Origin of the sequence: Marinobacter caseinilyticus (assembly GCF_011074955.1) — a bacterium.
GTDB classification, from domain to species: domain Bacteria; phylum Pseudomonadota; class Gammaproteobacteria; order Pseudomonadales; family Oleiphilaceae; genus Marinobacter; species Marinobacter caseinilyticus.
This window is the reverse complement of the sequence record NZ_WUQJ01000034.1, coordinates 1-229,850: the sequence shown is the minus strand read 5'-3', so window position 1 is coordinate 229,850 and position 229,850 is coordinate 1. Positions and strand designations below refer to the sequence as shown.

210 protein-coding genes and 1 riboswitch (1 of these 211 running past the window's edge) are annotated in these 229,850 nt (G+C 57.4%); of the genes, 131 read left to right on the top strand and 79 right to left on the bottom strand.

Translation table 11 applies throughout. The features are described from left to right. Positions 1–25, bottom strand: the 5' end (the start) of a protein-coding gene (locus GRX64_RS17735; RefSeq protein ID WP_166269192.1) for a tetratricopeptide repeat protein. It extends 1,721 nt beyond the left edge of the window; the window shows 25 of its 1,746 coding nt (coding positions 1–25); its start codon is at positions 23–25; its stop codon lies off the left edge, out of view. A 331-nt stretch (positions 26–356) separates the two neighbouring features. Here GRX64_RS17735 and hemA point away from each other — a divergent pair, with 331 nt between their 5' ends. Genes hemA through GRX64_RS17715 form a run of 4 tightly spaced genes read left to right on the top strand, consistent with a single transcriptional unit; the run spans position 357 to position 4,368 of the window. Beyond that, positions 357–1,649, top strand: a complete 1,293-nt coding sequence (gene hemA / locus GRX64_RS17730; protein ID WP_166269190.1) for a glutamyl-tRNA reductase — start codon at positions 357–359, stop codon at positions 1,647–1,649. After that, complete coding sequence (gene prfA, locus GRX64_RS17725; RefSeq protein WP_166269188.1) at positions 1,646–2,731, top strand: peptide chain release factor 1; 1,086 nt, start codon at positions 1,646–1,648, stop codon at positions 2,729–2,731. The genes hemA and prfA overlap by 4 nt, the downstream gene beginning before the upstream one ends. Continuing rightward, positions 2,724–3,617, top strand: coding sequence for a peptide chain release factor N(5)-glutamine methyltransferase (gene prmC / locus GRX64_RS17720; RefSeq protein ID WP_166269186.1), 894 nt, complete (start codon positions 2,724–2,726; stop codon positions 3,615–3,617). The genes prfA and prmC overlap by 8 nt, the downstream gene beginning before the upstream one ends. Next, positions 3,604–4,368, top strand: coding sequence for a HesA/MoeB/ThiF family protein (locus GRX64_RS17715; RefSeq protein ID WP_166269184.1), 765 nt, complete (start codon positions 3,604–3,606; stop codon positions 4,366–4,368). The genes prmC and GRX64_RS17715 overlap by 14 nt, the downstream gene beginning before the upstream one ends. A 92-nt stretch (positions 4,369–4,460) precedes the next feature. Here the strand turns inward: GRX64_RS17715 and phrB are convergent, their stop codons facing one another. Then, positions 4,461–5,867, bottom strand: a complete 1,407-nt coding sequence (phrB, locus tag GRX64_RS17710; RefSeq protein ID WP_166269182.1) for a deoxyribodipyrimidine photo-lyase — start codon at positions 5,865–5,867, stop codon at positions 4,461–4,463. 256 nt (positions 5,868–6,123) lie between these two features. Between phrB and GRX64_RS17705 the strand changes: the two genes are divergently transcribed. The 8 genes from GRX64_RS17705 (at position 6,124) to GRX64_RS17670 (ending at position 13,431) form a co-directional block, all read left to right on the top strand. Next, positions 6,124–6,918, top strand: coding sequence for a hypothetical protein (locus GRX64_RS17705; RefSeq protein ID WP_166269180.1), 795 nt, complete (start codon positions 6,124–6,126; stop codon positions 6,916–6,918). A 33-nt stretch (positions 6,919–6,951) separates the two neighbouring features. Continuing rightward, positions 6,952–7,827 (top strand): mechanosensitive ion channel family protein, encoded by an 876-nt coding sequence (locus GRX64_RS17700; RefSeq protein ID WP_166269178.1) that lies wholly within the window; start codon positions 6,952–6,954, stop codon positions 7,825–7,827. Further along, complete coding sequence (locus GRX64_RS17695) at positions 7,817–8,314, top strand: ATP-dependent zinc protease family protein (RefSeq protein ID WP_166269176.1); 498 nt, start codon at positions 7,817–7,819, stop codon at positions 8,312–8,314. The genes GRX64_RS17700 and GRX64_RS17695 overlap by 11 nt, the downstream gene beginning before the upstream one ends. Then, positions 8,311–9,216, top strand: coding sequence for a 30S ribosomal protein S6--L-glutamate ligase (rimK, locus tag GRX64_RS17690; RefSeq protein WP_166269174.1), 906 nt, complete (start codon positions 8,311–8,313; stop codon positions 9,214–9,216). The genes GRX64_RS17695 and rimK overlap by 4 nt, the downstream gene beginning before the upstream one ends. A 1-nt stretch (position 9,217) precedes the next feature. Beyond that, positions 9,218–10,282 carry a succinylglutamate desuccinylase/aspartoacylase family protein gene (locus GRX64_RS17685; protein WP_166269172.1) on the top strand — a complete coding sequence of 355 codons (1,065 nt, stop codon included), beginning with the start codon at positions 9,218–9,220 and terminating at the stop codon, positions 10,280–10,282. Between the two features lie 70 nt (positions 10,283–10,352). Further along, entirely contained in the window at positions 10,353–10,778 is a 426-nt protein-coding gene (locus tag GRX64_RS17680) for a secondary thiamine-phosphate synthase enzyme YjbQ (protein WP_166269170.1), read from the top strand. Between the two features lie 127 nt (positions 10,779–10,905). After that, entirely contained in the window at positions 10,906–11,211 is a 306-nt protein-coding gene (locus tag GRX64_RS17675) for an NIPSNAP family protein (RefSeq protein ID WP_166269168.1), read from the top strand. Between the two features lie 279 nt (positions 11,212–11,490). After that, the gene (locus GRX64_RS17670) at positions 11,491–13,431 is read left to right on the top strand and encodes a methyl-accepting chemotaxis protein (RefSeq protein WP_166269166.1); all 1,941 of its coding nucleotides are present in this window, start codon (positions 11,491–11,493) and stop codon (positions 13,429–13,431) included. A gap of 281 nt (positions 13,432–13,712) precedes the next feature. Here GRX64_RS17670 and GRX64_RS17665 read toward each other — a convergent pair whose 3' ends face one another. From GRX64_RS17665 to GRX64_RS17655, 3 genes are all read right to left on the bottom strand, one after another. Further along, positions 13,713–15,098 (bottom strand): PhoH family protein, encoded by a 1,386-nt coding sequence (locus tag GRX64_RS17665; RefSeq protein ID WP_207308830.1) that lies wholly within the window; start codon positions 15,096–15,098, stop codon positions 13,713–13,715. A gap of 72 nt (positions 15,099–15,170) precedes the next feature. Further along, the gene (locus GRX64_RS17660) at positions 15,171–15,680 is read right to left on the bottom strand and encodes a CBS domain-containing protein (RefSeq protein ID WP_166269162.1); all 510 of its coding nucleotides are present in this window, start codon (positions 15,678–15,680) and stop codon (positions 15,171–15,173) included. Between the two features lie 80 nt (positions 15,681–15,760). Continuing rightward, a complete protein-coding gene (locus GRX64_RS17655) occupies positions 15,761–16,498 on the bottom strand; it encodes an START domain-containing protein (RefSeq protein ID WP_166269160.1) in 738 nt (245 codons plus the stop codon). 204 nt (positions 16,499–16,702) lie between these two features. Between GRX64_RS17655 and GRX64_RS17650 the strand changes: the two genes are divergently transcribed. Further along, positions 16,703–17,701 carry a DUF2804 domain-containing protein gene (locus GRX64_RS17650; RefSeq protein WP_166269158.1) on the top strand — a complete coding sequence of 333 codons (999 nt, stop codon included), beginning with the start codon at positions 16,703–16,705 and terminating at the stop codon, positions 17,699–17,701. 99 nt (positions 17,702–17,800) lie between these two features. Here the strand turns inward: GRX64_RS17650 and minE are convergent, their stop codons facing one another. From minE to GRX64_RS17625, 5 genes are all read right to left on the bottom strand, one after another. After that, complete coding sequence (gene minE, locus GRX64_RS17645) at positions 17,801–18,052, bottom strand: cell division topological specificity factor MinE (RefSeq protein ID WP_166269156.1); 252 nt, start codon at positions 18,050–18,052, stop codon at positions 17,801–17,803. Positions 18,053–18,058: 6 nt separating this feature from the next. Next, positions 18,059–18,868 carry a septum site-determining protein MinD gene (gene minD, locus GRX64_RS17640; protein WP_166269154.1) on the bottom strand — a complete coding sequence of 270 codons (810 nt, stop codon included), beginning with the start codon at positions 18,866–18,868 and terminating at the stop codon, positions 18,059–18,061. A gap of 73 nt (positions 18,869–18,941) precedes the next feature. Then, positions 18,942–19,694 carry a septum site-determining protein MinC gene (minC, locus tag GRX64_RS17635; RefSeq protein ID WP_166269152.1) on the bottom strand — a complete coding sequence of 251 codons (753 nt, stop codon included), beginning with the start codon at positions 19,692–19,694 and terminating at the stop codon, positions 18,942–18,944. Continuing rightward, complete coding sequence (locus GRX64_RS17630) at positions 19,691–20,080, bottom strand: HopJ type III effector protein (protein WP_166269150.1); 390 nt, start codon at positions 20,078–20,080, stop codon at positions 19,691–19,693. The genes minC and GRX64_RS17630 overlap by 4 nt, the downstream gene beginning before the upstream one ends. Further along, positions 20,077–20,370 carry a DUF1244 domain-containing protein gene (locus tag GRX64_RS17625; protein WP_166269148.1) on the bottom strand — a complete coding sequence of 98 codons (294 nt, stop codon included), beginning with the start codon at positions 20,368–20,370 and terminating at the stop codon, positions 20,077–20,079. The genes GRX64_RS17630 and GRX64_RS17625 overlap by 4 nt, the downstream gene beginning before the upstream one ends. A 125-nt stretch (positions 20,371–20,495) precedes the next feature. On the opposite strand from GRX64_RS17625, the gene dinB reads away from it, so the two are divergent. Then, entirely contained in the window at positions 20,496–21,560 is a 1,065-nt protein-coding gene (gene dinB / locus GRX64_RS17620) for a DNA polymerase IV (protein ID WP_166269146.1), read from the top strand. Positions 21,561–21,693: 133 nt separating this feature from the next. Here dinB and GRX64_RS17615 read toward each other — a convergent pair whose 3' ends face one another. Both GRX64_RS17615 and GRX64_RS17610 read right to left on the bottom strand, forming a co-directional pair. Further along, positions 21,694–22,260 carry a phosphatase PAP2 family protein gene (locus tag GRX64_RS17615; RefSeq protein ID WP_166269144.1) on the bottom strand — a complete coding sequence of 189 codons (567 nt, stop codon included), beginning with the start codon at positions 22,258–22,260 and terminating at the stop codon, positions 21,694–21,696. Then, the gene (locus GRX64_RS17610; RefSeq protein ID WP_166269142.1) at positions 22,229–23,446 is read right to left on the bottom strand and encodes a glycosyltransferase family 4 protein; all 1,218 of its coding nucleotides are present in this window, start codon (positions 23,444–23,446) and stop codon (positions 22,229–22,231) included. The genes GRX64_RS17615 and GRX64_RS17610 overlap by 32 nt, the downstream gene beginning before the upstream one ends. Positions 23,447–23,661: 215 nt before the next feature. Between GRX64_RS17610 and GRX64_RS17605 the strand changes: the two genes are divergently transcribed. From GRX64_RS17605 to GRX64_RS17590, 4 genes are all read left to right on the top strand, one after another. Next, positions 23,662–24,699: an NADP(H)-dependent aldo-keto reductase gene (locus GRX64_RS17605; protein ID WP_166269140.1), complete on the top strand. Its 1,038-nt coding sequence runs from the start codon at positions 23,662–23,664 to the stop codon at positions 24,697–24,699. 223 nt (positions 24,700–24,922) lie between these two features. Continuing rightward, complete coding sequence (locus GRX64_RS17600; RefSeq protein WP_166269138.1) at positions 24,923–25,240, top strand: hypothetical protein; 318 nt, start codon at positions 24,923–24,925, stop codon at positions 25,238–25,240. A gap of 184 nt (positions 25,241–25,424) precedes the next feature. Further along, positions 25,425–27,626: an acetyl-CoA hydrolase/transferase C-terminal domain-containing protein gene (locus tag GRX64_RS17595; RefSeq protein WP_166269136.1), complete on the top strand. Its 2,202-nt coding sequence runs from the start codon at positions 25,425–25,427 to the stop codon at positions 27,624–27,626. Beyond that, positions 27,626–28,072: an FKBP-type peptidyl-prolyl cis-trans isomerase gene (locus GRX64_RS17590; RefSeq protein WP_166269134.1), complete on the top strand. Its 447-nt coding sequence runs from the start codon at positions 27,626–27,628 to the stop codon at positions 28,070–28,072. Before GRX64_RS17595 ends, GRX64_RS17590 begins: the two co-directional genes overlap by 1 nt. Here GRX64_RS17590 and GRX64_RS17585 read toward each other — a convergent pair. After that, on the bottom strand, positions 28,030–28,821 hold the full coding sequence (locus GRX64_RS17585; RefSeq protein WP_166269132.1) for a lysophospholipid acyltransferase family protein: 792 nt from the start codon (positions 28,819–28,821) through the stop codon (positions 28,030–28,032). The two genes, GRX64_RS17590 and GRX64_RS17585, sit on opposite strands and share 43 nt — an antisense overlap. A gap of 3 nt (positions 28,822–28,824) precedes the next feature. After that, complete coding sequence (locus tag GRX64_RS17580; protein ID WP_166269130.1) at positions 28,825–29,598, bottom strand: GNAT family N-acetyltransferase; 774 nt, start codon at positions 29,596–29,598, stop codon at positions 28,825–28,827. 362 nt (positions 29,599–29,960) lie between these two features. Between GRX64_RS17580 and GRX64_RS17575 the strand changes: the two genes are divergently transcribed. Both GRX64_RS17575 and GRX64_RS17570 read left to right on the top strand, forming a co-directional pair. Then, positions 29,961–30,701: a response regulator gene (locus tag GRX64_RS17575; protein WP_166269128.1), complete on the top strand. Its 741-nt coding sequence runs from the start codon at positions 29,961–29,963 to the stop codon at positions 30,699–30,701. A 61-nt stretch (positions 30,702–30,762) separates the two neighbouring features. After that, positions 30,763–32,334, top strand: a complete 1,572-nt coding sequence (locus tag GRX64_RS17570) for an ATP-binding protein (RefSeq protein WP_166269126.1) — start codon at positions 30,763–30,765, stop codon at positions 32,332–32,334. A 642-nt stretch (positions 32,335–32,976) separates the two neighbouring features. On the opposite strand, the gene GRX64_RS17565 is transcribed toward GRX64_RS17570, so the two are convergent. Together GRX64_RS17565 and argF are read right to left on the bottom strand one after the other, a co-directional pair. Next, positions 32,977–34,050, bottom strand: a complete 1,074-nt coding sequence (locus GRX64_RS17565) for an ABC transporter ATP-binding protein (protein ID WP_166269124.1) — start codon at positions 34,048–34,050, stop codon at positions 32,977–32,979. A gap of 7 nt (positions 34,051–34,057) precedes the next feature. Then, positions 34,058–34,972 (bottom strand): ornithine carbamoyltransferase, encoded by a 915-nt coding sequence (argF, locus tag GRX64_RS17560; protein WP_166269122.1) that lies wholly within the window; start codon positions 34,970–34,972, stop codon positions 34,058–34,060. 731 nt (positions 34,973–35,703) lie between these two features. Between argF and grxD the strand changes: the two genes are divergently transcribed. Continuing rightward, the gene (gene grxD / locus GRX64_RS17555) at positions 35,704–36,030 is read left to right on the top strand and encodes a Grx4 family monothiol glutaredoxin (protein ID WP_166269120.1); all 327 of its coding nucleotides are present in this window, start codon (positions 35,704–35,706) and stop codon (positions 36,028–36,030) included. A gap of 19 nt (positions 36,031–36,049) precedes the next feature. Here the strand turns inward: grxD and GRX64_RS17550 are convergent, their stop codons facing one another. The 5 genes from GRX64_RS17550 to GRX64_RS17530 all read right to left on the bottom strand — a co-directional run bounded on the left by GRX64_RS17550 (position 36,050) and on the right by GRX64_RS17530 (position 42,230). Then, complete coding sequence (locus tag GRX64_RS17550; RefSeq protein ID WP_166269118.1) at positions 36,050–36,838, bottom strand: TonB family protein; 789 nt, start codon at positions 36,836–36,838, stop codon at positions 36,050–36,052. Between the two features lie 52 nt (positions 36,839–36,890). Beyond that, positions 36,891–39,116, bottom strand: a complete 2,226-nt coding sequence (locus tag GRX64_RS17545; RefSeq protein ID WP_166269116.1) for a DUF1631 domain-containing protein — start codon at positions 39,114–39,116, stop codon at positions 36,891–36,893. A gap of 196 nt (positions 39,117–39,312) precedes the next feature. Beyond that, positions 39,313–39,915 (bottom strand): Yip1 family protein, encoded by a 603-nt coding sequence (locus GRX64_RS17540; protein WP_166269114.1) that lies wholly within the window; start codon positions 39,913–39,915, stop codon positions 39,313–39,315. A gap of 141 nt (positions 39,916–40,056) precedes the next feature. Beyond that, positions 40,057–41,340, bottom strand: a complete 1,284-nt coding sequence (locus tag GRX64_RS17535; RefSeq protein WP_166269112.1) for an HlyC/CorC family transporter — start codon at positions 41,338–41,340, stop codon at positions 40,057–40,059. An 83-nt stretch (positions 41,341–41,423) separates the two neighbouring features. Beyond that, positions 41,424–42,230: a cytochrome C assembly family protein gene (locus tag GRX64_RS17530; protein WP_166269110.1), complete on the bottom strand. Its 807-nt coding sequence runs from the start codon at positions 42,228–42,230 to the stop codon at positions 41,424–41,426. Between the two features lie 167 nt (positions 42,231–42,397). On the opposite strand from GRX64_RS17530, the gene ffh reads away from it, so the two are divergent. The 13 genes from ffh to ung all read left to right on the top strand — a co-directional run bounded on the left by ffh (position 42,398) and on the right by ung (position 55,911). Continuing rightward, positions 42,398–43,783 carry a signal recognition particle protein gene (gene ffh, locus GRX64_RS17525; protein WP_166269108.1) on the top strand — a complete coding sequence of 462 codons (1,386 nt, stop codon included), beginning with the start codon at positions 42,398–42,400 and terminating at the stop codon, positions 43,781–43,783. A gap of 148 nt (positions 43,784–43,931) precedes the next feature. After that, positions 43,932–44,174: a 30S ribosomal protein S16 gene (gene rpsP / locus GRX64_RS17520; protein WP_166269106.1), complete on the top strand. Its 243-nt coding sequence runs from the start codon at positions 43,932–43,934 to the stop codon at positions 44,172–44,174. A gap of 29 nt (positions 44,175–44,203) precedes the next feature. Further along, positions 44,204–44,731, top strand: coding sequence for a ribosome maturation factor RimM (gene rimM / locus GRX64_RS17515; protein ID WP_166269104.1), 528 nt, complete (start codon positions 44,204–44,206; stop codon positions 44,729–44,731). A 3-nt stretch (positions 44,732–44,734) separates the two neighbouring features. Further along, positions 44,735–45,493 carry a tRNA (guanosine(37)-N1)-methyltransferase TrmD gene (trmD, locus tag GRX64_RS17510; RefSeq protein ID WP_166269102.1) on the top strand — a complete coding sequence of 253 codons (759 nt, stop codon included), beginning with the start codon at positions 44,735–44,737 and terminating at the stop codon, positions 45,491–45,493. A gap of 24 nt (positions 45,494–45,517) precedes the next feature. Then, on the top strand, positions 45,518–45,874 hold the full coding sequence (gene rplS, locus GRX64_RS17505) for a 50S ribosomal protein L19 (RefSeq protein ID WP_166269100.1): 357 nt from the start codon (positions 45,518–45,520) through the stop codon (positions 45,872–45,874). A 119-nt stretch (positions 45,875–45,993) separates the two neighbouring features. After that, entirely contained in the window at positions 45,994–46,896 is a 903-nt protein-coding gene (xerD, locus tag GRX64_RS17500) for a site-specific tyrosine recombinase XerD (RefSeq protein ID WP_166269301.1), read from the top strand. Positions 46,897–47,057: 161 nt separating this feature from the next. Beyond that, on the top strand, positions 47,058–47,804 hold the full coding sequence (locus tag GRX64_RS17495; protein WP_166269098.1) for a DsbC family protein: 747 nt from the start codon (positions 47,058–47,060) through the stop codon (positions 47,802–47,804). Between the two features lie 81 nt (positions 47,805–47,885). Continuing rightward, positions 47,886–49,187, top strand: a complete 1,302-nt coding sequence (locus GRX64_RS17490; RefSeq protein ID WP_166269096.1) for a homoserine dehydrogenase — start codon at positions 47,886–47,888, stop codon at positions 49,185–49,187. A 12-nt stretch (positions 49,188–49,199) separates the two neighbouring features. After that, a complete protein-coding gene (thrC, locus tag GRX64_RS17485; RefSeq protein ID WP_166269094.1) occupies positions 49,200–50,600 on the top strand; it encodes a threonine synthase in 1,401 nt (466 codons plus the stop codon). An 18-nt stretch (positions 50,601–50,618) separates the two neighbouring features. After that, the gene (gene recJ / locus GRX64_RS17480) at positions 50,619–52,355 is read left to right on the top strand and encodes a single-stranded-DNA-specific exonuclease RecJ (RefSeq protein ID WP_166269092.1); all 1,737 of its coding nucleotides are present in this window, start codon (positions 50,619–50,621) and stop codon (positions 52,353–52,355) included. Between the two features lie 163 nt (positions 52,356–52,518). After that, positions 52,519–53,614 (top strand): peptide chain release factor 2 gene (prfB, locus tag GRX64_RS17475; RefSeq protein ID WP_166269090.1). Its coding sequence is split into 2 segments (ribosomal slippage): positions 52,519–52,590 and positions 52,592–53,614, totalling 1,095 coding nucleotides; the frame shifts between segments, so codons are not numbered across the junction. Between the two features lie 41 nt (positions 53,615–53,655). Then, complete coding sequence (gene lysS / locus GRX64_RS17470; protein ID WP_166269088.1) at positions 53,656–55,167, top strand: lysine--tRNA ligase; 1,512 nt, start codon at positions 53,656–53,658, stop codon at positions 55,165–55,167. Positions 55,168–55,170: 3 nt separating this feature from the next. Next, the gene (ung, locus tag GRX64_RS17465) at positions 55,171–55,911 is read left to right on the top strand and encodes a uracil-DNA glycosylase (protein ID WP_166269086.1); all 741 of its coding nucleotides are present in this window, start codon (positions 55,171–55,173) and stop codon (positions 55,909–55,911) included. Between the two features lie 160 nt (positions 55,912–56,071). On the opposite strand, the gene GRX64_RS17460 is transcribed toward ung, so the two are convergent. The 5 genes from GRX64_RS17460 to nadB form a co-directional block, all read right to left on the bottom strand. After that, positions 56,072–56,905: an HDOD domain-containing protein gene (locus GRX64_RS17460; RefSeq protein WP_166269084.1), complete on the bottom strand. Its 834-nt coding sequence runs from the start codon at positions 56,903–56,905 to the stop codon at positions 56,072–56,074. An 80-nt stretch (positions 56,906–56,985) separates the two neighbouring features. Further along, positions 56,986–57,990, bottom strand: coding sequence for a CAF17-like 4Fe-4S cluster assembly/insertion protein YgfZ (ygfZ, locus tag GRX64_RS17455; RefSeq protein WP_166269082.1), 1,005 nt, complete (start codon positions 57,988–57,990; stop codon positions 56,986–56,988). A 40-nt stretch (positions 57,991–58,030) separates the two neighbouring features. Next, a complete protein-coding gene (locus GRX64_RS17450) occupies positions 58,031–58,498 on the bottom strand; it encodes a hypothetical protein (RefSeq protein ID WP_166269080.1) in 468 nt (155 codons plus the stop codon). After that, complete coding sequence (locus GRX64_RS17445; protein WP_166269078.1) at positions 58,482–58,736, bottom strand: FAD assembly factor SdhE; 255 nt, start codon at positions 58,734–58,736, stop codon at positions 58,482–58,484. The genes GRX64_RS17450 and GRX64_RS17445 overlap by 17 nt, the downstream gene beginning before the upstream one ends. An 84-nt stretch (positions 58,737–58,820) precedes the next feature. Beyond that, the gene (gene nadB / locus GRX64_RS17440) at positions 58,821–60,425 is read right to left on the bottom strand and encodes an L-aspartate oxidase (protein WP_207308829.1); all 1,605 of its coding nucleotides are present in this window, start codon (positions 60,423–60,425) and stop codon (positions 58,821–58,823) included. Between the two features lie 202 nt (positions 60,426–60,627). Here nadB and rpoE point away from each other — a divergent pair, with 202 nt between their 5' ends. From rpoE to pdxJ, 13 genes are all read left to right on the top strand, one after another. Further along, positions 60,628–61,239, top strand: coding sequence for an RNA polymerase sigma factor RpoE (gene rpoE / locus GRX64_RS17435; protein ID WP_166269074.1), 612 nt, complete (start codon positions 60,628–60,630; stop codon positions 61,237–61,239). A 66-nt stretch (positions 61,240–61,305) separates the two neighbouring features. Continuing rightward, on the top strand, positions 61,306–61,896 hold the full coding sequence (locus GRX64_RS17430) for a sigma-E factor negative regulatory protein (protein ID WP_166269072.1): 591 nt from the start codon (positions 61,306–61,308) through the stop codon (positions 61,894–61,896). A gap of 57 nt (positions 61,897–61,953) precedes the next feature. Continuing rightward, entirely contained in the window at positions 61,954–62,937 is a 984-nt protein-coding gene (locus GRX64_RS17425) for a MucB/RseB C-terminal domain-containing protein (protein WP_166269070.1), read from the top strand. Further along, the gene (locus GRX64_RS17420; protein ID WP_166269069.1) at positions 62,927–63,379 is read left to right on the top strand and encodes a SoxR reducing system RseC family protein; all 453 of its coding nucleotides are present in this window, start codon (positions 62,927–62,929) and stop codon (positions 63,377–63,379) included. The genes GRX64_RS17425 and GRX64_RS17420 overlap by 11 nt, the downstream gene beginning before the upstream one ends. A 98-nt stretch (positions 63,380–63,477) precedes the next feature. Beyond that, on the top strand, positions 63,478–64,896 hold the full coding sequence (locus GRX64_RS17415) for a DegQ family serine endoprotease (protein ID WP_166269068.1): 1,419 nt from the start codon (positions 63,478–63,480) through the stop codon (positions 64,894–64,896). 138 nt (positions 64,897–65,034) lie between these two features. Beyond that, positions 65,035–67,761 carry a bifunctional diguanylate cyclase/phosphodiesterase gene (locus tag GRX64_RS17410; protein WP_166269067.1) on the top strand — a complete coding sequence of 909 codons (2,727 nt, stop codon included), beginning with the start codon at positions 65,035–65,037 and terminating at the stop codon, positions 67,759–67,761. A gap of 116 nt (positions 67,762–67,877) precedes the next feature. Then, entirely contained in the window at positions 67,878–69,680 is a 1,803-nt protein-coding gene (gene lepA / locus GRX64_RS17405) for a translation elongation factor 4 (RefSeq protein WP_166269066.1), read from the top strand. Between the two features lie 9 nt (positions 69,681–69,689). Further along, a complete protein-coding gene (gene lepB, locus GRX64_RS17400; protein ID WP_166269065.1) occupies positions 69,690–70,490 on the top strand; it encodes a signal peptidase I in 801 nt (266 codons plus the stop codon). 13 nt (positions 70,491–70,503) lie between these two features. Beyond that, positions 70,504–70,893 (top strand): DUF4845 domain-containing protein, encoded by a 390-nt coding sequence (locus GRX64_RS17395; RefSeq protein WP_166269064.1) that lies wholly within the window; start codon positions 70,504–70,506, stop codon positions 70,891–70,893. Then, positions 70,890–71,579, top strand: a complete 690-nt coding sequence (gene rnc / locus GRX64_RS17390) for a ribonuclease III (protein WP_166269063.1) — start codon at positions 70,890–70,892, stop codon at positions 71,577–71,579. The genes GRX64_RS17395 and rnc overlap by 4 nt, the downstream gene beginning before the upstream one ends. After that, a complete protein-coding gene (gene era / locus GRX64_RS17385) occupies positions 71,579–72,496 on the top strand; it encodes a GTPase Era (protein ID WP_166269298.1) in 918 nt (305 codons plus the stop codon). Before rnc ends, era begins: the two co-directional genes overlap by 1 nt. A 7-nt stretch (positions 72,497–72,503) precedes the next feature. Next, the gene (gene recO, locus GRX64_RS17380; protein ID WP_166269062.1) at positions 72,504–73,232 is read left to right on the top strand and encodes a DNA repair protein RecO; all 729 of its coding nucleotides are present in this window, start codon (positions 72,504–72,506) and stop codon (positions 73,230–73,232) included. Beyond that, positions 73,222–73,971 (top strand): pyridoxine 5'-phosphate synthase, encoded by a 750-nt coding sequence (gene pdxJ, locus GRX64_RS17375; protein WP_166269060.1) that lies wholly within the window; start codon positions 73,222–73,224, stop codon positions 73,969–73,971. The genes recO and pdxJ overlap by 11 nt, the downstream gene beginning before the upstream one ends. An 18-nt stretch (positions 73,972–73,989) precedes the next feature. Here pdxJ and GRX64_RS17370 read toward each other — a convergent pair whose 3' ends face one another. After that, positions 73,990–76,872 (bottom strand): response regulator, encoded by a 2,883-nt coding sequence (locus tag GRX64_RS17370; RefSeq protein WP_166269058.1) that lies wholly within the window; start codon positions 76,870–76,872, stop codon positions 73,990–73,992. A gap of 243 nt (positions 76,873–77,115) precedes the next feature. Between GRX64_RS17370 and cysM the strand changes: the two genes are divergently transcribed. The 5 genes from cysM to GRX64_RS17345 all read left to right on the top strand — a co-directional run bounded on the left by cysM (position 77,116) and on the right by GRX64_RS17345 (position 83,147). After that, a complete protein-coding gene (gene cysM, locus GRX64_RS17365; RefSeq protein WP_166269056.1) occupies positions 77,116–78,009 on the top strand; it encodes a cysteine synthase CysM in 894 nt (297 codons plus the stop codon). Positions 78,010–78,045: 36 nt separating this feature from the next. Continuing rightward, positions 78,046–79,377, top strand: coding sequence for a 23S rRNA (uracil(1939)-C(5))-methyltransferase RlmD (gene rlmD / locus GRX64_RS17360; protein ID WP_166269054.1), 1,332 nt, complete (start codon positions 78,046–78,048; stop codon positions 79,375–79,377). A 100-nt stretch (positions 79,378–79,477) separates the two neighbouring features. After that, positions 79,478–81,715, top strand: coding sequence for a GTP diphosphokinase (relA, locus tag GRX64_RS17355; RefSeq protein ID WP_166269053.1), 2,238 nt, complete (start codon positions 79,478–79,480; stop codon positions 81,713–81,715). Positions 81,716–81,762: 47 nt separating this feature from the next. Continuing rightward, positions 81,763–82,620 carry a nucleoside triphosphate pyrophosphohydrolase gene (gene mazG, locus GRX64_RS17350; protein ID WP_166269052.1) on the top strand — a complete coding sequence of 286 codons (858 nt, stop codon included), beginning with the start codon at positions 81,763–81,765 and terminating at the stop codon, positions 82,618–82,620. 182 nt (positions 82,621–82,802) lie between these two features. Continuing rightward, positions 82,803–83,147, top strand: coding sequence for a pilin assembly protein (locus GRX64_RS17345; protein ID WP_166269051.1), 345 nt, complete (start codon positions 82,803–82,805; stop codon positions 83,145–83,147). 197 nt (positions 83,148–83,344) lie between these two features. Here GRX64_RS17345 and GRX64_RS17340 read toward each other — a convergent pair whose 3' ends face one another. Next, a complete protein-coding gene (locus GRX64_RS17340; RefSeq protein WP_166269050.1) occupies positions 83,345–83,581 on the bottom strand; it encodes a hypothetical protein in 237 nt (78 codons plus the stop codon). A gap of 170 nt (positions 83,582–83,751) precedes the next feature. Here GRX64_RS17340 and ppc point away from each other — a divergent pair, with 170 nt between their 5' ends. From ppc to GRX64_RS17305, 7 genes are all read left to right on the top strand, one after another. Continuing rightward, on the top strand, positions 83,752–86,394 hold the full coding sequence (gene ppc / locus GRX64_RS17335) for a phosphoenolpyruvate carboxylase (RefSeq protein ID WP_166269049.1): 2,643 nt from the start codon (positions 83,752–83,754) through the stop codon (positions 86,392–86,394). Between the two features lie 42 nt (positions 86,395–86,436). Next, complete coding sequence (locus GRX64_RS17330) at positions 86,437–87,807, top strand: HDOD domain-containing protein (protein ID WP_166269048.1); 1,371 nt, start codon at positions 86,437–86,439, stop codon at positions 87,805–87,807. Between the two features lie 194 nt (positions 87,808–88,001). After that, the gene (adk, locus tag GRX64_RS17325; RefSeq protein WP_166269047.1) at positions 88,002–88,655 is read left to right on the top strand and encodes an adenylate kinase; all 654 of its coding nucleotides are present in this window, start codon (positions 88,002–88,004) and stop codon (positions 88,653–88,655) included. Between the two features lie 16 nt (positions 88,656–88,671). Beyond that, entirely contained in the window at positions 88,672–89,367 is a 696-nt protein-coding gene (gene tsaB, locus GRX64_RS17320) for a tRNA (adenosine(37)-N6)-threonylcarbamoyltransferase complex dimerization subunit type 1 TsaB (RefSeq protein ID WP_166269046.1), read from the top strand. Positions 89,368–89,398: 31 nt separating this feature from the next. Further along, on the top strand, positions 89,399–90,196 hold the full coding sequence (locus GRX64_RS17315) for an undecaprenyl-diphosphate phosphatase (RefSeq protein ID WP_166269045.1): 798 nt from the start codon (positions 89,399–89,401) through the stop codon (positions 90,194–90,196). An 88-nt stretch (positions 90,197–90,284) separates the two neighbouring features. Next, positions 90,285–90,650: a UDP pyrophosphate phosphatase gene (locus tag GRX64_RS17310; protein WP_166269044.1), complete on the top strand. Its 366-nt coding sequence runs from the start codon at positions 90,285–90,287 to the stop codon at positions 90,648–90,650. Then, a complete protein-coding gene (locus GRX64_RS17305) occupies positions 90,650–91,456 on the top strand; it encodes a class I SAM-dependent methyltransferase (protein WP_166269043.1) in 807 nt (268 codons plus the stop codon). Before GRX64_RS17310 ends, GRX64_RS17305 begins: the two co-directional genes overlap by 1 nt. A gap of 13 nt (positions 91,457–91,469) precedes the next feature. Here GRX64_RS17305 and plsB read toward each other — a convergent pair whose 3' ends face one another. After that, positions 91,470–93,935 carry a glycerol-3-phosphate 1-O-acyltransferase PlsB gene (gene plsB, locus GRX64_RS17300; RefSeq protein ID WP_166269042.1) on the bottom strand — a complete coding sequence of 822 codons (2,466 nt, stop codon included), beginning with the start codon at positions 93,933–93,935 and terminating at the stop codon, positions 91,470–91,472. Positions 93,936–94,071: 136 nt separating this feature from the next. Here plsB and nudC point away from each other — a divergent pair, with 136 nt between their 5' ends. Next, positions 94,072–94,893 carry an NAD(+) diphosphatase gene (gene nudC, locus GRX64_RS17295; protein ID WP_166269041.1) on the top strand — a complete coding sequence of 274 codons (822 nt, stop codon included), beginning with the start codon at positions 94,072–94,074 and terminating at the stop codon, positions 94,891–94,893. Continuing rightward, complete coding sequence (murI, locus tag GRX64_RS17290) at positions 94,890–95,729, top strand: glutamate racemase (RefSeq protein ID WP_166269040.1); 840 nt, start codon at positions 94,890–94,892, stop codon at positions 95,727–95,729. Before nudC ends, murI begins: the two co-directional genes overlap by 4 nt. Here murI and GRX64_RS17285 read toward each other — a convergent pair. Both GRX64_RS17285 and GRX64_RS17280 read right to left on the bottom strand, forming a co-directional pair. After that, positions 95,707–96,714, bottom strand: a complete 1,008-nt coding sequence (locus GRX64_RS17285; protein ID WP_166269039.1) for a DUF2156 domain-containing protein — start codon at positions 96,712–96,714, stop codon at positions 95,707–95,709. The genes murI and GRX64_RS17285 overlap by 23 nt on opposite strands. A 52-nt stretch (positions 96,715–96,766) precedes the next feature. Continuing rightward, positions 96,767–97,420, bottom strand: a complete 654-nt coding sequence (locus tag GRX64_RS17280; protein WP_166269038.1) for a class I SAM-dependent methyltransferase — start codon at positions 97,418–97,420, stop codon at positions 96,767–96,769. A 357-nt stretch (positions 97,421–97,777) separates the two neighbouring features. Between GRX64_RS17280 and GRX64_RS17275 the strand changes: the two genes are divergently transcribed. Beyond that, complete coding sequence (locus tag GRX64_RS17275) at positions 97,778–98,611, top strand: substrate-binding periplasmic protein (RefSeq protein ID WP_166269037.1); 834 nt, start codon at positions 97,778–97,780, stop codon at positions 98,609–98,611. Between the two features lie 49 nt (positions 98,612–98,660). Here GRX64_RS17275 and GRX64_RS17270 read toward each other — a convergent pair whose 3' ends face one another. Both GRX64_RS17270 and GRX64_RS17265 read right to left on the bottom strand, forming a co-directional pair. Continuing rightward, positions 98,661–100,796, bottom strand: a complete 2,136-nt coding sequence (locus GRX64_RS17270) for an EAL domain-containing response regulator (RefSeq protein ID WP_235937738.1) — start codon at positions 100,794–100,796, stop codon at positions 98,661–98,663. A 59-nt stretch (positions 100,797–100,855) separates the two neighbouring features. Next, positions 100,856–102,832 carry an HDOD domain-containing protein gene (locus GRX64_RS17265; protein WP_166269036.1) on the bottom strand — a complete coding sequence of 659 codons (1,977 nt, stop codon included), beginning with the start codon at positions 102,830–102,832 and terminating at the stop codon, positions 100,856–100,858. Between the two features lie 333 nt (positions 102,833–103,165). Here GRX64_RS17265 and GRX64_RS17260 point away from each other — a divergent pair, with 333 nt between their 5' ends. The 4 genes from GRX64_RS17260 to GRX64_RS17245 all read left to right on the top strand — a co-directional run bounded on the left by GRX64_RS17260 (position 103,166) and on the right by GRX64_RS17245 (position 109,447). Next, positions 103,166–104,461 (top strand): MinD/ParA family ATP-binding protein, encoded by a 1,296-nt coding sequence (locus tag GRX64_RS17260; RefSeq protein ID WP_166269034.1) that lies wholly within the window; start codon positions 103,166–103,168, stop codon positions 104,459–104,461. 361 nt (positions 104,462–104,822) lie between these two features. Then, a complete protein-coding gene (locus GRX64_RS17255) occupies positions 104,823–106,355 on the top strand; it encodes a fatty acyl-CoA reductase (RefSeq protein WP_166269032.1) in 1,533 nt (510 codons plus the stop codon). Between the two features lie 435 nt (positions 106,356–106,790). Continuing rightward, a complete protein-coding gene (acs, locus tag GRX64_RS17250) occupies positions 106,791–108,737 on the top strand; it encodes an acetate--CoA ligase (protein ID WP_166269030.1) in 1,947 nt (648 codons plus the stop codon). Positions 108,738–108,778: 41 nt separating this feature from the next. Continuing rightward, entirely contained in the window at positions 108,779–109,447 is a 669-nt protein-coding gene (locus GRX64_RS17245; protein WP_166269028.1) for a LuxR C-terminal-related transcriptional regulator, read from the top strand. A gap of 88 nt (positions 109,448–109,535) precedes the next feature. Here GRX64_RS17245 and GRX64_RS17240 read toward each other — a convergent pair whose 3' ends face one another. After that, entirely contained in the window at positions 109,536–110,105 is a 570-nt protein-coding gene (locus GRX64_RS17240; protein ID WP_166269026.1) for a DUF1415 domain-containing protein, read from the bottom strand. A gap of 323 nt (positions 110,106–110,428) precedes the next feature. Between GRX64_RS17240 and GRX64_RS17235 the strand changes: the two genes are divergently transcribed. Then, positions 110,429–111,520: a fatty acid desaturase family protein gene (locus tag GRX64_RS17235; protein WP_166269024.1), complete on the top strand. Its 1,092-nt coding sequence runs from the start codon at positions 110,429–110,431 to the stop codon at positions 111,518–111,520. A 253-nt stretch (positions 111,521–111,773) separates the two neighbouring features. On the opposite strand, the gene GRX64_RS17230 is transcribed toward GRX64_RS17235, so the two are convergent. Continuing rightward, entirely contained in the window at positions 111,774–112,328 is a 555-nt protein-coding gene (locus GRX64_RS17230; protein WP_427901671.1) for a YceB family lipoprotein, read from the bottom strand. A 90-nt stretch (positions 112,329–112,418) separates the two neighbouring features. Here GRX64_RS17230 and GRX64_RS17225 point away from each other — a divergent pair, with 90 nt between their 5' ends. Further along, positions 112,419–113,030 carry an HAD family hydrolase gene (locus GRX64_RS17225; RefSeq protein ID WP_166269020.1) on the top strand — a complete coding sequence of 204 codons (612 nt, stop codon included), beginning with the start codon at positions 112,419–112,421 and terminating at the stop codon, positions 113,028–113,030. A gap of 16 nt (positions 113,031–113,046) precedes the next feature. Here GRX64_RS17225 and GRX64_RS17220 read toward each other — a convergent pair whose 3' ends face one another. Together GRX64_RS17220 and GRX64_RS17215 are read right to left on the bottom strand one after the other, a co-directional pair. Further along, positions 113,047–113,238: a CPXCG motif-containing cysteine-rich protein gene (locus GRX64_RS17220; protein WP_166269018.1), complete on the bottom strand. Its 192-nt coding sequence runs from the start codon at positions 113,236–113,238 to the stop codon at positions 113,047–113,049. A 5-nt stretch (positions 113,239–113,243) separates the two neighbouring features. After that, positions 113,244–114,467 (bottom strand): pyridoxal phosphate-dependent aminotransferase, encoded by a 1,224-nt coding sequence (locus tag GRX64_RS17215; protein WP_166269017.1) that lies wholly within the window; start codon positions 114,465–114,467, stop codon positions 113,244–113,246. 211 nt (positions 114,468–114,678) lie between these two features. Between GRX64_RS17215 and GRX64_RS17210 the strand changes: the two genes are divergently transcribed. Then, positions 114,679–115,662, top strand: a complete 984-nt coding sequence (locus tag GRX64_RS17210) for a D-2-hydroxyacid dehydrogenase (RefSeq protein WP_166269016.1) — start codon at positions 114,679–114,681, stop codon at positions 115,660–115,662. 103 nt (positions 115,663–115,765) lie between these two features. On the opposite strand, the gene GRX64_RS17205 is transcribed toward GRX64_RS17210, so the two are convergent. Beyond that, on the bottom strand, positions 115,766–116,917 hold the full coding sequence (locus tag GRX64_RS17205) for an isocitrate/isopropylmalate dehydrogenase family protein (RefSeq protein ID WP_166269015.1): 1,152 nt from the start codon (positions 116,915–116,917) through the stop codon (positions 115,766–115,768). Positions 116,918–117,120: 203 nt separating this feature from the next. Between GRX64_RS17205 and GRX64_RS17200 the strand changes: the two genes are divergently transcribed. Then, positions 117,121–117,915, top strand: a complete 795-nt coding sequence (locus tag GRX64_RS17200; protein WP_235937737.1) for an EAL domain-containing protein — start codon at positions 117,121–117,123, stop codon at positions 117,913–117,915. 95 nt (positions 117,916–118,010) lie between these two features. Further along, positions 118,011–118,367, top strand: a complete 357-nt coding sequence (locus GRX64_RS17195; RefSeq protein ID WP_166269014.1) for a hypothetical protein — start codon at positions 118,011–118,013, stop codon at positions 118,365–118,367. A 1-nt stretch (position 118,368) separates the two neighbouring features. On the opposite strand, the gene GRX64_RS17190 is transcribed toward GRX64_RS17195, so the two are convergent. Next, complete coding sequence (locus GRX64_RS17190) at positions 118,369–119,286, bottom strand: LysR family transcriptional regulator (protein WP_166269013.1); 918 nt, start codon at positions 119,284–119,286, stop codon at positions 118,369–118,371. Positions 119,287–119,424: 138 nt separating this feature from the next. Between GRX64_RS17190 and GRX64_RS17185 the strand changes: the two genes are divergently transcribed. Genes GRX64_RS17185 through GRX64_RS17165 form a run of 5 tightly spaced genes read left to right on the top strand, consistent with a single transcriptional unit; the run spans position 119,425 to position 124,071 of the window. Further along, positions 119,425–120,636, top strand: a complete 1,212-nt coding sequence (locus GRX64_RS17185; protein ID WP_166269012.1) for an acyl-CoA dehydrogenase family protein — start codon at positions 119,425–119,427, stop codon at positions 120,634–120,636. Positions 120,637–120,657: 21 nt separating this feature from the next. Further along, positions 120,658–121,473 (top strand): SDR family oxidoreductase, encoded by an 816-nt coding sequence (locus tag GRX64_RS17180; protein WP_166269011.1) that lies wholly within the window; start codon positions 120,658–120,660, stop codon positions 121,471–121,473. 41 nt (positions 121,474–121,514) lie between these two features. Beyond that, entirely contained in the window at positions 121,515–122,579 is a 1,065-nt protein-coding gene (locus GRX64_RS17175) for a phosphotransferase family protein (protein ID WP_166269010.1), read from the top strand. Next, on the top strand, positions 122,579–123,268 hold the full coding sequence (locus GRX64_RS17170; protein ID WP_166269008.1) for a histidine phosphatase family protein: 690 nt from the start codon (positions 122,579–122,581) through the stop codon (positions 123,266–123,268). The genes GRX64_RS17175 and GRX64_RS17170 overlap by 1 nt, the downstream gene beginning before the upstream one ends. Before the next feature lie 32 nt (positions 123,269–123,300). Continuing rightward, positions 123,301–124,071, top strand: a complete 771-nt coding sequence (locus GRX64_RS17165) for an SDR family oxidoreductase (protein ID WP_166269006.1) — start codon at positions 123,301–123,303, stop codon at positions 124,069–124,071. 305 nt (positions 124,072–124,376) lie between these two features. Here the strand turns inward: GRX64_RS17165 and dacB are convergent, their stop codons facing one another. After that, positions 124,377–125,906, bottom strand: a complete 1,530-nt coding sequence (gene dacB, locus GRX64_RS17160; RefSeq protein WP_166269004.1) for a D-alanyl-D-alanine carboxypeptidase/D-alanyl-D-alanine endopeptidase — start codon at positions 125,904–125,906, stop codon at positions 124,377–124,379. Positions 125,907–126,600: 694 nt separating this feature from the next. Between dacB and GRX64_RS17155 the strand changes: the two genes are divergently transcribed. After that, the gene (locus GRX64_RS17155) at positions 126,601–127,371 is read left to right on the top strand and encodes a glutathione S-transferase N-terminal domain-containing protein (RefSeq protein ID WP_166269002.1); all 771 of its coding nucleotides are present in this window, start codon (positions 126,601–126,603) and stop codon (positions 127,369–127,371) included. Between the two features lie 53 nt (positions 127,372–127,424). Here GRX64_RS17155 and dkgB read toward each other — a convergent pair whose 3' ends face one another. Continuing rightward, positions 127,425–128,234, bottom strand: coding sequence for a 2,5-didehydrogluconate reductase DkgB (gene dkgB / locus GRX64_RS17150; RefSeq protein ID WP_166269000.1), 810 nt, complete (start codon positions 128,232–128,234; stop codon positions 127,425–127,427). Positions 128,235–128,432: 198 nt separating this feature from the next. On the opposite strand from dkgB, the gene GRX64_RS17145 reads away from it, so the two are divergent. Both GRX64_RS17145 and GRX64_RS17140 read left to right on the top strand, forming a co-directional pair. After that, the gene (locus GRX64_RS17145; RefSeq protein WP_166268998.1) at positions 128,433–129,422 is read left to right on the top strand and encodes a zinc-dependent alcohol dehydrogenase family protein; all 990 of its coding nucleotides are present in this window, start codon (positions 128,433–128,435) and stop codon (positions 129,420–129,422) included. A 50-nt stretch (positions 129,423–129,472) separates the two neighbouring features. Beyond that, positions 129,473–129,886: a GFA family protein gene (locus GRX64_RS17140; RefSeq protein WP_166269292.1), complete on the top strand. Its 414-nt coding sequence runs from the start codon at positions 129,473–129,475 to the stop codon at positions 129,884–129,886. A gap of 53 nt (positions 129,887–129,939) precedes the next feature. Here GRX64_RS17140 and GRX64_RS17135 read toward each other — a convergent pair whose 3' ends face one another. Next, a complete protein-coding gene (locus GRX64_RS17135) occupies positions 129,940–131,067 on the bottom strand; it encodes a PQQ-dependent sugar dehydrogenase (RefSeq protein WP_166268996.1) in 1,128 nt (375 codons plus the stop codon). A gap of 151 nt (positions 131,068–131,218) precedes the next feature. On the opposite strand from GRX64_RS17135, the gene GRX64_RS17130 reads away from it, so the two are divergent. Next, positions 131,219–131,434 carry a dodecin gene (locus GRX64_RS17130; RefSeq protein WP_166268994.1) on the top strand — a complete coding sequence of 72 codons (216 nt, stop codon included), beginning with the start codon at positions 131,219–131,221 and terminating at the stop codon, positions 131,432–131,434. A 5-nt stretch (positions 131,435–131,439) separates the two neighbouring features. Continuing rightward, positions 131,440–132,192, top strand: coding sequence for a ZIP family metal transporter (locus GRX64_RS17125; protein WP_427901670.1), 753 nt, complete (start codon positions 131,440–131,442; stop codon positions 132,190–132,192). A 26-nt stretch (positions 132,193–132,218) separates the two neighbouring features. On the opposite strand, the gene GRX64_RS17120 is transcribed toward GRX64_RS17125, so the two are convergent. Next, on the bottom strand, positions 132,219–132,677 hold the full coding sequence (locus GRX64_RS17120; RefSeq protein WP_166268992.1) for a YaiI/YqxD family protein: 459 nt from the start codon (positions 132,675–132,677) through the stop codon (positions 132,219–132,221). Positions 132,678–132,807: 130 nt separating this feature from the next. Here GRX64_RS17120 and GRX64_RS17115 point away from each other — a divergent pair, with 130 nt between their 5' ends. The 3 genes from GRX64_RS17115 (at position 132,808) to GRX64_RS17105 (ending at position 134,701) form a co-directional block, all read left to right on the top strand. Continuing rightward, positions 132,808–133,380 (top strand): histidine phosphatase family protein, encoded by a 573-nt coding sequence (locus GRX64_RS17115; RefSeq protein WP_166268990.1) that lies wholly within the window; start codon positions 132,808–132,810, stop codon positions 133,378–133,380. Positions 133,381–133,470: 90 nt separating this feature from the next. After that, positions 133,471–134,025 carry a copper chaperone PCu(A)C gene (locus GRX64_RS17110; protein ID WP_166268988.1) on the top strand — a complete coding sequence of 185 codons (555 nt, stop codon included), beginning with the start codon at positions 133,471–133,473 and terminating at the stop codon, positions 134,023–134,025. Between the two features lies 1 nt (position 134,026). After that, positions 134,027–134,701, top strand: coding sequence for a class I SAM-dependent methyltransferase (locus GRX64_RS17105; RefSeq protein ID WP_345790092.1), 675 nt, complete (start codon positions 134,027–134,029; stop codon positions 134,699–134,701). Positions 134,702–134,862: 161 nt separating this feature from the next. Here GRX64_RS17105 and GRX64_RS17100 read toward each other — a convergent pair whose 3' ends face one another. The 5 genes from GRX64_RS17100 to GRX64_RS17080 all read right to left on the bottom strand — a co-directional run bounded on the left by GRX64_RS17100 (position 134,863) and on the right by GRX64_RS17080 (position 139,918). Then, positions 134,863–135,141, bottom strand: a complete 279-nt coding sequence (locus GRX64_RS17100; RefSeq protein ID WP_166268986.1) for a YkoF family thiamine/hydroxymethylpyrimidine-binding protein — start codon at positions 135,139–135,141, stop codon at positions 134,863–134,865. Between the two features lie 188 nt (positions 135,142–135,329). Beyond that, complete coding sequence (locus GRX64_RS17095; protein WP_166268984.1) at positions 135,330–136,760, bottom strand: phospholipase D family protein; 1,431 nt, start codon at positions 136,758–136,760, stop codon at positions 135,330–135,332. 211 nt (positions 136,761–136,971) lie between these two features. After that, complete coding sequence (locus GRX64_RS17090; RefSeq protein WP_166268982.1) at positions 136,972–138,498, bottom strand: tripartite tricarboxylate transporter permease; 1,527 nt, start codon at positions 138,496–138,498, stop codon at positions 136,972–136,974. Further along, a complete protein-coding gene (locus GRX64_RS17085) occupies positions 138,498–138,944 on the bottom strand; it encodes a tripartite tricarboxylate transporter TctB family protein (RefSeq protein WP_166268980.1) in 447 nt (148 codons plus the stop codon). The genes GRX64_RS17090 and GRX64_RS17085 overlap by 1 nt, the downstream gene beginning before the upstream one ends. Beyond that, positions 138,941–139,918: a Bug family tripartite tricarboxylate transporter substrate binding protein gene (locus GRX64_RS17080; protein ID WP_166268978.1), complete on the bottom strand. Its 978-nt coding sequence runs from the start codon at positions 139,916–139,918 to the stop codon at positions 138,941–138,943. The genes GRX64_RS17085 and GRX64_RS17080 overlap by 4 nt, the downstream gene beginning before the upstream one ends. A 272-nt stretch (positions 139,919–140,190) precedes the next feature. On the opposite strand from GRX64_RS17080, the gene GRX64_RS17075 reads away from it, so the two are divergent. The 6 genes from GRX64_RS17075 to pntB all read left to right on the top strand — a co-directional run bounded on the left by GRX64_RS17075 (position 140,191) and on the right by pntB (position 147,337). Then, a complete protein-coding gene (locus GRX64_RS17075; protein WP_166268976.1) occupies positions 140,191–141,783 on the top strand; it encodes an ATP-binding protein in 1,593 nt (530 codons plus the stop codon). Continuing rightward, positions 141,780–142,469 (top strand): response regulator, encoded by a 690-nt coding sequence (locus tag GRX64_RS17070; RefSeq protein ID WP_166269286.1) that lies wholly within the window; start codon positions 141,780–141,782, stop codon positions 142,467–142,469. Before GRX64_RS17075 ends, GRX64_RS17070 begins: the two co-directional genes overlap by 4 nt. A gap of 29 nt (positions 142,470–142,498) precedes the next feature. Beyond that, positions 142,499–142,873: a thiol-disulfide oxidoreductase DCC family protein gene (locus tag GRX64_RS17065; protein ID WP_166268974.1), complete on the top strand. Its 375-nt coding sequence runs from the start codon at positions 142,499–142,501 to the stop codon at positions 142,871–142,873. A 111-nt stretch (positions 142,874–142,984) separates the two neighbouring features. Further along, positions 142,985–143,686: a monofunctional biosynthetic peptidoglycan transglycosylase gene (gene mtgA, locus GRX64_RS17060; RefSeq protein WP_166268972.1), complete on the top strand. Its 702-nt coding sequence runs from the start codon at positions 142,985–142,987 to the stop codon at positions 143,684–143,686. Positions 143,687–144,352: 666 nt separating this feature from the next. Then, positions 144,353–145,930, top strand: a complete 1,578-nt coding sequence (locus GRX64_RS17055) for a Re/Si-specific NAD(P)(+) transhydrogenase subunit alpha (RefSeq protein WP_166268970.1) — start codon at positions 144,353–144,355, stop codon at positions 145,928–145,930. 12 nt (positions 145,931–145,942) lie between these two features. Beyond that, complete coding sequence (pntB, locus tag GRX64_RS17050; protein WP_166268968.1) at positions 145,943–147,337, top strand: Re/Si-specific NAD(P)(+) transhydrogenase subunit beta; 1,395 nt, start codon at positions 145,943–145,945, stop codon at positions 147,335–147,337. 124 nt (positions 147,338–147,461) lie between these two features. On the opposite strand, the gene GRX64_RS17045 is transcribed toward pntB, so the two are convergent. After that, positions 147,462–148,178, bottom strand: a complete 717-nt coding sequence (locus GRX64_RS17045) for a YebC/PmpR family DNA-binding transcriptional regulator (RefSeq protein ID WP_166268966.1) — start codon at positions 148,176–148,178, stop codon at positions 147,462–147,464. 131 nt (positions 148,179–148,309) lie between these two features. On the opposite strand from GRX64_RS17045, the gene GRX64_RS17040 reads away from it, so the two are divergent. The 7 genes from GRX64_RS17040 (at position 148,310) to GRX64_RS17010 (ending at position 155,644) form a co-directional block, all read left to right on the top strand. After that, positions 148,310–148,594: a DUF1330 domain-containing protein gene (locus GRX64_RS17040; protein WP_166268964.1), complete on the top strand. Its 285-nt coding sequence runs from the start codon at positions 148,310–148,312 to the stop codon at positions 148,592–148,594. A 219-nt stretch (positions 148,595–148,813) separates the two neighbouring features. Further along, complete coding sequence (locus GRX64_RS17035; protein WP_166268947.1) at positions 148,814–150,376, top strand: CHASE domain-containing protein; 1,563 nt, start codon at positions 148,814–148,816, stop codon at positions 150,374–150,376. A 69-nt stretch (positions 150,377–150,445) separates the two neighbouring features. Next, entirely contained in the window at positions 150,446–151,618 is a 1,173-nt protein-coding gene (locus GRX64_RS17030; protein ID WP_207308828.1) for an AI-2E family transporter, read from the top strand. A 132-nt stretch (positions 151,619–151,750) separates the two neighbouring features. After that, positions 151,751–152,221 (top strand): sll1863 family stress response protein, encoded by a 471-nt coding sequence (locus GRX64_RS17025; protein ID WP_166268946.1) that lies wholly within the window; start codon positions 151,751–151,753, stop codon positions 152,219–152,221. Between the two features lie 144 nt (positions 152,222–152,365). Then, positions 152,366–154,033, top strand: a complete 1,668-nt coding sequence (locus GRX64_RS17020; RefSeq protein ID WP_235937736.1) for a L,D-transpeptidase family protein — start codon at positions 152,366–152,368, stop codon at positions 154,031–154,033. Between the two features lie 67 nt (positions 154,034–154,100). Then, on the top strand, positions 154,101–155,075 hold the full coding sequence (locus tag GRX64_RS17015; RefSeq protein WP_166268944.1) for a D-Ala-D-Ala carboxypeptidase family metallohydrolase: 975 nt from the start codon (positions 154,101–154,103) through the stop codon (positions 155,073–155,075). Positions 155,076–155,245: 170 nt separating this feature from the next. Continuing rightward, complete coding sequence (locus GRX64_RS17010; protein ID WP_166268943.1) at positions 155,246–155,644, top strand: GFA family protein; 399 nt, start codon at positions 155,246–155,248, stop codon at positions 155,642–155,644. Here the strand turns inward: GRX64_RS17010 and GRX64_RS17005 are convergent. The 6 genes from GRX64_RS17005 to dctP all read right to left on the bottom strand — a co-directional run bounded on the left by GRX64_RS17005 (position 155,641) and on the right by dctP (position 162,331). Continuing rightward, positions 155,641–156,402 (bottom strand): maleate cis-trans isomerase family protein, encoded by a 762-nt coding sequence (locus tag GRX64_RS17005; protein ID WP_166268942.1) that lies wholly within the window; start codon positions 156,400–156,402, stop codon positions 155,641–155,643. The genes GRX64_RS17010 and GRX64_RS17005 overlap by 4 nt on opposite strands. Before the next feature lie 27 nt (positions 156,403–156,429). After that, on the bottom strand, positions 156,430–157,959 hold the full coding sequence (locus GRX64_RS17000) for a malonate--CoA ligase (RefSeq protein WP_166268941.1): 1,530 nt from the start codon (positions 157,957–157,959) through the stop codon (positions 156,430–156,432). Further along, positions 157,956–159,317, bottom strand: a complete 1,362-nt coding sequence (locus GRX64_RS16995; protein ID WP_166268940.1) for a malonyl-CoA decarboxylase — start codon at positions 159,315–159,317, stop codon at positions 157,956–157,958. Before GRX64_RS16995 ends, GRX64_RS17000 begins: the two co-directional genes overlap by 4 nt. A gap of 40 nt (positions 159,318–159,357) precedes the next feature. Continuing rightward, entirely contained in the window at positions 159,358–160,689 is a 1,332-nt protein-coding gene (locus tag GRX64_RS16990; RefSeq protein WP_166268939.1) for a TRAP transporter large permease, read from the bottom strand. A gap of 2 nt (positions 160,690–160,691) precedes the next feature. Further along, the gene (locus GRX64_RS16985) at positions 160,692–161,225 is read right to left on the bottom strand and encodes a TRAP transporter small permease subunit (RefSeq protein WP_235937735.1); all 534 of its coding nucleotides are present in this window, start codon (positions 161,223–161,225) and stop codon (positions 160,692–160,694) included. A 107-nt stretch (positions 161,226–161,332) separates the two neighbouring features. Beyond that, positions 161,333–162,331: a TRAP transporter substrate-binding protein DctP gene (gene dctP / locus GRX64_RS16980; RefSeq protein WP_235937734.1), complete on the bottom strand. Its 999-nt coding sequence runs from the start codon at positions 162,329–162,331 to the stop codon at positions 161,333–161,335. 157 nt (positions 162,332–162,488) lie between these two features. Between dctP and GRX64_RS16975 the strand changes: the two genes are divergently transcribed. Beyond that, complete coding sequence (locus tag GRX64_RS16975; RefSeq protein WP_166268937.1) at positions 162,489–163,175, top strand: GntR family transcriptional regulator; 687 nt, start codon at positions 162,489–162,491, stop codon at positions 163,173–163,175. A 164-nt stretch (positions 163,176–163,339) separates the two neighbouring features. Continuing rightward, on the top strand, positions 163,340–163,861 hold the full coding sequence (locus tag GRX64_RS16970; RefSeq protein ID WP_166268936.1) for a shikimate kinase: 522 nt from the start codon (positions 163,340–163,342) through the stop codon (positions 163,859–163,861). Positions 163,862–164,000: 139 nt separating this feature from the next. Here the strand turns inward: GRX64_RS16970 and GRX64_RS16965 are convergent, their stop codons facing one another. From GRX64_RS16965 to GRX64_RS16955, 3 genes are all read right to left on the bottom strand, one after another. After that, positions 164,001–164,924 carry a haloalkane dehalogenase gene (locus GRX64_RS16965; RefSeq protein ID WP_166268935.1) on the bottom strand — a complete coding sequence of 308 codons (924 nt, stop codon included), beginning with the start codon at positions 164,922–164,924 and terminating at the stop codon, positions 164,001–164,003. 46 nt (positions 164,925–164,970) lie between these two features. Then, complete coding sequence (locus GRX64_RS16960; protein ID WP_166268934.1) at positions 164,971–165,399, bottom strand: SRPBCC family protein; 429 nt, start codon at positions 165,397–165,399, stop codon at positions 164,971–164,973. Positions 165,400–165,535: 136 nt separating this feature from the next. Further along, on the bottom strand, positions 165,536–166,411 hold the full coding sequence (locus tag GRX64_RS16955) for an AraC family transcriptional regulator (protein ID WP_166268933.1): 876 nt from the start codon (positions 166,409–166,411) through the stop codon (positions 165,536–165,538). 149 nt (positions 166,412–166,560) lie between these two features. Here GRX64_RS16955 and GRX64_RS16950 point away from each other — a divergent pair, with 149 nt between their 5' ends. From GRX64_RS16950 to GRX64_RS16905, 10 genes are all read left to right on the top strand, one after another. Continuing rightward, positions 166,561–168,051, top strand: a complete 1,491-nt coding sequence (locus GRX64_RS16950; protein ID WP_166268932.1) for a CoA-acylating methylmalonate-semialdehyde dehydrogenase — start codon at positions 166,561–166,563, stop codon at positions 168,049–168,051. A gap of 11 nt (positions 168,052–168,062) precedes the next feature. Next, a complete protein-coding gene (locus tag GRX64_RS16945) occupies positions 168,063–169,229 on the top strand; it encodes an acyl-CoA dehydrogenase family protein (RefSeq protein ID WP_166268931.1) in 1,167 nt (388 codons plus the stop codon). A gap of 93 nt (positions 169,230–169,322) precedes the next feature. Then, a complete protein-coding gene (locus tag GRX64_RS16940) occupies positions 169,323–170,102 on the top strand; it encodes an enoyl-CoA hydratase (protein WP_166268930.1) in 780 nt (259 codons plus the stop codon). 18 nt (positions 170,103–170,120) lie between these two features. Further along, positions 170,121–171,200: an enoyl-CoA hydratase/isomerase family protein gene (locus tag GRX64_RS16935; RefSeq protein ID WP_166268929.1), complete on the top strand. Its 1,080-nt coding sequence runs from the start codon at positions 170,121–170,123 to the stop codon at positions 171,198–171,200. A 55-nt stretch (positions 171,201–171,255) separates the two neighbouring features. After that, a complete protein-coding gene (mmsB, locus tag GRX64_RS16930) occupies positions 171,256–172,149 on the top strand; it encodes a 3-hydroxyisobutyrate dehydrogenase (protein ID WP_166268928.1) in 894 nt (297 codons plus the stop codon). A gap of 259 nt (positions 172,150–172,408) precedes the next feature. Next, entirely contained in the window at positions 172,409–173,536 is a 1,128-nt protein-coding gene (locus tag GRX64_RS16925; RefSeq protein ID WP_166268927.1) for an AI-2E family transporter, read from the top strand. An 89-nt stretch (positions 173,537–173,625) separates the two neighbouring features. Continuing rightward, on the top strand, positions 173,626–174,735 hold the full coding sequence (locus GRX64_RS16920; RefSeq protein WP_166268926.1) for an alcohol dehydrogenase family protein: 1,110 nt from the start codon (positions 173,626–173,628) through the stop codon (positions 174,733–174,735). Further along, positions 174,722–175,774 (top strand): proline racemase family protein, encoded by a 1,053-nt coding sequence (locus GRX64_RS16915; RefSeq protein WP_166268925.1) that lies wholly within the window; start codon positions 174,722–174,724, stop codon positions 175,772–175,774. The genes GRX64_RS16920 and GRX64_RS16915 overlap by 14 nt, the downstream gene beginning before the upstream one ends. A gap of 512 nt (positions 175,775–176,286) precedes the next feature. Continuing rightward, a complete protein-coding gene (gene cynS, locus GRX64_RS16910; RefSeq protein WP_166268924.1) occupies positions 176,287–176,730 on the top strand; it encodes a cyanase in 444 nt (147 codons plus the stop codon). A 480-nt stretch (positions 176,731–177,210) separates the two neighbouring features. After that, positions 177,211–177,933 (top strand): substrate-binding periplasmic protein, encoded by a 723-nt coding sequence (locus GRX64_RS16905; protein WP_427901672.1) that lies wholly within the window; start codon positions 177,211–177,213, stop codon positions 177,931–177,933. 21 nt (positions 177,934–177,954) lie between these two features. Here the strand turns inward: GRX64_RS16905 and GRX64_RS16900 are convergent, their stop codons facing one another. Further along, positions 177,955–178,233, bottom strand: coding sequence for an ACT domain-containing protein (locus GRX64_RS16900; RefSeq protein WP_235937733.1), 279 nt, complete (start codon positions 178,231–178,233; stop codon positions 177,955–177,957). Then, positions 178,230–179,957 (bottom strand): acetolactate synthase 2 catalytic subunit, encoded by a 1,728-nt coding sequence (ilvG, locus tag GRX64_RS16895; RefSeq protein ID WP_166268922.1) that lies wholly within the window; start codon positions 179,955–179,957, stop codon positions 178,230–178,232. Before ilvG ends, GRX64_RS16900 begins: the two co-directional genes overlap by 4 nt. 465 nt (positions 179,958–180,422) lie before the next feature. On the opposite strand from ilvG, the gene GRX64_RS16890 reads away from it, so the two are divergent. Together GRX64_RS16890 and GRX64_RS16885 are read left to right on the top strand one after the other, a co-directional pair. Next, a complete protein-coding gene (locus tag GRX64_RS16890; RefSeq protein ID WP_166268921.1) occupies positions 180,423–180,962 on the top strand; it encodes a hypothetical protein in 540 nt (179 codons plus the stop codon). A 105-nt stretch (positions 180,963–181,067) separates the two neighbouring features. Next, positions 181,068–181,613: a lipocalin family protein gene (locus tag GRX64_RS16885; RefSeq protein ID WP_166268920.1), complete on the top strand. Its 546-nt coding sequence runs from the start codon at positions 181,068–181,070 to the stop codon at positions 181,611–181,613. 33 nt (positions 181,614–181,646) lie between these two features. Here the strand turns inward: GRX64_RS16885 and GRX64_RS16880 are convergent, their stop codons facing one another. Continuing rightward, positions 181,647–183,209 (bottom strand): long-chain-fatty-acid--CoA ligase, encoded by a 1,563-nt coding sequence (locus tag GRX64_RS16880; RefSeq protein ID WP_166268919.1) that lies wholly within the window; start codon positions 183,207–183,209, stop codon positions 181,647–181,649. Between the two features lie 321 nt (positions 183,210–183,530). On the opposite strand from GRX64_RS16880, the gene GRX64_RS16875 reads away from it, so the two are divergent. Continuing rightward, positions 183,531–184,481, top strand: coding sequence for a CAP domain-containing protein (locus GRX64_RS16875; RefSeq protein WP_166268918.1), 951 nt, complete (start codon positions 183,531–183,533; stop codon positions 184,479–184,481). Here GRX64_RS16875 and GRX64_RS16870 read toward each other — a convergent pair whose 3' ends face one another. From GRX64_RS16870 to GRX64_RS16860, 3 genes are all read right to left on the bottom strand, one after another. Beyond that, positions 184,482–185,780, bottom strand: coding sequence for a nitrate regulatory protein (locus GRX64_RS16870; RefSeq protein ID WP_166268917.1), 1,299 nt, complete (start codon positions 185,778–185,780; stop codon positions 184,482–184,484). Positions 185,781–186,505: 725 nt separating this feature from the next. Beyond that, positions 186,506–188,377: a sensor domain-containing phosphodiesterase gene (locus GRX64_RS16865; RefSeq protein WP_166268916.1), complete on the bottom strand. Its 1,872-nt coding sequence runs from the start codon at positions 188,375–188,377 to the stop codon at positions 186,506–186,508. A 144-nt stretch (positions 188,378–188,521) separates the two neighbouring features. Then, positions 188,522–189,943: an amidase gene (locus GRX64_RS16860; protein WP_166268915.1), complete on the bottom strand. Its 1,422-nt coding sequence runs from the start codon at positions 189,941–189,943 to the stop codon at positions 188,522–188,524. A 151-nt stretch (positions 189,944–190,094) separates the two neighbouring features. Here GRX64_RS16860 and GRX64_RS16855 point away from each other — a divergent pair, with 151 nt between their 5' ends. From GRX64_RS16855 to GRX64_RS16840, 4 genes are all read left to right on the top strand, one after another. Further along, positions 190,095–190,736, top strand: coding sequence for a methyltransferase family protein (locus GRX64_RS16855; RefSeq protein WP_166268914.1), 642 nt, complete (start codon positions 190,095–190,097; stop codon positions 190,734–190,736). Positions 190,737–190,851: 115 nt separating this feature from the next. Next, entirely contained in the window at positions 190,852–191,529 is a 678-nt protein-coding gene (locus GRX64_RS16850) for an NAD(P)H-binding protein (protein ID WP_166268913.1), read from the top strand. Between the two features lie 92 nt (positions 191,530–191,621). Continuing rightward, entirely contained in the window at positions 191,622–192,332 is a 711-nt protein-coding gene (locus GRX64_RS16845; RefSeq protein WP_166269278.1) for an AzlC family ABC transporter permease, read from the top strand. After that, positions 192,329–192,640: an AzlD family protein gene (locus tag GRX64_RS16840; RefSeq protein ID WP_166268912.1), complete on the top strand. Its 312-nt coding sequence runs from the start codon at positions 192,329–192,331 to the stop codon at positions 192,638–192,640. Before GRX64_RS16845 ends, GRX64_RS16840 begins: the two co-directional genes overlap by 4 nt. On the opposite strand, the gene GRX64_RS16835 is transcribed toward GRX64_RS16840, so the two are convergent. The 9 genes from GRX64_RS16835 to GRX64_RS16795 all read right to left on the bottom strand — a co-directional run bounded on the left by GRX64_RS16835 (position 192,628) and on the right by GRX64_RS16795 (position 203,772). Then, on the bottom strand, positions 192,628–193,851 hold the full coding sequence (locus GRX64_RS16835; protein ID WP_207308827.1) for an MFS transporter: 1,224 nt from the start codon (positions 193,849–193,851) through the stop codon (positions 192,628–192,630). The two genes, GRX64_RS16840 and GRX64_RS16835, sit on opposite strands and share 13 nt — an antisense overlap. Before the next feature lie 14 nt (positions 193,852–193,865). Further along, positions 193,866–194,633 (bottom strand): co-chaperone DjlA, encoded by a 768-nt coding sequence (gene djlA, locus GRX64_RS16830; protein WP_166268911.1) that lies wholly within the window; start codon positions 194,631–194,633, stop codon positions 193,866–193,868. Positions 194,634–194,725: 92 nt separating this feature from the next. Then, a complete protein-coding gene (gene uca / locus GRX64_RS16825) occupies positions 194,726–198,319 on the bottom strand; it encodes an urea carboxylase (RefSeq protein WP_166268910.1) in 3,594 nt (1,197 codons plus the stop codon). 89 nt (positions 198,320–198,408) lie between these two features. Next, entirely contained in the window at positions 198,409–199,050 is a 642-nt protein-coding gene (locus GRX64_RS16820; RefSeq protein WP_166268909.1) for an urea amidolyase associated protein UAAP2, read from the bottom strand. Positions 199,051–199,061: 11 nt separating this feature from the next. Next, positions 199,062–199,805 (bottom strand): urea amidolyase associated protein UAAP1, encoded by a 744-nt coding sequence (locus tag GRX64_RS16815; protein WP_166268908.1) that lies wholly within the window; start codon positions 199,803–199,805, stop codon positions 199,062–199,064. Positions 199,806–199,904: 99 nt separating this feature from the next. Next, a complete protein-coding gene (locus GRX64_RS16810) occupies positions 199,905–200,687 on the bottom strand; it encodes an ABC transporter ATP-binding protein (RefSeq protein WP_166268907.1) in 783 nt (260 codons plus the stop codon). A 26-nt stretch (positions 200,688–200,713) separates the two neighbouring features. After that, positions 200,714–201,532, bottom strand: coding sequence for an ABC transporter permease (locus tag GRX64_RS16805; protein ID WP_166268906.1), 819 nt, complete (start codon positions 201,530–201,532; stop codon positions 200,714–200,716). Positions 201,533–201,613: 81 nt separating this feature from the next. After that, on the bottom strand, positions 201,614–202,666 hold the full coding sequence (locus tag GRX64_RS16800) for a putative urea ABC transporter substrate-binding protein (RefSeq protein ID WP_166268905.1): 1,053 nt from the start codon (positions 202,664–202,666) through the stop codon (positions 201,614–201,616). 59 nt (positions 202,667–202,725) lie between these two features. Further along, positions 202,726–202,828, bottom strand: a riboswitch (guanidine-I (ykkC/yxkD leader). Positions 202,829–203,067: 239 nt separating this feature from the next. Next, complete coding sequence (locus tag GRX64_RS16795; protein ID WP_166268904.1) at positions 203,068–203,772, bottom strand: winged helix-turn-helix transcriptional regulator; 705 nt, start codon at positions 203,770–203,772, stop codon at positions 203,068–203,070. Between the two features lie 162 nt (positions 203,773–203,934). On the opposite strand from GRX64_RS16795, the gene GRX64_RS16790 reads away from it, so the two are divergent. The 8 genes from GRX64_RS16790 (at position 203,935) to GRX64_RS16755 (ending at position 215,403) form a co-directional block, all read left to right on the top strand. Continuing rightward, complete coding sequence (locus GRX64_RS16790) at positions 203,935–204,378, top strand: nuclear transport factor 2 family protein (protein WP_207308826.1); 444 nt, start codon at positions 203,935–203,937, stop codon at positions 204,376–204,378. Between the two features lie 26 nt (positions 204,379–204,404). Continuing rightward, entirely contained in the window at positions 204,405–205,220 is an 816-nt protein-coding gene (locus GRX64_RS16785) for a class I SAM-dependent methyltransferase (RefSeq protein WP_166268903.1), read from the top strand. A gap of 144 nt (positions 205,221–205,364) precedes the next feature. After that, positions 205,365–205,844 (top strand): DUF302 domain-containing protein, encoded by a 480-nt coding sequence (locus tag GRX64_RS16780; protein ID WP_235937732.1) that lies wholly within the window; start codon positions 205,365–205,367, stop codon positions 205,842–205,844. A 203-nt stretch (positions 205,845–206,047) separates the two neighbouring features. Beyond that, complete coding sequence (locus tag GRX64_RS16775; RefSeq protein ID WP_166268902.1) at positions 206,048–208,915, top strand: intermembrane phospholipid transport YdbH family protein; 2,868 nt, start codon at positions 206,048–206,050, stop codon at positions 208,913–208,915. Between the two features lie 185 nt (positions 208,916–209,100). Next, complete coding sequence (locus GRX64_RS16770) at positions 209,101–209,259, top strand: YnbE family lipoprotein (protein ID WP_207308832.1); 159 nt, start codon at positions 209,101–209,103, stop codon at positions 209,257–209,259. A 49-nt stretch (positions 209,260–209,308) separates the two neighbouring features. Next, positions 209,309–209,653, top strand: coding sequence for a YdbL family probable chaperone protein (locus GRX64_RS16765; RefSeq protein WP_166268901.1), 345 nt, complete (start codon positions 209,309–209,311; stop codon positions 209,651–209,653). A gap of 212 nt (positions 209,654–209,865) precedes the next feature. Next, positions 209,866–212,061: a putative bifunctional diguanylate cyclase/phosphodiesterase gene (locus GRX64_RS16760; protein WP_166268900.1), complete on the top strand. Its 2,196-nt coding sequence runs from the start codon at positions 209,866–209,868 to the stop codon at positions 212,059–212,061. A gap of 102 nt (positions 212,062–212,163) precedes the next feature. Continuing rightward, entirely contained in the window at positions 212,164–215,403 is a 3,240-nt protein-coding gene (locus tag GRX64_RS16755) for a DUF2339 domain-containing protein (protein ID WP_166268899.1), read from the top strand. Positions 215,404–215,575: 172 nt separating this feature from the next. Here GRX64_RS16755 and GRX64_RS16750 read toward each other — a convergent pair whose 3' ends face one another. Continuing rightward, the gene (locus GRX64_RS16750; protein WP_166268898.1) at positions 215,576–216,190 is read right to left on the bottom strand and encodes a LysE family translocator; all 615 of its coding nucleotides are present in this window, start codon (positions 216,188–216,190) and stop codon (positions 215,576–215,578) included. A gap of 261 nt (positions 216,191–216,451) precedes the next feature. Here GRX64_RS16750 and GRX64_RS16745 point away from each other — a divergent pair, with 261 nt between their 5' ends. Then, positions 216,452–217,381, top strand: a complete 930-nt coding sequence (locus GRX64_RS16745; protein ID WP_207308825.1) for a DMT family transporter — start codon at positions 216,452–216,454, stop codon at positions 217,379–217,381. A gap of 25 nt (positions 217,382–217,406) precedes the next feature. Here the strand turns inward: GRX64_RS16745 and GRX64_RS16740 are convergent, their stop codons facing one another. The 3 genes from GRX64_RS16740 to thpR all read right to left on the bottom strand — a co-directional run bounded on the left by GRX64_RS16740 (position 217,407) and on the right by thpR (position 219,332). Further along, positions 217,407–218,105 carry a DUF899 domain-containing protein gene (locus GRX64_RS16740; protein ID WP_166268897.1) on the bottom strand — a complete coding sequence of 233 codons (699 nt, stop codon included), beginning with the start codon at positions 218,103–218,105 and terminating at the stop codon, positions 217,407–217,409. A gap of 126 nt (positions 218,106–218,231) precedes the next feature. Further along, positions 218,232–218,711: a nuclear transport factor 2 family protein gene (locus GRX64_RS16735; protein WP_166268896.1), complete on the bottom strand. Its 480-nt coding sequence runs from the start codon at positions 218,709–218,711 to the stop codon at positions 218,232–218,234. A gap of 78 nt (positions 218,712–218,789) precedes the next feature. Beyond that, positions 218,790–219,332: an RNA 2',3'-cyclic phosphodiesterase gene (gene thpR, locus GRX64_RS16730; protein ID WP_166268895.1), complete on the bottom strand. Its 543-nt coding sequence runs from the start codon at positions 219,330–219,332 to the stop codon at positions 218,790–218,792. 267 nt (positions 219,333–219,599) lie between these two features. Here thpR and GRX64_RS16725 point away from each other — a divergent pair, with 267 nt between their 5' ends. From GRX64_RS16725 to GRX64_RS16715, 3 genes are all read left to right on the top strand, one after another. Next, the gene (locus GRX64_RS16725; RefSeq protein ID WP_166268894.1) at positions 219,600–220,361 is read left to right on the top strand and encodes an SDR family NAD(P)-dependent oxidoreductase; all 762 of its coding nucleotides are present in this window, start codon (positions 219,600–219,602) and stop codon (positions 220,359–220,361) included. Positions 220,362–220,473: 112 nt separating this feature from the next. After that, a complete protein-coding gene (locus tag GRX64_RS16720; RefSeq protein ID WP_166269266.1) occupies positions 220,474–221,622 on the top strand; it encodes an acyl-CoA dehydrogenase family protein in 1,149 nt (382 codons plus the stop codon). A gap of 113 nt (positions 221,623–221,735) precedes the next feature. Further along, on the top strand, positions 221,736–222,917 hold the full coding sequence (locus GRX64_RS16715) for an acetyl-CoA C-acyltransferase (RefSeq protein ID WP_166269264.1): 1,182 nt from the start codon (positions 221,736–221,738) through the stop codon (positions 222,915–222,917). Between the two features lie 53 nt (positions 222,918–222,970). Here the strand turns inward: GRX64_RS16715 and GRX64_RS16710 are convergent, their stop codons facing one another. After that, on the bottom strand, positions 222,971–224,881 hold the full coding sequence (locus tag GRX64_RS16710) for a sigma 54-interacting transcriptional regulator (RefSeq protein ID WP_166268893.1): 1,911 nt from the start codon (positions 224,879–224,881) through the stop codon (positions 222,971–222,973). Between the two features lie 299 nt (positions 224,882–225,180). On the opposite strand from GRX64_RS16710, the gene GRX64_RS16705 reads away from it, so the two are divergent. From GRX64_RS16705 to GRX64_RS16695, 3 genes are read left to right on the top strand one after another with little or no spacing between them, the layout of a single operon-like run. After that, positions 225,181–226,605, top strand: coding sequence for an ABC transporter substrate-binding protein (locus tag GRX64_RS16705; protein ID WP_166268892.1), 1,425 nt, complete (start codon positions 225,181–225,183; stop codon positions 226,603–226,605). A 2-nt stretch (positions 226,606–226,607) separates the two neighbouring features. After that, positions 226,608–227,435: a nitrate ABC transporter permease gene (ntrB, locus tag GRX64_RS16700; RefSeq protein ID WP_166268891.1), complete on the top strand. Its 828-nt coding sequence runs from the start codon at positions 226,608–226,610 to the stop codon at positions 227,433–227,435. Positions 227,436–227,492: 57 nt separating this feature from the next. Beyond that, positions 227,493–228,383, top strand: coding sequence for an ABC transporter ATP-binding protein (locus GRX64_RS16695; protein ID WP_166268890.1), 891 nt, complete (start codon positions 227,493–227,495; stop codon positions 228,381–228,383). 126 nt (positions 228,384–228,509) lie between these two features. Here the strand turns inward: GRX64_RS16695 and GRX64_RS16690 are convergent, their stop codons facing one another. Further along, positions 228,510–229,517, bottom strand: coding sequence for an AraC family transcriptional regulator (locus GRX64_RS16690; protein ID WP_166268889.1), 1,008 nt, complete (start codon positions 229,515–229,517; stop codon positions 228,510–228,512). Positions 229,518–229,850 lie beyond the last annotated feature (333 nt).

Genomic DNA, 229,850 nt, shown 5'->3' with positions numbered 1-229,850 from the left:
CTAGCAATAAGGCAGGTTTATGCATGTTCTATCCCGTGTCCGTTTACGATAGGCCTGTGTCAGGCTGGCACCATTTGCCGATACCTATGATGGCATAAGCGCCTGGGCTTGCCCAATTTGATAATGGTCTGAAACCGCCTCTGCTTCGATCCCGTAAAACCTCATGGTGCCAAAGGGTTTGTCGGCATTTACCGAAGGATTCCGTGTTTAGGTGGCACCCTGACGATGCGCTCGGTAAAATGATCGCAACTTTGGCGCCCGAATGATGTTGCATTGCTACGGTGGCAGCCCCATTTAGGCCACAATGGAATTGGTCGACCACAATCGAACTGGCAGAAGGTAGTCTTCAACGTCCTATGGCATTGCTCACGCTGGGAATCAATCACCGCACCGCCCCCCTGGAGCTGCGGGAACGCGTTGCGTTTACGCCTGAGCGCATGGCGGAGGCGTTCGCTGCGTTGCGGGCGACTTCGGGTGCCAGTGAAGCGGCAATTCTGTCGACGTGCAATCGTACCGAAATTTACCTGGCGGGCGATGATGATTGCGCCTACACCGTCTTGCGCTGGTTATCAGGGTTTCATGGCCTTGATACCGCCGAACTTGAAAATGCCATGTATGTCCACCGGGATGCCGACGCGGTCAGGCACATGATGAGGGTGGCTTCGGGGTTGGACTCCATGGTGCTCGGGGAACCCCAGATTCTGGGGCAGCTCAAAGACGCCTACGCGCTGGCCCGAGATCACAACGCCAGCGGAACCTGTCTCTCACGCCTGTTTGAACAGAGTTTTACCGTCGCCAAGCGGGTACGTACGGAAACCGCCATCGGCGAGAACCCGGTGTCGGTGGCCTACGCCGCCGTCAGCATGGCCAACCATATTTTTTCCGACATGTCTCGCAATCGCGCCTTGTTGATCGGTGCCGGCCAGACCATTGAGTTGGTCGCACGCCACCTGGCCGATGCGGGGGTGACTCAGTTCCTGGTCGCCAACCGGACGCTTGAGCGAGCGCAGGCCCTGGCGGAAGCGCGCGGTGGTCGGGGCATCTTGCTGTCGGAAATACCCGGCGTGTTGGGGGATGTGGATATTGTGATCTCATCAACCGCGAGCCCGTTGCCTATTTTGGGCAAGGGCGCGGTGGAGCGAGCCTTGAAGGGACGCAAGCACCGGCCTTATTTCATGGTCGACATCGCGGTGCCGCGTGACATTGAGCCGGAAGTCGCTTCGCTGGCGGACGTGTTCCTCTATACCGTGGACGACCTGCGGCAGGTGATTGAAGAAAATGTACGTTCCCGTGAAGGCGCCGCCCGGGAAGCGGAAAATTTGATCAGCGCCGGGACCCAGACCTTTTTGTCTCAATTACGGGCGCTGGACGCTGTGGCCACCCTCAAACAGTTTCGGCAGCGGGCCGAATACCTGCGGGATATTGAAATCGAAAAAGCCCTGCGTACACTGCGCAACGGCGGCGACCCGGAAACCGTTCTGAGAAGTATGGGGCGCGGCATTACCAACAAACTGCTGCACGAACCCTCGATTCAGGTCCGCAAGGCGACCTCCGAGGGTCGGGTGGAAGTGACCCGCTGGCTGCGTGAGTTGCACCAGCTTGAGGTCCAGGAAGACGACGTTATTCCCACCACCCCGGAAAAATTATGAAAGCATCGATACAATCCAGGCTCGAACGACTGAACGATCGCTTCGACGAAGTCAGTGGCCTTTTGAGTGATCCGGGCGTGATCGCCGACCAAAATCAGTTCCGGGACCTGTCCCGTGAATTCGCTGAAATCGAGCCTGTGGTCCAGTGCTTCAGGGCCTGGCAGCAAACCTTGGCCGATATCCATGAGGCGGAAGAGTTGGCGCGAGATGGCGATGCCGACATGCGGGCCATGGCTGAGGATGAGCTCACCGAGGCGCGGTCAAAAAACGAAGCATTGGACGAAGAGCTTCAGCGGTTAATGCTGCCGAAAGACCCCAAAGACGGTAACAACGTGTTTCTGGAAATCCGGGCCGGGACCGGAGGGGATGAAGCGGCGTTATTTGCCGGTGACCTGTTCAAAATGTACCTGCGCTATGCTGAAACCCGGCGCTGGCAGGTTGAGGTCATCAGTGAGAGCCAGGGCGAGCATGGCGGCTACAAGGAATTAATCAGCCGGGTGTCCGGGGTGGGCGTGTACGGTGCCCTTAAGTTTGAATCCGGTGCCCATCGGGTTCAGCGTGTGCCGGAAACCGAATCCCAGGGCCGGATTCATACCTCGGCCTGCACCGTGGCGGTGATGCCCGAGGCCGATGAAGCCGAAGCCATTGAGATTAACAAAGGCGATTTGCGGGTGGATACCTTCAGAGCCTCCGGTGCCGGTGGCCAGCATGTGAACAAGACCGACTCGGCGATTCGCCTGACCCACCTGCCAACGGGCATCGTGGTGGAGTGCCAGGATGAGCGTTCCCAGCACAAGAACCGGGCCAGAGCCATGAGCCTGTTGCAGGCGCGCTTGCAGAATGCCGAAACTGAACGCCAGCAGCAAAGTCAGGCCGCAGCCCGCAAAAGTCTGGTGGGCAGTGGTGATCGCTCCGAGCGTATCCGCACCTATAACTTCCCCCAGGGCCGGGTGACGGATCACCGTATCAACCTGACACTCTACAAGCTGGACGAAGTGATTGGCGGCGACCTTAGCCCGGTGATCGGTCCCTTGCAGCAAGAACATCAGGCCGAGCTACTGGCCAGTCTGGCCGATGAGTGAGCCGTTACTGACCTGTGATGCCGCACTCAGAAAGGCCGCGGCGGACATTGACAGCGACTCACCCAGGCTGGATGCCGAATTACTGTTGGCCCGTGTGACCGGTTGGTCACGCACAGCATTTCGAGCCTGGCCGGAGCGGGCACTCAGTCCGGTCCAGCGCACTGAGTTTGAGGCGCTGGTGGCGCAACGCGCCGCGGGTCAGCCCATCGCCCATATTCTCGGCGAACAGGGTTTTTGGTCACTGTCGTTACAGGTCAACGAGGCCACACTGATTCCCCGTCCCGATACCGAGTGTCTGGTCGAGGCCGCCTTGGCGTTGCCGTTGACGGCGCAGGCGAGGGTGATGGATTTGGGCACGGGCACCGGCGCGATCGCCCTGGCATTGGCCAGTGAACGGCGGCATTGGCGGGTGCAGGCGACGGATGCGATACCGGAGGCGGTGGCCGTGGCCCGCGCCAACAACCAACGCCTGGGGTTGTCGGTCTCGGTATCGCAAAGCCACTGGTTTGAGAATCTGCCGCCGCAGCGTTTTGATTTGATTATTTCTAACCCGCCCTATATCGCCACAGAAGATCACCACCTGGGGTGCGGCGACGTGCGCTTTGAACCCGCTACGGCATTGGTGTCGGGGCGCGATGGCCTGGATGATCTGCGGATCATTGTAAATTCGGCACCGGAATGGTTGGTCCGGGGCGGCTGGCTGGTGGTGGAGCACGGCTTTGACCAGGCCGAACGAGTTCGAGCCCTGTTTGTGACAGCCGGATTCGACGCGATTGAAAGCCGGCAGGATTACGGCCAGCAGGATCGGTTGACCCTCGGCCGAAACCCTGGCCATCACTCTACGATACCAGGCAACGAAGGAGTCAACGACGATGCTCAGCGATGATGAGTTGATGCGCTATAGCCGCCAAATTCTGCTGCCGTCGTTCGATGTGGCGGGTCAGGCCAGGCTGAAAGCGGCCAGGGTGTTAATCATCGGTGCCGGAGGGCTGGGCTGCCCGGTTGCGCTCTACCTGGGCGCGGCGGGGGTGGGGCATTTGACGGTGGTCGACGATGACCAGGTAGAACTGGCCAATCTCCAGCGTCAGGTTGCGTTTGAACAGGCCGATCTCGGCACCGATAAGGCGACGAGTCTGGCGGCTCATGTCCAGCGCATCAACCCGGCCATATCGGTGACGGCCGTGGCTCAACGGTTGGAGGGCGATGAGCTTGCCCGGCACGTGGAAACTGCCGACCTGGTGGTCGACTGCAGCGATAACTTTGCCACCCGGTTTGCCATCAATCGCGCCTGCGTTGTGTCCCGGGTGCCGCTGGTGTCCGGTGCCGCCATCCGGGGCGAGGGCCAACTGTCGGTCTTCGACAGCCGCCAGGATTCGGCGCCCTGTTACCAGTGTCTCTACCCGGACCAGGGCAATGAAGAGCTGACCTGTTCGGAGGCCGGTGTCATCGGTCCGTTAGTCGGTATCGTCGGTGCTTGCCAGGCCATGGAGGCCATCAAATTGCTGTCGCATGTGGGTCAGCCGTTGGTTGGGCGCCTGCTGATCCTGGATGCTTGGCGCATGGAGTGGCGCGAACTGAAGCTGGCCCGCGATCCGGAATGCCCGGTTTGCCGGCCTGCGGATTCTTCCGACCGCTGAACCGGGATACCAGAGGTCTGATGTACTGGCGCGACCGGTTTGCGCCGCGAAAGAAAGGCCATCGCCGAGGCCGAGGGTCGCGACTGAACCCCTTAGTCTTGATCTCGCAGGTCCTGGAACTTCGCAATGGCCGCTTTCCGGCTCTCTTTCAGGTCCACGATGGGGCGCGGGTAGCCGTGGGGTATTACGCCACCGACCCAGGGTTGGTGAATGCGCTTCTTGTCCAGTTTTGCCAGCTCGGGTACAAAGTGCCGGATAAAGTCGCCGTTGGGGTCGAAACGTTCACTTTGGGTGGCTGGGTTAAACACCCGGAAGTAGGGCGCGGCGTCGGTTCCGGTCGATGCGCTCCATTGCCAGCCGCCGTTGTTGGACGCCAGAAATCCGTCGACCAGTTTTGACATGAAGTAGGCTTCGCCGAGTCGCCAGTCGATGAACAGGTTCTTGGTCAGGAACATTGCGGTAATCATGCGTAGCCGATTATGCATCCAGCCGGTTTGATTGAGCTGCCGCATGGCGGCGTCCACAATGGGAACGCCGGTACGACCCTCTTTCCACGCCTCAAAGTGATCGCCGGGGGTATTCCACGCCAACTTTTCCGTTTCGGCTTTAAAGGCCCGGTGCATGCTGATCCTCGGGAAGTGGAACAAAATGTTGATGTAAAAATCCCGCCAGGCAATTTCGGTAACCCAGGTAAAAAGCCCCTCATTTTCGCCGCCACCCGACAGCGCCTGCTGGCCAGCCAGCCAGCATTGCCGACCGGATAAAACGCCATTTGCCAGGTACGGTGATAACTGGCTGGTACCGTCAATGGCGGGAAAGTCCCGCTCTTTCTTATAGTGAACGGCACGCTCGTTGATGAACGCTTCCAGTCGGTGGTGAGCCGCGTCTTCGCCAATGGCCACGAGTGGCTCGGGCGCTTCGTCGTACCTGAAGACCGAGGTCGCCAACTGCGCGGCGGGCAGTTCACGGCCGACCGGATCGGGTACCGGGAACAGTGTTGGCATGGTGTCGTCCATCCACTGGCGCCAACGCCGGGAAAACGGTGTAAAAACAGAATAGGGCTCACCCTGCTGGGTTAAGATCGTGCCGACTGGCGCGGCCGTCTGGTCCCGGTACTTGTTCACCCGAACACCGGCCTCCACAAAGCGCGCGTGGATGACTTTGTCCCGCCGCCGTTCATTAATGCCGTACTCCTCGTTGAAGTGGAGGTGATCCACCTGCCGTTCCCGGCAATGGGCCAGTAATGCATCGACACTGTCGTCAAAGCGATCGGCATGGAGGAAATCCATCGGGATGCCCAGCTTGGCAAGGTCTCTTGCCAGGGCATTGGCATGGTCCACCACAAAACGGATGCGAGCGGGCGACCAGACGTGTTCCTTCCACTGGCCGGGCGTGAGCACAAAACACGCACGAACGGGGCTCCCCTGCTTACAGGCCGCCGTCAGGGCTGCGTTGTCGGCGGTGCGGAGATCGTTCCTGAACCAGACTAGTTGGGTCATTGGTTATCCTGTTGGGCAATTCAATAAAAATCACATACTTGTGTATTCGCGGGGGCTGGCGGATTGGATTATAGTGAAGCACAGATACTGCCAGTGACGACTTATCAGAGTAGGGTCAGGCGTGCGCATTACTGCGTATTGAGTGCAGTGATCCAGGGCACTCTAATGGCCCCCGCCCAGGGGCTATCAGAGTTGAAGCCAGGTTTTTTGTTCTTCGACAAAACAGGGAGATAAAACACTCACCGTGCCGGTAAACATGAACGACAGTGATGGACGTTGGAATCACGCATACGAGTTAGCGTCCGGACAAACGCAGTTGCACGAATTGAGTCAAACCCGCCTTTGGGTGACGCTGCTGGACAAAGAATGGCAAGTCCGCTCGGAGCCTCTGACGTCGAAAGGCGATCAGGTACGGTGGGCGCAATCCGTCAGCCATGTCCTGCCTGGGGGCGACGTCCAGCTACAGCGCTTTATTCGTCCGGATGAAGGCAACACCGTGGTGTACCTGCCGGTGCTGGCCAAGCGCCCCACGGTGATTCGCCCGTTTCAGCCGTTGACCATTCCCGCCGCGGGCGAGTGCACCATTTATGTTGGCACCCTGGTCTGGATGCGCCTCAATGTCGGCAATGTTGGTAACACTCTGGTGGAAATGCCGCTGGCTGTGCCATCACTGACCTGGGTTGGGCGGTCGACGATGGAAGGCGACCTGTGCTACTCCGCTCCCAGCTTTGCTCGTCTGGTGTTGGATGCTGTGCCCAAGCGCCCCTGGCGTGCGATCACTCCGGTCCGAATCTGCAATCGCCGGCCCGAGCCCTTGCTGTTAGAGCGGTTCAGTTTGCCGACACCACTGCTATCGTTGCACCAGAATACCAAAAATCAGCTTTGGACGCCGAAAGTGACCGTCATTTGTGAAACCGACATGAACTCAGCGCGTATCAAGATCGACCAGGATTTGATTCCTGAAGCGGGGCCTTGTCAGTTGATTACCAACGCCCACGAGAAACCCGAGCGGGCCGGCTTTATTCGTGCTTTCGACAGGATGTTTGGATGACCGCGCAATCGGAAATACAGGGGCAGCAGCGCCATGATTGAAATTGAAACCGCCGTGGTTGACGTTGTCACCGGTGTGGCCTGGAGCAGTTGGTTTCGGGCGGCGTTCCTGGTGGTGCTGGGGGGCTTTCTGGCGGTACTGAGCAGCCGGGGGATCACTCGGTTCATGCAGTCTCGTACCTCACTCCATCATACTGTCATGGTACGCCGGTTGGTGTTCTACGTGGTGCTGGCCGTGTTCATTGTGGCGGCGATGCGCGAAGCTGGGTTCGCGCCGGATGTTCTGCTTGGCGCTGCCGGCATTTTGACCGTAGCGATCGGGTTTGCCTCACAGACGTCGGCTTCGAACATGATTAGCGGTTTGTTCCTGCTGGTGGAGCGGCCGTTTGAAATCGGTAATGTTATCGAGGTTGAGGGCACCATTGGTGAGGTGATTGGCATTGATATGCTCAGCGTCAAACTCCGCACCCCGGACAATCTGTACGTGCGGATTCCCAATGAAACGCTGATCAAAGCCCGGGTCATTAACCGGTCCCGGTTTCCCATTCGGCGTCTGGATCTCAAAGTCGGTATTGCCTATCGCGAAGACATTGAACGCGTGGAGGCTCTGCTGCTTGCGTTGGCGGAGCAAAATCCGGCCTGTCTGGAAGAGCCCAAGCCGTTTGTGTTGGTCACGGACTTTGGGCCGTCGTCGGTGGATCTCCAGTTCTCGTTCTGGGTACCGTCCGACCGCATACTGGAAGGCCGCAGCGAGATGATGATCGGCATTAAAACGTTGCTGGACAATGAGGGTATCGAAATTCCATTCCCCCATACCAGCGTTTACGCCGGGAGCCGGTCGGAACCGTTCCGGGTTGAGCTACTAACCCCTGCACAAAAGGCAGAAGAGGAAGATACACATGCCAAATGACAAGGCTGACAATGATGTCGAACCGGTGATGGACCTGACCGATCGGGTTGCCCTTGGCTGGCGGGAATGGGTGGCTTTGCCGGAGCTGGACATAACCCGAATCAAAGCCAAAGTGGATACCGGCGCCAGGACATCCTGCCTGCACACCTTTCGCATGGAGCCCTATACCGATGCCGACGGGCTACCTCGAGTCCGGTTCTGGGTGCATCCGGTGCAGAACAATCTGCACGAGGTCATCGAGTGTGACGCGGCCGTCAAAGACGAACGCACCGTGTCGGATTCCGGCGGGCACAGAGAACAGCGTCTGGTCATCGAAACCACGCTGATTGTTGGCCACACGAAATGGCCCATTGAAATGACCCTGACCAACCGCGACTCCATGCGGTTTCGAATGCTGATCGGTCGCACCGCGATGGCCGGGCGCGGTTTCGTTCAACCAGAATCCTCTTACCTTGCCGGCGAACCGGCACTAAGGACACCCAAATGAAAATAGCCGTCCTGTCTCGGAATAAGTCTCTCTATTCCACCCGTCGTTTGGTTGAGGAGGGACTGAATCGAGGCCATGAAGTTCGTGTGGTCGACTGTCTCCACTGCTATATGAACATCACCTCCGCCAACCCCCAGATTCACTACCATGGTGAGACCCTGGACGACTTTGATGTGGTGATTCCTCGCATTGGGGCATCGGTAACTTTCTATGGTACGGCGGTCCTGCGCCAGTTCGAAATGATGGGTGTGTTCCCGGTGAATGAGTCCGTCGCCATCACGCGTGCCCGCGACAAATTGCGCTCATTGCAGTTGCTGGCTCGCAAGGGGCTGGGAATGCCGATTACCGGTTTTGCCAACAAGCCGGACAATGTGCCTGATCTGATTAAAATGGTGGGCGGTTCACCGGTGGTGATCAAGCTGCTGCAGGGCACTCAGGGCATAGGTGTGGTTTTGGCGGAAACCCGCAAAGCGGCCGAGAGTGTTATTGAGGCCTTTATGGGGCTTAAAGCCGACATTCTGGTTCAGGAATTTGTGAAAGAGGCGGGCGGGGCGGATATCCGCTGTTTTGTGATTGGAGACAAGGTCATCGCGGCCATGAAGCGCCAGGCGGCCGAAGGCGAGTTCCGCTCCAACCTGCATCGTGGCGGCACCGCCTCCCTGATTCGCATCACTCCGGAAGAGCGCCGAACGGCTATTGCGTCAGCGAAAGCCATGGGCCTGAACGTTGCGGGTGTGGACTTGTTGCGCTCCAGTCGCGGGCCATTGGTAATGGAGGTGAATTCCTCCCCCGGTCTGGAGGGCATTGAGGCTGCAACCGGCAAGAATGTGGCCGGCATGATCATCGACTGGACGGAGAAAAACCAGAAGCCCTGGAAAACCCGAACCAAAGGGAGAGGCTAAGGTGGCAAGAGCGTCGTTCCACATAGCCGGGGTAGAAGTAAAGCCTGGCAGCCGGCAGACGGTGGAAGTCCCGGTGGCCAAACTGTACACCCACACCCCGCTGCACATTCCGGTGGAAGTGGTGCATGGCCGTCGGAGTGGCCCGGTCATTCTGGTCTGTGCGGCCATTCATGGCGACGAAATCAACGGCGTGGAAATCATTCGCCGGGTGTTGCGTAATGCCTCCTTGCGCCACCTGCGCGGCACCCTGGTGGCGGTTCCGATCGTGAACATCTTCGGTTTTGTGCAACGCACCCGATACTTGCCCGACCGGCGGGATTTGAACCGCTGCTTCCCCGGCAGCGAGAGTGGCTCCCTCGGCGGTCGAATCGCGTACTTATTCCGCACTCAGATCATGGAAAATGTTACTCACATCATCGATCTGCATACCGGGGCAATTCATCGATTCAATCTGCCACAAATTCGTGCCGAACTGAAAAACCCTGAGACTGCCCGCATTGCGGAGGCTTTTGGTGCGCCGATCATACTGAACGCGAGTTTGCGCGAAGGCACCTTACGGGAATACGCCGATTCACTCGATATCCCGGTCATCACCTTTGAAGGTGGCGAAGCGCTGCGTTTTGACGATGTCGTGATTCAGAGCGGGGTGCGGGGGGTTATCCGGGTCATGCGAGCCTTGGATATGTTGCCGGCAAAAGCGACCCGCGGTAAACCGCCCAAGCGCTCAGAGGTGGCGGCCACGTCAACCTGGGTTCGAGCGGATATTGACGGCATCATGCGGCCGATTGCCCAATTGGGCCAGCGGGTGCGCAAAGGGCAAAAGTTGGCGGTGGTGGCGGACCCCTTCGGCGAAATGGAAAGTGTTATTACCACGCCTGTGTCCGGCATTGTGGTGGGTATGAACAACCTGCCGCTGGTCAACGAAGGTGAGGCCATTTACCACGTCGCCCGGTTTGACGAACTGGATGAAGCCGAGAAAGCGATGGATTATTTCCGTTCACGATTTGACCCGGAATCCACCGAGGCTGTCATGCCTGTTCACCCGTGGGACGACTTGCAGAAATAGACCGGAATGGGGCCTGTCGCAGGCTGGCGCTATCCGGCAGCCTGCGACAGGTCACTGAGGAGCATGCATCATGATCTGGGAACAAAAACTGATTGAGTTACCGCCATACCCACGAGGCTTTCACCCCATCACCAACCACATACTGTCCCAGGGGCCAGACCTGAAAAACTGCGAAGTTGGCCTCTTGCACCTGTTTCTCCAACATACGTCGGCGTCACTGGCCATTAATGAGAATGCCGACCCCGATGTCCGGGGAGACCTGGAGCGTCATTTCAACGTCATGGTGCCAGAGAACGCGCCTTACTACGCCCACACCACCGAAGGCCCGGACGACATGCCTGCCCACATTAAGAGCGTACTGATCGGTGCCTCGCTGACGGTTCCCATTTCCAACGGCCAGATGGCGCTTGGAACCTGGCAGGGTATCTACCTGGGCGAACACCGCGATCACGCCGACGGACGGCGTATTGTGGCAACACTGCAGGGGCGCTGGTAGTCCGGCCGGTTCGTGCCATCCGGTCAAGCGGGTGGCCGGTGCTCTGGCAGCGCGGTCGGGCACTATGCCGGCCCACCGCAGTTCGATAGAACCTCTGCGATACAACCCGCGACATGGATCAACACCTATGATCACCTGCTACCTCAATTACACCATCGATCCCTACAAAGTGGTGGAGTTCGAGCACTACGCCAAGCTTTGGATTCCCTTGGTCGAGAAGCTTGGCGGCCAGCATCATGGCTATTTTCTGCCCTCGGAAGGCGCAAACAATCGGGCGGTCGCTCTGTTTTCGTTTCCTTCGCTGGCCGCATACGAACAGTACCGTGAGGCCTCGTTTGCGGACCCAGGCTGTGTGTCCGCATTTCAGTATGCAAAGGACACCCGCTGTGTCGTGAGTTGCGAGCGAAGCTTCATGCGCCCAGTCTTTTCATGAGGGCCAGGCGCACGTCAGCGGCGGGGTTCGCGCTTGCGATACAAGCCGCTCGGTATGGCGCCGTGCGTAACGGAGTGTCGTTGCCCGTGACAAAATGAAACAGGAACTTCGGCGGAGCCGGTGGTTCTGGCCTGAAAAGTGCGTTATCTATAGCTCAAGGTGAACATTCTGTAAGGTTTTATGGTTTGTTGCCGCCCAGTGGGGAGCACCTTCCTTGCAGTGAAAGCTCGTATCGTTAGCAGCGCTAGTGACTCATTCGTACGTTTCAGGGGCCATGTCATGAATCGGCACTTCTTCAAAGAACTTTTAACCAGTCGGTTGTTGTTGCCGGTATTTCTCACCCTGGTGGTCGCGGGTGCAATTCAATTGATGTTTAGCCAGTGGCTGATCAATACCCAGGTTCACGCGCTGACCAGTGCGGTGGCAACGTCGTTGGAGTCGGGGCAAGCCCGTGTGGCAGATGACTTTTCAGCCGCCAGTTCGGATGTCCAGCAGCGTTTTGGCGTCATGCGAGAGCAAACCGCTGAGCGCTTATCGCAGCAGCTGGCCGAGCAATTGAACGAGCGTCAGCAACAGATAACGATCAACCTCAAGCAGGCGGTCATTGCAGAAGCTCAAGGGTTGGCGGATGCCCTGGCCGCTGTTGCCGCGCCAATGATATGGGATCGCGATGTTCCCAAACTGACCGGTTTGATCGAGTTGGTTGATGCCCGTGAATCGGTACTGTTTGCCGCCTATTACGACCAGTATGGCAAGCGCATGACCCGTTACGTCGACCGCACCGATGAGCGTGTCAAGGCGCTCATGGATGCGGGTGAAGGCCGCGGGGCGGTCGGTAAGGTGCTGGACGCGGCCAGCCGGGACCCCGACGTTGTGATCATAACGGCCGATATTGCTCCCCAGGGCTCGGTGATTGGTCAGTTAAAGCTGGGGCTTTCAACCCAGACCATCGCGGATGATATGAGGCAGCTTGAGCAGCAATTTGCCACTACGGTGAAGAACAGTGCCGAGGCGGTCAGCACGGTACTTGATCAGCAGACCGGTGAAGTCAGTCAACGTTTGCAGCAGCAACTGGCGGACATCAAGAGCACAACGCAAAGTGAAATTCAGACCACCGTCGAGAGCATCCAGAGTAAGGCGGACGGGCTTTCGGATAATCTGACGCTGTTCGCCATTCTTTCAAACCTGGGCTTGCTGGTGCTGATTGCCCTGGTACTGGGCGGTGGTGTGTTGGTCAAGGTGAATCGCCTGAATCGGGCCATTTGGGCGATTGCCGATGGTGAAGCTGATTTACGGAAACGGGTGAACCTGAAGGGCAACAATGAACTTACCCACATGGCGGCGGGCATGAATCAGTTTATTGCTCGCATTCAGTCGATGGTGAGCCAGGTGAACGTGGCGGCAAACACCGCGGCCGATCAGGCCCGGGCGCAAAATGCCGCCAGCCGTGAGGCGGTGAGTGCGGTCAATGCTCAGCAGCAGGAAATTGACCGGGTGTCGGGCCGGGTAGGCGACATGTCGGGCAGCATCAAGGCGGTCGCGAACAGTATTCAGCGAGTGGCCGAATCCGTGCAGAGTATTAACGCCGAAAGCAAAACCACGGCGGATATCTCCCGGGAAGCACGCGGTGGCCTGGACCTGATGGTGGCCGATGTGAACGATGCCGTGGCCGTGGTGAATGAGCTGAATAATCAGAGCCGTGAAATCGGGTCGGTGTTATCGGTGATCGGCGCGATCGCGGAGCAGACCAACTTGCTGGCCCTGAACGCTGCCATTGAGGCGGCCCGGGCGGGTGAGAGTGGTCGCGGGTTTGCGGTCGTGGCGGACGAAGTCAGGACACTGGCCAGCCGGACCCAGCAATCGACAACCGAAATCCAGGCGATTATTGATCGGTTGCAGGCGGGCAGCGAAAACGCCGTGACCACGATCAGCAAAGCTTCCAGCCGGGTCGTGGAATCCACCGAACGGTTCCGCTCCGCCGATGAGCACTTTGAGCAAATCAATGTGCTGCTGGCGAAGCTCCAGGAAAACGCGATGGAGATTTCTGCTTCGGCCGAAGAACAAAGCGCGCAGGCAAATCAAATCAGCGGCAATGTGCAGGCAATGGCGGAGTCCGCAGAATCCACCGTGATGGCGATCCGTCGTTCAGACAACGCCAGCCAGGCAATAGAGTCAGTGGTCCGCGAACTGCAAGAAGCGGCTGACCAGTTCAGTGTGTAGAGCAGCAACGCTCGTTGCACCGCGGGCAAGTCTGGTAAGGATGTGAGTCTATTTGCCGGTTTTGCATGCGTCATGATCGGAACGCGCGCTTCGACAAACCAGCCATCAGCAAAGCGAGTCATCATAAGCGTCTGCACGGCCTTCACTTGAGGGCGTGTCCTGTCGGCGGGCTCGTCTGCGCAAGCCCCCTGAGCCCGGTCGCGCACTGATAGTGGTCCGGCAGGGTAACCTGCCGGACCACGCTTCAACCTGCCCAGCCTGGCAGCGGGCCGGTTAACCCGTTACAGGTTGGCTTCCGCAAATTCCGCCAGCGCTGATCTCGGGACACCCTGTAAGTGAATATGGCCGCCATGGCGGAAGCCTTTGAAGCGTTCCGTCATGTAGGTCAGGCCCGAGCTCAGGCCGCTCAGGTAGGGCGTATCAATCTGGGCCAGGTTGCCCAGGCAGATCACTTTGGAGCCGTTGCCGGCGCGGGTGATGATGGTTTTGATCTGATGTGGCGTCAGGTTCTGCGATTCGTCGATGATGATCAGACTGTGCTGGAAGCTGCGCCCGCGGATGTAATTCAGAGATTTGAAGTGCAGGGGCACCTTGCTGAGGATGTAGTCCACGCTGGCGGTCATGTTCTCATCGTCCTCATGGAGCGCTTCGAGGTTATCGACGATGGCGCCCAACCAAGGCTCCATTTTCTCCGCCTCGGTGCCGGGCAGGAAACCGATGTCCTCGTCCAGTCCCTGGGTGCTGCGGGTCGCAATAATCCGTTTGTACTGTTTACTGGCCACGGTCATTTCAATGCAGGCCGCGAGGGCCAGTATGGTCTTACCGGAGCCGGCGGCACCCGTCAGGTTGACCAGGTGAACGTCCGGGTCGAGCAGCAAATTCATCGCCAGGGATTGATAGATGTCCCTGGGGACCAGGCCCCAGACCTCCTCACTCATCAAATCGCGCTGGTGCAGATCCTGCAAAACCAGCCGATCACCGTCAATGTCCACCACCTTGCCAACGAACCCCTGCTCGTCGATCACAAACTCGTTGATATTAAGACGGGCCAGCTCACCTTCCTTTTTCAGAATGTGTTCGGTGACACCCTCGCGTTGCACGGTTTCGACCTTGGCAATGTTGTCCCAGAAGGAGTTTGGAAACGTCTTGTAGCCGCGGGGCAGCAGATCGATATCGTCGATGAGCTGGTCGTTGTGGTAATCCTGAGCCTCAACGCCAAAACCACGGGCCTTCAAGCGCATGTTGATGTCTTTGCTGACCAGGATAATGTCGCGGGATTTATGGCGCTCCTGCAAGGCCGCGAGGTTGTTGATGATCTTGTTGTCGTTCAGGTGTTCCGGTAGGGAGTGGCTACCGGTGTGCTCGGTGCTCATCAGAATGGACAACGAGCCCAGAGCGGCGGCTTTTTTCGCGCGCACGATGGGGACGCCCCGCTCGATGTCCTTGGGTGTCGCATCGCCCAACAGCTTGTCGATGTTCCGAATGGCCTGACGACAGTCGGCCGCGACCGCCTGTTTGCCGGTTTTCAGACTGTCGAGTTCTTCAAGGACGGTCATCGGAATGATGACATCGTGTTCTTCAAAATTGAGGAGGGCGTTGGGGTCGTGAATCAGGACATTGGTGTCGAGGACGTACATTTTTTTCCGAGCTTGAGGTGCTCTTGGCATAGGGTTCGATACCTCTCTGGCGAATGGAACCTGTCAGGCGAACGTTACAGGCATGGCTGAGGCCGTGCCGGTTCAGTCACTATCAGTGAAGTCACTGTCGGCACAGCGCTGGCTCAGCGCCTGATCGGAAATTAACTTCAACATGTCGTACGTTGTTATTATTCCGGTGATCTTGCGGTCATTTGTAACGAAGATGCGGTGCAAGTGCTCCTTCATCATCACCTCCGCGATTTCGCGAACAGACGTCTTTTCGTCCACGCACAGCACAATGGGCGTCATGATATCGCGGACTTCAACGGGGACTTTGCTCATTTCCTCAAAAATGGCCATTCGCAGCCGACGGGCTTCCTGTTCCTCTTCCGGTGTCAGGTCTGACGCAGAAGACTCAGATCGACCGGCAGACCAGCGAAACTCAGTGATGTCTTTCAGGGTGGCGATGCCGACGATCTCGCCCTCATCATTGGTGACAGGGCTGCCGGTGATTTCATTGTCTGTGAGAAACCGGGCCAACCTGTCCATGGTCCATGATTGCGGCACAGCCTTAATGCTTGGGGTCATGATCTCGTAGGCTAGAACGGTCATGTCTTACGGTCCTGCTATGAAGCTCCTTGGTACTTGTGAGCTTAGCTTTTCCTGAAGTGATAGGAAACCTCCAGACGGAGTTATTCTGAAGTAGTTTGTTGTGTGTCCGCGGAGCTGCTGGGCACAACGCCAGTGAGAATGCCGTCGCTGTTAAATAGCAGTCTGTGGTTCTGGTATCGGGGCTTATGCGCTACTTTTTCGAGCTGTTGCATCGACTCGATGGGAATGTCGACCAGCAAGGAGTTAACCAGCCAACTGGGCAGGGCCCCGTTGGGGTCTGTGTGTTGTATCCAGATCATGTGCGTCTTGTCCCCGTCGGGGGTAAAACGATAAAACGTATCCGAGCGATCAACCCGGACGTACCGGGCTTCTTTCCCTCGGCGGGCGGGCACTGCATTGAGGTCCATAATCACCTCGCCGCTGGCTAAGTCGCCACGGGTGCGAATGCGGAGCACGTAATCGCGGTCGGTAACCGGCCATGGCATATTGTTGACTGAGTAGGCGTAACGGTCATGGAAATCGCCGTCGCCGAAACCGTAAGACTCAACACAACCGTAGACCCACTCCACGCAGGACTCCGGGTTGGTCATCACGGCCATCAGGTTGGCGAGCGGCGCATCCAGCAGGGCGTCTGCCTTGAAAGCGCGAAAGTCAGAATCGTCGCGTTCTATGGTGTAAATCTTGATTGCACCGGTCTGTTTTTTGAGCGACCACTCGGCATTCTCGCCGGGGAGTTGTGCGGAGGCGCTCATGGTGAAAAGCACCGATGCGACGGCCATTATCCATCCCGGAATTCGGTGGGTGTTGCACTTCAGCATGCGCTAAACTCCCTGAAACTCTTGGTCGCATTCGGCTGGAATCCCTGCCGACAGTGAAAAATCGGAGCCGAGTTTACCATGATTCCCCAGCTCGCAATGCGGCCTACGCAGCAGTTTGTGAACTGGGTGATCATCGATTTGATGGGTTTCGGCGGTTGGCCTGAGATGACACCCCGCAGGTTCGGAAATTACGTAGGGAGATGCATGAAGACACTGATAGACGATCATGGGAAGGTTCGGCTGGGGCTTCATGCGGACCCGGTTGACCGAATCAACTACCAGGACTTTGACTTACGCACCGTGATGGATAAGCGCCGTTCACGGCTGGCTCGTCAGTGGCGGTTCAACCGATTTCAATTCGTTAGCGCGATGGGGCCGGATTGGTTGTTTGGTCTTGCCATTGTTGACCTCCGGCTGGTGAGTTCGGCGTTTTTTTACCTCTATGACTTTCGCACTGGGGGCCTGCTCGAACACAGCCTGTTGCAGCCGTTCGCTCGCCGTACCCGCTTTGACCCGCTGCCGGAAGTGGGGGAGGTGTCATTTAATCAAGGCCTGACTCACATGGCCATTCTGCCCCAAGAGACGGGACGGCAGGTGGTGGTTGAGAGTCCGCAGGTGCAGGCCCGATTTCATCTGACCGACGATCGCGACCCGCTCCGGCTGGCCTGTGCGGCCGGTTATAATGGCTGGGTGTTCACTCGGAAATCGGCAGGTTTACCGGTGTCCGGCGAGGTGCGCTGGGACGACACGGTGTGGCGCTGCGATGATACCATGCGAGCTTCAATCGACTGGAGTTGTGGCTTCATGCGACGTGAAACGGCCTGGAATTGGGCATGCCTGGCGGGAAAACTGTCAGATGGACGGTCTGTAGGGCTGAACCTGGCGTCCGGAGTCAACGAAACCGGCATCACCGAAAATGCGCTCTGGTTCGATGGCAAATGCCTGAAACTGGACCTGGCGCAATTTGAGTTCAACCGTTACGCACCGGGCGACGCCTGGGGAGTGACAACCTCCGATGGGCGGGTCCACCTGCGATTTGTGCCGTCCGGGGTCCGCCGAGAGCGCTTGAACGTGGGGATTCTGGCATCGAATTTCCGTCAGTATGCAGGCACGTTCGAGGGTAACATTGTGGATGAGTCGGGCGCGACGGTATCGGTGACGGGGCTGCGGGGGTTGATAGAAGATCATTTTGCGCGCTGGTAGCGCAACTTTGGCGGTGGCACGTGTGTGTGACACTTGAAGGCCGGCGCCGAATGGCGGGCGCTGCAGGCATTGCAACAACACCCGCCATGCGTGCCGTCGTCAATGCTCGGGCAGGGTGACGTTCAACTCCAGCACCGAGCAGTTTTCATTACGGTCAAGCTCGACCTGAATCATATCGTCGTCTATCTCAACGTATTTTCGGATCACTGCCAACAGCTCCTGCTGCAATTGCGGTAGGTAATCAGGCTGATCACGCTGCCCGCGTTCGTGCGCCACAATGATCTGCAGGCGCTCCTTGGCAACGCTCGCAGAAGGATTTTTCTTACTTTTAAAGTAATCGAAGAAACTCATCCGTCATCACCCCTTGAACATCCGTGAGAAGAAGCCCTTCTTCTGCGCCGTCATGAAACGGTGCTCTCGCTCCTCCCCCAACAGACGGGCGACGGCATCCTCATAGGCCTGACCGGCATCGCTGTCGTCCTCCAGAATGACGGGTATGCCCTGGTTTGAGGAGTTAAGAACAATCTGTGACTCCGGGATAACGCCGAGCAACGGAATGGCCAATATTTCTTCCACATCCATCACCGACAGCATTTCACCGCGCTCAACGCGTTGAGGGTTGTAGCGGGTGAGGAGAAGGTGCTCTTTCACCGGGTCCTGGCCGAGTTCCGCACGTCGGGACTTGCTCTGCAGGATACCGAGAATTCGGTCGGAGTCGCGCACCGATGAGACTTCCGGATTGGTCACTACCACCGCTTCATCGGCGTAGTAAAGTGCCATTAGGGCGCCGTGTTCAATGCCAGCGGGGGAGTCACACACAATGTAATCAAAGGTCTCTGACAGCTCGTTGATGATTTTCTCAACGCCTTCCCGGGTCAGGGCCTCTTTTTCGCGGGTCTGGGACGCGGGCAGGATGTAAAGCGTATTCACTCGTTTGTCGCGAATCAGTGCCTGGTTCAGAGTGGCTTCGCCCTGGATGACATTGACGAAGTCGTACACCACTCTGCGTTCGCAGTTCATGATGAGGTCCAGGTTGCGCAGGCCAACATCGAAATCAATGACCACGGTTTTATGGCCTCTGCGAGCCAGGCCAGTGCTGATTGATGCGCTGGTTGTGGTTTTGCCAACGCCACCCTTTCCGGAGGTAACGACAATGATTTTAGCCAAGGTAGCCGTCCTGTTTACTGTGGTTTAGGCCGTATGCCCCAGGTGGCGCAAACGGTCATTGGGTGAGGATTTGTCAGGCCTTGTCCAACGACATGACCACTAGCTGGTCGTCCTTGAGCTGGATGTGCACCGCCGATTTCCAGCCGTGGTCCTGAATGTCCTCGGAGATTTTATAGTGTCCTGCGATGGAGACAAGCTCCGCTTCCAGTGACTGGCAAAATACCCGGGCCGATTCCAGACCGTGGACACCCGCCAGTGCCCGCCCCCTAAGAGGACCGTAGACGTGGATGTTACCTGCCGCCAGTACTTCGGCACCAGCCTGAACCGGGGCGAGAATGATTAAATCGCCTTCAGGCGCGTAAACCTGCTGACCGGAGCGTACCGTCTGATTGATGATTTTTGCGGCCACCGGGCCCTGAAACGCTTCCGTTGTGGGTGCCATATCGGCCTCAGGCGATGCTGCCGCCGGTTCCGTGACGGACTCCTCGCGCCTGGCGCTGGCTGGCAACAGGGCAAGGGATGCGTTGCGGGCGAGCCGCCGCTGGTCGTCATTACCGCCGCGAACCCCCGCCACATGAATGTTGTGCCGGCGACAAATACCGATAATCTGGAAAAAATCCAGCTCTGAGGTGAGGCCCTCGTATTTTTCGAGACTGACGATTAACGGAATATCCCTGAAAAAACCCGGTGCCTGCCGGATTTTGTCTCGTAAAGTGTCCTCAAACGGACCGATTTCAAAGTAGTGCAGCTCCAGGGCGGTCAGGGAAACGGTCGCCCCCTTGAGCTGAAAACAAGGTCGAGCCCCTGCAGTCGCAGTGTCGGTCATGGTGTTGTTTGTTCCTCTGGATTGTCTGCCATCCCCGGAGGCTTGGGCCTCAGGGGTGATGCGTCAAAATGGATGCCAGACCAGCCGGTACCGATAAATTGGCGAATATTACCATGCGCGGTGCCAGCAGGTTCGTCCAGAACCTCGCGATAGTGGCGGCCGAAACATTGCAGGGCCTGAGTTTCGGTCAGGTTGCAGTGCTGTGCCAGCGCGAACAGTTTACAGGAACCTTCGTTGTCCCCAGCAGCATTCATCAGTGGGCCGTTGCGAAAGGCCGTGGGCGTGTATTCGAAAAACCGCTGGACCAGAGCCATGGTATCTTCAAAATCGGCATGCCCTGCGCTGAGTGAGGCCAGGTGAATCTGCACTGCACGAGTGACCGTCATGACGCATTCGGATCTTTGTGGGGCTGCTTTTCACCGGTTTGATACTGCGCTTTCCAGTCTTCATAGGGCATGCCGTAGACCCGTTCGCGGGCAGCCGGGTCTGACAGTTCGATACCCCGATCCTGTGCCTCGGCACGGTACCATTTGGACAGGCAGTTGCGACAAAATCCCGCGAGATTCATCAGGTCAAGATTTTGCACTTCGGTGTGTGTCTGCAAATGTCTGACCAGGCGTCGAAAAGCGGCGGCTTCGATTTCGGTTTGGGTTTGTTCGGGTATGGGCTGAGTCATGGTATCTCACATAGTATGGTGGACGATCCTGACATTCTCTGCATGTTACCGTAAGATACAAGGCTGTATGAATGTACAGTTTGGCTATGCGACCAGCTAAGTGTATCCAGAGGCCCTGATTCACCATGACCCAGCGCAAGATCATTCACATTGACTGTGACTGCTTTTACGCCGCCGTCGAGATGCTTGACGACCCCTCGCTTCGTCATCTTCCGCTGGCGGTTGGCGGTGCTGGCGGGCGTGGTGTGGTCGCAACCTGCAATTACCGGGCGCGGGAATTCGGGGTGCGATCGGCGATGCCGGGGAGTGAGGCCCGCCGTCGGTGTCCGGATCTGGTGACGGTGCCACCCAATATGGCTCGCTATCGGGAAGTGTCACAAAAAGTGATGGCAATTTTTCGGGATTTGACCGATCAAGTGGAGCCACTGTCACTGGATGAAGCGTTTCTCGACGTCAGTGATGTCACGGAACATCACGGCAGCGCCACCCTGATGGCGGAGTATCTGCGCAAACGGGTTCAGGCAGAGGTCGGTATTACGGTCTCGGCCGGGGTAGCGTCGAACAAATTTCTCGCCAAAATTGCCAGCGACTGGCACAAACCTGACGGTATGTTCGTCATTAGACCGGATCAGATTGAAGCCTTTGTCCGCCAATTGCCAGTTGAGAAGTTGTTTGGGGTGGGGCAGGTGACCGCCGCCAAATTGCACGCCATGAACATTCGCAACTGTGGTGATCTGGCGCAGGTCCGCCCCGAAATGCTGGTGGATCAGTTCGGGCGCCAAGGCATGAGACTGCACCTGATGGCCCAGGGCGAAGACGATCGCCCAGTGGTTGTTACCCGCAATGCCAAATCGGTCAGCGTCGAGCGCACATTTTCGACAGACCTGCCGGATAAAACCGCCTGTGAGGCGGTGATGGCAAATCTGGTGGACGACCTGAACAAACGTTTGGCTCGCAAGGGCCGTCAGAAGCCCATCCACAAACTGTTCATAAAAATTCGCTACAGCGACTTTTCGACCCACACATTAGAGCGGGTGCGGGATCACATCCGCGAGCCCGCCCTTGATGATTTCGCGCCGTTGTTGAATGAGCTGGTCACCAACAGTGAACGCCCGGTCCGATTGTTGGGGCTGGGTGTTCGGTTTCGCAACGATGAAGCCCCCGTTACGCAATTGAGGTTATTTGACTGACAGTCCGGGGGGCGCTGGACATGCAGCGGCTTGAAGAAAGGGGTGGTTGGCTGCGCTGGCGGGCGGTTTTGTGAAGCCGCCGTGGCCGCGGACATTGCCGGCCAGAGCGAAGTAAAACCACGTTGGCACGGTATTATAAGATCAGACCGGCAAATTCATCCGCGAGAGTGCAGGCCGCCAACAAACCGAGGCCGCCGCCAATCACCGCCCCTGCCACAACATCGCTTGGGTAGTGCAGGCCGAGAATCACCCGAGACGCCGCCACGCTCAGGGTAAACGGCAGTAATACCAACGCCAGCGTGGGTGCCAGAACGGCGAGCACGGTATTGAAGCAGACGGCATGGAGGGTATGGCCGGATGGAAAACTGTAGCGGTCCAGCGGCGGCGTGCCACAGTTAATCGAGGGAAAGGAGATGAAGGGCCGTTCCCGGATCAGCCGGCGTTTCAGCAGCTTGTAGGTCAGTGTGCAGATCAGTCCGGTCGTTGCCATCAGCAGCGCAATGGCCAGCCCATCCGTGGGGCGCAGCAGGGGCATGGCCAGAATCAGTGCATACCAGAACCAGCCATCGCCGAGGCGACTGACCACCTGGAAGTAACCGTGCAGTGGCCGAAAGCGCAGCGATCGGTTGATGGCCTGACAAAAGGCAAATTCGCGTTGGTCTACCTGGTTAAAGAAGCGAGAGGCTTTGGTTGACGACATGGCATTTGGCCTTGTGTGGGGTGTGAAGTACCAGTTGCTCAAACTGTTCAATTTGCAGCGTCCAGTTTAAATCCAGCGCATCCAGCCGCGCTTGTGCTCGAATCCGACTCATCAGGGTGGGTTGATCCATCAGTTTCAGAGCGCTGTCGATGTAGCCGGTGTCGTTCGTCAGCGCTGACTTCATGCCGTTTTCTTCATGACGAATGTGCTCACTGGCCGCACCATCGTCATAGGCCACGACAGCCAGACCGCTGGCCATGGCCTCTGTAACTACGTTGCCAAATGTGTCGGTCTTGCTGGGAAATAGAAACAGATCGCCAGAGGCAAAGTGGCGTGCAAGGGCTTCGCCGTGCTGGACGCCACAAAAAATAGTATCCGGGTGGCGTTCGGCAAGGCGTACCTGCAGTGGGCCGTTGCCAACCAGCACCAACCGGGCGCGCGGGTGTAAGCTGCGCAGGCGCTCAAAGCAGGCGACCGCCATTTGCAGGTTTTTCTCTGGGGCAAGCCTGCCGACATAAAGCACGGCGATGTCATTCGGCGTGAGGCCCCAGGTGGCGCGTAAGTGAGGGTCTCGTTTATGGGGCGTGAAACGACTGCAATCCACACCCCGGCTCCAGATGCCGGTCGGTTTTATGCCCATGGTGCTGAGGCTCTGCGCCATCCGGCGGGTTGGAACCAGGGTGATGGCGGTTCGGTTGTGGAACCAGCGGCCGTAGCTGCACAGCAGCGATTCCAGAAAGCCCGCGCCGTAGTACTGGCTGTAGCTGTGAAAGTTGGTATGAAAGCCGGAGCTGACGGGAATGCCCAGGCGTCGAGCCGCAGTTACGGCGGCGATGCCCAGCGGACCCTGGGTGGCAACGTAAATGGCGTCGGGGCGATGTCGCCGCCAGAGCTTTCTCAGCACCGCGGCCCGCGCCAGGCCGAAGCGCAGGTCCGGGTAACCCGGCAGTGGAAAGCCCGGAACGATGAGTTCGTCAGAAAACAGGCCGTGGCCGGCACCAGCAATCACCCCGCTGTCCTCTCGCCGCTGCCGTGGGCGGACGACCGACACCCTATGACCCCGATGCATCAGACCCTGGCACAGGTAGCGTAATGTGTTTGCCACACCGTTGATTTCCGGGGCAAAGGTTTCAGTAACGATGGCGATATGCTGACGACTGATCGGCGTCTGTGTGGTTTGTGTCATGGCCGTTCCCGTGCTGGATGAATCCCGCCGAGGGGGTTACTCTCTGTGCTCGTCATCTGTGCTTGGCCTCAGGTTCGTGAGCCCTGGGGTATGGCGAGTCACGTTGTTCCCTGGCGTTGTTTCTTACTATGGAAACGCTGTGTGACAGTCAGAAGACGGCAACGTGACAATCTATTGAAGAATCGGCTGTTAAGAACACCTTACCCGGAGGACACATGCAGACACGTAAATTGGGACGCACCGAACTCGACGTCAGTCTTATTTGCTTGGGCACCATGACCTGGGGCGAGCAAAACTCAGAGCAGGACGCCTTTGAGCAGTTGGATATGGCAACCGCGGAGGGCATTAACTTTATTGACGCCGCTGAGATGTATCCCGTGCCCCCCAGGCCGGAAACCCAGGGCCTGACAGAAAGTTACCTGGGTAACTGGCTGTCCCGTCGTGGAAGACGGGACGACTTGGTGATTGCCTCCAAGGTTGCCGGGCCAGGAAACGGGCTGAGCTACCTTCGCAATGGGCCCCGTCTCACTCGTGAGCACATTCGGACCGCCTGTGAGGATAGCCTCAAACGGCTGAAAACGGATTATATCGATCTGTATCAAGTGCATTGGCCTGCCCGCAGCACCAATTTTTTTGGTCAATTGGGCTACCAGCACAACGGGCGTGAGCAGGCCACGCCGATTGAAGAAACTCTGGCGGCACTTCATGAACTGGTGGGTGAGGGTAAAATCCGCCATATCGGGCTGTCCAACGAGACGCCCTGGGGCACGATGCAGTACCTCAAGTTAGCGGAGCAGTGTGGTTGGCCCCGCATTGCCAGCATTCAGAATCCGTATAACCTGCTGAACCGATCGTTTGAGGTGGGGTTGGCAGAGATCGCACAACGCGAGCAGGTGGGTCTGTTGGCTTACTCGCCGCTGGCTTTTGGCGTCCTTACCGGCAAGTACCTTGATGGGCAACGACCGGATGGTGCGCGCCTGACGCTTTACAAGCGCTTTAGTCGTTACGCCAGTGATCGCGGTGCGGCGGCGGCCAGCGCCTATGCGGAACTGGCCCGAGCGCATGGTTTGTCTCCCGCGCAGTTGGCCCTGGCCTACGTGAACAGCCGGGGATTTCTCACCAGCAACATTGTCGGAGCTACCAGCCTGACTCAGTTGAAGGAGAATATCGGTTCTGCGGCTGTGGAGCTGAGTGATGACCTGATGGAGGCCATAGAGGCGCTGCACGGCGACTTCACTTACCCTTGCCCGTAAGCGCCTTTAAGGTTCCTGGACGCGCCCCCGCATGCATTGGTTGGGTGGGGCGTCAGTACATTTTGTAACAGACTATGACCGAAATTTGACAAAAACCATGTGATCTAGTGACAAAAAAGCGGTCAAAATGTGCCCTGTTTCACAGTTACAGACTGGGTAATCATTAGACTTTAGCTTTAGATATCCCTAAAATCCCGCCCTCGGATATAAGGCTAGGTTAACAATGATTCTCCGCATCTTCTTGGTATTACTTGCGCTTAACATGGCGGCCTTCGTCGTTCGTGCCGAAGCGAGCGAGCAACCAGATTTGGCAGCGGAAGCTCAGGTCGATGATCTTTACGAATTGCAGGAACGCATGTCTGGTGACTTTGAGCGTGGCGATGCCGAAGCGCTGACCACGCTCGGCAGCCGGTTGTTGAGCTGGCGATTCAGTAAAGCCAGCACGAATGAGCCCCGCTATGCTTCGGATGCCGCCATCGCCGATCATGGCATAGCGCTGATCAATGAAGGTGCTTGCCTCAACCTGAAGTGGAACTTTTAACCCACAGAGACCTGGCCTCGCTTCCGAGGGCCCGCCACTGAGTACGCGCTTCTGGCATGGCTCAATCCTGTTCGAATTCCCCGCCTTGCATTGTCTGTTGTTAACTCCCGTGTGATCATCTTCTGCCTGACTGGTATTGCGCCAGATCGTGAGAGTGGTTATAGACAAGGGAGGTGTTGCACACATGGCTAAGACCCCGGTAATGCTAAACGATGTGGATGCGTGCGTGGAGGCCATTGTCGAGCGTGTCGGCAATGACATCACCTTGGGCCTTCCGCTTGGTCTGGGTAAACCGGTCCGGCTGGCGAATGCGCTCTATCAGCGGGCCTGCCGTGACAGAAGCCTCAACCTCCACATTGTAACGGCCATTTCAATGCTGGCGCCGAAGGGCGGCTCCTCTCTGGAAAAACGGTTCATGGAGCCATTTTCGGATCGCTTGTACGGCGAGATCCCTGAATTGGAATACGCGGCGGATGTCGTGCGCGGTAGATTGCCCGCCAACGTGACGGTGTCGGAGTTCTTTTTCAAGGCCGGCAGTTTCCTGCATCACCGGCAACAACAGCAACACTATATTTGTACCAACTACACCCATGTGGTCCGGGATCTTCTGGCGATGGGGGTCAATGTCGTGGGCCAGATGGTCTCGCCGGACGAGTCCGGTGAAAGTGACCGTTTGAGCTTGAGCTGCAATCCGGATTTGTCATTGGACCTGCTGCCCGAGCTGCGCGCCCAGAGCGAACAAGGGCGGGCCATTGCGTTGGTCGCAGAGACCAATCGTCAATTGCCGTACCTGGGCCGTGACGCCCAAGTGCCCAGCACGCTGTTTGATTTCATTGTCGATCAGCCCGCCAGCGATTACCCCTTGTTCCCAGTGCCCGAGATGGCGATTGCGCCGGCAGACCACATGATTGGTTTTTATGCCAGCACACTATTGCGCGATGGTGGCACCCTCCAGGTCGGGATAGGATCGTTGGGTGCGGCGCTGGTATACAGCACGATTCTGCGTCACACCCACAACGAAACCTGGCAGCATGTATACAATGCCCTGGCTGTTGCCGAACGCTTCCCGGTGGCGGTTCGTTGTGGTGGTGTCGGTGTTTTTGACGAAGGCCTGTATGGCTGCAGCGAGATGATGGTGGATGGTTTTATCCATCTGATGAAGGCGAACATTCTCAAGCGTGAAGTGTTTGACCATGCCGATCTGCAACGTTTGATCAATCAGGGGAAAATCTCGACAACGGTCTCTATGACCACGCTGGATGTATTGCGTGATGAGGAAATTATTGATTCGCCGCTTCGGGCCCGGGACGTCAAATGGCTTCGACATTATGGCATCCTCAATGATCAGGTTGTGTTCAAAGGCGGGCGATTGGTCGTTAATGAGCACACCTTGGAGCCGGATCTGGATCAGCCCGATTCTCGGGAGCGGCTGGAAACCCTGGCACTTGGAGTGCAACTGAAAAACGGGGTGGTGTTGCACGGCGGTTTTTATCTCGGCCCCGCCGCGTTTTACCAGCAACTGCGAGAGCTGACCCCCGATGAGCGCTCGACCATCTGTATGACCAGCGTCAATTACATCAATCACCTATACGACCATCGGTTTGGGAATCAGCGGTTAAAGGCCGCGCAGCGGCGCGATAGCCGGTTTATCAATTCTGCAATGATGCACACACTGAACGGTGCCGCCGTGTCGGACGGCCTGGACGATGGCCGGGTGGTCAGTGGTGTTGGGGGACAATACAATTTTGTCGCGATGGCTCATGAACTGCCTGGCGCGCACTCCATTCTCACTCTGCGCAGCACCCGGCAATCCGGTGGACGCACCGAGTCCAATATTGTGTTCAGTTATGGCCACTGCACCATTCCCCGGCACCTGAGGGACATTGTGGTGACGGAATATGGCATTGCGGATTTGCGGGGCCAGCCCGATGAGCAGGTTTACCTGGCACTGATTCGAATCGCAGACTCCCGGTTTCAGCCAGATCTGCTCAAGCAGGCGCAAAAGGCCGGCAAAGTGTCGGCAAGCTTCCGACTGCCTGCCGATTGGTGTCAAAATTCGCCCGCAGCGGTTCAGGCCGCCTTAAAGCAGGCCGGGGAAGACCGGTTTTCGCCGTTTCCCTTCGGCTGTGCGTTTACGGAAGATGAGCTGGTGCTTGGTAAAGCCCTGCGCAGCTTGAAGGCCGCCACGGCGACCAGGCGTGGTAAACTAGGGACACTTTGGCGGGCACTCACGTTAAACGCAGAAGATGACGCTACGCGGCCTCTTCTCGAACGTATGGCATTGGGCCGGCCCAAGGGCATTCGTGCCCGGCTGGATCGGCGCTTGCTGATACAAGGGTTACGCCAAACCTTACCTTCGAATCAATCTGGGAAACCTACTGACTAATGCATAGACCGGCTGTTTACACCGTTCATTATCGTCTCAAAAACCGGACCGGTGAGGTCATCGACACCTCTGAGGGTGGTGAGCCATTGATTTTCATGGAAGGCTCAGGCGCTGTGATCAAAGGCATCCAGGAAGCTGTGCGCGGCCGGGGGCCGGGGGATTGTCTTGAGGTTACGGTGCCGCCGGATATGGCCTATGGTGAATCCAACCCTGAATTGATCCGAAAAGTGCCCCGCTCAGCGTTTGAGGGGGTCGAAAACCTGCATATCGGTATGAAGTTCCAGACCAACACCGGCGACGAAGCCCAGGTGGTTAAAGTGGTCGGTATCGATGGCAATCTGATACGGGTCGATGCCAACCACCCCTTAGCCGGGCTCACGCTGTATTTCGATCTCGAAATAGTTCAGGTAAGAGAAGCGACCGACGAAGAAATAGGGCCAGCCTGACCCTGATGAATTCTTGCCAGGCCACCCGCAACGGTACGTTGAAGGTTCGCGGCAACATCCTGCATGTCGTCATTCGGCCCGACCTGGACGGTCGGGTGAAACATGACGCTCACCTCGACTGCCGGCTGTTTTAGCATTCTCACCAGGTGGCTTTGGAATTCATCGTCGCCGATAAAGGGCGCTAAATGATCCGCTCGGTTTTTCCTGCGATAGCCGATGCTAACGGGCTGAATCGGCACATCGGCATCCACCGCCGCGCTGAGCAGGCGGCGGTGGAATGGTAAAACCGTTACGCCAGCGGTGGTGGTGCCCTCAGGAAAGACCAGTACTGACTGGCCTTGCCGCAGCGCGTGGGCGATGTCGGCCCGGCTCTGTCCGGCCCGGCCCTGGCCGCGTTGAATGAACAACGTCCCGGCCTGGGTTGCCAGCCAGCCAATAACGGGCCAACTGCCCACTTCGGCTTTCGAAAGAAAGCGCAGCGGCGCGGCGCCACCCAGAATGGGAATGTCTGACCAGGAAACATGGTTGCCCACAAACAGCACCGGGCCATTCGCGACGGCGCCGAATTCTGTGATCCGGAATCCAAGACATCGCGCTGCGCCGCCAAAACAGAAGCGGGCATAGGGTGTGCGGTCGATTGCCTGTGTGGTGAGGCGTTCGGCGACGCGCACCGTAACCGCGATCGCCGCGGTCAGGAAGAGAAAGAACGAAAATAGGGTGAGTCGGCCCGCCAGCCTGATGATGGTCATGGATTACCTCGCGGTCTTTGTTGGCTGGCGCATGAAGTGGCGACTGTAGCGATCGGTCAACTGACTGACTTCCAAAATGACCAGCAGGTCCGCGCAACGAAATTCAGGATCCCAGCAAGGCTCTCCGCACACTCTGGCGCCCAGACGCATATAGGCCTTTATCAGTGCCGGCACGTCGACCGGTCGGTCTATATTGACCGTGTGGGTCAGGTGGGGGAGTTGCCGTACCGGGGTGACACGAAACTGCTCGTCACTGAGGTATTCCCGCTGTAAGTGGCGTGCGATGCGCCAGGCCTTCAGGCCGCCGTCGGACATGCTGATGCTGGCGCAGCCAATCAGATAGTCGACGCCCTCATTGAGCAGGTACTCTGCGACCGAGGCCCACAACAGACCGATGGTTGCTCCTGAACGATAGTCCGGGTGCACACAGGTGCGCCCGAGTTCAGCCGTTATGCCAGGGAGCCGATGGAGCCGATCGAGATCAAACTCGCTCTTCGAGTAAAATCCCCCGGCTTGCCGGGCGCGGTCCTGATGCAGAAGGCGTGTGGTGGCCACGAGTTGCCCCGACGCCTCATCAATGACCATGAGGTGGTCGCAGATCGCATCGTGTGGGTCGGCGTCCAGGCCGGGGGTGGTGGCGCCGAGATCCGAGCCATATTCCTCTGAGAAGATGGCATAGCGCAAACGCTGGGCAATTTCGATCTGTGAAGGATCTCGTGTGATCGCCGTCGACAGGCGGCGGGCAAGGCGTGTGGCTCGGGCTGTCTGAGGAGTCATGGGCTCGTCTCTTTGTGTCCATTTCCAGACAAGCCTATGAAGCCGGTGTGACACCAAAATGAAAGAACCATGACGACCCGGTGACAGATGAGCATTGGCAGACTATCTTTTAGAACGTGTCACAGGGTGTAACGGGGAACGTCTTCCATGTATATTTCGGAACAGCATGTATGATTGCTGTTACGGGGCGTAGCCTGTATTGTCGCTAGCAAGCATTGAATTTCAGAGGTATCAGTGCATTGCAACGATTTTGGTGAAGTGGCCGAAGGTGGGGGCGCGATTTTCAGCAGCGGCATCGCCTGGACACAAACTCGGGCCGGGTCTTTCTGATCCTGGCCTGCAACCGAACTATAAGAGCAGAGATGGACGGCGTGGAACAAACAAACAACGAGGGTTGGCGAATTCTCATCGTCGAGGATGATGAGCGACTGGCGGATTTGACTCGGGAGTACCTGGAGAGCAATGGTCTCTCAGTGACGCTGGAGTCTCACGGGGGCCAAGCGGTCGATCGCATCAAGAACGAGCAACCCGATCTGGTTGTGCTTGACTTGATGCTGCCAGGCGAAGACGGTCTGTCCATTTGTCGTCGTGTCAGGCCATTTTATTCTGGCCCCATTATCATGCTGACGGCTCGCACCGACGATCTCGATCAGGTTTTGGGTCTTGAAATGGGCGCCGACGATTATGTCGGCAAGCCGGTCAAGCCCCGGGTGTTGCTGGCACGCATTCGTGCTTTGCTTCGACGGGCAACCGAAAACGCAGCGTCGTCAAAAGAGCCGGAAAGCGCCGAAGAGCCAGTTCGGTTACAATTCAATGATCTGGTTGTTGATCGTGCCATGCGGGAAGCCTGGCTGAACGATGAGAGCATCGATTTGACCAGCGCAGAGTTTGACTTATTGTGGCTGCTTGCCAGCAGCGCCGGTCGGGTCCTCAGTCGCGAAGAGATATTCACCGCCCTTCGCGGCATTGAGTACGATGGTCAGGATCGCTCCATTGACGTGCGTGTATCTCGTATTCGACCGAAGATTGGTGACGATCCGGTGCATCCTCGACGGATCAAAACGGTTCGCAGTAAAGGCTATCTGTTCGTAAGAGAAGCCTGAATCGTCCGCTCAAGGTGCCGGTTGCAAGCCGGCACCTGCCCCTCTTACCAGGGTAGGTCCAATGCCCCTGAAGTTCTTCCTGAAATTTTATACCCGCCTGATAGGCCTCACTTCCGTTGTGCTCTTGCTCTGTGTGGCATTGTTCTGGGGGGTGAACTCGGTCCGGCTTCAATCCTGGCAGGAACACTACCCAGAGCCTCTGATGCGCTGGCTGGCCTCCGTGCCCGCGCCCAGCCAGCATTATCCCTGGCTTGTCTCTCGCTACGAGCTTCGCGCCATAGAACCGGATTCGCTATCACCGGTGGTGCGCGAGCGGTTGGCCTACGGCCAGGTTGTGACGTTGAAAAATAAAATGGGTCCGAGCGTGCAGGTGCAGAGCAGTGATGGTCGCGTGCTGCAAATCCGGTTTCGGGACATCTACCGGGACGTAACGGAGGCGTCCGCGCTGATCACGCTGCTCCATTTGAATCGTACCCTGCCGGGCGAGCGGGACAATGTGTTGGGCCGGCTGGCCGGGTCTTTGTCGATTAATCTCGACGCGCTGAGAGACCCGGATGCCGTGCCAGATACCGAAGTCCTTGAACGGGTTTCGGAGCGCAACCTGTCGTATTACCAGGCGGGTCGGTACCGTCCCGCCCACGTGTTGATGCGGCTCGACGATGGCGTGCTGATCCAACTGGACATGCCTGAACCGTTTAACCCTTGGGCCTGGCCGGTCATCTTGTTGTTGATACTGGCTGCCGGTGGTGTTCTGGCGGGAGCCTTGTTACTGCTGTTGCGCGGCGTTGATAAAAATCTGCGGGCGGTGGAGTCGGTCGCGGTGCGGATTGCCCGGGGTGAGATGGACGCTCGGGTTGAGAACAGCGAAAGCAAGTTGGTTGGCCGCCTGGCCGCCGCATTCAATAGCATGGCGGAGCATATTCAGCGGTTGGTGGGTGTGCAGCGTGAAATGATTCACGCTGTTTCTCATGAACTGCGAACGCCGGTGGCGCGCATCCGGTTTGGCGTTCAGATGATTGAAGATTGTGATAACCCCAATGATTTACAAAAGCAGTTGGACGGCATTGACGGGGACATCCAGGAACTCGATGAACTGATTGATGAAATTCTTACCTATGCGCGCCTGGAGCAGGGCGGCCCGGTATTTTCGTTACAGGAAACGTCCGTAACCGACATAATCCGGCAGGTGGTGGGTGAGCAACGCCTGATTCATACCGCCGTGGCCATTAACGAGGTCGCCGCCGACGAATGTGAGCAGTGGGCACAGTCGGATGTTGAACCGAGATACCTACACCGTGCCTTGCAGAATCTGGTGGGCAATGCAGCCCGCTATGCTTCCGGGCAGGTACGGGTGAGTTATCAACTGGATGAGTTGACTTGCCGTGTGGATGTTGAGGACGACGGGCCAGGGATTCCGGAAGAAGACTGGGAAAAGGTTTTCACTGCATTTGCACGCCTCGATGACAGCCGGACACGAACGTCTGGTGGTTATGGCCTCGGCTTGTCGATTGTACGTCGGATTCTTTACTGGCACGGTGGCCAGGCCTTCGTGACCCGCAGTAGCGAGCTTGGTGGTGCACGTTTCAGTCTGGTGTGGCCGCGGAAGAAAGCCATCAGCCCGGAGCCCGTGTGATGCAGTTCTCGCAGCCTAACGCGATGTAACAAAGTGACTACACAATGCCCACTGACGGATTCAGTGGGCTGGCGGATACTTTGAACCGTAAGGGATGACTTTTGAGGTTGTAGTTCTTACGAACTTTCCTTGTTTCATTCGTCATTTTAAGGGCCGGTTTTCCGGCCCTTTTTTTTTTAGATTTTAGCGAGCCGGGTGAGAGCTCAGGCTCTGCAAGCTGATAGCGAACACGACTGTGTACAGCCGCCGGTTCGCTTCGTCGCAGGTCCCGGTCTGCCAGCTTGTCCCTCAGCGCCCCGACGGGCTTTCCGACGCGGAACCACCGGCTAACTTGCGAACCCGCCGCTTAAAAAGTACCGCTCGACCATAGGGGTTGCCACGTTCGCTGGCAAGAGTCGTGTTGCACGGCTGAGGGCGATGAAGCTATTTTTGCTTCCTGTCCTCCCCCACGCGCTACCCTCTTGATGGCTTATTCTCCCAAGTGCTTCCAGGCGTTGGCACAATGGCCATGAATGCCTGTGTGCCGATGCCGGTATCATAGGTCGTGCACGATCAGCTTGATCGGTGAGGTGTGACCAAGGCTCCCGCTCTTGAGTTGTTGAGTTTGGGCCGTAGGATGGCTGTCACTGAGGCCGCCTTGCCTCAGTGTGATCTCTGGAAGGCGATGAGGTGATCCGCCTCTACCCGGATGGGCACATGCTCACCGAGATTAAAGTCCAGGTGGCTGCGAAACAGGGCTTCAAACTCGGTTTCATCCGACAGTCTGAATTTGTACAGCGTGGAAGTGCCGGCAAAGGTTTTCTCGATCACTTTGGGGGTGAGATCCGAGTCCGGGTCGTGAACAATGTCATCGGGCCGGATAAGCACATCCACCAGTGTGCCGGCTGGCCATTCGTACGCCCGGTTGCCCCGAATCACGCCCAGTTCCGACTCAATGGAGTCCGGGCCCAGGGTGGTGCCCGGAATAAAGCCGCCTTGCCCGACAAAACCTGCCACAAAGCGGTTGGAGGGTTCATGGTATAGGTTAAATGGCACATCCCATTGCTGTACCTGGCCGTCCTTAAGAACCGCGACCTGATCGCACATGGCGAAGGCTTCCTGCTGGTCGTGGGTGACCAGGATTGCGCTGATGCCCAGGGTCTTCAAAATGTCGCGCACATCAAGACTCAAGCGCCGTCGCAGATCCGCATCCAGATTTGAAAATGGCTCGTCGAGCAGAATCAGGGTGGGCTCCGGTGCCAATGCTCGAGCCAACGCAACCCGTTGCTGCTGCCCGCCAGACAATTCGTGCGGGTATTGGCTCGCCAGATCCTGCAGGTGAACCAGTTCCAGCAGGCTGGCTACTTTTTGAGCCCGGTCTTCCTTGCTCTGCCCACGCAGCCCGAATCCGATATTGTCGGCAATGGTCAGGTGTGGAAACAGGGCATAATCCTGAAACACCATGCCTATTCTGCGTTTCTCGGGCGCTTGGGTTTTACCGGGTAAACTGATCACAGAGGATTCCAACTGAATCTCACCACTGCTGATCGACAGAAAACCTGCCAACGCGCGCAGTATGGTGCTTTTGCCACAGCCACTGGGACCAAGCAAGCAGCCGATGTCGCCTTGGCCAAGCGCAAAGCTGACATTGTGCACCACGGGCTCATCACCATAGCCGCAAGACAGGTTTTTGACTCGGAGAAGCCAGTCGGTATCAAACGTGTTTTGGGTCGTCATAGATCCATTAGCCCATCTGTCCGAGAATCAGAAACTCCAACAGCGCTTTTTGAGCATGGAGACGGTTTTCCGCCTCATCCCAGACCACTGAGCTGGCATGTTCAAGCATGTCCTCGGATATTTCTTCACCACGATGCGCGGGCAGACAATGCATAAATAAGGCGTCTCGGTCGGCCTGGGCTAACAGCGCCGGATTGATCTGATAGTTGGCGAACGTCTTGGCGCGTTCAGCTTGCTCATCTTCCTGGCCCATCGAGGCCCACACATCGGTGACCAGGAGATTCGAGTCTTTTGCTGCCAGCAGGGGGTCGTGAACGATGGATACGTAATTGCCCGCTTCGGCCATTAGTGCCGCATCGGGTTCGTACCCTTTTGGGCAGGCAACGCGCAGATGAAAGCCAAATTGTTGTGCGGCATTAATGTAAGAGTTGCACATATTGTTGCCGTCGCCGACCCAAGTGACGGTGGCCCCCCGAATGCTGCCCCGGTGTTCGCGATAGGTTTGCATATCGGCCAATAGCTGACATGGGTGATAATCGTCGGTCAATGCATTGATGACAGGTGCCTTGGATACCGAGGCGAAACGGCGGACCGTGTTGTGATCGAACGTCCGTATCATGACCGCGTCCGCCATGCTTGAAATGACTCTCGCGGAATCTTCGATGGGTTCTCCGCGGCCCAGTTGAGTATCCCGGGGAGAGAGAAACAGTGCCGCCCCACCGAGCTGAATCATGCCCGCTTCAAACGAAACCCGGGTTCGGGTGGACGACTTCTCGAAAATCATCGCCAGCACCCGGTTTTTTAGGGAGTCCCGAACCTTGCCTGCACGCCATTCCTTTTTCAGCGCACTGGCATGGTCGAGTAGCTCGTCCAGCTCATTGGCATTCAGGTCATTCAGTGTTAAAAAATGTCTTACTGACATGCTCGTGCCCTTTTACTTATCGATACTGTCATTGGTGGGATGGCGTCGGCTGATGAAGGTCAATTCGGGTCACGCCGTCATCCGATTGTGGGGTCGTCCTCAGGTGTTGCCTGTCGTCGCCGACATACAGCTTAATAATGCGAACGACTTTATCAATCATGTCATCCATTGCTTCATCTGTAATAGAGAGTGATAGCCGGGTGAGCATCGCCGGGACCGCATGCGGCGAGACCGGATAAGGTGTCATAATACCGGTAGCCACTCGTATCGTGTAGCCAGGGACCTTGCCCATGGTCGAACACAATGGGTAAGCGATCGTATGTGTTAAGCAGGGGTTGTTCCGCCATGATACGTCCCCGTGGTACGAATAGTTCGGGGAACCTGTCAGACACGAGTCTTCAAGGTTCCAAAAGCAACTGCCTCACAAAGGCTGGATTCCGGAAATAGCAACGCACCGGATTGCGGAGTTCCGCACCGGCGACGTGTACGTGACGGGAGCTGCTTGAAAAGCTTGTTAAAAGCCAGCGTTTAAGTCTATCGGTTAACCCCTATGAAGACAATCCTGGCGACGAACGGCATCTGCGATCAATTTGGTGCAGGTTTGCGCAGGCGTGTACAATGGAATTCATCGAACGAGCCGGCGATAAACCAACGTCTTAGACAGGGGTTGGTGTGTGTTCTTCGCTGCGCCCACACGGCTTCTATTACCGACGAAATTAAGGTGAGTATTCATGGATATCAACGAAACGATTAAAAGCCAGCTTTCTGAAAATGCTGTCATTCTCTACATGAAGGGCACGCCACAAGCTCCCCAGTGTGGTTTTTCCGCCAAAACTGTTCAGGCACTGATGGCCTGTGGAGAGCGCTTCGCATTCGTTAATATTCTGGACAATCAGGAGCTTCGCGAAGGGCTTAAAGCCTATTCAAGCTGGCCTACCTATCCACAGCTTTATGTGAACGGTGAGCTGGTCGGTGGCTGCGATATCGTGCTGGAGATGTCAGAAAGCGGCGAGCTGACGGACCTGGTGAAAGGCGCGGCCAGCAAAGAAGAAGCCTGATTGCAGGGTTCAGGGCCGTCTATAGGGGCGGCCCTGAACCGACTTCCAGCGTTATGCGGTAGCGCATCTGGCTGTTTTTCTGATCAGCTTTTGGCGGTTCGGGATATGGGCTGGCATTCAGAACCGTTCTGAGCGTGTGCTTGTCAAATACTGAATCACCCGAAGATTGTGTTATATCCGCTCGTCTGATCGCGCCATTGCGCATCAACCAAAGTTCCAACTCCAGTGGTTTCGGTGGTTTTTGTGCTCGCTGAGACTTCGCTGGTATGTAAATCTGACCTGAATTTTTGATCCAGTTATCGATGTGAGAGACCAGTTTTCCTCGGTAGGTCGGCTCGGTTTCCATCTCTGGAGGCGCGATCTGAGTCGATTGTGCGTCTGCCTGTCCCTCAATGGGTGACGACTTGCCTTCAATCGAAGGCGCGCTCGAAATGGATTCAGGCGCTGGGGCAGTCGGTTTTTCGGAACGAGTTGAATGGCTTGGCCGAACAGATTCGGGGCTGGGTTCAGGGGCCTTGGTGTCACTCGCTGAGGTGGTTTGCACTGGTGTGATGGTCAGCTTTTTTGGCGTTGTCGTAGTTTGCAGGGTAGCGGTAGGCTTTACTGGCGCGCTGATTTGGGCTTCTGGTTCGGCATCGCCCGATGAGACCAGTACCAGGTTGAGTCTGGTGACGTCGGCTTCGGGGCGCGCCTCCCATTGAGCCAGTGCCGCAATTAGCAGTGTATGAGCAAGCAAAGCAACGGACATCGCCAGGGTTATTCGGTACTTTGCCGGTACGTTAGAAGTGTGATTGCCGAACTCCAGCATCGGGCTTTGAGCGCTCCAGTAATACAATGCAGGCCAGGGCCCGAAGGCTAGCCTATCCTGTATTGCGCCGCAAGCTACCCATGACGGCGTCCAGCGCACGGTCCATGAGCGCGCCATGCTCGAGGGTTGTCAGTCGGCCGCGGCGCATTTCGTGTGCCAATTCCGTCCGAGTTTTCTCAATTACCTTCAGGCCCATTCTGTTGACGAAGACAAAGCAATTGGCTTCTTCTATGACGGCAGAGAGCTTGCAGCGGAAGCTGGCGCCATTCACCAGATTGAACTCCACCCAATTGCCCACCTCAATCGCATCAACCTGTGCAACGAATTCAGCAATGGCGGCGTCTTCCAGTTCTTGCTGATTTTTGTCGGCGGCCTCTTGAGCGATTGAGGCTTCATCCTGAGATTCTGGCTCACCCGGCATCTCCTTCGCCTCGGTGAAAGCGTGGGCGCGGAAGGCCTCTGTCAGCTCATGCTTAAATTCGGACATCATTTCGTCGAGCTTAGTGGAATTGTAGGACACTTCCTCCAAGCCGGCGCGGAGTGACTTGAGTAGTCCTGGAACAACCCGCACCCACTGATCGCGCTCTTGGTCTTCAATGTGAGGGTGAAGGCACCAAATGAGGTCATCCACAACCCTCACAGCCTGATTCCAGCGATGTTCAACATCGTTTCGCAGGTACGCCAGAAACATGACGCGGCTCCAACCTTGGAGGAGTATATCCTGTATAGCGACGGGCACCCTGTGTTTGGACAATCGATCCTGCAACAGTTGGTCGACGGTTTCTTGTGCTTTCTGTGATTTGATTCGGCCCCGCTCGGATTCCCTGGTGCGTTGCTCAACCAATGTCGCTTTGCGGTTCTCTCTCGAGAGAAATTGATCAAATTCTTCGCCCAATCTCTCAAACAGAGCGATGTCGCCGTCAAACTCGTTCAGGATCCGCACTACGATGGTGTGGATTTGCTCGTATAATTTGTCACGGGTTTTCTCGTCGGCGTCGCTCCAGCCAATGCCTGCTCGTGCCAGCGCGTTCAGCAGTTTACGTGCCGGGTGTGTGGCCTTGCTGAAAAACGACCTGTCCTTGATCACGACTTTGAGAATAGGAATTTGCAAGCGGCTTATGAGGACCTGAATAGGCGCAGACAGGTTGTAATCGTCAAGAATAAATTCAAACAGCATGGACACGAGGTTGATTAAGTCCTCGTCCATCTCGTTCAGGGCGGGCTTTTTGCCATCAACTGGTTGCGCTTTGCCTAATAGTTGCTCGATCAGAGATTGCAAATCAACGACTAGAGGCTCGCCGGCGCTCAAATTGCCATCGAGTTGCTGTGGCTGCTGTGGTGGAAGCGCGGTTAATAGCTGAAACAGTTCCGCGCCGCCGATGACATGGAGTGAAGGATCGGCAGATCTGGGCCCTTGGCTGCCAACGCCGCCGGCACGCTGCTGGGCCAGAAGCTGGCGGATTTGCCCAAAGAACGCTTCATCCCGGGGAGATTCTGCCTGCGCCGGTTGACGATGCGCCTCAGTTGATGTTTTGGGTTCGGGGTTGCTCTCGGGTTCTTTGGCCCGGACTTGGTCGCCGGTCTTGCCATGGTATCGGAAATTCGGAATGACGCCCGCTTGAACCAAAATCCGGTTCGCTTCATCTAGAAGCATGCCGAGGTTGGACACCACGTAACGGTCAAATTGCTTCAGCACAATCAACCGTTCGCGAATCTGGATCTCCAGCGCCTGAGCCGCTTCGATAAAGGCACCGCATAGATGTTCCGGCGCCATAGGGTTAACCGGGTCTGTTTCATTGGCGTCCGGGTAAATGACACTGAATCGGGTTTGCAGCTGAATCAGTGGCCCCTGAAAATAGGCGCGGGCCTTGCTCACCATGGCGTTCAGGGCCACCTGTTCTTCCAGCTCATCATTATGAACCAGCGAAAGGCTGTCCGCGGTTTGACGCGCGTTTTGGTCAGTGTTACTGATATCGGAACTTCGTGGGGGCTGGCCAAACAGTTTTGCTACGGCAGACTGGAAGTGCTTCTCGACGCCTTTGCGCTTGATGCGAATTTCTCGCATGGCTTCAAAGTAACGGTTCTGTTCGTTATTGCTGCGGGCATTGTTGGCGAGTTCGAACAGAGAGTCGTCCACAGCGTCAAATGCGCCCTGGAGCAGATCCCCAAGTCCGGCCACAACGGTATCGCGGATACGGGCAACTTCCTGTGGTACTTTCACAGTCGCCCCCGGGCCTTTGTGCTCATGGAGATAATGTATGCCGGACTGCTTATTCATGGCCGACTCCTGTAATGCCTCAACCGGATACATGACCGAGCGTAGCTATTTGATTTTTTATTATACGTCTAATCTACCGCAATTTAGCGTTCGGTAACATGAACAAATGCTTAGGAAACCCCCTCCGTGGATACAAAACCGGGGCAGCTAAGGACCGCCCCGTCAATCAAGTCTGTCGTGTTCTGAGCCTGGCAGATCAACTGACGTACACCGGGCCGACCCCCATGCTCCAGATGACAACGCTTATTGCAAGCAGGCCGACAAACATGACCAGGCCAACGGTCAACACGGATGATGCGAACATAAAGCCCCGGTCTTCCGGTATTTTCATCAGTATGGGCAACCCCTCGTATAGCAAATAGACCGAGTAGGCAATGGCAATCAGACCGACCAGCATGTTCACCCAAATGTTGGGATACACCGCAATTACGCCCAGCAAAAAGACGGGTGTGGCGGTGTAGGCGGCCAGTATGACCCCTTTAGGGTTGTCGTTTCGCACGTCATAGGTTGCCGCAAAAAAATCAATGAAACGTCCAATGATATAAACGCCTGCCAACATGGCCGCATAGAACAGGATGCAAAGCTGCAGCGCGCTCCCCGATGTCAGGCGGATAATCTGTCCGTCGCCAATCTGCCAACCTACCTGAGTCGTTCCGTAATAACCTGCAGCAGCAGGTATGAGTGCCAATAACAGAATATGTCCAAGATACAACATCCCGATGGATTCGGAATCCTTGCGGATAGCCTCCCACTCCCGATCCGGGTGCGTGAGCAGTCCAACCGTATGGCCTAGACTCATGGATAAAGCTCCTGTTCTTATTATGGTAAATTCCAGCTTTAGTGTTGGTATTTCACCGGGGCAGGTCAAGCGAATGATTAAAATTTGATCTTTCTAACGGTTGCGCGGTTATAACTTAAAGGCATATATCCGAGCGCTGCCTTACGCCCGGTTGGATCGCTTTTTACGCCGCAGGGGAGGGTGAACAATGGCGGCCTTCACAACGTTGTCTTTAATTTGCAGGACTTCTACCCGATGGCCTTTCACTTTCAGACAGACGTTGGTTTCGGGAATCGTCTCCAGTTGCTCGGTAATAAGTCCGTTCAGGGTTTTGGGCCCGTCAATGGGCAGCTTCCAATCCAGAATCTTATTGATTGTGCGCACCGCAGCCGAGCCATCAATAATGTAGGTGCCGTCGTCCTGGGGAATGACGTCAGGGCTGGTGGCTGAATAATCGGTGGTAAATTCACCGACTATTTCTTCCAGAATATCCTCCAGGGTGGCAATGCCCAGCACATCGCCATACTCATCTACCACGATGCCAATGCGTCGTTTGGCTTTTTGAAAGTTGATCAGTTGCGTGTTCAGGGGGGTGCTCTCAGGAATAAAGTACGGCTCACGGCACAACTGCATGATCATGGCTTTGTTGATGTCGTCCTGCAGGAGCAGTTTTGAGGTGTTGCGCAGGTGGAGCATGCCCTGAATGTTGTTGACGTCCCCTTTGTAGACGGGCAGTCGCGTGTGTTGACTGCTGCGGAGTTGGCGCAATATGCCGTCCAGGTCGTCATCAAGATCAATTCCCACAACCTCGTTGCGTGGCACCATAATGTCGTTAACCGTGACTTTCTCAAGATCAAGGATGCTGACCAGCATGTCTTTGTGCTTGCTGGGGATAAGGGCACCCGCTTCATTGACGAGCGTCCGGAGTTCCTCCCGACTCAGGTGATCATTGGCTATATCGTCGGGTGAGATCCGGAGGATTTTTAGGATAAGGCCGGTAAACAGATTGACCATCCAGACAAACGGGTACAGTGCTTTTAGCAATGGACCCAGTATGTGACTGGCGGGAAATGCAATTTTTTCAGGGAACAGTGCCGCCAGGGTTTTGGGTGTCACCTCGGCAAATATAAGGATCACAATGGTGAGCAGTATCGTGGCGATAAAGATGCCCGCATCTCCCCATAGCCGGATGGCGATTACGGTCGCGATCGACGATGCAAAGATGTTGACAAAATTGTTGCCGATCAAAATGACGCCGATGAGCTGATCGGTTCGTTTCAGGAGGTTGTTGGCCCTTCTTGCGCCTTTGTGGCCGGTTTTCGCCAGGTGTTTGAGACGATACCGGTTCAACGACATCATTCCGGTTTCGGAACTCGAGAAAAAGGCGGATAGAATAATAAGCCCCGCGAGGAGGGAAAACAGCGCCGTCAGCGATGCCTCGTTCAAGAAGACTGATCCTTTTATTGCAGATAAGTAGCGAAAATAGGGTTGTAGGCAAGTCGTGTCAAGAAAATCGCTGAACGGATCATTCAGCCACCGCGCTGGAAGATCAGTTCAAGTACAAATTTGCTGCCATAAAATCCGATCATTAGCAGCAGGCAACCAGCGAGCGTCCATCGGCTGGCTGTGATGCCGCGCCAGCCCTGAGTGTATCGGCCGATCAGGAGGCCAACAAAGACGGCGAGGGACATCAGAGAGAAGAGCGTTTTATGGGCCAGGTCCTGAACAAAGAGGTCATCCACAAATATGGAACCTGTGATAATGGCCAAAACGAGCAGGATGACGCCGGCCCAAACCATTTCAAACAGCAAGGACTCCATGGTTTGAAGCGGCGGCAAGTTGCGAATCAGCAAGCTGTTGTAATTTTGCTTCAACTGGCGGTTCTGAAAATACAGCAGTAAGGCTTGCACAGCTGCCAGGCTGAAAAGACTGTAGGCTGTTACTGATAGGGCGATGTGCGATAGCATGCCCCAGTTGTCCTGCGCCACAAACCTCGGTGGCGAATGGAATATTAATATGAACACGACCGTAAGCCCGGCCAGAGGGTAAATGGCGAGAAATAGGCTTTGTACTGGTTTGCGAAGGTTCAGGATCAGAAGCAGCGCCACAATAAGCCACGAGATCAGTACGGAGCTTTGAAAAAAACCGAGATTAAACGCGCCCTGAGATCGGACGGTCTCCCAAATGAGGACGCCGTGGCTGGTCAATGCCAGCACGCCGATCAGCGTCATGATGGTAACGCTGGTATGAACCCTGCCCCGAAAACTGAGGGCCTGCAGCGCGGTTCCGATGCTATAGAGAAATAAAGTGGTTACCGCAAGAATCAGGGTTCCCATGACATCCTTTTGGTCAACTTACCGGTTACTAAGTAGGGTTGGGTAGTACTGAATTGACCGGGTTGGTCGTTTCAGGGCAATAGTCTGGGTATAATGTCGCGATTGTGCAACCGGAATCAACCGGTTCCTCGCTCACACGTCTACTATCAGGGGCATTGAATAGCGCCATGTTTGAAAACCTGACCGATCGACTGTCCGGCAGCCTGCGGAAAATATCCGGCCAGGCCCGGCTCACAGATGACAATATTAAAGAAACCTTGCGGGAAGTTCGCATGGCTCTGCTCGAAGCAGATGTCGCGTTGCCTGTGGTTAAAGCGTTCATTGAAGGTGTGCGTGAGAGGGCAATTGGCCAGGAGGTGATGCGCAGCCTTACACCAGGCCAGGTTTTTGTCCGGGTTGTCCAGGAAGAGCTTGAGCGGGTAATGGGTGCCGGCAACGAAGGTCTGAACCTGGCGACCACCCCGCCGGCCGTCATTATGATGGCGGGTCTGCAGGGCGCTGGTAAGACGACGACCGTAGCCAAGCTGGCCCGGCTCCTGAAAGAACGCCAGAAAAAGTCAGTGATGGTGGTCAGTGCCGACATCTACCGGCCGGCGGCGATCAAGCAGTTGGAAACGCTGGCGGGCGAGGTTGGCGTCGCTTTCCATCCCAGCAGTGCAGACCAGGACCCGGTTGCTATCGCCGAAGGCGCGATCGATGCCGCCCGGAAAAAACACATTGATGTCGTTATTCTCGACACCGCCGGTCGCTTGCACATAGACGAGCATATGATGGGCGAGATTGGTCGTCTGCATAAAGCGGTGAACCCGGCTGAAACGCTGTTTGTCGTGGATGCCATGACGGGCCAGGATGCGGCCAATACCGCCAAGGCTTTTAACGACGCCTTGCCGCTGACCGGTGTCGTGCTGACCAAGACGGATGGTGATGCCCGGGGCGGCGCAGCATTGTCAGTGCGGCATATAACCGGTAAGCCGATTAAGTTTTTGGGTATCGGTGAAAAAGTCGATGCCCTGGAGCCGTTTCATCCTGACCGGGTGGCATCGCGCATACTGGGTATGGGTGATGTGCTTTCTTTAATAGAGGAAGCCGAACGCACTATTGATAAAAAGAAAGCGGATAAGCTCACCAAAAAGATCAAGAAAGGCAAGAGCTTTGATTTAGAGGATTTCCGCGATCAGCTCCAGCAAATGAAAAATATGGGTGGCGTCGGAGGCTTGATGGATAAGTTGCCCGGCATGGGGCAAATGGCTCAGGCAGCCCAGCAGCAGGTCAATGACAAGAGCATGGGGCAGCTTGAGGCAATCATCTGTTCCATGACCCCCAAGGAGCGGCGCTACCCGGATGTGATCAATAACTCACGCAAACGCCGGATTGCATCTGGCTCGGGGACACAGATTCAGGATGTGAACCGTCTGCTGAAGCAGCATAAGCAGATGCAGAAAATGATGAAGAAATTCAGCAAAAAAGGCGGCATGGCCAATATGATGCGCGGCATGCAAGGCATGATGCCGCCGGGCGGTGGAGGGGGTGGAATGCCTCCATTCGGTCGTTAGTAGAAATCAGGATGGTTTGCCTGTTTTCTTCGCCGGGGTTTTAGCATAGAATAGCGCCCCTTTCGAGTATGGGTCTCCGCGTTAGCCGCGAATAACGGCAAACGCGAGTCGTACAAAGTTCGTACAACAGAACAGGATATTGGTCGAAATGGTAATAATTCGTCTGGCTCGTGGTGGCTCTAAGAAGCGCCCGTTCTACCATCTGACAGTCACTGATAGCCGGAAGTCCCGTGACGGCCGCTTCATTGAACGCGTTGGATTCTTCAACCCGATTGCACGTGGTCAGGAAGAGCGCTTGCGCGTTGACCGTCAGCGCGTTGAGTTTTGGCTAGGCCAAGGCGCGCAGACCAGCGAGCGTGTAACACAGCTGCTGAAAGGCGCTGCTGAGTAATTGTTGAGTAAGACGCTGGGGTAAAAGCCATGACACAGAGTTCGCAGGAAACTGTGGTTGGCCGGATAACCGCAGTGTTTGGGGTCAAAGGGTGGCTGAAGGTCTACTCTTACACCGACCCCTTGGAAGGCATTCTAAACTACCGTCACTGGACAGCAGTCTTCGAAGGCAAGCGCATGTCGCTGGAGCTCGAAGAAGGTCGTCGGCAGGGGCCGGGTATCGTGGTCAAGCTGAAAGGCATAGACGACCGCGATCTTGCAAAAACTTATTGCGGCGTTGATATCGTGGTGCCGAGAAGTGAATTGCCCGAGCTACCGGACGGTGAGTTTTATTGGTACCAGCTTGAAGGGCTGCATGTTGAAACAGTCGACGGTCAAAACCTGGGAACTGTTGGGCATCTCCTTGAAACCGGTTCCAACGACGTGTTGGTGGTAACGCCATCGGACACGTCGATCGATCAGAAAGAACGTTTGATTCCGTATCTCCCGGAGCAGGTTGTCAAGTCGGTCGATCTTGAATCCAATCTGATGGTTGTGGACTGGGATGTGGAGTTTTAACGGGTGTGGATTGGCGCGGTCAGTCTGTTTCCGGAAATGTTCAATGCGGTAACCGAGTTTGGCGTGACCGGTCGAGCGGCCCGAGAGGGGCTGTTGACCTTGACGAGCTGGAACCCGCGAGACTATGCCCACGACCGTCATCGAACCGTAGATGACCGGCCGTACGGTGGCGGTCCCGGTATGTTGATGAAAATTCAGCCTTTACGGGATGCCATCGAAGCAGCGAGGAAGGCTGCGCCCGGTAACGCCTGTGTGGTCTATTTGTCGCCGCAGGGCGAAACATTGAATCAGTCGGTTGTTGAGTCTTTGGCAGCCGAGCAGCAACTGATTTTGGTGGCAGGGCGTTATGAAGGCGTTGATGAACGTCTGATATCGGCCGAAGTTGATCGCGAAGTGTCGCTGGGTGATTTCGTTTTGTCCGGCGGTGAACTGGCGGCGATGGCGATCATTGATGCGGTAACGCGTTTGATTCCAGGAGCGCTGGGTCATGCGCAGTCGGCGGAGCAGGATTCGTTCGCTGACGGTTTGCTGGATTGCCCGCACTATACTCGTCCGGAGATATACGAAGGTGAGTCGGTGCCGGAGGTTTTGCTAAGTGGTCACCATGATCAAATCCGGCGTTGGCGGCTGAAACAGTCGCTAAGGCGAACCCGGGAGCGACGCCCCGACCTGCTGGAACAGCGGGTGCTTACGGACGAAGAGCGTGAGCTGCTGGAAGAACTTTTTAATGAACCGGGTGCCTCTGAAACTTCAGGGCATTAAAAGATTGAGTATCAGGAGCATACGATGAGCGGCAAGAACAACATCATCAGTCAGATCGAAAATGAACAGATGACCAAGGAAATCCCTGCCTTTGCGCCGGGTGATACCGTAGTGATTCAAGTTCGTGTTACCGAAGGAAACCGTGAGCGTCTGCAGGCGTTTGAAGGCGTTGTCATTGGTAAGCGTAACCGCGGTATGAACTCTTCTTTCACTGTTCGTAAGATTTCTTACGGCGTGGGGGTTGAGCGTACTTTCCAGGCTTTCAGTAAGTTGATCGACAGCCTCACCGTCAAGCGTCGCGGTGACGTTCGTCAGGCCAAACTCTACTACCTCCGTGACCTGTCTGGTAAGGCAGCCCGTATCAAAGAAAAACTGGGCTGAGTCGTCGCTGTTCAGCGATGATCATTCCAGCTTTGGTATAAGCGGAAGAAGAGGGCAGCCTAATGGCTGCCCTTTTTTGTTGGTTGCGACGGGTGCGCGCCGGTATGACAAGTCATGAAATGACACCAGAAGACGAGCAACTGGTAAGCCAGTTTGTTGATGCGCTATGGCTGGAAGATGGCCTTGGTGAAAAGACGCGTATGGCTTACCGCAGTGATTTGATGCAACTGGCGCGATGGCTGGCAACACAGCCAGGCGCAACAAGTCTTTCGGGTGTTAGCCGGACGGTGCTTCTAGGCTGGATTGCGCGGGGATTGGCGGAGGGGTGTAAGACCTCCACCGCGGCTCGCCGTCTTTCAGGTATCCGACGTTTTTATCGTTACTTGCTGCGAGAGGGGCTGGTCAAGGAAGATCCAACACTGAGAATTGATAGCCCTCGAATTCCAAGGCGGCTACCGGACTCATTGTCTGAGCAGGATGTTGAAAGTCTGCTGAAAGAACCTGATGTTGAACGACCGCTGGAACTTCGGGATCGCGCGATGCTGGAAATTCTGTACGGTTGTGGCTTGCGGGTCTCGGAGCTGGTGGCGTTAAGAGTGGATCAGGTCAATCTGAGGCAAGGGGTTGTCCGCATTGTAGGCAAGGGTAATAAAGAACGGCTGGTGCCGTTGGGTGAAGAGGCCGTAGATTGGCTATTGCGCTATATGCGTGAAGGACGTGCCGAGTTGCTCAAAGGTCAGCCTTCCGATGCGCTGTTTCCGGGCAATCGGGCGCAGGCAATGACGCGCCAGACATTTTGGCACCGGGTCAAACTTTACACTGGGCGGGCAGGGATTCAGAAGCATTTGTCGCCACATACCCTGCGTCACGCGTTTGCGACCCACTTGCTCAACCATGGAGCGGACTTGCGAGTGGTGCAGATGTTGCTGGGACATTCGGATCTGTCCACAACGCAGATTTACACTCACGTTGCTCGCCAGCGTCTGCAGGTCCTACACCAGGCCCACCACCCCAGAGGGTGAAAGAATATCAACCGCGGACCGGCGATGGCAGGCGACTATCAGAATGACTTGGTATACTGAACTTTTACCTTGAGGCGATGTCAGGTTTGCACGGTAAAAACGGACTCGCAACGACTATTGCTTGCGTGTGGCAGCACTACTTTCTAAAGACAGGATGACGTATGACTGACCAGATTAGGCGTTTACAGCGAATTGTATGCCTGGCACTCGCCGTGGGTTTGGGGGCATGGGCGACGTCCGCGGCGGCCGATGTGGCGACTGAATTATCGGAACGGCTGAGCAAAAATATTCCAGGTTTGCAAGTCACCAATGTCCGCGAGTCAAAAGCCCCCGGTTTGTATGAGATTGAAACCAGTACCGGCGAGACAATTTATGCGACCCCCGACGGCGAGTTTTTGTTAACTGGGGACCTGTTACAAATCACGCCGTCCGGAATCGCCAATGTCACTGAGGCCGGGCGTGCGGATCGGCGGGTAAACATCATGAATTCCTTCGGTAAGGAGGGGGCTATCCATTACCCGGCCAAAGGCGAACAAAAAGCTGAAATTGCCATCTTCACAGATATTGACTGCCCCTATTGTCGCAAACTTCATGATGAGATGTCGCGACTCAACGAGTTGGGTATTGCCGTCAATTACTTTGCTTTTCCACGCTCCGGCCCGGGTACTCCTTCGTTTAAAAAATACGAAGCAGTCTGGTGCTCTGACGACCAGCAAGCCGCCATGGACGCGGCAAAAGGTGGTCGGCAGGTTGCAGCAAAATCCTGCGAAAATCCTGTTGGGAAACAATTCGAGCTTGGCGGTCGTGTTGGTGTAACAGGAACGCCGGCCATTATTCTTGAAGACGGAAAAATGGTTCGCGGGTACGTGCCCGCCGACAAGTTTGCCGAAGGGTTGGGTCTGCTTTAAGACCTATGCCGGTTTTATGGAGCCTGCTAAACGGTATACTATGCCCGCGCTCGGCAATTCATCAGCAATAGAGGTGTCAGTTTGAAAGAAGTCAGGGTCGGAATCTGTGGATTGGGAACTGTGGGCGGCGGTACGTTTAATGTACTTGCGCGTAATGCCAGCCTCATTGCCGGGCGAGCCGGGTGTAATATTCGTGTGGCCCGAGTGGCGACGCGGACGCCTCGTGACGACATTCAACTGGGCGACATTCCTTTCAGTCGGGATGTGTTTGACGTGGTCAATGATCCTGACATTGACGTGGTTGTCGAGCTTATTGGCGGGTATGACGTCGCCAAAGAGTTGGTGATGTCTGCCATCAAAAACGGCAAACACGTTGTGACCGCGAATAAAGCGCTGATTGCCGTGCATGGTAACGAGATATTTGCGGCCGCTGAGGAAAAAGGCGTCAGCGTGGCCTTTGAAGCAGGCGTTGCGGGCGGCATCCCGGTGATCAAGGCCATTCGTGAAGGTATGGCAGGCAACCGCATTGACTGGATCGCCGGCATTATCAATGGCACTGGCAACTACATCCTGACCGAGATGAGAGCGGGTCGCGCTTTCGAGGAGGTGCTGAAGGAAGCTCAAGCGCTGGGCTATGCCGAAGCGGACCCGACCTTCGACGTTGAAGGCATTGACGCAGCGCACAAGTTGACCATTCTGGCCTCCACCGGTTTTGGCGTTCCGCTTCAGTTTGAACGTGCCTACACCGAAGGTATCTCGCAGATAACCCCTTACGACATCGCCCATGCCGAGCTGCTTGGCTATCGCATTAAGCACCTCGGTATTGCCCGTCGCCGTGACAGTGGCATTGAGCTGCGCGTGCATCCCACGCTGGTGCCGCAAAGTCACCTTATTGCGCAGGTTGATGGCGTGCTCAACGCCGTTCTGGTGGATGGTGACGCGGTTGGTCAGACCATGTATTACGGCCCCGGTGCGGGCGCTGAAGCAACCGCCTCCGCCGTCATAGCCGATATCGTGGATGTCGCCCGCACCGTGGTTTTCCAGAGCGGTCAGCGAGTGCCTTACCTCGGCTTTGATTCATCCGCACTGGAAGATCTTGATGTGTTGTCGATGGAAGATATCCAGTCGGCCTACTACCTGAGAATTCAGGCCCTGGATCGCCCGGGAGTGCTGGCTAACGTCGCGTCGATTCTGAGTGAACATGGCATCAACATTGAATCCATCATGCAGAAAGAGTCTGAACTTAAAGATGGCAAAATTCCGGTGATCATTCTGACGCATACGGTTCAGGAGCGTCAGATTAATCGAGCCATCGAAGACCTTGAAGCGCTGGCGGATATTGAAGGTCATGTCATCCGCATCCGTGCAGAAAACTTTAATTAACAGGAATGAACGGTGAGATACATCAGCACACGCGGCGCTGCGCCGGCACTGGGTTTTGAAGATGTCCTGCTGACGGGGCTGGCAACCGATGGTGGCTTGTATGTGCCAGAGTCGCTGCCCCACTTCAGCCTGGAAGAAATTCGAAGCTGGCGTGGTTTGCCCTACAGCGAGCTGGCGTTCAACGTAATGTACCCATTTGTGGAAGACGCTATTCCAGCGGCGGATTTCCGTACCATGCTGGAAGAAACCTACGAGGTGTTCGCACACGATGCGGTCGCACCGCTGGTCCAGCTCAATAGCAACGAGTGGGTGCTGGAGCTGTTCCGTGGGCCGACACTCGCGTTCAAAGATTTTGCCCTGCAACTGCTGGGGCGCTTGCTTGATTACGTACTTGAAAAGCGTAAGCAGCATGTCGTGATCATGGGGGCCACCTCAGGGGATACCGGCTCTGCTGCGATTGAAGGTTGCCGTCGGTGCAAGCACGTGGACATTTTTATTCTGCATCCCCACGAGCGTGTTTCTGAAGTACAGCGTCGGCAGATGACCACGGTCACCGGAGATAATATTCACAACATTGCGGTGCGTGGCAATTTTGACGACTGTCAACGAATGGTCAAAGCAAGCTTTAACGACCAATCCTTCTTGGGTGGAAAAACCCAGTTGGCGGCGGTCAATTCGATTAACTGGGCGCGTATCATGGCCCAGATTGTCTACTATTTTCACGCCTCATTGGCGCTGGGCGGCCCCGATCGCAGCATGGCATTTTCGGTGCCAACCGGTAACTTTGGCGATATATTCGCGGGTTACCTCGCGCGTCAGATGGGGCTTCCGATCAGCCAGCTGGTGATTGCAACCAATCGCAACGATATTTTGCATCGGTTCATGAGCGGTAATCGCTACGAGCAGCATCAATTGGAGCACACACTGACGCCCAGCATGGACATTATGGTGTCCAGCAACTTCGAGCGTTTGTTGTTTGATCTTTACGGGCGCGATGGGGCGGCGGTTAAATCATTGCTGGAAGAGGCGCAGACAGGCCCGGTCAGCATTGATGACTACCGCTGGAAGCATGTGCGCAAACTGTTCGACAGCGACGCAGTCAGTGACGAGGCAACGTGCGATACGATTCGTGAGATCTACGAGCGTAACGAGTACCTGCTGGACCCACACACCGCGATCGGGGTTCGGGCGGCGCGGAATTGCCGCCGCGACCAGAGTGTTCCGATGATCACTCTGGGTACGGCGCACCCGGCCAAATTTCCGGATGCGATCAGGCAGTCGGGCGTCACGGTCGAGCCAGCGCTACCGAAGCATATGCATGATTTGTTCGAGCGTGAGGAGCGCTATACAGTTCTGAACGACGACATCCACGCTGTTCATGGCTTCATGTTGGAGCACTGGAAGCATGCCTAGTCGCTCAATTGCCGGATGATGACGCCGAAGAAAATTCGCCGCAGAATCGTGCCCGAAGCGACCCTTACCTGGGGTGAGCAACTTCCTCCTATCCTCCGGCGGCTCTATGCCGCGCGGGGCGTTACCTCCGAAACCCAGCTCAGCTATACCCTGAAACACTTGGCTTCGCCGTTGGAGCTCCGCGGTATCGGGCGAGCGGTTGAGATAATCACGGACGCGATACAACATCAGAAGCGGGTGTTGATTCTCGGTGATTTTGACGCCGACGGGGCAACCAGCACGGCGGTGGCTATGCTGGGTTTGTCCATGATGGGGCTGACGCAGGTGGATTTCCGGGTGCCCAGCCGGTTTGCCGATGGCTACGGGCTGAGCCCGGGGATCATTGCCCGTCTGGAGGAGGAAGGCAGCCTGCCAGACCTGCTTATTACGGTGGACAACGGCATTTCAGCCGTTGAGGGCGTTCGAGCGGCGCGCGAATTGGGGATTCAGGTGGTGGTCACTGATCATCATCTGCCCGGTGAGTCGTTGCCGGATGCAGACGCCATCGTCAATCCCAATCAGGTCGGATGTCCGTTTCTGAGTAAACATGCCGCTGGCGTCGGTGTGATGTTTTACGTTCTTACGGCCTTGCGACGTCACTTGCGAGAAACCGGCGTGCTGAGCGAGGCGCAGCAGCCCAATCTCGGTGTCTTGCTGGATCTGGTTGCCTTGGGCACGGTGGCGGATGTGGTGCCGCTGGATCACAATAACCGTATTTTTGTGGAGCAGGGTCTGCGCCGTATTCGTCAGGGCGAGGCCCGACCCGGCATATTGGCCTTGCTGGAAATCGCAGGCCGGGATCATCGTGAAATCAGCGCGACCGATCTCGGGTTTGTGGTTGGGCCGCGGCTGAACGCGGCGGGCCGACTGGACGACATGAGCATTGGTATCGCGTGCCTGCTCGCCGACGGTGAAGATGAAGCCCGCCGGCTGGCAACGGAACTGGATAGCCTGAACCGCGAGCGTCGCACCATTGAGACCGGCATGAAGGAGCAGGCACAGGCATTGCTGGGTGCGCTGTCGCTGGACATTGACGGGTTGCCTTGGGGGTTGGCGCTCTTCGACCCGGATTGGCACCAGGGCGTCATTGGGATATTGGCTGCGCGAATTCGAGAGCAAACTCACCGACCGGTCATTGCGTTTGCCCCAGGCGAAGACGATGAAGAAATCAAAGGCTCGGCACGGTCGATACCGGGGCTCCACATTCGTGATGTACTGGCCGCGGTGGACGCCCGTCATCCTGGCCTATTACGGAAATTTGGCGGCCATGCGATGGCCGCCGGTATGACCATGGCCAAGGTCGATCTCGACGCCTTTTCGCGCGCGTTTGACGAAGCCGTGCGTAGCACGATATCGGCGGCCGACCTGGATGCCGCCATTACCACCGATGGGGCGTTATCCCCTGCGGAGCTCAATCTTGAGACGGCGGCGCTTTTACGCCGGGCGGGTCCCTGGGGCCAGCATTTTCCAGAGCCGTTGTTCGATGGCGAGTTCGACGTGATCCGGCAGCGTATCGTCGGTGAAAATCACCTGAAGCTGGTGCTTCAACCCCGAGATGGGGGAGATATCATTGATGGCATTGCCTTCAACACCGGGCCCAGTGTGCCCGATTTTACTCAAACCGGGGCCAGGGTCGTTTATAAACCTGATGCCAATACCTTTCGGGGGCGCACCAGTTTGCAGTTGCTGATCGACTATCTTGAGCCTGCCCAGTAACGTATTCTTGTGCGCCACCTTGCCCGCAAATCTGAGTTCTATGCGCTGAACGTTTGCCCAGGCTGATTTAGCCCGTTTTTTCCGGTAAAATGCCGCGTTTCATTCGATCGCACGGGGCCGATGTCCCATGCGCAAAAATTTCGAGACTGTGAGAAGCCGTTTCATGGAAATCAACCCGATTGTGATGACTATTAAAGACCTTCGCGAGCGCACCGATGCGCTTAGGGGGTATCTTTGACTACGATCAGCGCAGTGAACGGCTGGTTGAAGTAGAGCGCGAGCTGGAAGACCCAAAGGTTTGGGAAGACCCCGAACGGGCACAGAAGTTGGGAAAAGAGCGCGCGGATCTGGAGCTGATTGTCAAAACCATCGACAACCTGACGTCTGGCCTCGAAGACGCCGAAGGGTTGCTTGATATCGCCGCCGAAGAGGAAGACCAAGGCACGGCGGACGATATTGTTGCTGATTTGAAGAGCTTGGATCAGGAACTGCAGAAACTGGAGTTTCGTCGCATGTTTTCCGGCGAAATGGACGCGAACAACGCCTATCTGGATATTCAGTCGGGTTCCGGCGGCACGGAGGCCCAGGACTGGGCCAACATGCTGTTGCGGATGTATTTACGTTGGGGTGAGCGTCGGGGGTTCAAGACTGAAATTGTCGAACTTCAGGACGGCGACGTCGCGGGCGTAAAGAGTGCCACCATCCATTTCCAGGGTGAATACGCCTATGGCTGGCTGCGCACCGAGACCGGTGTTCATCGGCTGGTTCGTAAGTCGCCGTTCGATTCCGGTAATCGCCGGCACACCTCATTTTCTTCTGTGTTTGTATCACCGGAAGTGGATGACAGTTTCGAAATTGAGATCAACCCCGCCGATTTGCGGGTGGACGTTTACCGCGCTTCCGGCGCAGGCGGCCAGCACGTTAACCGGACGGAATCCGCCGTGCGTTTAACACACAATCCAACGGGGACGGTTGTGGCCTGCCAGGCCGGCCGCAGTCAGCATCAGAACAAAGACCAGGCCATGAAACAGCTGAAAGCGAAGCTGTTTGAGCTGGAGATGCAAAAACGCAACGCCGAGAAGCAGCAGATGGAAGACTCCAAGTCGGACATCGGCTGGGGTAGCCAGATTCGTTCCTACGTGCTGGATGACAGTCGCGTCAAGGATCTGCGCACCAAGGTAGAAACCAGCAATACCCAGGCTGTCCTGGACGGGGATATCGATAAATTTATCGAAGCCAGCCTCAAAATGGCGCTGTAACCCAGTGACCTCGATCCAAACCTTTATGTTAGCGAGAGACCATGACTGAACAAATGCCAAACGCCACCCAGCATGACGAGAACAAGTTGATCGCCGAGCGCCGGAACAAGTTGGCGGACTTGCGCGAGCAGGGCAACCCCTTTCCAAACGATTTTCGTCGTGACCATACCGCCGAATCTCTTACGGCGGCACACGGCGACAAATCCAAGGAGGAGCTGGAGTCGTTGGGGCTGACCGTCGCCATCGCCGGTCGTTTAATGCTCGACCGTAAGGCATTCAAGGTCGTTCAGGACATGACGGGGCGGATGCAGATTTATGCGACCAAGGACGTGCAAAAGGTAACCAAGCACTGGGACCTGGGGGACGTCGTGGGCGTTCGAGGCACATTGTGCAAGTCGGGCAAGGGCGACCTGTATGTGGCGATGGACGAGTATGTGCTGCTCACCAAGTCATTGCGTCCGCTGCCAGAAAAGCACAAGGGCCTGACCGATACCGAAACCCGCTATCGCCAGCGCTATGTCGACTTGATGGTCAATGAAGATACCCGCCGGGTGTTCCACGCTCGCTCCAAGATCATTAATTGCATCCGCAACTTTTTTACCCAGCGGGACTTCATGGAAGTTGAGACACCCATGCTGCAGGTGATTCCTGGGGGTGCGACTGCCCGGCCGTTTGTGACACATCACAACGCTCTCGGTATTGATATGTATCTGAGAATCGCGCCGGAACTGTACCTTAAACGGTTGGTGGTCGGTGGTTTCGAGCGGGTTTTTGAAATCAATCGCAACTTCCGCAATGAGGGTTTGTCCACCCGGCACAATCCGGAATTCACGATGCTGGAGTTCTATCAGGCCTATGCGGATTTTAACGATCTGATGGATCTGACCGAAGCCATGTTGCGAGAGACGGCACAAACCGTTTTAGGTACCACGAACGTGGTCAATACCCGCCCCCTGGCGGGCGGCGACGTAGATACCATCGAGTACGACTTTGGCAAGCCCTTTGAGCGGCTCACGGTGGTCGACTCCATTCTCAAGTTCAACCCCGACATCTCGGCTAACCAAATCAACGATGATACTGGGGCCCGACAGATTGCCAGGGATCTGGGCATTACGGTCAAGCAAGGCTGGGGGCTGGGCAAGGTTCAGGTAGAGATCTTCGAGAAGACGGTTGAACATCGTCTGATGCAGCCGACGTTTATTACCGAATACCCAACCGAAGTGTCCCCCCTGGCCCGTCGTAAGGACAGCAATCCGTTTGTTACCGAGCGATTTGAATTTTTCGTCGGTGGCCGTGAAATCGCCAACGGATTCTCGGAGTTGAACGATGCCGAAGATCAGGCCGAGCGGTTCCAGGAACAGGTGGCGGAAAAAGAGGCCGGCGATGATGAAGCCATGTTCTACGACGAAGATTATGTGACGGCGCTGGAGTATGGTTTGCCGCCCACTGCGGGTGAGGGCATCGGTATTGACCGTCTGGCCATGCTATTGACCGATTCGCAGTCCATTCGTGATGTGATTCTGTTTCCGGCCATGCGCCCGGAGCATGGCTAAACCATGCAGCCGGTCGATGCCCTGGCGGCCGAGCTCAAACCCGGTCGCGGCTGGGTAGAGCGCTTGGAGGGCGAGTTTCGTCAGCCTTATATGAAAGCGCTGGCAGAATTTCTGGCGGCGGAAGAGCAGACCGGAAAAATTCTGTTTCCTGCCCGCCATCATTGTTTTAACGCCCTCAACAGCACACCACTGGATCAGGTGTCCGTCGTGATACTGGGGCAGGACCCATACCATGGTCCGGGGCAGGCTCATGGCCTGTGTTTCAGTGTCCGACCGGGGGTGACCACGCCGCCGTCGCTGGTCAATATGTTCAAGGAATTGCAGTCGGATCTGGGCATTGCACCGCCGGATCATGGCTGCTTGCAGCCTTGGGCTGAGCAAGGGGTGCTCTTGCTTAACAGTGTGTTAACCGTGTCTCAGGGCCAGGCTGGAGCGCACCAGGGCAAAGGCTGGGAAACGTTTACCGATCAAGTGATTGAGACCGTGAATCGCGAATGTGACGGTGTGGTGTTCATCCTCTGGGGGAGTTACGCCAGAAAGAAAGGGCGAGCCATTGATCGGCAGCGGCACTGTGTCCTAGAAGGACCTCATCCATCACCGCTCAGTGCCTATCGCGGTTTTTTCGGCTGCCAGCATTTCTCAAAAACTAACCAGTGGCTTGCGACCCAGGGCCGCCGACAAGTGTGCTGGGAGTTGCCCGCTAAAAAGCTGCTTTTCGAGCGCTACGGTAAATCAGAATCCTGACTGCCAGTGCGATGCCCGACCAGTCACCTGAACGTTGCGATTGAGTGCTTAAGGCCCGCCCAAGTAATGCCACTTCAGTCAGTTTGACTCCCTGTCGCCGCATGATCCTTTGCCAATGAGGACGTTTCACGCCCACATTGGTTGACGGTGGAGGGCTGTGTTACTTCAACAGCGCCATGGCCGCTTCCATCTGGGCGTTCAGGTCTTCTTCCGCACTCATATCGATGTCGGGGTCCAGCCCCAGACGGTCAAAAGCGGTGACCGTTTTCCAGTCCATTTCGGTCAATGGGTGCTCTGACCCGGCAACCAGTTGCAAGTTGGCGACCATGACAAGATCGGCGTAATCCGCCTTGGGAACCTCGCGCTGAAAGCGGGCATATTCCAGTGGAACTTGCTGGAGTTCGGGTGGGAAGTCCCATTTTTTCAAAATCTGATGGCCAATCTTCGGGTGGATCTCATCGACCACGTTGTCAAGCATGATGCTGCTGATCTGAATGTCCTGGTCTTCCACATAACGCAGAATGGGCAATACTCCGATCAAGTGAACCAGGCCCGCAAGCGTGGCCTGATCAGGTTTGAGTTTGGTGTAATGCTGTGCCAGCACATGGCAAATGCCAGCAACTTCGGTGCTCGTTTGCCATGTAGCGCGTAGCCGTTTATCAATCATGTCGGAAGTGGCTTGGAACATTTGCTCCATAGCCAGGCCCATCGCCAGGTTGCTGGTGTAGGCCATGCCCAGGCGGCTGACGGCCATATTGAGGTTCTCAATGGATCGGGAGCCTCGGAACAAAGGGCTGTTGCAGACTCGAATGAGGCGCGCCGACAACGCGGTATCGTTGCTGATAACCTTGACCAGATCGAGGATGGACGAGTCTTCGGATTCGGCGATCTCTCGAACCTGCAGGGCGGCTTCCGGCAGGGTAGGAAGAAGGAGCTTATCGTTATCAATAGCGCTCAGCAGGTCATTTTTAATGGTTTCAACGATCGTAGACATAGTCGGTCTGAATCCGTGATCAGTGTGTTATCGAAAGGATTTAGTAGTTATAGCAAAATCTGGCGTTGATGCCTGTCAACTTATGTATCGTTGACGTCGGTTTTCTGCCGTTCCGGAACCGAATAGGGCAGATCCAACAGTTGCAATGGCGTGGCGCTGGGGTCTTTCAGCGTTAATGGGTGACCGGCGCCTTCATGGCGAAGCACGGCCAGCGCTTCGGCGCTGTGGTTGTCGTAAGCAACGCTGGAGACAATTTCGCCGATTACGCGCTCACCAGCGAGAACCTGCTGGCCCGGAATGAGGGCCGACTCTGCGGGTTCGGCCCGGAGCCGGAACAGACTTTTCTTGAGCTGCCCCAGAAAATGCATGCGGGCGATGACCTCCTGCCCAGTGTAGCAGCCTTTCTTAAAGTGAATGCCGTCGACGTGTTGCCAGTTCAACATTTGCGGAACGTACGCATCCTGAGTGGCTGGACACAAGGCCGCTATGCCTGCGGCAATTTCAGAGGCCTGCCAGTCCGTTTCGGATGCTTTGTAGGCAGCCTCAATCGTTGCGGCCTCACTCTCGGATAAAGGTCCGACCCGCCAAAACTCATAGCGGACAAGTCCGCTGGCAGTGTCCTGAGTGCGAATCAGGGTGTGGGCTCCGATCCGCGCGGTGTCTCCCGGTTCAAGCAAGCGGGGTGTGATGCCGGGAGCGAGTTGTTCGGCCAAATCGTTTCCGAACAGGCCCACAATGCCCGCATCCTCCAGAACAGCCATGTTGGTGCCACGGAAAAGCATCAGGTATTTGTTGAGGTGGGCAACAATGGCGTCTGCCAGTGAGGCTGGAAACGCCAGCAGCACGGAGTCATCGTGACGAACCAGGCGCGTCAACGCATAGGCTCGGCCTTTGGGGTTGCAGGCCGCGGCTCTGGGTGACCGGGTATCGGTCACCTCATCCATGCTCTGACTGAATTGACCGTGGAGAAATTTATCCACGGCCGGGCCGGAGACCTGCACGATCACCTGCCCGGTCAGTGAGGCGGAAGCTGGTGTTGGCAGTGAAATCCTGGCATGGCTGGCTAACGGCGTGGGTTCCGGCATCTGAAACTCCAGATTGTACAAATGGATGGTCGATAATGCGTCAGCGAACTGTGTTGACCTTGGACAGCCGCAGCCATACCCGGAGACGTCTGAAGGCATCCGGGTCGGTATTACGAGGCTGGCCATCGGCTCGCCGAACGTCGATTAAAACAACCAGCGGTGGTGTTAAGTTGGTGCCGACCAGTGCCAGTTTCAAGAGCGCCATCCGCCCAAACAGCCGGCTTTCGGTTTTTGCGTGAGCAGGAAATCTCTGACCATTGCCCAATAGCGCATGCAATTGCCCGTCGCGGATCGATAGTTGCGTGACGGAAGCGCTGGACATCAATAGCCCACTGGCGCGAACTTGCCAGACGGCACCGGCCAGGGCTGGCGGACAACACAGCAACAACGGAGCACTGCTGGCCAGTCCGACGGTGAGAGCCGATAGCAGCAAGGTAATCCAGGGAGTCGATGCAATGAGGCCCGCGCCAAGCGACGGATAAAGCCTGACGTTAATCTGGCTGCACACGCTGAACGATCATATCCACAATACGCTGCAACTCGGGATCGTCTGGCTGGCTGCGCTGCATGAACCATTGCCAGATGTCCGCGTCCTCGCAGGTCAGCAGCTTCCGGTAAAGATCCTGGTCCTGTTTTGGCAGATCCCGGTACACCTCCTCAAGGAAGGGAATTAACAAGACGTCAAGTTCAAGCATGCCGCGGCGGCTGTGCCAGTAAAGACGATTAAATTCAGTGTTGTCATCCATTGTCAGTCTCATGTGGTTACGGCTGTGGTGGTCGGCGAGTTGACCGGCGCTGCAAATTGATTGGTGCTTCCTGGCCCACACCCGTCAGGGCGATTTGGTACGGAAGCTGGTCGGGACGAGCACGGTGTCTTTAACTTCATGCATCAGTCCGGGGTAGTCCAGCGTGTAGTGAAGACCGCGACTCTCATTTCGTTGCATGGCGGAACAGATGATCAGATCAGCAATGGTGACCAGGTTTCGCAGCTCCAAGAGATCATTTGAGACCCGGTAATTACTGTAAAACTCCCCGATTTCCCGGGACAGCAGGTCAATACGGTGTTTGGCCCGCTGCAGTCTTTTGGTGGTGCGCACAATTCCGACATAGTCCCACATGAAATGCCTGAGTTCATCCCAGTTGTGGGAAATGACGACATCCTCATCGGAGTCTCTGACCTGGGATTCGTCCCATTCCGGGGCGTTGGGGGGCGCCGGAATATCGGCTGCCCTGCGGGCGATGTCCGCCGCCGCGGCGCGACCATACACCAGACATTCAAGCAGTGAGTTGCTGGCCATCCGGTTGGCGCCATGCAATCCGGTAAACGCGGCCTCACCCACGGCATACAGCTGGTTCACGTCGGTGCGGGCGCGCTTGTCCGTCATGATGCCACCGCAGGTGTAATGGGCTGCGGGCACCACCGGAATCGGATCACTGGTGATGTCGATTCCGAATTCCAGGCATTTCTCATAAATTGTCGGAAAGTGTTTGCGAATAAAATCCGCCGGTTTATGGCTGATGTCGAGGTACAGGTGATCGGCCCCCAGGCGCTTCATTTCATGGTCGATGGCGCGAGCGACAATGTCACGAGGCGCCAGTTCGGCCCGCGCATCGAAGCGATCCATAAACCGCGAGCCGTCAGGCAACCTTAAATAACCACCTTCTCCACGCACGGCCTCGGTAATCAAAAAAGACTTGGCGTGGGGGTGGTACAAACAGGTGGGGTGGAATTGGTTGAACTCCATGTTTGCGGTTCGGCATCCCGCTCGCCATGCCATGGCAATGCCGTCACCGGAGGCGCCATCGGGGTTGCTGGTGTAACGATAAGCCTTGCTCGCACCGCCGGTGGCAATGACCACGAACCGGGCCCGGAACAGCTCGACGTGATTGTCATCCAGGTTCAGAACGTAAGCACCCACACAGCGGTTGCCCGGCAGCAACAGTTTACGATTGGTAATCAGGTCGACCGCAACCCGTGACTCCATCAGTTGGATATTCTCCCGCGCGGCCGCTTGCTGACTCAGCGTACTGGAGACAGCATGACCGGTAGCGTCGGCGGCATGGATGATACGCCGATGACTGTGGCCACCTTCACGGGTCAGGTGCAGTTGGGCGTTTTCGTCACGGGTGAAATTGACGCCGCTATCAATGAGCCATTCGATGCTTTCACGGCCGTGTTCAACGGTGAATCGCACAGCGTCTTCATGGCACAGCCCGGCACCGGAGGACAGGGTGTCCCGGATATGGTTCTCGACGGAATCTTCGTTATCCAGAACCGCTGCGATGCCGCCCTGAGCCCAAAGGGTCGCACCGCTGGTGATTTTGCCCTTACTTATAACGGCCACTTTCAGGTGGTGCGGCAAATTGAGGGCAACCGTCAAGCCGGCAGCTCCGCTGCCGATGATGAGAACGTCGTGTTCGTATGAGTGTGGCATCAAGTTGTTATCACGGGCCATAATGTGGAACTGTATTGAACTAAACTTTGCGTCTGCTGTCTATTTGGCTGAATGGGAAGTGCCATCGAAAGCTGGTACCAGACTCGACCACAAAGCTGAGTATGACAGCCATATGACGTCACTGAAGAAGTATCAGCTTGGCCGCGAGGCCCTACACAGTCGAAGGCCGGTTATTTCACCCATGGCTCCCGAATCAGGTCTCAATACGGCAACCAACGCCGAAAGTCAGACTGACCTTCAATTGGTCAACAAGGTGCGTCGTGGTGATCGTGCCGCTTTTGATTTGCTGGTAATCAAGTATCAGTCACGGGTGGCGGCCATTATAAGCCGGTACATCTACGACAATCAGGATGTGATGGACTTGACCCAGGAGGCGTTCGTCAAAGCATTCAAGGCGATCGATCGGTTTCGGGGTGACAGTGCATTTTACACGTGGCTCTACCGCATCGCCGTTAATACCGCGAAAAATCATTTGGAGTCGAGAGCGCGTCGCCCACAGGGCAGTGCGGATCCCTCTGACGCGGAGAATTTTGATGACGGTGGCCGGCTTCGCGATAATGCGTCCCCAGACCGGATGCTGCAGCGCGAGCAATTACAAAAGGCACTGCAGATGGCCATTGCGGCATTGCCCGAGGAGCTCCGGTCCGCGTTTTTATTGCGTGAGTACGATGGCCTGAGTTATGACGACATTGCGCGTGTCCTGGAGTGCCCGATTGGTACTGTTCGTTCGCGTATTTTTCGGGCTCGTGATGCGGTTGATCGTCATTTGGGCCCGATGTTGGACAACACATGATCAACAATACGTGCAGACCGCCTGAAAGGTGGCAAATACATCGAGTGTGGAACGAGGTTGCGTCCGATGGATGATCGTCTGAAAGAAACCTTGTCAGCAATGATGGATGATCAGGCGGATGAGCTGTCCGTGCGTCGTTTGTTGTCCAAAGCTGACAGCGGCGACCTGAGAGGTCAGTGGCAGCGTTGGCAGCAAGTTCGGGAATTAATGCACGAAGAACCGGCGCTGACAAGCCAGATTGATGTCAGCCATCAGGTGCAAGCATCGTTGTTTGGCGAATCTCCGCCTCTGGCGGCGGGTGCCGACCGTCTAGCGCAACGACGTAGTGTGGCCACCTGGCGTTGGCCTGCGGTTGCGATGATCACGGTCTCGCTGGTCATTGGTTTTGGCCTCGGCGCTGGCTGGGATTCAAAGTCGGCCACCTCGATAGCCGCCACGGATTCTTCGAGAACCGGTGAAGAAGCGACGCTACTGGTGACCGACGCGGGTGAGGTTTCGGATCAGATCCCGGAAGTTGCGCTGCAAAAACTCGATAACAAACAATGGGAACACCTCAGCCGTTACCTGCTTGAACATGCCCAACACAACAGTGTCGGGGCTGGTCGTGGGGCGGTTGGATACGCTCGGCTAGCCAGTGTTTCAGGCACCGGGCGCTGATGCGGTATGAACAGAACAGGCTTGGGTAAATACCTGATTACGGTTCGGAGACGTCCAATGCGCTGGTTGTCGGTGGTGTTGCTGCTGCAGTTGTCAGGCTGGGTCGGTGCGGCGGAGCAAGACTCTGCCGAGTATTGGCTGAAGCGGTTGGGCCCTGCCATTAATATGACCAGCTATCGCGGGGTGTTTGTTTACGCCAGAGGCGATCAGGTCAGTACCATGCAAGTGGCTCACCGTTACCATAACGGCCAGGTTGAGGAGCGGTTGGTGCAACAGGATGGCAAGAACGGTGAGATCGTTAGACGGGGAATGCGCGTCTACTGTGTCTTGCCTGACCACGGCCGGATTCAATTGGACCAAGTAATTCCATCGGGCCCATTTGCCGAGGCCTTTACCCATCAGCTGATCCCGATCAGTCGGTGGTATGTCCCTGAAAAGCTTAATGATGACCGCATTGCAGGCTACCCGGTCGCGGTCGTTGCACTCAATGCCAGGGATAAACATCGTTACAGCTACCGTTTATGGCTGGAAAAGGAGACCGGGTTGCTGGTCAAGAGCCATGTTCGGAGCAGCAATGATGAGGTCCTTGAACGATTTCAGTTCACCAGTCTTGAAATTACTGACAGCCTTCCAGATCACGAGTTTGAAGTGCAATCCCATGGCACAGAAGTCGAGCGCAAACTGGCGCCTCAAACCTTGGCTATGACCACGCCTCGCATGGATGGCTGGCGGCTGACGTGGCGGCCTGATGGCTTCGTGCCGGCTGCGGCCCCGCGCGCGGGCAACGGGCAGGCGATCGCGTTCTCCGATGGCCTGGCTGCGTTTTCGGTGTTTGTAGAACCGGAGGGGCAGGTCAGCATGCCAACAGGTGCTTCCCGAATCGGTGCCACGACCGCCTACATGCGACGGGTGGATGTACGAGGGCGCGATCTGCTGGTGACAGTGGTTGGCGAGATTCCGCCTGCGACAGCCATGCGCGTGGCTGAAGCGGTGGATATTGACGATGCACTTGCGATTCGGGAGCCCGGCAGTGATCACTGAAAACGGACGTGTCGTTGCCATCAAAGGCGATCAGCTCTGGGTCCAGACCATCCAGCTGAGTGCCTGCAACACCTGCAGCGCCAAACAGGGTTGTGGCCAAAGAGTCCTCGCTGGTGTCACTGCCGGCAGAGCGAATCAAGTCTTGGTCGACAATGTCCTGGGTGCCCGTGTCGGGGATGTGGTCACGCTTGCAATTGAGGAGTCGGCATTGTTGCGGGCGTCCTTGCTGGTGTATGCACTACCGTTGATTTTCCTGGTTGTGGGGGCCGTGGCCGGACACCAGTTGGCGCCATCGTCGGATGGCTGGGCGTTGGTCTTGTCGGGGCTGGGCATGGGGCTCGGGTTCGTGGTGGTGCATCGGCAACAGAAGCATCACGGGCAGTTTTTTCGACCACAATTGCTTCGTATTGAAAAACAGTCCATTGACCCTACGATTTATTAAGTTGAAAACGTTGTGGGGCGGAACAGAATAGAAATCGAACTACCGTTGAAGGAGAGTGTGCGATGTTATTGATAAATCGTGATCATTGGAAAGGATCGATGGGCAGGCGCATCACTGCATTGGGGTTGATGCTGGTCATGGTTTTCAGTGTTGCGGTGGTATCCGCGCGGGCCAGCAGCCTGCCGGACTTTACCGATCTTGTGAAAGAAAATTCAGCCGCCGTTGTGAACATCAGCACCACACAGGAACGGGCCGGTCAGATCGGCGGATTGCCGTTCAACCAAGATCAGCTTGACCAGCTTCCCGAATTTTTCCAGGATTTTTTCCGCGGTCCGCAGTCGCCATTTAATCAGAGAAATCCCAGGCGCCAGGCGCCCATCAGTTCGATGGGATCCGGGTTTATTGTGTCCAGGGATGGCTACGTGCTGACCAACAACCATGTGGTGGAAGGTGCGGATGAAATCATTGTGCGCCTCAGTGACCGCCGGGAATTGCCTGCGGTCTTGATTGGCACTGACCCGCGGTCGGATCTGGCGGTCCTCAAGATAAAGGACGATGAGGACTTGCCCGTGGTTCGCATAGGTCGCTCCAAAGATCTGGAGCCGGGGGAGTGGGTGCTCGCCATAGGCTCACCGTTTGGCTTTGACTACACGGTCACTGCCGGCATCGTGAGTGCTGTTGGCCGGGCGTTGCCGAGTGAAAACTATGTGCCGTTCATACAGACCGATGTGGCGATTAATCCGGGTAATTCCGGCGGCCCCCTGTTCAACCTGGACGGAGAGGTGGTCGGCATTAACTCGCAAATCTACACCCGGTCCGGGGGCTTTATGGGCGTATCCTTCGCGATTCCGATCGACGAAGCGATGAATGTCTTCAGGCAGATTCGTGACAAGGGCTCGGTAGCCCGAGGCTGGCTCGGGGTGCTGATTCAGGAAGTCAATCGTGATCTGGCAGAGTCGTTTGGCCTGAGTCGGCCAAGAGGCGCGCTGGTTGCTGAGGTCATGGCCGGATCGCCAGCCGAGAAAGCCGGTTTGGAGGCGGGTGATATTGTGCTGGAGTACGACGGCGACCCTGTGAATCTGTCGTCTGACCTCCCGCCCATGGTTGGTCGTACCCCTGTGGGCGAAACCGCGACGCTGGAGGTGCTGCGTGAGGGGCGATACATCGATATTGATGTGGTCATAGGCCGGTTGCCAGTTGATGAAAGTGCGCAGAGAGAAGCACCGCAAAGTCCCGATTCATCTGGTGGCCCTCTCGGCTTGGTGGTCGAGCCCTTGACCGAAGAACTGAAGTCAGCCTTGGGTATAGACGCGGGCGTATTGGTGACGAATGTTGTCCGGGGGCCGGCCCTGGATGCGGGTTTGCGACCCAATGACATCATTACCGAGCTTAATCGCAAGAAAATACAATCCGTTGCCGATTTTCAGCAAACGGTTGCCAGCCTGCCGAAGGACAAGGCGGTGTCCGTGCGAGTGATCAGGGAGGGGCGAGCGACCTATCTGGTGATGAAGCCTTAAGGCATTGGTCAAAAGGGCCGCCGGCCAGTGATACCGGCGGCCACCGTTCGGTCAGCTTCGTGGCAGGTACACGGCAGGGCTTTTTGCTATACTCTGTCGGCGTTAAACAGGCTCAGGCCACGGACCGGACCCGCAACGATGATGAATACCAAGGATGTAACACTACGACAACTGCTGAGACTTCAGAATGCCCGCCTGGCCTGGTTGCTTCTGTTTGTCAGTCTTTCAATGACCGCCGCCCTGTGGCTGTTTTCGGTGCAACTGGTTAAAGACCGCACGGAAGCCCGTTTCAAAACCCAGTCCATGCAATTGAAGACCGCTATTGAAGAGCGTCTTCTTAATTACGAACAGGTTCTTGCAGGCAGCGCCGGTTTGTTTGCAGTTGCTGACGGGGTGGATCGAAGCGAGTGGCAGTTGTATGTCACTCGGCTCAATATTGAGCGATATTATCCGGGTATTCAGGGCATCGGATATACCGCCCGGATAACGCAGCAGGACCTGCGCAGTCATACCGACAGTATTCGCCAACAGGGTGTGGCCGATTATCAGGTTCACCCCCCGGGTGTGCGCGATCAATACTTCCCCATTGTTTTTCTTGAACCCGGTACCCCGCAAAATCAGCGGGCTTATGGCTATGATGCCTTTGAAGATGTGGTGCATCGGTCGGCCATGGAATTGGCACGTGATGCCGGCGCACCCACCATGACGAGTAAAGTGGTGTTGGTGCAGGAAGAGGTTGATGACGACCAGGCCGGTTTTCTCATGTACCACCCGGTGTATGCCGGCAATTTTATCCCCGACAGCTTGAATGAGCGGCGCTCACGGCTTCAGGGATTCGTTTTCAGTGCCTTTCGGATGAACAACCTGGTGGACGGCATCGTCGGCCTTATCTCCCCCTTCCTGGACGTGCACATTTACGATGGTGACGTCGTGATGCGGGAAGCCCGAATGTACGGTTCCAATCTCGGATCGCTGGAAGACGATTACACCTTCGCCATGAACCAGAAGGTTCGCCATGGTGAGCAAACCTGGCTGCTGCAAACCCGTTCCACCCCGGCTTTCGATTACCGCGCTTCCGACCCGCGCCCGGCGATCGTGCTGGCAGCTGGCGTGCTCGTGAGTCTGTTGCTGTTCGCGTTCTTCCTGACATTGATTCGAACAAGATTACAGGCCCAAATGAGTGCTGGCCGTTATCGCGCCATTACCGAGGGAGCCAGCAACGTTACGTTGGTTCTGGATCGTCTTGGTGAGCCGCTATACGCGAGTCCATCCTGTGAACATATTCTCGGTTTTGCACCCGAACAGATTAACGAATTTGAGCTGGAGGCAATGGTTCACCACGATGACTGGCCCCAGCTCCTGGCAAGCTTTGAGCAAGCCCTGACATCGCCGGGCCGGGCGTTGCCAGTGATGCGTGCCCGGGTCCGCGATGTTGAGGGTGGCTGGCGTGATATGGAAGGATCCTACACGTCAATGTTGGATGAGCCGGGTGTTGGCGGGGTGGTGCTGAGTTTGCGCGATATGACGGAGCTCAAAACCGCTCAGTCCGAACTGCACCGACTGGCGTTTTACGACCCGCTCACCGGGCTGGCCAATCGCCAGCTGTTTCGTGATCGCCTGGCGCACACGGTCCGGCGCAGTCGTCGCACCGGTGAACCGGCGGCGCTGATGTTCATCGACCTGGATGGGTTTAAGCAAATCAACGACACTCTGGGGCACGATGTCGGCGATATGCTCCTGACCCATGTCGCGCGCTGGCTAACCGGTTGTGTCCGTGAAGAAGACTCGGTGGCAAGGATCGGGGGTGATGAATTTGTGGTTTTGCTGTCGAGTATTACCGGTCCGCAGGCTGCGGCGAAGGTTGCGGAACTGGTTTTGCGCCGACTTTGTCAACGCGTGCGGTTGCAGGAACATGACGTCGGCGTGACCGCAAGCATTGGTGTCACGATGATCCCCCACGACAGCGAAGACCCTGGCGTTCTGATGAAGTACGCGGATCTGGCAATGTATCGGGCCAAAGAGCGAGGCCGAAACAACTGCCAGTTCTTCACCCCGGCCTTGAACATTCAGGCCGCCCGGCGTCTGTTGCAACAGGAAGAACTGGCCAATGCGCTGGATGCAGACCGCTTTGTGTTGCATTACCAACCCAAATTTGACCTGGTGAATGAACGGGTCATCGGTGTGGAGGCGTTCTTGCGTTGGCAGCACCCTGAAAAAGGGTTGATTCCCGCACAACAGTTTATCAATCTTGCCGAGGAGTCCGGACTCATTATCCGGTTGGGGGAAATGGCCCTTCGGCAAGCCTGTATTCAGATTCAGGCACTGGAGCGGGCGGGCTTTGAAGCGCTGCGTGTGGCCGTTAATTTTTCCGTGAAGCAACTGATTGATCCGGGATTTCTGGACATGTTCCGACAGGTCATTACCGAAACCGGCGTGGCGCCGGAGCGGATGGAATTGGAAATGCCCGCAGAGTTGCTGAATTACGATCCGAGAATGTTGTGGGATGTGCTCGGGGCGCTCCACGATATCGGGGTATGCCTGATACTTGACGATTTTGGCACCGGCGCCTGCTCGCTGGCATCGCTTCAGCGTTTACCGCTGGACGCGGTGAAAATTGACCACCGATTCATTCGGGACATTCCCTATAATAACAGTGCCACCGATGTGACTTCCGCCGTCATTGCCCTGGCACAAAAGCTACGCCTCACTGTGATCGCTGAAGGTGTGGAAACGCCTCAACAGTTGAGCTTCCTCAGAGCCGCTGGGTGCGCCCAATGCCAGGGTAATCTGTTCAGTTATCCGTTGAATGAAGACGCACTGATTGGATTTTTGGTCCAGCAGCATGAAAGAGCCCTGACATCGTGATCATGGCAATGGCGGGCTACAACCGGTAAAATCACGCCGTTGAATTACACGCCTGGTTTGCCGTTCACACGGTATGTCCGGAATGCATCGTTGTCTTACGTGAGTACCCATTGTCTGTGACTGAACTGAGCCGTATCCGCAATTTTTCCATCATCGCCCATATTGATCATGGTAAATCCACATTGGCTGACCGCTTCATTCATATGTGCGGTGGCCTGAGTGACCGTGAAATGGCCGAGCAGGTGCTCGATTCCATGGACATTGAGCGTGAGCGGGGCATTACCATCAAAGCCCAGAGTGTGACGCTCAAATACCTGTCCCAGGATGGCCATGAGTACAAGCTCAACTTGATAGATACCCCGGGACACGTCGATTTCTCCTACGAAGTCTCGCGCTCGCTGTACGCCTGCGAAGGTGCCTTGTTGGTGGTGGACGCCGGTCAGGGAGTGGAAGCCCAATCGGTGGCCAATTGTTACACCGCCATTGAGCAGGGGCTCGAAGTTGTGCCAGTGCTGAACAAAATGGACTTGCCGCAAGCCGAGCCGGAGCGTGTCGCGCAGGAAATTGAAGACATTATCGGAATCGAAGCATCCAATGCGGTTCGCTGCAGTGCGAAAAGCGGTATGGGTGTCATTGACGTGCTCGAAGATCTGATTCGCAGGGTGCCTGCCCCCACCGGTGATATCGATGGTCCCCTGCAGGCGCTGATTATCGATTCCTGGTTTGATAACTATTTGGGTGTTGTCTCGCTCGTACGAATCAAGCAGGGCACACTGCGAAAAGGCGACAAGATCCTGATCAAATCGACCGGCCGTGCCTGGAACGCCGACAAGGTCGGCATTTTTACGCCCAAACCGACTGAAACCGGCATCCTGGCGACCGGTGAAGTGGGGTTTGTGGTGGCCGGCATCAAGGATATTCATGGTGCACCGGTTGGCGACACCATCGCCCATCAAAAGACCGCGGACATTACACCCAGCCTTCCCGGCTTCAAAAAGGTCAAACCTCAGGTTTATGCGGGGCTGTTTCCAATCCAGTCCGATGATTACGAAGGCTTTCGCGATGCATTGGATAAGTTGACACTCAATGACGCTTCACTGTTTTTCGAGCCCGAAAACTCTGATGCGCTCGGGTTTGGTTTCCGTTGTGGGTTTCTGGGCATGCTCCATATGGAAATCATTCAGGAACGGCTGGAGCGCGAATACAATATTGATTTGATAACCACCGCGCCAACGGTGAGCTATGAAGTGGTTACCAAACAGGGGCAAACCATGATGGTGGCCAACCCCTCACAACTTCCCGACATCGGATCGGTGGAGGAAATGCGTGAGCCTATTGTGGAAGCGCACATTCTGGTACCGCAGGAACACCTGGGCAACGTCATTGCATTGTGTGAGGAAAAACGCGGCGTCCAACAGAATATGCTATTCCTCTCCAGTCAGGTTCAGCTCACGTACGAGCTGCCGATGGCAGAAGTGGTGATGGATTTCTTTGACCGGATCAAATCCGTGAGCCGGGGTTTTGCTTCGCTGGATTACCATTTCAAGCGGTTTCAGACCGCCAACCTTGTTCGCCTGGACGTTTTGATTAACGGGGAACGAGTTGATGCACTGGCGCTGATCCTTCACCGGGACCAGGCAAATTTCAGGGGTCGGGCGCTGGTGGATAAAATGAAAGAGCTGATACCACGTCAGATGTTTGATATTGCCATCCAGGCCGCCATTGGTAACCAGGTGGTGTCCCGCGTGACCGTCAAGGCACTGCGCAAGAATGTCACCGCGAAGTGTTACGGTGGCGACGTCAGTCGTAAGAAAAAGCTATTGCAGAAACAGAAAGAAGGTAAGAAGCGCATGAAACAGGTGGGTAATGTGGAAGTGCCTCAGGAAGCATTCCTTGCCGTACTGAAAGTCGATAACTAGGGCGTTTTGATGGATATTAATTTCCCGCTGATTCTGGTCGTTTTGACCTTTGCAACCGGCCTGATCTGGCTGGCGGATGTTTTGTTTTTGAGGGCGCGTCGTGAGGCGCGGGTATCGGCAGAGGGTGGCATTGTCCCCGCGGGCCTGGATGAAGACGCAAAGACTCAGAAAGAGCCTTACCTGATTGATCTCAGTCGTTCGTTCTTTCCGGTTCTTGCGATTGTGCTGGTGTTGCGCTCGTTCTTGATCGAGCCCTTCCAGATTCCTTCGGGCTCCATGTTGCCGACACTCGAGGTGGGCGACTTTATTCTGGTCAACAAATTCGCCTACGGATTACGGTTGCCGGTGGCCGGCACCAAGGTCGTGAGTCTGGGGGATCCCGAGCGTGGCGATGTCATGGTCTTCAAGTACCCCAAAGACGGTGAAACCAACTACATTAAACGGGTGGTGGGCCTCCCCGGCGATCACATTCGCTACCGCAATAAAACTTTGTATATCAATGGTGAGCAAGTGCCGACGGAGTTTGTGGCGTCGCTGCCTCCGGTGGAGTTGCAGCGTGAGCAACTGGGCGATGTGGGGCATGAGATCTTTCTCACCATGGGCAGTCGCAATGGTGCCGGCGAAGGCGAATGGATCGTGCCGGAAGGTCATTACTTTGCCATGGGCGATAATCGCGACAACAGCAATGACAGTCGTTTCTGGGGCATGGTGCCTGACGAGATGGTGGTGGGTAAGGCGTTTGCTATCTGGATGCATCTAGAATCATTGCCAAGCCTGCCAAGCTTTGATCGTGTTGGTTATATTGAATAACAGGGGTAATAAAATGAGTAAATCAGGCCGCTTGTCCATGTCGTCACAGCGAGGCGCTTCAACGCTTGGCGTCTTGGTCATCGTTTTGTTTTTTGGCAGTCTGCTGTCATTGGTCATCAAGCTGGGTCCCATCTATCTGGATGACATCACGATTCAGGAAGCATTAGAAGGCCTGGACGGCACCAAGGGATTATCCACCATGACGGTTGGCGATGTTCGCAAACTGATAAACAAGCGTTTACTGGTTAATAACGTGCGCGAGTTTGATCCCAAATCGATTAAGCTGGAAGCCGACGGCGAGCAAATTCGCATCAATGTCGACTACGAAGTCCGGACCGGCATTGTCGGTAATGTCGATGCAGTAGTGCACTTTCAGCATGCCTATGAGATGTCGGGTACGTGAGTTCATCGCCAGACCTTGATCAGCTCCAACGACGTATCGGGTATCAGTTCAATAGCCCCGAACGCCTGCTGTTGGCCTTAACTCACCGTAGTTTTGGCAATGACAACAATGAACGCCTTGAATTTTTGGGCGACTCGATTGTCAATATGGTCATTGCAGAGGCTCTGTACCTGACGTTTGAGAAAGCCAGAGAAGGGCAACTGAGCCGGTTGCGGGCGCGCATGGTAAAAGGTGTGACGCTGGCGGAAATTGGGCGCGAGTTTGAGCTGGGTCAGTACCTGCGCCTGGGCTCGGGAGAGCTGAAAAGTGGTGGTTATCGGCGCGACTCGATTCTTGCCGACGCGGTGGAATCCATTATTGGCGCCATTTACCTGGACAGCAATTTTGACACCTGTCGGTCCCAGGTGCTTCGCTGGTTTGAGCAGCGGCTAAAGAATCTGAACCTTCAGGATACTCAAAAAGACCCCAAAACGCGTCTGCAGGAATATTTGCAATCTCGCCAGTTCCCGCTGCCACAGTATGACGTGATATCTGTCGATGGCGAAGCCCATGCCCAGACGTTCCATGTGTCGTGTGCATTGCCTTCGTTGGATCGAAAGACCAGTGGTATTGGAAGTAGTCGACGCATTGCCGAGCAGCAGGCTGCTCGTAATGCACTAAAAGCGCTGGGCGTGGAGAATGAATGATGAATGATATTACGCGTCCGGAAAACCCGGAAAGTCGGTGTGGATTCGTGGCAATTGTAGGACGCCCCAACGTGGGGAAGTCGACGCTGCTGAATCATATTTTAGGGCAGAAGCTCAGTATTACCTCCCGCAAACCGCAAACGACCCGTCATCAGGTGCTGGGCATCAAAACCGACGGTCCATTGCAGGCAATTTATGTTGATACGCCGGGCATGCATGAGGAGGAACCTCGTGCCATTAACCGGTACATGAATCGAGCGGCGACGTCGGCGTTGGTGGACGTGGATGTGGTGGTATTTGTGGTGGATCAGACCAACTGGACCACCGCGGATGAGATGGTGCTGCAGAAGCTCGAAAAGCTCGCCTGTCCGATCATTCTCGCAATCAATAAAGTGGATAAAATCGACAATCGCGATTCGTTGCTGCCCCACTTGGACATGCTGTCGAAAAAACGTGATTTTGCCGAAGTGATTCCCATGTCCGCACTGAAGGGGGTCAACCTGGCGCCGCTGGAAGAAGCGGTGGGACGGTTTTTGCCACAGAGTGTGCATTTTTATCCCGACGACCAGATCACCGACAAGAGTGAACGCTTCCTGGCCTCGGAAATGGTGCGTGAAAAAATCACCCGCCAACTCGGCGCGGAGCTGCCGTACTCGGTGGCGGTCGAGATTGAGGAATTCCGTCACGAAGGCAAAATTTTGAATGTGTCTGCGCTGATATTGGTTGAGCGGGAAGGCCAGAAGAAAATTGTCATAGGGGATAAAGGCGATCGTCTGCGCAGCATTGGGCAAGACGCCCGTGAGGACATGGAGCGTCTATTCGGTGGCAAGGTGATGCTGCGACTCTGGGTAAAAGTCAAACGCGGCTGGGCTGACAGTGACCGAGCACTGAAAAGCCTGGGCATGAACGACTTCTGAGGTGACCATGACGGGTTCAGCCATGCAGGAACCCGCTTATGTGTTACACCGCCGGCCCTACCGGGAAACCAGCTTGCTGGTTGACGTGTTTGCCCTCAATGCCGGCCGGATAACACTGGTGGCGCGGGGTGGGCATTCGGCCAAAAGCCCGCTGAAGGCTCAGCTGCAGCCGTTTCAGCCCTTGCTGCTTAACTGGCAAGGCCGTGGTGAACTCAAAACCCTGACTCAGACAGATGTTCGACAGGGGCCTGTGCTGCGTCGTACCAACGCCTTGTACAGCGGGCTTTACATTAACGAACTGCTACAACGAGTATTGCCGGTCGGCGACCCTCATCCCGAATTATTCGCAAACTACATTGAAACACTGCGGGCATTATCGGAAGCCCAGGACATTGAGCCGGTACTCAGGCGGTTTGAATGGGCCTTTGCCAAGGCCATGGGGCTGGGCTTTCAGTGGTCTGAATCCACTGATACCGGCCGCCCGGTAGAGCCTGCCGGATTTTATGGTTATGATCCCGAGCAGGGCATCGTTGCCCATCCTTCCGATACGACGAGGCTCAACGGATTGCGGGGTGACGTGCTATTGGCTTTGTCGGAGGGCGATCTGGAATCCCCTGTTTGCCGCCGGCTCGCCAAACGCGTGATGCGCGTGTTGGTTGACCACCTGATGCAAGGGCGCCCCTTGCACAGTCGTAGTCTGTTTAGTCATGGTCGAGGAGAATCCAATGAATCCTAGAGTTTTGCTTGGCGTGAATGTCGACCATGTGGCGACGTTGCGTCAAGCCCGAGGCACGCGCTATCCGGACCCTGTCCAGGCCGCATTGTTGGCGGAAGAAGCCGGCGCGGATGGTATTACCATCCATCCCAGGGAAGATCGCCGGCACATTCAGGAGCGGGATGTGCTGCTCATGCGTGACATGCTTAACACCAAGATGAACCTGGAAATGGCCGTGACCGACGCCATGATTGTCTTTGCTGAGCAGGTAAGGCCGCAGTGTGTGTGTTTGGTGCCGGAAAAGCGGGAAGAGCTGACCACCGAAGGCGGTCTGGATGTGGACGGGCAAGAAGCACGAATCGCAAAAGCCTGTGAACGGCTGGCTCGAATTGGGGCCGAGGTATCGCTGTTCATTGACCCCGACCCCGCCCAAATTGATGCCGCTGTCCGCTGCGGCGCGCCGGTGGTTGAATTGCACACCGGGGAATACGCTGAGGCAAACACACCCGAGGCTGAAGAAAAAGCCTTCAAGGTCCTCCTGGATGCCGTGGCGTACGCTCGCAAACGCGGGCTGATTGTTAATGCGGGTCATGGTCTGCACTATCACAATACCGAGCGGGTGGCAGCAATACCGGGCATCAATGAGCTCAATATAGGCCACAGCATCATCGCACGGGCGGTGTTTACGGGTCTGAAAGAGGCCGTTCGGGATATGCGGTCAGTCATTGACCGGGCGAGAGGTCCGCATTTAAGTCCGTAACAGAATCAACCAGGGCGCCTATTCTGTGGCGCCCTGGTGTTTCTTGGCGCCAGCCCGATCTCGAAACAGCTGTTGCCAGTCGGTTTGTTCGCTCCAGATTTCAAGTCGTTCAATGGCGGCAAGCAGATCGTCTTTGGTTTGTTCCAGTTCGGGGGCCGATCTTTTCAAAGCGGTTTCCATGTTTTCTGCCGCCACTCGAAGTTCGGGCACACCGCAGTAGCGGGTAGCGCCATGGAGCTTGTGGATGCATTCCAGCAAGCTGTTGAAATCTTGTTTCTGCCATAAGGATCGCACGGCCACCAAGTCGGGGTGCAACTGCTCCAGCAGCATACTGAACAACTCTTCAGCCAGGTCGGCCTTTCCCGCCGCGAGTCTCACACTCTCATCAACATTCACGCAAACCTTTTGTTTTTGGCGCGTTGAAGGGCGAACACTTCGGCGAGTGTCCCGCACTTCAGGAACGGAGCGGCCTGCTGCGCCTGTACCCAAGTGATGAAATCCCGTGTAGTCGCGGATGGTATCGAGTAACTGACGGCTGCTGACCGGCTTTGACAGGTAGCCGTCAAAGCCTTGCTGCATCAAGCGTTCCTGCTCGTCGGCGAGCGCGTGGGCAGTCAAGGCAATAATGGGGGTTTTATGTGCTTTATCATCCAGGTTGCGAAGCCTTTCCGTTGTCTCGACACCATCCATGCCCGGCATCTGGAGGTCCATGAACACCAGATCAAAGCCTTGTTGGCGAGCCTTGCTCAGGGCTTCAAACCCGCTGGCCGCGCCCTCGGCGGGGATATTGCAGTCGCGTAAAAGGGTCAGCACCAGTTTCAGGTTGGCTTCATTATCGTCCACCGCCAGGATTCTTGGCAGGGGCGAGTTACGTATTGCGGTCGAACGTTCTTCATGGTGGATCGGCACGACCTGATTGTTAATGCCATGCATCAGCATCAGTAGCTCGTCATAGAGCGGTTCTCGACAAACCGGTTTGGTGATATGACCGGTTGCCAGTCCAGACAACCCGGCATCATGGGTGTCCAGTGTCGGTGTGAGCAGCAGTGTGCGACAGTCCCAGTCAACTTCAAGTGTTCGAAGGAGGTCCCGGTACTGGCTTGAGTTCAACAAGTGTCGGGTAATACCAATAATGGCGACGGCATAGCCGCTCTGGTTTTGCTGAGCGATTTCGACATGCTCCAGAAGATCTGCCGGCGTCGATACACGGTCCACATCCACGCCCCAGTCGCGGAGCATATGTTCCACCGCCAGACCCGAAGTTCTTTGGTACTCAAGGTAAATGGCTCGCTCCCCGTTGAGACCATCGCGAGGGGAGGGCGCCTCTGAGCCTGAGGACAGTTCAGACGTCAGAGTAAACCAGAACGTGGAACCCTTACCCAGCTCACTGTCCAGTCCTATTTTACCCCCCATTTCTTCCACCAGGCGCTTGGATATTACCAGCCCTAACCCAGTGCCTCCGTACTGTCGGGCCGTCGATGCATCCGCCTGACTGAAGGCGTTGAACAGGCTCTGTTGCTGTGCCCGCGATAAGCCCACGCCGGAGTCTGTAATGCTCAGCCGCAAGGTGACACGATGTCCCTCAATGTTTTCTTCTTCCAGGCTGGCCCTGAGCACCACCTCACCGGTCTGGGTAAACTTGATGGCGTTATTGACCAGATTGGTAATGACCTGCTTCACTCTGAGCGGGTCGCCGACAACGTTGTCGGGCACGTCATGGTAGACCAGAGGTACCAGGTCCAGATTTTTACTGTGGGCAGCCGGTGCCAGCATCATCATGACGTCTTCGATAATGTCCCTGAGCTGGAACGGGACTCGGTCAAGAATCAGTTTGCCGGCTTCAATCTTGGAGAAGTCCAGAATATCGTTGATGATGGTTAGCAGGATTTCCGACGATTTCCGAATGGTATTGAGGTGATCCCGCTGTGGCTTCGGCAAGGAGCTTTTCAGTAACAATTCAGTGAAGCCAATGATCCCATTCAGCGGTGTGCGAATTTCATGGGACATATTCGCCAGGAATTCGGATTTGATGCGGCTCGCTTCCAGTGCTTCTTTGCGGGCGAAATCCAGTTCAATGTTCTGTATTTCGATGGTCTCGAGCGTTTCCCGCAAGTCTTCCGTGGCCTGGTCGATGTTCTGTTGCATCTCAGCCTGAGCCTTGCTGAGCTCCTGAGCCATGGCATTGAGGCCGGACTCGAGCTGTTCAAACTCCGGCCCCGCCTTGGTATAAACGCGAGTATCAAGCTTGCCCTCTTTCAGGCGTGCAACCGCCCGGTTCAATTCGAATACCGGGTCGGTGAACGATCGGCTCATTTTTAATGCGATCAGGACATTAATACCAACCCCGGCCAATATCAGCAGCAGGCTGATCAGCAGGGCTTTATAGGTTTCCTTGTCGGTCCGGAGGTGTGACATTTCGACCGCGACCCAGCCAATAGGCGCCGTGGCGCTGGGGGCGGTATTGCGGGATTCGAGCTCCATCATGCTTTCAAGCATCAGGTCTTGCAGATAGACCGGCGCCAGAAACAGACTGCTGTCCTCGCCCGCCTGGCGAATGGTCTCCTGGCGCTCCAGAAACCTGCCCTCCACCTGTTGATTGCGGCTGGGCCCGGAGTGCAGGATGCGTTTGCGGTTAGCGTCGAAGAAGGTCAGTGACCGGACGTCTTTCTCTTCCAGCAAGGCGTTGGAAAGACTGTTGAGAAGACTTCGGTTAGCGGTAAACATGCCGTATTCGGCGCCGGCCGCTAATTGGCGCGACAGCGAGTCACCGCGGTCGCGTAGCAATTGCTCAATATTGCTTACCCAGCTGTAGGTGAAAAACACACCGAGCATCATGGTGGTAAGCAGCGTGGGCACCAGCGTGACCACCAACACTTTTTTGCGAATGCCCCAGCGGCGCATGACATAATTCCTGAGTTCGCCCAGTCAAGCCTGTCGGCCCGTCATCACCGGGTATCGTCCATGTCAGAATAAAAACCAAGCGTTCCGAGCCAGCGCTCAGTTTCGGTTATAGCCCTTGGTCATTTTTATAGCGATAAGCTGTATTGGGAGACCGTGGCCGTTACGCGTATGATGCGAAACCAGAGTGTATCACAGGACGCCCAACCGCGATTCCATGTGTCGATATTCAGGAGCGAGTCATCCATGCATTTTCCCACCATTGAAGACTTTGTCGGCCATACCCCACTGGTAAGGCTGCAGCGGCTTCCAGGCCAAACCAGCAACGTCATCTTAGCGAAACTTGAAGGCAACAACCCGGCCGGTTCGGTCAAAGACCGCCCCGCCATGAGCATGATCCAGGAAGCTGAAAACAGGGGCGATATCAAACCCGGGGATACCTTGATTGAGGCAACCAGTGGCAACACAGGTATAGCACTGGCGATGGCGGCGGCCATCAAAGGCTATCGCATGGTTTTGATCATGCCGGCGCACATGAGCGAAGAGCGTCGAGCGGCCATGCGAGCCTATGGTGCCGAGATCATTACGGTGAGCAAGGATGAGGGTATGGAAGGCGCTCGCGATCTTGCTGACCGAATGCAAGCGGAAGGCCAGGGTATGGTGCTGGATCAGTTTGGCAACCTGGACAATCCACTGGCCCATTATCGCACCACAGGGCCGGAAATCTGGGAGCAAACCAAAGGCCGGGTTACCCATTTCGTCAGCTCAATGGGAACCACCGGCACTATCATGGGGGTTTCCCGTTACCTGAAAGAGCGCAACCCGGACATCCGGATAATTGGCCTGCAACCTAAAGACGGCGCGTCCATTCCCGGCATACGCCGCTGGCCGGCGGCGTACCTGCCCAAAATATTTGATGCGGCCCGGGTCGATGAAGTGCTGGATATCGGTCAGGAGGAAGCCGAAAACACCATGCGAGCACTGGCGACAAAAGAAGGGATTTTCTGTGGCGTCTCGTCCGGTGGTTCCATTGCCGCCGCTCTGCGCCTATCAGAGCAGGTTGAAAACGCGGTGATCGTGGCCATTATCTGTGATCGGGGCGATCGATATTTATCCACCGGTGTCTTCCCAAGTGCCTGACTGGGTCGCCAGCTATCCAATGATTGAGAGTAAAATATGAGTAGACGACGGGTGAAGCGCCTGCCGATCGAGCCGGTTCGATGCACCATTGAAAAACTGAGTCATGATGGCCGCGGTATTGCCTATCGGGATGGAAAAATCCAGTTTGTGGACGGTGCGCTGCCCGGTGAAACCGTGTCTGCCAAAGTCATCGGTTCCCGGAGCAAATTTGATGAGTTGCGGGCCCTGGAGATTCATGACGCGGCACCGGATCGGATAACACCACCGTGTGAATTCGCCGACCTGTGTGGTGGGTGCAGTCTTCAGCATATGAGTGGGGATGCTCAGATTCAGTTCAAAGAGCGGACGTTACAAGAGAATTTTGCGCACTTTGGAGGCATAGCACCGGATCATTGGGAGCCCCCGTTGCGGTCATCCGCCCTGGGTTACCGCCGAAAGGCCCGGTTGGGTGTTCGTTTCGTCCCCAAGCGCAATTCGGTTCTGGTGGGATTTCGTGAGAAGCGCAACACCTTTCTGACCGATATTACCCGTTGTGACGTCATGGACCCTCGCATTGGTGACCGCATCACGGCCCTGCGCGAGCTGCTGTACGGGCTGGCGGCGCACAAAACCATCGCTCAGATAGAAGTGGCGTGTGGCGATGATGATGCCGCTTTGGTGTTCCGCAACATGGAGCCGCTATCCGAGCCGGATCATCAGGCGTTGATCGGTTTCGGTCAGGCTCATAATTTGCATATCTATCTGCAGCCCAAGGGCCCGGACACGGTGCATCGCATTTGGCCGGCAGAAGGCGAAGACTGGTTGCATTACCGTCTTGATGCTTTTGACCTGGCCATGAAATTTCATCCGATGGATTTCACCCAGGTCAACGCCAGCATCAATCAGACCATGGTAGCGCGCGCCGTCGACTGGCTCGATTTGCAGCCTGAGGACCGGGTGCTTGACCTATTTTGCGGTTTAGGTAATTTTACCTTGCCAATAGCCCGTGGGGCGGGTCAGGTTGTGGGGGTTGAAGGCGATGAATCCATGGTCGTGCGCGGGCGTGAAAATTCAAAACTCAATGGGTTGTCGAATGTCCGATTTTTTGGCGCTAACCTGCAAAGCGATTTTACCGCCGAAACATGGGCAGCCGAAGGTTTCGACAAAATCCTGATTGACCCGCCGCGATCCGGTGCCCAGGAGGTGTGCGAGTATCTTGCAGCCTTTGGGGCAAAGCGTATCGTTTATGTCTCGTGTAATCCGGCGACGCTCGCCCGTGATGCCGGGGTCATGGTGAAGAACGGTTATCGGCTGGTGCGGGCCGGTGTCATGGATATGTTCCCTCATACCACCCATGTTGAGTCGATCGCACTGTTCGAACGGGCATAGGGTCAAGATGGAGCCGAGTCGAAAGCACGTCGGAGCAACCAAAAGAATCAGACACGCACCGGTAACCCGGGTGTAACAGGTTCGGATAAACGGAAGTGGCATGGTAAAAGTTCGCGAAGATTACGCAGTGACGCCAGATGGCCGGGTTGATATAGAAAGCTGGGTTCGGCAGATTCAAGCGCAAACAAATCTTGAGGATGTTGACCAATTCCGGCGTGCGTGTGAGAAAAGCGCGGCGATCGATCTCGAAGCCTTTCGGGAAGACCGACTCTGGGCACCGGGTGCCAGCAGTTTTCGAACCGGCATTGAAATGGCTCAGGTTCTGGTCGAGTTACACCTGGATCAAGCCAGCCTGGTTGCGGCCATCCTCTACCGTGCAGTGCGCGAAGAACGCATGCCGCTGGCGGATGTGCGCGCCGAATTCGGCGATGAGATCGCCAATCTGATCGACGGTGTGCAGCAGATGGCGGCCATCTCGTCGATTCACCATCCCCTGAAGGGCTCGGTGTTGGGGCAGAGCCAGGGCCAGTTGGATAACGTCCGAAAAATGCTGGTCACCATGATCGACGATGTTCGGGTCGCGTTGATCAAACTCGCGGAGCGCACCTGCGCGATCAGAGCGGTAAAGGATGTCACTTCGGACAAGCGCATGCGCGTTGCCCGCGAAGTGTTTGATATTTATGCCCCGCTTGCCCAGCGTCTGGGTATTGGCCACATTAAGTGGGAACTGGAAGACCTGTCATTTCGCTACCTGCATGAGACTGCGTATAAAAAGATAGCGAAGTTGCTTGATGAAAAGCGGCTCGACCGAGAGAGCTACATTCGCCGGGTGCTGGATACTCTGGGCACGGAGCTCAAGAGCGCGGGCATCGACGGTGACCTTGCCGGTCGGGCGAAGCACATCTACAGCATCTGGCGAAAAATGCGTCGCAAGGGTATCGACTTTTCCCAGGTCTACGATGTCCGCGCCGTGCGCATTCTGGTGCCGGAAGTACGAGACTGCTACGCCGCACTGGGCATTGTTCATGGTTTGTGGCGGCATATTCCCAACGAGTTTGATGACTACATCGCCAGCCCCAAGGAAAACGGTTACCAGTCGCTGCACACCGCCGTCATCGGGCCGGAAGGCAAGGTCATGGAAGTTCAGATCCGTACTCGTAAAATGCACGAGGAAGCGGAGCTGGGCGTCTGCGCGCACTGGCTCTATAAAGGTACGGATAAAGGCAACCGGTCGACCGGTTACGATGCCAAGATTAACTGGCTGCGCCAGGTTCTGGATTGGCAGGAGGACCTTGGTGACCTGAATGATCTTGAGGACCCGCTCAAGGGTGAAATTACCTCAGACCGGGTTTATGTGTTTACACCGGAAGGCCACGTCGTCGATTTACCCCAGGGCGCCACGCCGGTCGATTTTGCGTACCGGGTTCACACGGAGGTCGGACACGCTTGTCGTGGGGCCCGGCTCAATGGCCGTATTGTGCCGCTGACGCACGCACTCAAGACCGGCGATCAGGTGTTTATCCTGACCTCCAACAACCCTGCGCCCAGTCGTGACTGGCTTAACCCCAGCCTTGGCTACATACAGACGTCCCGAGCCCGAGCGAAGGTGACGCACTGGTTCAAAGAGCAGGATCGGGACCGTAATGTGTCTGACGGCCGCGCCATTCTGGACGACGAGTTTAAGCGTCTGTCGATTCACGACGTGAACCTGAACGAACTGGCGGTTAAGGTCAATTGCCGCAACGCCGAAGACATGTACGCCGCCGTCGGCGCGGGTGACCTTCGTCCAACCCATGTGGCCAACCTGGCCCAGCAGATGCTGGAACCCAAAACCCGACAACTGGACCTGAAACTAACCGGTAACCGGAACAAACACTACGACACCGATTCCGATATCCAGATTCAGGGCGTTGGCAAACTCAAGACCCAAGTCGCCAAATGCTGCAAACCCTTGCCCGGAGACGCTATTGGCGGGTACATCACCGTCGGCCGGGGGGTCACGGTCCACCGACAGGACTGCCTGACTTTCCTCCATCTGAGGGAGTTTGAACCGAACCGCATTATTGAAGTGAATTGGGGCGGTACCCCCGAAGCGGTGTATCCGGTCGATATTGAAATCGAAGCCTACGACCGCTCTGGACTGCTGCGGGATATTACACAAGTGCTGTCTTCGTCAAAGAGCAATGTATTGGCGCTGCACACCCTCTCAAATTCAGATGACAATACCGCGACGATGGTTGTCACTGTTGAGATCTCCAGTCTGGAGCAATTGGCCCGCCTGCTGGCCCAGATTCGAAATCTGCCAAACATACTGGAAGTCCGGCGCAAGCGGGTGTAGCCAGACCGCCGGGCCAAGCCAAGCTCTGCTGCTTTTAAGGATTGCTCATGCCTTACACCATCGAAGACCTGACGTATCTTATGGCTCGATTGCGGGACCCTGAGATCGGTTGTCCCTGGGATACCAAGCAAACGTTTCGGTCGATCGTGCCTCATACGCTGGAAGAAGCCCAGGAGGTTGCCGACGCCATTGAGCGATCCGATTTTCCGCATTTGAAGGACGAATTGGGCGACCTGCTGTTCCAGGTGATTTTTTACGGTCAGATGGGCCGGGAACAGGGTCATTTTGATTTTGAGGGCGTGGTGGATCATTTGGTGCGCAAACTGATTCGGCGCCACCCCCACGTGTTTCCGGACGGCACGCTGAACAGCCAGGTTGAGCCCGGGAAGCGTCCTTCTGACGCGGACATCAAGGCTAACTGGGAACGCATCAAGGCAGAAGAACGTGCCAGTGCTCCGAAGGCGACAGGCACTGGGGCGCCAGCAAGTCATTTGGACGGGATTGCGCCGACCTTGCCAGCCATGGCACGAGCGGAAAAGCTGCAACGCCGGGCGTCCCACCATGGCTTCGACTGGCCAACGATTGAGCCCGTGTTTGACAAGCTGCACGAGGAACTTGACGAGCTCAAAGAGGCTTGGCAAAACGCCCAATCGGATCCCACAGGGCAGGATGCAGTGGAAGATGAGCTTGGTGACCTGCTGTTTGTGTGTGTCAACCTGGCGAGGTTTATGAAAGTTAATCCGGATCAGGCCTTGCGGCGCACCAATCACAAGTTTGAGGCCAGATTTCGCGCCGTTGAGCAGCGTCTGGCGGGTGAGGGGCGTGATATGGATGATGAAACTCTGGAAGCGCTGGATCAGATCTGGAAATCCGTTAAGGGCGTGGAAAAGCTGAGCTGGGAGTAAATGAGGGCTACAGAAGCTCGGGCGGTAGGTACAATCCGTAACCATTTTTCCGGATTTCGGGAGTAGGCTTCGTCTACACTTCGGGTAACAATAGTGGACCAAGAGTGATTGACTGCGGTCACGAGCCGCGAACAAGCGCTGGCCGGATACCCTCCGGTGTTACAGAGCAGGAGCAGCACGACATGAAGATTAAAGATCTGGTGAAGTATTGGGATAAGCATGCCCGGGGTCGACTGACCCGCGATGCGTATTTTATGGCGCTGTCTGACCAGCACCACAAGCGGCTGGAAAAATTGGCGGCGTTGTACCCGATGAAGTCATCTCAGGATTTAATCCGGGATTTGGTCTCAGCAGCGCTCGATGAGCTTGAAACCAGTTTCCCCTATGAGCAGGGCTCCAATGTGGTCGCATTCGACGAAGACGGCTTCGAAATTTATGAAGATCAGGGCCTGACGCCTCGTTTCGTGAGTCTCAGTCAGAAGCACATCCAAAGGCTTAAGACGCGACAGCTCGAATCGGTCGCTTGATCGCAAAGGGCTTCGCTGAACCAAGGTTGGTTGTGGTGAGGTAACCGTTGGGCCTGCTGCCAGACCAGTGTGCCCGATTCTTGTCTGTGTGGCCTGGTGCGGGAAAGACAGTGTGTGGTCCCCGTATATTTTGTTATGCACTCCTCAATACAAAAAGGGCGGCCCGTGGGTCGCCCTTTTTGTGTTCCCGCTGTCCGTTACTTGTTCTCTTTATTCTTCAGCTTGTCTTTGAGTGGGCTTTGACGAACCAAGTCGTCCAGGGCAGCGGCAATCATGTCATTGAGAATGTCACTTTCGCTGCGGTCCGGATAAAGCTCGGCCAGGGCTGCAATCCGGGCAGCATCTTCCAGTGGCAGACGCAGATTGTAATCGTGGGTTCGTTCTACCGTCTCTTTCTTGGCTTCCCAGTGTTTGGGCAGATCAGTAACTTTCATGCATGCTCCTGTAAAGACAAATCGAGGGCCGGGCGGGCTTTGCAAACGGTGGACACGGTGCCACTGCCCGGCCTATTCGCTAAGCAACACCTGAATGGTGCATAGACTTAGTCGGATAATCCTTAGTATCGTTATAACACTTGGTCTTCGTCAATTTAAAAGGATGCTTCGTGACAGAACTGCACCCGGATCTGAGAGAGAATGTTCGTTTGCTGGGAGAATTACTGGGCCGAAGTATTCGTCGGTACCCTGGCCAGGAATGTTTCGATTTAATTGAAGAAATTCGGGCGGCCGCCAAGTCCGACCGACGACACGAAAGTGGCTCTGGCCAGCGTCTGGTGAGTTTGCTGAGAAACCTCAGGGATGATCAGTTATTGCCGGTCACCCGGGCATTCAACCAGTTCCTGAACCTGGCGAATCTGGCAGAGCAGTACCACGGTATTCGCCGCAAACGCGGTCATCAGTCGGATTTGATGGTGGAATCGTTGGGTGAGGTATTCGGCCGACTCAAAGAGCAAGGCATACCGGCGGACGAGCTGCACCGGCGAGTAACGGATTTAAACATTGAGTTTGTCCTGACCGCGCACCCGACGGAAGTCGCCCGGCGAACATTAATCATGAAGTACGACGAGATGTCGGACTGTCTCGGGCGCCTGGATCACGATGACCTGTTGCCCGCCGAACGCGACGAGACCATCGCTCGCCTGCAGCAGTTGATCACTGAGGCTTGGCACACGGATGAAATTCGCTATCATCGCCCGACCGCTGTGGACGAGGCAAAGTGGGGCTTTGCGGTTATTGAGAACAGTTTGTGGCAGGCATTGCCCCGGTTTTTAAGGGGTCTTGATCATTCTCTGGTTGATGCCACCGGTCAAGGCCTGCCGGTCGATGCCGCCCCTATTCGCATCGCGTCGTGGATGGGTGGGGATCGCGATGGCAACCCGAACGTCACGCATCAAGTTACCCGTAAAGTCTTTCTGCTGGGGCGCTGGATGGCCGCGGATCTGTATCTGAGGGATATCCAATCGTTGCGGGCTGAGCTGTCCATGTGGCAGGCCAACGATGCCCTGAAGGCGGCGGTATCTGACAGTCGGGAACCCTACCGGGACGTTTTGGGCAAGCTTCGCGATCGGCTCATCAAAACCCGAGATTGGGCCGAAGCGAGCGTGAACGGTGAGCCCGCAGACAATGCTGACATTCTGTTTGAGAATGAGGACCTGACCGATCCACTTGAGCTGTGTTATCAATCCCTGCTCGACTGCGGGCTTGAAACCGTAGCGAATGGCCCGTTGCTGGATACCTTGCGTCGGGCTCACACCTTTGGGCTACCGCTTATTCGTCTGGATATCCGGCAAGAAGCTTCCCGGCACGCAGAAGCCGTGGCGGAAATAGTCGATTACATTGGGCAAGGGGACTACTTGTCCTGGAGTGAAGACGAGCGTCAGCGGTTTTTATTGACGGAACTGCGCAGCCGCCGGCCATTGGTTCCGAGGCACTGGGCGCCCTCGGAAACCGTGCGGGAAGTGTTGGCGACCTGTGAAGTTGTCGCTGGCCAAACACCGGAAGCACTGGGCTCCTATGTGATTTCCATGGCCAGCAAACCTTCGGATGTACTGAGCGTTATCCTGCTGCTGCGAGAATCCGGGATGACCAACCCGATGCGAGTAGTACCGCTGTTTGAAACTCTGGACGACCTGTCGGGCGCACCGGATAGCATGAGAGCACTGTTTGAAGTGGACTGGTACCGTCGCTATTGCAACGATCATCAGGAGGTCATGATCGGGTATTCTGATTCCGCCAAGGATGCGGGGCAGATGATGGCCGCGTGGGCGCAATACCAGGCTCAGGAGAAGCTCACCGAAGTGGCCAGTCAATACGACATCCACCTTACCTTGTTCCACGGCCGTGGTGGCACGGTCGGCCGCGGCGGTGGCCCTGCAAACCGGGCGATACTGTCCCAGCCGCCAGGTTCGGTGAATGGCAGTTTCCGTATCACCGAGCAGGGTGAGATGATCCGGTTCAAGTTTGGCCTGCCACGATTGGCGGAGCAAAGTCTGACGCTGTACACGACGGCGGTGATCGAAGCCACTCTGGCACCGCCTCCAGGGCCTGAGCCGGAGTGGCGGAAGACGATGGACTGGCTGACAGAGCGCTCGCTGAAAGCCTACCGTCATGTGGTGCGTGAGGACCCTGATTTCGTGCCGTACTTCCGTCAGGCGACCCCCGAACAGGCACTTGGTAAGCTTGCACTGGGCAGTCGGCCAGCCCGTCGTAAAGCTAATGGCGGCGTCGAAAGCCTGCGTGCCATTCCCTGGATCTTTGCCTGGACCCAGATGCGCCTGATGTTACCCAGCTGGCTTGGCAGCGACGTTGCCCTGCGTGAAGCGTCTGAGAGTGGGCGCCTGGAGGTGTTGCGCGATATGATGGCGCGGTGGCCGTTTTTTAAGACCTACGTCGACATGCTTGAGATGGTGCTGGCGAAAGCTGACTTGCGCATTGCCAGCTATTATGAGCAAACACTGGTCGAGCCCTCACTGCGTCCCTTGGGCGAACAACTCAGGGCGCGCCTGACCGTCTGTGTTGACGAAGTGAAAGCGCTCAAGCAGCAAGATTCGTTACTGCAGGCTGAGCCGGTGTTTGCCCATTCCATGCGGGTACGTAATCCTTACACCGATCCACTGCATTATTTACAGGCTGAACTGTTGCGACGGGACAGGGAAGGCGAAGACGCAGGGCAAGTACCGGACCTGGTGGAGCGAGCTCTGAAAGTGACCATGGCGGGTATTGCCGCAGGTATGCGCAACACCGGCTGACATTTCGGCTGGTCCGACGGGATAACCACTAAGGAGACCTGCGTGGCAATAGCTGGCAGACTGAGTACGTTCTTAAACCGCAAGGGTCTGGCTTTCGACACCCTGTCCGTAGCGGCGGCAGCCGATCTGGAGGTCGCACTGAAAGCCTCGGTGGCGCCGCGCGCTCAAGCCGTAAAAGCCACGATGCTGATTGACCTTACCGGCGTGGTGATGGTTGTTCATCCCCTTGAAAGTGTGTTGGACCTCGATGCGATTGCGGCCTTAAGTGGTCGCCGTCTGCAGCCTCTTACCGGTCGTCAGGCCGATCGCTTATTCAATGATTGTGAGCCGGGCTTTCATCCTCCGGTTGGGGCCGCCTACGATGTGCCCGTGATGGTGGATGAATCGGTCATGACGTTACCGCGCGTGGTAATGGCTTGCGGCTCCGACAACACGCTGATCGCCATGGATGGGCGAGTCTTCAGGCTGGCGCTGGCCGGTGCCCGGGGAGGGCAGATGATCATCAGGGGTTCGTCGGATCACCGCGCGACCGCCATTACCCTGGATGAAGTTGCCCAGCAGCTGCAAAAACTTTATCGATTGCCGCCAATGCCGGCGCTCGCATTGCGTATCTTACGATTAACCGGCAACGCCGACGCCACCGCCCGTGAATTGTCAGATCTGATTGAATTTGATCCCAGTCTGACCGCACAGATTATGCGCTATGCGCGATCGGCGTTGTTTCATTACCCGGGACAGATCGATTCGGTGCAAGACGCGGTGACGCGCGTTTTGGGCTTTGATCGGGTTGCCCATATAGCCCTTGGTATTGCCTCGGTGCGGGCGTTTGATGTGCCAAGGAAAGGCATGTTGGGTATGGACGAATTTTGGCGCCATTCGCTGTATTGTGCTTTCCTGACCCAACGGATGGCATCACGCTGTCAGGCCGACAAGGGCCTGTCCTATCTCTGCGGGCTACTCCACAACTTTGGTCTCTTATTGATTGGGCACCTGTTCCCTTCCGAGTTCGATCAACTGAACGCCCTGCGTGAGGATAATCCGGATCACAGCATGCGGTCACTGGAACACCAGATATTTGGCGGCGGCCAGGGCCAGGATCTGCTGGCGGTCGGTCATGGCGCTATCGGTGGTATCCTCCACAAGCTCTGGCAGTTGCCGGACGCCGTCGTTAAAGCCGCGGGCGTACACCAGCACGCGGACTATCACGGCGAACATGAACAATATGTCCTGATGGTGCAGCTTGCCAACTGCTTGCTCAAAGAGAAGGGCATCGGCGACGAATTCAATGAGGACGATCTACCGGCGATTTCCATGCGTCTGGGTTTGCTTGATGAAGATCTTGAGGAGTTCCGGGAAGCGGTCGAGGCCGTTTCTGCCGACCTTGATGCTTTGGCGCACTCGCTCTCGTCCTAACGGACAAGGACCTGCCAGGAGGTTGCTACTGAAGGCCACTTTCTCTTACCGTCCTGACTTCGTATAATGCCCGATCTTCAAAATTCAGGGCGCCCTGTTCAAACGGGTTGGGCTTTCCCCGGAAGACGCCGCTCGACTGCTGCTCAGTCCTCGTCTTTCCACCAGTATTATTCGTTCAACGGGAGCAGAACCATATGAGAATCATCATGTTAGGCGCGCCAGGCGCGGGCAAGGGCACTCAAGCCCAATTTATTACCGAGCGTTTTGGCATCCCCCAGATTTCGACGGGTGACATGCTGAGGGCTGCTGTCAAAGCTGAGTCAGAGCTCGGCTTGCAGGTCAAGGAAGTCATGGCAACCGGTGGGCTGGTCTCTGATGACATTATCATCGCGCTGATTGAAGAGCGGGTGAAACAGGAGGATTGCCGCAATGGCTTCCTGCTAGACGGGTTCCCTCGCACGATTCCGCAGGCGGAAGCACTGAGGGATCAGGGTATCGTGATTGATTATGTGGTTGAGATCGCGGTGGATGATGAAGAAATCGTTCACCGCCTTTCCGGTCGCCGTGTGCACGAGGCAAGCGGCCGTATTTACCATGTCAAATACGATCCCCCCAAAGAATCAGGCAAAGATGACGAGACCGGTGAGCCGCTGATGCAGCGTGCTGACGACAAGGAAGAAACCGTTCGCAAGCGTCTGGGTATCTACCATTCCCAGACCGCACCGTTGATCGATTATTACCAGGACTTGGCGGCCAAAGATCCAGCCAGCGCACCCAAATACGTTCGGGTAAAGGGTGTGGGCTCGCTGGACGACATTCGCAGCCAGATTCTAGAGAAGCTGCAATAAATCGCGAGGCATCCCGGTGAATCTGCTTGCATTGGACACGTCATCGGAAGGCTGTTCGGTGGCTTTGCTCAGCGGTGGCAAGGTCACCGATCGCTTTGAAATTGCCCCCCGTGGCCATACGCGGTTGCTGATGCCTATGGTAAAAGCGCTGCTGGCGGAGCGTGAACTCCGGGTGTCGAGCCTGGATGCCATTGCGTTTGCCGCCGGGCCGGGCTCCTTTACCGGGCTCAGGATTGCGACCGGTGTCGTGCAGGGGCTGGCCTTCGGGCTCGACATCCCGGTTGTGCCAGTGTCGTCACTGGCGGTGCTGGCCGCAGGTGCGGCTCGGGACCTCGCCGATGGCGGTGAGGGAGCCATTGCGGTGGCGGTGGATGCGCGGATGAATGAAGTCTACTGGGGTTGCTTCCACTGCACTGACAATGACCTGCAGCCTGTATCAGAGGAACAGGTGTGCCCACCGGACCGCGTGTCGCTGCCTGACGGCTTCTCCCGATGGATCGGTACCGGCTCGGGGTGGTCGTTTCGTGATCAGATGCCCGCAGCAGTGGTCGAGCGAATCAGCCGCATTGATGTAACGGCGGTGCCTCATGCTCGCGACATCATTGTTCTGGCCGTAGCCGCCTGGCAGCGTGGGCGGTACCTGTCAGCGGCAGAGGCCCAGCCGGTCTATCTCCGCAACGAAGTGACCTGGAAGAAGCTTCCCGGTCGTTAAGCAACACTCTCACCCGGTCGGATTGTGAGCCATGGAACTTTGGCATATTGTTGTGCTGGCCATCATACAGGGCCTGACGGAGTTTCTGCCGATCAGCAGTTCTGCGCATCTGATTCTACCCTCGCAGCTACTGGGTTGGCCGGATCAAGGGCTGGCCTTCGACGTTGCGGTGCATGTCGGAACCCTCACCGCCGTGGTTTGGTATTTCCGGCGGGTTGTCAGTCGCCTGGCGTTAGCGTGGGTGAGTGATACCGTGAGAGCCAGGATTGGATCGGACAGTGGGCTGGCCTGGGCTATTATTGCCGCTACCGTCCCGGCGGGCCTGGCTGGCGTGTTGTTAAATGATTTTATTGAAACTGAGTTGCGCTCGAGCCTGGTGATTGCGCTCTCGACCATTGGTTTTGGGTTGATGTTGTGGTGGGCGGATGCGGCAGGGCGACAGGCGCGAGGCATTGAGGGTTTGCGTTTCAAGGATGCACTCATTATCGGATTGGCCCAGGCATTGGCTTTAATTCCCGGCACCTCCCGCTCCGGCATTACCATGACGGCGGCGCTTTTTCTGGGTTTTAACCGCGATTCAGCGGCGCGGTTTTCGTTTTTGCTGTCAATTCCACTGATTGCTGCCGCTGGACTGCTGAAAACATTGGAGTTGGTAGAGCTGGGTGAGGCGGCTGATTGGCGCTCGATTGCGTTGGGAGCCTCGTTGTCCTTCGTCAGTGCGGTGGTTTGCATCCATCTTTTCCTGACCTTCCTGGAGCGGCTGGGGCTCATGCCATACGTCATTTACCGCCTGTTGCTGGGCCTGTTGCTGCTGGTCATGCTTTGGTAATGGTGTATTCAAATTGACGATACTCGTTTTATATTGATTTTCGTTTCATACTACAGCTCTGTGAAGACGTTATGGCGAGCGTGATCAGATGATTGGTGGTCTTAACCCAAATGCAGTGTACCGGGCGCAATCGGATGCGACAGCGCTTCGGGAGCGGTCTGATATTGCCCGCAATTCATCAGCAGCGGGCGTTAATGGCACACCCGAAGGCATTCGCCAAGACTTGGCCGTTCCCCGTTCGGAGGTTGGTGAGCGCGCGACGAATCCGGTTGACTCGGCCGCTATAAAACGACGGGTAGAAGCCCGTCAGGCATCCGAAGATGTGCGTCTGGAACGTTTTCGGGCGGATGACATGCCACTGGCCAGCGCCCGCGCGCTGGAAACGTTTGCCGGCGTTGCGGCATTGCGAGATGACGTTGATGTTGAGCTCGCCGGTATTGATATTCGAATTTGATGAACGCTGCCCACCCTACTGCCCTGGCCGTTGCCTGCAGTCCGTTAGCCGATCAGCAAACGGTCGGTCTCCTGGCCGCTGAACTCGGCTTGCCCTTCATTGGTGTTGTCAAACCCAAAAAAGTGACCGATTACGCGTTGCTGCTATACGCCGACGAAAACGGGCTGGCGCTTCAGACCACGGGGCCTGGGGCACCGGGTCCGGTGCGCGCTGAATTCTGCGCCGGTAAGGCCGGTTATCGGCTTGAGCATGGCGGTGGTACGGGCCAACTGATTGCCAAGGCGGTAGGCATGCAGAAAACCCGCAAGACCCTGCACATTCTGGATGCGACCGCCGGGCTAGGCCAGGACGCCTTCGTGCTGGCGGGACTCGGGTGTCGGATGACACTGATCGAGCGCTCACCGATCGTACACGCCCTGCTTGCGGATGGACTGGCCCGAGGCCGGCTCAACGTGACGGCTGCGCCGGTGATTGAGCAGATGACCCTATTGGCGCAGGACAGTGCGCGCTGGCTGGCGCAGGGAGAGGGCAGCGTTGCGGATGTTGTTTACCTCGACCCCATGTTCCCGCATCGGAAAAAAGACGCCTTGGTAAAAAAAGAAATGCGGGTGTTTCGGGACATTGTCGGTGATGACCTTGATGCCCCCGATCTGTTGGCCGCCGCCCTGGCGCGGGCGACCTACCGGGTCGTCGTCAAGCGGCCAAGAAAGGCGCCCCAGATTGAAGGGCCGGAACCCGCAACCCGGCTGGAGGGCAAGAGCAGTCGCTACGACATTTACCCCATCAAAGCCTTTCCATCGAGCTGACCGGTGGCGCCGGTCATGCCCCGAGCATGGTGACTTGCTGAATCGCCTGTCGCTTTTCCACACTCAAAACGAGCCGTGCATCCTCCGCAACCTCATCCAGGCCTTCGGTGTAACACAACTGACCATTCTCGTCGGTCGAAATCACCTCGTTTTTCTGCAGGTTGGCTATGAAATTTCGGAACAGGCTCTTGTCAAAAAACTCCGGCGCGTTCAGGCCAAACAAGATCGACATGCGCTCCGCCATCAGGGTGCTTTGTTCTTCGAGTTCGGTGGCATTGATTTTACCCGAGCCATACTTCCGGAGAATTGCAATTGCGATGTGGTAGCGCTCCAGGGTCTGAATAATAAAGTGTGATAAGGCCCTTAATCGGAGCATGGATTCGGTACCGTCCTCGGGCCGGCAAATCCGGTCGCCGTGTGTCTGAAGTAGACCGTGGTTTACCAGCACATCAATCCACTGGTCCACTACCTGCTCGGCCTGTTCCGGTTGGTATTGAAGGAACAGTTCGGATTGCAGGTAGGGATACACCACGCTCGACAGGAAAACGACCTTCTCGCGGGCTAGCGACGAATTGTTCTCGAACAGGCAGGCAATCAGCGACGGCAAGGCAAAAAGGTGCTGAATATTGTTGCGGTAATAGGTCATCAGAATCGCGTTATTGCCTTCCAGTGCGATAATGTCTCCCAACGCTTGTGGTTGGCGACTGACCAGCCCCATCGTTTCGCAGTAGGCAATCCATTCTTTACCGCCGCCCTCTGGCAGCGTCACTGTCTCGGCGTAGGGAAATGCTCTCAGCAGATCCGCGAACTGATCCATTAACCGGCTTAGCTGAATTTCATCCATGGCCAAACGTTCGGTACTGAGCAACACTGTAGCGGTCATCCCGATTGGGTTGACCGCGACTGCCGCATTGATGCCAGTGACAATTTTCGAGGATAAGGTCTCAACGGCCTGGCTGAGCCACGCAGGGCGATACTCACTGTCGTAGGCCTCCCGGCGCCACGATGGATGAATGTCGTCCAGTACGTCCGAGAGAGGGATTGCGCTACCAAAATTAACCGCCACCCGGCCAAAGGAGTTACGCAGGGATTTCAGGGTCTTGGCAAGGGCGAACACACTCTCTTTTTGCTTCTTTTTGCCCCGAAGTTCACCCAGATAGGAGCGACCCTCCATCACTTTCTCGTAACCAATGTAGACCGGTACAAACACGATCGGCTTGTTGTGGTCTCGCAGATAGCTGCGCACGGTCATGGCCACCATGCCCGGACGTGGCTGTAGCATCCGCCCGGTCCGGCTACGTCCACCTTCAACGAAGTACTCGACCGAATACCCTCGGGAAAACATAACGTGCATGTATTCATTGAAAACCGTGCTGTAGAGCGGATTGTCCTTAAAGCTCCGACGCATGAAAAAGGCGCCGCCACGTCGCAGAATCGAGCCGACCACCGGCATGTTCAGGTTAATGCCAGCGGCGATGTGTGGCGGCATCAGGCCATTGTTGTACAGGACGTAGGACAGCAGTAAATAGTCTATGTGAGAGCGATGGCAGGGCACATAAACGACAGCATTGTCCTGGGCAACACTTTGAACAACCTCAATGTTGTTGACTGTAATGCCGTTGTATATCCGGTTCCACAGCCGGCTTAACAGCACTTCAAGAAAGCGGATGGTGACGATCGACATACTGGCGGCAATTTCATCGGCGTATTTACGCGCTTTGGCCCGCACTTTTTCCGGTGGAATATCGTCTTTGCGGGCGGTCTCCCGGATGGCATCCTTCACTGCCGGGGTGCGAACCAGCCCTTCAACCAATGTGCGGCGGTGCGAAAGGTCGGGGCCAAGCACCGCTTGCCGGACCCGCCGAAAATGCGTTCGGAGGATTCGGGCCAGCTTACGGGACGCCTGGTCCGGCCGGTCACGATATTCGTCCACGACCTGACTGAGCGACAGCGGTTTGCCAAACTGGACGTAGGTGTTGCGTCCGTGGACCAGGATAATGAGAAATTTCTGCAGCCGGCCAGCCACTGTCCAGGTGTCCGAGAGCAACAGTTTGACCAGTGATTTTGCCTTGTCGGGAGAACGTCCCCAGAACAGTGATACCGGTACGATTTGCACGTCGAGCGTGGGGTCTTCGACGCCCAGTTGCACAAGTTCCTGTGCCTGTGATGTCAACACCGAAGTCTGACGTCGGCGGAATAGCCCGCCAGTGCGTTTATAGAGGAAGAAGAAAGAGTGGTCAGGACCGCCGTGGACAGGCAGCGGTGCTTGCGCCGATGGCAGCTGGGCGCGTTCGACTTCCTGCTCCAACACCAGGCGACTCGACATTGAGCTGTATTGCACGACGTAGCAAACGGGTTTGGCTGGGTTGAGTCCCAGTGCGTCCGGGCTCGCGCCCTTGACATCTGTCCTGACCCACAAATACAGCAGCTTGCGAAACAGGGTCAGGATCAGGCCGCTGAGGCCCGGTAAAAAACGCATAGGTTTGCTCCGATTACCGTAACTGGCGCCCAGTGTACTTGGTCGCTGGCCGTGGGCAAAGGAGTCTGGTGCGGCTTATGGCGCCAATCGGTATGTGATACATTCAGTCTAATTTTGACAACGCAGGTAATTGGTTATGCTGGAGTGGGTCGCAGGTTGGTCTTCAGAGCCTCCTGATGAGGGCGATAGCGTCGTGATCCTGTGTTGTCATTCAGTGCTGCGGCCCCGCACTGGCTGGTTGTTTGCATGGTCTGACATACGCAATCTGGTGACCGGTGATGATGAGCCGGTATACGTCGGACGGCTTGAGGCCAGACCCGTTTACGTCGTTGAGCTAAAGGATGAGCCCATTATCGACGGCTGCGAATCGGTATCGCTGAGAGACGTGTTTCTCAACAGTGATGAGGCGACAGCAGCGATGGTGGGTACCGCTATTCAGGTCCTCCAATGGTGGCGGGACCATCGATATTGCGGACGCTGTGGACAGCCCACGACGTTTCACCCGGCCGAGCGGGCGCGCTGGTGTGGTGGTTGCGGTATTCCTTGGTATGCGCGCCTGGCGCCTTGCGTCATCGTTGTTATTCGACGCGTTGACCAGATTCTGTTGGCGCAATCCGTTAAGTCCAAGGGTCGGTTTTACAGCTTGATTGCAGGGTTTGTGGAACCGGGGGAAAGCGCAGAGCAAGCGGTGGCGCGGGAGGTACTGGAGGAAACCGGCCTGGAAGTAACCAATGTGCGCTATCACCGTTCACAGCCATGGCCATTCCCGCATCAATTGATGCTCGGCTTTTCGGCTGATTATGCGGGTGGAGATCTGGTTTTGCAGGAAGACGAGCTGCTGGATGCACAGTGGTTCCGTCCGGGAGCGTTTCCGGCAGTGCCTCCACAATCGACCATTGCCGGGCATTTAATCCATCTTATGGAGCGTGAAATCTTGGCGGAGGAGGCCAACCGTTGAGGCACCCCAGCGTCCTGATTTTTGATTCCGGTGTCGGTGGGCTCAGTGTTGCCCAGTGCATACGTCAACGGGTGCCGTCGGCTCAACTGACTTATCTGGCGGATAACGCCTGTTTTCCCTACGGTGATCAGGCTGAAGCCACCGTTATATCCCGGTGTGTTGCCCTGGTTGTGGAGGCGCTGACACGGTCGGCGGCAGACGTCATCGTGGTGGCGTGCAACACTGCCAGCACCGCCGTGTTGCCCAGCTTGCGGGCAGCGGTGAGTGTGCCTGTTGTGGGGGTCGTGCCTGCGATCAAGCCGGCTTCCCTGGTATCGGAGAATCGACGAATAGGGCTGTTGGCCACACCCGCAACGGTTACCCGCCCCTATCTGGAACATCTGATCAATGAATTTGCCGGCGACTGCAGGTTGGAACGTGTGGGGCATCCGGACCTGGTGCGTTGGATTGAAGCTTGGGTTGCAGGACAGCCATTATCAGAGCGACTGCTCAAGGACGCACTGGCACCGTTTCGAAGGGCCGAAGTTGATACCGTTGTTTTGGGGTGCACCCATTACCCACTGATCCTCGACAGGTTACAAGCCGTGTTGCCAGAGATACGGTTTTGGGTCGATTCCGGTGACGCCATCGCCCGTCGAACCTTAGCCGTATTGCAGGAGGCCGGGTTGGAGATAGAAGCGCTCCCAGCTTCGGCGCCACCGTTGAATGCAGTGTTTTTTACCGGTGAGGTACCGACGGGAATTGCCGGCTATCTCACCCACATCGGGCTGGCCGCCCGATCCGTAGAGGGCGGTTGGCCAGGTCAGGCGCACCTCACAACAGTCGGGTCAGCTTGAACATGGCAAGAAATTCCAGTGCCGGAATGGTGCGACGATGACAACAGTAAGTCTTGAAGCCTTCCCCGCGAAAACGCGATTTGGTGAACTCCAGGCCTTTGAAGTTGTAAAGAAAGTTGCCACGCTCGTACAGCCCATGAAGAATCCGCTTTAGAAGACCGCTTTCCTGACGCTCGGTTGCTTTGTCCAGGGACAGGGGAATCAGGCCGAGGTCAAGAAACGGCACGCCTTCTTCCTTAAAGACATCCATCGCGTGCGCCATCAGCGTGTAGAAAATCCCCTGACGGAAATCGGCATTGGCGCGGGAAATATTGGGCACATAACTGATGATGCGGTTGTTGCGGTAGATGGGATCAAAATAGATAAAGCCAACGGCTTTGCCATCCTGGTAGGCATAGAAGTGACGTTCGTTCTCCCGGTAGTTCATTTCCATCGGGCGGATCAGAAAACGGATTTCCTTGCTCTTGCATTTCCGGGTCTGAATCCAGGCGTCTGAGATTTCTCGGGTATGGTCGTCACTAAAACGCTCCATCACGGTAATGCCGTTTTTCTCTGCCTGGTTAAGTGCCGTGCGAATAATCTGTTTCTTCTTGCCAGTGAGCGCCCAAGTCGCCAGGTTGATTCGGGATTCGCTGCCAAACTGAGTGCCGAACAGACCAAAGCGGAAGTGCAGAAAGTCCACAACGGGTTTGGATACCTGTATATAGGATGCATTGGGATGGCGCTGATGAAAGCGCTCGAGTATCAACTCGAAATGGTCGGGCGCCGCCACCGGGTCCGATAACACAAACGTCATGCCCCACTTACGCATGAAACCGACAAAGCCTACGCCTGGCAAATCAAAGTAATCCATACCAGGTTGCAGTGTGGAGAAGGACTGCGAATGGGTGCCGAATTTCTTCAGGTAATCGACTCGTTCTGAAAAAGAGAACGAGCCTTCGGCCAAAGTGCCACATTGGTCGAGTGTCAGGGTTTGATCTGTCATGCGATTTATCCCCCAAGGACGGTTGTTTTATTGTGGTTTATGGGGCGGTAGATCACGCTTTTTTCTGGCCGAGAATGGACCAGTAACAATTCATGTTCAGTAATTTGAAGTGCTTTTTCTCCGTGACTTGCAGGCCAAGACGCTGCATGTGCTCTGGATAGTTGTAGATTTTGTGAAATGCGTTATTGGCGAATAACCAAAAAATGAAGACCGCCACGTACCAGTAGGCTTTCTTGAACAGCCGGGCCAGAACGTTGCCGGAGGGGTAGCAGAAATCACCCACCACCACCTTGGCGTCGGCCTTGCCAAGGCGAATCAGATGCTCCAGCACCCGAACCATCATGTCCTCGTCAAAGACATTCAGGAAGAAATTGGCCACAACCATGTCGTACTGTTCGTACTGCTCAAGCTTCATGATGTCACTGTGGACCCGATGAATCGTGAGGTGAGGGGCCTCTTGTTGCTGGGCGTCTGCGAATTTTCGAAGCATTGTTTCGGACAAGTCGATGACGGTGACATCCGCACCCAGTTCCGCCGCACGAATGGCGTCCCGGCCGTGACCGACACCGGCAAACAGAACCCGGGTGCCGGGTTTGATCGTCTCAACGTCGAGCATGGCTGTTTTGCAGCGGTGAATGTTTTTACCGCTGTAAAGGTTGCTGAGGAAGTCGTATACGGGGCCGATGTATTTGTATTTATCGCGCATGATGTTTCAAGCCTGTTCCGATCGAAATGATCTGTCGCCGTGTTGTGTTTATTGTCCATGCTTCCCCGCTGAAACGGGCGCGCACCGGCGACAGATGTCTGTCAAAAAATAGTAGTGAAGAGGCCGAATCAATTATGTGCAGTAGCCCGCATTTCCAGATACATTCGGTAACGCAATGCAATACTTTGCAAACTTGGTCAAGGTTTTAATTAAGACTGTCCAACAATCTATTTTTCGGCCGGACAGGGTGGCGGGAAAGGTTGTGCTGCGTTTTTATTCAAGAACCGAAGGTGACGGTTTCTTTCGCTGGCACCTATACTGGGGAAGCTAATACGAGCGAACTCAAAGAGGCTTACCTTGAACGCTTGGCGTCATCGTCCTGAAGTATTTCTGGTGCTCCTGATGTTCGTGCTGGGTATTGCAGACGCTCGCGCATCGGAGCAGGACCCAACCTCGATTCGTTACCTTGTTGTTGATGGGAAAACGCGGCCATTTCAAATCGTAGAAGATAATAAAAGCAAAGGCGGGATCATTTCCGATATTGTCGACGCGGTATTTGAGGGATCGCCCTTTACCGTTCGGCATCAGGTACTGCCAGTCAATCGGATCCGGTTAAGTGTCAGTGAAGGCCAGATTAACCACTGGATTACGTTTGATTCTCCCGTCTGGGACTCGTTTGGCGAAAAGGGTGAGCCGGTCGGGGATGCGCTTTTCGACACCCATCACGTGTTGATGACCTGCAAAGAATCGATACGGAGTGATGTGCAATCGATCGATGACTTGGCGGGTTTGTCGATTGTGACCATTCGCCACTTCAACTACCTTTCCCTGAATGAAGCCGCCGACAGCGGCATCATTTGGTCTGTCCCTGTCGATCGTTACGACGCCGGCCTTGAATTGGTGCGTTTGGGGCGTACGGACGGGTTTATTGAAATGGCCTCACGGCTCCGTTATCACCTGAACGAGTTGGACGGTAACCGCTCGTGTTTTCGGGAAATTGATGTCAGCGCTATTATCCCGGATTACCCGGTTTATCTCTACTTGGATCGTCGTTGGTCTGCCGAATTCAAACGCTTTGTGGCGGCTCGACTGCATGCGTTGTCGAGGTCCGGTAAGTTGCAGGACATTGTCAGCAGGTACGTGCCGGAGTTGGTGCCAAAGGAGCTTTCAGTGAAGTCCGGGGGTCAATAGTTGGCTGTGAACCAAAACGTGTGACGTCTGATCAGCACGAGAGGTTGTCCTAAACCACGGCGCGCACGCGCTGTTGATTCAGCAGGCGAGTAATGGCCTCCGCTGGCTGTGCCGGGCCGTAGAAGAACCCCTGAACCTGGTGACAGCCCAAATTCTTGAGATAGGCCAGTTGGGCATCCGTCTCGACACCTTCGGCAACTATATCCAACTTCAGTCCGTGCGCCATGGCGACAATCGCATTCACTATGCAGGCGTCGCCCTCACCGCCGCGTATGCCTCGTACAAACGATTGGTCCACTTTCAGGGTGTGAATCGGTAGGTTGTGGATATAGTTGAGCGAGGAATAGCCGGTGCCAAAGTCGTCGATGGCAATTCTGATACCGAGATTCGCCAGTTGACGGAGCTTTTGGCTGATTTGCTCCAGGTCGTTCATGATCACATTTTCGGTGATCTCGATCTCCAGGTTTTGCGGCGGAAAATTATGATCGTGAAGCTGCTTTATCAGGTTTTCGACAAACTTTGGGTGCTCGACCTGAATGGGTGAGAGATTGACTGCCAGTCTCAAGTCCATGTGATCGTCAAGAATCCACTGATTGACTTGCTGACAGGCCTGGGCCAATACCTGTTCACTGAGATCGACAATCAACTTGGTCTCTTCGGCCAAGGGCAGAAAGTCTCTGGGGTAGAGCAGCCCCCGCTCTGGGTGCTGCCACCGCACCAAGGCTTCAAGGCCCACTACCAGACCTGTATTGGCACACACTTGCGGCTGATAGAAAACCCTCAGTTCATTGTTGTCCAGAGCCTGGCGCAGGTCGCGTTCGAGGCTAAGTCGGTTGGCGGTATCGATGCTCATGGCTTTGGTGAAGAAGCGATAGCCGTCTTTGCCGCGAGCCTTGACGTGATACATGGCAATGTCCGCGTTCTGGATCAGCTGGTCCAGTGAGTCGCCGGCGTCGGGGAAGAGTGCAATGCCAATGCTGACGCCGACAAATACTTCCTGTTCGCCCAGCTGGAAAGGCGCTCGCAGTGCTTCAATCAGTTTTTTGGCGATACGCCGGGCGTCTTCATGGCTTGCAATGGCCGGCAGCAGCAGGGTGAATTCGTCACCGCCGAAGCGGGACAGAGTATCGCCTTTGCGAAGGCATTGCTCCAGTCGCTGCGTGACTGCCTGCAACAGACGGTCACCCATGGCGTGACCCAGAGTGTCGTTGATGACTTTGAAGCGATCCAGGTCCAAAAACATTACCGCCAGATTTTGCTCGTTGCGTCGTGCCTGGGTGATCGCAAGATTGAGCCGATCTTTAAACAGGGCGCGATTGGGTAAACGCGTAAGCAAATCATGGTAGGCCTGGAAATTAATAAAGGCTTCGGCTTCCTTGCGCTCAGTAACGTCCCGAGCCGTGCCATAGAATCGCGCTTTCCGGCCGCTCGCATAGGCGTTGAAGTCGGCGGCCAAAGGCCAGGTCTCGTGATCAATCGGGAACGCCGTAATTTCGAAATGCCGGTTGGCCTTCCGGCTGCCCCGGGTTTTCAAACGGACTTCCAGCGTTCTTGGGTTTTCAGCCGTGACGTTGATGTCTCTGAGAGCGTAGACACCACGAATCACGTCCTGCTCGTCAATGATGTGACGAAAGTGCGTTCCGTTCAGTTCGCTGGAGGAATACCCCAGCAGTGTTTCAATTTTGCTGTTCACGAAACAGAAGCGCCCCTCATTGTCGAGCATAAAAACAATGTCGGGAGAGCTGTTGACGATGTAACGGTGCAGCGCCTCTGATTTTTCGAGTCGCTGCTGTATGCTGGCATGGTCCCTGAGCAAGCTTTGCTTATCGAGTGCGGCGCCCAGTGTTGCCAGCAACTCATCAGGGTCAAAAGGTTTTTTGATGTAGTCCTGGGCGCCCCGTCGAAGGGCGCGGCTGACCGCAGTGAACGAGGTTTCGCCACTGACCACAATGATGCCGCAATCGGGCTGGACCATGGCGGCATGTGACATTACTTCAAAGCCATCTACTTCAGGCATTCGCAGGTCAACCATCGCAAGGTCGAAAGCGTTTGCACTGAGCTGCTCGCAGGCCGCCTTGCCTCCCAGGGCGGAGGTAACATCATGACCCTGTTGCATCAGCAGGGTCGTCAGACTATGCAATAGGCGTTGGTCATCGTCGGCAACCAGTATTCTAGCGGCTGGCATGGTTAACCCAGATGTGGGAGCCGCTTCCCCTGTCATAGCAATTCGCCCGCTCATGATGGTCAATCCTTTCCGTGGTTTGGTGCCGCAGGCAGTAAGACTCTGAAACTGGTTCCAGAGCTTCCTGTTCGGTATCCAATGATGCCCTCCATGTCATCAATGAGTTGTTTCACGATGCTAAGCCCAAGGCCACTATGAGCCTTGCCTTTATGTGACTTGACTGGCTGGAACAGCGTTTTTTGAACCTCGCTTGGCAGTCCCGGGCCATTATCTTCAATAATCAGCTCAACCCATGGCCGTCCGTGTTGCCATATAGGTGCAGCAGTTCCCAGGTATAATTGGCCGCCTTGTGGCAGGCACTCCACGGCGTTTCGAACCAGGTTCATGATAATCTGACGCACAGGCGCTCTATCCACACCAAGATGCGTTGATTCGGTACTCAGGCTCAATGTGCATTCTATGTCTTTGTCGTTGAACAGACTGTCCTGAAACAAGTCGTGCAGCGTTTTCAATTCATGGTTCAGCACTGCGGGTGATGCTGACTCTACGGGTGTTTGGTGATCGCCTCCCATCTGGAGCAACATGTTGCCCGCTCGTTCCAGTTCATCACGGATGACGTCCAGTTCTTCTCGCACCTGATCGCTTTCGAGACGTTCACGAAGTTGGTAAATATATTGCCGAATGATAGTGAGGGGATTGCTGATTTCATGGATCTGACGACGGATACGATCCTGGGCTATGATCGTCTCAAGGTTGCCTGCTGACGCATTTTCTGTATCGCGCTGTGCCTGCTCGGACACCAACTGCGAAAGCCGGTGGCAGAACATACTGGCGAGTTCAGTGATGGCGGCATTGTCGCTGTTACCCGTGCCGATGACATAGACCCCCTGACATTTATCGGCAATCAATACAGGAATGGCGAGTTGACCGGGAGTGTTGAGAAGCCCGGATAGTTGCCGGTCCAGCACGCTGAGTTTCCGGTCAGCGGAGCTAACGCTGACATGGTCTCGGTAGCATTGGGTCAGGATGCTTGCCGCCGGGGCGGTTTCCACGGTCATTTCCGGGCAGTAACCCTGGCTGGTTGAGACGAGGGTCAAAGTGTCCGCTTTGGTGCTGAAAAACAAGCTCGGGCATCCAGTAAGCAATGTTAAATTACTCACGGTGCTGGCAAGGAGCTCAGGTAGCGGGCTGTCACTCAGCGGAAAGCTGAGTGCCTGATCGGTCATGGCATGCCGCAGCACAGTGTTGCGCAGCGTCTGGTTGGCCTGTTGGCCATCGTAGGGGTCATCGAGTGAGACGCCCATGGACTTGGCCAGCGATGATACTTCGCGATTGATCCGCAGCGACAATTCCCTTGTCAAATCCTCGCTCAGATTAAATATGGTGCCGGCGCAGGCAATCCCCGCGACATCAGACAATGCCAGCCGTGTTGATAGGTTAATGAGTTTGACCAGGTGGGCCGCGTCGCGAATGTCATTTGCCGGCGCCTGTTGATAGCGCATAGCGTCGGCGGCCATAGGGCCGAGTCCCCAGGCGTTCGCCAGTTGAGCGCCAATGTCGGCCTGATGGTTCAAGTAGTCCTGTTGCTGATCACTGGGCGCCATTTTCAATGCAATCAATTCACCGATGTTGTGCAACATCCCGATCATAAACGCTTCGTCCGCAGACGGGTAGCGCGTTAGCGTGGCGAGCGTCTTGGCCATCAGGGCGGTCGTGAGGGAGTGGCGCCAAAAGTCGCGCAGTTGTTGCCATTGATCTGCGCCAAGGTCAAACATCAGTTGGCGAAGTGACGCGGTCAGTACCAATGTGCGTATATGCTCGGTGCCGAGGCGAAGCATGGCCTGCTCCAATGAACGGATTTCTCCGGAGCGGCCGTATAAGGAAGAATTGGCAAGCGCCAGCACTCTGGCAGTCAATGCAGTGTCAGTGGAAATGATATCGCTGATCTGCCGATAGCTGTCTTCCTGCCGGCAAGCTTCGAGCGCGCGAAGGGTGACCTCGGGTAGGCTGGGAAGCTGGGTGTCGGGCGATATCTGCATCAGGTTACCTGTCATATATATCTGACACTATATTCATTCTTGTTATTCGTTAGTGAGCTTAGACAATAATTGAGAACTATTAAATAGTTATTGTTGAATATTTGACCAATGTCGAATGTATTTGTGGGTTCAGTCCAGTGTATGGCGGTGCCCGGCCGAACACTGGCAAGGGCTGTCGTCCCTATTTGGAGGTAACGTAAAATCGTGTCATAGGTTGCGGAACATGATGGATCAGTCGTGTATTGCGCCACGTCTTCACGGTACACTAGCGGTGACATTTAGTTACAATCCTTGTGCTTGACTCTTTTTCATTGCAAATAGCAAGTGAGGCCGATGACAGTCTCCAAGCAGGTTTCACGCCAGCCCAAGATCCTCGCTGTTACCGGCGGCAAAGGCGGTGTGGGCAAAACGTCGGTAGCGCTTAACCTGGCGCTTACCCTTGCACGTGAAGGGCATGGCGTTTTGTTGCTTGACGGCGATACCGACCTTGCCAACATAGCGATCATGCTGGGACGTCACCCCCGTCACACGCTCGCACAGGTTCTTGAAGGCCAATGCACGTTGGCGGATATCATTATGGAGGCACCGTTTGATCTCCACATTATTCCGGGTGCCTCCGGCGTGCAGCGTTGTATGGAAATTGGCGTTGCGGGTAGTTTCGACCTGCTCAGAGGTTTGGCTGACCTGGAGCGTCAGTACGATTATATTCTTATTGATACCGCGGCAGGTTTGCAGCCGGCAGTACTGCATATGATTGCGGCAGCTGCCATGGCCTGTGTGGTGGTGACTCCCGAACCAACCTCTCTGACCGACGCGTTTTCTCTGATAAAGGTGCTGCAGCGCCATGGCTATCGCCGCACGCCGAGTGTGCTGGTTAATATGGCCCAGGGCGCCAGTCAAGCCAGGTCCGTGTTTCAGCGATTTGCCGCGGCACTGCAGCGCTACCTGGGTGTTAGTCCTCACTATCTGGGTGCAATCTGGCGGGATGAAACACTACGCCAGTCGGTCACCAATCAGCGCCCTGTCGCGTTGCTGGCAGAGTCTGATCCGTCCTGTCGGCAGTTTCGAATTTTGGCGGATATGGTCAGGGTACGACTCGACCAGTTACCGCCGAGGAAAGCGGGAATTGCCGCCTATTGGTATCGTCTGGCCCGCAAGGCGGATCAATCTGCCAAGGCGTCTGAGCCCGAAGCCGTCCCCGATACTACGACTCAAGTTCATCAGTTGGTGTCGTGCCTGGGGGATTTGCTCGGCGAGCCTTCGGCGTCACCAATGCTGCGTTATGAAGCGTTTACCGCTTGTTTTGCCCTACTTGGGCGCACCATGGATGACGACACCATTGAGATTGTTCAGACCGGCTTGGCCGCTTTGGATTGGGAGTCCTTAACCGAACCCCAGCGTCAACGGTTTGCCTCCCACCTGCACCACCTGGCCGAACAAATGGTGCCTGCGGTGCCGCAGCCTGAGAGTTTGGCAGTAGCCAACCAAAATGACGGCGAGCCTCGTTACGATCAAGTCATCTTTGGCGATCAGGCTCGCCTGCTTCGAGCCCTGCAGGAGCAGCCAGCCGACATGTCGTTAGACCGCTTCCTGCAAGCCCTGGCGGACAATTCAGGGCGTCAGAAATAAGTTATTGAATGTGTTTTTCTGTCAGCTTTCCGGTTTATTCGGTATCTAAATTTTGCTGCATGTCACTCCTCCGTCATTCAAACTGTGCGATCATTACTCACCATCAACGTTGTCTTCGAGCAAAGCAGTTTGCTGGCAGAGATTGACTTTGGCCCATTAAATGCAAGGGCTCAGTGCAGCTGTGGTAATCCGCAATTGGGCGCGGTGGCCGCCCTACACAAACCGGCTGAATGTTCCAGATAAATGTCTCAGTGAGGGAAGGCCTCAGGGAGGTCCGAGTCAGGGATTACGTTTCGACGAGTTTGGCAAGTGTCCCGGGCATTCAAGGATCAGATACGTAAATTGAGAAGGAGTTTCATTGATGACTAATACGTTACACAGCACTGCGGAGTCCGCATCCAGGGTCTTGGACCAGCTTCGCGGCAAACAGGTGCTTATCACAGGTACAACCGGATTCCTCGGAAAAGTAGTGCTGGAAAAGTTGATCAGGACGGTACCCGATATTGGAGGTATCCATCTCCTGATTCGCGGAAACGCCCGCCATCCGCATGCCCGTGAGCGGTTCCTGAACGAGATTGCATGCTCGTCAGTCTTTGAGCGATTAAAACTTGAGGACGGTGACCGCTTTGAGCAGTTTTTAGACACCAAGGTACATTGTGTGACCGGTGAGGTGACCGAGCCTTTGTTTGGTATGGGGCGTGAGCAGTTCGATGGTCTGGCCGGCCAGCTGGACGCTGTTATTAATTCCGCGGCCAGTGTGAATTTCCGTGAAGAGCTCGACAAGGCGTTGGCAATTAATACGCTGTGTTTGAAAAATATCGCAGGAATTGCCAAGGCCGGGGATCTGGCCGTGGTTCAGGTATCAACCTGTTATGTTAACGGGAAAAATGCCGGTCAGGTCCATGAAGAGGTGATTCGGCCCGCCGGTGCCTCCATTCCCAGAAGCCAGCACGGTTTTTATGAAATGGATGAGCTGATCGCGTTGCTGCAGGACAAAATTGCCGATGTGCGTTCTCGCTACTCAGGCAAGGTACTTGAGAAAAAGCTAGTTGATTTGGGTATTCGCGAAGCGAATCATTACGGCTGGAGTGATACCTACACATTCACCAAGTGGATGGGCGAGCAACTGCTGACCAAGGCGTTGCAAGGCCAGTCGCTGACCATTCTAAGACCTTCGATTATCGAGAGTGCGCTGGAGGAGCCGGCCACCGGCTGGATCGAAGGTGTCAAGGTAGCCGATGCCATCATTCTTGCGTACGCTCGCGAGAAGGTCACGCTTTTCCCCGGCAAGCGCAGTGGCGTTATCGATGTGATTCCGGTTGATCTGGTGGCTAACGGTATTATTCTGTCGCTGGCGGAAGCGCTATCGGAGCGCCAGGAGCACCGGATATACCAGTGCTGCAGTGGCTCCTCTAATCCAATCAGCCTGGGCGAGTTCATTGATCACCTGATGGAAGAAGCCCGAACCAACTATGCGGCTTACGATCATCTGTTCTATCGTCAGCCAACGAAGCCGTTCATTGCCGTCAACCGAAAGCTGTTTGATGCAGTCATTGGTGGGGCCCGGTTGCCACTTTCGATCGCTGACCGGCTGATGAAAATGGCTCGCCAGACCAAGGAGCTTAAACTCCTGCGCAATATTGACACCACGCGCTCACTGGCGACCATTTTCGGATTCTATACGGCTCCCGATTATATTTTCCGCAACGATCAGCTCATGGCTTTGTCCGAGCGGATGGGTGCGCTGGATCAGGCCTTGTTCCCGGTCGATGCATGTCAGGTGGACTGGGCCGTTTACCTGAGGAAAATCCATTTGGCGGGTCTCAACCGTTATGCGCTGAGCGAGCGCAAACTGTATCGCCTTAAAACCAACAAAGTTCGCAAAGCGGCTTGATCTCACCGCCCGGCCCTTCAGAGGCCGGGCGTTTTTCTGTCCCGTTTCCAACTGCTCCCCGTTGACCTATCCCGTTTTGTTGGCGTTCCTTTGCCCTTTCACCAACCCAGTGTCTATGCTTAGCTTAAGAAGCTTAGCGTTGGCCGTCGTTCGGGTGTCATCCCGCCATGCTGTTCTATATCGTTAGAAGCGTGATTTTGTGATGTCCAGGGAAGCAGGAACTGGCGGCAAAGCGAGTGAGTTCTGTCTCGAATGTGCAGGGTTGTGCTGCGAACTATGTGTGTAATTAGGACGTTAGTCTAATTCATGGACCTGTACTGCGCGTGTTGAACTATGTGTATCCGCGTTTGAGGGCCTTTGTGGTCCCCGCAGCTCTATTTGCAACAACTCTGGCAAATACGACTAACAGATTCATACCATAAAGGGAGCAACACGATGACTCATAAGCAGGTGTACCCAGTCAGTCCGGAATTTTCCAAGCGGGCATTGATTAACAAAGAAGACTACGAAGCAATGTACCGTCAGTCAGTCTCAGACCCCGATACGTTTTGGGGCGAGCACGGCAAGCGTCTGGACTGGATCAAACCCTATTCTAGTGTCAAAAACACCACCTACGATTACGACAATCTTTCAATAAAGTGGTTTGAAGATGGCACCTTGAATGCGTCTGCCAATTGTCTGGATCGTCATCTCGAGTCGCGGGCAGATCAAACCGCTATTATCTTCGAAGGCGACGACCCGTCCGATTCCCGTCATGTTACTTACCGGGAACTGCATGCAGAAACTTGCAAGTTTGCCAACGTCCTGAAGACCCTTGGGGTCAAAAAAGGTGACGTGGTAACAATATACATGCCAATGATTGTCGAGACGGCCGTGGCCATGCTGGCGTGCGCCCGCATCGGCGCCATCCACTCGGTCGTATTTGGTGGCTTTTCACCCGAAGCGCTGGGTGCACGCATTGAAAACGGCAAATCCCGGTTCGTCGTCACCGCCGACGAGGGACTTCGTGGTGGCCGTAAAATTCCACTTAAAAAGAATGTCGATCTGGCCCTGTCCAGCGATAAAGTTCCGGACGTTGAAAAGGTTGTTGTCATCACCCGGACCGGGGGCGATATCCCGTGGGATGCCAGTCGTGATGTGCGTTATGGCGAGGCCATGAACACCGCCTCTGCAGACTGCCCGGCCGAGCCGATGAATGCGGAAGACCCGCTGTTCATGCTGTATACGTCCGGGTCAACAGGCGCCCCAAAGGGTGTGCTGCATACCACCGGTGGCTATCTGGTCTACACGTCGATGACCCATGAGTACGTGTTTGACTATCAAGAAGGCGATGTCTATTGGTGCACGGCCGACTTCGGATGGGTGACCGGCCACAGTTATATTCTGTATGGGCCGCTTGTAAATGGCGCCGTCACGGTGCTGTTCGAGGGCGTTCCGAATTACCCTGACTCCTCGCGGATGGGGCAGGTTGTGGACAAGCACAAGGTTAACGTCCTTTATACCGCTCCGACGGCGATCCGGGCATTGATGGCGGAAGGTGATTCCTGCATGGATGGCACCAAGCGCGACAGCCTCCATCTACTTGGCTCGGTCGGTGAGCCAATCAATCCCGAAGCTTGGGAGTGGTACCACCGGGTCATAGGCAACAGTAAGTGTCCTATCGTGGATACCTGGTGGCAGACAGAAACCGGCGGTATTTTGATTTCGCCGATTCCGGGCGCGACCGATCTCAAACCGGGCTCCGCCACTGTTCCGTTTTTCGGCGTTCAGCCTGCGATTGTGGATAATGACGGCAATCTCCAGGACGGTAAGGCTGAGGGCAATCTGGTGATCCTTGATAGCTGGCCGGGTCAAATGCGAACCATCTACGGCGATCACGAGCGGTTCAAGCAAACGTATTTCAGTACTTACAAGGGGATGTACTTTACCGGTGACGGCGCGCGTCGTGACGAAGACGGCTACTACTGGATCACCGGCCGTGTTGACGACGTGCTCAACGTATCTGGGCATCGCCTGGGTACGGCAGAAGTTGAGAGCGCGTTGGTTGCCCACAGCAAGGTAGCGGAAGCGGCGGTGGTTGGCTTCCCGCATGACATTAAAGGGCAGGGCATTTACGTTTACATTACCCTGGTGCATGGGGTCGATCCGACGAATGAGCTGAAAAAAGAATTGGTCCAATGGGTGCGCAAGGAAATCGGCCCGATCGCATCGCCGGACGTGATTCAATGGGCGCCAGGCCTGCCAAAAACCAGATCGGGCAAGATTATGCGGCGAATATTGCGTAAGATTGCAGCCAACGAGCACGATCAGTTAGGTGATACCTCAACGCTGGCCGATCCGGGCGTTGTCGACGAGCTCATTAAACACCGCGCTGATCAATAGCGCTTACTGTTCCAAAGGAACACCAGCAAGGAGCCCGTTGAATGTCGCAATACATTATCATCGCCGATGACCACCCCCTGTTTCGCGCAGCGTTAAAACAGGCGGTTAACGAAGCAGTCCCGGATGCCCAAACCGTAGAGGTGGAGAGTATCAAGGCGCTGCAGGCGGCGGTGGATTCGCACCCGGATGCAGATTTGGTACTGCTGGATCTCAATATGCCGGGGGCGCACGGGTTCTCGGGCCTGGTCTTTATGCGGGGTCAATACCCGGGCTTGCCTGTGGTCGTGGTGTCAGGGTCGGAGGAGTTGCAGGTAATGCGCCGGTCCATCGACTATGGGGCTTCGGGTTTTATTCCTAAATCCGCGCCCCTGCCCATCATCACCGGAGCTATTCGGGACGTGTTGGGCGGCGATGTCTGGCTCCCTGAGGGTGTGGCCGAACGAATTGAGCGTCTTCATGGCGACACCACCGATTTTTCCGATAAGCTGGCGTCGCTTACCCCACAGCAGTTTCGCGTATTGGGGATGTTGGCGGAAGGTCTGCTGAACAAGCAGATTGCCTATGACCTGGATGTATCCGAGGCGACGATCAAGGCGCATATCACAGCGGTGTTCCGTAAGCTTGGAGTGCGCAACCGCACACAGGCGGTGATTGCGATTCAGCAGATGGAAATCGACCCGTCGGATACTTCGTTGTCCGGCAGTCAATGAGCCTGTGTCGACAGGTTGAGTGATGAGAGGGCCGACAGCGGCCCTTTTTTATGGCGATGATTGCCCCAGTGCCGGGCTTCCCTTCCGGTTAGCGTGAGGCGTCTGTGTCATCTTCGCTGTCCCACAATTTTTCCCAGCCCTCTTTGCCCAGTTTGTTCAGCGTCGCAATGTTGGCTTCATAAAGGGCGTTGGTATCTTCCATGCTTTCCATGGCTTGCTCCACGCTGCTTTCCCGGAGTAGGTGCAGGATTGGGTACGGCGACCGATTGGTGTAATTGTCGATGTCGTGAACGTTGCTGCCCGCGAATTGATAGTCCGGGTGAAAGCTGGCTATTTGCACAACGCCTTCCAGGTGGAGGGCTTCGATTGTGGCATCGGCAACCGCGAGAAAATCATTGAAGTCGATGAAATCCAGTAAAACGTAGGGGTGAACCAGCAGCGTTGTTTCCGTCTGCTTTGGGTCTGCCGCCGAGAGGTGTTGCAGAGCGGTGACCAAATCCTCCAGAAGGTCTTCGGCCGTGCTGGCCTTCGAAACGTCAAACCGAACTTGCCCCCTGAGGTAGGGCGCACGCGCGAAAGGGCACAAGTTGAGCCCGATAACGGCGCGTTCCAGCCATTGACGCGTGTTTTCAATAAACTCTTTGTGGTCCGGATTCATGACGGCTTCCCCCCCCCCGTAGTCGGCGTAGATGATATCGGGTTCGGACGACGCTGTCCCGGCAGGCGAGGTTTGCTGGCCACTTTATTCTAAAAAATATCATAAAAATGGACATGCGTACTTTTTATAGGTCCCTGATTCAAATTTACCACTAAGACCACGTCTGATTATTAATTTTTTAAGTCTATGTAAAAAAACAATAATAATATTTATTTGTCAAAAAAATTGGATGTAACAAAAATTTTATCCAATTGCCATTGTCATGACATCAAAGGTTATGTAGATTCAGCTTACAAATGTACGCTGAAATTGGTAGGTGGAAAATGAACGCTGCTGTTAAACCTGAAGCCCTGCAAAAGACCGGCTTTGGCCTTCCTGATGAGCGCGAGCTTCGCGATCGTATGCGACAGGAGTTGCCCGCCGATACGTTTAAGGCACAAGCCTGGCGAGTTATCTGGTTTTTGCCGTTACAGCTGGTGATCTGGGGTGGCATTGCAACGATTCTGCTGGCGAGCTTACCCTGGTACGCCAATCTCGCCTTGGGACTGGTTGTGGGACATACCATTGGATCTCAGGCGCTGTTGGCCCATGAGGTGCTGCATGGTTCGATGGGGATGAGCAAGCGCTGGCAGAACTTTTTTGGTTGGCTCGGATTCGGCCCTATGATCGTGCCGCCGGAATTCTGGCGTAAATGGCACAATGTGGTGCACCACGGCCACACCAATATGGGCGATGCGGATCCCGACAGTTTTGGCACATTGCGACGCTATAAAATCGACCCGAAGCAAAAGAAATTTACCAAGCTGGCGCCGGGGTCGGGCACTTGGTACAGCTATCTGTTCCTAACGTATTCGTTCACCTTTCACGCCCAGATGGTGCTTTGGTTTCAAACCAAGCGGCGTAAGCAGTTCAAGGGAGTGAATCGTCGCAAAGCGATTCTTCAGAGTGTGGCTTGCCTTACCGCATGGCTGGTGTTGGCGGCAGCATCCGGCCCATTGGCCGTGTTTACGGTGGTTATTCCCTTCATGGTGGCGAATGCGCTGGGGCAGGGGTACATTCTGACCAATCATTTTCTGCGACCTCAGACGGCAACGAATAATCCTCTGGACAACTCCATGAGTGTTCGTACCCTCCCGGTTCTGGATCGTTTGCATTACCGTTTTAGTCATCACATCGAGCACCATTTTTTCCCCAAGATGGCTTCCAATAAGGCGCCGCGCGTCAGGACCTGGCTGGAGCACAATTACGGTGAGCGTTACATGGCGCCGTCCCACTGGAAGGCAATCAAACTGTTGTATTCGACGCCCAGAGTGTACAAGTCTGCCACCGAGCTGGTTGATCCTAACCACCCGGAGCGTCAGTTTGACTTGCTGCCTTTGCAGGTCGAGATGAGTGCCGCCGCCCGGCAACGCTGATTTGGCCCTTCAAGCACTAAAAAAGCCCGTAGGCGTTAGCCACGGGCTTTTTTAGGTTCACCAGAGATTGGCGCGAAGGCGCAGGCTATGCGCGTTGTCACCGAGGACCGCTGCTTGTATCTGTCGCCGATGCTTCCGCTGCGGAACAGGCACCTAGGCGGCCAATTGGCGCTCCCGCTGGCCCCAACGGCGTTTCCCGATGAAGCGCGATGAGCCCATTATATGTTGGTGCTCACTCGCCCGGTGAGGGGCCTCAGTTCGCGGTAACAAACTCCAGGCGTCCTGGCGCTACTCGTATATCCAAAGGTACAAGTCCGAAGAGCCGCTGACGTATGTCGCTGTCATCAAGGCGATAAATGGGGATGGTTTCCAGCATTTGGGCGGCCGCGCGCATGACATTGTCAGTCACGGGTTTCAGGTCGCCTTTGAAGTAGGGCGAATCGATCCGGCTATCCAGCAGTTGCAGACGTCGGAGGTAAATGGCTTTTTCCTGGCTGTCATAGACCGGCGCACCTTCCAGCTTCAGAATGACATCAACGGGAATGCGAACCATCAGTGCGTTAAGGGATACCTGGCCGGTCAGGTCAATCACCGCCACATCACGGCCATCGGGCCCTAGAGTGATGTCGGCGTCGCTGAGTGAGACCCCCAGCGGTGAGCCTGCTTTTAACTGCTGGCGATCAAAGTCCTTGATCGCACCTTGCAGATGGTTTTCCAGTGCACCCTCGCTGATGGAGTAAGGGGACAAGGATGCACAGCCGCCCAATGCCACCATCGCAAGAATCGGTAAGAAAAACAGACGAGCCATGGTCATATCTCCGTATAAAGACCTGTATCCTGAGACAAGGGCTCAGAGAGGGCAAGTGTGTTTTTATTAATCAGGGGTAAGGGAGACAGGATGCAGAAATTGACAGTCAGTCACGCCAGGAATTTTCGGGGCGTTGCCTTTGATCTGGATGGCACCCTGGTGAATTCAGCGCTCGACTTTCGAGCCATACGACGAGAGTTGGCTTTTCCCGACGGAGTCGGCTTGCTCGAACACATCGCCACGCTGTCGGATCCGGGACTGGTGGAACAGGCTCACGGTGTGATTCACCGCCATGAAATGGCAGGCGCGGAGCGCGCCACCTGGATGCCCGGTGCGGAGTCGTTGCTCGGGGCACTGAATGAGGCCGGTGTGCCGGTTGCGATTTTGACCCGCAACAGTCGAGCGGCGGTGCGCGCCACCTGTGCCGTGCTCGAGATTCCGGTTGGCCGCATTCTGACCAGGGAAGATTGTGCGCCCAAGCCCAGTCCGGAGGGCTTGATTAACATTGCAAAGCACTTTGGGTTACGCCCCGCCCAAATGATCTATGTTGGCGATTTTATTGATGACTTAACATCCGCGCGACGGGCTGGCATGGCCGCCTGTCTTTATCGCAATGGGAAAAACCGAAGCTTCGCGTCGGAGGCCCGGTTTGTGATCGATCACTTCAAGGAATTGAGGGTTTTATTGCAATCTGACGGATGACTGGCACAGCGATAGGTTATTCATTCTCCGGGGTGGCGGTGACGTGCAGTTCACGCTGTTCGTCGAACACGGCATGAATGAGGATCGGCTGACAGCAAACCTGACAGTCTTCCACATATTCCTGATCCGCCGCTGAAGGGTCGACGCTCAGTTCAAGCGTCTCCCAACAGTAAGGGCATTGGATGCGGGCACTCTCAAGAGCAGACATGGGCGCTAAAACTGCTGCTTGGCCATCCAGGGAATGATTCGATCAAAGGCCTCTTGGATCGTCTCGCAGGGCGCTGAAAAGCTGAATCGCAAAGCGTTGGTGGTGTGTTCCCCAAACGCATCACCTGGCACCACACAGACACCGGTCTCTTTCAGCATTCTGAGCGCCAGATCCGAGCCGTCCACATGCAGGGGCAGGTTTGGGAAAGAGAAAAAAGCACCGCCGGGTTGGTAGCCGGTGAGATGAGGAGTCTGATTAATCAGATCGACAATTTTGTCCCGTCGTTCCCGATAAATGTTCACCATGTCCCTGACGCACTGTTGATCACCGGTTAGTGCGGCAACACCCGCAAATTGAGACGGTGTATTGGCCACGGACGTCGTGAACATATGATAACGCCGCAAGGACTTGATTGTGGCCTGGCTCGAGATCACCCAGCCGACCCGCAAGCCGGCCATGCTGAAGGTCTTCGAGAAGCTGCTGATGCACATAATGTTGTCTAGGTCGACACTGCACCGCAGTACGCTGGCGTATTCTTCATCGTCAAGAATCAGGTGGTCATACACTTCATCGCTGAATATCTGAATGCCCCGATAGGCACACTCCTCCACGATGCTCTCAATGGTGCTGCGCGGGTAAACAGCGCCCGTCGGGTTGTTCGGCGAATTCAGGATGACGGCGAAAGTGCGAGGCCCCATGGCCTTGATAACCTCGTCGGGGTCAAGCTGGTGGTTGTTCTCGATGCGGGTCGGGACAAACTTGACTTCGCCGCCATTCATGCGAATCAGTGGTGCATACAGCAGAAATGATGGGTCGGTTACAATGAATTGCCGGCCCGGCGCAGAGGTGGCCGAAATTGCCAGGTACATTGCTTCGGTGGCGCCACTGGTAATCAGGATGTTGTCCCGGGTCAGCTTGCGGTCATAGCGTTTGCCGTAGTAGTCCCGCAGCGCAACCAGCAATTCTGGCAGGCCTGCGTCCATGGTGTAACCGGTCTGACCCGCATTCAGGGCATCGATATAGGCGTCGATAATATGCTTGGGCGTTGGCAGGTCGGGCTGGCCAATGGACAGGTGAACAACGTCCTTCATCGTGGCCGCCAGGTTCACCATCCTGCGAATTCCCGGAACCGGAATCGCCTGCATCGAGGGATGCCAGCGGGCTTTTGATTTCCGATAGTTAACCTTGCGTGGTTCGGTTTTTCCGGCAGTCTTCGCAGTATCTGGCATGGGCACCTCCTGAGGAAAACGAGAACAACAACCTGTCTGCAGGTTAGTGCTTTAAGTCGGGCGGAACAAGCATTCTGAAGCACCCTTTTTCATTTTTAAGTCAATGGTCTAATTTGTCCCCCGAAGGCATTTGACCGCCACCGTGTCTGGCACCAGACTGAGGGTACATATTCCCAAGTAGAAACGTTACTGCCAGCAAAGAGAGACCGCCATGGCCCGTCCGGATAAACCCCCTGTCGTCACTGTTCTTACCGCGCCCGGTGAACCCGAGCCACCCGGCCTGAATGCTCTGAGGGCGCGCGCCGAAGTGCGCTTCGCGTCCGATGAAGATAGCTTGCGGGCGACGCTGCCCGGCACTCAAGTAATGATGGTGACTGATTTTCGCACCGAGGCCCTGGTAGCTGCCTGGCCGGAGGCCGACCAGCTCGAGTGGATCCACGCAACCAGTGCGGGGGTGGATGCCCTGATGTTTCCGGCGTTGATTGACGGGCCGGTAAAGGTAACCAACGCGCGCGGCATCTTTGACCGCACCATTGCCGAATATGTGCTGTGCACCATTCTGATGTTCGCTAAGGATTTTCCGCATTCCATTCGGTTGCAGTTGGAGCACCGGTGGGAGCATCGGGACACTGAGCGCGCAGAGGGCAAACGGGTGCTGATCGTAGGGGCAGGGTCGATCGGCCGCCAGATTGCGCGCCTGGTCGGTGCCATCGGGTTGGTTCCCCATGGCATTGCCCGTTCGGCTCGGTCCGATGACCCGGATTTTGAGGCCGTGCATGGCAACGATGAGTTGTTTGATCAATTGGCACTGGCCGACTATGTAGTGATTGCGGCGCCCCTGACGCCGCAGACCGAGGGGCTGTTCGATAGCCGGGCTTTTGAGGCGATGAAAAGCACCGCCCGGTTGATCAATATCGGCCGGGGTCCGGTCGTGAATACTGCGGATCTGCTGGATGCGCTGAACTACCATATGATCGCCGGGGCAGCGCTGGATGTGTTTGAGGAGGAGCCGTTGCCGTCGGATCACCCACTGTGGGCCATGGAAAACGTTATAATGACGGCGCACATGTCAGGGGACTTTATTGGCTGGCGACGGGCGCTGACCGATCAGTTTCTGGACAATTTTGACCGCTGGCAAGCGGGTGACGCGCTATTCAATGAAGTCGACAAGCGTTTGGGGTACGCCGCCAAATAGGCTTGCGTGTTTTGTGTTTCCAGCGGTGGGCGCTTTGCGGCAGGTCATCACAGCCATTACCCGGTTTGGGCAATGGCTGTGCACGTCGGTGTAGTGGCTGGCCTCATTCGAGTCGTTGGAGGATGGCATCACCGACGGTGCGGGTATCCCGGCGCTGGCCGCCGTTCTCGGCCAGATCGCCAGCAACGGCATTGAACAGGGCCTTGCCCGCGGCTTTCAGGGTATCGTCCCGACGTCCCAGCCATTCCAGCATCCTCGCGGTGGTGAAGAGCATCGCGGTGGGGTCGGCCAAGCCTTGACCGGCAATGTCCGGGGCACTGCCATGGGTCGGTTCAAACATCGACGGCACACTGTCATCGTCCGGGTTCAGGTTGCAGGAAGGGGCCACCCCCATGCCACCGGACAGAACTGCGGCCAAATCGGTCAGAATGTCGCCCTGCAGGTTACTCGCCACTACGACATCGAAGTGCCACGGGCATTGGACAAACTTCATGCAGGCCGCGTCCACCAGTTCGTGGTGGGTTGCGACATCGGGGTAGTCTTGGGCAATGTCCGCAAAGGCTTCAGAGTACATGTCTCCCCAGTAGCGTAAGGCATTGCGTTTGGTGACGATGCAAACCTGACTTTCGCACTCCTGGCCCTCCAGCGTTTTGAATCGCCGGGTGTTGCCTTCGGCGGCGCGGTGCTGGGCTCGCAGGCGGGCTTGCTCAAATCCGTACCGGATGATCCGGTCGGTGGCGCGCCGGGTAAACACCTCCATCTGGGTGGCAACCTCATCCGGTTTGCCCTGCCGCAGGCGTCCGCCCTGGCCAACGTACTCGCCCTCACTGTTCTCCCGAATCACCAGCATGTCGATGTCTTTGGCCCGGTCATCCGCTAAAAATTGGCGGGCACCTGGCAACAATCGGGCCGGGCGCTCACACACCCATTGATCGAACCCTTTCCGCATCTGCAGCAGGGGGGCGAGGGAGACACTGTCTGCTAACAGGTAGCGGTTGGGGTCGGCCAGTGGGCCGGGGTCTCCAAGCGCGCCCAGCAGAATCGCGTCATAGGCTTTCAGTTGGTCCAGCGCATCCTCGGGCATGACTTCGCCATGCTGCTCATGCCAGGCGTGGGAGGGCCATGGGAAGCGGGTCCATTCCAGTGCCAGGCCGTGGCGTTCCCGAAGCTTTTCCAGGCAGCGAACAGCCTCAGCCACCACCTCTGGGCCAATGCCGTCGCCGGGTGTCACCGCGATACGAATTTTCTCAGACATGGATGCGCCTCCTGGTTTCTTTGTGTGTCGATACACACTGTTGGATTCAGTGTAGATGCGCAAGACCGATACGCCATCAACAACGGCCGGGATGAAAGCAGTCCCGGCGATAATTCTTTATCACAGGTTACACTTTGATATTGTTACAGACTCCAGTGTTTGGCATTGTAAGCGACTTATCGACAGCCTTGGAGTATTTGGTAGTGGGTCTATCGAACTCTGTGTTTCCGGATACCCTGCTTGATGAAAGTCATTGTGGGGAATGTGCGTGTGGCAATGGATTGAGTTTCAAGTTTAGTTTCGCTTTCCAACCTATCGTGGATGTGTCTGACCAGTCGATTTACGCCTATGAGGCGCTGGTTCGGGGGCTCAATGGGGAAGGGGCGCAGAGCATCCTTGCTCAGGTCAATAACACCACCCGGTATTCGTTTGACCAGATCTGTCGGGTTAAAGCGGTAAAGTTGGCCTCCCAGCTGGGCATGACCACCAAGTTAAGCATTAATTTTATGCCAAATGCGGTCTATAAAGCGGAGTACTGTATTCGCACGACTCTGGCCGCGGCCAAGACCTATAATTTCGATACCAAAAACATTATTTTCGAGTTTTTGGAATCGGAAGATCTGACCGATTCCTCAGACCACATCATATCGATCATCAGTGCCTACAAGAAAATGGGGTTTCAGACGGCGATGGATGATTTCGGTGCCGGCTATTCACGACTGAATATCATGACCGCAAGCCCGCCGGATCTGTTAAAACTTGATATGGCCCTGATCCGGAACATAGATCTTGAACCAAACAAGCAAGCCGTGGTGAATGGCATCATCACCATGATGGAGCAACTCGGTGGCAGGATCATCGCGGAAGGGGTTGAGACGGAAGCGGAGTATGGCTGGCTGCGATCACGGGGTATTGAATTGTTTCAAGGGTATCTATTCGCCAAGCCAGGTTTTGAAACGCTGCCCGAGCCCTGGTTTCCTGGCGACACAGGGCGCTAACCAGCGACCTTCGCTTGTTAGCGAGTGCCTTACCAGGTGCTTAATCGCCAATCATGGCGCCAGAATTAAGCTGGGTGTCGAGGAGTGATGAAAGAGTGATCTATCGAGTCGTTACCGTCGCCGGCGCCATTGTACTGGTTGCGATGTTGTTTCTCTTATTGTGGCTTTTCTGCCGATATTTTCTGGCCCGCCACGGTGTGGTTAACAACCTGTCCGATCGCTCAATGGTACTTGCGACCTGGACCTTTACCGGAATCAGTCTTGGTTTGGTCTTCGCGGTCGTAGGGGCCTTTGTGCTGGGACCTTGGGCATTCTACCGCACCCTCCGCGCGCACGATTTGCCATTGTCCGATGCTGCGGCCGTGGGTTGGGGGCTGGCCATCGTAGTGGCCGCGCTCGGTATTACCCTGCTGGCCTTTGCAGCGCTGTTGTTCGCCGTGGGCGCGATCTGAGTCAGTCGGTTGGCTCTGTGTCATCGCCGGCAACGGAATGCAGTTGCTCCCGAAACCAGATCAGTGCAGGCTCCTTTTCATAAGGTCTGTGCCAATACAAATGCACATCTATGCCTGGCAATTCAACGGGTGGCGTCAAAATCTGGATGCTCGCATGTTCGGCAATCATGCGGGCGTAGGTTTCCGGCATGGTCAGTAGCAAATCGGTTTTTTCGACCACCCGGCAAGCGGCGTAATAATGCTGGCACCTGAGCCGGATGCGTCGTTGTACCCCCAGCCGCGACAACTCGAAATCCTCAATACCCGGTCCTTCCGCGCGCGACGATACCAGCACATGCTGTGCTTTCAGGTACGCCTCCATTTCCAGTGGCTTGTCAGCCAGCGGGTTCTGGTCCCGGGCGATGACCACCAGTCGATCTTTGCGGAGCAATTCGTGGGCGGTCTGATCGCTGATCGGCAACAGGACATCCACCGCATAATCCAGCTTACCGGCGGCCAACTGGGTTTCCATGTCCCGGCGGGCAATGCGCTGGCTAACGATTTCAATGTCCGGGTAACCGTCCAGGCAGCTCATCAGCCGGGGCAGGAACGTCGACTCCAGTATATCCCGCAGTGCCAGTGAATAAGTTTTACGCTGACTGGCGGGATCAAAGGCATGGAACTGGTTCACCGCACTCTGAATCTGTGTCAGGCCGGGGCGCATCGACTCGGCAAACCGTCGGGCCAGGGGGGTAGGCACCATCTGATTGCCCTGGCGGGTAAACAGCGGGTCGTCAAAGTGTTCGCGTAACCGTGCCAGCGAATGACTGACGGCGGGCTGCGTCAGGTGGAGCGCGCGGGCTGCACGCGTCAGGCTGCCTTCCCGGAAAATGGTGTCAAACACGTGCAGCAAATTAAGATCGAGTCGATTCAGCGCCATACCCAAGCCCGTTCATAGAATAAGTAATGCTAATGATAAATGATAAGAATAATTCAGTCGCGTAATAGTTAGAGCAACTCTAGACTGGTCGCATTATCGGTGGTACCGATTCCAACTTTACCGGCGGGGAGCATGACTATGGACTTTACCATCTCAACAAAAGGTCAGGATTATCTCGATCGCGTCAAAGCGTTCATGAAAGATGAGATTTTTCCCGTCGAAGATGCTTATTACAAAGAACTGGCGGCCCGGGACAATCGCTGGGTGGTGCTGCCCATTATTCGTGAACTCAAAGAGAAGGCCAAAGCCCAGGGCCTCTGGAACATGTTTTTTCCAGACGAGACGCACGGCTGCGGACTGTTGAATTCAGATTACGCGCTGATCGCTGAAGAGACCGGGCGCAGTTTTATTGCGCCGGAAATTTTCAATTGTAATGCACCGGATACTGGCAACATGGAAGTCCTCATTCACTTTGGCTCAGACGCGCAAAAAGCCGAGTGGTTGCCACGACTGATGAGTGGTGAAGTTCGCTCCGCCTTCTGTATGACCGAACCTGGTGTGGCCTCATCCGATGCCACCAACATGGCGGCAACGGCGGTGGTCGAGGGCGACGAGGTTGTGCTCAATGGCCGTAAATGGTGGAGTACGGGGATTGGTCACCCCGACTGTCAGGTCGCTATTTTTATGGGCCTGACCGATGGCGATGCGCACAAACACCGCCAGCACTCGATGGTGCTGGTGCCTCTGGACACCCCAGGCATCAAGGTTGAGCGTATGTTGCCTGTGTTCGGTGCCTACGATGAGCCCTATGGCCACGGTGAAGTCAGCTTTACCGACGTGCGGTTGCCCAAGAGCGCCATCATCGCCGGGCCGGGTCGTGGTTTTGAAATTGCCCAGGGACGCCTTGGCCCCGGTCGGGTTCATCACTGCATGCGGGCGATCGGAGCGGCCGAACGGACACTGGAGCTGTTGATTCGTCGGGCGATTAGCCGGGAGGCGTTCGGTCGCCCGATCGCAAAGCTGGGCGGCAACCCGGACATCATTGCCAATGCCCGCATGTCGATTGAGCAGGCTCGGTTGTTGACGCTTAAGTGTGCCTGGCTGCTCGATACCAAAGGCATCATGGGGGCACTCAGTGAAGTGTCGATGATCAAGGCCGTGATTCCGCAGATGCTGCAAGCCATTGTAGATCAGGCAATTCAGATTCACGGCGGCGGCGGTGTCAGCGATGAAGACTTCCCGCTCACTGGGCTATTTGCTTACGCCCGGGCGTTGCGCCTGGCTGATGGTCCGGACGAGGTACACCGTGCGATGGTGGCTCGTCTGGAGCTGAAAAAATACGCGAAATAATGTTTGAAATGGGGTAACGACATGAGTCAACGAGTATTTATCACCGGTGGTGCCAGTGGACTGGGCCGTGCGCTCGCACTGGCGTACGCAAAGACCGGCGCCAAAGTCTGTATTGGCGATATCAATCCGGAACAGGGCGCCGAGGTCGAAACCGAAATTCGCCAGCAGGGCGGCGAAGGCTACTTTGTCCGTTGTGATGTGCGGCGGCTGAAAGATCTTGAGCAGGTCCGGGATGATCTCGAACAGAAGTGGGGCGGGGTCGATGTGGTTGTCAACAATGCCGGCGTGGCTTCGGCGGGGACCATTGAAGAATCCACCCTGGCGGATTGGGAATGGATTCTCGACATAAATGTCATGGGCGTGGTGCGAGGCTGTAAAGCGTTTACGCCATTGTTCAAAAAACAGGGTGCCGGTGCGTTCGTCAACATTGCCTCGATGGCGGGTTTAATGCTGGCACCGTTGATGAGCAGCTACAATGTTTCCAAGGCGGGGGTGATCGCGCTGTCGGAAACGTTGAGCCAGGAACTCCGGGATTACGGCATTCACACCAGCTGTGTTTGCCCGGCGTTCTTCCAGACCAATCTGACGCAGTCCATGCGTTCCGACATTGCCGGCATCCAGCAAAATATCAACAAACTGATGAAGCGCTCCACCATCACCGCGGACGACGTCGCGAAAGATATCATCCGTTCCGTTAACGCCGGTGACTTCTGGGTCCTGCCGCATGCCAAGGAGCGCCGATTGTGGATTCTTAAACGACACGCACCCTGGGCGTTTGATTGGCTGATGCATAAGGAAAGTAAGCGCTGGATGACAAAAATGGGCGGATCGGCCTGAAGGGTCGAACCGGTGAAATGACAGAATAAGGAGAGTCCGGAATGACGCAGATTGATCAGGCCATCGACATCCGCGAGGGTGAGGAGCTCGACGCTCACACCGTGGACCAGTTCATGAAACAGGCCTTGCCGGATCTGAGTGGTGAACCGTCCATCCGTCAATACCCGGGAGGCGCGTCCAATCTCACTTATCAGGTTGATTACGGCGACCGTTCCTACGTGCTGCGGCGACCGCCCTTCGGTAAAATAGCCAAGTCCGCCCACGATATGTTGCGTGAAGCCAAGGTGATGCGGGCGCTTAAGCCGGTTTATCCCTATGTGCCTGACATCATTGCCATTTGCGACGACCACGATGTGCTGGGTTGCGATTTCTATGTCATGGAACGGCTGCAAGGCATCATCCTGCGCCAGGATTTCCCAACGGATTTGGAACTGGATGCAGGCGATACCCGCAAGCTGTGCCTGAATGTGATCGACAAGCTGGTGGACTTGCACCGGGTCGATGCGCAGGCTGCTGGCCTGGATCACCTGGGCAAGGGGCCGGGTTATGTGCAGCGCCAAATTGGTGGTTGGAGCGATCGTTTCCGCAAAGCCAAAACCGACGATGTCGGGGATTTCGAGGCGGTGATGGCGTGGCTGAACGACAAGATGCCAAACGACATTGCCCAGTGCGTGATTCACAACGATTTTCGCTTTGACAACGTGGTGCTGAATCCCGACAACCCCTTTGAGGTGATCGGGGTGCTGGACTGGGAAATGGCGACGATTGGTGATCCGCTGATGGATCTGGGCAACAGCCTGGCCTACTGGATCCAGCAGGACGACGATGCGCCGTTTCACATGCTGCGGCGCCAGCCCACCCATCGTCCCGGCATGCTGACTCGCAAGGAAGTGGTCGAATACTACATGGCCAAATCCGGGTTCCGGGTTGAACGTTTCGATTTTTACGAAATCTATGGCTTGTTCCGATTGGCGGTGATCGTCCAGCAAATCTACAACCGTTACTACCATGGCCAGACTCAGGACAAGCGCTTTGCCGCTTTTGGTCAGGCCGCGCAGTACCTGGAACAGCGGTGTCTGAAACTGATTAGAGCAAGTGACCTGTAATGGCCAGCCTCTATTTAATTCGTCATGGCCAAGCCAGTTTTGGCAAAGACAACTACGACCAGTTGTCCGAGCGCGGCTGGGAACAGGGTCGCGTGCTGGGGCGCTGGTTATCCGGCAAGGTGCTGCCCGGGGCGGTCGTCGGCGGCAATTTGCAACGACATCGCGAAACCGTTGAAGCGATGGCGAGTGGCTTTGCCGGAACGTTGCCCGGCATGCAAGCCATCGCGGGCTTTGATGAATTTGATCACAATGAGGTCATTGAACGTTTTCGGCCCGAGTGGGCTGACCGTGCCGTTATGGCCCGCGATCTTGCGGCGTTCCCGAAACCCGCACGCGCCTTTCAGGAAGCCTTCGTCAGGGCCGTTGAACGTTGGGCCGGTGGCCATCACGATTCGGAGTACACCGAGACCTGGCCGGCCTTCAAGCTGCGGGTTCAAACGGCGCTGCAGGCGTTGATTGAGTACGCTGATGGGGCCGATGTGCTGGTATCAACCTCCGGTGGCCCGATTTCAGTGATCGTACAGATGTTGCTGGAGTTGTCCGATCGTAAGGCGTTGGCCCTGAATGAGGTCATTGCCAACACCAGCGTGACTCGGGTGCTGTATTCCGGTGCCCGCCGGAACCTATCCGTGTTCAATAATTACAGCCACCTGGAAGCGGAAGACCCGGCCCTGGTGACGTTTCGATAATACGCGACCCGCAAACAAACCCTGGAGAAGACATGAGCAACAAAGATCTGTTTGATCTGTCCGGTAAAGTGGCCCTGATTACCGGTGCCAGTCGTGGTATTGGCGAGAGCATTGCGCGCACGCTGGCAAACTATGGCGCCCACGTCATCGTAAGCAGTCGCAAACTGGATGGGTGCGAGGCGGTCGCCAGCAGCATTCGGGAAGCGGGCGGCAGTGCCGAGGCCTTTGCTTGCCATATTGGCGAGATGGATCAGATTGATGCGGTCTGGGCGCACATTGAGGCGACCCACGGCAAACTCGATATTCTGGTCAACAACGCGGCCACCAACCCGCACTTCGGACCGATTGAGACAACCGACGTCGGTGCCTTCCAGAAAACCGTCGACGTTAATATCCGGGGCTATTTCTTCATGTGCTCCAAGGGCGCGCAACTGATGAAGAAAGGCGGCGGTGGAGCGATTGTCAATGTCGCGTCGGTCAACGGTGTCGCGCCTGGACATTTTCAGGGCATCTATTCAATCACCAAAGCCGCGGTCATTTCCATGACCAAGGCGTTTGCCAAAGAGTTGGGCCAGCAAAATATTCGGGTGAACGCCTTGTTGCCGGGGCTGACTGATACCAAGTTCGCCAGCGCGCTGACCACCAACGACAGCATCAAAAAGCAGGCGCTGACCCATATCCCCATGCACCGCATGGCCGATCCGGATGAAATGGCGGGCACGGTACTCTATCTGGTTTCGGGCGCTTCCAGCTACACCACTGGCACCTGCATCAACGTCGACGGTGGCTACCTGACCGTTTGATGGTGGTGATGGAAAAAGTTCATCGTGTATGGTCTGGAAGCACAGCTGTGTCCGGCCTGGAGAGCCAACACCTACCGTCCGAATGGTTTGGTAGCCGACTGCTTAGCTTCGCAGGGCTCGCCGGGGCCCTGAAGGCAACGGTAGGCCGTAAGCCGACTGCGAAGCCGAAGCGTCGGCCATGTTTGCTGACCGCAGCGGTCAGCGACTGCACTTTCACGTCGACCCTCGATGAGCCGTAAAAAAGCCAGCTACAGTAGAGCTGGCTTTTTTTTGCCGTTTAACCCGGCCGGACCAGTATCGATAATCTATTGAATGGTCGATGTGGTCGGGGCTTGCGACAGTGCGGTCCCCACCGGCGGCGAGTAATACAGTGAGTAGAGAACGCGGTCCAGCAGCGCCTGGCCATTCCAGGCCGGAGAGTGATTGATCATGCCCACGATGACCCAGGTGGTGTCGGTTTTGTCGCGGGTGAAACCGGCGATCGAGCGTACGTCTTCAAGAGAGCCGGTCTTGATTCGGCCCTGACCTTCCAGTGCGGTATTGCGCAACCGCCGGACCATGGTGCCATCCATTGCGATCAGTGGCAGCGAAGACATCAGATCGGCGGAATAGGGGCTGTTCCAGGCATCTTGTAGCACTTGTGCGGTTTGCCTTGCGGTCACCCGTTCGAACCGGGACAGGCCGGCGCCGTTCTCAATCACCATGCCCCGCGAGCTGATGCCCTTGTCTGCCAGCCACTCATAGATCATGCGAATGCCGGCAACCCGGTCGTCCTCGTCACCCTCCAGACGATTTTCGGCACCAATGGTCAGCAGCAACTGCCGCGCCATCACATTGCTGCTCCATTTGTTGATGTCCCTGACCAGGGTGACCAGATCCGGTGAGGTGGTTCTCATCATCAGACGGGCATCTTCCGGCGTGCTGGCGTAGCGTTCGTCGCCAGTCAGCAGTCCGCCCATCTCTGCCCAGACAGACCGTATCAAAGCAGCGCTGTAAGCCTTGTGGGACATCAGCGATAAATAGGTGGTCGTGCGGCAACCCTCAGGCAAGGTACCATTTACGCGCACTGTGACACCTTCGTCTTGATGAAATATCGGCTCCCATTCAAAACGCCGTCGCGACGGGCAGGGCGCGGACTCGGTCGCGGTTATACGGTTGTCGATTCTGACCGCCTTCAGTGCCGGAGTGCTCCAGGCCTGGGTGCCGCGTTCATCGGCCCGTACCTGCAGGTGTACCAGATTCAGGTTGGTCAGATACGCCGAAGGCTCCACCAGAAACGGTGCGTGGGGATTGTCGCCATTGTCGTCAAATACCGGCAGACCGTCAGGTAAATGGAAGTAATCGCCGTCCAGCACCAGGTCGCCATCGATGGTATCGACGCCCATGCCCCTTAACTCACGCATGACACTCCAGAGGCGTTCCATGGTCAGTTTCGGGTCGCCGCCGAATTTCACGTACAGATCACCCTCGAGCGTACTCCCGGACAGCTGGCCATCAGTATAGAAGCGCGTCTCCCAATGGTGGGTGGGGCCGAGAATTTCCAGCGCCGCGTACGTGGTGATCAGCTTCATGATGGAACCGGGATTCATCAACTGATCCGCATTGATGTACTGCTCGATGCCAGGTCCGTTGAGAGGAATGGCCACAACGCTGAGGCCCTCCTGATCATGAAGCGATTTATTGGCGTGAGACAGAACCCTGCCACTCCAGGTCTTGCTTGGCTTGGTGTCTGACGCCTGGGCGGATAACGGAACCGCTGCCAAACAAGCGGTAAGAAATGCGCCTTGTAGCAACCGGGGAAAAAGAAAAGCAGACGTGTTGCTACGGTTGCGCATAGAAAAAACCCAATGGAAAAAACAAGTGCATTAACGATAGCTCATATTTGTCTCGGAAACTATGTGGAAAAGCTCTACATGACGTTAAAAAGTGCCAGTAGAGTCGTTGTTTGTACTGAGGTTTTGTGACGGAATGTAAGCGTGCTTGGGAATCAAGGGCTTACCGTGTGGTCTCTGTAAAAAAGTGACTATCGGCGACTTGGGTCGTGCGTTTTTTAGTCAAATTGACGGTATTCAGGCCATGGTGATGAAGGCGGAAATGCGGTCCATAAGAAGTGGGTCCGTTCAACATCGATGACCGGGACCTCAAAGTAGGTGCGTGCAGAGTCGTTTCCGGCATCGGTTTCCACAACAACAGGAGCGTGTCATGATCGGCGCCCCGATCGGACGGGCTAGTGCCAAGGTGATGGAATGGTGGTTTCACAAATAGACACCGTATGGCTTCGGTTAGAATCGGCAACGCCAGTGGGCGCGTCACTGGCACGACCATCATCGGTACCCCCGCCGACACGGTTTTATGGATGAAGGTTACGGCCAACCCCAGTGACAACGGGGGCATCACACAATCTTGGTTTGCCATTATTATGGGCCCCGGGCGCCCATGCAGGCATGCCGTCAGGTCTGGACAATGGCCAGACAACCCAATCAATCCGTCTCGGTGCAATGATCACTCATCGTCAAAAGGCTGGAATACATGTCGAATGCATTAACACACAATCTCAGTGTCTTGGGATCCGTCGCCACGTCGTCCTTTGCTGGCTGGCGTGGTTGCTTGGTGGTCAAATCTGCCCCACAGCCTGAAAAAGCCCTGATCCTTTATGATATTGAAGCGTGCCCCTACTGTCGTAAGGTTCGGGAGGCGCTGACCGCACTGCACCTGGATGCGGACATCCGGCCCTGCCCCAAGGGTGGCCGGCGTTTCAGATCTGAGGCAGTCGATCGGGGAGGTAAGGCGCAGTTCCCGTTTCTGGTGGATGAGAATACCGGCCAGATGCTTTACGAATCCGGTGACATCGTGACCTATCTGTTCGATCAGTACGGTAACCGGCCGGTGCCCAAGACGTATCGTTCCCGGGTTTATCAGCCGGCGTTGGGTTCGGTGGGCTCTGCCGTCAGCGGGCTGCGCGGCTTGCAAGCCCGTCAGGCGCTCGCGCCGCTTCAGCCATTACACTTGTGGAGTTTTGAGGGCAGCCCGTTTTCGCGGTTGGTTCGGGAGCGCCTGTGCGAGCTCGAGATTCCCTACACGGTCCACAATCTGGGCAAAGAACACTGGACCGAGATGGGCCCGGCGACCCAGCGCATCAAACCGGGCCCCTACACGCCGGTTCCCGGTGGTAAGCGAGATGCTTTTTATCAGGTTCACAAACGTGTTCAGGTGCCGTATCTGGAAGACCCAAACACGGGTGAATCGCTGTTTGAATCCGCACGTATTCTCGCTTACCTCGAGCGCGAATACGTAAAATAGGGATCAGGCAGCGGGGCGAACGGTGGCAGATCGCCCGCCTGACGCCCTGCCGATCAATCCCAGGCGGGGGCGAAGTCCGGGTTGGCGATACGTTCGCCCCGGTCCAGTGCATTGATGGACGCTATTTCCTGTTCGCTCAGAGTAATCTTGCGCGCATCCAGGTTGGCTTTCTGGTGTTCCGGTCGCGTTGAGGACGGAATAGCCACCACCTGTCTTGCCAGCAGCCAGGCGATTGCAATCTGCGCGGGTGTCGCATTACGCTCCCTGGCAATGTGCTGCAGGGTTTCATCTTTCATGACCCTGCCCACAGCCAACGGCATGTACCCGGTAACTGGAATGCCCAACTGCTGAGCGTGCGCCACCACCTTGGTATTGGCAAAGAATGGGTGCACCTCGACCTGATTGGTGAAGATCGGCGTATCACCGAGTATGGTCTTGGCCTGATCCATTTGGGCGCAGGTGAAGTTCGAGATGCCGATATGGTCGGCCAGCCCTTCGCGTTGCGCATCCCTCAGTGCTGACAGGTACTCGTCCATGGGCACTTCGTCACCGGGGGACGGCCAGTGAATCAGTACCAGGTCGACATGGTCGGTTTTCAGGCGTTTCAGGCTGTCCGAGAGGCTGCTCATCAGGTCGCTGGCCCGCAGGTTGTCGTGCCAGATTTTGGTGGTCAGAAAAACCTCATGGCGCGGAATGCCGCTGGAGGTGATACCGTCGCCCACTTCCGCTTCATTGCCATACATCTGGGCCGTGTCAATATGGCGATAGCCCAGAGAAAGTGCACTCTTGACTGCCTCCCGGGCCTGGTCACCCTTGAGTCGAAAGGTACCCATTCCAATGCTCGGAAGTGTATCGAATGGCATAGTGTCCTCCTTCAAAGACCTGATGATTCCATCTATACGGTGGTGTTTCGAGCCCCGTTCTTCAAGCAGTAAATACGAAAGAATGTCTATTTGTCATTCCTCACCATCGGGCTGGCCGAATTCACCCTGTCACGCGGGTAACGGAGGCTCTAAGCTGTACACCACAGCAAGACAAAATCCATAACGGAGTCAAATCAGATGCTAAAAGCCCAATACGACAAACGTGGCCCGGTGCCTCACGAACACATTCAGGCGGTGCCGTTTGAAAAGCCCGAATTGGACAGTGGGCAGGTGCTGGTCGAGGTGATTGCATCGCCCATCAACCCCTCCGATGTGCTGACGCTGACGGGCGAGTACGGCATGCTGCCACCACTGCCGGCCGTTGGTGGCAACGAGGGCGTTGGACGGGTTGCCGAGCTGGGGCCCGACACCAAAGGGCCTGGCGTGGGACAAACGGTGCTGTTGCCGGTTGGTATTGGTACCTGGGCCAGCCACGTGGTCGCCGATGCCCGGAAATTGGTGCCACTGCCGAATGAAGCTGACCCCCGGCAGTTGGCAATGATGACCATCAATCCGCCCACCGCATTGTTGATGCTGTCTGAATTTGTCGAGCTTAACGCCGGAGACTGGGTAATACAGAATGCCGCCAACTCGGGCGTCGGCAGCTACCTGATTCAGTTGGCAAAGATCAAAGGCTACAAGACTGTTAACGTCGTGCGCCGGGAATCTGCCATTGAGGGTGTGAAGGCCCTGGGTGGTGACGTGGTATTGGTGGACGGTCCGGATTTGCAGAAACGGGTGCGTGCAGCTGTCGGTGACGGCCAGATCCGTCTTGCGATCGATGCGGTCGGCGGCGCCTCAACCGATCATATAGGTGACTGCCTGGCTGAGGGCGGCACCCTGGTGAACTACGGCATGATGAGCGGGCAGCCGTGTCAGGTGTCGCCCCGAAACATTGTGTTTCGCAATGTCACGGTGAAAGGGTTCTGGCTCGCCAAATGGTTTGAAAATGCCAGCCAGGAACAGCAGATGAGTGTATTTGGTGAACTCACCCAGCTCATTGCCACCGGCAAGCTTCAGGCCAGGATCGAGGCGGAGTATGATGTCGCCCAGATCAAGGACGCGGTGGCTGCAGCGGCAGCCGGTGAGCGGGACGGCAAGATTCTCATTGTCCCCCGGCATGGCTAGTCAGTAAGCCCATAAGCCACCGCACAAACATTCCGACCGGAGAATCGATGATGTTGACAGGTCAATGCCTGTGCGGTGGTATCCGCTTTGAGTACGAAGGGCCCTTGGGGCCAATTGCCCTGTGCCACTGTAGCCAGTGCCGCCGCGCCCATGGCAGTGCGTTCTCGGCCAGTGCGCCGGTTCAAAAGCTCAAGTTTCGCGTGATTGATGGCGAGACGCTGATTCGAGAATACGAGTCGCGCCCCGGTAAATACCGCGCATTTTGCGGGGCCTGTGGTAGTCAGCTTTACAGTCGGGTCGACGCCATCAGCGGAATATTACGTCTGCGGGTCGGGGTGATTAACGAGCCCTTGGGCAAACAGCCCGCCGCCCATGTGTTTGTCGGTTCAAAAGCGGATTGGTTTAAGATCACCGACGCCATTCCCCAGTTCGAAAAACTGGAACGTACCAACGATCCCCACTAGTTGCCTCATCCCCAGCGATTGCTGCAGTGGGTACCGGGGTATCCGGCGGCAATCTAGTGAGCCGGCACCAGCCTGAGCACTTTGCCATTGGACTCGTCGGTCAATAACCACAGGTGCCCGTCGGGCCCCATCCGCACATCCCGAATCCGTTTGCCAAAGTCCGTCAGCAGGTCTTCTTCGACGATGACTTGCTCGTCAATGATCTTGAGCCGGACCAGTTTCCGCATTTTAAGCGCCCCGACAAACAGGTCGCCCCGCCAGGCCGGAAAATCGCTACCGGTATAGAACGCCATACCGGACGGCGCAATGGACGGATCCCAGTAGTGGAGGGGTTGTGCCATTCCTGGCAACGCCGTTTTGTCGGTAATGGGCACGCCGCTGTAATCGATGCCGTAAGTGATGGTTGGCCAGCCATAGTTCGTGCCCGGGCGCAGGATGTTGATTTCATCGCCACCGCGGGGTCCATGCTCGTGGCTCCAGATCACTCCGGTTTCCGGGTGGCGGGTCATGCCCTGGATATTGCGGTTGCCGTAAGTGAAAAAGGTGTCCTGGACCTGGTCGTCGTCAAGAAACGGATTGCCCGGTGCCGGTTGACCGGCCAGGGTAATGCGATGCACGCCGCCAGCGTCATCCCGGGTGTTTTGCGCCCGCGGCTTATCGCCGCGATCGCCGACGGCAATATAAAGATTTCCAGCCTGATCAAAGGCCATGCGGCCGGCAAAATGCCGGCGAGTGCCAGAGCGCGGCCTGGCTTCGAAGATCACCTCAACATCGCTTAGGGCGCCGTCCCGGTAGGTGGCTTTTGCCACCCGGGTCGTCAGGCCCGCGGAATTTTGATGGGCGTAGCTCAGGACCAGCAATCGATTACGCGAAAAGTCCGGGTGCAGCACGACGTCCAAAAGGCCTCCCTGGCCGACCGATATCAGGTCGGGCAGGCCGGTAATCGGCGCATCGACCAGCGTGTTGTCTCGTAACAGCCGCAAACGCCCGGCCCGCTCAGTGATCAGTTTGTCGCCATTGGGCAGAAAGGCAAGGCTCCATGGGTGGTCAAGGCCCTCGGCAACCGTTTCGAGCCTGAAGGTGTGGTCCTGCGAGGAATATGTGGTCGCCGCCATTGTTGCTGGCGTGTTGAGCATTAGCGCTGTTACGAGTGCGCCAACGCCAGCCTGAAGTCTGTTCATGACGTTGCTCCCTGATCGGTTGTTCATAATGGATCGTTTAAAGCGTCCGTTCCTGAGTTCAAGGCACAGATTACCCCGACCGTCCGCTTGATTGAAATACCCGCTGAATGCTGTGCCATACTTCTGCGGTAGGACACTCAAAGGAGCGGTTATGTCAGATCATCACGTGTATAAAAAAGTGGAAATCGTCGGTTCGTCCCGCACCAGTATCGAGGACGCCATCAACAACGCCATTACCGAATGCAGTAAGAGCATCAACAACGTGGAGTGGTTTGAAGTACAGGAAACCCGTGGCCATGTAACCAATGGCCAAGTCGGGCACTATCAGGTGGTGCTGAAAGTAGGTTTTCGGATCGAGGGCAGTTGAGCACTATGATGACGTCGCTGGCCCCGATGGTGCTGATGGCGACGGTGGCTGGGGCGGCGATTCCCGCGGGCGCTTTACTGGCTCGGATTGAGAACCTCGGCCCTGCCTGGCTGGAAAAAGAATTTCGCCACAGTGTCATCGCATTCGGGGGTGGGGCGCTGTTATCCGCAGTGGCATTGGTGCTGGTGCCGGAAAGTGTGAATGCGCTCAGTACGGCCTGGATTGCACTGGCGATGATCAGTGGCGGGCTGCTGTTTGGCTTGCTGGATGCCGCTTTGGCGAAGGCAAAAGGTTCGGCTTCGCAGCTGATCGCCATGCTCGCGGATTTTATACCGGAAGCGATGGCGCTGGGTGCGATGTTTGCCGCTGGCGGCAACGGAGCGATGTTGTTGGCGCTGCTGATTGCGTTGCAAAATCTGCCGGAGGGGTTCAATGCCTTCCGGGAAATGACTGCTACCGAACAGCCTGCGCATTTTCATCGCAAACGAACCGCCCAGGGCATGAGCGCCATGCCGGTGTTACTGATGTTTGTGTTGTTGGTGCCGTTGGGCCCGCTTGCCGGCCTTGCCGGGCATTACTGGTTAGCTTCCCACCCCGCCGTCCTGGGGTTCATCATGCTGTTTGCGTCGGGCGGCATTCTATATCTGGTGTTTCAGGACATCGCCCCTCAGGCACGCCTGGAGAAACACTGGGCGCCATCGTTCGGGGCAGTACTGGGCTTTTTGTTCGGTGTGATGGGGCACATTTATTTGGGCTGATCCACTCACGCAGGCAGGGCCCGGCGTTATGCCTCCTGTCGCCGATGTTTCTGAAGCCAGCGATCCAGTTGATCAGCAAATTCCTTGCGGTCGGACTTAGCGAATTCAGCGGGGCCGCCGGTCACCTGTCCGGCGTTGCGCATTTCTTCCATAAAATTGCGCATCGCCAACCGCTGGCGGATATTCTCCTTGGTGAACGCTTGCCCACGTGGACTGAGCACCTGAGCACCCTTTTCAATGGCTTCGGCCGCCAGAGGAATATCCTGGGTAATCACCAGGTCCCCTTCAACCAGCTGCGACACTATCTCATTGTCGGCGACATCAAAACCCTGGGGAACTTGCCGGGTCTTGATGAAAGTGGAGGGCGGCACGCGAATGGTCTGGTTGGCGACAAAAGTGGTTGTCATGTGCCAGCGCTCCGCGGCCCGGCAGAGTATGTCTTTGACAACGACGGGGCAGGCGTCGGCGTCAACCCAAATAGCCATGTTGGAGTCCTTGTCATGAAGGCGTGACGATGGGCAGAGTTGGTGTGACCCTAACCCGGAATTAAGGCGTATATTTTAAAGTCTAAGGCTTATCAAGCCCGATCGCTATTTTGGTCCCAAGGAGTCCGCCATGTCTGGTCGCCTACTCAACTGTTTGCTCGCCCTGGTTTTGTGTTCGTTGACACCGTTGGTGGTGGCTGATGCTGACGAGGAAGCTTGGCAGGCTTTGCGTGAGGGCCGGGCGGTATTGATTTTGCGCCATGCCCTGGCGCCCGGGACGGGTGATCCCGACCATTTTGAATTGGGCAAGTGTTCAACCCAGCGCAATCTTAACGAGCAAGGTCGGGCCCAGGCCAGAGCGTGGCATGGCTATTTGGCCAGTCACGGTATCGATAACGCGCAACTATACAGCAGCCAGTGGTGCCGATGCATGGATACGGCGAAGGGCATGGCGCTTGGCAATGTTCAGGCAATGCCCTCGCTGAACTCGTTTTTCAGGGGTCGGGGTAATCGCGATCAGCAGACCCGGGCGACCATCGCCAGCGTCAATGCCCTCGGCTCAGAGGTGCCGGTTATCCTGGTGTCTCATCAAGTCAATATCACCGCTTTAACGGGCGTATATCCAGCCTCAAACGAAGGCGTCATTTTGGCGCGCCCTCTGTCAGAGCGTCCGGCAGTGCTGGCGCGGGTGACGCCCGAGTGAGGCGTGAAAATTTTGCGAACCGAGGACGATCAGGCACACTAGGGGCCAGACAAGACGCTGACATCGTTCATTCATTTGGCTCAATAACTTATGAAACACCCGCACCGCCTGTTTTTAATGACCTGCCTGAACCTCCTGATCGCGCTACCGGTCAGCGCTCACGATTATCGCCAGGGCGATATCTCTGTCGCTCACCCATGGACCCGCCCCACGCCGCCCGGTGTTCCGATGGCGGTGGGCTATATGGTCATTACCAATCACAGTGACCAGCCGATGGTGCTGGTGTCGGCCCAATCGTCCATGGCGACGCGTGTCTCACTGCATGAAAGTCAGATGCAGGCGGGCGTGATGCGAATGCAGGCGCTCGACAACGGCTTGACCATACCGGCCGGCAGTCAGGTCGAACTCAAGCCTCACAGCTATCATTTGATGCTCGAAAACATTGCAGCGCAGCTGAAACCGGGAACCCGGGTGCCGTTGATCCTTAAGTTCAGTCAGGGTTCCGAGATTGCGTTGGAGTTGTCAGTGGATCCGCTGGACGGCGCGATGAAAGGGGGTATGAACGGAGCCATGGAAGGCGTCGGAGCGCCTGTCCACGAACCCTCTGCCATGGACCACGGCGGAATGAAGCACGACGGGCACTGAGGTGGTCAAACCGGCGCAGAGTGACCCGGCACCGCCAGACGCTTGCACCGTCTGCGGTCGTCCGTCGCTCGACCACCTGATGGCGGTCAAAGGCGTGTCCTACTGGCGCTGCAATCATTGTGAGGCGACGTTGATGGACCCCGCGCACTGGCCATCGCCAGCTCAGGAAAAAGCGACCTACGACCTGCACGACAATCAAACCGATGACCCGGGTTACCGGACGTTTCTGGGCAAGATGTTCAACCCGCTGGTGCCCAGACTGCCGGCGCATGCGTGCGGCCTCGACTTTGGCTGTGGCCCCGGACCGGCCCTGGCCCAGATGCTGGCGGACACCGGCTTTCAGATGGCGCTCTATGATCCGTTGTATTATCCCGATAAGACGGTACTGAATTCCCGCTACGACTTCATCACCTGTACCGAAGTGGTGGAGCATCTTCACCATCCGCGTGCGACCTTTGCAGCGTTGGACCAGATGCTGGAACCCGGTGGTCTGCTGGCGGTGATGACCTGTTTCCAAACCAACGATGCCCAATTCGCCAACTGGCATTATCGTCGGGATCCAACCCACGTGGTGTTTTATCGGGAACACACCATGGCGGAGATTGCACAACAGTTCGGCTGGACTTGCGAGGTGCCGGCCAAAGACGTCGTGTTGTTCACCCGGCCCGAGACTTGAAACAACGGCGGCGCTGGGGGCAATAACACCCTCAAGCCTGTCGCGGGTCGGGTGCCCAACGACTCACACAGTGGGTGCTCGCTGTCAGTGGCCAACCGACCACGGCAGGCGTTCTGCAGCGATGTTAGCTGCGACCCTGGCAGGTCTTCGGCCATGAACGGCTACGGGTTGCCCGACGTTGGTTTCACTTCGGGCTTGGGCCGTCGATCCCCTTCCAGGAAGTTCGCGACAAATACGGCTTTGCCGTAGTGCGTAAAGGACCACTTCATGGTGTCTGATACCACTTGCATGACGTGATCGTACTCGCCGAACAACTGAGTGCTCATGCGGTTGGGGTATACTTCCAGGCCGCTGTGTTCAAGCCGTTGGATTATGTCCTTGATCGGCGGTTTGTAGTCGTCCGTCAAAGGGTAGTAACTGAGTTGCACGGAGAGATACATGGCTTGCGCTCCAAGGCTAACGGTTGGTGGTTGTGGCCATTAATGTGTGTTACTGAACGCGGATACAACGAACCGTGGCGACTACGGGCGACTACGGGCGACTACGGCTAATCGCAATGGCAACGGGTATCAGCATCGCACGCCGGCTTGAACCGTGACAATGGCACGCCGGCGAGTACCAGGGGAGGTCAGAAGGTGGAGAGTCCGGTGGCTTCCATGACGCGATAACGCCAGTACCGCCAGTGAGAAGGGTCCGCATAGGCCTCATAGGGCAGGCTCAGCGTCGGCGATTGATCCGGGCCCTGCTGCCACAGGCGGTCGAAATAGGCTTCGATGTCACCCAGGAGCGCGGTGCTTTCCGTGCCCTGCACGTGGACGTCGGTTTCCAGGTTGAGATCGTTCAGGTTGCGGCGGGTAAAGTTGGCCGACCCCAGCAACAATTGCCACTGTCCATCGGTATCCTGCCGGACCAACAGCTTGCTATGGCATTGCTCCCCTTGCGTGTTGCACCACCGTACCGGGATGCCGGCCTGATGAAATTCCATGGCCACTTGCCGGTTGGGAATGCCACTCTTGGCATGACCAAAAGCCTCGTTGTTGGGGTCCAGCAGAATCCGGATCGTGACACCCCGACGCCGGGCCTCAACAAACGCTTCGACCAGGTCGCGGTGAGACAGATAGAACATGGCCAGATCAAGCCGGTCGCCGGGGTTGGCGGTGCGGATCATGGCCAGTGCGGTCGAGAGAATTTTCGATTCGGTAACAATGCGGGCGGTCGTGGCATCCGCATCCTGCTCGACCCGGTCAGGCATGGAGAACGGAGGTACCGGGAAGTTAATATCCGACAGAGCCAGGACGGCCTGCTCTGTCCGCAACAGGTCGGTGACGGCAGGGCCACTGAAACTCAAGGCGATATTGCCGTGACGGGCACTGCCATCGTGGGGGTTGGCGGAGGTAATCAGGCCCCGAAGCTGAGCGCCCTCATCCACGATGAGAGTCTTGCGGTGATTGGCCTTGAAGTTGGGTAAAGCCAGGTAGCTGCGCAACGTCACCTTACCGCCGTCCAGCAGATTGGGCAGCCAGCCGGCATCGGCAGAATTTCCCAGCCATTCGCAACAGACCCGCCATCCCGCTGACCACAAGGGGTTGGAATCCCGCAGTGGGGTGAGGGCGGTTTCCACCACGGGGATACCCTCGGCCCGCAAGCGTTCCAGGTACGGCGAGGGCGTACCGCCATAAAGCGTATTGAGCGGGTCGGTGATGACGATAACGCGCAGACCATCAACGCGCCTGTGGCGCTCGATCAACAACGTGGTGAGCTGGTCCGCCAACGGGCGATAACGGTCGTCAGGCTTGCTGTCGTTAAACAGGAACATATCCACCACTACCAACTGCTCGGCCTGCCCGATCAGCCGGAATACCTCATCGAATATGGTGTGGTCCAGATGCAGGTCGCCGTGGCTATCCCGGTAAGTCACATCCGTCAGGAGCTTGGGTGCCACCAGCGGGTGCCTGGGCCCCGCAAAGCTCAGGCCGGCAGGCAGTGGCTTGAACACGTGGTAGACGCCCACGCCAACAACGATCAATACGCCCAATAACAGCCACAGTTTCAAAGTCATGCCTCATGAGTCGGTTGGGGTGACATGGTGACTGCGGATGGTAATCGCACCACAACGATACCGCAAAAAAAATCAGTCTTCTTGCGAGCTGTCAGGAGCGGTTTGACGGTGAGGTGTTGGTGGCATTGTAAGGGCGGGGAAAAAAATGGGTAGCGACAGGCCGCCGCTACCCCAAAGGTTCTGACCGAGGGCCAGACAACAAAGACGTCCGTCAGTCGCTGACCGGGCTTTCCTTGATGGCGGCCTGCATCCGGCGGCGCAGCAGCGGCCCGATGATGTAGGGCAGGGTCAGGCCCAGACCGGCAACAATCCACAAACCCAGCGCCAGCGGAGTGGCCCACAGGGTGCTCCACTCGCCGTCGGACAGCACCAGGGCGTGGCCGAGGTTTTTCTCCATTTCCGGCCCAAGCAGCAGCCCGAGGATGATCGGTACCATGGGGATTTCCAGTTTACGAAGGACATAGCCGGCAACCCCGAAGGCGATCATGAAATACAGATCAAATGCGCTGTGACTGATCGAGTAAATGCCTACGAACGCCACCATGGTTACCATTGGCAACAGGTACATCGGAGGCACGGACAGCAGCTTGACGAAAAAGCCAACCAGCGGAATGTTGAGAAACAGCAGGATCACATTGCCGATCAGCAGGGCCGCAATGACACCCCAGACAATATCAGCGTTCTGGGTGAACATCAGTGGGCCGGGGGTGACGTTCAGTGAAATCAGCATGGCCAGCAGCACAGCCGTAGTGCCGCTGCCGGGCACGCCCAACGTCAGCATTGGCACCAGTGCGCCGGACGAAGCGCCGTTGTTGCCAGCCTCCGGTGCGGCCACCCCACGTGGGTCGCCTTCGCCAAAGTGGCCTTTCTTGCCCAAATACTGCTTTTCCAGGGTGTAGCTGATGAAGCTGCCCAGGGAGGCCCCGGCACCGGGTAGAACACCCGCTATGAAGCCCAGCACGCCGCCGCGGAACATGGTTGGCAGTGCGGCCAGAACCTCTTTGGGTTTGAGCGTCAACTTGCCGACCTTAATGATTTTGCGACCCGCGCCGGCACGCTCCTCAATGAAGAACAGCAACTCGGAAATGGCAAACAGCCCGACAATCGCCAGGATGAAGTCGATGCCTTCGTAGAGTTTCAGCACCCCGAAGGTATAGCGTTGTGTGCCCGTGGCAATGTCGATACCGACCGTTGAAATCATGATGCCGATGGTGGCCGCGAGCACGGTTTTCATCGGATTTTTACCGGTAATGCCACCCAGAGTCGCGAAGGCGAGCATGAACAGGGCGAAATACTCGGCCGGCCCAAAGGTCAGCGCGAACCTGGCCAGTGCCGGTGCCAGCAGGATCAGACCGATGGTGCCGATCAGGCTGCCGGCAAAGGAGGCAATGGCCGACATCGCCAGCGCTTCCGCCGCTTTGCCATTGCGCGCCATCGGATAGCCGTCCAGGCAGGTCATCATGGCGGGCTCGTCACCGGGGATGTTGAGCAGAATCGATGAAATACGGCCCCCGTACATGGCACCGGCGTACACCGAAGTGAGCAGGATCATGGCGGTTTCAGGCGGTAAACCCAGGGTAAAGGCCAGTGGAATCAGGATTGCCACACCATTGGCAGGGCCAAGGCCGGGCAGCGCGCCGATCAGTGTCCCGATGAAGGCGCCGAAGAGAGCGAACATTAGATTCTGCGGCGCCAACGCCACCGCAAAACCGTCCATTAAAAATTGCAGCGTCTCCATTATTCAAACTCCAGTAAACCGCCGGGAAGACTCAGTTCAAGCAGGTTGTTGAACAACACGAAAACCACGACGGCGCTGACAAAACCGGTCACCAGTGCCGGCTTCGGCCGAGCGCCCATACGCCAGCACAAGGTGCCGACTGCGACGGTGGTGGCAATCACGAATCCCAGCGGCTCAAGCAAAGCAGCATAGATCACCAGAATTGCGATCGAGAGCAGGATTTCCGCCGCGGTGCGCCCGGCAGGCCAGTGCGCATCCGGATCCGGCTTCACGATCAGGTAGACACTGGACAGCGCCAGCACAACCGACAGAATGGTCGGAAATGTCTCAGGACCGACGGTCTCGGCACCGCCAAACGGCTCCGGCCACTGTTGGGCCGCCCAGCCATAGGCAATGGCGAGAACGAACAGACCGAGACCGAGAATTCGGTCTCCGCGGGCTGTCATTTCAGCAGTCCTATTTCACGGGACAGTTGCTCAATATCCGACACCTGTTGCGTCACAAAATTTTCGAACTGACCGGCCGGTGGATGGAAGGGGATCAGGCCATTCTGCTTCATGACCGCTTTCCAATTGTCACTGGCATACAGCGTGTCAATGGCATCGGTCCAATACGCCTTGGCTTCATCCGACGCACCTTTGGGCATGTAGAATCCGCGCCAGTTGGGACCCAGTGCATCAACGCCCTGTTCTCTGGCGGTTGGAATGTCGCTGAACTTGCCGGGCAGGCGCTCTTCCGACAGCACCGCAAGAATTCGGATGTCGCCGGATTCCAGAAAACCGGTGACTTCGGAAATATCACCGGTAAAGGCGTCAACCTGACCACCGACGACCTGGGTCAGGGCTTCGCCACCATTGTTATAGGACAGGTAGGGAATGGACGGTAACTTATCAACACCGTCAGCCTTGGCGGTGATCAGCACCTTGAGGTGATCCCAGCCGCCGCGGGCACTGCCCCCGGAAAATTTTACCGAGCGGGGGTCTTTTTTGAGGGCCGACAGCAGTTGCTTGAGGTCCTGATACTGCGAGTCCTTGCCGACTGCAATAACGCCGTAATCCGCACCTAGTGCACCGACCCAGGTCACCATGCCTGCGTCCATCCCGGGGAATTGCTGCTGCGCCAGTCGGGTGGTGGTCGCGGTGGAGGCAGCCACCAGCAGCTTGTCGTCTTCACTGCGCTTACTAATAGTATGGGCATAAGCCACACCGCCACCAGCGCCCGCCATGTTGGTGGTCTGGACGGTGCCGGACACCAGGCCCAGCTCTTTCAGTGTGTTGCCGGCACTCCGGCAGGTAAAGTCCCAACCGCCGCCAGGATCGGACGGAGCAATACATTCCACTTTTCCGGTGGGCTGCCAGGCCATGGCAGACGTTGTGACGGCGAGTGCCGCAGCAAAGGATAGGCATCGTTTGATAAGCATGGTTGTTCACCTCATGATTGTTTTTGTTGCCGCTCTGAACGGTAGGGCAGTGCTGGGATCCCTGAGCGACATGTCAAACAGGTTAATGAGTGAACAGGGCCACCAAAAGTTTGTGGGCGTAATGCCTTTAAAGAAACTAAAGCGCAATTAGTGCATAAAGTTCACGGGCAAATCCTGCGCCGCTGCATTACGCTTGAACGCTAACCATAACAACGAAGCATCTGCTGTTAACCATGCCTTTTGCCTTTAAAAAGCCCAAACTGAAAACTCGCATGATTCTGTTGCTGGGCCTGGTCAGTGCTTTGCAAACCGGTCTGATTGGCGGGTTTGCCGGCTACTACCTCAGCGAATCCCTGTACGAGGAGATTGGCCAGCGCGCTCTGATGGTGGCAAAAACCGTGGCCGCCATGCCATCGGTGATCCGCGGTGTGAAACAGCGGGATCAAGAGGCGTTGGGAGGGCTGAGCCACAACATGGCGGAAACCAACGACGCGCTGTTCATTGTCATCGGCGACCACATGGCCATCCGTCTGGCGCACCCTGACCCTTCGCGGATTGGTCACTCCATGGCAGACGACGACGGTGATACCGGCGCGCAGGCTCTGATCGACGGTCAGGGTTATGTCGCCATGGCCGAGGGCAGCCTCGGTTTGTCGATGCGGGGCAAGGCCCCCATCGTTGATCGCGACAGTGGCGACATCATCGGCATTGTTTCCGTGGGCTATTCGCTGAATCAGGTGTTGTCGACCATCCAGCGTTACAATTTGGTGCTCTACGGGGTGATGGGGCTGATGCTGCTGGGCAGTGTGCTGGCCGCCATAGTGATTGCCGGGCGCTTTAAACGGGCCATTTTCGGACTTGAGCCGGAAGAAATAGCGGCCCTGTTCGAGGAGCGGGACGCCACACTGCAATCGGTTCGTGAAGGCATCATTGCCGTCAACCGCGAGGGCATCATCACCACCTTCAACCGCACCGCAGTCAAAACCCTGGGGCTAGAGCCCAGTACCCGGTTGGCGGGGCAGCCCATTTCGAGTGTCCTGCCCCAGAACGATTTGATGACGGTACTGTGGACCGGCGAGCCGGATTTTGACCAGGAGGTCTGGTTCAAGGATCAACAGATGATCGTCAATCGGTTACCGGTTCGACAGGGCGGCGAAATCATTGGGGTCGTGGCGAGTTTCCGGTTGCGGGACGAACTCGATCAGGTCAGTCGCCAGCTCACCCGGATCCAGCAGTACGCGGACACGCTGCGCAGCCAAACCCACGAGTACTCCAACAAGTTGCACACCATCGCCGGACTGATTCAGATTGGCGCCAACGACGAGGCGCTTGCGCTCATCGGCAGCGAGGTTAGCGATCATCAGGCATTGATTCACCTGCTGCTGGAAGCAGTGCCCGACCCGGTTCTGGCAGGGTGCCTGCTGGGCAAATACAACCGGGCCCGGGAAATGGGGCTGAAGCTGGTCATCGACCCTGACAGTCAAATGGCCAGCGTGCCCAACGCACTGCCCCGGGAGCAACTGGTCAGTGTGCTCGGCAATCTGATTGATAACGCGTTGGAAGCGACCAGGTTGCACGGTGGCGAGGGCGGCCTGGTTCACTTGAGTATGACCGACCTGGGGCATGATCTGATTTTTGAAATTGAGGATCAGGGCCCAGGTATTGCGCCCGACCAGCTTGATCGCATTTTTGAAAAAGGTGTCACCCACAAGCAAGGCAGTGAGCACGGCATTGGTCTGTATCTGGTGCGGCAGTTTATCGATCGCTGGGGTGGCTGGATCACGGTGGAAAACCTGCAGCCGAATGGCAGTCGGTTTACACTGTATTTGCCAAAGCAACCCGAATTATCGGAGCCAAACTCATAATGCCCATTCGCCTGCTGATCGCAGAAGATGATCGTCAGATTGCTGAGATCCAGCGCCGATTTACAGATCGGCTGATTGACGTCGAGCTCTGCGGTATTGCCCATACCCTGGCAGATGCCCGCGATCTGATCGACGTGCTGAAACCCGACCTGGTGCTTCTGGACGTGTATTTCCCCGATGGCAGCGGGCTGGATCTACTGCGTGAACTGCGGGCCGCCGATTGTGCCAGTGACGTCATTCTGATTACCGCCGCAAAAGAGGTGGAGACGCTGCGCAGTGCGCTCCGGGGTGGGGTGTTTGACTATATTCTCAAGCCGCTGGTATTCGAGCGGCTGCAAGATGCGATTCAGAACTATCGGCTTCATCTTGATACACTGGCGGGCCTTCACCGCGTCGCTCAAAAGGAAGTGGATGCCTTGTTGCCGCGCCAGCCGCAAGAGGCCAGCGCCGAAGTTGCGCCCCGTTTGCCTAAAGGTATCGACGGGTTGACGCTGGATAAAATCCGCGATGTGGTGCGGCATCCTGGGGACTGGAGCGCCGAAGCGGTCGGCGTTCGTATCGGTGCCTCGCGAACCACTGCCCGGCGGTATCTCGAGTACCTGGCCAGTGCCGGCGAGCTGACCGCGGAAGTCAGTTATGGTGCGGTCGGTCGGCCGGAGCGGCGATACCACTGGCCAACCCGGTAAGACCGGATGCCATGGGCTAAGGAGGAAGTATGTCGAACTCGGCGCCGGGTAAGCTGATTGTCTATTACGACGGTTCCTGCCCGGGCTGCGTATCCGACCGGCGTCGGTACGAGCGACTGGCAGGGCGGCGGGGTGACTCGGTGGAGTGGCTCGACATCACCGGCCGGGATGACGAATTACGGCAAGCGGGCATTGATCCGATGGCGGCGCTGCAGGAATTGCACGTCAAGGATCAGCATGGGGCCATCCACCGTGAGATGGACGCCTATATTTTGTTGATGTCCCGTGTCCCAATCCTGCGGCCTGTTGCCTGGCTGATCGGTTTGCCAGGTCTCCGGGCCATGCTCTCTTGGGGCTATCATGTTTGGGTCCAGCGCCGCCTGCAAAGGACCAACAGACTGTAGTGTCCCGCGGGCAATGTTTTACCCTGCGAAAACTCGCGTCAGGCATGCGCCTGAAGACCGTTATCCCGAGCCGACTACGGGACATGACCTCAGATAAATGGAGATCCTTGTTTGGCAAGAACGTCTGCGGTTAAAACACTTGCGCGCTGGCTTGGCTACGGTTTGGCCGGTGTACTTGTGCTGGTTGTTGCAGTATTGATTACTTTCCGGTTCGTTGATCCGCCTACGTCCTCGTTTATGCTGCAGGATGACTGGCAGCACAGCCACCGCGACACCCGACAGATCTGGGTGGACATCGAGGCGATATCGCTGTGGATGCCGCTGGCGGTCATTGCCAGTGAGGACCAGCGGTTTTTTTCGCATTGGGGACTCGATTTGAATGCCATCAGGTCCGCGGTCACCGATTACCGCAACGGCGACTCGTTGCGAGGTGCCAGTACGTTGTCCCAGCAAACAGCGAAAAATCTGTTTTTGTGGAACGGTCGCCAAATGGTGCGCAAGGTTATTGAGGCGGGCCTGACTCTGGGACTGGAAATGTTCTGGTCCAAAAGGCGCATCATGGAGGTGTATCTCAACATCGCCGAATTTGGCGATGGTATCTATGGCGTCGAAGCGGCCAGCCGACATTTTTTCGGGGTCAGTGCGAGCCAGCTGAGCGCGACCCAGGCCGCGCGACTGGCGGCAGTGTTGCCGAACCCCAAGCGGCTGAACGCCGGTCAACCGAGCGCGTATATTTGGCAACGCGTCCACTGGATTATCGGACAAATGAACCAGCTCGGGGGCGTCTACCATGTACGCCCGCATTTACGTTAGGCCTGGCAACTTCCCCATTACGTACATCAATCGTTTTTTACTGCAAGCCATGTATGCCGTGGCACTGACGTGTCTCATCACGAAGGGGATCGCAACAAGCCCCTACTTGTCTCAAGTACATCGCGGATTGGCGTGAACGTGGCGGCATCGCAAGCGTTCACCGAAAACTGCCGCCGACGCTTCGGCTTCGGAGCGGACCCCAGGTCCGCTGGTTTTTCCCTGAGAGCCCTGACGGACCCTCCGACGCTGAAGCACGGGCTACAAAGCGCTGTTCGACCACAGAGGTCGCTGCTCCCCGGGCCTTGGCCGTACTTCCCGATAAAACGCAAAGCTTATTTTTTAGGCTGCCAGCGTCAGCGATCGCATGCGGTGAGCGGCGTTCGGCGCGTTCATCCGGGTCGGGGCTGGCGGTTCAAATCGGACTTTCAGTTGCTCTATAGCGCTTTGCAGTCTTTATTAAGACATGGGCAGATGGCCATTCGGACATCTGCACGGATGTTGGCGGGGCGGCAAAACTCATCATGGTGCAGTCTGAACCTTCGGCCTCGTCATCCGAATTGATAACGAGAACATCGGAAACCAGGTGTGCAAGGCACACGGCTGTCGGGTTATCGATGTCATTATCCGGATACCGGGTATCTGGATTTTTTGGAGGGTGTGTAAAACATGAAACTGGGCATTCCAAGGGAAATATTTAAGGACGAACGGCGGGTTGCGGCAACACCGCAATCGGTTCAGAAACTCATCAAACTGGGTTACGTCGTAATGATCGAGTCCGGTGCCGGCGAGGCTGCGCACTATGACGACGAGGCCTATCGGGAAGCTGGTGCTGTCATTGCAGAGGACACCAAATCGCTCTGGGGCGAGGCGGACTTTATCCTGAAAGTCCGTGCGCCAATGCGAAACAACCGGTTGAAAAAACACGAAATTGATTTGATGAAGGAGGGCGCCTATCTGGCCAGTTACCTCTGGCCCGCACAAAGCCCGAAATTATTGCAGAGGCTGGCCAGCCGAAAGGTCACTTCGTTTGCGATTGACAGTTTGCCCCGTATCAGCCGCGCGCAGAAGATGGACGCATTGAGCGCGATGGCCAACATTGCGGGTTATCGCGCCGTGATCGAAGCGGCCAACCATTTTGGGCGCTTTTTTACCGGCCAGGTAACCGCCGCTGGCAAAGTGCCGCCAGCGAAGATCATGGTCATTGGTGCCGGTGTGGCGGGGTTGGCAGCGATTGGTTCCGCCAACAGCATGGGTGCGGTGGTCCGAGCGTTTGATACCCGCCTGGAGGTCAAGGAGCAGGTGGAAAGCATGGGGGCCGACTTCCTGGAGCTGGATTTCGGAAGCGAAGACGGCAGTGGCTCGGGCGGTTACGCCAAACAAATGAGCCCGGAGTTCATCAAGGCTGAAATGGCGCTGTTTGCGGAACAGGCCAAAGACGTTGACATCATCATCACCACCGCTCTGATTCCCGGTAAACCGGCGCCCAAACTGATCACCAAAGAGATGGTGGAGTCGATGAAACCGGGCAGTGTGATTGTGGATCTGGCCTCCGAGCGAGGCGGCAACTGCGAACTGACCGAGCCGGGTAAAGTGGTTGAACAGCATGGTGTCACCCTGATCGGGTACACCGATCTGCCGAGCCGCATGGCCAAGGTGGCGAGTGACCTCTATGCCACCAACCTGGTGCACCTGGTTACTGAGCTGACACCGGGCAAAAACGGTGAGCCAGAGGTCAACATGGAGGACGTGGTCATTCGCGGCCTCACCGTAGTCCAGGGGGAAGACATCACCTGGCCACCGCCCAAGCCGGAGACACCGGTGAAATCCGCACCACCGCCCAGCACTGAAGAGCCCTCGCCCGAGCAAAAGCAGCTGGCGGAAGACCAGGCAGCTGCACGTAAGCGAATTGGCAACGGCATACTCCTGGTGCTCACCGTGGCCGCCCTATACGGCATTGGTGCCTACGCGCCGGAAAGTTTTCTCAGCCACTTTACGGTGTTTGTGTTGGCTTGTTTCATTGGCTGGCAGGTGATCTGGAATGTGACTGCGTCGTTGCACACTCCCCTGATGAGCGTGACCAACGCCATCAGCGGAATCATTGTGATCGGGGCAATATTACATCTGGCCCAGGCCGATAATGCCGCGGTTGGTGTGCTGTCATTTCTGGCGGTCCTGATTGCCACCATCAATGTGGCGGGGGGCTTTCGGGTCACTCATCGCATGCTCAAAATGTTCCGCAAGTAGGAGACGCCAGTTATGAGTTTAGGACTAGTGAGCGTGGCCTACGTGGTGGCCAGTGTGTTGTTTATTCTCAGCCTGGGGGGCTTAAGCCACCAGGAATCCGCGCGCCGGGGCAATTGGTACGGTGTCGCAGGCATTCTCATCGCTATGTTGGCGACCGTGGCAGGCGTTGGTGCCGACGACATTGTGTCGCTTGTGCTGGCGGTTCTGATAGGTGCCAGCGTTGGTATTGTGTTGGCCAACCGGGTCGAAATGACGCAGATGCCCCAGCTGGTGGCATTGCTCCACAGTTTTGTGGGTCTTGCAGCGGTGTTGGTGGGCTTCTCAGGTTACATCGAGCCATTGGTGGAAACCCGCGGCGCAGAGCACACCATCAAGTTGGTGGAGGTGTTTCTGGGCATCTTCATTGGTGCCGTCACCTTTACCGGTTCTTTGGTGGCGTGCGGCAAGCTTGACGGGCGCATTGCCAGCAAAGCCCTGACGCTGCCCGGTCGCCATGGCATGAACCTCGCCGCCATTGTGGTGTCGGTAGTACTGGGGGCCTGGTTTTTGGGCACAGACAGTATGACGTCGGGCCTGACGGCCCTGGTGTTGATGACGGCGGTCGCGTGCGTGTTGGGCATTCATCTGATTATGGCCATTGGCGGCGCGGACATGCCGGTGGTGGTCTCGATGCTGAATAGTTACTCAGGGTGGGCAGCGGCGGCCATCGGGTTCATGCTGGGCAATGACCTGTTGATCGTCACCGGGGCATTGGTGGGCAGCAGTGGTGCCATCCTGAGTTACATCATGTGCCGGGCGATGAACCGGTCATTCGTGAGTGTCATTCTTGGCGGCTTTGGGCAAACGTCCAGCAGCGTCAGTGCGATCGACTCGGACCAGACGGTCCAGGAGTCCACCGTGGATGACGTGTGCGAGGAGCTTCGCAACGCCGAGTCGGTGATCATTGTACCCGGTTACGGGATGGCGGTTGCTCAGGCCCAGAACGGTGTCAGTGAAATCACCAAGTTGCTGCGGGAGCGCGGCGTGAAGGTGCGGTTTGGCATTCATCCAGTCGCCGGCCGGTTGCCCGGTCATATGAACGTGCTGCTCGCCGAGGCTCATGTGCCGTATGACATCGTACTTGAAATGGATGAAATCAATGACGATTTCCCGAACACGGATGTAGTGCTGGTGATCGGCGCGAACGACACCGTCAACCCGGCGGCGGCCGAAGATCCTGGCAGTCCCATAGCCGGCATGCCGGTATTGGAGGTCTGGAAGGCGCGTCAGGTGGTGGTGTTCAAGCGTGGGATGGCGACTGGCTACTCCGGTGTTGAGAACCCGCTGTTCTACAAGGACAACACCCGAATGTTGTTTGGCGATGCGAAAGACAGCATGGACAAGCTGCTGAGCGGCCTGAGGTCCTAGCAATTGAAGTCAATGTGACCATTGAAAACCTGGCAGGAACCATAAGCGAAGGCCGACAATCAGTCGGCCTTCGCTTTTTCAGTATACGCCAACGCTGACCCACAACGGTCCGTTGGCACGGGTTTCAGAGTTCGGCGTTGTGGTAGATGTTCTGCACGTCGTCCAGATCGTTCAGCATGTCGAGAAATTTTTCGAACATCGCCACATCATCGCCCTCAATCGGAGCGGTGGTTTGGGGCAGAAACTGAATTTCATCCACGTCAAAATCGAGCTCACCGTAGGTATCGATCAACGCCTGCTTAGCTTTGGCGTATTCAGTGTTCGGCGCAAAAATGGTGATTTTGCCTTCTTCATTTTCGATATCGGTGACATCCACATCCGCCATCATCAGCGCTTCGAGCGCCTGTTCTTCATCGTCGCCGGCGAAAGCCAGAATCGCGCTGTGGTCAAACATGTGACTGACACTGCCCGGGGTTCCGATCTTACACTTGGTTTTGGTAAAGCACTGCCTGACATCGCCAAACGTGCGGTTCGGGTTATCGGTCAGGCAGTCCACAATCACCATGCAGTTGCCCGGGCCAAAACCCTCGTAACGGGCGGTGGAGAAGTCTTCGCCGCCAGCGCCAGAGGCCTTTTCGAGCGCCTTCTCAATAACGTGCGTCGGGACCTGGTCTTTTTTGGCGCGGTCAATCAGTCCGCGCAGCGATAGGTTGCCGTCGGGGTCGACGCCGCCGGATTTCGCGCACACGTAAATTTCGCGGCCATACTTGCTGTATACCTTGGTTTTCGCATTGGCCGTTTTGGCCATGGAGTCTTTACGGTTTTGATAGGCTCTGCCCATGACACTGCTCTCATCCGTCGTAATTAGTGCGCCGATTTTACACGCTGGGAACCGGTCAATCTATTGTCTATTGTCGCGTACCTCAGCATTGGGTCTAAACTGTGGGCATATTCCGGTCGGGAGGTGGAACTATGAAGGCGTGTCTGGTGGGTCATATTCGGGTGCGAGACCCTGTCCTATGGCAGCAGTACGTTGACGGGGTGGCGATCTCGCTTGAGCCTTTTCATGGCCGGGTCATATTCCGGGGGCACTTGCAACGCACGCTGGCGGGGGAACAGGCGCATGATCGGGTGGTGATTGTTGAATTTCCTGATCATGACGTACTGGACGCGTGGTTTTCATCGCCCGACTATCAGGCCCTGATCCCTCTTCGCGACGAGGCCGCCAGTGTCGTCATCACCACCTATGTCGCCTGAACCGGGCTGACGTCAGCACACGTTACAAATGCTCACATCTTTATTGTCGCAGGCACCGTAACATTGGTGTCACTGGTACCATAACGTGGGCTAAGGGCGTACGGAGAGAATTCGATGTGGGCGTTATGGCCCAGTGAGTTCGATAAGATCAATCCTGGCGGAGTATCTGCGTTTGGAATGCATTGAGCGATTGGCTTTTGAGCCCGCGAGTGTCCATCGATGAATCGATACCCTGCATTAATGGTTCTGGTCCTGGCCTTGATGGGCGTCGGTTTCTGTGCCGCCCTGAGTCGCAGCCTGTATGTCGAAGAGACCCACACCATCTCCACCGAGTTCAAGTCCGATATAGACCAGTTGGCATCCGCGTTTGAACGCGAAGTCCTGCTCAACCTGGAAATACTGTACGCCCTGAAAGCGGCCGTTGGTGTCATTCCTGACATGGAGGTGGAGCGGTTTCGGGCGCTGACCCAACAGGTACTGAAACGGTCTCCAGCCATACAGGCGTTTGCCTGGGCACCGGTGATCACCAAAGAGGAGTTGGCTGCCTTTGAGCAACGGCAGCGGCAGTTGCGCCCCGATTTTTCGCTGACTGAAAGAAGTGACGACGGAAAGGTTGTTCCGGTACTTGCCCGGCCCTGGTACGTGCCGGTGCAGTTCATTGAGCCCATTGAGGACAACCGGGCAGCACTCGGCTTTGATCTCGCCAGTGAGCAACGTCGGTTGGCCGCTTTATTGTGGGCCAGAGACGGTGGTGAAATGGTGGCAACGGCAGGTGTAAGACTGATTCAGAAGCCAGGCAACGACAGAGGTTTTCTGGTGTTTGCGCCGCTTTACAGGAATGCCCCGAGCACACTTGAAGAGCGCCGCGCCAATCACTACGGATTTTTGAACGGTGTGTTCAGAGTGAGTGAACTGGCCAATCAGTCGGTCGGGTACTCGACCGGCCAGGACATTCTATTTCAGGTGGTTGACCGGACCGGCGGTGGCGAGGACGTACTTTATGCCAGTGGTGATGCGGCCGCTGAACATTGGATGACATTCCGGGCTTACCAGTCGGCGCTGAGCGACGTGGCGGGTCGTGCCTGGTTTGTCGAGGCTATGCCCTCACAACAGTATTTTGAGAAGCGGCGTGGCTGGCTACCGTCGCTGGTCATGGTGGCGGGGCTGCTGTTTATCGGGTTGCTGGTAACTTACGCCGTCATCAGCCTGAAGCGTAACAATGAGTTGACGACCGCCAAGCTGGAACTGGAAAAAATGTCGCTCACCGATGGCCTGACGGAGTTGGCAAACCGGCGTCATTTTGATCTCTATCTGGACCATGAGTGGCGGCGGGCGCGACGCCAGAAGTCGCCAATCTCATTGATCATGCTGGATATCGACTACTTTAAGCCGTTCAACGATCAGTACGGGCATCCGGCCGGTGACCGCTGTCTGGAGCAGGTTGCGCAGGCGTTGAGGAGCGTCGTTCGTCGCCCGACGGATCTGGTGGCCCGTTATGGCGGCGAAGAATTTGCCATCATTCTGCCTGAAACCGACAACGCACCGGTGGTGGCGGAAGCCTGTCGTGCCGCCGTTGAGGCGCTTGGGGTCCCACACAGTTTCTCCGAAGTCTCAGCCGTGGTCACTGTGAGTGCCGGTGTCTGCACTCTGGTCCCCGACACCACATTATCGCCGGATGAGTTAACCCAGCGCGCTGACCGGGCGCTCTATCAGGCGAAGGATGCGGGAAGAAATCGGTTGGTGGTCGCCGAAGGGGAACACGCCGACATTACCGATCCGTAGGGGGAGTATACGGCCTGGCGGGAAATTGCGATGATCGTTTGTAAGTGAGGTTCAGAAGCAGGGACCGCCATGGCCGAACACAATCGACTGACCCCGGGTACCCAGGTTGCCGTGTCCAGCGACGACGAAAGACCGGTTGCTGTTACCATGAATCCGATCAATATTCGTCATTCTGCGCTCATCGTTCTGGCGGTGATTGGGACCGTGTTTTTTATTGATTGGGCTCAGGCCGTATTGTTGCCCCTGGTTGCCAGTGTGCTCCTCAGTTACGCATTGGACCCACTGGTTTCTGCCCTGGACCGGCTTAGAATTCCCCGCCCGATCAGTGCCGCTGTCGTGCTGGTTTCCTTGTTAGCCGTGCTGGCCCTGGCCACCATGCCATTGCAACGCGAAGCCATGGCGATGCTTGATAAGATTCCCACCGCATTGGATCAGTTCCAGCGAAGCGCCACGAGTGAGCCGTCGGCAGACGAAAGCATCATGGACAAGGCTCAAAAGGCGGCCAAACAGATAGAAGAGACCGCCAAGGGTCAGGACGCTGACACCGAATCGGCCACTTCCCAGGCAACGCCGGTGCGCATTGTCGAAGAATCGTTCAATGTTCGCAATTATCTGCTTACGGGTTCATCTGCTGCGCTGGTACTGGTGACCCAGTGTTTTTCCGTCCTGTTGCTGGTTTATTTCCTGCTGTCCATTGGCTCTCTGTATAAGCGCAAAGTTGTTCGAATGTCGGGCCCTTCCTTCCGACGCATGCGCAAAGCGGTGCGTATTCTGAATGAATTTCATCGCCAGGTGCGGCGTTTCATTTTTGTGATGCTGATTGGCGGTGTGTTCGTTGGCGTTCTGACCTGGTTTGCTTTTTTTATGATGGGGATGGAGCAGGCGGTGCTCTGGGGTGTGGTTGCCGGCGTAGCGAGCGCGGTGCCATATTTAGGGCCCTTTCTGGTATTCGTGGGCACCGGAGCGGCCGCATTTTTACAATTCGGCGCCATTGATATGGCCATCATTGTGGCCGGTGTCTCGCTGGGAATCACCAGCATTCAAGGCTATCTGTTAACGCCGTGGCTGACCAGTCAGGTGTCCAGCCTCAACGCCGTGGCGATATTCATTGGGCTACTGTTCTGGGGCTGGCTGTGGGGTGCCGTTGGATTGATTGTGGCAACGCCCCTGTTGATGATTATCAAGTCGCTGTGTGATCACATTGAAAACCTGCAGCCAGTGGGTGAATTGCTGGGGAAGTAACGGTAGGGAATCGGAACGCAACGCGCTAACGGAGCGTCATCAGGGTGTTCATGAGGTGTTACTTGCGAACGCCAGGGCGACCACCGAAGTGTTTCCCCACCACGATCAACAACACAAACCGGGAGAAAGGCCATGCAACGTATAGGTGTTAGTCGCATCGTATTGTCTGGAGTAATTACCGCTATTATAGCAATCGTATCGGTGAGTCACGCTCAGGCAGAAGACTCCAAAACCACCGTGGAGGACCTGAAACGAGAGACGAAGGAACTCTCTCAAGAACTTCAGACCTACAGCGTCGAGCAGAAGGATGAGGCCCTTAAAAGCATTAAAACAACGCTCGATAGACTCGATGCCCGCATCGACAAGCTTGAAAAGAGTGTCGATAAGAGCTGGGACGATATGAACGATGCTGCGAGGGAAGAGGCGCGGGCCAATTTGAAGGCACTGAGGGAGCAACGCACCAAAGTGGCTGAGTGGTACGGCAGTTTGAAGGCAAGCTCGGTCGAGGCCTGGGATGCTATGAAAGCGGGCTTTTCCGACGCCTACCAGGACTTGTCGAAAGCCTGGCAACGAGCGATTGAGAACTATGATTCCGAAGAATAATGCTTGCTGATTGAACGTTTCAGATCGAGGGTGGCACCCCCGGTTTGAAATTGAGAGACAAAAGAGTTGTGGTCGCACTGTTGGTTTTAACCTGATCTGGAGTTGTCTCTTATGGAATGTCGGAGTCTCCGTAGGCGTTTTTTGTTGGCAGGGTTATGCCTTCTGCTATCGACCTGCGTTATTGCCGACGAATCCCTGCGTCAACGAGTCGAAGCCATGCAGGCGGGGTTCGTGCCATCGGCGGCTGGAGAGCCGCTGATGGCACGACAGGCATTGACGAATTTTTACGCCGAACGACAGTTTGAACTTGCCTGGCTGGAGACCGATGATCGAGAGGCACTCCTGGCCGCGCTGGACAGCATGGGCCAGGATGGCCTTAATCCAGCCGATTATCACCAGTTGCCGTTAACCGCGCTGCTATCCAGACAGTTTGAAGATATGTCGTCAGCTGAACGTGTGGATCTCGATCTACTGCTGTCAGACGCCTTTTTTATGATGGGGTCGCACTTACTGGAGGGTAAGGTAAACCCCGAAACGATTGATGCCGAGTGGCTGGCCAATCGACGCCAGCGGGCGATGGCGCCCATTCTCGCCCGAGCATTGCAAGAGCACGCGGTGGGCCGGGAACTGGACGATGTGCGCCCAGCCCAGACGGGCTACCGGAAGCTTAAGCAGTTGCGCGCGTACCTTGTTCAAATGACCGACTTGCCCTGGCCGCCAATCCCGGATGGCGCGAGCTTGAAACCGGGGATGACCGACGCACGACTGGCCGAAGTCAGGCACCGGTTGACACAGCTCCGGGGGCTCTACGGAATGGCTCCGGCAGGCGCCAACGCAGAAAGCAGCATCATCGAGAATTACGATCCGCCATTAGTGGCTCTGGTGAAAATCTTTCAGGCCCACAACGGTCTTGAAGATGACGGTGTCGTTGGGCGCGACACGCTCAGGGCGCTTAATCGCACGCCGGCGGAATTACTCCGACTCATTGATCTTAACCTCGAGCGCTGGCGGTGGTTGCCAGACTCCCTGGGTGACCCGCATGTCATGGTGAATGCCGCAGGTTACGAGCTGACCCTGGTTGTGAAAGGGGAGGTGACATTGCGCAAGCGCGTGATCGTCGGGCGTCCGTTTCGCCGCACGCCGGTCTTCAGCGACAGCATTCGCTATCTGGTATTCAATCCCACCTGGACGGTGCCGGGTAAGTTGATCATTGAAGATAAGCTGCCGGAAATTATCCGTGATCCGACCTACCTGCAACGGCTGGGGTTTTCAATTTACCGGGGATGGGGTGCTGAACGACAGCGGGTGGACCCGGGCGGGATTGATTGGCGGGCAACCTCCGCGTCGCGGTTTCCTTATCAGTTGGTTCAGGCGCCCGGGCCCATGAATGCTCTTGGGCAAGTCAAGTTCATGTTTCCCAACAAGTTTGATGTATACCTCCATGACACGCCATCACGAGACCTGTTTCGAAAGTCCGAGCGCTCGTTTAGTTCCGGGTGTATCCGGGTTGAAGAACCGTTGGAGTTAGCGGCACACCTACTGGCCCTGGCCGGCGATCCTGGCTGGGGTGCCGGTCGGATTGAGGAGACCGTTCGCTCCAAAAGAACGGTAACGGTCAATTTGAAAAAGCCGATACCCGTGCATCTGGAGTATTGGACAGCCTGGTCGGACGACAACGGCCAGCCACAGTTTCGCAAGGATATTTATGAACGTGATGAGCGTCTTTACCGGGCGTTGACCAGCCGTGTCCCGGTGACGGGTTTGGCGGGCAATGGGGCCGTCCGGGATGCTGGGTTACTGTCGCAGAAATAGACACGAAGATTGGGCGCGCGGTCACTGATCGGGTAAAGCTCCGGGTTAACGATAGTAGGTATAACGTATGGTGATGATCGGGCAGTGGTTGGGGAAAGTAGGGCTTGGCACAGTGATCGGGTTGGCCCTGTGTGCCCAGGCGGCAGCCAGTTTTGACACCGGCAGGCTCAGTTTTAAGGTTCGCATTAACGAAGTCATGTCTCACTATACTGAGGCGTTTACATCGGTGATGCCCTCGGGAACCGTCGTCATCCGCCTTGCCAAAGACAGCCTGTCCGGTGATTTTGAACTGGTGTCGGAGCAGCGGGTGGTATCGCCCTCGGCCCCGGGGACCTGGCGTTGGCGGGCACCGGAAACGTCAGGGTTGCAGGCACTGGTGCTTCACCGCACAGACACCGGCGAGACAATGCGCATACAGGTGTTTACCCTCGTACCCGCCAGTCAGGTACGCAATGGAAAACTGAATGGCTACCCTATTGGCACTTACCCCAAGCAGCCCTTCAAGGGGTTATCGGCCTATGAGGCGCCACTTGGCTTTATTGAAGTCACGGAGGCGAATAAATCGACTTGGGTGTCGCCTCATTTCAGGTTGGAGCAATTCCTCTGCAAGCAGCCCGGCGGCTACCCCAAATACCTGGTGTTGCGCCCGGCTTTGCTAATGAAGCTGGAAGGCCTGTTGGCGGAGGTTAATGAAAATGGGTTCCGGTCGGATAGCTTCGTCATCATGAGCGGTTATCGCACGCCTTACTACAATGCATCGATCGACAATGTGGCCAATAGCCGGCACCTGTGGGGTGGCGCTGCGGATGTCTATATTGATGTGACGCCCAAAGACGGTCGTATGGACGACCTGAACGGCGATGGCCGAGTGACCAAAGCAGATGCCATGGTGTTGTACCGGTGGTCTGATCAATTTGTGAAAAAACACCAACGGCCGGAACTCAGGGGCGGCGTCGGTGCCTATGGCAGTACCGCCAGCCACGGTCCGTTTGTCCATGTTGACGTTCGCGGGCAAGTTGCCCGTTGGGGGCACCGCGATTAGCGGGAGTGAGACGATCTGGCCCGGTGACCTCAACGACATGATCGTGACGGATAGCACTCGGTCATTGCCTTCCGGCAGGCCCGCAGACAGCGTTATGGTGACGGCCGGACTGGTGCTGGGAACCACCCCGCTGAGGGTGCCGGAACGAAACATGAAAGGAGAGTGTTACGATGATCCATACTGGTAGCTGTCTGTGTGACGGTGTGCAGTTCCGCCTGATCGGCCCCCTGGAGCCGATTCAGATCTGCCACTGCGCACAGTGTCGCAAGGCTCAGGGAAGCGCGTTTGCGGCCAATATTCCGGTCGCTGCGACGGCCTTTGAGCTGATCTCGGGCGCGGCACTGTTGGTCCGCTACGCCTCGTCACCGGGTAAAGCAAGGGTATTCTGCGGCCAATGTGGCTCGCCCGTGTTCAGTCAGCGTGACGCTGCACCCGAAACGTTACGGGTGCGCGCAGGTCTGATCGATGGGCCACTGAAGTTGCCGCTGTCGTCCCATGCCTTTACCGCATCGAAGGCCGACTGGTGGACCATCACCGATACCCTGACGCAACACCCGGGCCCGCGCTAACCGGTGTATTGCCCGTTCAGCAAGCGGCCGGCATTGGGCACGATGGGCGCCAGGCCAAGAGCCTTCAGCATGTGGTAAGTGGTGCAGGTTGCCGCTGACACCACCGGTAAACCAAGGCGGTCCTCAACCGGCTGAATCGCCGCCAGAGATGGCATCTGCACGCAGGCGGACAGCACCACCGCATCGGCACCCTTCCATTTCAGACGATTGACGATCTCCAACAGGGCCAGCGGGTCTTGGCGTCCAACCTCAAGGTTGTCCGGAATCTCCAGCGCAATGCTATCGATCACTTCGATGCCTTCCGCTTCGATGTAGTCCACCACCATTTGCGTCAGTGGTTTCATATAGGGCGTGATGATCGCCACTTTTTTTGCGCCCAGGGTGGCCAGACCCTCCGTCAGCGCTCCCGCGCTGCTGACTACCGGGGTCGGAAAGCCATTGCCAGCGGTGGCTTCGTGCAACCGCTGCTGAGACTCCCGATGGTAGCCTGCACCGCGGCTCATTATCGCGACGAGGCAGGCATAGCCCATGACATCCACCTGGGCATCGGAGAGCTCCAGGGCACACCGGTCGGACTCGTCGTCCATGGCGGCAAGCTCCTCGCGGGTGACCTTCTTCATCCGCATACGGCTGGAGTGGAAGGTGAAACGCTCCGGGGCGACGGCTTCACGGGCACGCAGCATGGCCGGGATTTCCGTTTCCATGGTGGTGTTGGAACTCGGCACAATCTGGCCGATCCGATAACTTTTATGGGTCATAGGGCAATTCCTTCCAAAGGGGACGAATCAGGCGTCGGCGTAGATGTCTTTATACTGGTCCCGTAACTGGTTCTTCTGGACTTTGCCCATAGTGTTGCGGGGCAGGCTGTCGACAAAGAACACCCGTTTCGGCTGCTTGTACTTGGCCAGCTTGTCCGATAACGCGCTCAGTACCTGGGCTTCCTGAACCTTGGCTCCGGGTTGCAATACTAGCACCGCCGTCACGCCTTCGCCAAAATCGGGGTGTGGCACACCGACCACCGCCGACTCCACAACGCCATCCATTTCATCGATGACTTGCTCAACTTCCTTCGGATAGACATTAAAACCGCCGGAAATCACCAGGTCTTTATCGCGACCGACAATGTGGATGTAGCCACGCTCATCAATCATGGCGAGATCGCCGGTGACGAAAAAACCGTCATCGAGCAGCTCGGCGCGGGTTTTCTCGGGCAGGCGCCAATACCCACTGAAGACGTTGGGGCCACGGACTTCCAGCATACCGATGTCACCCTGCGCGATGGGCTCGTGAGTGTCGGCCTCCGGATTGGTGATGCGGACCTCAACGCCCGGTAGGGGCATGCCAACCGTGCCGGCAATGCGGTCACCGTCGTACGGGTTGGAGGTGTTCATATTCGTTTCCGTCATTCCGTAACGCTCAAGAATGGCGTGCCCGGTGCGCTGCTGGAATGCTTTATGGGTGTCGGCCGTCAGGGGCGCCGAGCCAGACGTGAACAACCGCATGTTCGCAGTGAGTTCGGGGGTCAGTCTGGAGTCCTGCAACAGGCGGGTGTAGAACGTTGGCACGCCCATCAGAACGGTGCCGTCAGCCATGGCGTCAATCACGGTGTCAACGTCGAAACGGGACAAAAAGTACATGCTGGCGCCGGACATCAGCACTACATTGCAGGCCACGAACAAACCGTGGGTATGAAAGATCGGCAGGGCATGAATCAGGCGGTCTGTTTCGGTAAAGCGCCAGACTTCTGCCAGTGTCCTGGAGTTGGAGCCCAGGTTGCCGTGGGTCAGCATGGCACCTTTTGAGCGGCCCGTAGTGCCGGAGGTATAAAGGATGGCCGCCAGATCACTGTCCGCGCGGGTTTCTATACCGGCAAACGGTGTCACACCGGCGCTCTTATCCATCAGCGTTCCGTCACCTCCAGTGCCCAGCGTGACCACTTGGGGGCAGCCGGTTTCGGCAGCAATCTGGTTGGCCGCGTCCAGGGCATCGGGCCGGCAGACAAACAGCGCCGGTTCCGCATCGCCCAGGAAATAGCCGATTTCCGACGCGGTATAGCCGGTGTTTAGCGGCAGGTACACACCGCCCATACGCAGGCAGGCCAGGTAAAGCAGGATGGCTTCCGGGCTCTTGTCGACCTGCACGGCTACCCGGTCACCGGGGCGAACACCCAAGGCCACCAGGGTTGCTGCCAACGTGGCACTCATGTCGAGTGCCTGCGCGTAATTGTAATTGCGACCTTCCGGGGTAACGATAAAGTCCGCGTCGCGGCGCGCTTGCATGCGGGTTGAAAACGTATCGAACAGGTTATGGCTCATTTTTCAGACTCTCCTTTGAGCAGCTTGCGGCCCCGGCGGCTAAGATCACGAACGCCCGATGAGCACACAATGGTGCCATTGGTGGTGTACTGCTCGTGATTGCGTTCAATGTTGTCGAGCACATACAGGTAGTTCACCATGAGCCCGGCGGATTGCTTCATGCCTTTGGCTGAGGTGTCGCCCAGCCAGTTGATGCGGTGCAGTTCGGCCCCGTTACCCAGATGAAAGCGGGCAACCGGATTCAGCGGCTGGCCGCTGTTGGTCTTTTCTTTTAGCAGGTAGCGCGCGGCCAATGGCTTGATCACATTGCCCAGGCGCTCCGAGAGGGCCTCGTTCTTGTACCAGTCGGGATCGTTCAGGTGCTTGAGTGTTTCCTGGGCCTCGGGGCCGAGTAGCCCGATGTCATCAAGGTAGGTGCTTTCCAGCCAGCTGCGGAAATTAGGCACCGGTGACAAGGTGACAAAGTATTTCAGGTTTGGCAGCTCCTGTTTCAGCTCCTGCACCACCTGCTTGATCAGGAAGTTGCCGAACGAAATGCCCCGCAACCCGACCTGGCAATTGCTGATGCCGAAAAACGCCGCGGTATCGGCAGACTCGGGGTCGTCGATGTCATAGAGGTCACTGGATAAAATGGACTGAATCTGATCGGGCAGCCCTTTGTTCAAGGCCACTTCGACAAAGATCAGTGGTTCATCACCGATGGCGGGGTGGAAAAAACCGAAACAGCGCCGGTCCCGGGCATCCAGCCGGCGCCGGAGGTCGTCCCAGTCCTGGATTTTGTGCACCGCTTCGTAGCGAATGAGCTTTTCCAGGATATTGGCGGGCGTGTTCCAGTCGATGCGTTTCAGCACCAGAAAACCCCGGTTGAACCAAGACCCGAACAGATGGATGAAATCTGCGTTAATGGCTTTGAAATCCGCGTGATTGGCCATCAGCGCAAGCAGGTCCTCACGCATCGTCACCAATTCATGCGTGCCGCCACTGGCCAGGTTGAGCCGTCTCAGTAACTCCTGCCGTTCGGGCTCACAGGATTCAAACAGGATTTCGAGGTTCTCACTGGTGCGCGCGGCCTTGTAGGCCAGATAGGCCTGGTCAATCTGTTCCGGTTCGGCGGAGAACAGCACCGCAAGCTGCTCGAAAAAGGAACGCTTTTCATCATTGTCCAGACGGGCATAAATCTCCAGAGCCCGGCTGGCAAGGCTGATACTGGACGCCTCCCCGTCACTTTTCAGCAGTGCCTGGCAAGCCGCAATCAGCTGGTGGTGGTCGCAATGGTCGAGGCTGCCCGTGCGCCGTCGCAGCGAAGCTTCGCGCTGGGTAATGTTGTTAAACAGCTCTTGCAAAAAACTCATGTTCATAATGCCGTGCCTTAGAAGGTTCGGAAGCCTGAAGGGCGAATCAGGACGCCATGATCAAATCCGGCAGCCAGGTGACAATTTCCGGGAAAAAGCACAGCAGCACGATGGCCAGCACCATGCACAGCGCATAAGGCAAACTGCCCATCAATATGTCCCGCAGGGCAATGTCGGGTGCGATACCCTTTATGATGAACAAATTCAGGCCAACCGGGGGCGTGATCAGACCGATCTCCAGATTGATGGTCAGGATGACGGCAAACCAATAGGGGTCGAAATTGGCGGCCAGGATAATGGGCAGCAGGATGGGGGCGGCCATTACAATCACGGCCACCGGCGGCAGGAAGAAACCTGCCACCAGCAGGAACAGGTTGATCACGCCCATCAGGACCCATCGGTTGACTTCCAGGTCTGCGATTGCGCCGGCCACGGTTTGGGTGATGAACAAAGACGACAGGGCAAAGGCAAAAACCTCCGCGGTGGCAATGATCAGCATGATCATCACGCTCTCGCGCAAAGCGTCCCGCATGATGTTGGCGATGGGTTTGGCCTGCCACATTCTGTAAACGATGATGGCCAGTGCCAGACACAGGAAGGCACCTACACCGGCGGCTTCCGACGGCGTGGCGACGCCGCCGTATAGTGCAAACAGGATGCCGCACACCACCACCAGGAAGGGCAGTACCCGGATCAGGGCCTTCATGTTGCCTTCGACGTTTTCTTTGATTTGGGCGGCGGCCGCAGCAACGGGGTTGGGGTTGTTGTAGCCACCGGCCATCTTGCAGGCGATCAGCGTCCAGACCATAAAGAGCCCCGCCAGCATCAGGCCCGGCATGGCGCCGGCAATGAACAACCGGCCAATGGACGTTTCGGTGGAGATGCCATAAACGATCATGGTGACCGAGGGGGGAATCAGAATGCCAAGGGTGCCGCCAGCGGCAATGCAACCCGCAGCCACCCCATCCGGATAGCCTCGCTTGCGCATCTCAGGGATGCCAAGTTTGCCAATGGCCGCACTGGTGGCCGGCGACGACCCGGACAGGGCGGCAAAAATCGAACAGGCGGCAATGTTTGAGATGGCCAGTCCACCCGGCAGCCTGCCCATCCACAGGTCCAGTGAGCGGTAAAGGTCCCTGCCTGTCGGGGAAGAGGCAACGGCCGCACCCATCAGAATAAACATGGGGATGGCAACAAAGCCGAAGGAGGCCACATTGCCGAAAAAGGTTTCACCAAAATAAATAAGCTCGCCGACGCCGCGGTCCAGCATCAACGCACCGAGAGCGACGGCGCCCAACGCAAAGGCAATAGGCGTGCCTATGGCCATCAGGACCAACAGCACCACCACCACCAGAATGCCACTTGTAACGGGATCCATGATCAGAGCTCTCCACGAAGAATTTCGGCTACGTATTGCAGCGATAACAGGCTGATACCGACGGCCATGGGCAACACCGCAGGCCACAGAGGCGGGTTCCACACCGTGCCGGTGGTCCACTCCATGCTGTAGGCCTCATACACGTAGTACCAGGAGCCATACGCCAGCGCGAGACAGAAGCTAAGCCCGACCAGCGAGGCGGCCAGGCGCATGATGCGTTTCGGTAGTCCGTGCAGGGCGTCGGGCAGCACGGTGACGGCGACATGGCCGCCGGTTTTCAGGACGTAAGGTGTGCCCAGTAACATGGCAGCGGTAATGGCAAAGGTCGTAAACTCCGTTTGCCAAACGGTACTTTCCCCGAGCACGTAACGGACGAAAACCATCTCGACAACTGCCAGCACACCGAGAGCCAGCAACACGGCGGCAAACACAGCAGTGGCAACCGAAAGCGTGTCCATGAGACGGATATACCCCCCAATCACGCCATTCTGCGACGTTTTTGAGTAGGTTAAAGACTGAGATTCAGAGTGGGACATGAGACCCCCAAAGCCGGGTGTTGTAAGCATCGCCCCAGCATGGGGGCGTCATGGATTGATGCCAATAGCACCGGGGCTGAAGCCCCGGTTATTGGAGTGCTTGTGGCTTATTCGACGGAGAGTGCCGCGTCAATCAGGGCTTGTCCGTTGGGTACGTTTTCTGCAAACGTCTTGTAGGAGCTCTTCTTGGCAATATCGAGCCATGCCTGATAGTTCTCGGGTGACATGTTTACTACCTCGACACCGTTCTCGGCGAAAACATCGGCCATTTTCTGGTCAAGACCGGCAGCCTCTTTGGCAAAGTACGCCTCGGCTTTATCCGCCGCCGCCATCAGGGCTTTCTGCTGGGTCTCATCGAGTTTCTGCCAGCTTTGCTCTGAAATCAGAATCGGCTCATACATGAACCAAAGCGCGTTGGCACCCGGCGCAGTCAGGCAGGTGACTTGCTCATAAATGCGGTAGGAAACAAACGAACCTGAAGAGGTGTTGGCGCCATCCAGAACGCCGGTTTGCATGGCGGTGTATATTTCAGACGATGGCATCGAGGCAATGGATGCGCCTGCGGTGGCCAGCATTTCATCAAAGGCCGGACCGGCGGCTCGCATGGTTTGGCCTTGCACCGTCTCTGGTGACGTTACGCATTGCTTGTTGGAGGCAAAGCCACCAGCCAGCCACGCGTCGGCCAGAACTCGGGCACCGGCATCGTTGATGATGGTTTTGATCATATCCATGAATTCGGAATCGTTCAGCCGTTGGGCGCGTTCATGGCTCCGGACCAGGCCGGGCATCAGCGTGGCTGAGAATTCCGGATGGCGTCCACTGGCGTAGTCCAATGGCAGGGAGGTCATGTCCAGGCGTCCGCGAACCAGCGCACCCCATTGCTCTTTTGCTTTGAACAATGACTGTCCCGGGTAGACTTGCAGCTCCAGTCCGACATCCGCGGCTTTTACCTCGCGGGCCATGAGCTGAACCATTTCATCCCGGACATCACCCTTGCCGCCAGGGAACTGGTGCGACACTCGCAGTGTGGTGTCAGCGGCCGCTGCACCGATGAAAGATAACGATAGGCTGGCTGCGATGGCCAGTTTTACGAAAGGCAGTTTCATAGTAATCCTCTCCGGAGGTTTTGTTTTTGTAATATCCATCAGGCATAGCTGATATATATATCATTGTCTCTTGTGTATACTCTTGTCAATGGATAGTGACTAAAGTCGAAAACAACAGTGCCCAGTCCATCCCCACAACTGTCGGAGTGACGCCAGCGTGAAGCGTTCAAATGCCCAAAGGCTTAAAGATGTCCTGGAAGACGACATTATCAATGGTCGTCTGGTGCCCGGGGAGAGACTGGACCCGGAAGCCTTGTCAAAGCAGTTCAGTGTGTCCCGAACCCCCATTCGGGAGGCGATTCAGCAGTTGGCCGTCAGTGGGCTGGTTGTGGTATTACCGAAGAAAGGTACCTTCGTCGTGAAGGTGGGTTTCGATCAACTGATCGAAATGTTTGAAGTTATGGCGGAGCTGGAAGGAATGTGCGGGCGGCTTGCGGCCCGTCGGATCACGGAGAAAGAGTTAGCGGCGTTGAAGGCGGCGTTATTGCGCTGTGAAGACCCTGATATCCGGGCCGACCCGGACGACTACTATTACGAAAACGAAGAGTTTCATAACACCATTTACAATGCCAGCCACAACGCCTTCCTCGCCACCGAAGCGCGTCAACTGAAGCAGCGCTTAAAGCCTTATCGTCGGTTGCAGTTACAGGTCCGTGGCCGGGTGACAAACTCCATCCAGGAACATCGCGACATCTATATGGCCATTGAGTCGGGGGAAGCCGAACAGGCGGAGCATAAATTGCGGCAACATGTATTGATTCAGGGCGAGCGCTTCAGTGATTTTGCCGCCCGGGTAAAGGCGTTCAGCGACCCGTCTCCGGCGCCGTTTCAGGACGCCCATTAGCTAAGCGCGGGCCTGCGCTGGCGGATGGCAGCGGTGCCGAAACCGTGCCCGGCGTCAGTCGTGGTTTGCAAGCGTCAAAGCCCATTGTGTAACCGATGATTTACAACGGCCTCCCGGCTTTCTACGATAGATAGTCATCTCAGATTTACGGCAACAGGCACCACATGGCAAAACAGTCGAATCTTGTACTCATTGGCATGCCCGGTTCCGGCAAAAGCACCGTCGGGGTGTTGCTGGCCAAGCACGCCGCCATGGGTTTCGTAGATACGGACCTATTGATTCAGGCCTCGGAGGGCCGGTCCCTGCAGGACATTGTCGATCGTGACGGACACGATGCCTTGCGCCGCATTGAAGAACGGGTATTGCTGTCTGCGCATTATGAAAACCATGTGATCGCCACCGGTGGCAGTGCCGTTTACAGTGCGGCGGCCATGGCACATCTGAAGCATCACGGCCGGGTCGTGTTTCTGGACGTCAGTCTGGCCACCGTCGAGCAGCGCATTGGCGACTTCAGCCTGCGCGGCATCTCCAAACGTGCGGATCAAAGCATTGCGGAGTTGTTCCGGGAGCGTTACGCGCTTTATCAAACCTACGCCGATGTGGTTGTTCCTGGCGATGACCTGACCCATGACCAGGTGTGTGCCGACATACTGCGTAAACTCAACCCGGGTGCTTCCCCCGTTTAAGTCGGCGAGCGCGCCGACACCATCGCTCCAGAACCAGGCCCACCCTAAAACCTGCATCAGGCCACCCTGTCGCTGCCGTTTGGCCTGAACCGGTTGGGACCCAGGCCGGCGGCAGCGTGGTCCCCCGACGTCACAGGCTTTACGTTGCTGATCGGGTAGGCGAGTCGCTGTGGCTCGTCATACGAGCAAGCAAGTCGTTGATCGCTCGAGCGAACTGCACCGGAGAGTCTTCCTGCAGGAAGTGCCCGCCGGTGAGGGTGACGTGGGGCTGGCCTTTTGCGCCCGGTATCCGGTCCTGCATGTAACGGTCGCCGCCACGCATGATGGGGTCACCATTGCTGAAGGTGGTCAGGAACGGCTTCTGCCACTGTTCCAGCACTGCCCACGCCTTTCGGTTGGCTTCGGCGGCGGGATTGTCGGGCGTAACCGGCACCAGCTTTGGAAATGCCCGGGTACCGGCCTTGTACTTGCCGCTCGGGAACGGAGCGTCGTAAGCGCGGCGTTCCTCTGGCCCGAGGGTCCGAAAACTGCCCGCGTTGACGATTCTGGAAATGGGAAACCAGGGGCTGTAAACCGCAAACGCCTTCCATAGCTGGAATGCCTTGGGCACGGCCTGGTCACCAGTGGGCAGCATGCCGTTACCAACCACAATGGCGCGGAAACGATCCGGATTCTCCGCCGCCAATCTCAGACCCAGCAGTGAGCCCCAATCCTGACACACCAGCGTGATGTCGCGCAGATCGAGTTGTTCCAGCAGGGACTGCAACCAGTCGATGTGGCTCTGGTAGCTGTAATCGTCAATGTTGACGGGCTTGTCCGATTTGCCGAAGCCAATCAGGTCAGGGGCAATGACGCGGTGCCCGGCCGCCGCGCATATGGGAATCATATGGCGGTACAGGTACGACCAGGACGGCTCACCATGAAGCATGAGGACAGGCTTGGCATCACGCGGACCCTCGTCGAGGTAGTGCATGCGTATGCCGTCGATGTCGGCGTAGTGCGGCTCGAAGGGGTAGTCGAGCAGACGTTTGAATCGGGTATCCGGGGTGCGTACGCAGTTCATAGGGCGTTCCTTGAGGGTTCCTTGAGTTGAAAATATCCTTCCTTGCTCAGGCCAGTTTCGGGACCCGTCGAATGCCTTTGCGAATGCCATTTTCCAGTGCCGCGTGGATGAGTTTGCCGGTGAACGGAATGATATCCTCAAACGTGATGGTGTATCTCACCTGGGTCTGGCCATCCGCCGTGTCGGCAAACCGAATGCGGCCCATGTGATTTCGAAGTGGGCTGAGACTGGTAATGGTGTATTCAATCAATGAATCCGGATCGAACCCGATGACGGTCTCTTCCAGGCCAATGGGTCCAATGCCGATCTTGCGAACAGACCCGATGCCATTGGGGTCGGCCTGATCGCTGTCCTTGATGCGCTTTACTGGTGCGCCGAGTAATTCACCAAACCGCTTGTGGTCGGCAAACAAAGCAAAGACCTTCTCTCTTGGAATCGAAAAAGTATCTTCAATTTCAATAATATACGTTGCCATAGTGTTGCCTTGTATTACTGTATTCGAATGACCCGATACCTGACAGACTATCCGGTTATGGGATCCAGCAAAAGATGCAGTGCCTGCTGTCATCGGTTTTGGCCTGCACGGCGTCCGTCCCGTGCAGGCCTTCAGATCAATGCCGGCTGGTGTGCCGGTAATCCGTCGGGGACTGGCCCATCACTTTCTTGAACAACCGGGAAAAATAATAGTTGTCGTCATAGCCGAGCCGTGCGCTGATCTGGGTAAACGAAAGCTCGGTGGTATCCATTATCTGGCAGGCCTGTTCCACCTTGAGGTGAAGGAAATGCTGGATCGGGGAGACCCCGGTCAAGGCCCGGTAGCGGGTCGCAAAGTGGGCGGCGGACAGGCCCGCGAGATCGGCCAGTTGAGCCAGGCTGAGCCGCTCATCCAGATGTTCACGCATAAAGCTGTGAATGGTTTCCAGGTCCAGTTGTTGGGCATGGGGCTGGGCGTCGGCGCTGAGTGGAATGGCCGCCAGCAACTGACGCAGGCGATTCGCCACATGGACCAGCCCTGGAGTCCGAAACCCCGTCTGCCGCACCGAGAGTAGCCCGTTGAAGTCGACCAGCAGGCGGGCCTGGCGGCCCAGGTGGCGTTTCCGGATATCGTCGCTGAACCCCATGTGTTGTCGAAAGTCGGCGGCCAGCGGACCGGCGTAGTGCACCCAGTGGATGGTCCAGGGGTTTTCGGGTGCGGCGGTGTAGCGGTGGGCGGCGCCGGCGGGCAGCAACAGCAGGTCACCGGCGCGCACCACGCAGGGTTCGTCTTCAACGCTCAGGTACGCCTGACCCTCCGTGCAGTAAATCAAAAGATCGTCGTTATGGTGCTCCCGGTGCATATGGTGTCCAGCGGCTTTCCGGTAATGGCCAAAAGCCAGGGGGTACAGATCCCGGGTCAGTGGATGTCGGGATAACACCCTGATAACAGGGGCTGGAATGACATAGCGGATGCTGTCGGCGGGTACTGGCCATTGCGATGTTTGTGCCATCAGGTCGAACCATTGCGTGCGGAGTTATCGAAATATAGTCCATCAAGCTCGAAATTTAGTCAATCATGAAAGCGCCCGCAGCTGTGCTAGCATCAAGGGATAGGTAAATGCCGTGTCCCGAATACCACAACAATCACAAGGACCTCATCATGAAAAATGTTCCGCTCTATCTCGGTGGTGAATTCGTTCAGAGCCAGACGCAAGACTGGATCGATGTCACCAATCCGGCCACCAATGAAGTCATTGCCCGCGTTCCCTGTACCACTGACGATGAAATGCGCCGGGCGATTGATCACGCCGGTGAAGTCTTTAAAAGCTGGAAAGAAGTGCCGGTTTCCGAGCGTGCCCGCGTAATGATGCGCTACCAGGGCCTGCTGAAGGAACACCACGATGAAATTGCCGAAATCCTGTCCCAGGAAACCGGTAAGACCTTTGAGGACGCCAAGGGCGATGTATGGCGAGGCATCGAAGTGGTTGAGCACGCCGCCAATGTGCCTTCCCTGATGATGGGCGAAACCGTTGAGAACGTGGCCCGTGAAATCGATACCTATTCCTATATCCAGCCGCTGGGCGTATGCGCGGGCATCACCCCGTTTAACTTCCCGGCGATGATACCGCTGTGGATGTTCCCCTTGGCCATTGCCTGCGGTAACACGTTTATCCTCAAACCGTCCGAGCAGGATCCGTTAACGCCCATGCGCCTGGCCGAGCTGTTTGAAGAAGCCGGTGCGCCCAAAGGCGTATTGCAGGTCGTTCACGGCGGCAAGGACCAGGTCGATGTGCTGTTGACGGACCCGGCAATTAAGGCCGTGTCGTTTGTCGGTTCAGTGCCGGTGGGGCGCTACATTTATGAAACCGGCACGCGCAACATGAAACGGGTGCAGAGTTTTGCCGGTGCCAAGAACCACATGGTGGTTCTGCCCGATGCAGACAAACAGCAGGTAATCAATGCCCTGGTAGGTGCCTCGGTAGGCGCGGCCGGTCAGCGGTGTATGGCTATCTCCGTGGCGGTCTTCGTCGGTGAAGCCCAGGATTGGATTCCAGACGTGAAACAGGCGCTGGCGGATGTACGTCCCGGCGCGTGGAATGACAAGGGCGCAAGCTACGGCCCGGTGATCAGCCCGCAAGCCAAGGCCCGGATTGAGAACCTGATTGGCCAGGGCGAAGCCGAAGGCGCTACTTTGCTGCTGGATGGACGGGGCTGCACCGTTACCGATCTGCCCGATGGCAACTGGGTCGGACCGACGCTGTTTTCCGGGGTTAAGCCGGACATGGCGATTTACAAGGAAGAAGTTTTCGGCCCCGTGTTGGCCTGTATGGAAGTCGATACCCTGGGTGACGCCATTGATCTGGTGAACAACAGCCCCTACGGCAACGGCACCTCGCTGTTCACCAATTCCGGTGGCGCTGCCCGTCGTTATCAGCACGAAATCGAAGTGGGTCAGGTCGGTATCAATATTCCGATTCCGGTTCCACTGCCGTTCTTCTCCTTCACGGGGTGGAAAGGCTCGTTTTACGGCGACCAGCACGCTTATGGCAAGCAGGCCGTGCGCTTTTACACCGAAACCAAAACCATCACTGCCCGTTGGTTCAGCAGCGATGCCAGCACGGAAACCAATTTCTCTATCCGCATGCGCTAACGGGTGCCGCCATGAATTTCGACCTGACGGAAGATCAGCAGGCGTTTCGGGAAGCGGCACGTGCCTTCGCTGAAAAAGCGATGGCACCGCATGCGGCGGCCTGGGATCGCGACCATCACTTCCCGGTGGAGGTGATTCGCGAGGCCGGTGAGATGGGGTTCTGTGGCCTCTACACCCCTGAAACTGAAGGTGGGATGGGGCTGTCCCGTCTCGACACCTCGGTGATTGTGGAAGAGTTGGCCGCAGCCTGCCCCTCAACGGCGGCCTACATCACCATTCACAACATGGCGACCTGGATGGTCGCCATGTTTGGCAGCGAGACGGTGAAGCAGACGGTCGCGCCCCGAATGGCCAGCGGTGAGTGGCTGGGGTCGTACTGTCTGACCGAGCCCGGAGCGGGGTCGGATGCCGGCAGTTTGCGCACCCGTGCGGTCCTTGAGGGTGACAATTACATCCTGAATGGCAGCAAGGTGTTCATTTCCGGCGCCGGCAGCACCCAAATGCTGGTGGTGATGGCGCGGACAGGCGCACCGGATAGCGGCGTTAAGGGCATCACTGCACTGGTGGTGCCAGCTGACAGCGAAGGCATTCATTACGGTAAATCGGAAGAGAAAATGGGCTGGAACAGTCAGCCGACCCGTCAGATCACCTTTGATAATGTGCGCGTGTCGGCCGACAACCGGCTCGGCTCAGAGGGTGAGGGCTTTAAAATTGCCATGAAGGGGTTGGACGGCGGCCGTCTGAACATCGCCACCTGTTCCTTGGGTGGCGCTCAAGCGGCACTGCTGCGAGCCCGCAATTACCTCCATGAGCGCGAGCAGTTTGGCCAGGCCCTGGCAGGCTTTCAGGCATTGCAGTTCAAACTGGCTGACATGGCGACCAACCTGGTGGCAGCTCGGCAGATGGTGCGCCTGGGTGCGTTCAAGCTCGATCAGGGCGATACCGAAGCCACTTTGCATTGCGCCATGGCCAAACGGTTTGCCACCGATGCCTGCTTTGATGTTGCCAATGACGCGCTTCAGCTTCACGGCGGTTATGGCTATATCCGGGAATATCCGCTGGAGCGCTACCTTCGCGATTTGCGAGTGCACCAGATTCTGGAAGGCACCAATGAAATCATGCGCCTGATTGTTGCCCGCCGGCTGCTGGAGCCCGGGGTAGCGGAGGCGACGCAATAGCCGCCACTGTACGCGCAGGCAACGACGATCCGTCGAGAAGCCAATAGTACGGGCCAGGCATAACGTGCCCCAAACAACTAAGAGAGACCTCACATGAGTTCACTGATTCAGTTGGAAAAACGCGAACATACGGCGATTGTTACCATCAACAACCCGCCGGCCAATACCTGGACCAAAGCCTCACTGGACGCGCTGGAAGCGACCATCGCTGACCTGAACGCCGATAAAAACATCTACGCCCTGGTGCTTACCGGGCAGGGCGAAAAGTTCTTCTCGGCCGGGGCGGACTTGAAAACCTTTGCCGATGGCGATGTTGGCAACGCCAGTGAGATGGCGATGGCATTTGGTCGGGCGTTTGATGCCTTGAGCCAGTTCCGGGGCGTGTCCATCGCGGCCATCAATGGCTATGCCATGGGCGGCGGCCTGGAATGTGCGTTGGCCTGTGATTTGCGCATCGCCGAGGAGCATGCACAGATGGCACTGCCGGAAGCTAAAGTCGGCTTGCTGCCCTGCGCCGGCGGCACCCAAAACCTGCCCTGGCTGGTGGGCGAGGGCTGGGCTAAACGGATGATACTGTGTGGTGAGCGGATCAAGGCTGACCGGGCAGAGCGCATTGGCTTGGTGGAAGAAGTCGTGCCCGCCGGAGAGGCGCTGGAAAAAGCACTGGCCTTGGCGGCTTTGGCGAGCCAGCAAAGCCCGTCCTCTGTGGCCCGCTGCAAAACCCTGGTGATGAGCGCTCGCGACGGTCGCAGCCACCGTGACGGCTGGCGCATGGAGCGTGAACTGTTTGTCGAACTGTTCAGCACCGAAGATCAGCGGGAAGGTGTGAACGCGTTTCTGGAAAAGCGCGCGCCCGAATGGAAAAACCGATAACGACAGCGGATCTGAGCTATGACCAATCAACCTGTATTTTTTGAAGAAATCGCCACGGCCGACGGCTGCCTGCTTGGGGTTGCCCGGTTGCAGGTGCCGCGCGCCATGAATGCGCTGTCGCTGGAAATGATCAAACTGCTGGAGCGTCAACTGGCGCTGTGGGCGGACAACGAGGCGGTGGTCGCGGTCTGGCTGGAAGGCGATGGCGATAAAGCCTTCTGCGCCGGAGGCGATGTGGTGGCGCTGTATCGCGACATGACCGAACCCCGGCCCGACCACCGTTCGGCCAGCGAAGGTGAGACCTTCTTTACCCTCGAATACGAACTGGATCAGATGATTCACAACTACGCCAAGCCACTGATCGTGTGGGGTAACGGCATCGTGATGGGTGGCGGTATGGGGCTCATGGTTGGAGCCTCCCACCGGGTGGTGACGGAGCGTTCGCGCCTGGCAATGCCAGAGGTCACCATTGGGTTGTACCCGGACGTTGGCGCGGGTTGGTTTCTGAACCGGATGCCAGGGCGCACCGGTCTGTTCCTGGGGTTGACGGGCGCGCACATAAAAGCCGCCGACGCTCTGTTCGTTGGGCTGGCGGACCGATTTATCTGTCATGAGCGCAAGATGGACGTACTGCAAGCACTGCAGCAGGCCCACTTGAGTGATGCGCCCCATGCCGGAGTAAACAAGGTTTTGCGTCAATTTGAGTCGCAGTCTCGAGAAGCGCTGCCGGACTCTGAGGTACGTAACCACTTTGATGACATTCAGGCATTAACCGATGCCGACACACTGGTGGAGGTCGTCTCGAACCTGAAGCAGGCGAGTGACGGGGATGCCTGGCTGGCAAAAGCCGTTGCGTCGCTGGCATCGGCCTCGCCGACGTCATTGGCGATTCTTTGGCAACACCTGCAAAGCACCCGGCACGACAGTTTGAGCGAGGTGTTTGCCAAGGAGCTGTCATTGTCCATTCGTTGTTTGAAAAAAGGTGAGTTTGCCGAAGGCATTCGGGCGCTGCTGATCGATAAGGATCGCAACCCACGATGGCACTGTCCGTCACTGGAGGACGTGTCTCCCGCCTGGATGGATGAATTTTTTACGTAAGCCGGTGGCGCGCTCCATCACTACAAAGACAAGAATCACAACAAGGAGAAGTATCATGGCGAATATTGCGTTTATCGGTCTGGGCAACATGGGCGGTCCCATGGCGTCGAATCTGATTCGGACGGGCCACAGCCTGACCGTCTTCGATTTGTCAGAAGCGGCGGTCAACACCCTGGTGAGTGAAGGCGCAAAAAGCGCGGCCACCGTGCAGGAGGCGGCTCAAAATGCAGACTGCGTGATCACCATGCTACCAGCAGGCCAGCACGTGGAGACTGTGTACCTGGGGGAGAATGGTCTGTTAGCGGATTTGTCCAGTGACACCTTGGTGATTGACTCGTCTACCATTGCTCCGGAAACCGCCCGCAAAGTCGCAGAGGCGGCCACCGAACGTCAGATTACCTTTATGGATGCGCCGGTCTCCGGTGGTGTCGGTGGCGCCAAAGCGGGCACCTTGACCTTTATCTGCGGTGGCGAGGCCGAGGGGTTTAAACAGGCCAAACCCATCCTTGAGGGCATGGGCAAGAATATTTTCCACGCAGGACCTCACGGTGCGGGTCAAGTCGCCAAGATCTGCAATAACATGCTGCTGGCGATATTGATGAGTGGCACCAGCGAGGCGCTGGCGCTGGGCGTTAAAAATGGTCTGGACCCCTCCGTGCTGTCGGAGATCATGAAACAGAGCTCGGGTGGTAACTGGGCACTGAACGTCTACAATCCATGGCCGGGTGTGATGGAGGGAGTGCCTGCGTCCCGTGATTATGAGGGCGGTTTCCTGGTCAACCTGATGAACAAGGACCTTGGCCTGGCATTAGACAACGCGGTGAAAAACCATGCGGCCGTGCCCATGGGTGCACTGGCCCGCAATCTGTTTGAACTCCACGCCAGTCAGGGCAGTGGCGCCCTGGACTTCTCCAGCATCCAGCGCTTTTACTATCATGAGCCAAGCTGACCACAGGCAGGGCTGAACACGGACGGCTTGTGCTTCCACAAAGCAGACAGGGAGTTAGGGAACCTCTGGGAGTTAGGGAACTTCTGCATGGGTCGATTGACGATTCCGGCTGCCACCGCAGCCGGAGTCAAGTCGAGACTTCGCCGGAAGGCTGGTTGCGTTACAAGAAAGCGCAACGCAGGCCCCGGTTGTCAGGGGCCACCCCTCAAGGCTTGCAGAAGCTCAATAGACTTATTCAGAGATCCCTTAGACAACACCAATGGACGAACAGCCGCCCGTAAACTCGCAAGAGCACAACCCCCCGGAATCCTCCGACGAGTCGCGTCGGATCTGGGTTTCCTCCGACATTGCCACACCCCTGTACGGCTTGTTCACCCTGGGCGTGCTTTACACCCTCTATGTTGCGCACGAGATTGTGCTGCCGATCATTCTGGCGGTGCTGACCAGTCTGTTGTTATCCCCGTTGGTCAAAAAGGCGTACCGCCATTGGCGGATCCCAAGAATGGTAACAGCGCTGGTGCTGATTCTTGTGCTGGTGGCAGGCATGGCCGGTCTGGGTTGGGCGGTTGCCCAGCCTGCCCTGGAATGGGCGGAAAGAGCGCCGGAAGGCATCTCAAGACTGCTGGTGGGTGGCAGGGAAATCAAGGACAAGATCAGCAAGGTGCAGAGGTCGGCGTCGGAAGTTGAGAAGTCGATGGAGGCGCTGGCAGATGAAGGTGCCAGCGTTGAAAACAATACGGTGGTGCTGAAAACGGATTCCTGGCGCAGCAAACTGGCTACCAAGACCCAGAACGGTCTCGCGGGTCTGGCGCTGGCGTTGGCTCTGACGTACTTCTTGCTGGTCAGTGGCGACCGTCTGATTCAAAACCTGGTTCGGCAAATGCCCCGGGGCGAGCGCAGGGCCATGCTTCACATCGTGCGGGATTCGCAACAGGAAATTGCCCGGTATCTGGCGGTGATTGGCATCAGCAACTCACTGGTGGGCATCGCTACGGGTGTCTTGGCCTGGGCCATTGGCCTTCCATCACCGGTGGTTTGGGGATTGCTCGCAGGGCTGACCCGGTTTGTGCCGTACCTGGGGGTGATCGTCACCATTGTGCTGCTGGCGGTGGTGTCCGCCACCAGCCTGGACGTGGTCTGGAAGATGGCGGTTGCGCCCCTGGGCTACCTGGCACTGACATCGTTGGTCGGCTTCTTCATAGAACCCCACATTCATGGTTTTCGAATGGCCATCAACCCGGTGGTTATCTTTATCTCCATTTTCTTTTGGGGTTGGCTCTGGGGGCCGGTGGGCGTATTGCTGGCGGTGCCATTGATGACGGTCATTCAGGTCGTGTTAAAGCAGATACCGCGCCTGCGTCCGGTTTATAAAGTCATTGCGCGATAAATTCACCAGACCTCCTGACGCCGCCTGAAAAATGGCCTACTCTATTTGGAGAACCCCTAGGTATACCGGTTTCCAGATAGGAGGTCGCTATGATTCCCCGTATCATGAAAGCGGTTCAGCTCATCGGACACGGTGGCCTGGATAAGCTGGTTTACCGACACGACGTGCCCGTGCCCCAGCCGGAAACAGGTGAAGTGCTGATTGAAGTCAGCGCGTGCGGAATGAACAACACCGATGTCTGGGTCCGCGAAGGCGCCTATGGCAGTGACACCGATCCCGACGCCGTCAGCACCTGGCGGCGAGGGCGTTCGACCCTGACGTTTCCGCGCATACAGGGCACCGACACCGTCGGCAACATCGTTGCCGTGGGGCAGGGCGTGCCGGAAGCAAGGATCGGCGAACGGGTCATCGTCGATTTCAGCATTTACAACCGTCCCGAGGGTGATGACAGCCTGGCGGACATTGATTACATCGGCCACGGGCGGGACGGCGGATACGCCGAGTATACCGTTGTGCCCTCCGCCAATGCCCATACCGTTAAAACCGACATGACCGACGCCGAGCTGGCGACCTTTTCCTGCGCTTACCTGACGGGGGAGCACATGCTCGACCGGGCCAGGCTGTCGGCGGGCGATCGCATCCTGGTTACGGGTGCTTCCGGCGGTGTGGGTTCCGCCATAATTCAGCTCGCCCGGGCCCGTGGGGCGATTCCATATGCCGTCACAACGCGGGAAAAATCCGACGCTATGAAAGCCATTGGCGCCGAGGCCACGGTGCTCCGGGGCGAAGGCGATCTGGTGGAGCAGGTTGAAACTGTGACCGATGGTCAGCCGATCGATGTTGTGGCTGACCTGGTTGCCGGCGATATGTTCAATGACCTGTTGCGCATTCTCAAACCCGAAGGACGTTACACCACGGCGGGCGCCATCGGAGGGCCGGTGGTTCAGCTTGACCTGCGAACCCTGTACCTGAAGCAGCAGGAGTTGCATGGCTCCTCCCAAGGCACGCGAAAGGCCTTTCGGCGGCTGCTGAGCTACATTGAGGCGGGCAAGATCCGATCGTTACTGGATCGCACCTATAAGCTTTCCGATTTTCACGCAGCCCAAACCGCTTTTATGGCCAAGACCTACATCGGCAAGCTGGTGGTGGTGCCGGACAGCAAGTGGGAGCAATTTGGGGCGCGTTATGCCAAGTCCTGACGACCGCGTTCGTTCGGTGCAATTGGTGGACATGCAATCCGGTGGCGACGTCAGCCGCATCGTGACGGGTGGCGTCGGGCACTTGCCCGGTGGGTCGGTGCTCGAGCAGATGCGCTACATTCAGGCACACGGGGACGGCTTCCGACGCTGGTTGCTCAACGAGCCCTACGGCGACCCCTTCATGTCCATTGACTTACTGGTGCCGCCGGGCAACCCCAAAGCACAGGCCGGCTACATCATCATGGAAGCCATGGGCTACCCGCTTTACTCGGGGTCCAACACCATTTGTACCGCCACCGCCATTCTGCAATCCGGTTTGGTGCCCATGGTGGAGGGCGAACAGGAATTGGTGCTGGAATCACCCGCCGGGCTTGTCTACATTACCGCGCAAAACCACAACGACCGGGTGCAATCCATCACGACTCGCAGTGAACCGGCGTTTGTCTCGGAAGCCGGCCGGGTGGTGACAGTGCCAGGTTTCGGCGAGGTAGCCTTTGATCTGGTCTGGAGTGGGGCCTACTTTGCCATGGTGGAAGCCAGCACCCTCGGGTTCGGTCTGGTGGCGGACGAGATGCCCGCGTTGGCGGTGTTTGGCCGGGCCTTTGTGGAGGCGGCGCGACCGTCTGTGACCCGGGAGCACCCATTGCTCGGGGAGGTCGGGCCATTGCCCTTTATTCACCTCATGGGGCCGGTGGGAACCGTCGCCAATGGCGGCTTCAGGTCCCGCTCGGCCACTTACGTTCATCCCGGTGTTATATGCCGAAGCCCAACCGGCACCGGCACCACGGCTCGCCTGGCGCTGATGTACGAGCGCGGTGAAATCAAGGATGGCCAGTGGATTGAAACCATCTCACCCCGAGGCAGTTCATTCATTGGCACCGTGCTGGGGGCGGCCCAGGTAGGGTCTTATCCGGCCATGAGCAGCGAGATTACGGGCAAAGCCTGGACCCTCGCCAGATCGGAGGTGCTGTTGGATCTGGATGACCCCATGGTGGACTGCTCAGACCTGGAAGGGGTGCTGAGTGTGCGCAAGCCCTGACTGCGCCCGAAACTGATGGCGCACGCCGTCCTCCCCACCGATGTGTTCACAGGATCACTGGCCTGCAGTATCCAGTGAGTTGCGGGCGCCCGACGAATAGCCCCTCTGGAGGGTGGGTATCGATCCCCAGCCTTCCGTCGTTCCCTGCTGACAGACGCATAAATCAGCGAAGTATCAAGGCGCATGAAATCTACGAAAAATCGTAGAAAATAATGCCAAATATCGTAATTAACGAAGTTTCGTAGCGATTCATGATTCGCGTGGTGTCGGTATCGCCCTGAAACATAGGGCAAAAAAACTATTCGAGTAATGGCACAAAACCTGCGTTGGGTAATAAGCAATCGCGCAACGTGACGCGCCCCACCGGGCCTGTTGTGGTTGGCGATACCTTATCCGCACGGTTTCGGTGCGAAGGTGACCGGCAAAAGGGCCAATGCCAACAGGGTGATCCCGTCACCGGTGACTGAACTTGATCTACACCACAACCTACGACCACCAGAGAGATGCAAACCATGATGAACAAAGAGCTGATGACTGCAAAAATTCTCGAAGCAAAAGTCACTCAGGGGATGACCTGGGAAGCGTTGGCCGCCGCACTGGGTATGTCGCCCGTCTGGACCACGTCGGCTTGCCTTGGAATGAACAGCATGCCGGAAGACACCGCATTCACGCTGTGTGAAACCCTGGGCCTTGATAAGTCCGTGGCGGAAGCCTTGCAGGTATGCCCGCACAAAGCGTGGGACAAAGCCATTCCGCAAGACCCGCTGGTGTATCGCATCTACGAAGTCATGGGTGTGTACGGTGACACCATTAAGGAGTTGATCCACGAAAAGTTCGGCGATGGCATCATGAGCGCGATCGATTTTTCCATGAGCGTGGACAAGGAGGAAAACCCAAAAGGGGACCGTGTCGTCGTGACGATGAACGGTAAGTTCCTGCCTTATAAAGCCTGGTAATAAGACTGGCTGGCACGGTTGGCACCCCACTTTCGAAACGGAAGCCAGGGTGCCAGCACGTGGATTGGTGTCTTTACTGTCCCGGCTGGGCGCTGTTCTTTAGCATCCCCAATGCCGTTCACCTTCCTTCCCCTCGTCCGGCCCCGGACACAGTGTGTGACTGTCATTTCCGGCAACGAGTGTACCTGTGATAACACTTGCAAAAACATCCACAAGCGCTAGCCTAAACTGACATTGGTTTGAGATTGCATCGACCGCAGATAGGTCGACCAATTGCCACTAGTGGCCCGACTGGCTAATTGCTTAGGCTACGGCGAGCTTCTGAGCGCGCTGGGCAAGGTGTTGTCATTGTCATTGAACCCCCCCGTCATCACGCCAACGGATCAGACGCCAAAATCTCTCTACTAACAACGAGGAATGGTAATGCACCCCAAGCAAGGCTCCAAAGCAACCCGACGCTCCAGCGTGTGGCTCAAACCGATGTTGGCGTTATGGATGATGGTCGCCTCGCCATGGGCGATTGCGGACGATCGGTTGTACATCTTTACCGAGAACTATCCGCCGTATAATGCGTCCACCACCGGACAAAACTTCGCCCACGACAAAGAAGACATTACCGGGATCTGTACCGATATGGTTAAGGCCATGATGGCCAATCTGGACTACGACTACGTGATGAAGATGCGGGCCTGGAGCCGTTCATACGATTGGGTGCAGGGGCGTGAAAACCATGCTCTGTTCTGCACCGCCCGGACTGAGGAACGTGAAAGTGCTTTTCAATGGGTCGGGCCGCTGGCATCAATCAAGTGGACCTTGTTTGCTGCGCCCGATTCCGATATCACTCTGGACAATCTGGCTGACGCCAAACAGTATCAAATCGCCGGCTACAAAGGCGACGTGATGTCCGATTACCTGGTCAGTGAAGGGTTTGACGTCACCATGAGCGTATCGGGTGAACAGAATCCCCGCCGACTGATACTGGGCCAGGCCGACTTGTGGGTCACCGATGGCTTGGTGGGCCCGCTAGTGGCGAAAGAAACCCACGACATAACCGGACTGAAACCGGTGCTGGTTTTCCGGGAAACGCCCATGTACCTGGCCGTAAGCGTTCAGACCGACCCGGCCGTGGTGGCAGACCTGCAGCGGGGGCTGGATAAAGCCCACGCCGATGGCGAAATCGACCGTATCGTGAGCCAGAATTAATGGCTTGATCCCGGGCACCGGTCAGGCTGTTTGCCGGGCCGGTGCCTGCTGCCCGGCCAGTGTCAGGGTCAGCACACTGTGAAGCTTTTCGATTTGTGAACACAGCATGCTGACAGGCCGATCCCCCGTCAGTTGCAGCGTGATTGCCAGCACCTCGCCCTCGTTCACCACCTGCATCTGATCAATCCTGAAGCCTCGAATACGGATCACCTGACACACCCGCTCCAGCGCCGCTGGCTCCGCCTGCATCCGGCACGCCAGCTGGTGACACGTTGATGATTGTGTGGTTGTTGGGCTCATGCAATGCGTTCCTTGATGGGGTGATTGTTGGTTCTATAAGACTCGTCGAGCATCTCGATGTTGCTGGCGCCTGGCTTGACGATGGGCCATACATTGTCCTCCCGGGCAATGGCGACGTGCAGGACAATCGCTTTGTTGTATGCCAGCAAGGTTCCGATGCCGCGCTGGATCTGATCGACCCGATGAATCGATAAGGCGGGGATGTCAAAGGCCCGTGCCAGAGCAACGAAATCCGGGTTGTCGTCCAGGTTGATCTCACTTTCCCGATTGCCGTAGAACAGCTCCTGTTGCTGGCGGACCATGCCCAGACACTGGTTATCAAGAATGATCAGTTTGACCGGCAGCTTGTAGCGGCGAATCGTCGCCAGCTCCTGGGCGTTCATCATGAAGGAGCCGTCTCCGGTGACGTTGATGACGGTCTGGCCGGGACGCGCAAACTGTGCGCCAATGGCGGCCGGAAGCCCAAAGCCCATGGTGCCGAGCCCACCGCTGGACAGATGATGACGGGGGTGGCCGAACTCGTAGTGTTGGGCAATCCACATCTGATGTTGGCCCACATCGCAGGCGATGATGGCGTCATCCGGGGTCAGCCGGGACAGCTCACGAACAAACGCGGTACCGGTAATCGGGGCATGGGGTTCGTCATTCTGGGCCGCGTGAAATCCCTGGGTGATAAACCCGTTCCGGCACTGCTGGCGCCAGGGTTCTATCCTCAGGGGAGAGGCCTCCAGCGCCTCCGACAAGCTGTCCAGCGTAGCGTTCAGTTCACAGGGCAGGGCGATGTCCGCTGTTTTAAGTTTGCCCAGTTCCGCCGCATCGGCGTCCAGATGAATCAGCCGTGCATGAGGGGCAAATGTCTGTAACTGGCCGGTCGCTCGATCGTCCAGGCGCGCGCCAATCACCAGCAGCACATCGCATTGGTCGACGGCTTTGTTTGCGGCACGAGAACCGTGCATCCCGAGCATGCCAAGATAATCAGGGTTTGCCAGACCCGGATTGCCAATGCCCTTCAGGGTCACAACATTCGGTAGGCCGGACACTGCCGCAAAACGGCGGAAGGCGTCCTCGGCGCTGGCCAGACTGACGCCGCCGCCACTGTACAGCAGCGGTTTGTTTGCCTGGCGCAACAGGGCCAATGCGGCCGATACGTCCGGTGAGGTCTTTGGCGCAGCCGGCGGTGTCAGGGTCGGGCCTGGAGCCGGCAGTTCGGTGAGTAAAATGTCTTTCGGAATATCGAGCCATACCGGGCCAGGACGACCGGACTGGGCCAGGGACAGGGCGTCGTCCAGAATCTGAGGCAGCTCTTCCGCCGACGTCACCAGATAACTGTGTTTGACAATGCCCAACGCCATGCCAAGAACGTCGGTTTCCTGAAACGCGTCGGTACCTATTAGCGTGGTCGGTACCTGACCGGTGATGACCAGCAGCGGAATTGAGTCCCGGTGGGCATTGGCCACACCGGTAATCAGGTTGGTGGCGCCGGGCCCCGAGGTGGCAATGCAGACACCGATACGGCCGCTGGCGCGGGCGTAGCCGTCCGCGGCCAGGGCGCAACCTTGCTCGTGGCGGCACAGTACATGCTGAATATTACCCGCTGCCTCTCGCGCCATGTCACGGGCAGCCAGTGCATCGTACAGTGGCATGATGCAGCCGCCGGGATAGCCAAACACTGTGTCGATGCCATTGCGCTGGAGCGTTTCCAGGATGTGGTGTGCCGCGTTCATGCTCTTTTTCCCTATGCAAAAAAAGCCCCCGGGACCTTGTCGGTGCCGGGGGCTTGGGTGTTCGTTCTGGATGGTGTTTGCTAACTCATCCGCTCGTCCACGCGCCAGCCCCCGGGTGGCATAATCACCACCAGAACGAGCATCACGACGACAAGCATGGAACGAATCATTGTAATTTAAGTCTCTATCAAAAGAATCTGGTCAAAACTTAACCCAGAGCTTTGGGCCGGATCAACCTTTTTATTCAGTTTTTCGAATTGTGGGCACCCAATCAGGGCATGGATGTCTCCGCGCGACCTGTGGCGTTGCTCTTCAGTCAGCAGTCAGGCCTGTTGCAGGATACGGCTGCGGTGAGCGGAACACGGTCATCGGAATACGGTCTTATCCGATCGCAGCCGGATACCCGTCCGGGGTTATAATAAAAATGTCGTCCATTCACTCTGCTCAAGCAGCGGGAGGTTGGTCATGAAGCGACTTTTCTATCTGGTTGACTCTATCGACAGTGTGCAGGACATTTCCGATGACCTGCATGAAAAAGGCATCACTAACTGGCGGTTTCACATCGTCAGTAAAGACGACGCAGGGCTTTATACTCATAGGCTCCACGGCGCCAGTGTATTGGATCGAACCGACCTGGTCCGGTTTGTCGAACGGGGTATGATGATCGGTGCTCTGTTCGGTCTTGCCGTTGTGGTGCCCCTGGCCGTGTTCAGTTCCCTGCCTTTGCCCACCATCGCCTGGTTCGCCATGTTTGTATTCCTGGTGGTTGCAGGTGGCTGGCTCGGAGGATTTGGTGGTATCTCCTCGGAAAATTATCGGATCAGACGGTTTCATCGTGATATTGACGACGGTAAGTATCTGGTGATGGTGGATACGCCGAAGGCTCATGTTGAAGAGATGAAAATGCTGATGGCGAAAAACCATCCGGAAGCCACGCTCCAGGGCGAGTCTTCCAGCTTCAACAACCCCTTTGCCATTAAAGGCGGCAAATTCCACCGAGCCTGAAGTGTCGGGCGGTTGTGAATCGTCCCGGGCATTGGTTCCGGACAGGTGGGGTGTTCAGCGTGTCTTGAATTCCCATTTGGTCGTTGATTGCCTATAGTCGGTGCCATGAAACTTCTTACATCCGTCATCGTGGTATTGCTGTTAACGTCCTGTGTCCGTGTGCCAGATGGAGTGCAGCCGGTCAGAGGGTTTGAGGCCGAGAAATACCTTGGAAAATGGTACGAGATTGCTCGCCTGGACCATTCCTTCGAAGCGGGGCTCAGCCAGGTGACAGCGGAATATTCACGCCGTGACGACGGCGGACTTCGGGTCATTAATCGCGGGTATTCCGAGGAAGATCAGGCGTGGTCTGAAGCGGAGGGGCGGGCATACTTTGTAGATTCAAGTGACGTAGGTTACCTGAAGGTGTCTTTTTTCGGTCCTTTTTACGGTGCTTATGTGGTCTTCGGTCTTGACCAGAACGGGTATGAGTACGCCTTCGTCTCGGGACCGGACACATCTTATTTGTGGTTGCTGGCCCGCGCCCCGGAGGTCAGCGAGACGGTGATGGCCGAATTTCTGGACCGGACCCGGACGCTGGGCTTTGATACCGACGCATTGATTTATGTCGATCACAAAAAACAGTCTGCAGGAGGGAAAACGACGCCGTAAGAACCCTCGGTCCAAACGGCGCATGGCGGGGAGTCAGTTAACGGACCGGTCGTGACCCTCCCAGTAGGGCTTGCGCAAATCCACCTTGCGCAGCTTGCCCGCCCCGGTCATGGGGAAGGGCTCTTCCCGGAACTCGACACTTTGAGGGCATTTATAGCCGGCAATCAGGCCGTGGCAAAACTCAATGATGGCTGCTTCTGTGGCGGTCTGATCCGGCATCAGCCTGACGATGGCGTGTACCGCCTCACCCCATTGTTCGCTGGGGATGCCAACCACCACCGCTTCGTTAACAGCCGCGTGCTGGGATAGAGCACTTTCCACTTCCGCCGAGAAAACATTTTCGCCGCCGGTGACGATCATGTCTTTGACGCGATCCACCAGGAACAGAAAACCATCCTCGTCCAGATAGCCGGCGTCGCCTGTCATCACCCAGCCATCGACCAGGGCCTGGGCGGTCTGTTCAGGTTTGTTCCAGTAACCGAGCATGCAGTTGGGGCCACGCATGGCGATTTCGCCTATGCCCCCTGTGGCCAGCGCCTGCCCATCGGCGCCGACAATTTTCACATCCAGGATGTATCCGGGTATCCCGGCCGAACGGGTTTTGCCAGCCATAGGGCCGTCAAAGACGTGGTATTCCGGCGCCAGGATAGACCCCATGGGGGCCAGCTCCGTCTGGCCGTATGCCTGATAAAATTCTACGTCCGGTAGCTGGGCCAGCGCCTTGCGCAGGGTGCCTTCTGGCATGGGAGAGGCACCGTACACAATTTTGCGCAAGGTGCGGATGTCGGCGTTGGCGAAGGCATTTTGTTCCAACATCATGGCAACCATGGTAGGCACCAGCAATGTGTCCGTTACGCCATAGGTTTCAATCGCCCTGGCGGTCGCATCGGGTGAGAATGCCGGAATGAATACATGGGTTGCGGCGGTAATGACACTGGCAAACGACATCGCCGCGTCAGCAACATGAAACATCGGAGCGGCGTGCAGGTAGCGGGCCGGGTAATGATTAAAGCGCAGCGACCCCACCGCAACAAGGCTGCTGCTGTAAAAGTTGGTGTGTGAAATCATGACACCTTTAGGAAAACCCGTGGTACCACCGGTGTACATGATGGCAAACAGGTCGTCGCAGCCCCGCATGGCGTCTTCAGCGGGCATTGCGGCTGCCAGTATGGATTCGTAGTTCAGCATTCCGGCTGGGGTCTCTTCTTCACCGATGTAAATGAACTGGGTGACCGGACTCTCCTGTGCCTGTATCGCCTGGGCAACACCTACAAATGTGTCATCGACCAGCAGCGTGGTGGTCCCGGAATCTCTCAGCGAATACAGGTTCTCGGTTACCGACCAACGAATATTCAGTGGCACCAGGACGGCCCCGGCAAAGGGCACTGCGAAGAACGTTTCGAAATAGCGGTCGGAGTTCAGCGACAGGATCGCGACCCGGTCCCCGGTGTTCACGCCCTGTGCGTGCAGTGCCCCGGCCAGTTTTGATACCCGGGCGTACAGTTCGGTATAGCTTTGCGTTCGATCACCACAAAGGGTGGCTTCGCGGCGGGGCGCAACAAGTGCGGCGCGACGTAAGGCTTGAGTGCAATACATGAACCTTCCTCTCACGGTTGTTGTTGGATACGACGGTCGTTCTGTTTAAAGGCGTAGCGGTAAGTATTGTCGAAACTCGCGAAGATGCACAATTCTGTCGAGATAGCGGGCTTTGCCGAAATAGGAACCCGATGAAATTACGGCTTGGATCCACCGGTGACAATGATCAATTGGACCTCTCCGAATGGCCAAATACCCGAGGTGGCATGCTCGCAGTCTGATGGCTTGATTACGGTTGCGCAAGATATCCCGGCCAGCAAGGACAGCCAACACAGTGGGGGTTAAAATCAGATTAATAGGGCAGGCAAAAGGGTGTTCAGGGTGTACACGGGATCAGCGACAAACCTGAGTATGGTGATACTCGCCACCACGCTCGTCACTGTGTGGGCACTGGTGGCCGGTTGCAGGATTCAGGCGACCAGTGACGACGGGCTGATTGTCAGAATTGGCGAACCCAAAGAGCCGGAAGAGGATCACCCGCTGCCGGCGGAAACCGTTTCGGATCTGCAGGTGGTAGACCACCGCCCGGTGGCCGGCTCGGTCAACCAGTCTCTGGTGGGCACGGTCTCGGTGCGGTTCAATCAGGCGTTGATGCCATCGACGGTGAATCCCGACAACGTGCGACTGATGTTGGCCAACGCCCCCGTGTCTGTGACGTTGAGCCACGATCCTGACGGCCATACCCTGACGCTGACACCGGCGGTGGCTTTGCAGCCTCGTAAAACCTATGCCGTGCAACTGACCCACGGACTGATGTCGCAGGAGGGAGAAGCCTACGGAGGTGTTGCCTGGACATTCGACACGGCGGGGCCAATCGGCGTCACCACCCAGGCGACCATTGAGCAATGCATGTCGGCAACGGATCTGGCCATGCTGGTGGCGGTCAATAATGCCCGCTCCGAGGCCCGGCAATGTGGCGCAATGACGAAACCCGCCGCCCCGAATCTGAGTTATCGTTGTGAGCTGGACGCTGCTGCCCAGCGTCACGCCAACGATATGGCCGCGATCGATTTCGTCAGTCACACCTCAAGCGACGGCTCTACGCTGGCGATGCGCATCAGTGACGCGAACTATGCCTGGCAGTCGGTGGGTGAAAATGTCGCGGCCGGATCGCCAACCGTCGCGGCTGTGATGACGGGTTGGCTGCAAAGTGCTGGCCACTGCGACAATGTGATGAACAGCGGTTATACCCATTTTGGTCAGGGCCGGGCCACGTCACCACAATCGACCTTTGGCGTGTACTGGGCTCAAAACTTCGCGTCACCGCGCTGATCAGGCCAGTACATCCGCCATCGCAACAATGCTTCGCGCCACGTCAGGTAGTTTTTTACCCTGGTTCATGGCCAGCTTGCGAAGCAGTTTGTGCGCTTCGTCATTGGAAATCTGACGATGGTTCATCAATAGCAGCACCGCTTTCTCTTGTGTTTTCCGATCTTCCAGTGCTTCTTTGGCGGCGCACAACTCGTCACTCATTTGTTGCAGTCGCTGCGCCTGTTGCTGTACCAGGTCAAAAATAGAGCGACCAAAACGTTGGCTGACCCCATCGCTTTGTACCGTATCGGCGTGCGGATCGTTTGGTTGGGTACCACACAGAACCAGCATGGGTTCGGGCGCCCGGTCGTGCTGATCCAGGGATTCAATCAGGCTTTCCTGGTGGGTCAGCGAGTTTTTGGCATCGGTGAACTTCTCGATGCAGCGTTTGCGAAAGTGGGCCTCCAGGCTGTCCTCAACGGTCTTGAGTTCGTCCATTCGGTCAGACATCAGTTCGAACCACTGGTCGGCGAGTGAGGTATCAAGATCTTTATAGCGCCCGATGGAGCAGCCCAGTTGGCGTAATCGCTCCACTTCGCCCTCGCGACGGCTGGCAGTGGCCTGCAGCCAGAGCGCCTTGGAATCCGGATCGGCAAAATTGGCAAAGACCTCAAAACAACGTTCCTGCGCCTCAATAAGGTGCGCCATGCGCTGTGACAGTGCAGTGTCAAACCGGCCCCTTGAAAAACCGGCCGAGCCGACAGCGCGTTCCTGGCCTGCCAGTTCCTTGCCGTGCATAAGGTTGTACATGGCAACCAGAATTCCGGCAATGGCTGGGTCAACTGCATTGTCTGCGGCCTCGAACACAACCGCGAGCAGCATCTGTATGGTCTCGCTGTAAGCGGCAATGGCGGTTTGCGACGTCATGTCCAATGCCTGGATTCTGTGACGCAAGTCATCCAGGCCCGAGAGACCATGAAGGGCACAGGCGATCAGGTTAAGCAGGCGACTACTGCCAGGGTTTTCAGTGAGTTCCTGATGAATATCGTTGAGCGCCTGCTCGAAATTGGATCGCTCGCGATCCGCTGTCTCGATTTGCTCAAGGCGTTGGTTCGCGAATCGTTTGCCATCGGAACCAAGGAAAATGTTGGAGGCCCCGCGTTCCCGTTGCAGGGCATGAATCAGGTTGCTGATGCACAGTACCAAGCGTCCCATTTGCAGAAAGTAAGCCAGATTCTGGAGCTCACATTTTTTTGAGGCAATGAGATAGTCTGCCGCTTTAGGCCGCGGCATTGGCGTTGGATTGGATTTCGCGTGCATGGTGCAGACTCCTGAGTCCGGGATCACTTCGATGAGACAATCAAGACGCTGCAAAGATTGCGCCAGCGGTATCCAGAAGAGACTCAGGGTGTTGTCAGGCTAACGACTGGGATGCGGCAGCGGGTATTGGGGTGAAGCAATTTGAGTGAAGCAAATTAGGAGAAACAACAGTGGTCACCTCAAATGATAATGGTTATCATTAACGTCAATTGGCGAGGTATGTTTGGGGTCACTCAGGGAGCGATTATGTCAACGACGACTGAAATTCACGAAGGCATCAAGCTGGCAGGCATCGCAATGGCCGTTGTTTTCACGCTGGCCATTGTGGGGCTGCTAGGGACCGTGTAGAGCCCCCTGGAGATGCCCCGCACCGCAGTTCAGCAGCGCTTCCAGCAGGCCTTTCCCGCGCATGAGCCCTGTCAGCCTTCAAGGCGCGTGACCCGCTCGGCCTACTCCGTGTCATTAGCGGAGCCGCGGGAACGGCGACCGAATCCGGTGTTGCCGCTGGGGCAAGATTAAAAGGGGCAGGGCGTCCGGGGCGCCACCACCATTACGTTCGTGCATCCGGTCGATCAGGTACCGCCGAGGGTTCAAGTCCCGTTGGAGGCGAGTTTTCGGGAGGTGCTGTCTCTGTTCCCATCTTACACGGGCGCAGGCATGTAAAAGGCTGGTCTCAGGTTTTCAGTGCTCGCTGCCTGACCACGGATACGCGGCCCAGCCGCTGTCTAGCGTTGATCGCGGAAGTCAGAACTCGTGTTGGCAAGAAAGCGTGCCGCCAGAGCTTCGAAGGGCACCGGCTTACTGTAGAGATATCCCTGCAGGTACTCGCAGCCTTGAGCTTTCAGCCACTGCTCCTGGTGTTGTGTTTCGACGCCCTCCGCGACGATGGACAACCCAAGCCCCCGTGCCAACCCGATGATTGACAGTGTAATGGCACAGTCGTCCTCTTCATTGGGAATGTCCATGACGAAGGATCGGTCTATTTTCAGCATCGAAAACGGCAGGTGTTTTAGCCGGGACAACGACGAATAGCCCGTGCCAAAATCATCAATTGCTAACTCTGAACCGCCGCGGACCAAGCGCTCCAAAGTTGCTTGCAGGGTTCGTGGGTCTCCCTGCATGGAATCCTCGGTGACTTCAAAATGCAGGCTGCTTTGGGGAATGCGAGAGTCCTTGCAGACCTGGCTGACCAGTGCTGGCAAGTCCGGGTCCAGAACCTGTTCGGCGGCCAGATTAATACTGACGGGGGGCATCATGAGCTGACGTTCCATGGCGGTCTTGCGGTCGCGACACACGCGGCGCAGCACGCACTCGCCCAATTGGTACATCAGGCCAGCACCACGCGCAACATCCAGAAACTCAATAGGGGCCAGCATACCGCGTTCCGGGTGGTTCCAGCGCACCAGGGCTTCGGCGTTCACCATGGACTGATCAGCAGCGCTGAAAATCGGTTGGTAGAACACATCAAGTGAATCGTTTCGAAGCGCCGCCCGCAGTTCGCGCTCAAGCGCAAAGCGGGAGCGGGCAGTGGTCTGTATCGAGGTATCAAACTGGCGCGCCTGGGACAAACCCTGAGTCTTGGCGAAATACATCGCCGCCTCGGCACTGCGGAGCAGCGTTTCCGGATCATTGCCGTCGCCGGGGTAACGGCAGATGCCCAGGCTGGCGCTCATGGCCAAGGTCTGGTCGCCACTTGTAATCGGCAAGGCAATGTTGGCGAGAATTCTGCGGCTGGCGGCGGCCAAGGCTTCCTCTGAAGTGTACTTACGCACAATCATTGCGAACTCATCGCCACCAATCCGGGCCAGTTGGTCTTTGCCGGGGATAGTGATCTTGGCCAAGCGATTGCCGGTTTCCGCAATAACCTGGTCACCCACTTTGGGGCCGAGGCCATCGTTGATGGCCTTCAGCCGGTCGAGATCCACCCAGATCATGGCAAAAGACCCGGTGCCACTGCGGTTGATTTTTCGAATCAGGTAATCGACACGATCCTGAAGCGATTGCAGGTTTGATAGACCGGTCAGGGCATCGTGGTGGGTAAGGTAATCCAGCTTCTGTTTGGATTTCACCCAGGCTTCGTGGGTATTGATCAGACTGATCGTATCCGCGATCGCAGACACGAAAGAGATTTCTGGCAAGGTCCAGGTGCGTTCAGTGCGATTTTCCAGACAGAGTACGCCACCCAGGTGGCCGCAATCGAATATGGGGGCATCAAGCATTGAAACAATGCCATTGGGCTTCAGGTATTGATCTGAAAACGAGTGGGTGCGCTGATCGTTTTGAGCGTCTGGCGCTTCAATGATCCTGGCGCTGGCGAGTGCTTCAAAATAGTGCGGGTGGTGCTCGCGTTCGAGCAGCAAATCGGGTGATTCTGTTGCTGGATTGGCCGCCTTGCTGTCGGTGAGCCGCTCGTTGATCAGTGTCTGGCCATCGGGACTCAACTTCCAGACGCCAACGCGGTCCACGCCCAGAAGTTCGCAACACAACCGGGTCAGGGCTGAGAGCTTGTTCTCACGGTGATCATTGGTGAAGTCCTGACTGTGGCTCATGTTCATCAGGGCTTCGTGGAAGTCGATGAAGACCTTGTTGTCAGACATTAGCGCCGACCGATTGCAGGTAAAGATCACCAATAATGGCAAGTGAAGGCAAGGCTGTCCAACACTCTGATCACATTAGTGACAACGTGTACGGGTTGCCAACGAGCCTGTCCCGTGTACATGAGGCTCTCACTGCCTTCATTCTCAGGCCGTAATTTTGCGCCACGGCGCCGCCTGTTCCAGCTCGAAGGCCAGTTCCAGAAGCGTGCGTTCGCGCCCATGGTTCGCCATCAGCTGAACCCCGATCGGAAGGTTGTTGCGTGAGGTGCCCATCGGCAGCGAGATCGCCGGCGCACCCGTGGCATTGGCCAGGGGTGTGAAACAGGCGTAATGCGTCAGGCGGTCAAACAGCGTGTCAAAATCCACCGTCGGGCAAAGAAACCCGATTTCAGGCGTGGTGTGACCCAGAACCGGCATCAATACCGCATCATAACCGGCCATGGCATGGGCATAATCGTGGTAGGAACGACGCAGGCGCCACAATGCTGCCGGAAGGTGAACCACCCGGCGCTTGAACCGGCGGTCCAGTCCCAGAGTCAAACCATCCACCTGATGCTTGCTGAAGCTGGTATCCATGGTTCTGTTACCGGTGGTCCGCACCGCAAATGCCAGCATGCTCCAGTACAAGGCAAAATCGTCGGGAAAGCTGTCGGCAACTGGCATTGGCATGGCCTCAAGATGATGACCCAGATCTGCCAGGCGCAGCGCCGTGTTTTCCACCGAAACACGTGTCTCAGCATCGGTTTTGTGACCGTTGACGGAATCCAAAATCACGCCGATTTTCATGCACCGGGCGGCGGGTGCTGTCACGCTGCCGATGGCTGGCAGTCTTTTGGTTTGGTAGTGGTGTTCAGCGGCGGCGAAAAAATTGGCGGTATCGCGCACACTGCGGGTAAGCACGCCCTCGACAATCACGTTGATGGGCAGGGATTTGGCGGCATGGCCGTCGACCAGGCGCCCCCGGCTGGGCTTCAGGCCGATCAAACCGCAGCACGCGGCCGGAATGCGGATGGACCCACCACCGTCGTTGGCATGGGCCATTGGTACCACCCCCGCAGCCACCAGTGCGGCCGCTCCACCGGACGACGCACCGGCAGAATAGTCCGGATTCCAGGGGTTGCGGGTTGGCTGGTCGTGTTCGTATTCGGTGGTGGCGTTGAACCCGAATTCGGGCAGTTTGCTTTTGCCGAGACAGACAAATCCTTGCGCCATGAACTGCTGCATAAATTTACAGCTGGTGCGGGCCGGGCGACCATGAATCGCCCCGGAGCCATGGCCCGTGGGGAGACCGGTAATGTCGGTGTTGTCTTTGATAAAGGTGGGTACGCCGGCAAAGCAGCGGTCTGGCAGGGGCGGTTTCTGCTGCCTGGCAGAGGCAAAGTCCGATGTTGCGATAGCATGGATCAACGGTTCCATCGCCTCCGCCCGGGCTATCGCCGCAGCCGTCACCTCGTCAATGCTCAACTCGCCACGTCGGAGTTGTTCCGCAAGTGCGGTGGCATCATGATCCGCGAGTGCGTCGTCTGAGAATGCGTGCAATGATTTCGGGGTCTGTTGCGCGGTCATGGCCTATCCGGAATTGAAGCGTTTCCGTACTCTAGCCCAAACCAAAACAGGACGGAATGTGCTATCGGGAGACCGCCCGCCGCCTTGTTCGCGATGGCATGGGAAGGGTAAGCTTCAATTTCCTTTTTAAGGCGCAAGGAACGCTAAGGCCATGAGTTCAGTCGATGTGTTCACCCGGCATTTTCTGGCTGTCTATTTTTTACTGATTGGTCTGCATTACACCAGCCGGAGCCTGGGCCTATACGAACGCTTGCGGTTCTCGCATATTCACTATGGCCGGCGTGGGTCTGCCACCTGGTGGCATCGGCACCTCTTCAACGTGTTCCGCGCGGCTATCCTGGGTATCTGTTGGGTGCGCGTCGGCTTCGATATCGACCCCTATCTCGGTGTTTTCTCAACCCTCTACCATCCGGTCGTGTTAGTGGCCGGCACCGTGTTGCTGCTGGTGTCTTTTTTCCTGATCGATTTCGTGCAGGCCTACATGCATCAGGACTGGCGTTCAGGCATTGATTACGAACGTCGCACAGGGCTGATCAGGGGCGGCCCGTTTCACCTCAGTCGCAACCCGCTTTTTTGCGCCATCATGCTGGGGCAACTGGGGTTTTTTTTGGCCCTGCCCAGCGTGTTTTCGTTGGTCTGCCTGATCACGGGCTGCGTTGTCATCGTGCGACAAGCCCGCGCCGAAGAGCAGGCGTTGGAAGCGATCCACGGTGATGCCTACCGTCACTACGCCAAGGCCGTGCCAAGATGGTTCCGCCTGCGGTCGTGCTGGCCATCGAGACAGGTGAATTAATGCGCATCTTCCTGTCTGTCGGTGCTTGAGATCGGGGAATTCTATCTCAATCCATACCCAGGGCTGCTAGGCTCAGGGTCTGTGGCCCGTATTTTTGAACAGGGAGAACCAGGCGATGAAGGTCATGTTATTAGGTGCCACCGGACTCACGGGGCGGTCAGTGTTGTCAGGACTGCTGGAGGCCAGCGAGGTGTCAAAGGTCATCGCACTGGTGCGCCGCCCCATCGACATGGAGCACGCCAAATTACAGGCGGTGGTGGTGGATTTTGATCGGCTGAATGAGCATGCGGACTGCTTTGATGTGTCTGTCGTCGTCTGCTGTCTCGGTTCCACCATCAAGGCTGCTGGCTCCATGGCCCAATTTCGGAAAGTGGATTATCAATACTGTCTGGAAGCCGCACGCATCGCACGCGCCCACGGTGCAAACGCCCTGTTGCTGATGTCCGCCATCGGGGCGTCGTCCCGATCATCGGTGTTCTATAATCGCACCAAGGGTGAACTGGAAGACGCCGTCCGCGAACTGGGTTTTGATGTGCTCTCAATCTTTCACCCCAGCCTGTTACTCGGTGACCGCCGGGAGCAGCGTTTGGCGGAATCGGCGGCCAGCGCAATGGCGCCAGTGTTGAACGGCGTATTGCTTGGGCCCCTGCGACCGTATCGGGCGATCAGGGCGGAGGCGGTGGCACAGGCGATGGTGAACGAAGTCAAAGGGATCGCAACCGCCAGCTCACCTGCGCGGGCGGTGAATGTCTGGTCTTACGATGACATTTTAGCCAAATCACACCAGGCTTGACCGGGCCAGGTTGTGGCCCATGCCGCGGGCTGCCGTGACGGCTTCGGCAATCACTTATACGCAGATTAAGGGATTACAACTAGCTTCCGATGATGCCGACGTCCTCCTATTCCTATCAGTTGCAACCCGGAATTCTCCGCTCCGAGTTTCTTCGACTCCTGCCCATCTCACTGTTTGTGGTGGCGTTCGGCGTTGCCTTCGGGTTAGCCGCCGTTCAAAAAGGTCTGGCACCACTGGAAGCAACGCTGATGAGCATGGTGGTATTTGCCGGTGCGTCCCAGTTTGCCACGATCGATATGTGGGGGGCCGACGTGGCACTGCTGCCGGTGATGGCGGTAGTGTTCGCGATTAACTCCCGTCACCTGCTGATGGGCGCCTCCCTGTACCCCATGCTCCGTGATCTTTCTCCCGGGCGCCGCTACGGCATCCTGTTGGTGTTGACCGATGCCAATTGGGCGGTGGCGGCGCAGGATTACCAAAATGGCCGACGCAATCTGGAAGTGATTCTGGGGGGCGGTTTTGCCTTGTGGGTGGCTTGGTTGATCGGCACTCTGGTGGGCGTTTATTTTGGTGGTCTGATGGAGGAGCCAAAAAGCCTGGGCCTGGATATGGTGTTGGGTTGTTTCCTGCTGTCGATGGCGCTGGGTGGCCGGCGCACGCCCCGGGTGCTGGTGGCCTGGCTGGTGTCCGGCGCCGCTTCAATGGCGGCCTACTGGTGGTTGCCGCCCCACACCCATGTGGTGGTGGGCGCACTGGCGGGGGGTGTGGTTGGTTTCCTCTGGTTGGAACGGAGGCCGGTATGAGCATTGAAACCGATACCTTTGGCATCCTCCTGATCATTGCCGTCATGGCACTGGTGACCCTGGTGACCCGGGTTGGAGGGGTCTTTCTGATGTCGTTCGTCACCATCAATCCCCGGGTGGAAGGCTTCATCAATGCGATGGCCAGCTCCGTATTGATTGCGATTCTCACGCCGATGGCGTTCGATGGTGACTGGGGGGCGAGAGTCGCCCTCGGGACGACCGCCGCACTCATGCTGGCATTTCGCAAGCCGTTGCCCGCCATCACGGCGGGCATCCTTGCGGCCGCAGGCACCCGCTACCTGATCTGAACCGGTGCTGGCGGTGCGGCCCGAGTCAGCGGTTTTTCTTCAATGGGCCAGTGCAGGGCGGCGGCCATCAGGGCCAGCCCAACCGCGAGCCACCAGATCACCTGGTATGACCCGGTCAGGTCAAAACTGAGACCGCCGAGCCAGGCGCCGAGAAAAGCACCCATCTGGTGGCTCAGCATCACGATACCGAACAGGGTCGCCAGGTACCGTGCACCAAATATGTGAGAGACCAGCCCGGACGTCAGCGGCACGGTGCCCAGCCACAACAACCCCAACGCGGAACCGAACAGCCAGGCATTCACCGGCGTCATGGGAAACGACAGCATCAGCAGAATCACCAGCGCGCGCGCCAGATAAATACCCGCCAGCACCCGTTTCATGGCAAACCGTGAACCCAGCCATCCCGCCCCGAACGAACCCACAATATTGAAAAAACCCACTAACGCCAGGGCGGTGGCACCCACTGCCGGGGACAAACCCTGATGAGTCAGGTACGAGGGCAGATGCGTGGCAATGAAGGCCACGTGAAAACCACACACAAAGAACCCACCGTTCAACAACCAGTAACTGCGTTCGCCGCTGGCCTCACGCAAGGCCTGGCTCAGTGGTTGGGTATGTTCATCCTGAGGGGCAGGCCGACCGCGTAATGGCAATGCCAGTGGCACCACCAGGGCAGCGGCTACCGCCAGCACCAACAGCGCGGTGACCCAGTCCCAACTTCCGATCAGGGCCTGAGACGCCGGCAATAGGGCAAACTGACCAATGGAGCCACCGGCGGTCGCCAGCCCCAGCCAGGTACCCCGGCTGGCCACCGGGGCACTGCGGGCCACCGCGGACAGAATGAGGGGGAAACCAGAGGCCGACACCGCCATGCCAACCAGGATGCCGGCGCCCAGGTTCAAGCCCAGAGGGGTCTGAACCAGCGCCATAGTCAGCAAACCGGCGACGTACAACACACCGCCGGTGGCAACGACCCGGCCGGTTCCCCAGCGGTCGGCGACCGCACAGAAAAACGGCGTTAAAGCGCCCCAGAGCAGATTTTGAATGGCGATGGCGAAACTGAACGTGGTATGGCTGACCGACAGGTCCCGGGTAATGGGGTCCAGGAACAGGCCAAAGGTTTGCCGCAGCCCCATATTCAGGCCCAGTATCAGCGCGCCGGCGATCAGTACGATCAGCGCTCCATGACGTCGGGTTGTGTTATCAGACACCGAACACCTCGGTTTTATTTACGGGCGTCTTTGATCACGTCATAGGCGTGGGTGATGTCGCGGGTCTTCTGCTCGGCCATTTCACGCATGCTTTCCGGCAAGCCCCGCCCGGCAAGTTTGTCGGGGTGGTTCTCGCTCATTTGCTTACGGTAGGCCCGCTTCAAATCGGTATCGGAGGCCTCTGGAGAAACGCCCAGTACTTTGTAGGCATCGTCCAGCTGCTGCGTGGTGGTTGCTCCGCCCGGTCCCGCGCCGGTATGAGTGCCGCGCAGCATCGCTTCGAGCTGTTCAACCTGGGCTTCCGGCAAGCCCAGACCGCGGGCGATGCGGACCAGCATCTCGTGCTCTTTGGGGTGGATTTTGCCATCGGCGGCCACCGCAGAGACCTGCACCTGCAGGAACATTTGCAGCAGAGCGGGCTGGCCGCGACTGACGCGACGAAAATTAGCCAGCTCGGCATCCAGGTCAAAGCCTTCGGTCTTGCCCAGCTCGAATGCGGCCTTGGCAGACTCGCGTTGGCTGCCGGACAACCGGAACTTGTCGAACAACGCCTCTGCGACGTCAATTTCATCCCGGGTGACGACTCCGTCAGCTTTGCACAAGGCACCCATGACGGCGAACATGGAATCGAGAAAACCCGACTGGATGTCCTGAAGCCCTTTCCTGAGTCTGCTCTTGAGGAAGTTGAGCACCAGTACCCCGGCGACCGCGCCCATAATAAAGCCCGGAAACCGACCAAACTGATAGCCGATCAGACCACCAATGATAATTGCGAACAGCATGCTGGTTTTCCTGAATCAATGAATGACTTGGAGACGCATCATAACCTGAACCCGGCCTTCCATGCTTGCCTGCAGGCCATTTCTACCCGGGCTCAGCCTGCCAGCACCATCAACGCTTGCCCGGCATTGATCTGTTGGCCTTCCTCACGCGCAATGGCCAACACTTCGCCGCCAGCCGGTGCGAAAATTTCAATTTCCATTTTCATCGACTCGAGAATCGCCACGACCTGACCTTCTTGCACCCGATCGCCCTGGGCAACGCACAGTTTCCAGAGACTGCCGGCCACCGGGGACTCCACCGGTGTTCCCTCCGGCAGGCCATCGCTGTCGTGTTCGGCCAGGTCCTGCTGGGATTCGAAGTTAATCTGGCCGCTGGCCACCCAGCGCTCCAGTTCCTGTTCAAAGGCTTCGTTGCGGGCGTCGGTGAAGGTCCGGATGCCGTCGTCGTTGTGCTCCAGAAAGGCCTGATAATCGTTGAGGCTGAAGGTGGTTTCCTCAATGGTCAGCGGGTAATCGCCTTTGGGGAAATCCCGGCGAATCTGTTTCAGCTCTTCCGACGACACCTGATAAAACCGGATCTGGTCGAAGAACCGCAGCAGGTTCGGCTGAGTGAATTCCGCCGTGCGCCGGTAGCGGTTCCACATTTGCAGCGTGCGGCCGACAAACTGATAACCCCCGGGGCCTTCCATGCCGTAAACGCAGAGGTACGAGCCACCGATGCCGACGGAGTTCTCGGCGGTCCAGGTCCGGGCCGGATTGTACTTGGTGGTAACCATCCGGTGGCGAGGGTCGTAGGGGGTTGCCACCGGCGCACCGAGGTACACATCGCCCAGGCCCATCACCACATAGCTGGCCTCGAAGAAAATGCGTTTGACTTCCTCGATGTCGGGCAGGCCATTGATGCGTCGGATGAACTCAATGTTGCTGGGGCACCAGGGCGCATCCTTACGCACGGACTGTTGATACTTTTCGATCGCCAGACGGCAGGCCTCGTCATCCCATGAAATGGGCAGGTGCACAATGCGCGAGGGCACTTCCAGATCAGTCTGTTGCTGTAGATGGGTTTCAGCTGCCTCCAGCCTATCGAGCAGATCGGTACGGGGCAGGCGCACCGGGTCGAAATGCACCTGCAGCGAGCGAATACCCGGGGTCAGTTCCAGAAGGCCATCCAGCGCCTGATCCTGGAGCCAGAGCATCAGCGCATGGGCGCGAAACCGCAGGCGCAGGTCCAGTTCCAGCGGCCCGTACTCGATCAGCAGGTAGCGATCCCCGGACGGCCGGTAAACCACCGGCACCCCCGCCTGTTCGGCGCTCAGGGTGCGTAATACCGGCGTTGCCGACCGGTGGCTCGACAGGTTTACATCGACTGGGGTCAGGGTGTCGATCATTGCATCCTGGGCGACCGCAAGCTGGTCGGCGTCAGCCAGGCTGACCGGCTGGAAACGGATACGGTCACCGGCCTTGAGCTGGCCCAGTTTCCAGAGATCGGCCTTGATGGTGGTCACCGGGCAGACAAAACCGCCCAGCGACGGACCATCGGGGCCGAGAATCACCGGCATGTCGCCGGTAAAATCGACCGTCCCCACAGCGTAGGCATTATCGTGAATGTTGGAGGGGTGCATGCCGGCCTCGCCGCCATCCCGACGCGCCCATTCCGGTTTGGGACCGACCAGGCGGATACCGGTTCGGCTGGAGTTGTAATGCACCTGCCAGTCGGTCGCAAAGAAAGTGTCAATGTCCTGTTCGGTGAAGAAATCCGGCGCCCCGTGGGGGCCATACACCACCCGCAGGGTCCAGTGGTCGGTCAGCTCCGGCGCCAGGCCTGCCGGCAGTTCCGTAGTGACCGGTGGGGCCGTGTCCGTCATCAGGTGCAGCACATCGCCGGTCCGGATGGCGCGACCACCATGGCCGCCAAACTGGCCCAGAGTGAAGGTGCTGCGGGAGCCCAGGTAGGGTTCGCACTGGATGCCGCTCGCCACCGCCAGGTAGGCCCGGGCGCCTTGATCCCGGGCTTTGCCCAGGGTCAGCGTCTGCCCGGCGTTAATCGAAACCGGTTGGCAGCGCTCGACGGCCTCACCATCCAGGGTGGCCCCGAGGTCGGCTCCGGTCAGCACCAGAGTGGTGCCAATGTTGAATCTCAGCGTCGGGCCATTGAGGGTGAATTCCAGCCCGGCGGCATCCGCCGCATTGCCCAGCAGCCGGTTGCCGAGCCGGAAGCTCAGGCTGTCGAACGGCCCCGAGGGTGGCACGCCTACCGGCCAGTAACCGGTGCGGCCCGGGTAGTCCTGCACCGTTGTCAGAGTGCCTCCGGCCAGCACATCCACGGTGGCGGGCCGGTACTGAAAGCCGTTGAGGTAGCGAGTGGTCATTTGGCCCCGGGCAAACACCGCGTCAGCGAGAATGGCGCGCAGATACACCCGGTTGGTTTCGATGCCCTCGATCACCGTGTCCGCCAGTGTCCGGTCCAGCGCCTGCAGCGCCGAGGCCCGGTCGTCCGCGTGCACCATGACCTTGGCCAGCATGGGGTCAAACAGTGCGGAGACCTCCACACCCGCCTCAATCCAATGGTCGATGCGTCGGCGATCGCCATCGGCGTCGGGAAACCGCACCGTGGTGAGCAGGCCCGCGCAGGGCTGGAAGTCCTTGTTGGGGTCTTCCGCATACAGGCGAGCCTGTATTGCATGGCCCTGGGGTTCCCCATGACGGTTCAGGGTCGCCAGGTCCGGCAACTCATTGGCCGCCAGGGTCACCATCCAGTCCACCAGATCGACGCCATAGACCTGTTCGGTAACCCCGTGCTCAACCTGCAGACGAGTGTTAACTTCGAGAAAATAGAACGCGTTGCTGGCCTGATCAACAATGAATTCCACCGTGCCGGCATTGCGATAGTTCACCGACGCCACCAGCCGGCGAGCGGTTTCATGCAGGGTGTGGCGGATGTCATCGGGCAGGTGGGGGGCCGGGGTTTCTTCCAGCACTTTTTGGTGGCGCCGTTGGGCGGAGCAGTCGCGTTCGCCCAGTGCCAGGGCGTTGCCCTGACCATCGCCGAAAATCTGGACCTCAATGTGACGGGCTCTCTCGATGTATTTTTCCAGGAACACGCCGTCGTTCGAGAAGTTGTTGGCGCTCAAGCGCCGAACCCCGTCCCAGGCTTTGCTGAGGACTTCATCATCCTGGCAGATTTGCATGCCAATACCGCCGCCACCGGCGGTGCTTTTCAGCATCACCGGGTAGCCAATCCGGTCGGCCGACGCCAGGGCGTCGTCAAGGTTTGCCAGCAGGCCGGTCCCCGGTAACAGCGGTACCTGGGCCTCTTCCGCCAGTTGGCGGGCGGTGTGTTTGAGGCCAAATTGCCGCATCTGATCCGGGGTCGGGCCAATAAACGCAATGCCTTCGGCGTCACAGCGTTCAACGAATTCCGGGTTTTCACTGAGAAATCCGTACCCGGGGTGCACGGCCTCAACGCCCGTCTGTTTCATGATGGCGAACAGCTTGTCCTGGTTGAGATACGTTTGCGCGGCCGACCCTTCACCCAGGCCATAGGCTTCGTCCGCCTGCCGGGTGTGAAGAGCGTCGGCGTCAGCGTCGGCATACACCGCGACGCTGGTCACGCCCAGGGTCTTCAGGGTACGGATGACACGGGTCGCGATGGCGCCGCGATTAGCGATGAGAACCTTGCTGAACATGATGGTTGTCCTGCGTGGGCGGGTCGTCCCGCCTTGACGTTATCGCAGCCAGGGTCGTCCCCGGCGCAATCGGTCAGGCTGTGCTGATCTCAGGCCGACCAGACAATGACTTCGATGGGGGTCGGGTTATAGCCGTTACACGGGTTATTGAGTTGCGGGCAATTGGAAATCAGCACGATGGTGTCCATCCGGGCGGTCAGTTCCACGTACTTGCCGGCGCCCGAGATGCCGTCTTCAAAGGTCAGCCCGCCATCGGCGGTGACCGGCACGTTCATGAAAAAGTTGATGTTGTGGGTGATGTCCCGCTTGTCGAGCCCGAATTCCTCATGGCGATTGATCGCCAGCATCCAGCTGTCCCGGCAGGCGTGCATGCAACGCTTTTCGAGGTCGTACCGCACGGTGTTGCTCTCACTCGCGCAGGCGCCGCCGAGGGTGTCGTGGCGGCCACAGGTGTCGGCAACGATCTCCAGCAACGGATTGCCACGATTGGTCATCAGCACCGTGCCGGCGGTCAGATAGACATTGCCCTGCTCGCGGATGGTGTCGGTGGCGCTGTAGCGTTCGGCCGGGTCGTGGGCGTTGTAGAACAGGGTGTCGGCGGCCTGGTTGCCTTCCAGGTCCAGGATGCGCAAGGTATCACCGGCCTTGAGGGTGCGGATGAAGTAATCACCCGCCGCAACCGTGGCCTGGAATTGCGCGTCGGCCATTGACTGAGTGCTTGCTTTAATCATGACGGCCTCCTTCAGGCTCGCTCGGCCCGGGTCGCAAACGGCGGCTCCAGGTAATACAGGCGGTTGTTTTCCAGCGCCCGGCGGTTTTCCGGCCGGTGGTTCATGCACAGGTCATCTGCCGCCAGTGGCGGCGCAGTCATCAGTTCGCAGCGCACCGGGTGGCGGGGGTAATCGGCGGCGGGGTTCAACGGATGAGGGCAGGTGTGCAAGAGCACCAGGGTGTCCATGTCGAACCGCAGGGTAACGCTGGCCCCGGCCTGGGAAGCCGCAGGATCGAAGGTCATGTTGCCGGCATCGTCGGTCATCACCTTGCTGAACAGATTCAGGTTGGCCGCCATGTCCCGTTCGGTCAGGCCGTATTTGGCCAGCTCGGTCAGGAAGCTGTCCTCACCACTGAGGTACCAGTCATTGTAGTGCTCCTGGTAGCGATGCTCGCCGTATTTTTGCAGGCAGGCGTTCGCGCTGAGGTTGCCCGAGACGGTGTCGTGCCAGCCAAAACTGTCCTCGACGATGGAGGCAAAGCAGCGGCCCATGTCGGAGTAGAGGCAGTTACCCTTGGTCAGTTTAAACGTGTGCTGGCCCTTGAGGGTATCCGGCGCGTTATAGCGCTCCAGCAGGTTTTCCGGGTTGTAGAACAGCAAGGCGGCGTTGGCGCCACCTTCCAGGTCCGTCAGCCGCAGCTGGGTGCCCCGGCGCATGCGGAACGACCAGTGATGGCCTCCGGGCATGGTGTAATCGTAGAGTAGGGTGGTCATAGATCCTCCGTTAAACGCAATGTCTGGCCGGTGCGGGTCGACGGCGCTGGTTGCTGGCTTCCGGTCTGGATGCCCTGTGTTCCCATGCGGCGCCTCGATTCACCCCAAGGCTCTCGCGGTGGTATCCACCCGGCTGGCAATGTCGTCCAGCGTACCGCGATCGTCTTTGCCGACCGGTAAGTCGTAGGTAATACGGGCGCCATAGGCACCGGGTGCCTGCAGGTCCAGGCGGTCTTTATCGAAGACCCAGAGTCGGGTGCCCAGGTAAAAGCCTTCGTCCAGATCGTGCGTGATCATGAAGACAGTCAACTGCTGCTCTTTCCATAACTTCAGCACCAGCGCGTGCATGTCCTTGCGAATACCGGGGTCCAGGGCGCCAAACGGTTCATCCAGCAATAAAATGCGGGGTTTTTTGATCAAGGCCTGGGCCAGTGCCAGCCGCTGCTGCATGCCGCCGGACAGTTCGTGCGGATATTTGTCGAGGGCATGGCCCAGCCCGACGTCCTCCAGCATTGCGCGGGCCGCCTCTTTCAACACCCGCCGCTGTTCGCCAAAGGCATGGCCGAGGAAGCGGTTGGCCGCAAGCTCGCCGGCCAGCATGACGTTACGTTCCGCCGTCAGGTGGGGCAGCACCGAATAGCGCTGAAACACGATGCCCCGGGTTTCGTCAGGTTCCGCCGGAATCGGTTTGCCATCCAGCAGCAGCTCGCCACGGCTCGGGCTCTCGGTGCCCAACAGCATTTTGAGGAAGGTGGTTTTGCCACAGCCGGAGGCGCCCACAATGGTGACGAACTCACCGGCCTCGACGCGGGCGTTGAGCCGCTCGAGCACCACTTCCTGGCCGTATTCCTTCCACAGATTTTTCAGTTCAATGGTCGCCATAGTGCGCGTGTCTCCGGGCGGTCGGGTTACTGGTTACGGTCGTGGAACCAGGGGTACCGCCACCGGGAATAGCGGTTCAGGGCAAAGTCGATCAGGAACGCCAACAGCGTTATCCAGAGCACATACGGCAAAATCACGTCCATCGACAGGTAGCGACGGACCAGGAAGATGCGGTAGCCCAGGCCTTCCGTTGCCGCAATGGCTTCCGCCGCAATCAGAAACAGCCAGGCCGACCCCAGCGACAGTCGCACCGCACTGATCAACCGGGGCATGATTTGCGGTAACACCAGGCGAAGGATGATCTGCCAGGTGTTGGCACCCAGGGTCTGCATCTTGATGATCTGCTCTTCCGGGATTTCCATCGTGCGCTGCTGTAAGTCGCGAATCAGGAACGGCGTAATGCCAATGAAGATCAGCATGATTTTCGCCAGTTGTTCCAGGCCAAAGGCAATAAACAGGATCGGCAGAATCGCCATCGGGGGCACCAGGGATATGCCGGTAATCACCGGTGACAGCCCGGCCCGCACCAGGGGAATGGTGCCATTGGCAATGCCAACGATGAGCCCGGTCAACGCTGCCAGTCCGACGCCGATGCCCAGGCGTTCCAAGCTTGCCAGGGTGTCGGCCCAGAGCAGCAGGTCGCCGGTGCGTCGGCTGGGCTCAAACGCCATGCGGGTCATGGAATCCACCATGGTGGCAGCGGCCGGCAACAGTTTGTCGTTGGGGTTGTCAGCCAGCCGGGCGCCGGACGCCATGGTGTACACAATGGCAATCAGCACAAAGGGCAGCAGGCCGTAGGCCCAACGCCCAACGGTTCCGGGTTGGCGATTGATGAGTTTCTTCATGCGCGTGTGTCCGGCTGGAGTTTGGAGCCTGCCCCGTGATGGTGGTCGGGCAGGCCTTCACCTGGTGCTCAGAGCGCCAGCTTACAGCGCGCCGTCGGCGGCCATCTGCATGTACTCCGGCGTAAACCGCAACTGCGTGTTGCTGGCGCTGCCGTAGTTGCCGGCTGGCATTTCGACACCGATGAAGTCGGCATCCGGTGCGCCCTCGCCCAGCAGGCCATGCTCAAAGGAGAACTCGGCTACGCGCTGCATGGTGTTTTTCAGCTCCGGGCTGTTAACGAAAGCAACGGCGTCCTTGGCGGCGTAGAACATACGGGTGCTGTCGAGCTGGCTTTCATAGCCGGCAAGGTCGGTGCCGGAGGCTTCGGCCAGCGCGGTGCGAACGGCCTTGGCGTCGTCGGTGTCACCCTGCATCTTTGCCATGATTTCGTACCAGGCGCCGGTGAGGGCTTTGCCCAGCTTCGGATTGGCTTCCAGGGTTTCGGTGTTCACCACCATCAGGTCGATGATCTCGCCCGGGATTTGCGACGAATCGAACACCAGATTGCTGTCTGGGGCCTTGAGGATTTCGCTCAGCAGCGGGTTCCAGGTGGCGACCGCGGTAATGTCGTCGCTGGCGAAAGCAGACACCAGATCGGCGTCGGAGGTGTTGACTACGGTGATGTCGCGCTCGCTCATGCCAACACTTTCCAGGCCACGGGCCAGCATATAATGGGACACCGACAGCTCAACCAGGTTGACGCGCTGGCCCTCAATGGCGCTGAGGTCACTCTGGCCCTTGAGTACCACACCGTCGTTGCCATCGGAGAAATCCCCGACAATCAGTGCGGTGGAGTCCACGCCGCCGGCGGCTGGGATGGTGAGGGCGTCCATGTTGGTCATCACGCAACCGTCGTATTGACCGGCGGTGTACTGGTTGATGGACTCGATGTAGTCGTTGATCTGGACAACGTTGATCTCGATGTCGTACTTGTCGGCCCACTTATCGACGATGCCAGCGTTGTCGCCGTAGCCCCAGGGCATCCAGCCAACGTAGATGGACCAGCAAACATTGAACGAGTCCTTGGCTGAAGCAACCGGAGCAATAACAAGGGAGCAGATCAGTAACAGAGCTGAATAAAACGTGCGGGTCATGGTGGACCTCCTTTGCGAACGGGGTAAGAGGAATCAAATGGCGAGCGCGCCATCGATTAACCTCCCGGGCTTTTGTCCCGCCGTGTAACCTTGCAAAGAAGGTCGACTGCTCTCGGACCAGGCATCAGCGTGTCACTGACCGGAACCCTAGCTGTCTATTGGTGTTCGTTGTGTGTTGAGTCCAGGCCGCCATTCAGGCAGGCCGCTGGCCACAGGCCATTTAATTCCTCAGGGTGATCAGAGCAAAGCCGATGCCAGATTACGCTATCGCTTGTGAATGAAGGCGTTGGGGCCGTCAGACCGCAGATGGCAACTGCTCCGGACGAATGCTTGTGACCTGAATTGGTGCAAGAACAATCGCCGGCTGTTCAGGTTGGTGCGTCCACGTCGCCCGGCCATACTCAGGCGGCGTTGACGGCGGATTCCTGACGCGGGCGGACATGGGCCAGGGTACTGATGCCCAGCCACTGGCCAACGACCCGCCGGGCCCAGCCTTTGCCATGGGCCGTCAGCCGGCCGGTCTCCAGTGCCTGCGCGGGTGACAGGTCGCCGCGCCAGATGTAGATCATGTCCATCAAGGTGGTCGACAGGTAAAGATCAACATCGACGCCGGGCGGCTGCAGGCACAACTCACTGACACCGTGTTCGTTCCGGAACCACCAGAGGCGCTTGTGTTTGGGCTGGTCAGTGAATTCAACCTGAACGATGGCGTCCCGGGTACCAAACGCTTCCGGGCGAACGCTCCGCTCCATCGCCCAGACCAGCAGGTCCAGGTTCACCTCGTGTTTTGCCAGTTCCCGGCGCGACCAGTGTTGCCCCCACACCCCCAGGGCTTCGACGATGGGGACGAACTCCTCACCGGCCGGGGTCAGGTGATAGGTCCAACTGCGCCCACTCTCGGATTTCTCCCGCCGCACGATGTGTTCGGCTTCCAGTTGTTTGAGCCGACGTGAAAGCAGTGTCGGCGATGCCAGGGGGATGCCACGCTGGAGTTCGGAAAACCGGCTGGCACCGCAGGCCAGATCCCGCAGTATGAGCGCGGTCCAGCGCTCGCAGAAGATCTCGGCCGCTTTGGCAACAGGGCAGAACTGACCGTAAGTTTTCATGCAACCTCCTGGATCGTATGAGGACATCCACTGCAGCGCGCCATGCTTTAAAAATACTACAGTTCGTGGAGTATTTCTTCCCTCCCGCACGTGGTCTCCTGAACCTGAACCCATGGTCTGCTTTAGCAAAGCGGAGCGCAGGAAAGTACAGGAGAGACCACCATGGAAACGACCCACCGATTATCCATCCGGATGATGACTTGCCTGCTGGCGGCCGGCTTGCTGTCAGCGTTGCAACCGGTAGCCGCCGAGAGCGAGCACGCCAGTGCCGACGCCGTGCTGGACCGGCATCTGCAAGCCTTCGCTGCCGACGATGTGGACGCCATTATGGCGGATTACGATGACCAGGCGGTGTTTATCACCCCCACCGGTGTGTTGGAGGGCAAGCCGCAGATCCGGGCATTGTTTGAAACGCTGGTGGCGGAGTTCTCATCACCGGACGCCACCATCACCGTGCATCAGCGGTACAGCCATGGCCCTATTGCCTACATCGTCTGGTCCGCCGACACTCCGGCGCACCGATATGAGCTGGCGACGGACACGTTGTACGTCGTGGATAACCGCATCCGCTATCAGACTTTTGCCGCCAAAAGCATTGCAAAATAAGGCTTTTGACCAGAGGAGGATTCACCATGAATGCATCATCCGAGGCCATCCATGCCCACCACCGGCCCGTCGCAGAAACTTGGGGGTCGGGGGGTGAGGCCTATGACCGAATCAGCTTTTATATTTCTGACGCCCTGAGCCATGCCGCCCAGCGGCTGAATGCCCAGCCCGGCGAACGAGTGCTGGATGTGGCAACCGGCACCGGGTGGACGGCTCGCAACGTGGCCGCCTATGGTGCGCAGGTAACGGCGGTTGATATCGCCCAGCCGCTTCTGACCGCCGCCGAGGCACTGTCCCGCCACGTCCGCCCTTCCATCGACTTTCAACTGGCGGATGCGGAACAGCTACCGTTTGAAAACCGCCGCTTTGACCGGGTGATCTCCACCTTCGGTGCGATGTTCGCGGCGAACCACCACGCGGTGGCGCGGGAACTGGGGCGGGTGTGCAAGCCCGGTGGTCGTCTGGTGATGTCGACCTGGGCATCCGAAGGCGCCGTCAAAGACTTCTTTGCCGTCATCGGCCAGTTCAGCGATGCCCCCGTACCCCAGCCTTCGCCCCTGGCCTGGGGTGACCCGACACACGTGGGCGCGCTGCTTGGCGATGACTTCGAACTGACCATTGAGGCCGGCACCAATCACAGCTACAACGACAACGTGGCGGATATCTGGGCAGCGTACCGCCGTGGCTTTGGGCCCATTCGGCAACTGGCCCAGGCACTCAGTCCCGCCAGGGCGGAAGCATTCCGGGCGGCGGTCGACGCCTACCATGCACAGTACCGGACCGACGACGGTCTTATACACATTCACCGCGACTACCGGATTATCATTGGTCAACGGCGCTGACAGGCCGGCCAGGAACGGCCTGTCGAGGGTGCATCGAATGCGTGGGGCGGGGGGTGGCCAGTCCGTAATTACAGCAATAAGGCATTGAGTTGTGCCGCAGTCCAGCTAAGCTGTGGCTATCGATGATCAGTCCGGGATAAATTCATGCGCGCACTCTCAAATGCCTTCTCAATAGCCTTCTCAATGGCCCTGATATTACTGATGTGTGTTGTGTCCACCGCCACTGCGGCAGAAAGCGGATTTATTGCCCGTAAAAGCAATCACAACGTCCCGGACACGGCGGACCGCTTGGTAGCGGTGCTGCAGGAAAATGGCATGACCGTGTTCGATCGCATTAACCATGCCGAAGCTGCCAGCGCCGTCGGTCTTGAGTTAAGACCGACCGAAGTTGTCATTTTCGGCAACCCGAAAGTTGGCACGCCGTTGATGCAGTGCAGTCAGTCGGTCGCCATCGACCTGCCGCAAAAAATCCTGGTCTGGAAAGACGAGTCCGGCCAGGTTTGGATCGCTTACAATGACCCGAAGTACCTGGCCAAGCGGCATAAAATCAAAGGCTGTGATGACGTGATCGCAAAGATCGACATGGCGTTGGGTAATTTTGCCAGGGCCGCCGCGGGGAAATAAACAACGGACTCCCGATGAGTCTGACAAGCGCCACGCCGGAACCGAGCAGTCAAACCAGCCTGTATGGACAGTCAGCCTGCCGGGCGATTGGGCCGTTTACAGCGTAACCTGAGCAGACGCTCCGCGCCGTGGTCCCGCGGCGGCCTTGTAGCACCGATCACGAGAGATCACTGGGGCATTCTGAATGGCGTCGGGGGCCGGTCATGAAGCGTTGGCGTGTTGCACTTTGGGGGCTGGTCGCCATTGCTCTGGTGATGGTCGCCGGGGCCGTCGTGTTGCGCCAGAGCTGGCACAACTGGATGCAGGCCAACGGAGTCGAGCAACTACAATGGCAAGGGCTGGCGCTGTCACTGACCGGGGCAACGGCCCGCAGTATTACCGTCCTCAAAACCCAACCGGACGGTGGCACGCTGCGAGCTCAAGGGCAGGGTGTGTCGCTGCCCTGGACCCTGGGTTGGACCGGGCTGCAACTGAACCGGCTCACCGTTGAACGCCTGACGCTTGATTGGCAGCCCCGGCCTGCCGCTAATTCCAACTCTGAACTGGACCCCGGACACGCGTCGCTCGGATGGCTATGGGCATGGCTGCCTGGATGGTCGCCGGACCCGTTGCCGCAATGGCTGCCCCTGGCGCTGGCCGTCAGCCGCTTTCAGGCCAGGTTGCCCTGTGCCTCAGGGCGCTGCGAACTGACCGGTTCGCTGGTCGTTACCCGGCAGCCGTCGTGGTTGCCACTCACTGCGGCACTTACCCTTGACCATGAAGGCCATCGGGTGCAGGTGCAGGCCGATCTCGACGGACCGGGCTCCAACGCCCTTAACCTGACGTCGGCGCTGGCGATCGACGGCAACCATTTTTTGTCCCTGCAGTCACACCTTCAACCACAACCACAACCACAACCACAACTCCAGCCACAGCCCAACGGCACCGCGTCCACTGTACGCTGGACGGGTACCGTGGCACTGCCGGATCTGCCACAAACCGATTGGCTATTGGACTGGCTCAGTCAGTGGCAAGCCCTGCCACCGCTGCCGCTGGACGGCCAGCCACAAACCGCCAGCCTGAGTGCCCAGTGGTCACTGCACGGTCCGTTGGGGCGTGAGTTTGTGGCGCAAATGTCGGGCGAACTGGCAGTAAAGGCCAACTTGCCTCAGCCCTGGCCGATACCCGGTCTGGCCACCATTCAGGGGCGTGTGGATGTGGCGTTGACGGCGGCCGGGGGGCAGTGGCTGGCGCAGACTGTGGACACCGACGTCCAGGCCCGCGAGCTCGCCGACTGGATCAATGTCTTGCCAGCAATGCTGAGGCCAAAAAGCCTCGCGCTGGTGATCCGGTCGGCGCCATCAATGCCTCAGGGGGTTGGTGATCGGCCTCTGTTGCCTTTGACACTGTCCCTGACCAGTCAGGGCGGTGCCAATGTCGCCGTCGACGCCCATCTGGCGGTGGCCACTGAGTCGCCGTGGCGGGTCCACGTCGGCGATGGCCGCGTCAGGGGCAGGCTGGCAAAGCTGAGCCTGGGCAGCCTGGTTTACAGGGGGCTGTCGGTGGATGTCCGTTTGTCAGGGCGGGCGGACAGCGAGTCGTTCACAGCGACCGTGGCGAGCAACGGGGGGTTGAAAATCGATCATATTGATCCGCCCGATTCGGCCACCGCCATGTGGCTGGACGGCGTCACCGGCACCAGCCCCGGGCTGACCGTATCCGGCCGCTTTAGCCCGCAAACGGCTTCGCTTGGGCCGGTGTCGGTGATGGGGCCGCTGGCATTGCAGGCGCGCCAGCTTCGGCACCCGGCGCTGCACACGCACGGCTGGCGGTTCCGGGGACAGCTAAAGGGAACTCTGAATCAGGCCCGCCAGCGGCTAGCGCTTAATGGCACTCTTGATGCCACTCTTGATGCCACTCTCCATGGCACTCTTAATGCTCCACTCAATGGCAATAAAGGTGCCGGTAAGGGCGCCAACCTGAGCGCCAACCCGGAGACACCCATCACGGTCGCGCTCACATACCCTCTTGGGGGCACGCTGCAGGCCAGCGGCGAGCTTCAGGCGAGTGCTCAAAAGGTGTCCAACATGCTCGCCGACACGCTGGCCATCTGGCCTGAATTGCTTACGGTTGACAGTGGTCAGCTTACGGCCCGAGGGAACCTGCGAATTCCTCCTGAAGGCCCACCGGAACTGGACGGCGAACTGGTGTTCAGCAGTGTGTCCGGGCTATACGACCGCACCGCGTGGGCCGGGCTTACCGGGCCCGTGGCGGTCACTTTCAAACAGGCAGTACTGAACCTGGCCAGCCCCGAGCTGGTGCTTCGGCAAATCAATCCCGGTCTTGCCATAGGTCCGGTGACCGTATCGGGCGCCTATGAGGCACCAATCGAGACCGCCAGCGCCGGGGAGCTGACACTCCGGCAGGCGAATGCCGGGCTGCTCGGTGGCACCGTGACCCTGGCGCCCAACCGTTGGTCGCTGGCCAGCCTGCCGGTTCAGGTCCTGCTTGATATTCAGGCGGTGTCCCTGGCGGAGCTCATGGCGGTGTACCCGGCGGAGGGCTTGTCGGGCAGCGGGCATTTGAGTGGGCAGGTGCCTGTGCTGATCGGACGCGATGGCCTGCGGGTGGAACAGGGACAACTGATGGCAGCGCATCCGGGTGGCGTGCTGTCGCTGCCCGTTGACCGCTTGAGCGCCCTGAGCGAGGGCAACCAGACCATGGAGCTGGTTACCGCTGCGATGACCAACTTCCATTATTCCGTGCTCACCAGCACGGTAAACTATCATCAGGACGGCACCCTGAAGTTGGGGCTGCATCTGGAGGGGCGTAACCCGGACCTGGCCGACAGCCCGCCACTGAACGTCAATATTGATCTGGAGGAAGATATCCCGGCATTGCTCACCAGCCTTCAGCTCAGCGGTCGGGTCAGCGAGGCGGTCACCCGGCGGGTTGAGAAAATGATGCAGCAAAAAGGTGCCGGGGCGATGACAACCGGCGACGACGCGCATAGGAATGCGGACAGTAGTAGCAATGCAGATAGTAGTAACAATGCGGACAGTAGTAACAATGATGGTGCACTGGCAAAATAGTGCTAATAATAATGGTGCTAATTGTCGTGGCGTCGGCGCTTTGGGTGCATGCCAGTGGTTAGCGGAATGACTGTGCAAACATAGCGGTTACAGGGTTACAGACAGGAGAATGCCGTATGGCAATGTCCAGATCGGGCGAATCGAGGGGTTACCCGGAGCGATGGTCGGCGGTGCTCGGCGGTGCCATGCTCATCGTGTTGATGGCTGGCTGCACGCCAACGGTCCAGATGGCGGCGCCAAAAGAGCCCATAACGGTGAATCTGAACGTCAAAATCCAGCATGAGATATACGTCAAGGTGGATAAGGAAGTCGATGAGCTGTTCAGCGAGCGCGGCCTGTTTTGATCAACCAGGCGCTATCGACTAAGCCGGGTACCTTGCTAAGGAGAATACAATGACACTATTCGCGCGAATCGGAGCCCTGGTGTTGGCGTTGAGCCTCAGCCTGCCTGCGTTGGCCATGAGTCTGGACGACGCCAAGAACAGACTCGATCAAGCCAAGCAACAAGGCATCGTCGGGGAGACCCCGACCGGTTACCTGGACGTGGTCAAACCCACGGGGCAGGCACGGGACATTGTTGAGGCCATTAATAAGGCCCGTCGTGAGGAATACGCCCGTATTGCGACCAAACACGGCATTGCGGTGTCCAAGGTGGAGGCGGTGGCAGGACAGAAAGCAATGGATCGAACGCCGTCCGGTCAGTTCATTCTGATCAACGGTGAGTGGGTGGTGAAGTAGGGCGAAATGGCCATCAACGTTACGATGTTTTTATGTTGCTCAGAGGTGTCGCCAACGTACCCAGTTGGGTGTATTTTGTTTTGTTGAACCGAAGCGTTTTGACGAGGTTTGACGAGGTTTGACGGGGTTTGTCAGATAGTGCCATGCCGAACGCTTGAATACATTAACCAATACGACTAGCCCGAGACTAGCCAATTCTTGTGGAAAACCACATGCTCAAACCTGCGACCTTTCTGAGCGATCTTGATAAGCCCGATAGCCTGATCTATTCCATGTTGATGAGGGCGCCCATCGCCATGGCGTTTGTGAATGAAGCGGGTGACGTCATTTGCATGAATGATCGTTTTCATGCGCTTGTCGGGAAGGGTGCCGCCAATGCCGGGCTTGAGCGTATCCAACAAGTATTCACCTCTATCAATACCGTCCGCTGGGCCAAACTGTGGCAGCAATTGCAAGATCAGGAGCGACTCCACACACGGGAGGTTCTGGCCGTTGCTGCCGATCAACCTCCCTCCCTTGAGTTGACTCTGATGCCGGTGTCGTCCAAAGACGAGCGGGGCGCGTTCATTTACGTTCAGGACACTGAAAGCGTTTATCAGACCGAAGGCATCAACCTGCTGCGCCAGGAAGTTCTGGAGTCGGTCGCCAGCGGTGAGTCCGTCAACAGTGTGATGGACCTGCTCTGCCGACGGGTGGAGGCGCTGGCCCCGGAAGTCGTCTGCACGGTTTTGCTGGTGGATGAAGACGGCCGTTTGCGTCATTGCGCTGCGCCTAGCATGCGCGAGGACTACGTTCAGGCCATTGACGGTTTACCGATAGGGCCGAGTGCCGGTTCCTGCGGCACCGCCGCCTGGCGGGGCGAAGTTGTGGAGGTGACGGACATCGCCCACGATCCGCTTTGGGAAAATTATCGTGAGCTGGCTTTGTCCCATGGTCTGGCGGCGTGCTGGTCAAGCCCTATCACGATGAAAAACGGTCATGTGGCGGGGACCTTTGCCTTGTATTTCCGGGAGCCACGCGGCGCCAGCCCGTTCCACCGTGAAATGGTCCAGGCCTGTCTGCATTTGTGTCTCCTGGCTTTTGAGAGTGAAGAGTCAAAACAACAGATCTATCAACTGGCCTTTTACGACCCGTTAACCGACCTGCCCAACCGCAGTCTGCTTTGGGACCGGGCCCAGCAGTCGTTAAAGCGACTGGCTCGTGAACGCCAGCCTTTGGCGGTGCTGATTCTGGACCTCGACCGGTTCAAAACGATCAACGATTCCCTGGGTCACAGCCGGGGTGACTATTTGCTAAAAACGGTCGCCAAACGCCTGGAGCAGTGCCTGCGACCCCGAGACACCCTGGCCCGTCTGGGCGGGGATGAGTTTGTTATGTTGCTGCCGGGTATGGGCAGCTCGCAGGCCATTGTTGTCGCCGAAAAATTATTGGCCAGCCTGGCCGTCCCGGTCATGGTTAACACCACGGAGGTCACACCCACGGCCAGTATTGGCATCAGCATTGCGCCTGACGACGGCACTGATTTTGATACCTTGCAGAAGCACGCGGATCTGGCCATGTACAAGGCCAAAGCCGAGGGCCGCAACACCTTCCGGTTTTTCCGGCCCCAGATGAACGACGCCGTGATCAAACGTCTGGAAATGGAAGTCGCCTTGCGAAAGGCCATTACTGAAAAACAGTTTGTTGTGTATTACCAGCCCCAGATCAACCTGAAGACGCATGAGCTGCACGGGCTGGAGGCACTGGTCCGCTGGCGACACCCGGAGCTCGGGCTGGTCTCGCCCGCATCCTTTATTCCACTGGCGGAAGAGAGTGGCCTGATCAGTCAGATTGATCAGCAGGTGCTGGAGGCCGTTTGCCAACAGCGACAGCGGTGGTCTGAGCAGGGCATTACGGTCGATTCCGTGTCAGTCAATTTGTCCGTGGCTGATTTTAAATACGCCGACGTCACCGAGAACGTCCGCCGTGTGTTGCAACGCTACCCCCTGCCACCGGAATCACTGACGCTGGAAATTACCGAAAGTCTGATGCTCAATTCCGCCGAGAACACCCTCGCCACGCTGGAGAGCCTGCGGGCGCTGGGGGTGAAATTGTCTGTCGATGACTTTGGTACCGGTTACTCCAGCCTGAGTTACCTGAAACGCTTTCCGGTCAATGAGTTGAAACTCGATCGCAGTTTCGTAAGAGATCTGTCAGACGATCCCAGTGATCGGGCACTGGCCAATGCCATCATCCACCTGGGCGACACCTTTAAATTGACCGTGGTGGCAGAAGGCGTCGAGACCCGAGAGCAACTGGATACCCTCATCGACATGGGGTGTGGGGTCGCCCAGGGCTATTATTTTGCGCACCCGATGCCGGTGGACGCCATCACCCACTGGTTGACGGACGGCCCTGAGGTCTTTTAACCGCGCCGCCTGAACATTCCCTGCCGTGAATCTCTCAATCTTGTCCATGTATCCCGCTATACTCCTCCGTTACACATTCATTTAATGACCCGGTCTGCCTATATGCCCTTCATGCAGTACGTCGTGTTTATTGTTGTTGGTGCCATTGCGCTGACCGCCATTTCCCAGTCTTTCGCGGGCTTTGTCACCGGTGGTTTACTGGGCTGGATTGCGGCAACCCTGGTGCGATTGCAGCGCCGGGTGGCGCAACAAGGCCAGCGTATCGACGCTCTGGTCAAACAACTTGCGGAGGGGGTCGGAACGGCAACCGCTGAGCCAATAAAACCGGAAGCACACGCAACCGGACCCGCCCGCCCGAAGAGCCCGGCTGACGCTACGGACAACGGACAGGCGGTGGCACCGGGCTCAGTGGCGCCAACGACGTCGGAGCCTACCGCACCGGAATCCGACACATTGTTTGAACTCGACCCCGAGCCCGCCGTGGCCGAGCCACACGCCTCACTGGCGGCGGACTCCGAGGAGCCGGCAGAGCAGGCTCAAGCCCAGGCCTGGCGGACGGGTGGCCCAGGCGGCGGCAGTAACTGGCTGGCGCCACTACTGGCCAGGGCGCAGCAGTGGGTGGTCGGTTATTTCACCGGCGGCAACCTGATGGTGCGCGTCGGCATTGTGATTCTGTTCTTTGGGATCGGCTTCCTGCTGAAGTACGCGGCGGAAAAAGTGGTGGTGCCGGTAGAACTGCGCTACGTCGGCATTCTGGCGGCGGCCCTGGTGATGCTGGTGCTCGGTTGGCGCCTGCGGCGTAACAATGCGGGCTATGCACTTGCCCTGCAGGGCGGTGCCTTGGGGGTGTTGTACCTCGTCATCTTCTTCGCCCTTCAGTTACACCAGTTGCTCAGCCCCTCAATGGCGTTTGGTTTGCTGCTGGTTGTGGCCGCCATGACCGCAACGCTGGCGGTGTTGCAAAACGCGGTCTGGCTGGCGGCAGTGGGTGTGACCGGTGGGTTCCTGGCGCCGGTATTGGCATCGTCAGGTTCCGGCGCCTACATCGGTCTGTTTTCCTACTATCTGGTACTCAATGTCCTGATCGCGTTCATTGCATTTTATCGCAGTTGGCGTCTGCTCAACTGGCTGGGGTTCGTGTTTACGTTTGGTATTGGCACGCTGTGGGGGGCGCAGTCGTACCAGGCCGCGTTCTTCAACACGACTGAGCCGTTTCTGGTGAGTTTCTTCCTGCTGTACGTGCTGATTGCGCTGTTGTTTGCCATGAAACAACCGCCGCAGCTCAAGGGACTGGTCGATGGCACCCTGGTGTTCGGCACGCCGGTCGCCTTCATGGGGCTGCAGTCGCAACTGTTGGAGGGCTTCAGCGCCATCCCCCACCTAATGGCCTGGACCAGCGCATTGGTCGGCTTGCTGTACCTGGGACTGGCTGGTTTTGTGCGCAAGCGGGCCGGTCTGGCGCTGCTCGGTGAAGCCTACGTTGCGCTCGCGGTGGCCTTCCTGACGCTGGCCATTCCGCTGGGCTTCGATGGCCGGGTGACCTCAGCCGTGTGGGCGGCCGAGGGTGCGGCATTGATTTGGGTGGGCCTGCGGCAAGCGCATCTGTTACCGCGCTTGAGCGGGTTGGCGCTGATTTTTGTGGCGGGCTACTTCTACTGGGATGAGCCAGCGGCCGAGTGGCCGACCACCTTCCTGATCAATGCCGATTTCATCGGCGCGCTGCTGCTGGCGGCTGCGGCGCTGTATGCCTCGCGCCTGTATCGGGCATTGTCTGCGGCGCCTGCGTCAGCGTCTGCTTCACCGCGGCCAACGTTTTCCGCCTATTTCTCGGTACTGGAGCGTCGTTTCGGGGCGACGCTGTTGCTGGTGTGGGGCTACGTCTGGTGGTTGGGCGGTGGGTTGCGTGAAATCCAGCACCACTTCAGCGGTGTGGCAGAACTGGCACTGGCGGAGCTGTTAGTGGTAATCACCGGCGTCGCCTGCTGGCTGTTAGCCGCGCGCACCCGGTCGCTACCGCCGTTTGTACTTGGGCTGTTGACCGCGGTGCTGGGGTTGGCGGTGCTGGTGTTGCAGCACCATTTCAGTCTGTATCAGACTATATGGCTCAACCTCAACGCCGGCTCTGCCGCGTTGCTGGTGGCATTGTATTTATGGATGGCGGTGTTTGCCTGGCGCCAGCGTTTGTTCGAGGCCACCACCTGGGCGCCCCTGATTCAGCGCGGGTTGTTGTGGGCGGCCGTCGTGGTGGCGCTTGGCTTTGGTGTGGGTGAAATCGGGCACTACGTGGCGCCGGATTATCAGGTCACAAGTTACCTGTTGTACGCCTTGGTGGTGCTGCTGCCATTGATCGGATTGCATCACCGGTTGTGCTGGCCATCGCTAACCCAGCCGGTGTTGGTGCTGTTACCGGTGCTGGCGCTGACGCTGTTCAGTTGCGTGGCGCGGGATGAGGCGTTGTCCGCGTTCTATGGCTGGCTGGTTTTCCCTCTCGCCATGATCGGCTGGTACGGTGCCCTCAAGTATCTTGAGCGGGTGCCGTCGTACCCTTTGGGGTATCTGCATTTGGCCACGGCGCTGTTGCTGGTGGCGGCATTCGGGTGGGAGGTCAGCCACTGGCTGCAACCCCAGGGCCGGGCGCCGCTGAGCCTCTGGGCCATGTCCGCCTGGGGCTTCACGCTTGCCCTGGCATGTGTGGTGGTGCGCCAGGTACGTCAACTGGCCTGGCCCATGCGCTGCCATGCGTACGAAATGACCACGCTGTTGCCCCGCACCCTGCTGGGGGTGCTGGCGGCCTGGGTGGTGGTCAGCAATCTTCAGGCGCCCGGGGCGGTGGGTGCCGTGCCCTACGTGCCGCTGCTCAACGTGTTGGACATGGTCAATCTGGCGGCGTTGGGTCTGGTGTTCCTGGGGCTGCATCGACACGACGTCGGCTTTATTCCGAACCTGCAGCTCAGGTACATCCTGCCTGGCGCGCTGGCGTTTTTATGGGCCAACGCCGCCTTGTTGCGGGCCTTCCATTTCTCGCTGGGGGTACCGTTCCAGATTGAACCCATGGCCCGCTCCTTCGCGGTGCAGAGCGGCGTCAGTATTCTGTGGAGTGCGATGGGCCTGGTCACCATGCTGCTGGCCACCCGGCTGTCGTGGCGAACGCTCTGGCTGGTGGGCGGCGCCTTGATGGCGGTGGTGGTATTGAAACTGTTTACCGTGGACATGGCCGGTACCGGCACCATCGCCCGTATTATTGCGTTCCTGACCGTGGGCGCCTTGCTGCTCGTAGTCGGCTACTTTGCGCCGGTGCCGCCGAAGGTCGCCAGCGACAAAGGTGAACCGTCGGCAGGCTGACGTCTGAGCGCCTGGCAGCGATTGCGGCGCTGGCCAGAAAGGGGCGGGCGTTGGTTTCCATAAGACAGTCATTGTCCATTAGGAGGTCACTGTTCTTCAGGGTGAGTGTTGTCTTTCAGGATGAGTGCTCTCCACCAGGATGAGTACTGTCAACCAGGCTGAGGGCCGGCCGTCAGCGTGACGCCGACGCCAGCGCCGCGCCGAAGCACATGAAGGTGGCACCGGAGGCCCGGTTCATGGCGCGGCCGCCGCGCTCGGAGGTCAGCCAGTGTTTTGCCCGCTTGGCGCACAGTGCGTACACCAGGTGGACGGCCACCACCAGCGCGCAGTAAGTCAGCACCAGGGTCGTGAACTGCGTGGCATAGCTTGAATGGCCGTCAATGAACTGCGGGAAAATCGACAGGAAGAACAGCACCACTTTCGGATTGGTGAGCTGCAGCGAAACGCCCTCCATAAAGCGCTTGCGGAAGCTGTCAGCGACCTGGGCCGGACGCTGGTTCAGGTCCAGCGGCGGCGCCCGCCACAGGCGGATGCCCAGATAGATCAGATAGGCCGCGCCAATAAATTTCAGCACGGTAAACGCCAGGGCCGAGGTGGCCAGCAAAACGCCCAGGCTGGTGGCCGACAGACCCGCCACCACCAGTGCCCCAAACGCCACGCCGAGAATGCCGCCGACGGTGCCACGGCGGCCAAAGCGTAAGGCGTTGGACAGCGTCATCACCACGCCGGGGCCGGGGCTGATCACCGTGGCAGTGGCCATCGCTAGAAACAACAGGTATAGCTGCACGGGCAACTCCTTGGTCAATAGCCGGTGGCGGTTTCGACGCCACAACCCGGGCATTATTTCGCAGTTGCCGGTGGCTGTCGCGGTGTATTAACGGCGGCGCGGCGGACACCGGGGCAGCCATCCGATCCGTTGTGTGAAACAAGAGCGCAAGAATCGGAGTGCGGCCGCGTCACACAACGGGCACGCTGTGACTTGCAGGGTTTAGCGTGCGTTTTTAACGGCGTCGACGGTCGCGGCATTCATTCACCACAAGGTAACACCATGACGAGTATGAATCAGCCAATGGGTCGGTTGGCGTGGGGGTTATTGCTCCTGCTGTCGCTGTTATGGGGCGGTTCGTTCTTTTTTGTCGGGGTGGCGGTCGAGGGGTTGCCGCCGCTGACGATTGTCGCGCTTCGGGTCGGGCTGGCGGCGCTGGCGCTGAACGTGATTCTGGTGGTGCGCGGCACCCGGCTGCCCCGAGGGCGACGGATCTGGACGGCCTTTATCGTCATGGGGGTATTGAACAACCTGATTCCCTTCAGCCTGATTGTCTGGGGGCAGACTCAGATTGCCAGTGGCCTGGCGTCCATTCTGAACGCCACCACGCCGCTGTTTACTGTGGTGGTGGCACACGTTCTGACCTCGGATGAGAAACTCAACGGCGGCCGTTTGGTGGGTACGCTGGTTGGGTTTTTCGGGGTGGCGTTGATGATCGGTCCGGACGCCTTGAGCGGCCAGGAAGTGCACGTGGTGGCGCAGCTGGCGGTGCTCGGCGCGGCGCTGTCTTACGCCTTTGGGGGCGTGTTTGGCCGTCGTTTTAAAACCCTGGGGACAACGCCACTGGTGACCGCAACCGGTCAGGTCACGGCATCCAGCGCGATGCTGATGCCCATGGCACTGTGGGTGGATGAGCCCTGGGCCCTACCACTGCCCTCGGCGCCGGTATGGGCCGCCGTGCTCGGGCTGGCGCTGTTTTCCACCGCCTTGGCGTACATCCTCTACTTCCGGGTGCTGGCGATCGCCGGGGCGACCAATCTGTTGCTGGTCACCCTGCTGATTCCGGTCAGCGCCATCCTGCTGGGCAGTCTGGTGCTGGGAGAGCGACTGGAGGTCAGTCACTTTGGCGGGATGGCGATCATTGCCATGGGCCTGCTGGCCATTGACGGCCGTTTGTGGGCCTTCGCCCGCGCCCGTCTTGCACTTCGCTAGCCGGTCGCCGAGCAGGATCGGGCGCTCAATCGTCGTACTGGTCGTGCCGTTTTAACCAGGCCATGGTGTACGGCAGCGCGTCCTCATCCCGGCCTTTGGGGGCAATGTCCATATAGTTGTAAGCGCCGTTGAGCAAATCGATGCCCCGGGAATACGCCGAATAGGTGTGATACACGGTGTCGTCGGTATCCCTGAAAAAGACGCTGACACCGGGCAGTTCCGGGTGGCTGAAAGGCATTGGGCGATAATTGTAAGTCACGTCGCTTTGTTCCGGCGAAAACGTGACCTGGTAGTCCCGGTTGAAGTCGTTGCCGTCACACGAGACCCACTGAAAACTCCAGCCCATGCGTTCCCGATACTGCCGGAGTCTGTCGATCGGCGCCGTGGACACGGCCAGTAAGCGAATATCCCGGTGGGCCAGGTGCACATCGATGCCATTAAAATTATCGGCCCAGAACGAGCAGCTGGGGCAGCCCTCTTCCCAGTCCGCGCCGAACATAAAGTGGTACACGATCAACTGGCTCAGGCCGGCAAACAGGTCGGTCAGGGTGAGCCGCCCCCGCTCACTCTCAAACACATAGGTTTTTTCGACCTTCTCCCAGGGGAGGCCCCGGCGCTTGGCACTGAGCTCGTCCCGCTGCCGGGTGAAGGCCTTTTCTTTCTCCAGTAGCTGCTGGCGTGCCGCCAGCCACTGTTGATGGGTTACCACCGGATGGTTGGTCATGGGGTGCTCCTTCTGTGGAACCTGCCCGGGCGATCCTGCGTTGGCCGCGTCGCCCGGGCTTGGGCTTAATAGTCAGAGTGCAACATCAAGCATTCGGTTCCACGTCGGATGTCACCGCCATGGGCGTTATAAACCCAGTTCGGTCAGCCCCGGGTGATCGTCCGGCCGGCGGCCCTGGGGCCAGCGGAATTTGCGTTCGGCCTCGGTGATCGCCAGGTCGTTGATGCTGGCATGGCGCTCCGCCATCAGGCCTTCGGGACTGAACTGCCAGTTTTCGTTGCCGTAGGAGCGATACCACTGGTTGTTGTCGTCGTGCCATTCGTAGGCGAAGCGCACGGCGATCCGGTTGTCGGTGAACGCCCAGACTTCTTTGATCAGCCGGTATTCGTGCTCTTTCTGCCACTTGCGCTGCAAAAAAGCGATGATCTCGGCGCGGCCGACCGGGAATTCGTTGCGGTTACGCCAGCGGCTGTCGGGGGTGTACGCCAGTGCAATTTTCTCGGGGTTACGGCCATTCCAGCCATCCTCCGCCATACGGACTTTGGTGATGGCGTCCTCCCGGGAGAACGGCGGCAGCGGTGGCCGTGCAGTTTCTTGCTCACTCATGGTGCTGATCCTCAGTAGTGGTTTTGTTTCTGTTTCAGTGGTGGTTTGGTTTCTGAGTGTGGTTAAGGATGTCGTCGGTCAATCCTCAGGAACCAAAGCAAAGCGCTCGACGACGTTGTAGTGCGAGCCTTCCGGGCTCAGGGTGCTCTGGAACAGGGTGAATTCGGTGACGGTAAACGGTGGCCAGGCCTGGTCAGCGTTGGCTGCCAGGAAATCCGCCACCGAACCGGCGTTTTTCCGGAACCGGGCGAGCGTGACATGGGGGCGATAGCGCCGGGTATCGGGGGGCAGGCCGATGGCCTCCAGTTGCGCGCCGATGCGCTGATTCAACGCCGCCAGCGGCGCCCGGGGGGTGACGCCGGTCCACAGGGTCCGCGGGTGGTGGGGGTTGCCCTGGCACCCGATGCGCTGCAAGGCGATATCGAAACGAGCGGCCTCAACCCGTGCCAGACACTGCTGGACGGCCTGGGCGGTGGCGTCGTCCACATTCCCGGTAAAACACAGGGTCAGATGCAGTTGTCCGGCGCTCTGCCAACGGGCGCCCGGAATGTCACAGTGCAGTGACAGCAGAGCCTCAGTCAGGGTGTCCGGCAACTCAAGGCCGATGAACAGGCGTGGCATGGGGTCTCCTTTCGAGTGCCATTTTACATTAGCACAGTCGCCGCCCGACGCTCAGTTGAATGACGATCGGTATGAAAATCAGCCGCCTGCGCCCGAACGGTCCGACGCAGTTTTTAACAAATTTGCTGCCGAAAAATGTCATGGCGCCGCCGCGTTGACTGGCACACACTGAACGTCTGACGAATCGAACATTGACCGGTCGCCATCGGGCGTCTGGCCGTATCGCTTTAAAAGGGCTTCATAAGGTCTACAACAGAGGGCAATACCATGGAATTTCAGGACGTACCGGCTATAGTGACCGGTGGAGCATCGGGGCTTGGCGAGGGCGCGGCACGGGCACTGGCCGCCGCCGGTTGTAAAGTCGCGATTCTGGATCTTCAGGACGAGCGCGGCCAAGCGGTTGCGGCCGACATCGGTGGCGTTTACATCCACTGCGACGTGTCCTCCGCCGACAGTGCCGAGGCCGCCATCGCCGCCGCCCGGGACGCCCACGGCCACTGCGGCATTGCGGTGAACTGTGCCGGCATTGCGCCAGCCGCAAAAATCCTCGGCAAAGACGGCCCGATGCCGCTGGAGAACTTCAGCAAGGTCATTCAGGTCAACCTGATAGGGACCTTCAACATCATGCGGCTGGCAGCGGCGGACATGGCTGAGCGCGAACCCAACGCCGACGGCGAGCGCGGTGTGATTGTCTCCACCGCCTCGGTGGCGGCGTACGAAGGCCAGATCGGCCAGGTGGCCTACAGTGCCTCCAAAGGCGGCGTGGTGGCGATGACGTTGCAGGCCGCCCGCGAGCTGGCGCGCCAGGGTATCCGGGTGAACACCATTGCCCCGGGCCTGTTCATGACGCCGATGTTGGCGGGCATGCCGCAAGAAGTGCAGGACAGCCTGGCCGCCACGCTGCCATTCCCCCAGCGCCTGGGCAAAGCCGAGGAGTTTGGCATGCTGGTGGATCAGATGGTGCGGAACCCGATTTTGAACGGCGAAGTCATCCGCCTCGACTGCGCCTTGCGCATGGCGCCCCGGTAACGCCGTTTTTGCCGTGCCCAAGCGAATCAGGCGCTCTCCGGGAGCGAGGATTCCATGGGCGATGAATTTATAAGCCAGACGTTATGAGCCAAATGCTATGAGCCAACATGCGATGAACCGCCCTCAAGACAGCGAAGAACAAACCATGTTCCGCGACATGGTCGTGAAGGTGCTTACCAGTGAAGTGAAGCCTCACTACGAGCAGTGGGATAAAGACGGCATTGTGCCCAGAAGCCTGTGGCAGACCCTCGGTGACGCCGGCATGCTGTGCGTGGACGTGCCGGAAGCTTACGGTGGCTGTGGCGTGCCGTTTGACTATTCGGTGGTGGTGGGCGCGGAAATCGCCCGCATGGGCTTTGGCGCCCTGGCCACCAACGTCATGGTGCACTCGGACATTGTCGCGCCCTATCTGAGCCATCTGGGCAGCGAGGCCCAGCGCCAGCACTGGTTGCCCAAAATGGTGTCCGGTGAGGCCGTCGGCGCCATCGCGATGACCGAACCCGGGGCCGGCAGTGACCTGCAGGCCATGCGCACCAGTGCGGTGGCCGACGGGGATGACTTTATCCTCAACGGTTCCAAGACCTTCATCACCAACGGCCAGCATGCCGACATGGTGATTGTCGCCGCCAAAACCGATCCGTCGGCCGGCGCGCGGGGCATCAGCCTGTTCCTGGTGGACACCATGCTGGAAGGCTTCAGCCATGGCCGCAACCTGGACAAGATCGGCCAGCACTGTGGCGACACCTCGGAGCTGTTTTTCTCCGACATGCGTGTCCCCCGCTCAGCGTTGTTGGGGGCAGAAGGCCAGGGCTTTGCCTACCTGATGCAGGAACTGCCCCGGGAGCGCCTGGTGATCGGGGCGATCGGCGTGGCGGCGGCCCGTGGCGCATTGGATCTGACCATCACCTACTGCGGCGAGCGTGTGCTGTTTGGCCAGAAACTCAAACAGTTGCAAAACACCCGCTTCCGCATCGCCGAAATGGAAACCGACTACCGCATCAACAAGGCGTTTGTGGACCAGTGCATCCGGGAATACGAGCAGGGTGATCTGGACGCGGCCACCGCCTCCATGGCCAAGTACAGCGCCACCGAAATGCAGTGCCGGGTAGCAGACGGTTGCCTGCAGCTGTTTGGCGGCTACGGCTACACCACCGAATACCCGATTTCACGGGCGTTTATGGACGCCCGCGTACAACGCATCTACGGCGGTACCTCTGAAGTCATGAAAGAGGTCATCGCACGTTCGGTCCTGGGTCGCTAAGCGCCCGGGGTTGGCATTATTGAGCAGCGACGCGCCCCGGCAACCGGGCGCCGCAAGGCTGCGTAAAAGGAGACACCATGTCTGATCAATCTACGATGTCTGACAAACCGGCTATGCCGGATCAATCCGTTGTGATCGCGGGCGCCGCCCGCACCGCCATGGGCGGCATGATGGGCGCACTCAGCGCGGTCCGCTCGCCGGATCTGGGCGCGGTCGCCATCAAAGCCGCCATTGAGCGGGCGGGGCTGACACCGGCGGATATCAACGAAGTCGTGATGGGCTGTGTGTTGCCCGCCGGTCTCGGCCAGGCGCCGGCGCGGCAGGCGTCCCGCGCCGCCGGGATTCCCGATGCGTCGGGCTGCACCACGGTCAACAAAATGTGCGGCTCCGGCATGCAGGCGGTGATCATGGCGCACGACCAGATCAAGGCCGGCACCAACCGCATCATGATCGCCGGCGGCATGGAGAACATGAGCCAGGCGCCGTATTTGTTGCCCAAAGCCCGCGCCGGCATGCGCATGGGTCACGGCCAGGTACTCGACTCGATGTTTCTGGACGGCCTGGAAGACGCCTACGAAGGCGGCCTGATGGGCGTGTTCGCCCAGCGCAGTGCCGACGAGTTCGGTATCAGCCGGGAGGCCATGGACACCTTCGCCATCGACTCCCTGAACAAGTCGCTGGCAGCCATTCGCAATGGCTGGTTCGCGGAAGAAATTGCCGCGGTCACGGTGCCTGGCCGGGGCGGTGACACCGTCGTGGACACCGACGAACAGCCGGGCAACGCCAAACCCGAAAAAATCCCCACCCTCAAACCGGCGTTCAGCAAAGACGGCAGCGTCACCGCCGCCAACTCCAGCTCCATCAGCGACGGCGCCTCGGCGCTGGTGCTGGCCAGCGCAGCGGAAGCCGACGCCCGTGGCCTGCAGCCGCTGGCCCGCATCGTGGCCCACGCCACCCATGCCCGGTTACCGGCGGAGTTCACCCTGGCGCCCATCGGTGCGATCCAGAAAGTGCTGGACAAAGCCGGCTGGCACAAAGACGAGGTCGACCTTTACGAAATCAACGAAGCCTTCGCCGTGGTGTCGCTGCTGGCGATTCAGGAACTGGGGCTGGATTCGGCCAAGGTCAACGTGTTCGGCGGCGCCTGCGCCCTGGGTCACCCGATTGGCTCGTCCGGCTCGCGCATCCTGGTGACCCTGATCAACGCGCTGAAGCTGCGCGGCCTGAGGCGGGGTGTCGCGTCGCTCTGCATTGGCGGTGGCGAGGGAACGGCGGTGGCCATTGAGCTGATCTGATTGGCCCCGGGGGAGGCCGGGCCATGGTCCCCGGCGTGCGGGCAGGCGCCGGGTCATTCCGCCTGCTGTCCCTGAAACTGCCGGGCGTCGATCTTCAGTTTTTTCAGCCGGGAGGTGAGGGTGGTGGGTTTGATGCCCAGCAGCGTGGCGGCCCCGTCCTTGCCGAATACCCGGCCGCCGCACATCGCCATGGCGCGGGCCAGGTTCTGTTTCTCCAGTTCCCGGAGCTCGCGCTCGGTCATCAGGTCGCTATTGAAATGCCGGGCCGGGGGCAGTGACTGTTCGGCGGTCCGGGCGCCGGAATCGGGCCCGGGCAAATCCAGGTCCAGCTTGCCATCGGCGGTAATGACCTGGCGTTCGATCACGTTCTCCAGTTCCCGTACGTTACCGGGCCAGTGATAGGTCCTGAGAGTTTCAATATCGCTCTCCCTGAGCGCCAGCGGGGGCCGGTTGAACTTCTGGCAGGCCCGGTTGAGAAACTCCCGGGCGAGGATTGGAATGTCCTCAAGGCGCCGGCGCAAGGGGACCGACTCAATGGGAAACACGTTCAGACGAAAGTAGAGATCCTCCCGAAAACACTTCTCCTGAATCTCGGCTTTCAGGTCCCGGTTGGTGGCGGCGATGACGCGCACATCCACCGCCCGGGTGCGGTTCTCGCCGACGCGCTCGAACTGCTGGTCCTGTAACACCCGCAACAGCTTGCCTTGCAGTTCCAGCGGTATTTCACCCACTTCATCCAGAAACAGGGTGCCGCCGTCCGCGAGTTCAAAGCGGCCGACGCGGTCGCTGACGGCGCCGGTGAAGGCGCCCCGGATATGGCCGAAGAATTCACTCTCGAACAGATCTTTCGGGATCGCGGCACAGTTAACCCGGATCAGCGGCCGGTCCCGGCGGCTGCTGGACTGGTGGATGGCGCGGGCGATCAGTTCCTTACCGGTGCCGGATTCCCCGGTGATCAGCACGTTGGCATCCGTGGGGGCGACCATGCCGATACGGCGCACAATGGCGTTGATCGCCTCGCTCTGTCCGAAAATTTCGTGGAAGTGGTATTCGGCGCTCAGTTCCTCCTGCAAGTAGGCGTTCTCCATTTCCAGCCGGTGCTTGAGGCTTTCGACTTCCTCCATGGCTTTTTGAAGGTCTTTCTGGGCCTTCAGGCGGGGCGAAACATCCCGGAAAACCACCACGGCTCCGACCGGGTGGCCGTTATCCAAAATCGGGGTGCTGGTGTATTCCACGGGGAATCCGGTGCCGTCCTTGCGCCAGAACCAGTCCTCGCCCACCTGTTTGATGCTGGCGTCACGGAAGGCGGCGTATATGGGGCAGTCTTTCAGCGGGTAAAGGCTGCCATCCTCATGGGAATGGTGCACCACCCGGTGAATCACCCGGCCCATGAGCTCATCCATGCGCCACCCCAGCATCCGCTCTGCGGCGGGGTTGGCGAACGTGGTCCGGCCTTCGGCGTCGACGCCATAAATGCCTTCTCCGACCGCGTGGAGAATGAGCTGGTTTTCCCGCTCCATGTCTTTGAACAGCTCTTCAACCCGCCGCCATTCCAGCAATCCGCCCCGGTGGTAGTGGTTGGCATCGTGCCGTTCCCGCAGGTTACGCAATTGGCGGTGGTCCCTCAGTAACAGCAGTAGGTTCTGGGATTCGGCCTGGCCAACCCGGGACGAGGAGATTTCCACCTCCACGGTATGACCGTCCCGGTGTCGGAGCATGAATTCCCGGCTCCAGCTGTGGCTCAGATACAAAGTTTCTTCCGTGAAAGCAATCAGTTGGGGGCGCTGGTCCGGGAACAGGTGCGTGCAGGGTGTGGCTGACAGAGACTGCCGGTCGGTGCCCATCATCCGACCCATGGCGCTGTTGGCGGTCACGATCAGGTCCCGGCCGGCATCCACCAGCAGCGCGGCCTCGGGAAGGTGGTCAATCCAATCGTAGTCACGCGTGGGTATCTTGGAAGTCATGGGCCGGTCCTCTTTGAGTCTTTTAAAAGACCCAACAAACACCGTGCCAACTACGAAAAATCGCAAAAAAAATGACGAAATATCGTGCAATACAAAATATCGTAGTTTCGCCTCAACAACAGGCGATTCCAAAAAGGCTATCAGAACAAAGCATTAAAAAATTTAAGGCAGTTGGCATAAACCATGCGATGAGGTTACGCAGAACGCCAAAGCGGCTTGGTTAATTTCCAAGAATCTGAGTCGCACCTTTTTTGCACCGAAAACGTGCAAAAACAACCTTAGAGTACGGAGTGTGCCCCATGACCACAAAAAGCCTTGGAAACCCGTTCAGCGGGGACCAGTCGCTGATCCACGCCAGAACCTGCGGCTGTCCGGAATGCAAAACCGGCGAGGAAACCCCCTCGGTTTCCCTGAACAACCCGCCAGCCTTGCGCATGGATGCGTCACCGTCCGAGAGCGCAATGGACTCCGAGGCGATGATGGATCGGGCCATCGAAAGCGCAGTCGTGCGGTCGGTGTTTGGCCACAACGACCACAGCCGTCGTAGCTTCATGAAAATGATGGGCACCGGCACGGCAGCCGCCCTCCTTGGCAGCGTGTTCCCGATGGACAAGGCCAAGGCTGCGGTCAAGGAGTCGATGGGCAAACTGGAAAAAACCAAACTGAACGTTGGGTTTGTGCCGATCACCTGTGCGACGCCCATCATCATGGCGCACCCGTTGGGGTTTTACGAGCGCTATGGCCTGGATGTGACCGTCACCAAAACCGCGGGATGGGCGGTGGCCCGGGACAAGTCCCTGGCCGGCGAATACGATGCATCCCACATGCTCACACCCATGCCTCTGGCCATGACCATGGGGGCCGGCTCGATACCGGAGCCTTACATCATGCCGGCGGTGGAAAACATCAACGGCCAGGCCATTGTTCTGCACGTTGATCACAAGGACAAGCGTGATCCCAAGCAGTGGAAGGGCTTCAAGTTCGGGGTGCCGTTCGAGTACTCCATGCACAACTTCTTGTTGCGTTACTACCTGGCAGAGAACGGCATCGACCCGGACAAAGACGTTCAGATCCGAGTGGTTCCGCCACCGGAGATGGTCGCCAACCTGCGTGCCGGTAATCTGGACGGCTACCTGTCGCCCGATCCGTTTAACCAGCGCGCAGTCTGGGAAAAGGTCGGCTTTATTCACATGCTCACCAAGGACATCTGGGAAGGCCACCCTTGCTGCGCCTTTGCGTGCAGCCAGAAGTTTGCCACCGAGAACCCGAACACCTACGGCGCCCTGTTGCGGGCCATTATCGACGCAACCCAGTACTCCAATGTGACGGAAAACCGCAAGGAAATATCCGAGGCGATTGCACCGAAAAACTACCTGAACCAGCCGGTGCAGGTGATTGAGCAGGTGCTGACCGGTTATTACGCCGATGGCCTGGGTGAAATAAAGAACGTGCCGGACCGCATCGATTTCGATCCGTTCCCCTGGCACTCCATGGGGGTCTGGATCCTGACGCAGATGAAGCGCTGGGGGTACATCGAAGGTGACGTGGACTACAAGGCCATTGCCGAGCAGGTATACCTGGCCGGGGAAACCGGAAAGCTGATGAAGGAAATGGGCTACAGCGCGCCGGACAAGACCTACAAGAACCACACCATCATGGGTAAGACCTTTGATCCGGACAGCCCTGAAGAATACGCCCGCAGCTTTGCCATTGGGAGGCTGTAATCATGGCCTCTCTGAACGTCCGGGCAGCCTTGCTGTCGGTGTCGTTCCTGATTGTGGCTCTGGGGCTCTGGGAGATGGCAACCCAGCCCCCGGAGGCCCAGACAGGACTGACCGAATACGAAAGAATGATGGGCGGTGTCGAACAGGAATCCCGGGTGCCGCCGCCGTCGGCGGTGCTCAGGCTGGCCTGGGAGGAGTTGTCTGACCCGTTCTACGACGCGGGCGCGAACGACAAGGGCATTGGCATCCAGCTGGCCTATTCGGTCTACCGGGTGCTCGCCGGGTACGTTGCCGCCATGGCCATCGCCCTGCCCATCGGGTTCCTGATCGGTATGTCACCGTTGATGTACAAGGCCCTGAACCCCTACATCCAGTTGCTCAGGCCGATTTCACCGTTGGCCTGGATGCCGTTGGCGTTGTTCATCATTCAGGATTCCGATGCCTCGGCCATCTTCGTGATCTTCATCTGCTCAATCTGGCCGATGTTGCTCAACACCGCCTTCGGGGTTGCCAACGTGCGGCAGGACTGGGTGAACGTCGCCCGCACCCACGAACTGGGGCCAATGAGAACCGCGCTCACGGTGATTCTGCCGGCGGCCGCGCCGACCATTCTGACCGGCATGCGGATCTCCATCGGTATCGCGTGGCTGGTGATTGTGGCCGCTGAGATGCTGGTGGGCGGAACCGGCATTGGCTATTACGTGTGGAACGAATGGAACAACCTCGATCTGGCAAGTGTGATCTTTTCGATTCTGATGATCGGAGTGGTGGGCATGCTACTGGACCTGGCCTTGGGCAAGGCCCAGAAGCTGGTGGAATACAAAGAATGATTGGCCCGGTGCCGGGCCATCCGGCACCGGCCCAACACCTCCGAGCGGAGATCTGTTATGAGTAAATCAATCCTGGAAGTAGACGGCTTATCGAAAGTCTATCCAGACGGACAGGGCGGCGATCTGACCGTCTTTGAGGACGTCCGCTTTGCCCTGGAGAAAGGCGAATTTGTCTGCATCATCGGCCACTCCGGTTGCGGTAAATCCACCATCCTGAACGTGTTGGCGGGGCTGGATGAAGCCAGCAGTGGCAACGTGGTCATGAACGGTAAGGAAATCAAAGGCCCGGGGCTTGAACGCGGCGTGGTATTCCAGAATTACAGCCTGTTTCCCTGGAAAACCACGCTGAGCAACATCACCTTCGCCGTGCGCGCCCGCTGGCCCCAGTGGTCGAAAGAAAAGGTGAGAGAGCACAGCGAGAGCTACCTGAAGATGGTGGGTCTGGACCACGCCTTGCGCCGTAAGCCCTCGCAGCTCTCCGGCGGCATGCGCCAGCGGGTCAGTATTGCCCGGGCTTTTGCCACCCAGCCCGAACTGCTGCTGCTGGACGAGCCCTTCGGCGCACTGGATGCGCTTACGCGGGGCGTGATTCAGGACGAACTGGTCAAAATCTGGGAAGAAACCCGTCAGACCGTGTTCATGATTACCCACGATGTGGACGAGGCCATCCTGCTGTCCGACCGCATTTTCCTGATGTCGAACGGCCCCAACGCCCGCATCGCCGAAAGCGTCAAAGTGGACATTCCACACCCACGGGCACGGGCCACGATTTTCCAGAACCCGGCCTACCATAAGACCCGGGACTACCTGGTGGATTTTCTGGTCAATCGCAGTGGCGGGGCGCTGCCCGAGGAAGACGGCAGCCCGAAATTCGTCGAGCCGGCCAAAGGCGTCGCCTCCCCGCAAGCGGCCGCCGCCGAGTCCGCTGCCAAGGCCGTGAATGGCTGATGTTATGGGACAAAACGGGGACACGGCACCGGTCCGGAGCCAGGCCGGGTGTCGGGTGTCCGGCCCCGTGACGAAGGCAAACCGAGCGCCGCTTGAGCGCTCACTTCAAGTCCGTTCCGGTGGTGGCTAGTCGTGATCCTGCTGGCGGTAGGTCAGCGGGCTGAGCCCGGTCCAGTGCTTGAACGCGCGGGAGAAGGCCCCGGGCTCGGCAAAGCCGAGCTGGGATGAAATCTCGGTGATGGTCAGGTTCTGCCGCGTCAGCATGATGACCGCTTGGTCCCGGCGCAGGTTGTCCTTGATCTTCTGGTACGAGCTGCCTTCTGCTTTCAGCTTCCGGCACAGGGTGTAGGTGGTCATGTGCAACTGCTCCGACACCCGGTCCAGATTCGGCAAACCCGGCGCCTCGCTGTTTTCCAGCAACTGGCGGACCTGGGTGGACACACTGTTGTCCTCATCGGTCCAGATCAGCAAATCCCGGGGCGAGTGGCGGACAAAGTTGTCCAGCTCCGCCACACTGCGGGTGACCGGCATGGTCAGGTAATTGGCGCTGAAAAACAGGCTGTTGCGCGGCTGCTCAAACCGGTGCTGGCAGGGGAACACGAACCGGTACTCGTCAAAGTGAGAGGGCAGGGCGTGGGTAAAGGTGGCCCCGCTCAGCACAATCTTGCGCCCGATCAGCCAGCCCACCAGCCGATGCCACACCAGCAGCAGCCACTCCACCAGAAACTGATCCGGGTCCAGCGCCGGACGGTGGTGGGTCAGGCTGAGCTCCACCTCGTCCCCGGTTACCCGCAACTCAAACTCAATGTCCTCCGAGAACAACCGGTAACAGCGAATACTCTGGCGAATCACCTCCTCCAGGTTGCTGCTGTGCACCACCAGTGACCCCATCAGATGGAAGTGTCCTACCCGGCAGGGCTGGGAAGTCCGCCCCATGAACTCATCGTCCAGTTCCCGCCAGGCCAGCCGAAACAACCGGATAAATTGATCCGTCGGCACCCGCGCCTTGGGCGGGCGAATCATGGCCGGGTCAATGCCGTGCGCCACCAGCAACTCATCCGCCCGGCCACCGGACTTCTCCAGCCCATACAGAATGGCGCGGGCATAGTGGGATGAGAAAGTCAGATTCTTCATGAACCGGCAACTCGACTCGGGTGCGTGGACAAACAGGTGCGTGGAACAGCACCTGCCCTGATTATGGCAGAAGCCGATAGTACAGAACTTGCCCCAGGAATATAACGACGGCGCCAGTGCCGACTGTGGCAAGCGGTCACTGGGGTGGGCGGCCACCATGGCCGCGGATATTGGTTGAATCCACGAATAAAGAACTCAAGCGATTACATGGTGATGTGGCAACAACTGAACTAAGGTGTTGTTAAACTTGGAGCTTGGGCCCGTGAAACATAGCCGAAAAGTGGGAGTTATCGAGAACGCACTTTTTTGCAATATCGTGGAATGCGGTTTAAT

Excerpts from the sequence above, each read along its gene's own strand:
- hemA (WP_166269190.1), top strand. The coding sequence starts at position 357 with ATGGCATTGCTCACGCTGGGAATCAATCACCGCACCGCCCCCCTGGAG.
- prfA (WP_166269188.1), top strand. The coding sequence starts at position 1,646 with ATGAAAGCATCGATACAATCCAGGCTCGAACGACTGAACGATCGCTTC.
- prmC (WP_166269186.1), top strand. The coding sequence starts at position 2,724 with ATGAGTGAGCCGTTACTGACCTGTGATGCCGCACTCAGAAAGGCCGCG.
- GRX64_RS17715 (WP_166269184.1), top strand. The coding sequence starts at position 3,604 with ATGCTCAGCGATGATGAGTTGATGCGCTATAGCCGCCAAATTCTGCTG.
- phrB (WP_166269182.1), bottom strand. The coding sequence starts at position 5,867 with ATGACCCAACTAGTCTGGTTCAGGAACGATCTCCGCACCGCCGACAAC.
- GRX64_RS17705 (WP_166269180.1), top strand. The coding sequence starts at position 6,124 with ATGAACGACAGTGATGGACGTTGGAATCACGCATACGAGTTAGCGTCC.
- GRX64_RS17700 (WP_166269178.1), top strand. The coding sequence starts at position 6,952 with ATGATTGAAATTGAAACCGCCGTGGTTGACGTTGTCACCGGTGTGGCC.
- GRX64_RS17695 (WP_166269176.1), top strand. The coding sequence starts at position 7,817 with ATGCCAAATGACAAGGCTGACAATGATGTCGAACCGGTGATGGACCTG.
- rimK (WP_166269174.1), top strand. The coding sequence starts at position 8,311 with ATGAAAATAGCCGTCCTGTCTCGGAATAAGTCTCTCTATTCCACCCGT.
- GRX64_RS17680 (WP_166269170.1), top strand. The coding sequence starts at position 10,353 with ATGATCTGGGAACAAAAACTGATTGAGTTACCGCCATACCCACGAGGC.
- GRX64_RS17675 (WP_166269168.1), top strand. The coding sequence starts at position 10,906 with ATGATCACCTGCTACCTCAATTACACCATCGATCCCTACAAAGTGGTG.
- GRX64_RS17670 (WP_166269166.1), top strand. The coding sequence starts at position 11,491 with ATGAATCGGCACTTCTTCAAAGAACTTTTAACCAGTCGGTTGTTGTTG.
- GRX64_RS17665 (WP_207308830.1), bottom strand. The coding sequence starts at position 15,098 with ATGCCAAGAGCACCTCAAGCTCGGAAAAAAATGTACGTCCTCGACACC.
- GRX64_RS17660 (WP_166269162.1), bottom strand. The coding sequence starts at position 15,680 with ATGACCGTTCTAGCCTACGAGATCATGACCCCAAGCATTAAGGCTGTG.
- GRX64_RS17655 (WP_166269160.1), bottom strand. The coding sequence starts at position 16,498 with ATGCTGAAGTGCAACACCCACCGAATTCCGGGATGGATAATGGCCGTC.
- GRX64_RS17650 (WP_166269158.1), top strand. The coding sequence starts at position 16,703 with ATGAAGACACTGATAGACGATCATGGGAAGGTTCGGCTGGGGCTTCAT.
- minE (WP_166269156.1), bottom strand. The coding sequence starts at position 18,052 with ATGAGTTTCTTCGATTACTTTAAAAGTAAGAAAAATCCTTCTGCGAGC.
- minC (WP_166269152.1), bottom strand. The coding sequence starts at position 19,694 with ATGACCGACACTGCGACTGCAGGGGCTCGACCTTGTTTTCAGCTCAAG.
- GRX64_RS17630 (WP_166269150.1), bottom strand. The coding sequence starts at position 20,080 with ATGACGGTCACTCGTGCAGTGCAGATTCACCTGGCCTCACTCAGCGCA.
- GRX64_RS17625 (WP_166269148.1), bottom strand. The coding sequence starts at position 20,370 with ATGACTCAGCCCATACCCGAACAAACCCAAACCGAAATCGAAGCCGCC.
- dinB (WP_166269146.1), top strand. The coding sequence starts at position 20,496 with ATGACCCAGCGCAAGATCATTCACATTGACTGTGACTGCTTTTACGCC.
- GRX64_RS17615 (WP_166269144.1), bottom strand. The coding sequence starts at position 22,260 with ATGTCGTCAACCAAAGCCTCTCGCTTCTTTAACCAGGTAGACCAACGC.
- GRX64_RS17610 (WP_166269142.1), bottom strand. The coding sequence starts at position 23,446 with ATGACACAAACCACACAGACGCCGATCAGTCGTCAGCATATCGCCATC.
- GRX64_RS17605 (WP_166269140.1), top strand. The coding sequence starts at position 23,662 with ATGCAGACACGTAAATTGGGACGCACCGAACTCGACGTCAGTCTTATT.
- GRX64_RS17600 (WP_166269138.1), top strand. The coding sequence starts at position 24,923 with ATGATTCTCCGCATCTTCTTGGTATTACTTGCGCTTAACATGGCGGCC.
- GRX64_RS17595 (WP_166269136.1), top strand. The coding sequence starts at position 25,425 with ATGGCTAAGACCCCGGTAATGCTAAACGATGTGGATGCGTGCGTGGAG.
- GRX64_RS17590 (WP_166269134.1), top strand. The coding sequence starts at position 27,626 with ATGCATAGACCGGCTGTTTACACCGTTCATTATCGTCTCAAAAACCGG.
- GRX64_RS17585 (WP_166269132.1), bottom strand. The coding sequence starts at position 28,821 with ATGACCATCATCAGGCTGGCGGGCCGACTCACCCTATTTTCGTTCTTT.
- GRX64_RS17580 (WP_166269130.1), bottom strand. The coding sequence starts at position 29,598 with ATGACTCCTCAGACAGCCCGAGCCACACGCCTTGCCCGCCGCCTGTCG.
- GRX64_RS17575 (WP_166269128.1), top strand. The coding sequence starts at position 29,961 with ATGGACGGCGTGGAACAAACAAACAACGAGGGTTGGCGAATTCTCATC.
- GRX64_RS17570 (WP_166269126.1), top strand. The coding sequence starts at position 30,763 with ATGCCCCTGAAGTTCTTCCTGAAATTTTATACCCGCCTGATAGGCCTC.
- GRX64_RS17565 (WP_166269124.1), bottom strand. The coding sequence starts at position 34,050 with ATGACGACCCAAAACACGTTTGATACCGACTGGCTTCTCCGAGTCAAA.
- argF (WP_166269122.1), bottom strand. The coding sequence starts at position 34,972 with ATGTCAGTAAGACATTTTTTAACACTGAATGACCTGAATGCCAATGAG.
- grxD (WP_166269120.1), top strand. The coding sequence starts at position 35,704 with ATGGATATCAACGAAACGATTAAAAGCCAGCTTTCTGAAAATGCTGTC.
- GRX64_RS17550 (WP_166269118.1), bottom strand. The coding sequence starts at position 36,838 with ATGCTGGAGTTCGGCAATCACACTTCTAACGTACCGGCAAAGTACCGA.
- GRX64_RS17545 (WP_166269116.1), bottom strand. The coding sequence starts at position 39,116 with ATGAATAAGCAGTCCGGCATACATTATCTCCATGAGCACAAAGGCCCG.
- GRX64_RS17540 (WP_166269114.1), bottom strand. The coding sequence starts at position 39,915 with ATGAGTCTAGGCCATACGGTTGGACTGCTCACGCACCCGGATCGGGAG.
- GRX64_RS17530 (WP_166269110.1), bottom strand. The coding sequence starts at position 42,230 with ATGGGAACCCTGATTCTTGCGGTAACCACTTTATTTCTCTATAGCATC.
- ffh (WP_166269108.1), top strand. The coding sequence starts at position 42,398 with ATGTTTGAAAACCTGACCGATCGACTGTCCGGCAGCCTGCGGAAAATA.
- rpsP (WP_166269106.1), top strand. The coding sequence starts at position 43,932 with ATGGTAATAATTCGTCTGGCTCGTGGTGGCTCTAAGAAGCGCCCGTTC.
- rimM (WP_166269104.1), top strand. The coding sequence starts at position 44,204 with ATGACACAGAGTTCGCAGGAAACTGTGGTTGGCCGGATAACCGCAGTG.
- rplS (WP_166269100.1), top strand. The coding sequence starts at position 45,518 with ATGAGCGGCAAGAACAACATCATCAGTCAGATCGAAAATGAACAGATG.
- xerD (WP_166269301.1), top strand. The coding sequence starts at position 45,994 with ATGACACCAGAAGACGAGCAACTGGTAAGCCAGTTTGTTGATGCGCTA.
- GRX64_RS17495 (WP_166269098.1), top strand. The coding sequence starts at position 47,058 with ATGACTGACCAGATTAGGCGTTTACAGCGAATTGTATGCCTGGCACTC.
- recJ (WP_166269092.1), top strand. The coding sequence starts at position 50,619 with ATGACGCCGAAGAAAATTCGCCGCAGAATCGTGCCCGAAGCGACCCTT.
- lysS (WP_166269088.1), top strand. The coding sequence starts at position 53,656 with ATGACTGAACAAATGCCAAACGCCACCCAGCATGACGAGAACAAGTTG.
- ung (WP_166269086.1), top strand. The coding sequence starts at position 55,171 with ATGCAGCCGGTCGATGCCCTGGCGGCCGAGCTCAAACCCGGTCGCGGC.
- GRX64_RS17460 (WP_166269084.1), bottom strand. The coding sequence starts at position 56,905 with ATGTCTACGATCGTTGAAACCATTAAAAATGACCTGCTGAGCGCTATT.
- ygfZ (WP_166269082.1), bottom strand. The coding sequence starts at position 57,990 with ATGCCGGAACCCACGCCGTTAGCCAGCCATGCCAGGATTTCACTGCCA.
- GRX64_RS17445 (WP_166269078.1), bottom strand. The coding sequence starts at position 58,736 with ATGGATGACAACACTGAATTTAATCGTCTTTACTGGCACAGCCGCCGC.
- nadB (WP_207308829.1), bottom strand. The coding sequence starts at position 60,425 with ATGCCACACTCATACGAACACGACGTTCTCATCATCGGCAGCGGAGCT.
- rpoE (WP_166269074.1), top strand. The coding sequence starts at position 60,628 with ATGGCTCCCGAATCAGGTCTCAATACGGCAACCAACGCCGAAAGTCAG.
- GRX64_RS17430 (WP_166269072.1), top strand. The coding sequence starts at position 61,306 with ATGGATGATCGTCTGAAAGAAACCTTGTCAGCAATGATGGATGATCAG.
- GRX64_RS17425 (WP_166269070.1), top strand. The coding sequence starts at position 61,954 with ATGCGCTGGTTGTCGGTGGTGTTGCTGCTGCAGTTGTCAGGCTGGGTC.
- GRX64_RS17415 (WP_166269068.1), top strand. The coding sequence starts at position 63,478 with ATGGGCAGGCGCATCACTGCATTGGGGTTGATGCTGGTCATGGTTTTC.
- GRX64_RS17410 (WP_166269067.1), top strand. The coding sequence starts at position 65,035 with ATGATGAATACCAAGGATGTAACACTACGACAACTGCTGAGACTTCAG.
- lepB (WP_166269065.1), top strand. The coding sequence starts at position 69,690 with ATGGATATTAATTTCCCGCTGATTCTGGTCGTTTTGACCTTTGCAACC.
- GRX64_RS17395 (WP_166269064.1), top strand. The coding sequence starts at position 70,504 with ATGAGTAAATCAGGCCGCTTGTCCATGTCGTCACAGCGAGGCGCTTCA.
- era (WP_166269298.1), top strand. The coding sequence starts at position 71,579 with ATGAATGATATTACGCGTCCGGAAAACCCGGAAAGTCGGTGTGGATTC.
- recO (WP_166269062.1), top strand. The coding sequence starts at position 72,504 with ATGACGGGTTCAGCCATGCAGGAACCCGCTTATGTGTTACACCGCCGG.
- pdxJ (WP_166269060.1), top strand. The coding sequence starts at position 73,222 with ATGAATCCTAGAGTTTTGCTTGGCGTGAATGTCGACCATGTGGCGACG.
- GRX64_RS17370 (WP_166269058.1), bottom strand. The coding sequence starts at position 76,872 with ATGCGCCGCTGGGGCATTCGCAAAAAAGTGTTGGTGGTCACGCTGGTG.
- cysM (WP_166269056.1), top strand. The coding sequence starts at position 77,116 with ATGCATTTTCCCACCATTGAAGACTTTGTCGGCCATACCCCACTGGTA.
- rlmD (WP_166269054.1), top strand. The coding sequence starts at position 78,046 with ATGAGTAGACGACGGGTGAAGCGCCTGCCGATCGAGCCGGTTCGATGC.
- relA (WP_166269053.1), top strand. The coding sequence starts at position 79,478 with ATGGTAAAAGTTCGCGAAGATTACGCAGTGACGCCAGATGGCCGGGTT.
- mazG (WP_166269052.1), top strand. The coding sequence starts at position 81,763 with ATGCCTTACACCATCGAAGACCTGACGTATCTTATGGCTCGATTGCGG.
- GRX64_RS17345 (WP_166269051.1), top strand. The coding sequence starts at position 82,803 with ATGAAGATTAAAGATCTGGTGAAGTATTGGGATAAGCATGCCCGGGGT.
- GRX64_RS17340 (WP_166269050.1), bottom strand. The coding sequence starts at position 83,581 with ATGAAAGTTACTGATCTGCCCAAACACTGGGAAGCCAAGAAAGAGACG.
- adk (WP_166269047.1), top strand. The coding sequence starts at position 88,002 with ATGAGAATCATCATGTTAGGCGCGCCAGGCGCGGGCAAGGGCACTCAA.
- GRX64_RS17315 (WP_166269045.1), top strand. The coding sequence starts at position 89,399 with ATGGAACTTTGGCATATTGTTGTGCTGGCCATCATACAGGGCCTGACG.
- GRX64_RS17310 (WP_166269044.1), top strand. The coding sequence starts at position 90,285 with ATGATTGGTGGTCTTAACCCAAATGCAGTGTACCGGGCGCAATCGGAT.
- GRX64_RS17305 (WP_166269043.1), top strand. The coding sequence starts at position 90,650 with ATGAACGCTGCCCACCCTACTGCCCTGGCCGTTGCCTGCAGTCCGTTA.
- plsB (WP_166269042.1), bottom strand. The coding sequence starts at position 93,935 with ATGCGTTTTTTACCGGGCCTCAGCGGCCTGATCCTGACCCTGTTTCGC.
- nudC (WP_166269041.1), top strand. The coding sequence starts at position 94,072 with ATGCTGGAGTGGGTCGCAGGTTGGTCTTCAGAGCCTCCTGATGAGGGC.
- GRX64_RS17285 (WP_166269039.1), bottom strand. The coding sequence starts at position 96,714 with ATGACAGATCAAACCCTGACACTCGACCAATGTGGCACTTTGGCCGAA.
- GRX64_RS17280 (WP_166269038.1), bottom strand. The coding sequence starts at position 97,420 with ATGCGCGATAAATACAAATACATCGGCCCCGTATACGACTTCCTCAGC.
- GRX64_RS17270 (WP_235937738.1), bottom strand. The coding sequence starts at position 100,796 with ATGCCAGCCGCTAGAATACTGGTTGCCGACGATGACCAACGCCTATTG.
- GRX64_RS17265 (WP_166269036.1), bottom strand. The coding sequence starts at position 102,832 with ATGCAGATATCGCCCGACACCCAGCTTCCCAGCCTACCCGAGGTCACC.
- GRX64_RS17260 (WP_166269034.1), top strand. The coding sequence starts at position 103,166 with ATGACAGTCTCCAAGCAGGTTTCACGCCAGCCCAAGATCCTCGCTGTT.
- GRX64_RS17255 (WP_166269032.1), top strand. The coding sequence starts at position 104,823 with ATGACTAATACGTTACACAGCACTGCGGAGTCCGCATCCAGGGTCTTG.
- acs (WP_166269030.1), top strand. The coding sequence starts at position 106,791 with ATGACTCATAAGCAGGTGTACCCAGTCAGTCCGGAATTTTCCAAGCGG.
- GRX64_RS17245 (WP_166269028.1), top strand. The coding sequence starts at position 108,779 with ATGTCGCAATACATTATCATCGCCGATGACCACCCCCTGTTTCGCGCA.
- GRX64_RS17240 (WP_166269026.1), bottom strand. The coding sequence starts at position 110,105 with ATGAATCCGGACCACAAAGAGTTTATTGAAAACACGCGTCAATGGCTG.
- GRX64_RS17235 (WP_166269024.1), top strand. The coding sequence starts at position 110,429 with ATGAACGCTGCTGTTAAACCTGAAGCCCTGCAAAAGACCGGCTTTGGC.
- GRX64_RS17230 (WP_427901671.1), bottom strand. The coding sequence starts at position 112,328 with ATGGCTCGTCTGTTTTTCTTACCGATTCTTGCGATGGTGGCATTGGGC.
- GRX64_RS17225 (WP_166269020.1), top strand. The coding sequence starts at position 112,419 with ATGCAGAAATTGACAGTCAGTCACGCCAGGAATTTTCGGGGCGTTGCC.
- GRX64_RS17220 (WP_166269018.1), bottom strand. The coding sequence starts at position 113,238 with ATGTCTGCTCTTGAGAGTGCCCGCATCCAATGCCCTTACTGTTGGGAG.
- GRX64_RS17215 (WP_166269017.1), bottom strand. The coding sequence starts at position 114,467 with ATGCCAGATACTGCGAAGACTGCCGGAAAAACCGAACCACGCAAGGTT.
- GRX64_RS17210 (WP_166269016.1), top strand. The coding sequence starts at position 114,679 with ATGGCCCGTCCGGATAAACCCCCTGTCGTCACTGTTCTTACCGCGCCC.
- GRX64_RS17205 (WP_166269015.1), bottom strand. The coding sequence starts at position 116,917 with ATGTCTGAGAAAATTCGTATCGCGGTGACACCCGGCGACGGCATTGGC.
- GRX64_RS17190 (WP_166269013.1), bottom strand. The coding sequence starts at position 119,286 with ATGGCGCTGAATCGACTCGATCTTAATTTGCTGCACGTGTTTGACACC.
- GRX64_RS17185 (WP_166269012.1), top strand. The coding sequence starts at position 119,425 with ATGGACTTTACCATCTCAACAAAAGGTCAGGATTATCTCGATCGCGTC.
- GRX64_RS17180 (WP_166269011.1), top strand. The coding sequence starts at position 120,658 with ATGAGTCAACGAGTATTTATCACCGGTGGTGCCAGTGGACTGGGCCGT.
- GRX64_RS17175 (WP_166269010.1), top strand. The coding sequence starts at position 121,515 with ATGACGCAGATTGATCAGGCCATCGACATCCGCGAGGGTGAGGAGCTC.
- GRX64_RS17170 (WP_166269008.1), top strand. The coding sequence starts at position 122,579 with ATGGCCAGCCTCTATTTAATTCGTCATGGCCAAGCCAGTTTTGGCAAA.
- GRX64_RS17165 (WP_166269006.1), top strand. The coding sequence starts at position 123,301 with ATGAGCAACAAAGATCTGTTTGATCTGTCCGGTAAAGTGGCCCTGATT.
- dacB (WP_166269004.1), bottom strand. The coding sequence starts at position 125,906 with ATGCGCAACCGTAGCAACACGTCTGCTTTTCTTTTTCCCCGGTTGCTA.
- GRX64_RS17155 (WP_166269002.1), top strand. The coding sequence starts at position 126,601 with ATGTCGAATGCATTAACACACAATCTCAGTGTCTTGGGATCCGTCGCC.
- dkgB (WP_166269000.1), bottom strand. The coding sequence starts at position 128,234 with ATGCCATTCGATACACTTCCGAGCATTGGAATGGGTACCTTTCGACTC.
- GRX64_RS17145 (WP_166268998.1), top strand. The coding sequence starts at position 128,433 with ATGCTAAAAGCCCAATACGACAAACGTGGCCCGGTGCCTCACGAACAC.
- GRX64_RS17140 (WP_166269292.1), top strand. The coding sequence starts at position 129,473 with ATGTTGACAGGTCAATGCCTGTGCGGTGGTATCCGCTTTGAGTACGAA.
- GRX64_RS17135 (WP_166268996.1), bottom strand. The coding sequence starts at position 131,067 with ATGAACAGACTTCAGGCTGGCGTTGGCGCACTCGTAACAGCGCTAATG.
- GRX64_RS17130 (WP_166268994.1), top strand. The coding sequence starts at position 131,219 with ATGTCAGATCATCACGTGTATAAAAAAGTGGAAATCGTCGGTTCGTCC.
- GRX64_RS17125 (WP_427901670.1), top strand. The coding sequence starts at position 131,440 with ATGATGACGTCGCTGGCCCCGATGGTGCTGATGGCGACGGTGGCTGGG.
- GRX64_RS17120 (WP_166268992.1), bottom strand. The coding sequence starts at position 132,677 with ATGGCTATTTGGGTTGACGCCGACGCCTGCCCCGTCGTTGTCAAAGAC.
- GRX64_RS17115 (WP_166268990.1), top strand. The coding sequence starts at position 132,808 with ATGTCTGGTCGCCTACTCAACTGTTTGCTCGCCCTGGTTTTGTGTTCG.
- GRX64_RS17110 (WP_166268988.1), top strand. The coding sequence starts at position 133,471 with ATGAAACACCCGCACCGCCTGTTTTTAATGACCTGCCTGAACCTCCTG.
- GRX64_RS17100 (WP_166268986.1), bottom strand. The coding sequence starts at position 135,141 with ATGTATCTCTCCGTGCAACTCAGTTACTACCCTTTGACGGACGACTAC.
- GRX64_RS17095 (WP_166268984.1), bottom strand. The coding sequence starts at position 136,760 with ATGACTTTGAAACTGTGGCTGTTATTGGGCGTATTGATCGTTGTTGGC.
- GRX64_RS17090 (WP_166268982.1), bottom strand. The coding sequence starts at position 138,498 with ATGGAGACGCTGCAATTTTTAATGGACGGTTTTGCGGTGGCGTTGGCG.
- GRX64_RS17085 (WP_166268980.1), bottom strand. The coding sequence starts at position 138,944 with ATGACAGCCCGCGGAGACCGAATTCTCGGTCTCGGTCTGTTCGTTCTC.
- GRX64_RS17080 (WP_166268978.1), bottom strand. The coding sequence starts at position 139,918 with ATGCTTATCAAACGATGCCTATCCTTTGCTGCGGCACTCGCCGTCACA.
- GRX64_RS17075 (WP_166268976.1), top strand. The coding sequence starts at position 140,191 with ATGATTCTGTTGCTGGGCCTGGTCAGTGCTTTGCAAACCGGTCTGATT.
- GRX64_RS17065 (WP_166268974.1), top strand. The coding sequence starts at position 142,499 with ATGTCGAACTCGGCGCCGGGTAAGCTGATTGTCTATTACGACGGTTCC.
- GRX64_RS17055 (WP_166268970.1), top strand. The coding sequence starts at position 144,353 with ATGAAACTGGGCATTCCAAGGGAAATATTTAAGGACGAACGGCGGGTT.
- pntB (WP_166268968.1), top strand. The coding sequence starts at position 145,943 with ATGAGTTTAGGACTAGTGAGCGTGGCCTACGTGGTGGCCAGTGTGTTG.
- GRX64_RS17045 (WP_166268966.1), bottom strand. The coding sequence starts at position 148,178 with ATGGGCAGAGCCTATCAAAACCGTAAAGACTCCATGGCCAAAACGGCC.
- GRX64_RS17040 (WP_166268964.1), top strand. The coding sequence starts at position 148,310 with ATGAAGGCGTGTCTGGTGGGTCATATTCGGGTGCGAGACCCTGTCCTA.
- GRX64_RS17035 (WP_166268947.1), top strand. The coding sequence starts at position 148,814 with ATGAATCGATACCCTGCATTAATGGTTCTGGTCCTGGCCTTGATGGGC.
- GRX64_RS17030 (WP_207308828.1), top strand. The coding sequence starts at position 150,446 with ATGGCCGAACACAATCGACTGACCCCGGGTACCCAGGTTGCCGTGTCC.
- GRX64_RS17025 (WP_166268946.1), top strand. The coding sequence starts at position 151,751 with ATGCAACGTATAGGTGTTAGTCGCATCGTATTGTCTGGAGTAATTACC.
- GRX64_RS17015 (WP_166268944.1), top strand. The coding sequence starts at position 154,101 with ATGGTGATGATCGGGCAGTGGTTGGGGAAAGTAGGGCTTGGCACAGTG.
- GRX64_RS17010 (WP_166268943.1), top strand. The coding sequence starts at position 155,246 with ATGATCCATACTGGTAGCTGTCTGTGTGACGGTGTGCAGTTCCGCCTG.
- GRX64_RS17005 (WP_166268942.1), bottom strand. The coding sequence starts at position 156,402 with ATGACCCATAAAAGTTATCGGATCGGCCAGATTGTGCCGAGTTCCAAC.
- GRX64_RS17000 (WP_166268941.1), bottom strand. The coding sequence starts at position 157,959 with ATGAGCCATAACCTGTTCGATACGTTTTCAACCCGCATGCAAGCGCGC.
- GRX64_RS16995 (WP_166268940.1), bottom strand. The coding sequence starts at position 159,317 with ATGAACATGAGTTTTTTGCAAGAGCTGTTTAACAACATTACCCAGCGC.
- GRX64_RS16990 (WP_166268939.1), bottom strand. The coding sequence starts at position 160,689 with ATGGATCCCGTTACAAGTGGCATTCTGGTGGTGGTGGTGCTGTTGGTC.
- GRX64_RS16985 (WP_235937735.1), bottom strand. The coding sequence starts at position 161,225 with ATGTCCCACTCTGAATCTCAGTCTTTAACCTACTCAAAAACGTCGCAG.
- dctP (WP_235937734.1), bottom strand. The coding sequence starts at position 162,331 with ATGAAACTGCCTTTCGTAAAACTGGCCATCGCAGCCAGCCTATCGTTA.
- GRX64_RS16970 (WP_166268936.1), top strand. The coding sequence starts at position 163,340 with ATGGCAAAACAGTCGAATCTTGTACTCATTGGCATGCCCGGTTCCGGC.
- GRX64_RS16965 (WP_166268935.1), bottom strand. The coding sequence starts at position 164,924 with ATGAACTGCGTACGCACCCCGGATACCCGATTCAAACGTCTGCTCGAC.
- GRX64_RS16960 (WP_166268934.1), bottom strand. The coding sequence starts at position 165,399 with ATGGCAACGTATATTATTGAAATTGAAGATACTTTTTCGATTCCAAGA.
- GRX64_RS16955 (WP_166268933.1), bottom strand. The coding sequence starts at position 166,411 with ATGGCACAAACATCGCAATGGCCAGTACCCGCCGACAGCATCCGCTAT.
- GRX64_RS16950 (WP_166268932.1), top strand. The coding sequence starts at position 166,561 with ATGAAAAATGTTCCGCTCTATCTCGGTGGTGAATTCGTTCAGAGCCAG.
- GRX64_RS16945 (WP_166268931.1), top strand. The coding sequence starts at position 168,063 with ATGAATTTCGACCTGACGGAAGATCAGCAGGCGTTTCGGGAAGCGGCA.
- GRX64_RS16940 (WP_166268930.1), top strand. The coding sequence starts at position 169,323 with ATGAGTTCACTGATTCAGTTGGAAAAACGCGAACATACGGCGATTGTT.
- GRX64_RS16935 (WP_166268929.1), top strand. The coding sequence starts at position 170,121 with ATGACCAATCAACCTGTATTTTTTGAAGAAATCGCCACGGCCGACGGC.
- mmsB (WP_166268928.1), top strand. The coding sequence starts at position 171,256 with ATGGCGAATATTGCGTTTATCGGTCTGGGCAACATGGGCGGTCCCATG.
- GRX64_RS16925 (WP_166268927.1), top strand. The coding sequence starts at position 172,409 with ATGGACGAACAGCCGCCCGTAAACTCGCAAGAGCACAACCCCCCGGAA.
- GRX64_RS16920 (WP_166268926.1), top strand. The coding sequence starts at position 173,626 with ATGATTCCCCGTATCATGAAAGCGGTTCAGCTCATCGGACACGGTGGC.
- GRX64_RS16915 (WP_166268925.1), top strand. The coding sequence starts at position 174,722 with ATGCCAAGTCCTGACGACCGCGTTCGTTCGGTGCAATTGGTGGACATG.
- cynS (WP_166268924.1), top strand. The coding sequence starts at position 176,287 with ATGATGAACAAAGAGCTGATGACTGCAAAAATTCTCGAAGCAAAAGTC.
- GRX64_RS16905 (WP_427901672.1), top strand. The coding sequence starts at position 177,211 with ATGTTGGCGTTATGGATGATGGTCGCCTCGCCATGGGCGATTGCGGAC.
- GRX64_RS16900 (WP_235937733.1), bottom strand. The coding sequence starts at position 178,233 with ATGAGCCCAACAACCACACAATCATCAACGTGTCACCAGCTGGCGTGC.
- ilvG (WP_166268922.1), bottom strand. The coding sequence starts at position 179,957 with ATGAACGCGGCACACCACATCCTGGAAACGCTCCAGCGCAATGGCATC.
- GRX64_RS16890 (WP_166268921.1), top strand. The coding sequence starts at position 180,423 with ATGAAGCGACTTTTCTATCTGGTTGACTCTATCGACAGTGTGCAGGAC.
- GRX64_RS16885 (WP_166268920.1), top strand. The coding sequence starts at position 181,068 with ATGAAACTTCTTACATCCGTCATCGTGGTATTGCTGTTAACGTCCTGT.
- GRX64_RS16880 (WP_166268919.1), bottom strand. The coding sequence starts at position 183,209 with ATGTATTGCACTCAAGCCTTACGTCGCGCCGCACTTGTTGCGCCCCGC.
- GRX64_RS16870 (WP_166268917.1), bottom strand. The coding sequence starts at position 185,780 with ATGCACGCGAAATCCAATCCAACGCCAATGCCGCGGCCTAAAGCGGCA.
- GRX64_RS16865 (WP_166268916.1), bottom strand. The coding sequence starts at position 188,377 with ATGTCTGACAACAAGGTCTTCATCGACTTCCACGAAGCCCTGATGAAC.
- GRX64_RS16860 (WP_166268915.1), bottom strand. The coding sequence starts at position 189,943 with ATGACCGCGCAACAGACCCCGAAATCATTGCACGCATTCTCAGACGAC.
- GRX64_RS16855 (WP_166268914.1), top strand. The coding sequence starts at position 190,095 with ATGAGTTCAGTCGATGTGTTCACCCGGCATTTTCTGGCTGTCTATTTT.
- GRX64_RS16850 (WP_166268913.1), top strand. The coding sequence starts at position 190,852 with ATGAAGGTCATGTTATTAGGTGCCACCGGACTCACGGGGCGGTCAGTG.
- GRX64_RS16845 (WP_166269278.1), top strand. The coding sequence starts at position 191,622 with ATGCCGACGTCCTCCTATTCCTATCAGTTGCAACCCGGAATTCTCCGC.
- GRX64_RS16840 (WP_166268912.1), top strand. The coding sequence starts at position 192,329 with ATGAGCATTGAAACCGATACCTTTGGCATCCTCCTGATCATTGCCGTC.
- djlA (WP_166268911.1), bottom strand. The coding sequence starts at position 194,633 with ATGCTGTTCGCAATTATCATTGGTGGTCTGATCGGCTATCAGTTTGGT.
- uca (WP_166268910.1), bottom strand. The coding sequence starts at position 198,319 with ATGTTCAGCAAGGTTCTCATCGCTAATCGCGGCGCCATCGCGACCCGT.
- GRX64_RS16820 (WP_166268909.1), bottom strand. The coding sequence starts at position 199,050 with ATGATTAAAGCAAGCACTCAGTCAATGGCCGACGCGCAATTCCAGGCC.
- GRX64_RS16815 (WP_166268908.1), bottom strand. The coding sequence starts at position 199,805 with ATGACCACCCTACTCTACGATTACACCATGCCCGGAGGCCATCACTGG.
- GRX64_RS16810 (WP_166268907.1), bottom strand. The coding sequence starts at position 200,687 with ATGGCGACCATTGAACTGAAAAATCTGTGGAAGGAATACGGCCAGGAA.
- GRX64_RS16805 (WP_166268906.1), bottom strand. The coding sequence starts at position 201,532 with ATGAAGAAACTCATCAATCGCCAACCCGGAACCGTTGGGCGTTGGGCC.
- GRX64_RS16800 (WP_166268905.1), bottom strand. The coding sequence starts at position 202,666 with ATGACCCGCACGTTTTATTCAGCTCTGTTACTGATCTGCTCCCTTGTT.
- GRX64_RS16795 (WP_166268904.1), bottom strand. The coding sequence starts at position 203,772 with ATGAAAACTTACGGTCAGTTCTGCCCTGTTGCCAAAGCGGCCGAGATC.
- GRX64_RS16790 (WP_207308826.1), top strand. The coding sequence starts at position 203,935 with ATGGAAACGACCCACCGATTATCCATCCGGATGATGACTTGCCTGCTG.
- GRX64_RS16785 (WP_166268903.1), top strand. The coding sequence starts at position 204,405 with ATGAATGCATCATCCGAGGCCATCCATGCCCACCACCGGCCCGTCGCA.
- GRX64_RS16780 (WP_235937732.1), top strand. The coding sequence starts at position 205,365 with ATGCGCGCACTCTCAAATGCCTTCTCAATAGCCTTCTCAATGGCCCTG.
- GRX64_RS16775 (WP_166268902.1), top strand. The coding sequence starts at position 206,048 with ATGAAGCGTTGGCGTGTTGCACTTTGGGGGCTGGTCGCCATTGCTCTG.
- GRX64_RS16770 (WP_207308832.1), top strand. The coding sequence starts at position 209,101 with ATGCTCATCGTGTTGATGGCTGGCTGCACGCCAACGGTCCAGATGGCG.
- GRX64_RS16765 (WP_166268901.1), top strand. The coding sequence starts at position 209,309 with ATGACACTATTCGCGCGAATCGGAGCCCTGGTGTTGGCGTTGAGCCTC.
- GRX64_RS16760 (WP_166268900.1), top strand. The coding sequence starts at position 209,866 with ATGCTCAAACCTGCGACCTTTCTGAGCGATCTTGATAAGCCCGATAGC.
- GRX64_RS16755 (WP_166268899.1), top strand. The coding sequence starts at position 212,164 with ATGCCCTTCATGCAGTACGTCGTGTTTATTGTTGTTGGTGCCATTGCG.
- GRX64_RS16745 (WP_207308825.1), top strand. The coding sequence starts at position 216,452 with ATGACGAGTATGAATCAGCCAATGGGTCGGTTGGCGTGGGGGTTATTG.
- GRX64_RS16740 (WP_166268897.1), bottom strand. The coding sequence starts at position 218,105 with ATGACCAACCATCCGGTGGTAACCCATCAACAGTGGCTGGCGGCACGC.
- GRX64_RS16735 (WP_166268896.1), bottom strand. The coding sequence starts at position 218,711 with ATGAGTGAGCAAGAAACTGCACGGCCACCGCTGCCGCCGTTCTCCCGG.
- thpR (WP_166268895.1), bottom strand. The coding sequence starts at position 219,332 with ATGCCACGCCTGTTCATCGGCCTTGAGTTGCCGGACACCCTGACTGAG.
- GRX64_RS16725 (WP_166268894.1), top strand. The coding sequence starts at position 219,600 with ATGGAATTTCAGGACGTACCGGCTATAGTGACCGGTGGAGCATCGGGG.
- GRX64_RS16720 (WP_166269266.1), top strand. The coding sequence starts at position 220,474 with ATGAACCGCCCTCAAGACAGCGAAGAACAAACCATGTTCCGCGACATG.
- GRX64_RS16715 (WP_166269264.1), top strand. The coding sequence starts at position 221,736 with ATGCCGGATCAATCCGTTGTGATCGCGGGCGCCGCCCGCACCGCCATG.
- GRX64_RS16710 (WP_166268893.1), bottom strand. The coding sequence starts at position 224,881 with ATGACTTCCAAGATACCCACGCGTGACTACGATTGGATTGACCACCTT.
- GRX64_RS16705 (WP_166268892.1), top strand. The coding sequence starts at position 225,181 with ATGACCACAAAAAGCCTTGGAAACCCGTTCAGCGGGGACCAGTCGCTG.
- ntrB (WP_166268891.1), top strand. The coding sequence starts at position 226,608 with ATGGCCTCTCTGAACGTCCGGGCAGCCTTGCTGTCGGTGTCGTTCCTG.
- GRX64_RS16695 (WP_166268890.1), top strand. The coding sequence starts at position 227,493 with ATGAGTAAATCAATCCTGGAAGTAGACGGCTTATCGAAAGTCTATCCA.
- GRX64_RS16690 (WP_166268889.1), bottom strand. The coding sequence starts at position 229,517 with ATGAAGAATCTGACTTTCTCATCCCACTATGCCCGCGCCATTCTGTAT.